214 protein-coding genes, 4 tRNA genes, 1 other RNA gene and 2 pseudogenes (1 of these 221 only partly in view) are annotated in these 227,817 nt (G+C 68.7%); 72 read left to right on the top strand and 149 right to left on the bottom strand.

Going from position 1 to position 227,817, the window contains the following annotated elements; translation table 11 throughout:
- On the bottom strand, positions 1-389 hold the 5' end (the start) of the coding sequence (locus AC6CH0_RS13020; RefSeq protein WP_498101527.1) for an alkaline phosphatase family protein. The gene continues 763 nt to the left of window position 1, outside the view; only the first 389 of its 1,152 coding nucleotides appear in the window; its start codon is at positions 387-389; its stop codon lies off the left edge, out of view.
- A 73-nt stretch (positions 390-462) separates the two neighbouring features.
- Here AC6CH0_RS13020 and AC6CH0_RS13015 point away from each other — a divergent pair, with 73 nt between their 5' ends.
- Positions 463-2,937 carry a DNA gyrase/topoisomerase IV subunit A gene (locus AC6CH0_RS13015; protein ID WP_498101525.1) on the top strand — a complete coding sequence of 825 codons (2,475 nt, stop codon included), beginning with the start codon at positions 463-465 and terminating at the stop codon, positions 2,935-2,937.
- A gap of 24 nt (positions 2,938-2,961) precedes the next feature.
- Here AC6CH0_RS13015 and AC6CH0_RS13010 read toward each other — a convergent pair whose 3' ends face one another.
- Positions 2,962-5,073, bottom strand: a complete 2,112-nt coding sequence (locus AC6CH0_RS13010; protein ID WP_498101523.1) for a DNA gyrase/topoisomerase IV subunit B — start codon at positions 5,071-5,073, stop codon at positions 2,962-2,964.
- A 113-nt stretch (positions 5,074-5,186) separates the two neighbouring features.
- Here AC6CH0_RS13010 and AC6CH0_RS13005 point away from each other — a divergent pair, with 113 nt between their 5' ends.
- Entirely contained in the window at positions 5,187-5,423 is a 237-nt protein-coding gene (locus AC6CH0_RS13005; protein ID WP_498101521.1) for a DUF7455 domain-containing protein, read from the top strand.
- Positions 5,424-5,498: 75 nt separating this feature from the next.
- On the opposite strand, the gene AC6CH0_RS13000 is transcribed toward AC6CH0_RS13005, so the two are convergent.
- The 4 genes from AC6CH0_RS13000 to AC6CH0_RS12985 form a co-directional block, all read right to left on the bottom strand.
- Complete coding sequence (locus tag AC6CH0_RS13000; protein ID WP_498101519.1) at positions 5,499-6,236, bottom strand: type 1 glutamine amidotransferase; 738 nt, start codon at positions 6,234-6,236, stop codon at positions 5,499-5,501.
- Positions 6,233-7,489: a Mur ligase family protein gene (locus AC6CH0_RS12995; RefSeq protein WP_498101517.1), complete on the bottom strand. Its 1,257-nt coding sequence runs from the start codon at positions 7,487-7,489 to the stop codon at positions 6,233-6,235. The genes AC6CH0_RS13000 and AC6CH0_RS12995 overlap by 4 nt, the downstream gene beginning before the upstream one ends.
- A gap of 7 nt (positions 7,490-7,496) precedes the next feature.
- Complete coding sequence (locus tag AC6CH0_RS12990) at positions 7,497-8,807, bottom strand: RNA polymerase sigma factor (RefSeq protein WP_498101515.1); 1,311 nt, start codon at positions 8,805-8,807, stop codon at positions 7,497-7,499.
- A 255-nt stretch (positions 8,808-9,062) separates the two neighbouring features.
- Positions 9,063-9,989, bottom strand: a complete 927-nt coding sequence (locus AC6CH0_RS12985) for a proteasome assembly chaperone family protein (protein ID WP_498101513.1) — start codon at positions 9,987-9,989, stop codon at positions 9,063-9,065.
- Between the two features lie 86 nt (positions 9,990-10,075).
- Here AC6CH0_RS12985 and AC6CH0_RS12980 point away from each other — a divergent pair, with 86 nt between their 5' ends.
- The 3 genes from AC6CH0_RS12980 (at position 10,076) to AC6CH0_RS12970 (ending at position 14,611) form a co-directional block, all read left to right on the top strand.
- Positions 10,076-11,548, top strand: a complete 1,473-nt coding sequence (locus AC6CH0_RS12980) for a leucyl aminopeptidase (protein WP_498101511.1) — start codon at positions 10,076-10,078, stop codon at positions 11,546-11,548.
- A gap of 98 nt (positions 11,549-11,646) precedes the next feature.
- The gene (lpdA, locus tag AC6CH0_RS12975; RefSeq protein WP_498101509.1) at positions 11,647-13,020 is read left to right on the top strand and encodes a dihydrolipoyl dehydrogenase; all 1,374 of its coding nucleotides are present in this window, start codon (positions 11,647-11,649) and stop codon (positions 13,018-13,020) included.
- 67 nt (positions 13,021-13,087) lie between these two features.
- The gene (locus tag AC6CH0_RS12970; RefSeq protein ID WP_498101507.1) at positions 13,088-14,611 is read left to right on the top strand and encodes a 2-oxo acid dehydrogenase subunit E2; all 1,524 of its coding nucleotides are present in this window, start codon (positions 13,088-13,090) and stop codon (positions 14,609-14,611) included.
- Here AC6CH0_RS12970 and AC6CH0_RS12965 read toward each other — a convergent pair.
- Positions 14,608-16,176, bottom strand: a complete 1,569-nt coding sequence (locus tag AC6CH0_RS12965; protein ID WP_498101505.1) for a serine/threonine-protein kinase — start codon at positions 16,174-16,176, stop codon at positions 14,608-14,610. The genes AC6CH0_RS12970 and AC6CH0_RS12965 overlap by 4 nt on opposite strands.
- A 109-nt stretch (positions 16,177-16,285) precedes the next feature.
- Between AC6CH0_RS12965 and lipB the strand changes: the two genes are divergently transcribed.
- The 3 genes from lipB to AC6CH0_RS12950 all read left to right on the top strand — a co-directional run bounded on the left by lipB (position 16,286) and on the right by AC6CH0_RS12950 (position 18,694).
- Entirely contained in the window at positions 16,286-16,921 is a 636-nt protein-coding gene (gene lipB / locus AC6CH0_RS12960; RefSeq protein WP_498101503.1) for a lipoyl(octanoyl) transferase LipB, read from the top strand.
- The gene (lipA, locus tag AC6CH0_RS12955; protein ID WP_498101501.1) at positions 16,918-17,907 is read left to right on the top strand and encodes a lipoyl synthase; all 990 of its coding nucleotides are present in this window, start codon (positions 16,918-16,920) and stop codon (positions 17,905-17,907) included. The genes lipB and lipA overlap by 4 nt, the downstream gene beginning before the upstream one ends.
- A gap of 73 nt (positions 17,908-17,980) precedes the next feature.
- On the top strand, positions 17,981-18,694 hold the full coding sequence (locus tag AC6CH0_RS12950; protein ID WP_498101499.1) for a DUF4191 domain-containing protein: 714 nt from the start codon (positions 17,981-17,983) through the stop codon (positions 18,692-18,694).
- A 72-nt stretch (positions 18,695-18,766) separates the two neighbouring features.
- Here the strand turns inward: AC6CH0_RS12950 and AC6CH0_RS12945 are convergent, their stop codons facing one another.
- Positions 18,767-19,201, bottom strand: coding sequence for an RDD family protein (locus tag AC6CH0_RS12945; protein ID WP_498101497.1), 435 nt, complete (start codon positions 19,199-19,201; stop codon positions 18,767-18,769).
- 138 nt (positions 19,202-19,339) lie between these two features.
- On the opposite strand from AC6CH0_RS12945, the gene glnA reads away from it, so the two are divergent.
- A complete protein-coding gene (gene glnA, locus AC6CH0_RS12940) occupies positions 19,340-20,764 on the top strand; it encodes a type I glutamate--ammonia ligase (protein WP_022894450.1) in 1,425 nt (474 codons plus the stop codon).
- 186 nt (positions 20,765-20,950) lie between these two features.
- Here glnA and AC6CH0_RS12935 read toward each other — a convergent pair whose 3' ends face one another.
- Together AC6CH0_RS12935 and AC6CH0_RS12930 are read right to left on the bottom strand one after the other, a co-directional pair.
- On the bottom strand, positions 20,951-23,968 hold the full coding sequence (locus tag AC6CH0_RS12935; RefSeq protein WP_498101495.1) for a bifunctional [glutamine synthetase] adenylyltransferase/[glutamine synthetase]-adenylyl-L-tyrosine phosphorylase: 3,018 nt from the start codon (positions 23,966-23,968) through the stop codon (positions 20,951-20,953).
- Positions 23,969-23,979: 11 nt separating this feature from the next.
- A complete protein-coding gene (locus tag AC6CH0_RS12930; protein WP_498101493.1) occupies positions 23,980-25,317 on the bottom strand; it encodes a glutamine synthetase family protein in 1,338 nt (445 codons plus the stop codon).
- An 88-nt stretch (positions 25,318-25,405) separates the two neighbouring features.
- Between AC6CH0_RS12930 and panB the strand changes: the two genes are divergently transcribed.
- Positions 25,406-26,290, top strand: a complete 885-nt coding sequence (gene panB, locus AC6CH0_RS12925; RefSeq protein WP_498101491.1) for a 3-methyl-2-oxobutanoate hydroxymethyltransferase — start codon at positions 25,406-25,408, stop codon at positions 26,288-26,290.
- A gap of 13 nt (positions 26,291-26,303) precedes the next feature.
- Here panB and AC6CH0_RS12920 read toward each other — a convergent pair whose 3' ends face one another.
- Positions 26,304-26,489, bottom strand: coding sequence for an SPOR domain-containing protein (locus tag AC6CH0_RS12920; RefSeq protein ID WP_022894454.1), 186 nt, complete (start codon positions 26,487-26,489; stop codon positions 26,304-26,306).
- Positions 26,490-26,500: 11 nt separating this feature from the next.
- On the opposite strand from AC6CH0_RS12920, the gene map reads away from it, so the two are divergent.
- Together map and ppgK are read left to right on the top strand one after the other, a co-directional pair.
- Complete coding sequence (gene map / locus AC6CH0_RS12915; RefSeq protein ID WP_498101489.1) at positions 26,501-27,364, top strand: type I methionyl aminopeptidase; 864 nt, start codon at positions 26,501-26,503, stop codon at positions 27,362-27,364.
- 35 nt (positions 27,365-27,399) lie between these two features.
- Positions 27,400-28,152: a polyphosphate--glucose phosphotransferase gene (gene ppgK, locus AC6CH0_RS12910; RefSeq protein ID WP_498101487.1), complete on the top strand. Its 753-nt coding sequence runs from the start codon at positions 27,400-27,402 to the stop codon at positions 28,150-28,152.
- Positions 28,153-28,177: 25 nt separating this feature from the next.
- Here ppgK and rnpB read toward each other — a convergent pair.
- The 6 genes and pseudogenes from rnpB to AC6CH0_RS12880 form a co-directional block, all read right to left on the bottom strand.
- Positions 28,178-28,555: RNase P RNA component class A (rnpB, locus tag AC6CH0_RS12905), an RNA gene on the bottom strand.
- A gap of 29 nt (positions 28,556-28,584) precedes the next feature.
- Entirely contained in the window at positions 28,585-29,322 is a 738-nt protein-coding gene (locus AC6CH0_RS12900) for a zinc ribbon domain-containing protein (RefSeq protein ID WP_498101485.1), read from the bottom strand.
- A gap of 55 nt (positions 29,323-29,377) precedes the next feature.
- Positions 29,378-30,196, bottom strand: a complete 819-nt coding sequence (locus tag AC6CH0_RS12895; RefSeq protein ID WP_498101483.1) for a Nif3-like dinuclear metal center hexameric protein — start codon at positions 30,194-30,196, stop codon at positions 29,378-29,380.
- Between the two features lie 66 nt (positions 30,197-30,262).
- Positions 30,263-30,856: pseudogene (ribA, locus tag AC6CH0_RS12890) on the bottom strand (GTP cyclohydrolase II); the annotation flags it as partial.
- A 51-nt stretch (positions 30,857-30,907) separates the two neighbouring features.
- On the bottom strand, positions 30,908-32,080 hold the full coding sequence (tal, locus tag AC6CH0_RS12885) for a transaldolase (protein ID WP_498101481.1): 1,173 nt from the start codon (positions 32,078-32,080) through the stop codon (positions 30,908-30,910).
- Positions 32,077-33,306: an NAD(P)/FAD-dependent oxidoreductase gene (locus AC6CH0_RS12880; protein WP_498101479.1), complete on the bottom strand. Its 1,230-nt coding sequence runs from the start codon at positions 33,304-33,306 to the stop codon at positions 32,077-32,079. The genes tal and AC6CH0_RS12880 overlap by 4 nt, the downstream gene beginning before the upstream one ends.
- Positions 33,307-33,442: 136 nt before the next feature.
- Between AC6CH0_RS12880 and AC6CH0_RS12875 the strand changes: the two genes are divergently transcribed.
- Entirely contained in the window at positions 33,443-34,111 is a 669-nt protein-coding gene (locus AC6CH0_RS12875; protein WP_498101477.1) for a helix-turn-helix transcriptional regulator, read from the top strand.
- 29 nt (positions 34,112-34,140) lie between these two features.
- Here the strand turns inward: AC6CH0_RS12875 and AC6CH0_RS12870 are convergent, their stop codons facing one another.
- Both AC6CH0_RS12870 and AC6CH0_RS12865 read right to left on the bottom strand, forming a co-directional pair.
- Entirely contained in the window at positions 34,141-34,338 is a 198-nt protein-coding gene (locus AC6CH0_RS12870; protein WP_498101475.1) for a hypothetical protein, read from the bottom strand.
- A 45-nt stretch (positions 34,339-34,383) separates the two neighbouring features.
- Positions 34,384-34,456, bottom strand: a tRNA-Val gene (locus AC6CH0_RS12865).
- Between the two features lie 55 nt (positions 34,457-34,511).
- On the opposite strand from AC6CH0_RS12865, the gene AC6CH0_RS12860 reads away from it, so the two are divergent.
- A complete protein-coding gene (locus AC6CH0_RS12860; RefSeq protein ID WP_498101473.1) occupies positions 34,512-35,213 on the top strand; it encodes a hypothetical protein in 702 nt (233 codons plus the stop codon).
- A 39-nt stretch (positions 35,214-35,252) separates the two neighbouring features.
- On the opposite strand, the gene AC6CH0_RS12855 is transcribed toward AC6CH0_RS12860, so the two are convergent.
- A complete protein-coding gene (locus tag AC6CH0_RS12855; RefSeq protein WP_498102272.1) occupies positions 35,253-35,705 on the bottom strand; it encodes a peroxiredoxin in 453 nt (150 codons plus the stop codon).
- A 177-nt stretch (positions 35,706-35,882) separates the two neighbouring features.
- On the opposite strand from AC6CH0_RS12855, the gene aceE reads away from it, so the two are divergent.
- The 6 genes from aceE to AC6CH0_RS12825 all read left to right on the top strand — a co-directional run bounded on the left by aceE (position 35,883) and on the right by AC6CH0_RS12825 (position 43,508).
- Positions 35,883-38,609, top strand: a complete 2,727-nt coding sequence (gene aceE, locus AC6CH0_RS12850) for a pyruvate dehydrogenase (acetyl-transferring), homodimeric type (protein WP_498101471.1) — start codon at positions 35,883-35,885, stop codon at positions 38,607-38,609.
- A gap of 11 nt (positions 38,610-38,620) precedes the next feature.
- Positions 38,621-39,835, top strand: a complete 1,215-nt coding sequence (locus tag AC6CH0_RS12845; RefSeq protein WP_498101469.1) for a PucR family transcriptional regulator — start codon at positions 38,621-38,623, stop codon at positions 39,833-39,835.
- A gap of 90 nt (positions 39,836-39,925) precedes the next feature.
- A complete protein-coding gene (locus tag AC6CH0_RS12840) occupies positions 39,926-40,846 on the top strand; it encodes an ACP S-malonyltransferase (protein WP_498101467.1) in 921 nt (306 codons plus the stop codon).
- A 28-nt stretch (positions 40,847-40,874) separates the two neighbouring features.
- Positions 40,875-41,879 (top strand): beta-ketoacyl-ACP synthase III, encoded by a 1,005-nt coding sequence (locus AC6CH0_RS12835; protein WP_498101465.1) that lies wholly within the window; start codon positions 40,875-40,877, stop codon positions 41,877-41,879.
- Between the two features lie 66 nt (positions 41,880-41,945).
- Positions 41,946-42,194: an acyl carrier protein gene (locus AC6CH0_RS12830; RefSeq protein ID WP_022894469.1), complete on the top strand. Its 249-nt coding sequence runs from the start codon at positions 41,946-41,948 to the stop codon at positions 42,192-42,194.
- A 78-nt stretch (positions 42,195-42,272) separates the two neighbouring features.
- Positions 42,273-43,508, top strand: coding sequence for a beta-ketoacyl-[acyl-carrier-protein] synthase family protein (locus AC6CH0_RS12825; protein ID WP_498101463.1), 1,236 nt, complete (start codon positions 42,273-42,275; stop codon positions 43,506-43,508).
- Positions 43,509-43,654: 146 nt separating this feature from the next.
- Here the strand turns inward: AC6CH0_RS12825 and AC6CH0_RS12820 are convergent, their stop codons facing one another.
- The gene (locus AC6CH0_RS12820) at positions 43,655-44,176 is read right to left on the bottom strand and encodes a DUF3145 domain-containing protein (RefSeq protein WP_022894471.1); all 522 of its coding nucleotides are present in this window, start codon (positions 44,174-44,176) and stop codon (positions 43,655-43,657) included.
- A gap of 170 nt (positions 44,177-44,346) precedes the next feature.
- Here AC6CH0_RS12820 and AC6CH0_RS12815 point away from each other — a divergent pair, with 170 nt between their 5' ends.
- Positions 44,347-44,985: a PadR family transcriptional regulator gene (locus AC6CH0_RS12815; RefSeq protein WP_498101461.1), complete on the top strand. Its 639-nt coding sequence runs from the start codon at positions 44,347-44,349 to the stop codon at positions 44,983-44,985.
- On the opposite strand, the gene AC6CH0_RS12810 is transcribed toward AC6CH0_RS12815, so the two are convergent.
- The gene (locus AC6CH0_RS12810; RefSeq protein WP_498101459.1) at positions 44,964-46,763 is read right to left on the bottom strand and encodes a bifunctional 3'-5' exonuclease/DNA polymerase; all 1,800 of its coding nucleotides are present in this window, start codon (positions 46,761-46,763) and stop codon (positions 44,964-44,966) included. The two genes, AC6CH0_RS12815 and AC6CH0_RS12810, sit on opposite strands and share 22 nt — an antisense overlap.
- A gap of 128 nt (positions 46,764-46,891) precedes the next feature.
- Between AC6CH0_RS12810 and AC6CH0_RS12805 the strand changes: the two genes are divergently transcribed.
- The 3 genes from AC6CH0_RS12805 (at position 46,892) to AC6CH0_RS12795 (ending at position 49,787) form a co-directional block, all read left to right on the top strand.
- Positions 46,892-47,653 carry a putative endonuclease domain-containing protein gene (locus AC6CH0_RS12805; RefSeq protein ID WP_498101457.1) on the top strand — a complete coding sequence of 254 codons (762 nt, stop codon included), beginning with the start codon at positions 46,892-46,894 and terminating at the stop codon, positions 47,651-47,653.
- Positions 47,654-47,787: 134 nt separating this feature from the next.
- Positions 47,788-48,258, top strand: a complete 471-nt coding sequence (locus AC6CH0_RS12800) for an NfeD family protein (protein ID WP_498101455.1) — start codon at positions 47,788-47,790, stop codon at positions 48,256-48,258.
- 74 nt (positions 48,259-48,332) lie between these two features.
- Positions 48,333-49,787, top strand: a complete 1,455-nt coding sequence (locus tag AC6CH0_RS12795; protein WP_498101453.1) for a flotillin family protein — start codon at positions 48,333-48,335, stop codon at positions 49,785-49,787.
- A 118-nt stretch (positions 49,788-49,905) separates the two neighbouring features.
- Here the strand turns inward: AC6CH0_RS12795 and AC6CH0_RS12790 are convergent, their stop codons facing one another.
- The 4 genes from AC6CH0_RS12790 to AC6CH0_RS12775 all read right to left on the bottom strand — a co-directional run bounded on the left by AC6CH0_RS12790 (position 49,906) and on the right by AC6CH0_RS12775 (position 52,804).
- Positions 49,906-50,301, bottom strand: a complete 396-nt coding sequence (locus AC6CH0_RS12790; RefSeq protein WP_498101451.1) for a VOC family protein — start codon at positions 50,299-50,301, stop codon at positions 49,906-49,908.
- A gap of 79 nt (positions 50,302-50,380) precedes the next feature.
- A complete protein-coding gene (locus AC6CH0_RS12785) occupies positions 50,381-50,758 on the bottom strand; it encodes a hypothetical protein (RefSeq protein WP_498101449.1) in 378 nt (125 codons plus the stop codon).
- Between the two features lie 156 nt (positions 50,759-50,914).
- Positions 50,915-51,595, bottom strand: a complete 681-nt coding sequence (locus AC6CH0_RS12780; RefSeq protein ID WP_498101447.1) for a hypothetical protein — start codon at positions 51,593-51,595, stop codon at positions 50,915-50,917.
- 276 nt (positions 51,596-51,871) lie between these two features.
- Positions 51,872-52,804 (bottom strand): AraC-like ligand-binding domain-containing protein, encoded by a 933-nt coding sequence (locus tag AC6CH0_RS12775; protein WP_498101445.1) that lies wholly within the window; start codon positions 52,802-52,804, stop codon positions 51,872-51,874.
- A gap of 160 nt (positions 52,805-52,964) precedes the next feature.
- Here AC6CH0_RS12775 and AC6CH0_RS12770 point away from each other — a divergent pair, with 160 nt between their 5' ends.
- On the top strand, positions 52,965-53,996 hold the full coding sequence (locus tag AC6CH0_RS12770; RefSeq protein WP_498101443.1) for a carbon-nitrogen hydrolase family protein: 1,032 nt from the start codon (positions 52,965-52,967) through the stop codon (positions 53,994-53,996).
- 20 nt (positions 53,997-54,016) lie between these two features.
- On the opposite strand, the gene AC6CH0_RS12765 is transcribed toward AC6CH0_RS12770, so the two are convergent.
- From AC6CH0_RS12765 to AC6CH0_RS12755, 3 genes are all read right to left on the bottom strand, one after another.
- Positions 54,017-54,093 (bottom strand) — tRNA-Ile (locus AC6CH0_RS12765).
- 10 nt (positions 54,094-54,103) lie between these two features.
- Entirely contained in the window at positions 54,104-55,360 is a 1,257-nt protein-coding gene (locus AC6CH0_RS12760) for a glycosyltransferase (protein ID WP_498101441.1), read from the bottom strand.
- A 159-nt stretch (positions 55,361-55,519) separates the two neighbouring features.
- Positions 55,520-56,437 carry a DMT family transporter gene (locus tag AC6CH0_RS12755; RefSeq protein ID WP_498101439.1) on the bottom strand — a complete coding sequence of 306 codons (918 nt, stop codon included), beginning with the start codon at positions 56,435-56,437 and terminating at the stop codon, positions 55,520-55,522.
- Positions 56,438-56,477: 40 nt separating this feature from the next.
- On the opposite strand from AC6CH0_RS12755, the gene def (AC6CH0_RS12750) reads away from it, so the two are divergent.
- Positions 56,478-57,044 carry a peptide deformylase gene (gene def, locus AC6CH0_RS12750; RefSeq protein ID WP_498101437.1) on the top strand — a complete coding sequence of 189 codons (567 nt, stop codon included), beginning with the start codon at positions 56,478-56,480 and terminating at the stop codon, positions 57,042-57,044.
- 38 nt (positions 57,045-57,082) lie between these two features.
- On the opposite strand, the gene AC6CH0_RS12745 is transcribed toward def (AC6CH0_RS12750), so the two are convergent.
- Positions 57,083-57,388 (bottom strand): AzlD domain-containing protein, encoded by a 306-nt coding sequence (locus tag AC6CH0_RS12745; RefSeq protein ID WP_498101435.1) that lies wholly within the window; start codon positions 57,386-57,388, stop codon positions 57,083-57,085.
- Positions 57,385-58,146 carry an AzlC family ABC transporter permease gene (locus AC6CH0_RS12740; RefSeq protein ID WP_498101433.1) on the bottom strand — a complete coding sequence of 254 codons (762 nt, stop codon included), beginning with the start codon at positions 58,144-58,146 and terminating at the stop codon, positions 57,385-57,387. Before AC6CH0_RS12740 ends, AC6CH0_RS12745 begins: the two co-directional genes overlap by 4 nt.
- 184 nt (positions 58,147-58,330) lie before the next feature.
- On the opposite strand from AC6CH0_RS12740, the gene AC6CH0_RS12735 reads away from it, so the two are divergent.
- Positions 58,331-60,040, top strand: a complete 1,710-nt coding sequence (locus tag AC6CH0_RS12735) for a SulP family inorganic anion transporter (RefSeq protein ID WP_498101431.1) — start codon at positions 58,331-58,333, stop codon at positions 60,038-60,040.
- Positions 60,041-60,124: 84 nt separating this feature from the next.
- Here AC6CH0_RS12735 and AC6CH0_RS12730 read toward each other — a convergent pair.
- The 10 genes from AC6CH0_RS12730 to dusB all read right to left on the bottom strand — a co-directional run bounded on the left by AC6CH0_RS12730 (position 60,125) and on the right by dusB (position 72,283).
- Positions 60,125-60,197 (bottom strand) — tRNA-Asn (locus AC6CH0_RS12730).
- A gap of 89 nt (positions 60,198-60,286) precedes the next feature.
- The gene (locus tag AC6CH0_RS12725; protein ID WP_498101429.1) at positions 60,287-61,306 is read right to left on the bottom strand and encodes a D-isomer specific 2-hydroxyacid dehydrogenase family protein; all 1,020 of its coding nucleotides are present in this window, start codon (positions 61,304-61,306) and stop codon (positions 60,287-60,289) included.
- A complete protein-coding gene (locus AC6CH0_RS12720; RefSeq protein WP_498101427.1) occupies positions 61,303-62,160 on the bottom strand; it encodes an ATP-binding cassette domain-containing protein in 858 nt (285 codons plus the stop codon). Before AC6CH0_RS12720 ends, AC6CH0_RS12725 begins: the two co-directional genes overlap by 4 nt.
- Positions 62,160-63,851, bottom strand: a complete 1,692-nt coding sequence (locus AC6CH0_RS12715; protein WP_498101425.1) for an ABC transporter ATP-binding protein — start codon at positions 63,849-63,851, stop codon at positions 62,160-62,162. The genes AC6CH0_RS12720 and AC6CH0_RS12715 overlap by 1 nt, the downstream gene beginning before the upstream one ends.
- Positions 63,848-64,921, bottom strand: coding sequence for an ABC transporter permease (locus tag AC6CH0_RS12710; protein ID WP_498101423.1), 1,074 nt, complete (start codon positions 64,919-64,921; stop codon positions 63,848-63,850). Before AC6CH0_RS12710 ends, AC6CH0_RS12715 begins: the two co-directional genes overlap by 4 nt.
- Before the next feature lies 1 nt (position 64,922).
- Positions 64,923-66,014, bottom strand: coding sequence for an ABC transporter permease (locus AC6CH0_RS12705; RefSeq protein WP_498101421.1), 1,092 nt, complete (start codon positions 66,012-66,014; stop codon positions 64,923-64,925).
- A 97-nt stretch (positions 66,015-66,111) separates the two neighbouring features.
- Positions 66,112-67,743: an ABC transporter substrate-binding protein gene (locus AC6CH0_RS12700; protein ID WP_498101419.1), complete on the bottom strand. Its 1,632-nt coding sequence runs from the start codon at positions 67,741-67,743 to the stop codon at positions 66,112-66,114.
- A 191-nt stretch (positions 67,744-67,934) separates the two neighbouring features.
- Positions 67,935-69,800, bottom strand: a complete 1,866-nt coding sequence (gene dnaG, locus AC6CH0_RS12695; RefSeq protein ID WP_498101417.1) for a DNA primase — start codon at positions 69,798-69,800, stop codon at positions 67,935-67,937.
- A 67-nt stretch (positions 69,801-69,867) separates the two neighbouring features.
- Complete coding sequence (locus tag AC6CH0_RS12690; protein WP_498101415.1) at positions 69,868-71,154, bottom strand: deoxyguanosinetriphosphate triphosphohydrolase; 1,287 nt, start codon at positions 71,152-71,154, stop codon at positions 69,868-69,870.
- Complete coding sequence (gene dusB, locus AC6CH0_RS12685; RefSeq protein ID WP_498101413.1) at positions 71,126-72,283, bottom strand: tRNA dihydrouridine synthase DusB; 1,158 nt, start codon at positions 72,281-72,283, stop codon at positions 71,126-71,128. The genes AC6CH0_RS12690 and dusB overlap by 29 nt, the downstream gene beginning before the upstream one ends.
- A gap of 93 nt (positions 72,284-72,376) precedes the next feature.
- Between dusB and AC6CH0_RS12680 the strand changes: the two genes are divergently transcribed.
- Positions 72,377-72,853 (top strand): aminoacyl-tRNA deacylase, encoded by a 477-nt coding sequence (locus tag AC6CH0_RS12680; RefSeq protein ID WP_498101411.1) that lies wholly within the window; start codon positions 72,377-72,379, stop codon positions 72,851-72,853.
- Between the two features lie 28 nt (positions 72,854-72,881).
- On the opposite strand, the gene AC6CH0_RS12675 is transcribed toward AC6CH0_RS12680, so the two are convergent.
- The gene (locus AC6CH0_RS12675) at positions 72,882-73,013 is read right to left on the bottom strand and encodes a hypothetical protein (protein ID WP_498101409.1); all 132 of its coding nucleotides are present in this window, start codon (positions 73,011-73,013) and stop codon (positions 72,882-72,884) included.
- Positions 73,010-73,675: a DsbA family oxidoreductase gene (locus AC6CH0_RS12670; protein ID WP_498101407.1), complete on the bottom strand. Its 666-nt coding sequence runs from the start codon at positions 73,673-73,675 to the stop codon at positions 73,010-73,012. The genes AC6CH0_RS12675 and AC6CH0_RS12670 overlap by 4 nt, the downstream gene beginning before the upstream one ends.
- A gap of 104 nt (positions 73,676-73,779) precedes the next feature.
- On the opposite strand from AC6CH0_RS12670, the gene AC6CH0_RS12665 reads away from it, so the two are divergent.
- The 5 genes from AC6CH0_RS12665 (at position 73,780) to AC6CH0_RS12645 (ending at position 81,495) form a co-directional block, all read left to right on the top strand.
- On the top strand, positions 73,780-74,349 hold the full coding sequence (locus AC6CH0_RS12665; RefSeq protein WP_498101405.1) for a P-loop NTPase family protein: 570 nt from the start codon (positions 73,780-73,782) through the stop codon (positions 74,347-74,349).
- 44 nt (positions 74,350-74,393) lie between these two features.
- Positions 74,394-74,978 carry a PadR family transcriptional regulator gene (locus tag AC6CH0_RS12660; protein WP_498101403.1) on the top strand — a complete coding sequence of 195 codons (585 nt, stop codon included), beginning with the start codon at positions 74,394-74,396 and terminating at the stop codon, positions 74,976-74,978.
- A 50-nt stretch (positions 74,979-75,028) separates the two neighbouring features.
- Positions 75,029-76,744 carry an ABC1 kinase family protein gene (locus AC6CH0_RS12655; protein WP_498101401.1) on the top strand — a complete coding sequence of 572 codons (1,716 nt, stop codon included), beginning with the start codon at positions 75,029-75,031 and terminating at the stop codon, positions 76,742-76,744.
- A 114-nt stretch (positions 76,745-76,858) separates the two neighbouring features.
- Complete coding sequence (locus AC6CH0_RS12650) at positions 76,859-78,163, top strand: SWIM zinc finger family protein (RefSeq protein WP_498101399.1); 1,305 nt, start codon at positions 76,859-76,861, stop codon at positions 78,161-78,163.
- Positions 78,160-81,495, top strand: a complete 3,336-nt coding sequence (locus AC6CH0_RS12645) for a DUF7824 domain-containing protein (RefSeq protein WP_498101397.1) — start codon at positions 78,160-78,162, stop codon at positions 81,493-81,495. Before AC6CH0_RS12650 ends, AC6CH0_RS12645 begins: the two co-directional genes overlap by 4 nt.
- Here the strand turns inward: AC6CH0_RS12645 and AC6CH0_RS12640 are convergent.
- Positions 81,485-82,294, bottom strand: coding sequence for an isoprenyl transferase (locus AC6CH0_RS12640; protein WP_498101395.1), 810 nt, complete (start codon positions 82,292-82,294; stop codon positions 81,485-81,487). The two genes, AC6CH0_RS12645 and AC6CH0_RS12640, sit on opposite strands and share 11 nt — an antisense overlap.
- The gene (gene recO / locus AC6CH0_RS12635; protein ID WP_498101393.1) at positions 82,291-83,028 is read right to left on the bottom strand and encodes a DNA repair protein RecO; all 738 of its coding nucleotides are present in this window, start codon (positions 83,026-83,028) and stop codon (positions 82,291-82,293) included. The genes AC6CH0_RS12640 and recO overlap by 4 nt, the downstream gene beginning before the upstream one ends.
- A 126-nt stretch (positions 83,029-83,154) precedes the next feature.
- Here recO and AC6CH0_RS12630 point away from each other — a divergent pair, with 126 nt between their 5' ends.
- Together AC6CH0_RS12630 and AC6CH0_RS12625 are read left to right on the top strand one after the other, a co-directional pair.
- Entirely contained in the window at positions 83,155-83,904 is a 750-nt protein-coding gene (locus AC6CH0_RS12630) for an SDR family oxidoreductase (RefSeq protein WP_498101391.1), read from the top strand.
- Positions 83,905-83,983: 79 nt separating this feature from the next.
- Entirely contained in the window at positions 83,984-84,643 is a 660-nt protein-coding gene (locus AC6CH0_RS12625) for a trimeric intracellular cation channel family protein (RefSeq protein ID WP_498101389.1), read from the top strand.
- 111 nt (positions 84,644-84,754) lie between these two features.
- Here the strand turns inward: AC6CH0_RS12625 and leuA are convergent, their stop codons facing one another.
- The 13 genes from leuA to hrcA all read right to left on the bottom strand — a co-directional run bounded on the left by leuA (position 84,755) and on the right by hrcA (position 98,087).
- Positions 84,755-86,530, bottom strand: coding sequence for a 2-isopropylmalate synthase (gene leuA, locus AC6CH0_RS12620; protein WP_498101387.1), 1,776 nt, complete (start codon positions 86,528-86,530; stop codon positions 84,755-84,757).
- 224 nt (positions 86,531-86,754) lie between these two features.
- Entirely contained in the window at positions 86,755-88,152 is a 1,398-nt protein-coding gene (locus AC6CH0_RS12615) for an ABC transporter permease (RefSeq protein ID WP_498101385.1), read from the bottom strand.
- The gene (locus AC6CH0_RS12610; RefSeq protein WP_498101383.1) at positions 88,152-88,913 is read right to left on the bottom strand and encodes an ABC transporter ATP-binding protein; all 762 of its coding nucleotides are present in this window, start codon (positions 88,911-88,913) and stop codon (positions 88,152-88,154) included. The genes AC6CH0_RS12615 and AC6CH0_RS12610 overlap by 1 nt, the downstream gene beginning before the upstream one ends.
- Positions 88,914-89,019: 106 nt before the next feature.
- Positions 89,020-89,682, bottom strand: coding sequence for a response regulator (locus tag AC6CH0_RS12605; protein WP_498101381.1), 663 nt, complete (start codon positions 89,680-89,682; stop codon positions 89,020-89,022).
- Positions 89,679-90,872, bottom strand: a complete 1,194-nt coding sequence (locus tag AC6CH0_RS12600) for a sensor histidine kinase (protein ID WP_498101379.1) — start codon at positions 90,870-90,872, stop codon at positions 89,679-89,681. The genes AC6CH0_RS12605 and AC6CH0_RS12600 overlap by 4 nt, the downstream gene beginning before the upstream one ends.
- 122 nt (positions 90,873-90,994) lie before the next feature.
- A complete protein-coding gene (gene era / locus AC6CH0_RS12595; RefSeq protein WP_498101377.1) occupies positions 90,995-91,903 on the bottom strand; it encodes a GTPase Era in 909 nt (302 codons plus the stop codon).
- The gene (locus AC6CH0_RS12590) at positions 91,881-93,197 is read right to left on the bottom strand and encodes a hemolysin family protein (RefSeq protein ID WP_498101375.1); all 1,317 of its coding nucleotides are present in this window, start codon (positions 93,195-93,197) and stop codon (positions 91,881-91,883) included. Before AC6CH0_RS12590 ends, era begins: the two co-directional genes overlap by 23 nt.
- A gap of 1 nt (position 93,198) precedes the next feature.
- Positions 93,199-93,660: an rRNA maturation RNase YbeY gene (gene ybeY / locus AC6CH0_RS12585; RefSeq protein WP_498101373.1), complete on the bottom strand. Its 462-nt coding sequence runs from the start codon at positions 93,658-93,660 to the stop codon at positions 93,199-93,201.
- A gap of 22 nt (positions 93,661-93,682) precedes the next feature.
- The gene (locus AC6CH0_RS12580) at positions 93,683-94,783 is read right to left on the bottom strand and encodes a PhoH family protein (RefSeq protein WP_498101371.1); all 1,101 of its coding nucleotides are present in this window, start codon (positions 94,781-94,783) and stop codon (positions 93,683-93,685) included.
- On the bottom strand, positions 94,770-95,132 hold the full coding sequence (locus AC6CH0_RS12575; RefSeq protein ID WP_498101369.1) for an HIT domain-containing protein: 363 nt from the start codon (positions 95,130-95,132) through the stop codon (positions 94,770-94,772). Before AC6CH0_RS12575 ends, AC6CH0_RS12580 begins: the two co-directional genes overlap by 14 nt.
- Positions 95,133-95,156: 24 nt before the next feature.
- The gene (locus tag AC6CH0_RS12570) at positions 95,157-95,891 is read right to left on the bottom strand and encodes a 16S rRNA (uracil(1498)-N(3))-methyltransferase (protein WP_498101367.1); all 735 of its coding nucleotides are present in this window, start codon (positions 95,889-95,891) and stop codon (positions 95,157-95,159) included.
- A 12-nt stretch (positions 95,892-95,903) separates the two neighbouring features.
- Entirely contained in the window at positions 95,904-97,007 is a 1,104-nt protein-coding gene (gene dnaJ, locus AC6CH0_RS12565) for a molecular chaperone DnaJ (RefSeq protein ID WP_498101365.1), read from the bottom strand.
- 57 nt (positions 97,008-97,064) lie between these two features.
- Positions 97,065-98,087 carry a heat-inducible transcriptional repressor HrcA gene (gene hrcA / locus AC6CH0_RS12560; protein ID WP_498101363.1) on the bottom strand — a complete coding sequence of 341 codons (1,023 nt, stop codon included), beginning with the start codon at positions 98,085-98,087 and terminating at the stop codon, positions 97,065-97,067.
- A gap of 193 nt (positions 98,088-98,280) precedes the next feature.
- On the opposite strand from hrcA, the gene AC6CH0_RS12555 reads away from it, so the two are divergent.
- Both AC6CH0_RS12555 and AC6CH0_RS12550 read left to right on the top strand, forming a co-directional pair.
- Positions 98,281-98,682, top strand: coding sequence for a DUF4870 domain-containing protein (locus tag AC6CH0_RS12555; protein WP_498101361.1), 402 nt, complete (start codon positions 98,281-98,283; stop codon positions 98,680-98,682).
- A 108-nt stretch (positions 98,683-98,790) separates the two neighbouring features.
- Complete coding sequence (locus AC6CH0_RS12550; RefSeq protein WP_498101359.1) at positions 98,791-99,174, top strand: DUF4870 domain-containing protein; 384 nt, start codon at positions 98,791-98,793, stop codon at positions 99,172-99,174.
- Here the strand turns inward: AC6CH0_RS12550 and hemW are convergent.
- The 4 genes from hemW to lepA all read right to left on the bottom strand — a co-directional run bounded on the left by hemW (position 99,158) and on the right by lepA (position 103,944).
- Positions 99,158-100,408, bottom strand: a complete 1,251-nt coding sequence (gene hemW, locus AC6CH0_RS12545) for a radical SAM family heme chaperone HemW (RefSeq protein WP_498101357.1) — start codon at positions 100,406-100,408, stop codon at positions 99,158-99,160. The two genes, AC6CH0_RS12550 and hemW, sit on opposite strands and share 17 nt — an antisense overlap.
- A 3-nt stretch (positions 100,409-100,411) precedes the next feature.
- The gene (locus AC6CH0_RS12540; protein ID WP_498101355.1) at positions 100,412-101,062 is read right to left on the bottom strand and encodes a DUF1990 domain-containing protein; all 651 of its coding nucleotides are present in this window, start codon (positions 101,060-101,062) and stop codon (positions 100,412-100,414) included.
- 149 nt (positions 101,063-101,211) lie between these two features.
- On the bottom strand, positions 101,212-102,000 hold the full coding sequence (locus tag AC6CH0_RS12535; RefSeq protein WP_498101353.1) for a S66 peptidase family protein: 789 nt from the start codon (positions 101,998-102,000) through the stop codon (positions 101,212-101,214).
- A gap of 90 nt (positions 102,001-102,090) precedes the next feature.
- Entirely contained in the window at positions 102,091-103,944 is a 1,854-nt protein-coding gene (lepA, locus tag AC6CH0_RS12530) for a translation elongation factor 4 (RefSeq protein ID WP_498101351.1), read from the bottom strand.
- Between the two features lie 86 nt (positions 103,945-104,030).
- On the opposite strand from lepA, the gene AC6CH0_RS12525 reads away from it, so the two are divergent.
- The 4 genes from AC6CH0_RS12525 (at position 104,031) to rpsT (ending at position 107,095) form a co-directional block, all read left to right on the top strand.
- A complete protein-coding gene (locus AC6CH0_RS12525) occupies positions 104,031-105,278 on the top strand; it encodes a sensor histidine kinase (protein ID WP_498101349.1) in 1,248 nt (415 codons plus the stop codon).
- Positions 105,275-105,898, top strand: a complete 624-nt coding sequence (locus tag AC6CH0_RS12520; protein ID WP_498101347.1) for a response regulator — start codon at positions 105,275-105,277, stop codon at positions 105,896-105,898. The genes AC6CH0_RS12525 and AC6CH0_RS12520 overlap by 4 nt, the downstream gene beginning before the upstream one ends.
- Positions 105,899-105,901: 3 nt before the next feature.
- A complete protein-coding gene (locus AC6CH0_RS12515) occupies positions 105,902-106,717 on the top strand; it encodes an alpha/beta fold hydrolase (protein ID WP_498101345.1) in 816 nt (271 codons plus the stop codon).
- Positions 106,718-106,834: 117 nt separating this feature from the next.
- Positions 106,835-107,095 carry a 30S ribosomal protein S20 gene (gene rpsT, locus AC6CH0_RS12510; RefSeq protein WP_022893312.1) on the top strand — a complete coding sequence of 87 codons (261 nt, stop codon included), beginning with the start codon at positions 106,835-106,837 and terminating at the stop codon, positions 107,093-107,095.
- 118 nt (positions 107,096-107,213) lie between these two features.
- Here the strand turns inward: rpsT and holA are convergent, their stop codons facing one another.
- From holA to AC6CH0_RS12465, 9 genes are all read right to left on the bottom strand, one after another.
- The gene (holA, locus tag AC6CH0_RS12505; protein WP_498101343.1) at positions 107,214-108,257 is read right to left on the bottom strand and encodes a DNA polymerase III subunit delta; all 1,044 of its coding nucleotides are present in this window, start codon (positions 108,255-108,257) and stop codon (positions 107,214-107,216) included.
- A 27-nt stretch (positions 108,258-108,284) separates the two neighbouring features.
- Entirely contained in the window at positions 108,285-110,738 is a 2,454-nt protein-coding gene (locus AC6CH0_RS12500; protein ID WP_498101341.1) for a ComEC/Rec2 family competence protein, read from the bottom strand.
- Between the two features lies 1 nt (position 110,739).
- Positions 110,740-111,399, bottom strand: a complete 660-nt coding sequence (locus AC6CH0_RS12495; protein WP_498101339.1) for a ComEA family DNA-binding protein — start codon at positions 111,397-111,399, stop codon at positions 110,740-110,742.
- Positions 111,400-111,505: 106 nt separating this feature from the next.
- A complete protein-coding gene (gene leuS / locus AC6CH0_RS12490) occupies positions 111,506-114,079 on the bottom strand; it encodes a leucine--tRNA ligase (RefSeq protein ID WP_498101337.1) in 2,574 nt (857 codons plus the stop codon).
- 73 nt (positions 114,080-114,152) lie between these two features.
- Positions 114,153-115,631, bottom strand: a complete 1,479-nt coding sequence (gene pabB, locus AC6CH0_RS12485) for an aminodeoxychorismate synthase component I (RefSeq protein WP_498101335.1) — start codon at positions 115,629-115,631, stop codon at positions 114,153-114,155.
- A gap of 35 nt (positions 115,632-115,666) precedes the next feature.
- The gene (cydC, locus tag AC6CH0_RS12480; protein WP_498101333.1) at positions 115,667-117,367 is read right to left on the bottom strand and encodes a thiol reductant ABC exporter subunit CydC; all 1,701 of its coding nucleotides are present in this window, start codon (positions 117,365-117,367) and stop codon (positions 115,667-115,669) included.
- Positions 117,360-118,985 (bottom strand): thiol reductant ABC exporter subunit CydD, encoded by a 1,626-nt coding sequence (gene cydD / locus AC6CH0_RS12475; protein ID WP_498101331.1) that lies wholly within the window; start codon positions 118,983-118,985, stop codon positions 117,360-117,362. Before cydD ends, cydC begins: the two co-directional genes overlap by 8 nt.
- A gap of 1 nt (position 118,986) precedes the next feature.
- Positions 118,987-119,991, bottom strand: coding sequence for a cytochrome d ubiquinol oxidase subunit II (cydB, locus tag AC6CH0_RS12470; protein WP_498101329.1), 1,005 nt, complete (start codon positions 119,989-119,991; stop codon positions 118,987-118,989).
- Between the two features lie 12 nt (positions 119,992-120,003).
- Complete coding sequence (locus AC6CH0_RS12465) at positions 120,004-121,416, bottom strand: cytochrome ubiquinol oxidase subunit I (RefSeq protein WP_498101327.1); 1,413 nt, start codon at positions 121,414-121,416, stop codon at positions 120,004-120,006.
- 110 nt (positions 121,417-121,526) lie between these two features.
- Here AC6CH0_RS12465 and AC6CH0_RS12460 point away from each other — a divergent pair, with 110 nt between their 5' ends.
- The 3 genes from AC6CH0_RS12460 to AC6CH0_RS12450 all read left to right on the top strand — a co-directional run bounded on the left by AC6CH0_RS12460 (position 121,527) and on the right by AC6CH0_RS12450 (position 123,672).
- Positions 121,527-121,901, top strand: a complete 375-nt coding sequence (locus tag AC6CH0_RS12460) for a BlaI/MecI/CopY family transcriptional regulator (RefSeq protein WP_498101325.1) — start codon at positions 121,527-121,529, stop codon at positions 121,899-121,901.
- A 2-nt stretch (positions 121,902-121,903) separates the two neighbouring features.
- Entirely contained in the window at positions 121,904-122,839 is a 936-nt protein-coding gene (locus tag AC6CH0_RS12455) for a M56 family metallopeptidase (protein WP_498101323.1), read from the top strand.
- A 116-nt stretch (positions 122,840-122,955) separates the two neighbouring features.
- Positions 122,956-123,672 (top strand): DedA family protein, encoded by a 717-nt coding sequence (locus AC6CH0_RS12450; RefSeq protein WP_498101321.1) that lies wholly within the window; start codon positions 122,956-122,958, stop codon positions 123,670-123,672.
- On the opposite strand, the gene AC6CH0_RS12445 is transcribed toward AC6CH0_RS12450, so the two are convergent.
- The 5 genes from AC6CH0_RS12445 to AC6CH0_RS12425 form a co-directional block, all read right to left on the bottom strand.
- Positions 123,669-124,595 (bottom strand): ABC transporter substrate-binding protein, encoded by a 927-nt coding sequence (locus tag AC6CH0_RS12445; protein ID WP_498101319.1) that lies wholly within the window; start codon positions 124,593-124,595, stop codon positions 123,669-123,671. The two genes, AC6CH0_RS12450 and AC6CH0_RS12445, sit on opposite strands and share 4 nt — an antisense overlap.
- Positions 124,592-125,335 (bottom strand): ABC transporter permease, encoded by a 744-nt coding sequence (locus AC6CH0_RS12440; RefSeq protein WP_498101317.1) that lies wholly within the window; start codon positions 125,333-125,335, stop codon positions 124,592-124,594. Before AC6CH0_RS12440 ends, AC6CH0_RS12445 begins: the two co-directional genes overlap by 4 nt.
- On the bottom strand, positions 125,332-126,021 hold the full coding sequence (locus AC6CH0_RS12435) for an ABC transporter permease (RefSeq protein ID WP_498101315.1): 690 nt from the start codon (positions 126,019-126,021) through the stop codon (positions 125,332-125,334). The genes AC6CH0_RS12440 and AC6CH0_RS12435 overlap by 4 nt, the downstream gene beginning before the upstream one ends.
- Positions 126,018-126,830: an ABC transporter ATP-binding protein gene (locus AC6CH0_RS12430; protein ID WP_498101313.1), complete on the bottom strand. Its 813-nt coding sequence runs from the start codon at positions 126,828-126,830 to the stop codon at positions 126,018-126,020. Before AC6CH0_RS12430 ends, AC6CH0_RS12435 begins: the two co-directional genes overlap by 4 nt.
- Before the next feature lie 108 nt (positions 126,831-126,938).
- The gene (locus AC6CH0_RS12425; protein ID WP_498101311.1) at positions 126,939-127,601 is read right to left on the bottom strand and encodes a TetR/AcrR family transcriptional regulator; all 663 of its coding nucleotides are present in this window, start codon (positions 127,599-127,601) and stop codon (positions 126,939-126,941) included.
- 109 nt (positions 127,602-127,710) lie between these two features.
- Between AC6CH0_RS12425 and AC6CH0_RS12420 the strand changes: the two genes are divergently transcribed.
- Positions 127,711-128,769 carry an App1 family protein phosphatidate phosphatase gene (locus AC6CH0_RS12420; RefSeq protein ID WP_498101309.1) on the top strand — a complete coding sequence of 353 codons (1,059 nt, stop codon included), beginning with the start codon at positions 127,711-127,713 and terminating at the stop codon, positions 128,767-128,769.
- Positions 128,770-128,776: 7 nt separating this feature from the next.
- Here the strand turns inward: AC6CH0_RS12420 and AC6CH0_RS12415 are convergent, their stop codons facing one another.
- The 24 genes from AC6CH0_RS12415 to AC6CH0_RS12300 all read right to left on the bottom strand — a co-directional run bounded on the left by AC6CH0_RS12415 (position 128,777) and on the right by AC6CH0_RS12300 (position 155,862).
- On the bottom strand, positions 128,777-129,829 hold the full coding sequence (locus tag AC6CH0_RS12415; protein ID WP_498101307.1) for a quinone-dependent dihydroorotate dehydrogenase: 1,053 nt from the start codon (positions 129,827-129,829) through the stop codon (positions 128,777-128,779).
- 40 nt (positions 129,830-129,869) lie between these two features.
- Entirely contained in the window at positions 129,870-130,343 is a 474-nt protein-coding gene (gene nrdR / locus AC6CH0_RS12410; RefSeq protein WP_498101305.1) for a transcriptional regulator NrdR, read from the bottom strand.
- Positions 130,344-130,428: 85 nt separating this feature from the next.
- The gene (gene hisD / locus AC6CH0_RS12405; protein WP_498101303.1) at positions 130,429-131,736 is read right to left on the bottom strand and encodes a histidinol dehydrogenase; all 1,308 of its coding nucleotides are present in this window, start codon (positions 131,734-131,736) and stop codon (positions 130,429-130,431) included.
- A gap of 45 nt (positions 131,737-131,781) precedes the next feature.
- Complete coding sequence (gene dnaE / locus AC6CH0_RS12400) at positions 131,782-135,315, bottom strand: DNA polymerase III subunit alpha (protein WP_498101301.1); 3,534 nt, start codon at positions 135,313-135,315, stop codon at positions 131,782-131,784.
- A gap of 78 nt (positions 135,316-135,393) precedes the next feature.
- Positions 135,394-136,314, bottom strand: coding sequence for an RluA family pseudouridine synthase (locus AC6CH0_RS12395; protein WP_498101299.1), 921 nt, complete (start codon positions 136,312-136,314; stop codon positions 135,394-135,396).
- Complete coding sequence (gene lspA / locus AC6CH0_RS12390; RefSeq protein WP_498101297.1) at positions 136,314-136,946, bottom strand: signal peptidase II; 633 nt, start codon at positions 136,944-136,946, stop codon at positions 136,314-136,316. The genes AC6CH0_RS12395 and lspA overlap by 1 nt, the downstream gene beginning before the upstream one ends.
- Complete coding sequence (locus AC6CH0_RS12385) at positions 136,936-137,634, bottom strand: DivIVA domain-containing protein (protein WP_498101295.1); 699 nt, start codon at positions 137,632-137,634, stop codon at positions 136,936-136,938. The genes lspA and AC6CH0_RS12385 overlap by 11 nt, the downstream gene beginning before the upstream one ends.
- A 114-nt stretch (positions 137,635-137,748) precedes the next feature.
- On the bottom strand, positions 137,749-138,066 hold the full coding sequence (locus tag AC6CH0_RS12380) for a YggT family protein (protein ID WP_498101293.1): 318 nt from the start codon (positions 138,064-138,066) through the stop codon (positions 137,749-137,751).
- A gap of 6 nt (positions 138,067-138,072) precedes the next feature.
- Positions 138,073-138,549 (bottom strand): cell division protein SepF, encoded by a 477-nt coding sequence (locus AC6CH0_RS12375; RefSeq protein ID WP_498101291.1) that lies wholly within the window; start codon positions 138,547-138,549, stop codon positions 138,073-138,075.
- Between the two features lie 33 nt (positions 138,550-138,582).
- Positions 138,583-139,290: a YggS family pyridoxal phosphate-dependent enzyme gene (locus AC6CH0_RS12370; RefSeq protein ID WP_498101289.1), complete on the bottom strand. Its 708-nt coding sequence runs from the start codon at positions 139,288-139,290 to the stop codon at positions 138,583-138,585.
- Positions 139,287-140,477: a cell division protein FtsZ gene (gene ftsZ / locus AC6CH0_RS12365; protein WP_498101287.1), complete on the bottom strand. Its 1,191-nt coding sequence runs from the start codon at positions 140,475-140,477 to the stop codon at positions 139,287-139,289. Before ftsZ ends, AC6CH0_RS12370 begins: the two co-directional genes overlap by 4 nt.
- Positions 140,478-140,648: 171 nt before the next feature.
- Positions 140,649-141,767: a cell division protein FtsQ/DivIB gene (locus AC6CH0_RS12360; RefSeq protein ID WP_498101285.1), complete on the bottom strand. Its 1,119-nt coding sequence runs from the start codon at positions 141,765-141,767 to the stop codon at positions 140,649-140,651.
- A 13-nt stretch (positions 141,768-141,780) separates the two neighbouring features.
- Positions 141,781-143,184 (bottom strand): UDP-N-acetylmuramate--L-alanine ligase, encoded by a 1,404-nt coding sequence (gene murC / locus AC6CH0_RS12355; protein ID WP_498101283.1) that lies wholly within the window; start codon positions 143,182-143,184, stop codon positions 141,781-141,783.
- A 111-nt stretch (positions 143,185-143,295) separates the two neighbouring features.
- Positions 143,296-144,396: an undecaprenyldiphospho-muramoylpentapeptide beta-N-acetylglucosaminyltransferase gene (murG, locus tag AC6CH0_RS12350; protein ID WP_498101281.1), complete on the bottom strand. Its 1,101-nt coding sequence runs from the start codon at positions 144,394-144,396 to the stop codon at positions 143,296-143,298.
- Entirely contained in the window at positions 144,393-145,673 is a 1,281-nt protein-coding gene (ftsW, locus tag AC6CH0_RS12345) for a putative lipid II flippase FtsW (protein WP_498101279.1), read from the bottom strand. Before ftsW ends, murG begins: the two co-directional genes overlap by 4 nt.
- The gene (gene murD, locus AC6CH0_RS12340; protein WP_498102270.1) at positions 145,633-147,174 is read right to left on the bottom strand and encodes a UDP-N-acetylmuramoyl-L-alanine--D-glutamate ligase; all 1,542 of its coding nucleotides are present in this window, start codon (positions 147,172-147,174) and stop codon (positions 145,633-145,635) included. Before murD ends, ftsW begins: the two co-directional genes overlap by 41 nt.
- Positions 147,174-148,271, bottom strand: coding sequence for a phospho-N-acetylmuramoyl-pentapeptide-transferase (mraY, locus tag AC6CH0_RS12335; protein WP_498102268.1), 1,098 nt, complete (start codon positions 148,269-148,271; stop codon positions 147,174-147,176). Before mraY ends, murD begins: the two co-directional genes overlap by 1 nt.
- The gene (locus tag AC6CH0_RS12330) at positions 148,268-149,680 is read right to left on the bottom strand and encodes a UDP-N-acetylmuramoyl-tripeptide--D-alanyl-D-alanine ligase (protein WP_498101277.1); all 1,413 of its coding nucleotides are present in this window, start codon (positions 149,678-149,680) and stop codon (positions 148,268-148,270) included. The genes mraY and AC6CH0_RS12330 overlap by 4 nt, the downstream gene beginning before the upstream one ends.
- A complete protein-coding gene (locus tag AC6CH0_RS12325; protein ID WP_498101275.1) occupies positions 149,677-151,224 on the bottom strand; it encodes a Mur ligase family protein in 1,548 nt (515 codons plus the stop codon). Before AC6CH0_RS12325 ends, AC6CH0_RS12330 begins: the two co-directional genes overlap by 4 nt.
- Positions 151,225-151,237: 13 nt before the next feature.
- Positions 151,238-153,046: a peptidoglycan D,D-transpeptidase FtsI family protein gene (locus AC6CH0_RS12320; RefSeq protein WP_498101273.1), complete on the bottom strand. Its 1,809-nt coding sequence runs from the start codon at positions 153,044-153,046 to the stop codon at positions 151,238-151,240.
- Positions 153,047-153,074: 28 nt separating this feature from the next.
- Positions 153,075-153,665 carry a cell division protein FtsL gene (gene ftsL / locus AC6CH0_RS12315; protein WP_498101271.1) on the bottom strand — a complete coding sequence of 197 codons (591 nt, stop codon included), beginning with the start codon at positions 153,663-153,665 and terminating at the stop codon, positions 153,075-153,077.
- The gene (rsmH, locus tag AC6CH0_RS12310; RefSeq protein ID WP_498101269.1) at positions 153,662-154,615 is read right to left on the bottom strand and encodes a 16S rRNA (cytosine(1402)-N(4))-methyltransferase RsmH; all 954 of its coding nucleotides are present in this window, start codon (positions 154,613-154,615) and stop codon (positions 153,662-153,664) included. The genes ftsL and rsmH overlap by 4 nt, the downstream gene beginning before the upstream one ends.
- Positions 154,616-154,718: 103 nt before the next feature.
- Complete coding sequence (gene mraZ, locus AC6CH0_RS12305; RefSeq protein ID WP_026482238.1) at positions 154,719-155,150, bottom strand: division/cell wall cluster transcriptional repressor MraZ; 432 nt, start codon at positions 155,148-155,150, stop codon at positions 154,719-154,721.
- 322 nt (positions 155,151-155,472) lie between these two features.
- A complete protein-coding gene (locus AC6CH0_RS12300; protein ID WP_498101267.1) occupies positions 155,473-155,862 on the bottom strand; it encodes an SCO2097 family morphological protein in 390 nt (129 codons plus the stop codon).
- Between the two features lie 74 nt (positions 155,863-155,936).
- Here AC6CH0_RS12300 and AC6CH0_RS12295 point away from each other — a divergent pair, with 74 nt between their 5' ends.
- Entirely contained in the window at positions 155,937-157,049 is a 1,113-nt protein-coding gene (locus AC6CH0_RS12295) for a polyprenyl synthetase family protein (protein WP_498101265.1), read from the top strand.
- A 52-nt stretch (positions 157,050-157,101) separates the two neighbouring features.
- Here the strand turns inward: AC6CH0_RS12295 and AC6CH0_RS12290 are convergent, their stop codons facing one another.
- Complete coding sequence (locus AC6CH0_RS12290; RefSeq protein ID WP_498101263.1) at positions 157,102-157,440, bottom strand: Rv2175c family DNA-binding protein; 339 nt, start codon at positions 157,438-157,440, stop codon at positions 157,102-157,104.
- A gap of 159 nt (positions 157,441-157,599) precedes the next feature.
- Here AC6CH0_RS12290 and AC6CH0_RS12285 point away from each other — a divergent pair, with 159 nt between their 5' ends.
- Both AC6CH0_RS12285 and pknB read left to right on the top strand, forming a co-directional pair.
- Positions 157,600-158,865: a LysM peptidoglycan-binding domain-containing protein gene (locus AC6CH0_RS12285; RefSeq protein ID WP_498101261.1), complete on the top strand. Its 1,266-nt coding sequence runs from the start codon at positions 157,600-157,602 to the stop codon at positions 158,863-158,865.
- 94 nt (positions 158,866-158,959) lie between these two features.
- On the top strand, positions 158,960-160,888 hold the full coding sequence (pknB, locus tag AC6CH0_RS12280; RefSeq protein WP_498101259.1) for a Stk1 family PASTA domain-containing Ser/Thr kinase: 1,929 nt from the start codon (positions 158,960-158,962) through the stop codon (positions 160,886-160,888).
- 85 nt (positions 160,889-160,973) lie between these two features.
- On the opposite strand, the gene AC6CH0_RS12275 is transcribed toward pknB, so the two are convergent.
- The 3 genes from AC6CH0_RS12275 to AC6CH0_RS12265 all read right to left on the bottom strand — a co-directional run bounded on the left by AC6CH0_RS12275 (position 160,974) and on the right by AC6CH0_RS12265 (position 164,122).
- Entirely contained in the window at positions 160,974-162,344 is a 1,371-nt protein-coding gene (locus AC6CH0_RS12275; RefSeq protein ID WP_498101257.1) for a class II 3-deoxy-7-phosphoheptulonate synthase, read from the bottom strand.
- A gap of 82 nt (positions 162,345-162,426) precedes the next feature.
- Positions 162,427-163,116 carry a lysophospholipid acyltransferase family protein gene (locus AC6CH0_RS12270; RefSeq protein WP_498101255.1) on the bottom strand — a complete coding sequence of 230 codons (690 nt, stop codon included), beginning with the start codon at positions 163,114-163,116 and terminating at the stop codon, positions 162,427-162,429.
- A gap of 49 nt (positions 163,117-163,165) precedes the next feature.
- Positions 163,166-164,122 carry an ROK family glucokinase gene (locus tag AC6CH0_RS12265; protein ID WP_498101253.1) on the bottom strand — a complete coding sequence of 319 codons (957 nt, stop codon included), beginning with the start codon at positions 164,120-164,122 and terminating at the stop codon, positions 163,166-163,168.
- A gap of 152 nt (positions 164,123-164,274) precedes the next feature.
- On the opposite strand from AC6CH0_RS12265, the gene AC6CH0_RS12260 reads away from it, so the two are divergent.
- Positions 164,275-166,107 (top strand): AMP-dependent synthetase/ligase, encoded by a 1,833-nt coding sequence (locus AC6CH0_RS12260; protein ID WP_498101251.1) that lies wholly within the window; start codon positions 164,275-164,277, stop codon positions 166,105-166,107.
- Between the two features lie 70 nt (positions 166,108-166,177).
- Here the strand turns inward: AC6CH0_RS12260 and def (AC6CH0_RS12255) are convergent, their stop codons facing one another.
- Genes def (AC6CH0_RS12255) through AC6CH0_RS12245 form a run of 3 tightly spaced genes read right to left on the bottom strand, consistent with a single transcriptional unit; the run spans position 166,178 to position 171,514 of the window.
- Positions 166,178-166,669 carry a peptide deformylase gene (def, locus tag AC6CH0_RS12255; RefSeq protein WP_498101249.1) on the bottom strand — a complete coding sequence of 164 codons (492 nt, stop codon included), beginning with the start codon at positions 166,667-166,669 and terminating at the stop codon, positions 166,178-166,180.
- Positions 166,670-166,680: 11 nt separating this feature from the next.
- Positions 166,681-168,072 (bottom strand): MinD/ParA family ATP-binding protein, encoded by a 1,392-nt coding sequence (locus AC6CH0_RS12250; protein ID WP_498101247.1) that lies wholly within the window; start codon positions 168,070-168,072, stop codon positions 166,681-166,683.
- A 37-nt stretch (positions 168,073-168,109) separates the two neighbouring features.
- Entirely contained in the window at positions 168,110-171,514 is a 3,405-nt protein-coding gene (locus tag AC6CH0_RS12245) for a pyruvate carboxylase (protein WP_498101245.1), read from the bottom strand.
- Between the two features lie 74 nt (positions 171,515-171,588).
- Here AC6CH0_RS12245 and AC6CH0_RS12240 point away from each other — a divergent pair, with 74 nt between their 5' ends.
- Positions 171,589-172,422 (top strand): ParA family protein, encoded by an 834-nt coding sequence (locus tag AC6CH0_RS12240; RefSeq protein WP_498101243.1) that lies wholly within the window; start codon positions 171,589-171,591, stop codon positions 172,420-172,422.
- A 118-nt stretch (positions 172,423-172,540) separates the two neighbouring features.
- Here AC6CH0_RS12240 and AC6CH0_RS12235 read toward each other — a convergent pair whose 3' ends face one another.
- The 4 genes from AC6CH0_RS12235 to AC6CH0_RS12220 all read right to left on the bottom strand — a co-directional run bounded on the left by AC6CH0_RS12235 (position 172,541) and on the right by AC6CH0_RS12220 (position 175,046).
- Complete coding sequence (locus tag AC6CH0_RS12235; RefSeq protein ID WP_022893366.1) at positions 172,541-173,095, bottom strand: MerR family transcriptional regulator; 555 nt, start codon at positions 173,093-173,095, stop codon at positions 172,541-172,543.
- Positions 173,096-173,207: 112 nt separating this feature from the next.
- Positions 173,208-173,903 (bottom strand): transcriptional regulator FtsR, encoded by a 696-nt coding sequence (gene ftsR / locus AC6CH0_RS12230; protein WP_498102266.1) that lies wholly within the window; start codon positions 173,901-173,903, stop codon positions 173,208-173,210.
- Positions 173,900-174,313, bottom strand: a complete 414-nt coding sequence (locus tag AC6CH0_RS12225; protein ID WP_498102264.1) for an FHA domain-containing protein — start codon at positions 174,311-174,313, stop codon at positions 173,900-173,902. The genes ftsR and AC6CH0_RS12225 overlap by 4 nt, the downstream gene beginning before the upstream one ends.
- A 109-nt stretch (positions 174,314-174,422) precedes the next feature.
- On the bottom strand, positions 174,423-175,046 hold the full coding sequence (locus AC6CH0_RS12220; protein WP_498101241.1) for a CDP-alcohol phosphatidyltransferase family protein: 624 nt from the start codon (positions 175,044-175,046) through the stop codon (positions 174,423-174,425).
- Positions 175,047-175,078: 32 nt separating this feature from the next.
- On the opposite strand from AC6CH0_RS12220, the gene AC6CH0_RS12215 reads away from it, so the two are divergent.
- On the top strand, positions 175,079-175,909 hold the full coding sequence (locus tag AC6CH0_RS12215; protein WP_498101239.1) for a DUF1295 domain-containing protein: 831 nt from the start codon (positions 175,079-175,081) through the stop codon (positions 175,907-175,909).
- A 9-nt stretch (positions 175,910-175,918) separates the two neighbouring features.
- Here AC6CH0_RS12215 and AC6CH0_RS12210 read toward each other — a convergent pair whose 3' ends face one another.
- Complete coding sequence (locus AC6CH0_RS12210) at positions 175,919-176,368, bottom strand: NUDIX domain-containing protein (RefSeq protein ID WP_498101237.1); 450 nt, start codon at positions 176,366-176,368, stop codon at positions 175,919-175,921.
- 55 nt (positions 176,369-176,423) lie between these two features.
- Between AC6CH0_RS12210 and AC6CH0_RS12205 the strand changes: the two genes are divergently transcribed.
- Positions 176,424-176,795, top strand: a complete 372-nt coding sequence (locus AC6CH0_RS12205; RefSeq protein ID WP_498101235.1) for an RNA-binding S4 domain-containing protein — start codon at positions 176,424-176,426, stop codon at positions 176,793-176,795.
- Positions 176,796-176,818: 23 nt separating this feature from the next.
- A complete protein-coding gene (locus AC6CH0_RS12200) occupies positions 176,819-177,112 on the top strand; it encodes a GNAT family N-acetyltransferase (RefSeq protein WP_498101233.1) in 294 nt (97 codons plus the stop codon).
- 114 nt (positions 177,113-177,226) lie between these two features.
- Here the strand turns inward: AC6CH0_RS12200 and AC6CH0_RS12195 are convergent, their stop codons facing one another.
- The gene (locus AC6CH0_RS12195) at positions 177,227-177,370 is read right to left on the bottom strand and encodes a hypothetical protein (RefSeq protein WP_498101231.1); all 144 of its coding nucleotides are present in this window, start codon (positions 177,368-177,370) and stop codon (positions 177,227-177,229) included.
- Between the two features lie 67 nt (positions 177,371-177,437).
- The gene (locus tag AC6CH0_RS12190) at positions 177,438-178,247 is read right to left on the bottom strand and encodes an aggregation-promoting factor C-terminal-like domain-containing protein (protein WP_498101229.1); all 810 of its coding nucleotides are present in this window, start codon (positions 178,245-178,247) and stop codon (positions 177,438-177,440) included.
- Between the two features lie 202 nt (positions 178,248-178,449).
- On the opposite strand from AC6CH0_RS12190, the gene AC6CH0_RS12185 reads away from it, so the two are divergent.
- Positions 178,450-178,860 (top strand): YchJ family protein, encoded by a 411-nt coding sequence (locus AC6CH0_RS12185; RefSeq protein WP_498101227.1) that lies wholly within the window; start codon positions 178,450-178,452, stop codon positions 178,858-178,860.
- Positions 178,861-178,890: 30 nt separating this feature from the next.
- On the opposite strand, the gene AC6CH0_RS12180 is transcribed toward AC6CH0_RS12185, so the two are convergent.
- On the bottom strand, positions 178,891-179,355 hold the full coding sequence (locus AC6CH0_RS12180) for a VOC family protein (RefSeq protein ID WP_498101225.1): 465 nt from the start codon (positions 179,353-179,355) through the stop codon (positions 178,891-178,893).
- A 42-nt stretch (positions 179,356-179,397) separates the two neighbouring features.
- A complete protein-coding gene (locus AC6CH0_RS12175) occupies positions 179,398-179,889 on the bottom strand; it encodes a carboxymuconolactone decarboxylase family protein (protein ID WP_498101223.1) in 492 nt (163 codons plus the stop codon).
- A gap of 47 nt (positions 179,890-179,936) precedes the next feature.
- Between AC6CH0_RS12175 and pdxR the strand changes: the two genes are divergently transcribed.
- Positions 179,937-181,367: a MocR-like pyridoxine biosynthesis transcription factor PdxR gene (gene pdxR / locus AC6CH0_RS12170; RefSeq protein ID WP_498101221.1), complete on the top strand. Its 1,431-nt coding sequence runs from the start codon at positions 179,937-179,939 to the stop codon at positions 181,365-181,367.
- Between the two features lie 5 nt (positions 181,368-181,372).
- Here the strand turns inward: pdxR and AC6CH0_RS12165 are convergent, their stop codons facing one another.
- Positions 181,373-182,221, bottom strand: a complete 849-nt coding sequence (locus AC6CH0_RS12165) for an MBL fold metallo-hydrolase (RefSeq protein WP_498101219.1) — start codon at positions 182,219-182,221, stop codon at positions 181,373-181,375.
- A 131-nt stretch (positions 182,222-182,352) separates the two neighbouring features.
- Between AC6CH0_RS12165 and AC6CH0_RS12160 the strand changes: the two genes are divergently transcribed.
- On the top strand, positions 182,353-183,129 hold the full coding sequence (locus AC6CH0_RS12160; RefSeq protein ID WP_498102262.1) for a GTP pyrophosphokinase: 777 nt from the start codon (positions 182,353-182,355) through the stop codon (positions 183,127-183,129).
- Here AC6CH0_RS12160 and AC6CH0_RS12155 read toward each other — a convergent pair.
- Entirely contained in the window at positions 183,108-183,812 is a 705-nt protein-coding gene (locus AC6CH0_RS12155; protein ID WP_498101217.1) for an ArsR/SmtB family transcription factor, read from the bottom strand. The genes AC6CH0_RS12160 and AC6CH0_RS12155 overlap by 22 nt on opposite strands.
- A 64-nt stretch (positions 183,813-183,876) precedes the next feature.
- Here AC6CH0_RS12155 and AC6CH0_RS12150 point away from each other — a divergent pair, with 64 nt between their 5' ends.
- Together AC6CH0_RS12150 and AC6CH0_RS12145 are read left to right on the top strand one after the other, a co-directional pair.
- A complete protein-coding gene (locus AC6CH0_RS12150) occupies positions 183,877-184,764 on the top strand; it encodes a cytochrome P450 family protein (RefSeq protein WP_498101215.1) in 888 nt (295 codons plus the stop codon).
- Complete coding sequence (locus AC6CH0_RS12145) at positions 184,748-185,548, top strand: isocitrate lyase/PEP mutase family protein (protein ID WP_498101213.1); 801 nt, start codon at positions 184,748-184,750, stop codon at positions 185,546-185,548. Before AC6CH0_RS12150 ends, AC6CH0_RS12145 begins: the two co-directional genes overlap by 17 nt.
- Before the next feature lies 1 nt (position 185,549).
- On the opposite strand, the gene ligD is transcribed toward AC6CH0_RS12145, so the two are convergent.
- From ligD to AC6CH0_RS12125, 4 genes are all read right to left on the bottom strand, one after another.
- A complete protein-coding gene (gene ligD / locus AC6CH0_RS12140) occupies positions 185,550-186,569 on the bottom strand; it encodes a non-homologous end-joining DNA ligase (protein WP_498101211.1) in 1,020 nt (339 codons plus the stop codon).
- A 62-nt stretch (positions 186,570-186,631) separates the two neighbouring features.
- A complete protein-coding gene (locus tag AC6CH0_RS12135) occupies positions 186,632-186,922 on the bottom strand; it encodes a DUF2277 domain-containing protein (protein ID WP_498101209.1) in 291 nt (96 codons plus the stop codon).
- Positions 186,923-186,988: 66 nt separating this feature from the next.
- Positions 186,989-187,771 carry a lysophospholipid acyltransferase family protein gene (locus tag AC6CH0_RS12130; RefSeq protein WP_498101207.1) on the bottom strand — a complete coding sequence of 261 codons (783 nt, stop codon included), beginning with the start codon at positions 187,769-187,771 and terminating at the stop codon, positions 186,989-186,991.
- A 70-nt stretch (positions 187,772-187,841) separates the two neighbouring features.
- Positions 187,842-188,348 (bottom strand): nitroreductase family deazaflavin-dependent oxidoreductase, encoded by a 507-nt coding sequence (locus tag AC6CH0_RS12125; protein ID WP_498101205.1) that lies wholly within the window; start codon positions 188,346-188,348, stop codon positions 187,842-187,844.
- Between the two features lie 146 nt (positions 188,349-188,494).
- On the opposite strand from AC6CH0_RS12125, the gene AC6CH0_RS12120 reads away from it, so the two are divergent.
- Positions 188,495-188,731, top strand: coding sequence for a hypothetical protein (locus tag AC6CH0_RS12120; RefSeq protein WP_498101203.1), 237 nt, complete (start codon positions 188,495-188,497; stop codon positions 188,729-188,731).
- A 53-nt stretch (positions 188,732-188,784) separates the two neighbouring features.
- Here AC6CH0_RS12120 and AC6CH0_RS12115 read toward each other — a convergent pair whose 3' ends face one another.
- Positions 188,785-189,855 carry a YihY/virulence factor BrkB family protein gene (locus AC6CH0_RS12115; protein WP_498101201.1) on the bottom strand — a complete coding sequence of 357 codons (1,071 nt, stop codon included), beginning with the start codon at positions 189,853-189,855 and terminating at the stop codon, positions 188,785-188,787.
- Between the two features lie 107 nt (positions 189,856-189,962).
- Positions 189,963-190,709, bottom strand: coding sequence for an aggregation-promoting factor C-terminal-like domain-containing protein (locus AC6CH0_RS12110; protein WP_498101199.1), 747 nt, complete (start codon positions 190,707-190,709; stop codon positions 189,963-189,965).
- 476 nt (positions 190,710-191,185) lie between these two features.
- On the opposite strand from AC6CH0_RS12110, the gene msrB reads away from it, so the two are divergent.
- Both msrB and msrA read left to right on the top strand, forming a co-directional pair.
- A complete protein-coding gene (gene msrB, locus AC6CH0_RS12105; RefSeq protein WP_498101197.1) occupies positions 191,186-191,647 on the top strand; it encodes a peptide-methionine (R)-S-oxide reductase MsrB in 462 nt (153 codons plus the stop codon).
- Positions 191,644-192,165, top strand: a complete 522-nt coding sequence (gene msrA, locus AC6CH0_RS12100) for a peptide-methionine (S)-S-oxide reductase MsrA (protein ID WP_498101195.1) — start codon at positions 191,644-191,646, stop codon at positions 192,163-192,165. Before msrB ends, msrA begins: the two co-directional genes overlap by 4 nt.
- Positions 192,166-192,224: 59 nt before the next feature.
- On the opposite strand, the gene AC6CH0_RS12095 is transcribed toward msrA, so the two are convergent.
- Together AC6CH0_RS12095 and AC6CH0_RS12090 are read right to left on the bottom strand one after the other, a co-directional pair.
- A complete protein-coding gene (locus AC6CH0_RS12095; protein WP_498101193.1) occupies positions 192,225-192,710 on the bottom strand; it encodes an SRPBCC family protein in 486 nt (161 codons plus the stop codon).
- A 29-nt stretch (positions 192,711-192,739) separates the two neighbouring features.
- Complete coding sequence (locus tag AC6CH0_RS12090; protein ID WP_498101191.1) at positions 192,740-193,924, bottom strand: PucR family transcriptional regulator; 1,185 nt, start codon at positions 193,922-193,924, stop codon at positions 192,740-192,742.
- 90 nt (positions 193,925-194,014) lie between these two features.
- Between AC6CH0_RS12090 and AC6CH0_RS12085 the strand changes: the two are divergent.
- The 3 genes and pseudogenes from AC6CH0_RS12085 (at position 194,015) to AC6CH0_RS12075 (ending at position 199,428) form a co-directional block, all read left to right on the top strand.
- Positions 194,015-195,470 (top strand): annotated as a pseudogene (locus AC6CH0_RS12085) (MFS transporter).
- On the top strand, positions 195,467-197,974 hold the full coding sequence (locus AC6CH0_RS12080; RefSeq protein WP_498101189.1) for an alpha-L-rhamnosidase-related protein: 2,508 nt from the start codon (positions 195,467-195,469) through the stop codon (positions 197,972-197,974). Before AC6CH0_RS12085 ends, AC6CH0_RS12080 begins: the two are co-directional and overlap by 4 nt.
- Complete coding sequence (locus AC6CH0_RS12075; RefSeq protein ID WP_498101187.1) at positions 197,971-199,428, top strand: carboxylesterase/lipase family protein; 1,458 nt, start codon at positions 197,971-197,973, stop codon at positions 199,426-199,428. Before AC6CH0_RS12080 ends, AC6CH0_RS12075 begins: the two co-directional genes overlap by 4 nt.
- Positions 199,429-199,527: 99 nt before the next feature.
- Here the strand turns inward: AC6CH0_RS12075 and soxR are convergent, their stop codons facing one another.
- Positions 199,528-200,031, bottom strand: coding sequence for a redox-sensitive transcriptional activator SoxR (soxR, locus tag AC6CH0_RS12070; RefSeq protein ID WP_498101185.1), 504 nt, complete (start codon positions 200,029-200,031; stop codon positions 199,528-199,530).
- An 81-nt stretch (positions 200,032-200,112) separates the two neighbouring features.
- Here soxR and fdxA point away from each other — a divergent pair, with 81 nt between their 5' ends.
- The 4 genes from fdxA to AC6CH0_RS12050 all read left to right on the top strand — a co-directional run bounded on the left by fdxA (position 200,113) and on the right by AC6CH0_RS12050 (position 202,517).
- Positions 200,113-200,460, top strand: coding sequence for a ferredoxin (gene fdxA, locus AC6CH0_RS12065; protein WP_498101183.1), 348 nt, complete (start codon positions 200,113-200,115; stop codon positions 200,458-200,460).
- Positions 200,457-200,978: a flavin reductase family protein gene (locus AC6CH0_RS12060; RefSeq protein ID WP_498101181.1), complete on the top strand. Its 522-nt coding sequence runs from the start codon at positions 200,457-200,459 to the stop codon at positions 200,976-200,978. Before fdxA ends, AC6CH0_RS12060 begins: the two co-directional genes overlap by 4 nt.
- A 67-nt stretch (positions 200,979-201,045) precedes the next feature.
- Positions 201,046-201,678 carry a superoxide dismutase gene (locus tag AC6CH0_RS12055; protein ID WP_498101179.1) on the top strand — a complete coding sequence of 211 codons (633 nt, stop codon included), beginning with the start codon at positions 201,046-201,048 and terminating at the stop codon, positions 201,676-201,678.
- 239 nt (positions 201,679-201,917) lie between these two features.
- On the top strand, positions 201,918-202,517 hold the full coding sequence (locus AC6CH0_RS12050; protein ID WP_498101177.1) for a dihydrofolate reductase family protein: 600 nt from the start codon (positions 201,918-201,920) through the stop codon (positions 202,515-202,517).
- Between the two features lie 7 nt (positions 202,518-202,524).
- Here AC6CH0_RS12050 and AC6CH0_RS12045 read toward each other — a convergent pair whose 3' ends face one another.
- Genes AC6CH0_RS12045 through AC6CH0_RS12035 form a run of 3 tightly spaced genes read right to left on the bottom strand, consistent with a single transcriptional unit; the run spans position 202,525 to position 204,693 of the window.
- A complete protein-coding gene (locus tag AC6CH0_RS12045; protein WP_498101175.1) occupies positions 202,525-203,175 on the bottom strand; it encodes a uracil-DNA glycosylase family protein in 651 nt (216 codons plus the stop codon).
- Positions 203,168-204,118, bottom strand: coding sequence for a GlxA family transcriptional regulator (locus AC6CH0_RS12040; protein ID WP_498101173.1), 951 nt, complete (start codon positions 204,116-204,118; stop codon positions 203,168-203,170). The genes AC6CH0_RS12045 and AC6CH0_RS12040 overlap by 8 nt, the downstream gene beginning before the upstream one ends.
- Positions 204,115-204,693, bottom strand: coding sequence for a cysteine hydrolase family protein (locus tag AC6CH0_RS12035; protein ID WP_498101171.1), 579 nt, complete (start codon positions 204,691-204,693; stop codon positions 204,115-204,117). Before AC6CH0_RS12035 ends, AC6CH0_RS12040 begins: the two co-directional genes overlap by 4 nt.
- A 147-nt stretch (positions 204,694-204,840) precedes the next feature.
- Here AC6CH0_RS12035 and AC6CH0_RS12030 point away from each other — a divergent pair, with 147 nt between their 5' ends.
- Together AC6CH0_RS12030 and AC6CH0_RS12025 are read left to right on the top strand one after the other, a co-directional pair.
- On the top strand, positions 204,841-206,097 hold the full coding sequence (locus tag AC6CH0_RS12030) for an MFS transporter (RefSeq protein ID WP_498101169.1): 1,257 nt from the start codon (positions 204,841-204,843) through the stop codon (positions 206,095-206,097).
- Positions 206,098-206,162: 65 nt separating this feature from the next.
- Positions 206,163-206,948, top strand: coding sequence for a maleylpyruvate isomerase N-terminal domain-containing protein (locus tag AC6CH0_RS12025; RefSeq protein ID WP_498101167.1), 786 nt, complete (start codon positions 206,163-206,165; stop codon positions 206,946-206,948).
- 59 nt (positions 206,949-207,007) lie between these two features.
- Here AC6CH0_RS12025 and AC6CH0_RS12020 read toward each other — a convergent pair.
- Positions 207,008-207,084, bottom strand: a tRNA-Pro gene (locus tag AC6CH0_RS12020).
- 241 nt (positions 207,085-207,325) lie between these two features.
- On the opposite strand from AC6CH0_RS12020, the gene AC6CH0_RS12015 reads away from it, so the two are divergent.
- Positions 207,326-209,080 (top strand): pyruvate dehydrogenase, encoded by a 1,755-nt coding sequence (locus AC6CH0_RS12015; RefSeq protein WP_498101165.1) that lies wholly within the window; start codon positions 207,326-207,328, stop codon positions 209,078-209,080.
- 45 nt (positions 209,081-209,125) lie between these two features.
- On the opposite strand, the gene AC6CH0_RS12010 is transcribed toward AC6CH0_RS12015, so the two are convergent.
- Both AC6CH0_RS12010 and AC6CH0_RS12005 read right to left on the bottom strand, forming a co-directional pair.
- On the bottom strand, positions 209,126-209,782 hold the full coding sequence (locus AC6CH0_RS12010; RefSeq protein WP_498101163.1) for a hypothetical protein: 657 nt from the start codon (positions 209,780-209,782) through the stop codon (positions 209,126-209,128).
- Complete coding sequence (locus tag AC6CH0_RS12005) at positions 209,779-210,258, bottom strand: MarR family winged helix-turn-helix transcriptional regulator (RefSeq protein WP_498101161.1); 480 nt, start codon at positions 210,256-210,258, stop codon at positions 209,779-209,781. The genes AC6CH0_RS12010 and AC6CH0_RS12005 overlap by 4 nt, the downstream gene beginning before the upstream one ends.
- A 106-nt stretch (positions 210,259-210,364) precedes the next feature.
- On the opposite strand from AC6CH0_RS12005, the gene AC6CH0_RS12000 reads away from it, so the two are divergent.
- The gene (locus tag AC6CH0_RS12000) at positions 210,365-210,994 is read left to right on the top strand and encodes a GNAT family N-acetyltransferase (protein WP_498102260.1); all 630 of its coding nucleotides are present in this window, start codon (positions 210,365-210,367) and stop codon (positions 210,992-210,994) included.
- 84 nt (positions 210,995-211,078) lie between these two features.
- Here AC6CH0_RS12000 and der read toward each other — a convergent pair whose 3' ends face one another.
- Genes der through AC6CH0_RS11920 form a run of 16 tightly spaced genes read right to left on the bottom strand, consistent with a single transcriptional unit; the run spans position 211,079 to position 227,699 of the window.
- On the bottom strand, positions 211,079-212,593 hold the full coding sequence (gene der, locus AC6CH0_RS11995) for a ribosome biogenesis GTPase Der (RefSeq protein WP_498101159.1): 1,515 nt from the start codon (positions 212,591-212,593) through the stop codon (positions 211,079-211,081).
- A gap of 34 nt (positions 212,594-212,627) precedes the next feature.
- Positions 212,628-213,326: a (d)CMP kinase gene (gene cmk / locus AC6CH0_RS11990; protein WP_498101157.1), complete on the bottom strand. Its 699-nt coding sequence runs from the start codon at positions 213,324-213,326 to the stop codon at positions 212,628-212,630.
- Positions 213,323-214,405 carry a prephenate dehydrogenase gene (locus tag AC6CH0_RS11985; RefSeq protein ID WP_498101155.1) on the bottom strand — a complete coding sequence of 361 codons (1,083 nt, stop codon included), beginning with the start codon at positions 214,403-214,405 and terminating at the stop codon, positions 213,323-213,325. The genes cmk and AC6CH0_RS11985 overlap by 4 nt, the downstream gene beginning before the upstream one ends.
- Complete coding sequence (locus AC6CH0_RS11980) at positions 214,402-215,217, bottom strand: pseudouridine synthase (protein WP_498101153.1); 816 nt, start codon at positions 215,215-215,217, stop codon at positions 214,402-214,404. The genes AC6CH0_RS11985 and AC6CH0_RS11980 overlap by 4 nt, the downstream gene beginning before the upstream one ends.
- Entirely contained in the window at positions 215,210-215,932 is a 723-nt protein-coding gene (scpB, locus tag AC6CH0_RS11975; protein ID WP_498101151.1) for an SMC-Scp complex subunit ScpB, read from the bottom strand. The genes AC6CH0_RS11980 and scpB overlap by 8 nt, the downstream gene beginning before the upstream one ends.
- A 40-nt stretch (positions 215,933-215,972) precedes the next feature.
- Positions 215,973-216,851, bottom strand: coding sequence for a segregation and condensation protein A (locus AC6CH0_RS11970; protein ID WP_498101149.1), 879 nt, complete (start codon positions 216,849-216,851; stop codon positions 215,973-215,975).
- Positions 216,835-217,719 (bottom strand): ParA family protein, encoded by an 885-nt coding sequence (locus AC6CH0_RS11965; RefSeq protein ID WP_498101147.1) that lies wholly within the window; start codon positions 217,717-217,719, stop codon positions 216,835-216,837. Before AC6CH0_RS11965 ends, AC6CH0_RS11970 begins: the two co-directional genes overlap by 17 nt.
- Before the next feature lie 41 nt (positions 217,720-217,760).
- A complete protein-coding gene (gene xerD / locus AC6CH0_RS11960) occupies positions 217,761-218,663 on the bottom strand; it encodes a site-specific tyrosine recombinase XerD (protein ID WP_498101145.1) in 903 nt (300 codons plus the stop codon).
- On the bottom strand, positions 218,660-219,334 hold the full coding sequence (locus tag AC6CH0_RS11955) for an NUDIX domain-containing protein (protein ID WP_498101143.1): 675 nt from the start codon (positions 219,332-219,334) through the stop codon (positions 218,660-218,662). Before AC6CH0_RS11955 ends, xerD begins: the two co-directional genes overlap by 4 nt.
- Positions 219,327-221,108 carry a CTP synthase gene (pyrG, locus tag AC6CH0_RS11950; protein WP_498101141.1) on the bottom strand — a complete coding sequence of 594 codons (1,782 nt, stop codon included), beginning with the start codon at positions 221,106-221,108 and terminating at the stop codon, positions 219,327-219,329. The genes AC6CH0_RS11955 and pyrG overlap by 8 nt, the downstream gene beginning before the upstream one ends.
- Positions 221,109-221,157: 49 nt before the next feature.
- On the bottom strand, positions 221,158-222,858 hold the full coding sequence (gene recN, locus AC6CH0_RS11945; protein ID WP_498101139.1) for a DNA repair protein RecN: 1,701 nt from the start codon (positions 222,856-222,858) through the stop codon (positions 221,158-221,160).
- A gap of 8 nt (positions 222,859-222,866) precedes the next feature.
- Positions 222,867-223,823, bottom strand: a complete 957-nt coding sequence (locus tag AC6CH0_RS11940; protein ID WP_498101137.1) for an NAD kinase — start codon at positions 223,821-223,823, stop codon at positions 222,867-222,869.
- A complete protein-coding gene (locus tag AC6CH0_RS11935; RefSeq protein ID WP_498101135.1) occupies positions 223,778-224,587 on the bottom strand; it encodes a TlyA family RNA methyltransferase in 810 nt (269 codons plus the stop codon). The genes AC6CH0_RS11940 and AC6CH0_RS11935 overlap by 46 nt, the downstream gene beginning before the upstream one ends.
- Before the next feature lie 3 nt (positions 224,588-224,590).
- A complete protein-coding gene (locus AC6CH0_RS11930; protein WP_498101133.1) occupies positions 224,591-224,779 on the bottom strand; it encodes a hypothetical protein in 189 nt (62 codons plus the stop codon).
- A gap of 33 nt (positions 224,780-224,812) precedes the next feature.
- Entirely contained in the window at positions 224,813-225,847 is a 1,035-nt protein-coding gene (locus tag AC6CH0_RS11925; RefSeq protein WP_498101131.1) for an HAD-IIA family hydrolase, read from the bottom strand.
- Positions 225,822-227,699, bottom strand: a complete 1,878-nt coding sequence (locus AC6CH0_RS11920) for a primosomal protein (RefSeq protein WP_498101129.1) — start codon at positions 227,697-227,699, stop codon at positions 225,822-225,824. Before AC6CH0_RS11920 ends, AC6CH0_RS11925 begins: the two co-directional genes overlap by 26 nt.
- Positions 227,700-227,817: the final 118 nt, after the last annotated feature.

Raw genomic sequence — 227,817 nt, 5'->3', positions numbered from 1 at the left:
TGCCACGTCTCGGGGCGCATGCCCGTGTCCCAGCCGTTCAGCTGGTTCACGAGCCGGTCGTGCTCGGCGTCGAGCACCCGATAGCCGACGAGTCCGTGTTCGCCCGGCGGCCGGCCGGTGGCGAACGTCGCGATCGCTGCGGCCGTGGTCGACGGGAAGACGGTGCGGATCACGTCGCGTTTGGCCATACGTGCGGCGAGGAACCTGGCGTGGCCCGCACGGGCCTGGATGTTCGCGGCTCCGAGCCCATCGACGAGCACGACGACGACGGTCGACGCCGGCGGGAGGCCGAACTCGTTCGGTCGCCCCTGCAGGCTCGCGAAAGAACTGCCGAGCACCCCGGCAAGCCGCGGGGCGGTGTCGGCGGGCACCGGTAACATGGCAGACATCGCGCCCAGTCTCCCATAGGCAGGGCGCGCCCCTGTTCCCTGCGTGCCCGCACGCCCGCCCCAGAGACGACGGATGACCCGAGCCAAGAATCAGCCCGCTGAAGACCCGATCGTCGAGCGCATCGAAGACGTCGACGTCGCCACGGAGATGCAGGGCTCGTTCCTCGAGTACGCGTATTCGGTCATCTACTCGCGAGCGCTCCCCGACGCACGCGACGGGCTGAAGCCCGTGCAGCGCCGCATCCTCTACCAGATGACCGAGATGGGCCTGCGGCCCGACCGCGGGCACGTGAAGTCGGCACGTGTCGTCGGCGAGGTCATGGGCAAGCTGCACCCGCACGGCGACACGGCGATCTACGACGCGCTCGTGCGCATGGCGCAGGCCTTCACGCTGCGGGTGCCGCTCATCGACGGCCACGGCAACTTCGGCTCGCTCGACGACGGACCGGCCGCCCCCCGCTACACCGAGGCTCGCCTCGCCTCGCCTGCGCTGGCGATGACCGAAGGGCTCGACGAGAACGTCGTCGACTTCGTGCCGAACTACGACAACCAGCTCACGCAGCCCGAGGTGCTTCCCGCGGCATACCCCAACCTGCTCGTCAATGGCGCGAGCGGCATCGCCGTGGGCATGGCGACCAACATGGCGCCGCACAACCTGATCGAGGTCATCGGTGCCGCGCGTCACCTCATCGCGCACCCCAATGCAACGCTCGACGACCTCATGGAGTACGTTCCCGGGCCAGACCTGCCCACGGGCGGAACGATCGTCGGCCTCTCAGGCATCAAAGACGCCTACGCCACCGGTCGCGGCAGCTTCAAGACGCGAGCGAAGGTCAGCGTCGAATCGATCACGGCCCGCAAGACCGGCCTCGTCGTCACCGAACTCCCCTACCTCGTCGGCCCGGAGAAGGTCATCGAGAAGATCAAAGACGGCGTCAATGCGAAGAAGATCAGCGGCATCTCGGATGTCACCGACCTCACCGACCGCACGCACGGACTGCGTCTCGTCATCGGCATCAAGACGGGCTTCAGCCCCGACGCCGTGCTGGAGCAGCTCTACCGCCTGACCCCGCTCGAAGACTCGTTCAACATCAACAACGTCGCGCTCGTCGACGGTGGTCCGCAGACGCTCGGCCTGCGCGAACTGCTGCAGGTCTACGTCGCGCATCGCATCTCGGTCGTCACGCGCCGGTCGGAATACCGACTCGCGCGCAAGCGGGAGCGCCTGCACCTCGTCGACGGCCTGCTCGTCGCGATCCTCGACATCGACGAGGTCATCCAGCTGATCCGGTCGAGCGACGACACCGCCGCCGCCCGAGCACGCCTGATCGAGGTGTTCGATCTCAGCCAGGTGCAGGCCGACTACATCCTCGAACTCCAGTTGCGACGTCTCACGAAGTTCTCGCGCATCGAACTCGAGGCCGAGCGCGACAAGCTCCGGGCCGAGATCGCCGAACTCGAAGCACTCCTCTCGAGCCGGCACCGCATCGAGGCCCTCGTCTCCGACGAACTCGCCGAGATCTCCGATCGCTTCGGCACCCCGCGCCGCACCCTGCTCACCGACGCACGACCGAGCATCGCCGGCGCGGCCGCCAAGCGCGCCGCGGCCGTGCTCGAGGTTGCGGATGTCCCGTGCAGGGTCTTCCTCTCCGCTACCGGCCGCATCGCGCGGGTCGATCTCCCTGTCGGCGACGAGGCCGCACCGACCATCACGACGCCGGCGCGACGCAGCAAACACGACGCGATCCGCTCGGTGCTCGACACCACGAGCCGTGCCGAGATCGGCGCCGTCACGAGCCTCGGCCGACTCATCCGCTTCACCCCGGTCGACCTCCCGATGCTCCCGCCGACCTCGGTGCAACTCGGCGCCGGCGTCAAGATCGGCGACTATCTGGCCCTGCCCAACCGCGACGAGAAGGTGCTCGCGATCGTCTCCCTCGACGCCGATCGATCGATCGCGCTCGGCACCAAGCAGGGCATCGTCAAACGCGTCGCAACGGGGGCCTACCCCGGCAAGCCCGAGTTCGAGGTCATCGGACTCAAAGCGGGCGACGAAGTCATCGGTGCGGTGCAAGGCGACGAGAGCGACGAACTCGTGTTCGTCGCCTCCGACTCCCAGCTGCTGCGATTCGCCGCGGCTGCAGTGCGCCCGCAGGGTTGCCCGGCTGGCGGCATGGCCGGCATCAACCTCGGCTCCGGGGCGCACGTGATCCACTTCACGAGCCTCCCGGCAGACGCCGCAGCCGAGGCAGTGGTCGTGACGATCGCCGCCAGCACCGACACGCTGCTCGGCACCGATCCCGGGAGCGCGAAGGTGAGCGAGTTCGCGGAGTTCCCCGCGAAGGGTCGCGCAACAGGCGGTGTCCGGGCGCAGCGCTTCCTCAAGGGCGAAGATGCGTTGCACCTCGCCTGGGTCGGCCGTTCCCCCGCTCTTGCCGTCGGACCCGACGGGTCGGCGCGAACCCTGCCCGACCCCGGCGCGAAACGCGACGCGTCGGGCCAGCCGCTCGACGCCGTGGTCGGCGCGATCGGCACCCGCATCGGGTGATCGGGCAACGCGCCGATCAGGAGGTCACGCGTCGATGCGGTCGCGTTCCAGCGCATCGGCGCTCTCGATGATGAATTCCTTGCGCGGCGCCACGTCGGTGCCCATGAGGAGTTCGAACACGCGACCTGCGTTCTCGACGTCGCCGATACCGACCTTGCGCAGGGTGCGGTGACGACGATCCATCGTCGTCGTCGCGAGCTGATCTGCATCCATCTCGCCGAGGCCCTTGTATCGCTGGATGGGGTCTTGATACCGCTTCTTCTGTCGGTCGAGCGTCGCGAGCACACCCTGCAACTCGGACTCGGAATAGGTGTAGATGGTCTCGTTGGGCTTCGAGCCCGGGTTCATGACCACCACACGGTGCAACGGTGGCACGGCGGCGAACACGCGCCCGTTCTCGATCATCGGGCGCATGTAGCGGAAGAAGAGCGTGAGCAGCAGCGTACGGATGTGCGCACCGTCGACGTCGGCATCCGCCATGAGGATGACCTTGCCGTATCGTGCGGTCTCGAGGTCGAAGCTGCGGCCCGAGCCTGCACCGATCACCTGGATGATCGACGCGCACTCGGCGTTGCCCAGCATGTCGGCGACGCTCGCCTTCTGCACGTTGAGGATCTTGCCGCGAATCGGCAGGAGCGCCTGGTGCTCACTGTCGCGGGCGAGCTTCGCGGTGCCGAGCGCCGAGTCGCCCTCGACGATGAACAGCTCGCTCTGCGCGACGTCATTCGAGCGGCAGTCGACGAGCTTCGCCGGCAGCGATGAGCTCTCGAGTGCGTTCTTGCGTCGCTGCGTCTCTTTGTGCGCCCGCGCCGAGATGCGTGACTTCATCTCGGCCACCACCTTGTCGAGCAGCAGCGACGACTGCGCCTTGTCGTCGCGCTTCGTGGAGGAGAAGCGAGCACCGAGCTCTTTCGTCAGCACGTTGGCGACGATCGCGCGCACGGCCGGCGTTCCGAGCACCTCTTTCGTCTGGCCTTCGAACTGCGGCTCCGGCAGTCGAACCGTGACGACGGCGGTGAGTCCTGCGAGCACATCGTCTTTCTCGAGCTTGTCGTTTCCGGCCTTCAATCGCCGGGCGTTCTGCTCGACCTGCTGCCGAAGGAACTTCAGCAGCCCCTGATCGAACCCCGCCTGGTGCGTGCCGCCCTTCGGCGTCGCGATGATGTTCACGAACGACCGCATGACGGTCTCATAGCCGGTGCCCCAGCGGAGCGCGATGTCGACGGTGCATTCCCGCCGCAACTCGGTGGGGACCATCGCCCCGCCATCGGTGAGCACGGGAACCGTTTCGGTGAACTCCCCAGTGCCGGTCAGGCGCCACACGTCGGTGATGGGGGCATCCGTCGCCAGGTGCTCGACGAACTCGGAAATGCCCCCCTCGAACTGGAACGACGTCGTGTGCGGAACCTCGCCGCGCTCGTCGGTGACGTCGAGGGCGAGCCCGGGAACCAGGAACGCCGTCTGGCGCGCCCGACCGAGGAGTTCCTCGGTTTGGAACTCCGCACCCTTGGTGAAGATCTGACGGTCGGCCCAGTATCTGATGCGCGTGCCAGTGACGCCCTTGGCGACCTTGCCGACCACGCGCAGTTCACTGCGCTGTTCGAACGGCGTGAACGGCGCATCGGGCGACGGTGCGCCGGAATCGGCGAAGTTGCCGGGCTCACCCCGGTGGAACGACATCGCCCAGGTCTTGCCGTCGCGATCGACCTCGACGTCGAGGCGCTCGGAGAGGGCGTTGACGACGGATGCCCCGACACCGTGCAACCCGCCGGAGGCGGCGTAGGAGCCTGAACCGAACTTGCCGCCGGCGTGCAACTTCGTGAATACGACCTCGACGCCAGAGAGACCCGTCTTCGGCTCGATGTCGACGGGGATGCCGCGAGCCCGGTCGCGCACCTCGACGCTGCCGTCGGGATGCAGCGTGACGGCGATCTCGTTGCCATGGCCGGCGAGTGCCTCGTCGACCGAGTTGTCGATGATCTCCCAGAGGCAGTGCATGAGGCCGCGGGAGTCGGTCGAACCGATGTACATGCCGGGGCGCTTGCGCACGGCCTCGAGGCCCTCGAGCACGGAGAGATGGCGGGCGGAATAGTCGGAGCTCACGTCGATCAAGCCTACTGAGCCGCACCGACACATCCGGTCAGGCACTACGCGCTGAGCGAAATGCCCGGCCCAACGGAAGGAACCGGCCCTCCTCCGTGTTTTCATTGATGAACGGAACACCGAGCATGAGCCACGAAGGAGGAGCCATGACCCAATTCACCGAAACCACCGGTGCGGTCGATGAACTCGAGACCCCTTACGAGCTCACCGCGCTCGATCGATGCGATGCATGCGGCGCTCAGGCGTACATCCGCGTCGTCGTCGCGAGCGGCGAACTGCTGTTCTGCGCCCACCACGGCCGCAAGCACCAGGAGAAGCTCTCGCAGATCGCGCACAGCTGGCACGACGAGTCGAGCAAGCTTCTCGCCGACGACCGTCACTGATCCACTCACTCGCGAACGCCCCGGTTTCCACCGGGGCGTTCGTCGTTTCTGTGGCCGTTCGCCGCCTGCGCGAGTCTAGGAGACCGGCAGGTTCACACCGACGGCGGCGAGCTGCGCGGCACGCGCTGCCGACGCATAGGCGTCGACCGTGCCCGCGTGTTCTCCCGGCGAGTACTCGAGCCCTGAGCGGCTCGCCATGATCGAGAGCAGGTGGTCGGCGAACGCCGGGTTCTTCGCGAGCACCGGCCCGTGCAGGTGCGTGCCGTAGACGCTGCCCATGACAGCACCCTCTTGGCCGGAGTCCCTCCCGTTGCCCTGACCCGCACGGATCCGGCCGAGCGGTGAGCCTTCCGCACCGACGTAGTCGCGCGCGTGGTTCTCGAACCCGACGAGGGCGCCGAGGCGCGGCGCGGTGATGACGAGATCGCCCGTGATCCGGCCGGCGCGCGGTACCGCACGGCCGGGAAGGATACCGAGTCCTTCGATCGACCGTCCGGCGGCGAGTTCGATGCCCCAGCTGAGCAGCTCCCAGCCGGTGCCGACCGAGAGGATCGGCACACCATCTGTGCCCCAGCGCCGAAATTCGTCGTGCATCGTGAGCAGTGTCTCGCGACTCGCATCGAGCGCCGAGTCGCTTCCGGAGCCGAGCACGATCGCGTCGACCCGCGTGGGAAGCTCGTCTGCCGACTCGACGTCGACCACGATCGCGTCGAGACCGGCCCATCTTGCGCGTGCTGCGAGCACCTGGGCGTTCTCGGCATCGCCGTTGGTGTTCTGGCGACGCGGGAGCAGCGAGACGATCGAGAGGGTCATTCTGCTCCAGCGAGTCCGAGGTGGGCGCGAGTGCGCCGCATGGAGTCCGCGGTGAAGACGATCGTCTTCACTCCGTGTTGCGGCGCGGGCAGGGCGAGGAAGTCGTCGAGGGCGCGGGCCAGATCCGGTTCGACCCGGTCGATCGTGACGCCGTCGTACGCGAGCATGAGCGCTGCCTCAGCTGCCTTGGAGCCGCTGACGACGGTGACACGGCCGAGCGACGAGGCATCCGTCGGCCAGAAGTACGAGGGATCGCGCACGTCGGAACCGACTGCGAAGAGGATCTGATCCGTTCCCGGAGCGATGCTGTCGACGTTGAGCTGGTAGCTCGCAGGATTCTGCACCAGCACGAAGTCGACCTCGTGTCCGCGCACCGTCGCGCGCTCCCCGCGGCCGAAGACGGCCGGGATCGTGCTGAGCGCCGCAGCGGCGGTGGAGGGCGAGAATCGTTCGCCGAGGACCGCCTGGGCTGTGGCGTACGCGGCCGCGGCATCGACGGCGTAGTGCACACCGCGAGCCGGGAGTTCGACGGTGACGAATGATCCACCGCCGTTGATGACGGCTCCGCGGTCTTGCACTGACTCGACGACCACGCCCTCGCCGGCCGAGAGCCGGACAGGTGAGGTCTCGGTATAGCCGAGTCCTCGCGGCGCCGCGTCGACGACGGTCTGGGAGACCCCGAAGCGGTGGACTGCGACGTCGGGCCGCACCTTTGCAGCCAACCGCTCGAGATGCGCGTCGTCGGCGTTCACGACGACCGCCTCGTGGGCGCGCGCCGCGATGCGCCCGAGCATGCCGGCGACCATGTCGGAGTCGTGGAACCGGTCGATCTGGTCGACCATGACGTTCATGAGCGTGACGACGCGCGCGTCGACGCCCTGCATCACGAGCGCGCCGTGGCCTTCGTCCATCTCGAGCACGGCGACGTCGCCGGGCACGCGGCCACGCCAGTCGGCGCGTTCGAGCAGCGCGGAGGTGAGGCCCTGGCTGATGTTCGCGGTCGAGGGGTTGGTGAACACGTCGACGCCGTGGGCGCGCAGGATCGCGACGAGCATCTTCGTCGTCGTCGATTTGCCGCTCGAGCCCGTCACGACGACGAGTCCCTGCGGGAACCCCGACAGCGTGCGTTTCAAGTAGTTCGGGGCGATGCGGTTGACGACGAGGCCCGGAACGGCCGATCCGCCGCCGGGCTTGCGCAACCGGGCGGCGAATCGGGTGAACCTGCCGACGAGGATCGCCGGCGCGTAGCGCACCAGCGGCCTACTCGAGGTAGTCGCGCAGCGACTGCGAACGCGAGGGGTGGCGGAGCTTCGCCATCGTCTTCGACTCGATCTGGCGGATGCGCTCGCGCGTCACGCCGAAGGTGTCGCCGATCTGGTCGAGCGTCTTCGGCATGCCGTCGCCGAGACCGAAGCGCATGCGGATGACGCCGGCCTCACGCTCGGAGAGCGAGTCGAGCAGCGACTCGAGCTGCTTCTGCAACATCGTGAAGCCCACTGCGTCGGCCGGGACGACCGCCTCGGTGTCTTCGATGAGGTCGCCGAACTCGCTGTCGCCGTCTTCACCGAGGGGCGTGTGCAGCGAGATCGGCTCGCGGCCGTACTTCTGCACCTCGATGACCTTCTCGGGGGTCATGTCGAGCTCGCGGCTCAGCTCTTCGGGCGTGGGCTCGCGACCGAGGTCCTGCAGCATCTGGCGCTGCACCCGAGCGAGCTTGTTGATGACCTCGACCATGTGCACCGGGATGCGGATGGTGCGGGCCTGGTCGGCCATCGCGCGGGTGATCGCCTGTCGGATCCACCACGTCGCGTACGTCGAGAACTTGAAGCCCTTGGTGTAGTCGAACTTCTCGACCGCACGGATGAGACCGAGGTTGCCCTCTTGGATCAGGTCGAGGAACTGCATGCCGCGACCCGTGTAGCGCTTCGCGAGCGACACGACGAGACGCAGGTTCGCGCCGAGCAGGTGGCTCTTTGCACGCTGGCCGTCTTTCGCGACCCACTGCAGTTCGCGCCCGAGTTGCGAGCGCTTCTCAGCGTCGGTCATGTGCGAGAGCTTCTCTTCGGCGAAGAGGCCCGCCTCGATGCGCATGGCCAGCTCGACCTCTTCGGCCGCGTTCAGGAGCGCGACCTTGCCGATCTGCTTCAGGTAGTCCTTGACGGGGTCGGCCGTGGCACCGGTGATGGCGCTCGAGTAGACCGGCACATCGTCTTCGTCATCGACCGCTCGCAACACGAGCGCACCGGTGGGGTGCGGCTCGACGGCGACGGGCTTCGCGTCGTCGTCGTCGGAGTCGGATGCCGTTTCGTCTCCGGCGTCGGCCGACTCGACCTGGACCTCGGCGACCTCGACCTCTTCGGTCTCGTCGTCACTGTCGTCGCTCGCAGACTTCGCCTTGCCTCGCGGCTTCGCGGCAGTCTTCGCGGTGCTCGCGCGCGGCGTCTTCGCCGCGGGAGTTGCCGCGGCCTTCGCCGTCGTCTTCGCGGCGGTCGACTTCGCGGCGGGTGCACGCTTCGCAGCGGGCTTCTCCGCCTCGCTCGCAGCCTTCGTCGCGGCTTTCGTCGTTGCCATTCTTGAACCTCTCCTACCGTTGTGCGGCGTGTACCTCTGGGAAGGCGCGGCTCATGCACTCGGTCCGGTCGTTTTCGGACACTATGAGGACCCATGTCAAGTCCGCGTGATCGGCGTGATCGTGATCACACCCAGCGGACCAGAACGGGTCCTGTCTCCCATTATACAGCTCCGCGTCGGCGCGCCGCGCCCCATCGCGGCGAACTGCACCTTCACCGACTTCAACACCGACGCCGGAAGTGGAATTCCCGCGAGTCAGATGCTGTGCGGCGTCTCGTCGTCGCTGCCCCGACGGAATGCGAGGAACTTCTCGAGCTCGGCGGCGATCTCATCGGCCGTGGGCAGCTCGCCGTCTTCGTCGGTGAGCGGGGAACGAAGCGTCGTCCCCTCCATGTACGCGTCGTGGCGCTGTTCGAGTGTTCCGACGAGCTTCGCGAGTTCACCGTTCTCGGACACCTGCTCGTCGATGCGGGCAACGAACTCCCTGCCCTGCTCGCGAAGTGCGTCGGTCGGGAAGATCCGGCCGGTCGACGCACTGATCGCCTCGAGTGCGGCGATCGCGGCCGACGGGTACTCGGCGTCTGACAGGTAGTGCGGAATGAGGAGCACGAACCCGGTCGTCGGGTGTTCGAGTTCTTGGAGGCGGTACTCGACGAGATGCAGCGCGTTCGCGGGCACTTGCGTGGTCGGGCGCCAGATTGACATCGCCTCGATCAGTTCAGCACGATTGCCGCTGACCGTGACTCCGATCGGTCGCGTGTGCGGCACCGGCATCGGGATGGAGTTGATCCAGGTCGTCGACGACACCCCGAACCGCTCGATCAGGCCCAGCACGGCGGAGCTGAAACGCTGCCATTGGAAATCGGGTTCGTATCCCGTGAGCAGCAGGAACTGCTGCCCCAGCTCGTCGACGGCGAGGTCGAGGCTCAACCGAGGCGGCGTGTAGTCGGTCAGGTGATCGCCCTCGAAGAGGATGATCGGACGTCGGGCCCGGTAGTCGAGCAGCTCATCGGCATCGAACGAAGCCACCACCGTGCTGTCGAGTTTCTCGAGGAGGTACTCCGTGGTCTGAGCAACCGCGCCGCCGGCGTCGGCGAAGCCGGTGAGTCCCGCGACGAGCGGCAAACCGACGGGAACCGACACGTCGGGGTTCAGCTCGTACAGGGAGCGGGGATCGCGCATGCTTCCAGCCTACTGACGTCGACGGAGACCTCCTCCGGATCGCGCCCTCCAGCGTGATGCCCACAGCGAACACGTACGATCGCTGCATGGCCGTCCCCACCCTCTCCGTGTCCGACTCCCCCGCATCAAGCGCCGACGTCGACGTCGTCGTGCTCGCCGCCCGAACGGGCGAAGCGGGGCCCGAACTCCTCGCGGAGCCCGGGTTCGAGTGGGTGACGCCGGTCCTCGCACTCCTCGACGTCACCGGTGCCGCCGAGGAATTCGTGCGGATCCCCGCTCCCGAGGGCGGGCCGCGCGTCGTGGCCGTCGTCGGCGTCGGCGAGCGAGCGGATGCCGCGAACCTCCGCATGGCCGCGGGCAGTGCGCTCCGCCAGCTGAAGGGCGCGATCACCGTGGCACTCGCCGTGCCGACCGAAGATGCCTCCCTCGCCGCTGCGCTGCTCGAGGGCGCCGCACTCGGCGCGTACGGCTACGACGAGTACCGCTCCGAGCCGAAGCCGCGTCCTGCCCGGATCATCCTCCACACCGCCTTCGATGCCGTGGCCGTCGGTCTCGATCGTGTCGTCTCGGTCGCGGCCGCCGTCGCCCGCACGAAGGACCTCGTGAACATGCCGCCCGCCGATCTCTTTCCGGCTCGGCTCGCCGAACTCGCCGTCGAGGCCGCCGACGCCGTGGGCATCACCTCTCGAGTGTGGAACGAGGCGGAACTCGCCGCCGACGGCTTCGGCGGCATCCTCGCGGTGGGCCAGGGTTCCAGCCGCGGCCCTCGACTCGTCCGTCTCGAATACGCGCCGGCCGGCGCATCCGTGCACCTCGCCCTCGTCGGCAAGGGCATCACCTATGACTCGGGCGGTCTTTCGCTGAAGCCGATGAACTCGCTCGTCGGCATGAAGACCGACATGGCCGGCGCTGCCACCATCCTCTCCGCGATGGTGGCACTCGCCGAACTCGACGTTCCGATCCGCATCACCGGTTGGCTCTGCCTCGCCGAGAACCTGCCCTCCTCGACCGCCGTACGCCCGAACGACGTCCTCCGGATACGAGGCGGCAAGACCGTCGAGGTGCTGAACACCGACGCCGAAGGCCGTCTGGTGCTGGCCGACGGTCTGGTCGCCGCGAGCGAGGAGCAGCCCGACGCCATCGTCGACGTCGCGACCCTCACGGGCGCCCAGGTGGTCGCCCTCGGTCACCGCATCGCCGGCCTCATGGGCGACGAGGCCCTCGTCGCTCGCGTGCGCGACGCTGCTGAGGCAGTCGATGAACGCACCTGGCCGATGCCGCTGCCCCGCGACCTCCTGCAGCACCTGAGATCCAATGTCGCCGACCTCACCAACACGAAGCTCGGCATGACGGTGCCCGGCATGCTCCTCGCCGGTGTCTTCCTGCAGGAATTCGTGGGACGGCGCGACGGCACCGAGGAGCGGATTCCGTGGGCGCACCTCGACATCGCCGGGCCATCCGACAACACCGGCGGCGGCTTCGGATTCACCGGCACCGGTGCCACCGGCATCGCCGTGCGCACCCTCGTTCGGCTGGGCGAGCAGCTCGCCGCCAAGTAGTAAGGTCGTAGAGGCGAGAACGTCGCCCATACAGCCTGTCCCGGCAACGAACCGGAGACAGTCCATGTCGCAGATCTGATGCGCGAGGGAGAGTGCGGTTGTCCGAGCAGAACTTTGACATTGTCGTCCTGGGCGGAGGCAGCGCCGGTTACGCCGCTGCGATCCGTGCCGTCGAACTCGGCCTCACGGCCGTGGTGATCGAGAAGGACAAGCTCGGCGGCACATGTCTCCACCGCGGTTGCATCCCGACCAAGGCCCTGCTGCACTCGGCGGAGGTCGCCGAGGTCGCACGCGAGTCGGCGAAGTACGGCGTCAAGACGTCGTTCGAGGGCATCGACATCGCCGGCGTCTCCGCCTATCGCGAGGGCATCGTGGCGAGCAAGTTCAAGGGCCTGCAGGGCCTGCTGAAGGCCCGCGGCATCCCGGTGGTCGCCGGTGAGGGCCGCCTCGTCGGGGCGAACACCGTCGCCGTCGGCGACGATCGCTACACCGGCAAGAACGTGGTGCTCGCGACCGGCTCCTACTCGCGTTCGCTGCCCGGTCTCGACGTCGGCGGCCGTGTCATCACGAGCGAGCAGGCACTCGAGCTCGACTTCATCCCCAAGAAGGTCGCCGTGCTCGGCGGCGGCGTCATCGGCGTCGAGTTCGCGAGCGTCTGGAACTCGTTCGGGGCCGACGTGACGATCATCGAAGCGCTGCCGCACCTCGTGCCGAACGAAGAAGAGACGATCTCCAAGCAACTCGAGCGTGCGTTCCGCAAGCGCGGCATCGAGTACTCGCTCGGCGTGCGGTTCCAGAGCGTGACCCAGAACGACGACGGCGTCGTGGTGACGCTCGAGAATGGCACGACGTACGAGGCCGAGCTGCTGCTCGTCGCCGTCGGTCGCGGGCCGGTCACCCAGAACCTCGGCTATGAAGAGGCCGGCATCACGATCGATCGCGGCTTCGTGATCACGAACGACCGCCTCGAGACGAGCGTGCCCGGCATCTACGCCGCCGGTGACATCGTTCCCGGCCTGCAGCTCGCGCACCGCAGCTACCAGCAGGGCATCTTCATCGCCGAAGAGATCGCGGGCCTCGCTCCGATCGTCGTCGAAGACGTCAACATCCCGAAGATCACCTACTGCGAGCCCGAGGTCGCCTCGGTGGGCTACACCGAGGCCAAGGCCGCCGAGAAGTTCGGCGCCGACCAGGTGTCGTCGTTCGAGTACAACCTCGCAGGCAACGGCAAGAGCAGCATCCTCGGCACCTCCGGATCGATCAAGGTCGTCCGTGTGAACGAGGGCCCCATCATCGGTGTGCACATGATCGGCGGCCGTGTCGGCGAACTCATCGCCGAGGCCCAGCTCGCCGTGAACTGGGAGGCATACCCCGAAGACATCGCCCCGTTCATCCACGCCCACCCGACCCAGGGTGAGGCGTTCGGCGAGGCTGTGCTGAAGCTGGCCGGCAAGCCGCTTCACGCCATCTGATCCAGCCGTTCGTACCAACGACTGCAATAAGCTAGAAAGCGTCCCACGCTGTGAAGGAGACAAGCGCATGAGCGAATCCGTCAGCCTCCCGGCACTCGGAGAGAGTGTCACTGAGGGCACGGTCACCCGCTGGCTGAAGAATGTCGGCGACCGTGTCGAGGTCGACGAGCCGCTGCTCGAGGTCTCGACCGACAAGGTCGACACCGAGATCCCGTCACCGGTTGCCGGTGTGATCGAGGCGATCCTCGTCCAAGAAGACGAGACCGTCGAGGTCGGCACGGCACTCGTGACCATCGGCGATGGTTCCGGTGCCGGCGAGGCACCCGCCGCTCCTGAGGCGGCTGCTCCCGAAGCGGCCCCAGCCGCTCCCGAGGCCCCGCCGGCCGAGCCTGCAGCACCCGCTGCTGCTGCGGAAGCACCGGCAGCACCGGCCGAGGCACCCGCCGCTCAAGCGGCACCGGCTGAGGCACCGGCAGCTCCAGCTGCTCCCGCTCCGGCAGCCGAAGCACCCGCCGCACCGGCACCGGCAGCCGAGGCACCCGCTGCTCCGGCACCGGCAGCTCCGGCAGCGGTAGCTCCCGCACCGGCAGCAGAGGCGCCTGCCGCCCCGGCACCGGCAGCTGAGGCACCCGCAGCTCCCGCTGCACCGGCAGCCCAGGCGCCCGCCGCGTCGACCGGAGGTTCGCACGCCGGTCCCGCCGGATACGTGACGCCGATCGTGCGCAAGCTCGCGAATGAGCAGGGCGTCGATCTCGCCAGCGTCACGGGAACCGGCGTCGGCGGTCGCATCCGCAAGCAGGATGTCATCTCAGCCAACACCGCGCCCGCGGCAACCGCTTCTGCAGCACCGCAGCGCCAGCCGCTCGAGGTCTCACCCTTGCGCGGAACCACCGTGCCGATGACGCGACTGCGCAAGGTCGTCGCCGAGCGTGCCGTCGTGTCGATGACGTCGACCGCGCAGCTCACGACCGTTGTCGAAGTCGACGTGACCCGCGTGGCACGCCTGCGCGACTCGGTGAAGGCCGACTTCGTCGCGAAGACCGGCAACAAGCTGTCGTTCCTGCCGTTCTTCGCAATGGCCGCGGCCGAGGCGCTGCGTGCGTACCCGATCATCAACTCCACCGTCGACGGCGACAGCATCGTCTACCCGGCGCAAGAGAACATGAGCATCGCGGTCGACACTGAGCGGGGCCTGCTCACTCCGGTGATCCGTGACTCGGCCGAACTCGACCTCGCCGGTCTCGCCGCGCAGATCGCCGACCTCGCCGAGCGCACCCGGAACAACCAGCTGAAGCCCGATGAGCTGTCGGGTGGCACGTTCACGCTGACGAACACCGGATCGCGCGGAGCGCTCTTCGACACGCCGGTCGTGTTCCTCCCGCAGTCGGCCATCCTCGGTACCGGCACCGTCGTCAAGCGCCCCGTGGTCGTCTCGACCGATGGCGCCGACGCGATCGCGGTGCGGTCGATGGTCTACCTGGCCCTCTCCTACGATCACCGCATCATCGATGGCGCAGACGCTGCCCGCTTCCTGACCGCGGTCAAGGAACGGCTCGAAGAAGGCGCCTTCGAGAACGACCTCGGCATCTAGCCGAAGATCTCTCGCAGTCGCCAACCGGCCTCGCCCCTCATCACGAGGAGCGAGGCCGGTTCATGTTCTGCACCCGCGTAGGGCACGGTCAGCAGGACCGCAGAACCCATTTCGGCGGCCACCGTCATCGCATTCGTATCGAAGTGTCGGGGAACCTCCGCGCCCTCGCGTGCGGCGATCATGGCGGCGACATCGTCGGATTCGCTCGTCGAACCCGGCTGCACCACTTCCGAGAGGCACTCCAGATCGAGTGCTTCGAAGCACTCCGCGCGCCGCTGCAGGAGGGCGGCAGCGGCGGGCACGACCTCCATGTCGCTCGACGCAACGTCGGGCCCCTCAGGGCGATCGGACTCTTCCGACCGAGCAGCCTGCTCGTCAGCCTCGAGTTCGCGGGCTTCGTCGGCATCACCGCGGTCGAATGCCGATGCGCTCTCGCGATCGGAGCGAGCCGACGCCTCGTCGTTGCCGGCCGTCGCCGGAGGCACGAGCGTCAACAGCAGTGCAAGCGCTCCACCGCCGACCAGGGCTCCGACGACGAGCGTCGGCCGGCGTCGCTGCAAGGCCGCGCGCACTCGTCGCCCGGTGCCCGCTGCGCCGGGAACGGGCCCGCCAGAAGCCGGCGCAGCGCGCCCGGCGAGAGCGGCAGGCCATTGCGCGAGTTCGAGCAGCGTCTGCACGAAGGCACGGGGTCGGAGCTCGTGCGTATCGGCCTGCACGGGGTCGGAATGGCCCGCGTCCGAGGCCCTCTCGATCGGGGCCGTGATGCGCGTCGGGAGCGGCGTCCGGCGAGTTCTCACAGCGACTCCGCTCACGGCGACCGGCGCAGCGGCAGCGAACAACCGACGTTCGATCTCGTCTTCGCACGATGTGAACGGTCGTGCGGCCAGACGATCACGCAGGAGCTCGGCAACCGGGAGCAGCGGCTCTGCCGGCCGCGTCGCGGCAACGACGGCGTCGATGAGGTCGGCGAGGAGCACGTGTCCGGTGCGGAGCAGTTGGGTGCGGTCGTGCGCCCTGGCGGGCAGCCTTTGGAGGCCGCCCAGGCCGATAAGCCGCGGACGCCCGCGATCGTCGAGCAGCACGTCACCCGGCGAGAGGCGGGTGTGCACGAAGCCGCGGCGGGCCAACTCGGCGACGGCGACCACGATCGGAGCGAGAATCGTCACTGCTTCGCCGGGAGCGAGGGTGCGTTCAGCGAGCAGTCGCGCGACCGAGAGCCCGGAGAGCCGCTCCACAGCAAGCGCGCACCGCCCGTCATCGAGGGTCGCCACGTCGAAGAGCTCGGGCAGCGAACCCGAGGCATCCGTCGACATCGCCTCGATCTCGGCGGCGATCGATGCGCCCGCGATTGCCGCCTCGTACACTCGCACCGTCACGAGTTGCGCCGGGCCCTCTGCACCGGCCGCCGCATCACTCGGTCGGTCGACGGCCGCGAGGAAGACGTCGGCGCGTTCGCCTGAAGCGATGCGTCGCAGCAAGCGGTACCCTGCGAGCGTCGATTCCCCCGCTGCCGGCGGATCAGCCGCCGCCTCGTCGCCGGAATCACTTCTGCCATGTCGGACCATGGCACTCAGCGTGCTCCGCCGAACGAGGAGTGCGATGCGAATCACGTCGCCTGTGGAATCGCATGCGCGGCCGTCCGTTGTCGAGGAGGAGTGACCTAAGCTGAATCCCATGCTCGACTTCGTCGTCGCGGGGCTAAGCGCCAACTCCGTGCCGTACATCGAAGGTCTCGACCTTCAGCGCGCCGTCCATCGCGCGGTCGTCAGGGGCGAACGCCCCGACACCGTCCTCCTCTTGGAGCACCCTTCCGTCTACACCGCCGGGAAACGCACCGCGGCCGACGAACGACCCACCGACGGGACCCCCGTCATCGACGTCGATCGAGGCGGCAAGATCACCTGGCACGGTCCCGGCCAGCTCGTCGGCTACCCGATCCTGCGGCTGCCGGAGCCGATCGATGTCGTCGGGTACGTGCGTCGGCTCGAGGGCATCCTGATCGACGTCCTCACCGGTGTCGGGCTGGACTCGCGCCGGGTCGAGGGCAGATCGGGAGTCTGGGTCGGCCCGCCTGGAGCCGAGAACAAGATCGCCGCCATCGGCATCAGGGTCGAGAGCGGTGTCACCATGCACGGCTTCGCCCTGAACGCCAGCAACGCGCTCGATGCGTACGACCGGATCGTCGCCTGCGGCATCCGGGATGCCGGCGTCACGACCATCAGCCGCGAACTAGGTCGCACCGTGACCCCGGCCGATCTCATCCAGTCCGTCCGCGATCGGTTCCTCGCCGAGGCGGCGGTCGCGGCATGAGCACCGCACCCGACGGGCGCCGCATGCTGCGCCTCGAAGTCCGCAACGCCGAGACGCCCATCGAACGCAAGCCCGAATGGATCAAGACGCGCGCGAAGATGGGCCCCGAGTACCGGGCCCTCCAGTCGCTCGTCAAGAGCGAGGACCTGCACACCGTGTGTCAGGAAGCCGGCTGCCCCAACATCTACGAGTGCTGGGAAGACCGCGAGGCGACCTTCCTGATCGGCGGCTCCCAGTGCACGCGCCGCTGCGACTTCTGCCAGATCGACACCGGCAAGCCCGCAGACTATGACACCGACGAGCCGCGTCGCGTCGCCGAGTCGGTCGAGCGGATGCAGCTTCGGTACGCCACCGTGACAGGCGTTGCGCGCGACGACCTGCCCGACGAGGGCGCGTGGCTCTACGCCGAGACGATCCGTCGGATCCACGCCCAGGCTCCCGGCACCGGGGTCGAGATTCTGGTGCCCGACTTCTCGGGCAACCCGATGCACCTCGCCGAGGTGTTCTCGGCTCGTCCTGAGGTGTTCGCGCACAATGTCGAGACCGTGCCCCGAATCTTCAAGCGCATCAGGCCCGCGTTCCGCTACGATCGCTCACTCGGAGTGCTCACCGCGGGGCGCGACGCCGGACTGATCACGAAATCCAACCTCATCCTCGGCATGGGCGAAGAGCGGGAGGAGATCTCCCAGGCGCTCCGAGACCTGCACGACGCCGGGACCGACATCATCACGGTGACGCAGTACCTTCGGCCGAGTCCTCGGCACCTACCGGTCGCCCGCTGGGTGCGGCCCGAGGAGTTCGTCGAGATCAAGGAGGAGGCCGAGGCGATCGGATTCCTCGGAGTGCTCGCCGGTCCGCTCGTGCGCTCGTCGTACCGGGCCGGGCGCCTCTGGGCGCAATCGATGCGCGCCAAGGGCCTGCCGCTGCCCAGTCAACTCGCGCATCTCGCTGACGCATCGCTCGGCTTCGCCCAGGCGGTCGGCTAGCCGCAAACGGTCGTCTCGGACCGCTCCCGGATCGCGGTCCGAGACGACCCTCCGCGCCGGTATCCTTGAGATCATGGCACGCACCAAGGACGCATCGAAGGCTCAGAAGGAGCCCGGCCGCATGAAGCAGATGTGGCAGGTCTTCCAGATGACCCGCCGCTACGACTCCACAGCTCAGTGGCTCATGCTCCTCGGCTTCCTCGCCCCCGTGCTCGTCGGCCTCGGCCTCGCGCTCTGGCTCGGCGAGGGCAACGGCTTCACCGTTGCGCTCTGGATCGTGGCCGGTGTGCTCGCGGGCCTCTTGATCGCCCTCGTCATCCTCGGTCGCCGTGCCGAGCGTGCCGCCTACTCGCAGATCGAGGGCCAGCCCGGCGCGGTCGGTGCCGTGCTCCGCAGCGGCTTGCGCGGCGGTTGGGTCGGCAACGAGATGCCGGTCGCCGTGAACGGCAAGACGCAAGACGCGGTGTACCGCGCCGTCGGCCGTGGCGGCGTCGCGCTCATCAGCGAAGGCCCGACGTCGCGTACGCAGCGCATGCTCGACGACGAGCAGCGCAAGGTCGCGCGCATCCTCCCGAACGTGCCCGTCACGCTCATCTCCGTCGGACTCGACGACGACTCGATCCGACTTCACAGGCTCCCGGCGACGTTGCGCAAGTCGAAGCGCGCGCTCACCAAGCCCGAAGTGCTGGCAGTGTCGAACCGGCTGAACTCACTCCAGAGCTCGCTGCCGATCCCGAAGGGCATCGACCCGATGAAGGCTCGGCCCCAGCGCGGCAAGATGCGCTGATCGTTCCGTCGGGAGTGCCGCATCCGTCATCGACGGATGCGGCATTCGTGTACTCGGACGCGGAGCCCCGGTTCAGTACCGGATGAGCACCGTGCCAGCGACCTTGTCGTGGAAGCCGCGCTGGTCGGAATCCCAGACCAGCGCGGGCACCACGATCACGAGCAGGGCGGTGCGCAGCACCGGACGCCATACGCCGACCCAGCCGCCCGCCAGTGGGACGACTCGCATGCCCAGCAGCCGATGTCCGAGACTGCCACCGAGCGTCGGGACGAAGACGATCTGCAGCACCGCGAACACCAGCGGTGTCACCCAGGTGTACGCGACCGACTCGTAGGGCGTGAACAGCAGCGCAATGAGCATGGCACTGGCCCAGTCGACGACGAGTGCCACGAGGCGACGCCCGACCCGGGCCACCGACCCGCGGCCCTCGCTCGGAAGTCCGAGTCGCTCCCCCGGCCACCGGCTCGGCTCGAGGTCTCCGAAGGTCTGGGGTTTCGCGTCAGGCACCCGACGAGTCTACCGACGGCAGGTGCGCGTAACATGGCCGAAACATTCCGGTCACGGCAGGGAAACCGCGCCGGGCTATCGTCACTACCGGCTGTGCACGTCCGTCCGGCCCACCCGCCCCCTTGGAGATTTCGTCACATGTTCAGTGATTCGTCTGAAGTGCTCAAGTTCATCAAAGAGACGGATGTCAAGTTCCTCGACATCCGCTTCACCGATCTCCCGGGCGTGCAGCAGCACTTCAACATCCCGGCGTCGACCGTCGACGAGGAGTTCTTCACCGTCGGCCAGCTCTTCGACGGCTCGTCGATCCGCGGCTTCGCGAACATCCACGAGTCCGACATGCAGCTCATCCCCGACGTGACGACGGCGTACATCGACGCCTTCCGCGCCGAGCGCACGCTGATCATGGTGTTCGACATCTACAACCCGCGCAACGGCGAGATCTACGCGAAGGACCCGCGCCAGGTCGCTAAGAAGGCCGAGAAGTACCTCGCCTCGACCGGCATCGCCGACACCGCCTTCTTCGCCCCCGAGGCCGAGTTCTACATCTTCGACGATGTCCGGTACGAGGTGAACCAGCACTCGAGCTTCTACTCGGTCGACTCCGAAGAGGGCGCCTGGAACTCGGGCCGCGTCGAAGAGGGCGGCAACCTCGCCAACAAGACCCCGTACAAGGGCGGCTACTTCCCCGTCTCCCCCGTCGACAAGCAGGCCGACCTGCGTGACGACATCTGCCTCAAGCTGATCGACGCCGGGCTCATCCTCGAGCGCAGCCACCACGAGGTCGGCACGGGCGGTCAGGCCGAGATCAACTACCGCTTCGACACGATGGTGCACGCGGCCGACGACATCCTGAAGTTCAAGTACATCGTCAAGAACACCGCCGAGCAGTGGGGCAAGACGGCGACGTTCATGCCGAAGCCGCTCTTCGGCGACAACGGCTCGGGCATGCACACCCACCAGTCGCTCTGGAACGACGGCACGCCCCTCTTCTACGATGAGGCCGGCTACGGTGGCCTCTCCGACCTCGCCCGCTGGTACATCGGCGGCCTGCTGAAGCACGCTCCGGCGGTGCTCGCCTTCACGAACCCGACGGTGAACTCGTACCACCGCCTCGTTCCGGGCTTCGAGGCTCCGGTCAACCTGGTCTACTCGGCCGGCAACCGCTCGGCTTCGATCCGCATCCCGATCACGGGCACGAACCCCAAGGCCAAGCGCATCGAGTTCCGTGCGCCGGATGCCTCGGGCAACCCGTACCTCGCCTTCGCTGCACAGCTCATGGCGGGCCTCGACGGCATCAAGAACCGCATCGAGCCCCACGAGCCCGTCGACAAGGACCTCTACGAGCTCCCGCCCGAGGAGGCCAAGTCGATTCCGCAGGTTCCCGGTTCGCTCGGTGAGGCGCTGCTGGCGCTCGAGGCAGACCACGACTTCCTCCTCGAGGGCGGCGTGTTCACCAAGGAGCTCATCGAGACCTGGATCGACTACAAGCGCGAGAAGGAACTGAAGCCGCTCGCACAGCGCCCGCACCCGTTCGAATTCGAGCTCTACTACGGCGTCTGATCACTGCAGCCCCCTCTGCAGTCCGGGTCCGAACCCCGCATCCCCCTGCACTCGGATCCGCCCGGATGGGCCCGCACCGCTTCGGCGGTCGGGCCCATTCGTGTTTTCCCACAAGCCAGCCAGGAACCCGCGCGCCGAGAACTCGCAGGTCGTGTCACGCCGAATGCTCGGTCGTCGCCCGACCGATCAGCCGGAGGTGGGCTCGCGGCGCGGCTCCACGCCGTAGAAGCCGCGATCGAACACCGCACGCGCACGGCGGGTGATGTGCAGGTAGTCCTGCTCGAGCTGCGTCGCCGACCCCGGCGGGTATCCCATGATGCGCGCGATGCCTTCGAGCTGAGAGCGCTCGACGGGCAGTACGTCGGTGGTGCGTTCGAGCCAGAGAGTGAGCGACGAGCGCGCGCGTGACGCGAACACCCAGGCGGCACGCAGCACTTCGGCGTCGGATGCCTCGATGAGATCGTGTTCGACGGCCGCTGCCAGTGCATCGAGCGTCGAGGTCGTGCGCAACGCGGTCACTTCGGCCGCATGCTGCAACTGCGCGAGTTGCACGAACCACTCGACGTCGGAGAGCGACCCGCGCCCGAGCTTGAGATGCCGCGTGGGATCGGCGCCCTGCGGGAGCCGCTCGTTCTCGACGCGGGCCTTGATGCGCTTCACCTCACGGACATCGCGTTCGCTGATCTCCACCGGGTAGCGCACCGAGTCGGCGAGCTCGGTGAACTCGCCGATCAGCGCGCCATCGCCGGCGACGCCCCTGGCCCGAAGCAGCGCCTGAGCCTCCCAGGTGAGCGACCATCTCGCGTAGTACGCGCGATACGCGTCGAGCGACCGTGCGACGACGCCATTGCGCCCCTCGGGGCGGAGATCGGCGTCGAGGTCGAACGGCAGGCGCGCGTCTTCGCTGAGGCGCACGAGCTCGGCGACGATGCGCAGCGCCCGTGAGTGGGCAGCGTCCGCTGCCGCATCCGTCGCCCGATAGACGTAGATGATGTCGGCGTCGGAACCGAGGCCGAGTTCGCGGCCGCCGAATCGCCCCATGCCGATGACGGCGAATTCGATGCCGTCGGGCTCGCCGCCGCGAATCGCGGCGACGAGTGCTGCGATGTGGTTCTCGGTGACATCGCTGAGCGCATGCCCCAGCTCTTCGACCGTGCAGACGTCGAGCATCGCCGAGAGGGCGAGCCGAAGCACCTCGCGCCGGCGGATGGCGCGGAAGATCTTCGCCGCGGCATCGGGCTGTTCATGACGTGCGAGCACTGCGCGCGTTTCGTCTTCGAGTGCCGCGAGTGTTCGGGGCCGCAGCTCGTCGAGGTCTTCGAGCCAGGCGACCGCCTCGGGGCTCCGTTCGAGCAGCGATGCGGCGAACCGCGATCCCGACAGCACCCTCGTCAGGCGCAGCGCAGCGTCGGAGGAGTCGCGCAGCAGTCGCAGGTACCAGTGGGTGGTGCCGAGCGTGTCGCTCAGGCGCCGGAACGAGAGCAGTCCGAAGTCGGGGTCGGTGCCGTCGGCGAACCATGAGATCAGCACCGGCATGAGGTGTCGTTGGATCTGCGCGCGCCGGGAGACCCCCGCGGTGAGGGCGGCGATGTGCGCGAGCGCTCCGCGCGGGTTGCCGAAGCCGATCGCCGCGAGGCGCGCCTCAGCCTGCTCGCTCGTCAGTTCGAGGCCCGACGCCGGCAGCGCTGCCACGGCCGACAGCAGGGGCCGGTAGAACAGTCGCTCGTGCAGTCCTCGCACGCGCTGACGAGTGCCCTGCCAGACGGTCGTCAACTCACTCGCCGTGCGCCCGAGTCCTGAAGCGCGGGCGAGCACTCGCAGCCGGTGCTCATCGCGGGGCATCAGGTGGGTGCGACGCAGGCGTTCGAGTTGCATGCGATGCTCGAGCACTCGCAGCACACGGTAGTCACGGGCGAACTCCGCCGCCTCCTCACGACCGACGTAGCCGCGCTCGGCAAGGGCCGCCAGGGCCGGAAGCGTGCCCCCCTGACGAATGCCATCGTCGGTCGAGCCATGCACCAGCTGCAGCAACTGCACCGTGAATTCGATATCGCGGATGCCGCCGGGACCGAGCTTGATCTGCACGTCGACCTCGTCGGCCGGAATGTGCTGGGTGACCCGTTCGCGCATCGCCTGCACGGATTCGACGAAGCCCTCGCGGCTCGAACTCGTCCAGACCTTGGGCGACACGCCGGCGAAGTATCGGCCGCCGAGCTCGAGATCACCGGCGAGCGGCCGGGCCTTGAGCAGCGCCTGGAACTCCCAGCTCTTCGCCCAGCGTTCGTAGTACTGCAGGTGCGAGTCGAGCGTGCGCACGAGGGCGCCGTCTTTGCCCTCGGGCCGGAGATTGGGGTCGACCTCCCAGAGCGGAGGCTCGATGCCGGGCTCGCCGATGATGCGCATCGTCAGCATCGCGAGGCGTGTCGCGATGTCGAGCGCTCGCGCGGTCGAGACGACCGTCTCATCGGCCGACTCGGCGACGAAGATCACATCGACGTCGCTGACGTAGTTGAGCTCGCGTGCACCTGCCTTGCCCATTCCGATGACGGACAGCCGGGTGGCCGCGACCTCCGCAGCCGGGTACCTTCCGGGTGCGGCCGGTTCCCCGGGATCGCGCGCGACGACGCGCCGTGCCGCCTCGAGCGCAGCGTCGAGCGTGGCACCGGCGAGATCGGCGAGCCCGGCGGCCACGACATCGACGACATCGACGGCGTCGCCGCGAGTGAGGTCGAAGACGGCGATGTCGGCGAGCAGTCGGCGATACCTGATGCGGATGGCGCGGGCCGCGTGCTCTGGAAGATCGGACGGGGCTGCCGCCACCTCGTCGAGTGCAGCCAGCAGCGACGCTCGCGCCTCGCCGACGGTCGGCGGCGCGGTCGGAACCTGCCCGAAGATCGCCAGCTCCTGAGGGTGACGCAGCAGGAACTCCGCGAAACCGCGGGAGGCGCCGACGAGCCGCATCATGCGTTCAGCGGCGCTCCTGTGCGCGAGCACCGAGGCGAGTTCGGCGGGCGCGTGCTCGTGGAGCCGGTGCACGACCGCGAGCGCCTCGTCGGGATCGGCCGCCTGGGCGAAGACATCGAGCAGCGACTCGACCTCGACGCCTGCCTCCGTCGACAGACGTGCGAGCGATGCCGATGCGCCGTCGAGGTCGGCGAAGCCCGCGCGCGCGACCCTTCCGAGTGTTGGAGCCTGCCGAGACATCCGTTGCGCGGTCAGAGGATCTCGAGGTTGCGCTGCAGCTCGAACGGCGTCACCTGCGAACGGTAGTCGCGCCACTCGGCACGCTTGTTCGCGAGCACGTAGTTGAACACCTGCTCGCCCAGGGTCTCGGCGACGAGTTCGGAGTCCTCCATCTGCTGGATCGCGTGATCGAGGCTGGCAGGCAGCGGGTCGTACCCGAGCGCGCGTCGCTCTCGATCCGTGAGCGCCCACACGTCGTCTTCGGCCTCGGGGGGCAGGTCGTACCCCTCTTCGATGCCCTTCATGCCCGCCGCGAGCAGCAGTGAGAAGGCGAGGTACGGGTTCGCGGCCGAATCGATCGCGCGGTACTCGACTCGCGCACTCTGGCCCTTGTTGGGCTTGTAGAGCGGCACTCGCACGAGCGCGGAGCGGTTGTTGTGCCCCCAGCAGACGAAGCTCGGCGCCTCGTCGCCGCCCCAGAGCCGCTTGTACGAGTTCACGAACTGGTTCGTCACGGCCGAGATCTCTGCCGAGTGGCGAAGCAGACCGGCGATGAACTGCCGGCCGATCTTCGACAACTGGTATTGAGAACCGGCCTCGTAGAAGGCGTTCGCGTCGCCTTCGAAGAGCGAGAGGTGGGTGTGCATGCCCGAGCCGGGGAACTGCGAGAACGGTTTCGGCATGAATGTCGCGTAGACGCCCTGCTCGATCGCGACCTCTTTGATCACCGTGCGGAACGTCATGATGTTGTCGGCAGTCGTGAGCGCGTCGGCATACCGAAGGTCGATCTCGTTCTGCCCCGGGCCGGCCTCGTGGTGGCTGAACTCGACTGAGATGCCGAGGTCTTCGAGCATGCGCACCGACCGTCGCCGGAAATCGTGCGCGGTGCCGCCCGGCACGTTGTCGAAGTAGCCCGCCGAGTCGACCGGCTCGGGCCCGGTCTCGCCGAACTTCGACGACTTGAGCAGGTAGAACTCGATCTCGGGGTGCGTATAGAAGGTGAAGCCCCGGTCGGCCGCGCGCGCGAGGGTGCGCTTCAACACGTTGCGCGGGTCGGAGACCGCGGGCTCGCCGTCAGGCGTCGTGATGTCGCAGAACATGCGAGCGGTCGGGTCGATGTCGCCCCGCCACGGCAATGTCTGGAATGTCGTCGGGTCGGGATAGGCGAGGAGGTCCGACTCGAAGGTGCGACTCAAGCCTTCGATGGCCGAACCGTCGAAGCCGATGCCCTCGGTGAAGGCTCCCTCGACCTCGGCGGGCGCAATGGCCACCGATTTCAAGGTGCCGACGACGTCGGTGAACCAGAGTCTGACGAACTTGACCCCTCGCTCCTCGATCGTGCGAAGAACGAAGTCGCGCTGCTTATCCATCCACACCCTCTCTCGCACCTCTCAGCGTACTTGCTCGGGCGCGGTCGCGAGGCCGGTCCTGGATGCCGCGTGTGCCAGACTTGGCCGCATGTCAGGCGAGCACCCTTCCGTATCATCCGACACCTCGGCCGGCGCCGAGCAGAACCCCTACGGCGGCGCCGCCGCAACCGGAGGGCCGAAGCGCGTTCGCACCCGCCATTTCCAGAACGCGAAGCGCGACGGCATCAAGATCACGGGCCTGACGAGCTACGACCAGCTCACCGCTCGCATCTTCGACGAAGCGGGCATCGACTTCCTGCTCGTCGGCGACTCGGCCGGCAACAACGTGTTCGGCTACGAGACGACGCTTCCGGTCACGGTCGACGAACTCATCCCGCTCACCCGGGCGGTCGCGGGCGCGGTCAAGCGGGCGTTCGTCGTTGCGGACATGCCGTTCGGTTCCTACGAGAACGGCCCCGAAGACGCCCTCCACACCGCGGTTCGGTTCATGAAGGAGACGGGCGCGCACGCCGTCAAGCTCGAGGGCGGTGAGCGCAGCCACAAGCAGATCCGTCGCATCGTGGGTGCCGGAATCCCGGTCATGGGACATATCGGCTACACGCCGCAGAGCGAGCACGGACTCGGCGGCCACGTCATCCAGGGGCGCGGCGACGGCGTCAAGCAGCTCCTCGCCGATGCGAAGGCCGTGCAGGACGCCGGCGCGTTTGCGGTCGTGCTCGAGATGGTGCCCGCGGATGCCGCACGGCAGGTGACCGAGCTGCTCGAGATCCCGACCATCAGCGTGGGCGGCGGGCCGCACACCGACGGGCAGTTGCTCGTCTGGACCGACTGGGCCGGACTCACGATCGGGCGCGTGCCGAAGTTCGTCAAGCAGTACGCCGATCTCTCGGGCATCCTCAGCTCGGCCGCGAAGGAATGGCGCGCCGACGTGGAGTCGGGCGTCTATCCGAACGCCGAGCACTCGTACGAGTAGCCCGGGGGCGTCGTCAGTCTTCTGCAGCCTCTTCTTCGGCCCACTTCGCGCTGTTCGCGCGCAGGATGTCGAGTGCCCGCTCGGCCTCGGCGCGGGTCTCGAACGGACCCACCCGATCGGTCGATGGCGACTCGAATCCCTGCTCCACCTCACCGGTGCGCAGGTTGTACCAGAACATGTGCTCGACGTCCTCGGCCATAGGCTGATCCTATGCCCAAAGACGCCTCCGGCCACCTGATCCCTGGCCGCCTGTCGCCGACCCGATCGGTCGATTCCGCCATCCGCCGCCCCGAGTACGTGGGCAAGCGAGCCCCGGCCGCGTACACCGACGGCGACCGCTACGCCCCCGACGAGGTCGAACGCATCCGGGCAGCGGGCCGAGTCGCCGCCGGTGCCATCGAGGCCGCTGCGACCGCGATCCGGCCCGGCGTGACCACCGACGAGCTCGACCGGATCGTGCACGAATACGTGGTCGCGCACGGCGCGTACCCCTCGACGCTCGGCTATCGCGGGTATCCGAAATCGTCGTGCACCTCGGTCAACGAGGTCATCTGCCATGGCATCCCCGACGACACCGCGCTCGTCGACGGAGACCTCGTCAACATCGATGTCACGGCGTACCTCGACGGGTACCACGGCGACCTCAACCACACGTTCCTCGTCGGCGAGGCGAGCGAAGCGGCGACGCAGCTCGTCGAGCGCACGCGGGAAGCGCTCCGCCGAGGCATCCGTGCCGTTGCACCGGGCCGCCAGGTCAACGTGATCGGCCGTGCCATCGAGGCGTACGCCAAACGGTTCGGCTACGGCGTCGTTCGCGAGTACACGGGCCACGGCGTCGGCCGCGCCTTCCATTCCGGGCTCATCATCCCCCACTACGACGCTCCCGAGTACGACACGGTGATCGAGCCCGGCATGGTCTTCACCATCGAACCGATGCTGACCCTCGGCGGGCGCGAGTGGGAGGTGTGGGCCGACGACTGGACGGTCGTGACCCGCGACCGCTCGTTGACCGCGCAGTTCGAGCACACGCTCGTCGTCACCGAACGCGGTGCCGAGATCCTGACACTTCCCTGAACGCCGCCCGAACGAGCCGCGATAGTGTGGCGCACATGGCGACTGAGCACGCGATCGGCATCGACATCGGCGGCACGGGCATCAAGGGTGCGGTGGTGGACCTCCGCACCGGAGAGCTCGTGTCGGAACGGCGCAAGGTGTCGACCCCCGAGGGCGGCCGACCCGACGACATCCTGCATGCGACCGGCGAACTGCTCGACGGGCTTTCGAACGAATTCGGCGACGCCCTCCCGCTCGGCTTGTGCTTCCCGGCGGTCGTGAAGCACGGTCACACACTCTCTGCCGCGAACATCTCGCGCGAGTGGATCGGCCTACCGGCCGAGCAGCTGTTCGAAGACGCCTTCGGCCGCGAGATCCACTTCATCAACGATGCGGATGCAGCAGGGTACGCGGAGTCCCGGTACGGCGCCGCAGTCGATGCCAAAGACCTCGTCATCCTGACGACGCTCGGCACCGGCATCGGCTCGGCCTTCCTCTACGACGGCGTGCTCGTGCCGAACACCGAGCTCGGTCACATGGAGGTCGACGGCGTGCAGGCCGAGAAGCGTGCGGCCTACTCGGCCATGGAGCGGGAATCCCTCTCCTGGACAGACTGGGCGGCGCGGCTGCAGCGGTTCTACGCCACCGTCGAGTTCCTGTTCTCCCCTGACCTCTTCGTCGTGGGCGGCGGCGTGTCGAAGCATCACGCGCACTTCTTGCCGCTGCTCGACCTGAAGACGCCCATCGTGCCGGCGGTGCACCGGAACAACGCGGGAATACTCGGGGCGGCGTCGCTCGCGGCCCACTGAGACTCATGCCGTACGCCTCAGGGTGCGAATGGGCCGGCTGATACGCCGGGTTCTGTTCACCGGGCGCTTGCGCGACACCGGCTGGACGGCCATCTCTCTCGGGACTACGTTGCCGCAGCCCTCCAGCGGTCTACCCGGGAACGGGACGGGCAGCCCCATCGTTCCCTGTCTGACCTTGCTCCGGACGAGGTTTACCGAGCCGGCCGCGTCACCGCGGCCGCTGGTGGGCTCTTACCCCACCGTTTCACCCTTACCGGGCGTTCGCACGCCCGGCGGTCTGCTTTCTGTGGCACTGTCTCGCGGGTTGCCCCGGGTGGGAGTTACCCACCGTCCTGCCCTGCGGAGCCCGGACGTTCCTCGGCGCACGATCGAAACCGTGCGACGCGACCGTCTTGCCGACCCACTCGCCCTTAGAGTCTACCGTGCCGACTCTCAGAGACCCGACTCGTCGGTCCGCACCAGGATGCGGTCGCACTCGGGGCACTGCACGACCTCATCGGGCGCCGCCTTGCGCACCGACTCGAGGTCGGATCCGGTCAGCGTGATGCCGCAACCGCCGCAGGTTCGCGCCTGGAGCAACGCGGCCCCGACTCCCCCGCCGCGCACGCGGCGCTGTTCGTAGTAGGCGAGCAGCGGTACGGCGACCCCGCCCGCGACCACGGCGCGATCGCGTTCGGTCTGCTCGCGCTCGATACCGAGACCTCCCGCGGCCTGATCGCGTTCGCCCTCGAGTTTCGCAACCTCGTCGACGATCGCCGCTCGCTGCATGTCGATGCTCGAAACGGCGACCTCGGCCTCCTCGACGCGCTCCATGACGACGAGTTCCTGCTCCTCGAGGTCGTTCATGCGTCGGCGAAGCGAGACGAGCTCCGCTTCGAGTGCCGACACGTCCTTGACCGAGGAGGTGTGCTGCAGCCGCTCGCTGTCGCGCGCGATCCGCGCCTCGACGACGGCGACGTCGGACTCGAGCCGCTGCAACTCCAGCCGCGCGTCTTCGAGCGTGCCGAACGCCTCGGCGCGAGTGCCGCGCACGGCCTGGTCGCGGCCGGCGAGCTCAGCGAGCGGCCCGGCCTGCGGAAGCGAACCGAGCCGGTGTGCGAGCTGCGCCAGACGGGTGTCGAGCGATTGGAGTCGCAGCAGTTGTTCCTGTTCGGCGGGGCTGGCCTTCACGTGGTACTCCTCGAGGGATCGGGTTGTCGGTGACGACGGGGTCGATGGTGCGTGCTCACTGCACGATCTGGAAGTCCCAGGGGTCGGTGCGGAGTTCGGAGACGATGACGGTCAGCTCGGGATGCGCTGCGCGCAGTTCGGCCGCAGCGACGTCGAGCCAGAGCCATTCGCTCGCCCAGTGGGAGACATCGAGCAGCGCGGGTCCGCCCGAGAGCTTCGCCTGCTCTCGGGACTCGGAGGCCGGGTGGTGGCGAAGATCGGCCGTGATGTAGGCGTCTGCGGCGCGCACGGCAGGTTCGGAAAGCAGGGAATCACCGGCGCCGCCGCACAGCGCGACCGTATTCACGACATCGTCGAAGCCACCGGCGACTCGTACGCCGGTCGCGGTCGGAGGGAGAAGCTCAGCGAGTCGCCGGGCGAGCCGCCCGACGGTGGTCGGCTCGGGAAGCCGCCCGACTCGTCCGAGCCCGAGTGCGTCGTCGTTCGACGACACGATGGGGCGGGTGTCGACGAGTCCGAGCCGTTCGGCGAGCACGGCCGACGTACCCGCAGCGACGATATCGGCGTTGGTGTGCGCGGTCACGAGGGCGCACTCGGCACGGATCAGCCGGGTGAGGAGCGCCCCCTTGTACCGGTCTTCGGCGACCGACGTCACTCCGCGGAGGAGCAGCGGGTGGTGCGCGATCACGAGGTCGGCGCGCTCGGCGATCGCCTCGTCGACCGTCTCGACGACAGCGTCGACGGTGAAGAGGACTCGGTGCACCGGGGCATCCGGATCTCCGCTCACGAGCCCGGGAGCGTCCCAGGACTCAGCGCCCGCGATCGGCCACAGACGATCGATCGTCGTCAGGAGATCGGCGAGGCTCAGGGTCACTCGCTCAGCCTACCTTCGCGGTCGGCGCCGGCACGGCGCGACCGTCGCCGCGCAGCGCCGACAGCCTCAGGTGTCGGCCGGAATCAGGTGCCCCATGCGATCGCGCTTCGCGCGCAGGTAGGCCAGGTTCGCCGGCGCCGCCCCCGTGACGAGCGGCATCCGCTCGATCACCTCGATGCCGTGTTCGCTCAACTGGGCGATCTTGTCGGGATTGTTCGTGAGCAGTCGCACGGAGCGGAGACCGAGGTCGTCGAGGATCGCCGCCGCCGCGGCGTACTCGCGTGCATCGCCGGGAAACCCGAGCGCGGTGTTCGCATCGAGCGTGTCGAGGCCCGACTGTTGGAGACGGTACGCCTTGAGCTTGGCGATCAGACCGATACCGCGCCCCTCGTGACCGCGTAGGTAGATGACGACCCCGCCTGCAGCGATCCGCTCGAGGGCCAGGTCGAGCTGCGGTCCGCACTCGCATTTCTCGGAGGCGAACGCCTCACCGGTCAGACATTCGGAGTGCACGCGTACGAGGGCCCCCTCTGACACCGCTGTCGTCGAGATGATCGCGAGGTGCTCGCTCCCGGTGACGAGGTCACGATAGGCGCGGAATCGGAACAGCCCGAATCGGGTAGGGATGTCGGTCTCCACCTCGAACGCCACTCGCCGGGTGGTGCCCGCGTTCGCCGGCTCGCATTCGGTCGCCGGCTGCTGTGACATCCGCTATCGCCTCTCGCCGCGATCTGCGTCGAGTGCCGCCTCGACCGTGGCGATCAGTTGCACTCCGGAGTCGCGGAACTTGGCCACGCCCTCGCGCTCGAGTGTCGCCGTGACGTCGTCGTAGGAGATCCCGACCTCGGCAAGGTCGGCGAGCACCGTTCGAGCCGCACCGGCGGTGCCGGTGATCGTGTTCCCGTGCACGCGGCCATGGTCGAACACGGCCTCGAGCGTCTTCTCGGGCATGGTGTTGACGACTTCGGGTGCGACGAGCTCCACGACGTATCTCGTGTCGGGCAGTGCGGGGTCCTTGACGCCGGTCGACGCCCACAACGGACGCTGCACATGGGCACCGAGTGCGAGCAGGCGCCGGGCCCGGTCATCGGCGAACGCCTCCTCGAAGACCTCGTACGCGAGGCGCGCGTTCGCGATGCCAGCGAGGCTTTTGAGCGATCGGGCGGCGTTCGATCCGATCGCCTCGAGTCGACGGTCGACCTCGGTGTCGACTCGCGACACGAAGAACGAGGCGACCGAGCGGATGCCCCGGAGGTCGATGCCCGAGGCAGCGGCGCGCTCGAGGCCGGTGAGGTACGCGTCGATCACGCCCCGGTATCGCTCCAGACTGAAGATCAGGGTGACGTTGACACTGATGCCGAGTGCGATCGAGGCCGCGATGGCCGCGAGCCCCTCGACCGTCGCCGGAATCTTCACGAACACGTTGGGACGATCGATGTGTTCGGCCAGCCGTCGCGCCTCGGCGATCGTCACAGCTGCGTCGTGCGCCGCATCTGCACCGACCTCGATCGAGACCCACCCGTCGACACCGCCGGTCGCGTCGGCGACGGGTCGGAGCACGTCAGCGGCATGCGCGACATCCTGTGTCGTGATCTCGAAGACCGCATCGGCCGCCGAACGACCATCTGCGGCGAGGGAGGCGATCTGCTCGTCATAGGCGGCACTTCCGCTCACCGCAGCGGCGAAGATCGTCGGATTCGTCGTGACCCCGACGACGTTCCGCTCGGTGATGAGGCGCTGCAGGCCGCCGCTGAGGATCCGCTCGCGGGAGAGGTCGTCGAGCCAGATGCTGACTCCCTCGGCGGCCAGCGCCGCGGTCGGCGAGAGGTGCGCTCGCACCGCGCTCGCCTCGGAGCCGATGTCGGGGTCGTCTCGTGTGCTCACAGCTCCTCCAGCGGCACACGCTCGTCGGCAAGACGCTGCGGATCGACCCGATCGCCACGTCGGATGATTCCCTGCACGGACTCGTTGACATCCCACACGTTGACGTTCATGCCTGCGACGACACGGCCTTCCGCGAGCCAGAACGCAATGAACTCACGGCGAGCCCGGTCACCGCGGTAGACGATGTCGGCACCGCGCGTCAGCGGCCCGAATCCCGAGTACTCCATGCCGAGGTCGTACTGGTCGGTGTAGAAGTACGGGATGTCGTCGTAGGAGACCCGCTGGCCGAGCATCGACCGTGCCGCGACAGCTCCTCCGTGCAGTGCATTGGCCCAGTGTTCGCTGCGCAGTCGCATGCCCGCGATGGGGTGATACGCATCCGCGATGTCACCGGCCGCGTACACGTTCGGCAGATCGGTGCGCAGTGCCGCGTCGGTGAGCACCCCGGACCCCAAGGCAGCACCTGCGTTCCGCGCGAGGTCGAGGTTCGGAATCGCACCGACCCCGCAGAGCACGAGGTCGGCGACGATCACCTCTCCGCCGTTGAGGCGCACCCCGGTGACCCGGCCGCGCTCGCCGATGATCGAGTCGACGACGACTGACGGCCTGAGGTCGACGCCGTGCGAGAGGTGCAGTTCGGCGAACATGCGGCCGAGCTCATCGCCGAGTGCATTCGCGAGGGGAATCGGGTCGCGTTCGAGCACGGTCACGTCGTTGCCGAGGGTTCGCGCGGTCGCTGCGACCTCCATGCCGATCCACCCTGAGCCGATCAAGACGAGTCTCCTGCCGCCGGCGGCAAGCTCGACGTGGAGGGTTTCCGAGTCGTCGAGTGTGCGGAGGGTGTGCACCCCGCGGAGATCAGCGCCGGCGATCTCCAGTCGCCGTGCCGCGGAACCGGTCGCGAGGAGCGCCGCGTCGTAAGCGATCGATGCACCGGATTCGAGGTCGATCCGCTGGGCCGACGGGTCGAGTGCGGTGGCCGCGGTGCCGAGCTGCAGCTCGATGTCGTGATCGCGGTACCACTCAGACGGTTCGACGAACACCGAGTCGCGTTCGGCGGCGCCGGCGAGGAAATCCTTCGACAGCGGTGGCCGGATGTACGGATGATGCGTCTCAGCGCCGATCAGGTGCACGCGCCCGTCGAAGCCCTCGTCTCGCAAGGTCTTGGCCGCCGTGGCGCCGGCAAGGCCTGCGCCGACGATCACGAAGTTCGCCGTTTTACTCATGATCACCCGTTTTCCGTGCGACTCGATCGCAGCTCTGCTCCCGACTGTAGGAGCGGGCATTTCTTAAGTCAATGCCTCTTGTTTTAGATTCCGCTCTTCGGTCGAGAAGTGCTGTTTTAGAGATACCATGTCGCGTATGGATGACCCCACGCGGCACGACGATCTCGTCGCCATCGCTTCGATCGCAGACCCGCAGCGGCAGGCCCTGCTCGAGTTCGTGGCGCGGCAACCAGAGCCCGTCGGGCGCGACGAGGCGGCCACAGCCCTCGGTATGGCACGCGGAACAGCGGCGTTCCACCTCGACCGACTCGTCGAGGCCGGTCTGCTCGTCACTGAGTTCCACCGACGCAACGGCAGATCCGGCCCAGGTGCCGGTCGCCCCGCGAAGCTCTATCGCCCGGTCCCCCGTGAACTCGTGGTCTCGGTGCCCGAGCGTCACTACGATGTCGCCGCCGAGCTTCTGATCCGCGCTGTCGAGGAATCCGACCGCACGGGAGAACCCATCCGGCCGACGCTCGGCCGAGTCTCGACCGAACTCGGTCGAGCGCTCGGAGCGGCCTCCGACTCGATGACCGACGTGCTGCAGCGACTCGGCTATGAACCTGTCGACGACGGAGCTGACGGCGTGCTGCTCACGAACTGCCCGTTCCACCGCGTCGCTCAGCACCACACGGCGACGATCTGCAGCGCGAATGCGGCACTGCTGCAGGGCGCCGCCGAGAGCACCGGTGAAGTGCGCCAGGTGGTACTCGAACCTCGCGACGGCTTCTGCTGCGTACGAGTCGCCGCCGACCTTCCACGCTGAAGCCGGCGACCTTCTTCGAAGGTCTCGACCTACTGGTTGCGCAGCCAGTTCATGTCGTCGCCCTTTCGAACCGGGATGCTCCGGGAGAGGTTGCGCTTGAGGTAGGCACGTTTGCGGCGACGCTCGCGACGTCGTCGGCGGCGCTCGGGCGTGAGCAGGAGAACGGCACCGCCGACGATGCTCGCACCGACCACGGTCGCGGCCAGCATCAGCCAGATGGGATCCACGCTCGCTCGCTTTCCAGGTGGTACCACCGACAACTCGCGGGAGAGTGGGCCCTGCCGGGCTCGAACCGACGACATCCACGGTGTAAACGTGGCGCTCTACCAACTGAGCTAAAGGCCCCCGCGTCGCGCGCGGCGCACGCCAATGCTATCGCGCGCTGCCTAGACTCACGGCCATGGAGCCGATGCAACAGCATCCGAGTCGAAGCACGCCGTCGGAGCACCGCTGGCCCTCCGTCGTGGCCCTCGTCGTCGCACTGGCGCTCTACGCGGCGCTGCCCAACGGCTTCCTCGGCCCGCAGCGATTCATCGTGGTGTTCGTCGGTCTCGCGCTGCTCGTGCCGCTCGTCATCGCCAACCCGCACCGGCTGACGAAACGGTCGACGTTCACCAAGTGGGTGTCGATCGTGCTGGCAGCAGGTCTGGTCGTCGCGAACCAGCTCACCCTCGTGCTCCTGCTCGCGTCGCTCGTGAGCGAGCGCCCCGCCGATGCGTCCGGCCTCCTCCTCGCTGCGGCGCAGGTGTGGGTGGCGAACGTCATCGGATTCACGGTGCTCTACTGGGAGCTCGACCGCGGCGGACCGGTCCTGCGGACCATGGCCGCCCGCGCCGACCTTCCCCCGGCCGACCTCCGGTTTCCGCAGGACGAGGATCACGACGCCGTCACCGAGGTGGCCGCACGCTCATCCGTCGTGCACGACTGGATGCCCCGGTTCGTCGACTACTTCTACACGACCGTCTCGAACTCGATGGCGTTCAGCGCGACCGATGCGATGCCCTTGTCGGCCCGATTCAAGCTCCTGATGGCGCTGCAGGCGTTCGGCGGCTTCCTGATCCTGGCGCTCGTGATCGCGCGGTCCGTCAACATCCTCGCGTGAGGCGCATTCGAGAGCACGAGCGGATGCCGCCGAGCCGTGTCAGAGCGAGGCGAGCGCCCGACGGTACTGCTCGAGCGACCGCGCCTCGCCCCGCAGGGCCGCGAAGCTCGCGGCGACGCGACCGTCGGCATCGATGACGAACGTCGCCCGTTCGGCCAGCCCGCTGGATTCGTCGAAGGCGCCGAACGAACGCGCGACCGCGCCGTGCGGCCAGAAGTCAGAGAGCAACGGGAACGCGGAGCCCTCCTGCTCGGACCAGGCGCGCAGCGTGTGCTTCGAATCCACCGACACGGCGATGAGTGCGACGTCGGACTCATCGAACATGGTGATGTTGTCGCGCAGCTCACTGAGCTCGCCCTGGCAGATGCTCGAGAACGCGAGCGGGAAGAACACGACCGTGACGGCTCGGCTGCGGAAACCGGCGAGGCTCACGGGCTGGCCGAACTGGTTCGCGAGGGTGAAGTCGGGCGCGCTGGCGCCGGCGGCGAGGATCACGAAACGGCGTTCCCTTCACAGGATGTTCGGTCGAACCGAGGCCTCAGCCTAGCCCCAACCTTGCGGGCATAGAATCACTAGGATGGCGTGGTGCCACCCGGCCGCGAACCGGCCCATTCGGCGTGCGCACGCCCCACACCCGCAGGCATGATCTGCTGAAGAGAGAGGTCGAGTGTGACTGTCAACGACCAGGATCCCTACTCGGTCGAGGCGATGGACGCCGATCCGGAAGAAACATCCGAATGGGCCGAATCCCTCGATGCGCTCGTCGCAGAGAAGGGACACCAGCGTGCGCGAGAGATCATGCTGAGCCTGCTGAAGCGTTCGAAGGAATTGCACCTGGGTGTGCCCATGGTTCCGACGACCGACTACCTGAACACGATCGCTCCCGAGAACGAGCCCGACTTCCCGGGCGACGAAGAGATCGAGCGCCGCTATCGCGCCTGGATCCGCTGGAACGCCGCCGTGCTCGTGCACCGCGCTCAGCGCCCCGGCATCGCCGTCGGCGGCCACATCTCGACGTACGCGTCGTCGGCCGCCCTCTACGAGGTCGGCTTCAACCACTTCTTCCGCGGCCAGGATCACCCCGGTGGCGGAGACCAGGTCTTCGTGCAGGGCCACGCATCCCCAGGCACCTACGCCCGCGCATTCCTCGAGGGACGACTCTCGACCGATCAGCTCGACGGATTCCGCCAAGAGAAGTCGCACGCTCCGAACGGCATCTCCTCCTACCCGCACCCGCGGCTGATGCCCGAGTTCTGGCAGTTCCCGACGGTCTCGATGGGCCTCGGTCCGATCAACGCGATCTACCAGGCGCAGCTCAACAAGTACGTCACCAACCGCGGCATCAAAGACGCGAGCGACCAGCAGGTCTGGGCGTTCCTCGGCGACGGCGAGATGGACGAGGTCGAGAGCCGCGGTCAGCTGCAGGTCGCGGCGAACGACGGGCTCGACAACCTGAACTTCGTGATCAACTGCAACCTGCAGCGTCTCGACGGCCCGGTGCGCGGCAACGGCAAGATCATCCAGGAGCTCGAGAGCTTCTTCCGCGGTGCCGGCTGGAACGTCATCAAGGTCGTCTGGGGCCGCGAGTGGGACGACCTCCTCGCCCGCGACCACGACGGTGCACTTCGCAACCTGATGAACGTCACGCCCGACGGCGACTACCAGACGTACAAGGCCGAGTCCGGCGCCTATGTTCGCGAGAACTTCTTCGGTCGCGACCCGCGTGCGCTCGAACTCGTCTCGCATCTCTCCGACGACGAGGTGTGGGGCCTGAAGCGCGGCGGCCACGACTACCGCAAGGTCTACGCCGCCTTCAAGGCCGCGAGCGAGCACAAGGGCCAGCCGACGGTCATCCTGGCGAAGACGATCAAGGGCTACGGCCTCGGTCCTGCCTTCGAGGGTCGCAACGCGACGCACCAGATGAAGAAGATGACCCTCGAGAACCTGAAGACGTTCCGCGACCAGATGCGCATCCCCATCACCGATGCGCAGCTCGAGGAGAACCCCTACCTGCCGCCGTACTACACGCCCGGCGATCAGGATGAGGCGATCCAGTACCTGCACGAGCGTCGCCGCGAACTCGGCGGCTACCTGCCAGAGCGTCGGTCGAACCACACGGCCATCTCGCTGCCCGACGATTCGACGTACGCGATCGCGAAGAAGGGCTCCGGCACGCAGGAGATCGCCACCACGATGGCGTTCGTGCGGCTGCTGAAAGATCTCATCCGCTCCAAGGACTTCGGTCACCGCATCGTGCCGATCATCCCCGACGAGGCGCGCACCTTCGGCATCGACGCGTTCTTCCCGACCGCGAAGATCTACAACCCGAACGGCCAGCACTACACCTCGGTCGACCGCGAGCTGCTGCTCGCCTACAAAGAGAGCCCCCAGGGCCAGATCCTGCACGTCGGCATCAACGAGGCCGGGGCCATGGCGGCGTTCACGAACGTCGGCACCTCGTACTCGACGCAGGGCGAACCGCTGATCCCGGTCTACGTCTTCTACTCGATGTTCGGATTCCAGCGCACCGGCGACGCCATGTGGGCAGCCGGCGACCAGATGGCTCGCGGCTTCATCATCGGCGCCACCGCTGGTCGCACCACGCTCACCGGCGAGGGCCTGCAGCACGCCGACGGACACTCGCCGCTTCTCGCGTCGACGAACCCGGCGGTCGTGTCGTACGACCCCGCGTACGGCTACGAGATCGGGCACATCATGCGCTCGGGACTCGAGCGCATGTACGGCGGCCACCACCCCGACCCGAACGTGATGTACTACCTCACGGTCTACAACGAGCCGATCGTGCACCCGGCAGAGCCCGAAGGCGTCGATGTCGACGGCATCGTCCGGGGCATCCACCGCATCAGCGAATCGAACGCCGCAGGACCGAAGGCGCAGCTGCTCGCGTCGGGCGTGTCCGTGCCGTGGATCATCGAGGCTCAGAAGCTCCTCGCTGAAGACTGGGGCGTGTCGGCCGACGTGTGGTCGGTCACCAGCTGGACGGAACTGCGCCGAGACGGGCTCGCCGCCGACGAGCACAACTTCCTGAACCCCGATGCCGAGCGCAGGGTGTCCTACCTCACGCAGAAGCTCGACGGCGCGCGTGGTCCGTTCGTCGCGGTGTCGGACTTCATGCATGCCGTGCCCGACCAGGTGCGCGCCTACGTGCCCGGCGACTTCGCGACGCTCGGAGCCGACGACTTCGGATTCTCCGACACCCGACCCGCTGCTCGGCGGTTCTTCAAGATCGATGGCCCCTCGGTCGTCGTGCGCACGCTCGAGCTCCTCGCCGACCGCGGCGAGATCGACCGTTCGCTCCCCGCACAGGCCATCGAGAAGTACCGGTTGTCCGACGTGAACGCCGGCACCACCGGATCGGCCGGCGGCGAGAGCTAGCAGGCGACGAGGTGGCGACGAGGCCCAAAACGAAGGCGGAGACGCTCGCATGGTTGCGCACCATCGCGGGCGAGCTCGCAACCGCGACGCTCAAGCGTCTCGAAGACACGTTGCCCTGGTACGGCGACATGCCGCCGAGTCGCCGCTCAGCGGTGGGTCTCGTCGCCCAAGCCGGCATCTCCTCGTTCATCGCCTGGTTCGAGGACCCGCGTTCCACGCCATGGATCGCGGCCGATGTGTTCGGCGCCGCGCCGCGGGAGCTCTTGCGGTCAGTGAGCCTGCAGCAGACCTTGCAGCTCATCAGGGTGACGGTCGAGGTCGTCGAAGATCGCATCAAAGACGGCGGTGAGCCGCTCCGCGAGGCGATCCTGCTCTATTCGCGCGAGATCGCGTTCGCCGCAGCCGACGTGTACGCACGGGCGGCCGAGGCGCGCGGACTCTGGGATGCACGGCTCGAAGCCCTCGTCGTCGACTCGATCCTCTCGGGCGAGGCCGACGATGAGCTGCCGAGCCGCATCGCGGCCCTCGGCTGGCACGGGCACGGAGAGGTCTCGGTGCTCGTCGGCACCGCGCCGAAGCAACTCGATGTCGACCATGTGCGCCGCGCGGCGCGGCACATGCACGCCGACGTCCTGATCGGCGTTCAGGGCAACCGCCTCGTGCTCGTGATCGGTCGCGCCGATCCACTCGCCCGCGAGGCCGACGACGCGATCGGCACGGCTCCGGCGCTCACCTTCATGGAGATCGCCGATCAACTCGAACCGCATTTCGGAACCGGGCATCTGGTGCTCGGTCACGCGGTGCCGAACCTGGTGGATGCGTCGAAGAGCGCCAAGGCCGCACTCGCGGGTTTCGCGGTGGCGCGATCCTGGCGCCACGCACCGCGGCCGGTGCACGCCGACGACCTGCTGCCCGAGCGCGCTCTCGCGGGCGACCCGCTTGCTCGCGCCACGCTCGTTCATCGCATCTACCGGCCGCTGCAGGCGCACTCGACCGAGCTGCTGACGACGCTCTGGAGCTACCTCGACAACGGTCGTTCCCTCGAAGCCACGGCGCGCGAGCTGTTCGTGCACCCGAACACCGTGCGCTACCGCCTGAAGCGCGTCTCCGACGTCATCGGTTGGGACGCGACCGGCGCACGCGAGGCCCTGATCCTCCAGTCCGCACTCATCATCGGCTCGATGAGCGACCATGAACTCCCCCCGAAGCGTCGACCGTCGAACTGACGACGAGCTGTCCCGTTCGTACAAGGGTTTCCCGAAGAGCTTGTGGCGTGTGCACACCCGAGCCCGCCGCTCGGTTGGCAGACTGGTGTGGTGATCGTCGTCGTCTGCCCTGGACAGGGCTCGCAGACCCCCGGATTCCTCTCCCCCTGGCTCGCCGAGCCGGCCTATGCCGAACGGCTGTCGGTGCTGTCGGAGGCCGCGGGGCTCGATCTCGCGCACTACGGTACCGAAGCCGACGCGGACACCATCCGCGACACCGCGATCGCGCAACCGCTGATCGTCGCGGCCGGCATCCTGACGCTCGGCACGCTCCTGGCTGATGGGCGCGCCGCACGCATCGGCGGCATCGCCGGTCACTCCGTCGGCGAGATCACGGCCGCCGCGGCATCCGGTGTGCTGAGCGAGACCGACGCGGTCCGCTTCGTCGCCGAGCGAGGCCGGGCCATGGCGGATGCCGCCGCACTCGTGCCGACCGCCATGAGCGCGGTGATCGGAGGAGACGAAGGGGCCCTGCTCACGCGGCTCGACGAACTCGACCTCGAGCCGGCGAATTTCAACGGCGGTGGGCAGATCGTGGTCGCCGGAGCACTCGATTCGCTCGAAGCGCTCAAGACCGAACCGCCCGCGGGTGCGAGGGTCATTCCGCTGCAGGTCGCCGGGGCCTTCCACACGCGCTACATGCGCCCCGCCGTGGACCGGCTCAGCGCCGTCGCGGCCGGTCTCTCCCCCGCCGACCCCGTGCTGCCGCTCTGGACGAACCGCGACGGCAGCGCCGTGACCTCCGGTGCCGCCTTCCTCGACCTCCTCGTCGGACAGGTCTCCTCCCCCGTACGCTGGGACCGCTGCATGGAGTCGTTCCAGGCGGCCGGCGTGACCGGCATCATCGAGGTCGCCCCGGCCGGTGCGCTCGTCGGCCTCGCGAAGCGCGCGCTCAAGGGCGTGCCGAGCGTCGCCGTGAAGACTCCCGACGACATTGCAGCGGCGATCGAGCTCATCGAGCAGCACGCCTGAGCCGAAGAACGACACGAGAAAGCCGAACATGACGCGACCGACCCTGCAGCAATCTCATGGGCCCGCCTACACCCGCATCTACTCGATCGGGGCGGCTCGCGGCGCCAACGCGGTGCCCAACGACGACCTCGTCGGCCCGATCAACTCCTCGGACGAGTGGATCCAGCAGCGCACCGGCATCGTCACCCGTGCACGTGCGGGCGCCGAAGTGCTCGCCGTCGACCTGGCAACGGATGCCGCGCGCGAAGCGATCGAGCGATCGGGAATCTCGCCCGAACTGATCGACCTCGTGATCATCGCCACCATCTCGAACGTGCAACAGACGCCGTCGATGGCCGCTGTCGTCGCCGACCGTGTCGGCGCGAACCCGGCTGCCGCCTACGACACGAACGCCGCGTGCGCCGGCTATGCCTACGCGGTCGCCCAGGCCGACGCGCTCATCCGGACCGGTGCGGCGCAGTACGCCCTCGTGATCGGCGCCGAAAAGCTCTCCGACGTCGTCGATCCCACCGATCGCAGCATCTCGTTCCTGCTCGGCGACGGCGCCGGCGCGATCGTCATCGGTCCGAGCGACACGCCCGGCATCGCACGCACGGTCTGGGGCTCAGACGGCTCCAAGGCGGGCGCCGTCGGCATGAACAACACGCTCACCGAGTTCCGTGACGGAGTCGGCGAGTGGCCGACCCTGCGCCAAGAGGGCCAGACCGTCTTCCGCTGGGCGGTGTGGGACATGGCGAAGGTCGCGAAGCAGGCACTGGATGCCGCGGGCGTCACCGCTGCCGACCTCGCCGCCTTCATCCCGCACCAGGCGAACATGCGCATCATCGACGAGTTCGCCAAGCAGCTGAAACTGCCGGAGACGGTCGTCATCGCGCGGGATATCGAGACCACAGGCAACACCTCCGCCGCGTCCATCCCGCTCGCGACGCACCGACTGCTCGACGAGCACCCAGAACTCTCCGGAGGGCTCGCCCTCCAGATCGGCTTCGGCGCCGGACTCGTGTTCGGCGCCCAAGTGGTGGTTCTGCCCTGAACCACCTGCCCCTGTCCATCTAGACTGTCTCTCGGTCAAACGAGACACCCCCAAGGAGAAGAACCAATGGCATTGTCCACCGAAGAAGTGCTTGCAGGCCTGGCCGAGCTCATCAACGACGAGACCGGCATCGCGACCGACACGGTTGAGCTGGACAAGTCGTTCACCGACGACCTCGACATCGACTCGATCTCCATGATGACGATCGTCGTCAACGCCGAAGAGAAGTTCGACGTGAAGATCCCCGACGAAGAGGTCAAGAACCTGAAGACCGTCGGCAACGCCGTCGACTTCATCGTCAAGGCCCAGGCCTAGCAGCTGCGTGGAGCGGGCCGGCGCCTGAGCCCGGCCCGCTCGATCAGTGTGACCGTTCTCCATCGGAGTGTTTCTCGAATGACCAAGAAGATCGTCATCACCGGCATCGGTGCGTCCTCACCGCTCGGCGGCACCGCACCCGAGAGCTGGAACGCCCTGCTCGCCGGCGAGTCCGGCGCACATACGCTCGAACACGAGTGGGTCGCCGAACTCGAACTGCCCGTCACCTTCGCCGCGGAGGCCAAGGTCCGCCCTGAAGAAGTACTCGAGCGGCCGGTCGCCAAGCGACTCGATCCCTCGAGCCAGTTCGCACTGATCTCGGCGAAGGAGGCGTGGGCCGACGCCGGCGCGCCCGAGGTCGCCCCTGAGCGACTCGGCGTCGACTATGCGACCGGCATCGGCGGCATCTGGACCCTGCTCGACGCCTGGGACACCCTGCGCGAACGCGGGCCGCGGCGCGTGCTTCCCATGACCGTGCCCATGCTCATGCCGAACGCGGCCGCAGCAGCCATCTCGATGCACTTCGAGGCACGCGCGTTCGCGCGCACCGTCGCCTCTGCCTGCGCGTCGAGCACCGAGTCGCTCGCGAACGCCTACGAGCACCTGCAGCTCGGGCTCGCCGACGTCGTCATCGCCGGCGGATCCGAGTCGGCGATCCACCCGATCACGCTCGCGTCGTTCTCGTCGATGCAGGCGCTGTCGCGCCGCAACGACGACCCCGAGCACGCTTCGCGTCCGTACAGCGTCGACCGTGACGGATTCGTCATGGGCGAAGGTGCCGCGAGCCTCGTGCTCGAGACCGAGGAGCACGCGCTCGCCCGTGGCGCTCGCATCTACGCCGAGCTCGCCGGCGGCGCGGTGAGCGCCGATTCGTTCCACATCACTGCGAACGATCCAGAGGGCCGCGGCGCGAGCCGCGCGGTGCACGACGCCCTCACGCAGGCCGGCGCCGCCCCCGAGCAGGTGACGCACATCAACGCGCACGCCACGAGCACGCCGGTGGGCGACATCGCCGAGTACACCGCGCTCGCGGGCGTTTTCGGCGACCGGGTGCACGAGATCCCAGTGTCGGCCACCAAGGCGTCGACGGGTCACCTGCTGGGTGGCACGGGCGCGCTCGAAGCGGTGTTCACGGTACTCGCGCTCGCCAACCGCGTCGCGCCGCCGACCATCAACATCAGCACGCAGGATCCCGCGATCCCCTTGCTGGTCTCCGGCGCACCGCAACCGCTGGGCGACGGGCCGCAGCTCGCCATCAGCAACTCGTTCGGTTTCGGCGGGCACAACGCGGTCGTCGCGATCCGCACGCCGTAGTCCGCTCGCTCGCACCGACATCAGAAGACCCCGGTCGCAGTGACTGCGCCGGGGTCTTCTGGTGCACGGTCCGAGGGTTTCGCTCGTGCGCTGCCGGGAATGCGTCATCCGACCTCGCGTCACGCCGCCGGCGGACCGAGGCTCGCTCAGCCCACCTGGTGCAACCAGACGACCGGCGCGAAGTCGCTCGCATGACGGAAGGGCTCGAGTTCGTCGTCCCACGCCTGCCCGAGCGCGAGCCGCAACTCGCGGTGCAGTTCGATGGGGTCGGTTCCGCCGACCTCCATCGCATACCGGATCCGGTCTTCGGGCACCACGGTATTGCCGGCCGTGTCGGTCTGTGCGAAGAACACACCGAGCTCGGGCGTGTGCATCCACCTCGCCCCGTCGGAGCCCGGCGTCGGATCCTCGCTCACCTCGAAGCGGAGCTGCTCCCAGCCGCGGAGCGCCGACGCGAGCTTCGCTCCGCTGCCGGCCTCGCCCTCCCAGTAGAACTCCGCGCGCATGGCACCGCGAAGCACTGGCTGCTCGCTCCAGTCGAAATTCACCGCCGAGCCGAGCGCGCCGCCGGCCGCCCACTCGACATGGGGGCACAGCGCCCTCGGCGAGGAATGCACGAACAGCACGCCTCGCGCGGTGCGCACTGCCCGCGTGGCATTCTTCGTCATCTCGATCTCCGTTCTTGAGGTGCGTCTTCCCCAACGACCTCTGACGGACGGATGACCGGTATTCGATTGTCGACGAGCGAGCCGTCACGCCGATTATGCCCCGCATCAGGCTCATTGACAAGACTCGAAACCATATACTCGGTGAGACGTTCACTTCGATCGGAGATCGCATGGCTGTGCGCGACGCACTGCTCGCCCTACTCACGGCGGGCCCGGGATACGGCTTCCAGCTCCACGGCGATCTCGCCGTGCGCACCGGCGGTCGGCGAAACGTGAACGTCGGCCAGAGTTACGCGACCCTCGAGCGGCTCGGCAAGCAGGGCTTCGTCGAGTCGGCGGGCGCCACCGACGATGGACTCCCCCTCTACCGTGCGACTCCGGCAGGCGCCACTGCCACTCGAGCATGGTTCGGCGGTGCGGATGCCTCGGGCAGCGATCCGTGGGACGAAACGGTCGACCGGGTCCTGCTCGCGGCATCGTTGCCGGGCATCGACGCCGGCCCCGTCGTCGCCGCGGAACGCTCCCGCTGGCACGAGCGCCTCGACGCGGCATCCGCTCGCTCGTTGCCCGGCGACGGCGCGTCGGGGGTTCCGGCCGAAATCGATCCGGCGGCGCCACTCGCCGCGCTCGCCGCTGCCGCGAACGCCGCACGGGCGCGAGCAGCACTCGAGTGGCTCGACGAGGTCGAGGCGTTGCTCGACGCTCGAGACCTCGCGTTCCCCCCGCGCATGGAACGGCCGCGCCGAGGACGCCGCCCGTCGACCACCTCGACGTCAGACGACGAACGTCAGGAACCTGCCCCCGCGTAACTGTCGACGACCGCGAGATCGAGAGGAAACTCGACCGGGAAGTCGCCGAACAGCAGCCGGCCCGCCTCGCTCGCCGCAGCGGTCACGGCGGTGGCGACCTCGTCGGCCCGCTCGAGCGGCGTATGCACGATGATCTCGTCGTGGAGGTAGTACACGAGGTGGGGTGCATGCGCGAACGCTGCTCCGGAACGATGGGCGAGCTGCTCGGGAGCGGGTGCAGCAGCGGCGATCGCGGCGAGCTTGGGGCGCAGCACGGCCATCCAGCACAGCGCCCACTCGGCGGCGCTCCCCTGCACCACGAAGTTCCGGGTGAATCGACCCCAATCGCGTGCCCGCGAACGCGCTCGCCGTTCGTCGGCGGGTGTCGCCTCGGGTTGACTGGCCTGCGACTGCACCGAACGCCACTCCTCACCGGGTGGCGGCGAAGAACGACCGAGCAGCGTGGTGACGCTGGCGCCCCGCTCGCCATCGGCGGCGGCCCGGTCGACGAGCGCCATCGCCCTCGGATACGCGTGGGCGAGTCGCGGTACGAGGCGGCCGCTCTCACCGGTCGTGGCACCGTACATGGCGCCGAGGATCGCGACTTTCGCCTGGTCACGGGTCTCGACCACGCCGGCGCCCACGATGCCGCTGTAGAAGTCGCGGCCGCGGCCGGCTTCGGCCATCGCCTCGTCATGAGCCAGACCGGCGAGCACGCGCGGCTCGAGCTGGGCGGCGTCGGCGACGACGAGCGCCCAGCCCGGGTCGGCGACGACGGCGCTGCGCACGTTCTTCGGCAACTGCAGCGCGCCGCCGCCCGAGGTCGCCCATCGTCCGGTCGCCGTGCCCCCGGGAACGTAGTCGGGGCGGAAGCGCCCGTCGACGACCCACTCGTCGAGCCACGACCACGCGTTCGCCGAGTACAGCCGAGCGAGCTTCTTGTACGCGACGAGCGGTTCGATCGCCGGATGCTCGTGCTCGCGCAACTGCCACCTGCTCGTGGACTCGACCTGGATGCCCGCCCGACGCAGTGCCCTCAGCAGGTCGACCTGCGAGTCGAGGTTCACGGCAGGGGCGCCGAGCAGGTCGCGCACCTCGGCGGCGAGTTGCTCCATGTGCACGGGCTTGCGGCCCGGGCCCGGCTTCGGACCGAGCTCGCCCTCGAGCACGCGCTCGTGCACTCCGCGATGCCAGGGCAGACCGGCGGCGTGCAACTCGACGCCGATGAGCGCTCCGGCGGACTCCGCCGCGAGCAGCAGGCGGAGTGCTCCCGGGCGTTCAGACGATGCAACCAGTGCGAGCTGCCTGGCATGCTCGGCGAGCACGGCCTCGACCGGGACGCCGAGCAGGTCGGAGGGGTCGGCCGCACGACCCGGCGCCGCGACATCCGACCCGATGCCGACCTCGCCGAACGCGTCGAGCTCGAAGAGCGAGGTATGAGCCGCGGACGCCGCGGGCAGCGGGCCACTCGCCTGCCCCGCCTCGACCGGCCCGAGCGGCAACCACTCGGGCCGTTGATGAGCACCGCCGGCGCGGAGCGATGCCGTGGTCGTCGAGTGGTCGAGGATCGCCGCGGAGAGGAGCAGGTCGTGGCCGCGTTCGACTCGAACGCCGTCGGCCAGCAGCCTCGGGTACCAACGCCGAGAATCGGTCCAGACCCATCGCGGACGACGGGCCTCGAGCCGGCGGACGACGCCCGGAAATTCTGCGAAGGTGGCGGTCTCGATCGGCTCGGGCGAGGCCGACGGATCGACGAAGCCGACCAGGCCCGCCCCGGCGGCACCGACCACGATCCGCATGGCTCCATTCTCGCTGGTGGCGCCGACATCCGCCGTCGATCCGCACGTCACCGCGACGGATTGCTTCTCCGACGCATGTCGGTGGTGACCCGGAAGATCATCGACATGGAAGAGATCGACGGGCCCTCATGGTCGCCGTGAGCTTTCGCTGCGGCCACGGCATCGATGCAGGCGCACCGGGCTCGGTGGCGCTCTCGCGGTCGTGCCCGCTCTGCATGCTGCTGCACGAGACGCAGCGCTCCCGCAGCGAGTTGCTCGCCCGTGTGGCGCCACCGCAGCGTGATGCACTCGCCGTCGAGACGCGCGTCGGCGCGGTCTACGACTGGAGGTGCCGCCGCGGGCACGATCGCTATTCGGCGGCGATCGCCGAGGTGCTCACCGGTCCGAGCTGCGCCAAGTGCCGAACGAATGCCGTTGCACCGGCAGCGCTTCGCGAGGCCGGCCTCGCCTTCATGAAGCCAGGGCTCAAGGTCGGCACCTCCCGAATCGAGCAGCGGCTGCGCCTGATGCTGGGCGAGCGCATCCGGCTCCACCATCGCGTCAACGCCGTGCGCATCGCCCGCATGTTCTACGGCAAGCAGGAGGTCTGGCCAGACATCCTCGTGCCGCAACTGCGCATCGCCGTGGAGTACGACGATCCCGGCCGATCCCGTCGGGCGCATCTCGGGCTGAAAGAAGCCTCTGATCTCGAGAAAGATGCCGCGCTTCGAGAGGTCGGGTGGGAGGTCATCCGCATCCGGGCCGGCGGACTCGGTGCGCTCGGTCCGCACAACGTGGTCTGCCCGCGTCTCACCGCCGGGGTGGTCGACGAGGTCGTCGCGCTCATGCGACGCATCCGCGGCGACGCGGCGGTCGACGCCCTCGCGATCCAGCGACAGCACTCGGCATGACCGCTCGATTCCACCGGCGGCATACGCCGACCTCGGCGTGCGACGACGCTGCTGCGCCCGCGTGCCACGGCCGATAGGGTGAGTGCACCGAGCAAGCCCTTGCCCGGGCTTTCGCGCGTGCAGAGAGGCAGTCGATGCTCCTTCCGTTCCTCATCGTCGGAGGCATCGGCCTCGTGCTCCTGCTCATCTCACTGGTGCTCGGCGACATCTTCGATCACTTCGAGATCGGCGACGGCGCTCTCTCGGGCACCGCACTCTCCGTCGGACTCGTGGTGTTCGGGGCATCCGGCGCCCTCGTCGCCAGCATGGGACTCGACCTCGTCTGGGTCTACGTGCTCTCGGTCGTGCTCGCAGGAATCGCCTACGGGCTGTGCGTGCTCGCGATCCGCAACCTGAGCCGAAGCTCCGACGGAGTGCCGACCTCGGCGGTGGGCCTCACGGGCGTCGCAACCTCGGATGTCTCGGCAGCCGGCGGCGAGGTGAGTCTCGACGGTCCCGGCGAACTCGAACGCCGTCTCGCGTACTCCGACGTCGCAATCGCCGCTGGCACCCGCGTCCGCGTCACCGAGCAGGCCGGCAGCCGGGTGAAGATCGTGGCCGACTGACGCTCGTCGTACTCCCCTCGCTCGTTCCCGCCGCATGCGGCGGGAACCCTCGTCCCGCCCCCGAAAGGAACCCGATGCTGTCCCCCGTACTGGTCCAGATCATCTCCGTGGTCGCGATCGTCATCGCACTGCTCGCACTGCTCACGTTCATCGCACGACGCATCCGACGGGTGCCTCCGAACGAAGCCCTCGTGATCGTCGGCCGCGGCGCAGGTCGAACGTCGCCCGAGCAGGCGTCGGGCCAGCGCGTCGTGATCGGCGGCCGCACCTTCATCTGGCCGATCCTGCAACAGGGCTTCGCGATCTCGCTCGAGCAGCGACAGATCGGCATCACTGTCGAAGGCGTCGACAAGAACCGCATCAAGATCGCGATCAAGGCCTCGATCAACTTCAAGGTCAACGGCACCGAAGACGGTGTGCGCCGCGCAGCGCAGCGCTTCCTCTCGCAGCAGCAACTGCTGACCGAGATCATCAAGGAGTCGCTCGAGGGCTCGCTTCGCTCCATCGTGGGCGACATGACGATCGAGCAGATCATCTCCGACCGCAAGAGCCTCTCCGACCGTGTCGTCTCCGAGACGAAGACCGACCTCGTCGAGCAGGGCTTGCAGGTCGACCTGCTGAACATCTCCGACATCTCGACGCCCGGGAGCGAGTACCTCGCGAACCTCGGACGCGCAGAGGCGGCCCGGGCTCGCCAGGTCGCCGAAGTGAGCGAGGCCGAGGCGGCCCGCGTGAGCGAGTTCGCACGCATCGAAGCAGCCGAGCAGGTCGCCGAACGACAGAAGGCGCTGAGCCTGAAGCAGGCCACGATCAAGGCGGAGACCGACCGTGCGAACGCCGAGGCCGAAGCATCCGGCCAGCTCGCCAAGGCGGAGCAGGACAAGCTCGTCGCCGTGCAGGAACGCGACGCGCTCTCGGAGCAGGCGCTCGTGACGCAGGAGCGACTCGACATCGAGATTCGCAAGCCGGCCGAGGCCGAGGCCTACGCCGAAGTGCAGCGCGCAACCGCGCAGCGCGATGCGGCGAACGCAGCGACCGAGGCCGACGCGTACAAGCGCACCAAGATCGCCGAGGCGAACAAGGTCGCGGCCGTGCAAGACGCCGAGGCGTCCGCGACCGCGGTGCGCTTCTCGGGTGAGGCCGAGCGCGACCGCCAGGTGGCGCTCGCCGCTGGTATCCGGGCCGACGGTGAGGCTCGCGCCGCAGCCGTGCAGGCCGAGGGTCTCGCCTCGGCAGCAGCGACCGACGCGAAGGCCATCGCGCTGAAGAAGTACGGCGAGGCGGCACTCGCGCAAGAGATCATCTCGCGCCTGCCCGAGATCGTTCGCGCGGCCGCCGAGCCGATCTCCAACATCAAGACGCTCACGGTCGTCTCGACCGACGGCGCGAGCGCCATCACGAAGACCGTCGGACAGGTGCTCGGCGAGGGCACCGAGGTCGTGAAGTCGCTCACCGGCCTCGACGTCAGCTCGATCCTCGCGGGTCTCGCCGGTGCTCAGTTCTCGAAGGCCGACGCCCCGGCGGAGTGATGCGCGCCTGAGGCGTGGGCGGTACGCAGGTCGATCGTCGGCCGCGTGCCGCCCGTGCCGTCTCAGGCGACGTCGAAGCCCGCTGCGTCGAAGACCTCGACGTCGAGCGTCGGTGCCGTCAGTCCTCGTACCCGACGAGCCAGGTCAGACCGAAGCGATCGGTCAGCTGGCCGTCGTGAGCGCCCCACGGGCGCTCCTGAAGAGCATCGATCACGACGCCGCCCTCGGCCAGCGCGCTGAACCACTCCTCGAGCGTCGCCGGATCGGCGGTACCGAGCAGCGAGAACAGCATGCCCTCCGCGGCGAACGATGCGTCGCCGCCCGCTGCGTCGGCGCCGAACAGCTCGACCGGCCCGTGCAGGATGCCGTGGGCGATCGCATCGGGAGCACCATCGGAGCGGCCGAACTCAGCGAACGTGTGCAGGGTGAGCTCACCGCCGAACACGCCGTGGTAGTAGGTGAGCGCTTCACGAGCGGTGCCTGCGAAGCTGAGATACGGAACGAGACCGGTCATTCACCGAGCCTACGACGATCGAGATCGTGATCGCGCAAGCCCGGTGCGGTCTCGGCGAGACACTCGGTCCGCGGCCAATTCAGCACCCCTGGCCGAGATCCGCGATCAGAACGCGCCGGAGGACGTCGCGACCGTCTCGCACCGCCCTGGGAAGCCAAGAGGCGAAGATCACGCCGAACGCGAGCGGTACGAGCGCGACGACGACGATCCACGCAGTCTGGTACGCGACACCCAACGCGATGAGGCCTGCTGCCGCTGCGAACCAGATCGTGATGAGCACGAGGTCCAGTCCACTCGCGGCGACCGTGCCTCGCACGAGGACGCCGTCGGGTACTTCCTCCAGATGCGCACGCAGCACACTGTGCCCCGTGGCGAAGTGCCCGTTGATCCAACGGCGGGCGACCAACGCCTCGCCGCGGACGTGGAGCCGGACTTCACGGTTCCCATCTCGTGGCATGGACTCCACGCAACGCCGGATGCCGGCGATCGTGTTCCGCGGCACGACGAATTCAACGGGCAGGCGAGGCATGCGGGCGAGCCTAGCGCAGCGCAGCGCAGCGCAGCGCAGATACGAGATGAGCTCGTCGACTGAACGGCGGCCGACGCGGGCGCGTCAGAATTTCACCGGGAACGTCAGCATCACGATCAGTCCGAGCGCTGCGAACACGCCCGCGGCGACGAGCAGCACCCGCCGTACCCAGGGCTGCATGTCGCGCTGCGACATCGCGGTGAGGAACAAGACGAGCGCGAACAGCACGGTCAGCAACGAGTAGTCGTCTCCGCGCTGGTTGTTGGCCAGCGCCTGCTCGAATCGTTCGTCAGCGCGCTCGTTGAACTCGGCCGCCTCGATCGTCCCTGGTGGAACGTACTCGGAGCGCACGAAGGGTCCTCGATCCGTTCGCCCATCAGCGGTCCACGCCTCGAAGGCGATCGCGAACTCCGGCGAGAAGCGCTCCTCGATGTAGCCCGCGAGCTGCGTATCGCCTCCGTCGGTGGCGAGCACCCACTGCGCCCAGATCGTGAGGTCGTTCGTTCGGGCATCCCGGGCCTGGCTCGCCCAGTCGGTCGCCGTCACCCGCGCACTCGACGCCTGGCTGAAAGCGATCGACATCTCGCCGCCCCACTTCGACGACTGGAACCCGCACCAGGCGGTGAGCACGGCGATCGAGGCGAGCAGGAAGACGGCGAATGCGTCGAGCGCCCGCCGTTGTCGGGTGGGTCCACTCGGGGCGCGAGTCGACGCGTCATCCGTCGTGCGGGTCTCCGAGTTCGGCTCGCCGACCGCCTTGCTCATTCCGAGCTCCCAGCGCACCGGTGTCGTCCTGGCCACTCGCTTTCGATCTCGTCTCCGATCGCGATCGGTCGGCGCGTCTGCAGCACCACGCCCGTCGCGAACTTGTCGGCGACGAGCACACCCCGACAATCGACCTCGAGTGAATTCAGCCACTCCCCCATACAGGCAGCGTATCGCCAGGCCACGTCACGACGTGGAGATACCGAAGCGTGTGGCAGTCGGTGCACCTCACAGGGCCGAGTCGCCTGGTCGATCGACCTCCGAGCGAGCCGCCCATCACGCGGTCGCGACGAGCCGTCGACCGGCCCGCACGTCGGATGGAAGCCGACCGTAGGTCCGCTTGAACGCCCGCGTGAACGTGCCGACGTCGTCGAATCCGGACGCCGCGGCCGCGAGCCCGACGGAGGCACCCTCTTCCAGGAGCCGCAGTCCGTGCGCGAGACGGAGCCTTCGCAGGAGATCAGCCGGCGACTCCCCCACCTCGGCGAGAATCAGCTGAAGTTGACGCAGCGACATCCGATGCCGAGAGGCGATCGCCGCGGGCGTGACCGACGGATCCATGTGGTTGGCCTCGATGAAGTGCATCACGGCGGCCCGGAGGGCATCCCGACCGAGGAGACCCGACGAGTCCGTGCCGAGCCCGGCGCGCACCGTCGTGCGAAGCAGCTCGACGACCGTGGATGCGAGTCGCTCACCCGACGCCTCCACGCTCGTACGCCCGATATCCGAGAAGACACCGCAGAGCAGTGAGGTGAGCACGGCCATCGAGCCCGTGCCGGGATCGACGCGCCGCGCCGTGATCTCTGGAATGGTGCGGTCGGGAAGGGCGAGCGCCGACCGAGGCAACTGCAGCACGATCTCCGACATCGCTGACGGGAACTCGAGCAGGTACGGCGTGCTCGCGTCGTAGAACGCAGCGCTGCCGCTCGCGATCGTCGCCCGCCGGCCGGCCTGATGCACGACGCCGCGTCCGCGACCCTGAATGGACAGCAGCACGTCGTCGCGCGGGTTGCTGCGGATCATCGTGCGATCGCGGAAGACGTCCGAGGCTGTCGAGCGCACCCGCGTCACGTGAATCACGTCGGTGAGTCGCACCTCGCTGAGACTCGCTGCGAAACGATCGTCGCCGCTGCTCACACGCAGCGGCACGAAGCTGCGGCTGCACACCGCAGCCCAGTCATCGACACCCACGACGCTCACGGCCGACATGCAGGGGATCTTACGCCGAGGACACTGAGGCAGGAATCGGCACGGCACGAATCGTGCGCGAATCGCCGGTTCCGGTGCGCGTCCCGCCGCGCCTGCGACACCGGCTCGCTCGTACGGTTGCCTCACCATTCCGCAATCCGAACATCCCGAGGAGCGAACCATGCCCGAGTACGAGGAACGATTCATCGCCGCCGCCGTCCAAGCCGAGCCCGCGTGGCTCGATCTCGATTCCGGCATCGACAAGACGATTGAGTTGGCGACCGACGCCGCCGAGGCCGGCGCTTCGATCATCGCCTTCCCGGAGACCTGGCTGCCGGGCTACCCGTGGCAGCTCTGGCTCGACAGCGTGGCGTGGCAATCGCAGTTCGTGGTGCGTTACGCGAAGAACTCCCTCGAGGTGGGGAGCGAGCGATTCGAGCGAATCCGCGGTGCGGCGCGCGACCTCGGCATCGCGATCTCGCTCGGTTTCAGCGAACGGTCGGGCGGCTCGCTCTACATGGCACAGGCGCTCATCGACACCGACGGCGAGGTTCGGAGCGTGCGGCGGAAGCTGAAGCCGACCCACGTCGAGCGGACGCTGTTCGGCGAGGGTGACGGAAGCGACCTCACGGTCGTCGACTCGTCACTCGGTCGGATCGGGGGCCTCTGCTGCTGGGAGCACCTGCAGCCGCTCACGAAGTACGCGATGTACAGCCAGCACGAGCAGTTGCATGTCGCGGCCTGGCCGAGCTTCTCGATCTTCCCGGGAGCGGTCTACGCACTCGGACCCGAAGTGAACACAGCCGCCTCCCAGCAGTATGCGGTCGAGGGCCAGGTGTTCGTGCTCGCACCGACGGGGATCGTGGGCGAAGCCGGGCAGGCGCTCTTCGCCGACACCCCCGAGAAGCGCCAGCTCTTGGCATTGGGCGGCGGGCATGCCCGGATCTTCGGACCCGACGGCCGGTCGCTGGTCGCGCCGATCCCGCCTGACGAAGAGGGAATCCTGTACGCCGAGATCGACTATTCGGCCATCCTCGCGGCCAAGAACGCTGCTGACCCGGTCGGCCACTACTCGCGTCCCGACGCGCTGAGCCTCCGCTTCAACGCAGCGCCGAACCGCGTGGTGATCGGCGGGTCGGCCGGTGAGCGGCGAACGCCCGCCGAGCCGGTCGCGGTCGACTCCGAGGCAGAGATCGGTGCGCTCGTCGAGTGAGCGGCAGGGCGTACGGGAGGTGGTAGGGCGGACGGGACTTGAACCCGTGACCGATGGATTATGAGTCCACTGCTCTGACCAGCTGAGCTACCGCCCCGCGCACCGGTTCACTCGGGAGTTGCGGCCGGCGCGGTATCGGTGACCGGATCGGTCACCGGCCTCCCACGATACAGGCTCTCGAATGTCGAGATCGTGCGCTGGATGTCGTGCGCGGCGATGAGCCTGAGCGATTCGTTCTTGAGTGCTCGATACTCGTCGGGTGAGGCCTCGAGCACGATGCGGAGCTTCGCCGCGAGGTCTTCCGCGCTGCTCGGCTCGAACAGGTACCCGTTCTCGCCATCGTGCACGAGGTGCGGCAGCGCCATCGCATTGGCGGCCACGACCGGCAGTGCAGAGGCCATGGCCTCCATCGTCACGATGCTCTGCAGCTCGGCGATCGAGGGCATCGCGAGCACCGAGGCCCGGTGATACGCCTCTCGCAGCTCATCATCGGTGACGTAGCCCGTGAAGGTGACGCGGTCGGCGATGCCGAGCTCGACAGCCAGATGCTCGAGATTCTTCTTCTGATCGCCGCCGCCGACGATCTCGATCTTCGCGTCGAGATCGTCGGGCAGGAGCTTGAGCGCGCGCAGCAGCACGTCGATCTGCTTCTCGCCGGTGACCCGTCCGACGAAGAGAATGCGGTTCTCGGTGCGCGGCTCCCAGCTGGGCGAGTACTTGTGAGCGTCGATGCCGCACGAGATCGCGTGCACACCCGAGAGTCCGGTGTGCTTCTCGAGGAACTGGGCCGCCCTGCGCGTCGGGGTGGTCACGGCCTCCGCGCGACCGAAGGTGCGGCCGGCTGCCTTCCACGCGAGACCAACGGCCCATTCCTGCCATGCCGGGGGCAACAGTGTGAACTCGAGCATGTTCTCGGGCATGAAGTGGTTGGTTCCGACGATGCGGATGCCGCGCTTCTGCGCTTCGACGGAGAGCCCGCGGCCGGTGATGATGTGCGACTGGAAGTGCACGACGTCGGGCTTGACCTGGTCGATGATGCGCGCACTGTTCTGCTTGATGCGCCACGGCAGCGCGAACCGCAGCCAGTCGTGCGGATACCAGCGCCAGCTCCGCAGTCGGTGTGCGGTGATCTCCTGACCCTCGTGCACCTCGTTCCAGGTGCCGTGCTTGCGGTTCGCCGCAGGGGCCATCACGTGCACGTCGTGGCCGCGCTCGGCGAGACCGGCTGCGAGGCGCTCCGCGAAACGCGCAGCGCCGTTCACGTCGGGGGCGAAGGTATCGGCGCCGATCAGAACCGTGAGCGGCCGTTCGGACTCCGCACCGGGGGTGCCGGCGTAGGGACTCGCACCGGGGGTGTCAGACACGTGGGGTTGTTCCTCACCATTTCATCGGATCGAGGGCGATGGCCCTCGTCGGGGCGCCGCGACAGGCGGATCGGCGCGCGGACTGCATCCGAGGATAGTCTACGCAACGCGCTCCGGGGCGCCCTGCACGGGCATGTCGGTGCGCGCGATCCGCTCAACTCAAAGGCGCGTCTGCGGGTGATTGCGAGCGAGCTGGAAGACGCCCCATACCGCGACCACCCCAGCCAGGATGAAGACGCCGATCGCCCAGATCGGAGCCTGCGACGCCTCGCCGAGCACGAGAATGCCGATGGCGACCGCGACCATCGGGTCGACGACGGTCAGCCCGGCGATCACGAGGTCGGGTGGCCCTGACGCGTAGGCGTTCTGCACGAAGTAGGCGCCGAGCGCGGTGGCACCGAGCAGGCCGATCACGCAGAGCCAGGTGAGCCAATCGAACTCGCCCTGCTGCAGGCGGCCGAGCACCACCTTCGCGAGCGTCGCGACGAAACCGTAGAGCACGCCCGCCATGATCACGTAGAAGATGGCGCGGATGCGCTCGCGGAAGACACCGAATGCGACCGCCGCCAGTGCGAGCACCACGGCGAGGATGATCAGGATCGTCACGAGCTGTCGGTCGGTGACGGGCTTGTCGACGGCGGTGAATGCGGCGACGCCCACGAAGAGGAAGACACCGCCGACGCACATCACGATGGCCGTGATCGACTTGCTGTTGAGCTGCACGTGGTTGATGCGCGAATTCAGAATCGACGTGATGACGAGCGCGATGGCACCGAGCGGCTGTACGACGATGATCGGCGCGAAGTAGAGGCTTCCGAGCTGGAACACGATGGCCAGGGCGAGCATGACCGTTCCGATCACCCACGACGGTCGCGCCAGCAGCAGCGCCAACTGCTTGCCGTTCAGCCCCTTGCCCAGGCTGTCGACGGTATGGGCCTCGACCTTGACCACACCCCGGTGCTGGAATTGCGCGCCCAAGGAGAGGAACACCGCGCCGATCAGGGCGAGCGGGATCCCGATGAACTGGGTGGGGTCGAGGGCGATCTGTTCAGAGAGCTCGCTCAGGTCCGGTTCCACGCATCGACCCTACCCGTTCGGTGCCCGATATCCTTGGCGAATGGCCGTCCTCCCCATCCGAATCACCGGCGACCCGGTACTCCACTCCCCTGCAATGCCCGTCGAATCGTTCGACGACGACCTCCGCACTCTGGTGCACGACATGTTCGAGACGATGGATGCCGCACCCGGTGTGGGGCTTGCCGGTCCGCAGGTCGGCGTTGGGCTGCGTCTCTTCACCTACGGCTGGGTCGACGAGGCCGATCGACGCTGGCGCGGAGTCGCGATCAATCCCGAGCTCTGGATCTCGCCGCCTCCCGCCGGCGAGCCCGATCTCGACGAAGAATCCGAGGGCTGCCTCTCGTTTCCCGGCGAGCGTTTCGGGCTGCGCCGCGCCGATCGGGCCATCCTGCGAGCGACAGACCTCGACGGCCAGCGCTTCGAGATCGAGGCAGAAGGATGGCTCGCCCGCATCTTCCAGCATGAGTACGACCATCTCGAGGGCACGCTCTACACCGATCGGCTCGGAGAGCGCGACCAGCGCATCGTTGCGAAGATTACGAAGAAGCTCGGCTGGGGCAAGCCCGGCGAGCAGTGGACACCGGGCGTCGACGACCTCGAGGCCTGAGTCGGGTCAGCGAGACGGATGCCGCGAACGAGCGCTGCTCACACGAACGCACGGATGCCGGCGGCGACCGCCGCAGCGACCGCGACGACCACGATGAACGGCACCTTCAACGCGTAGAGGGCGGCGGCGACGATCACAGCCGGAACGCGTGCGTCGACGACGATCTGCTGCCCAGCTCCGAGCGTCTGCACGGCGATGAGTGCGGCGAGGAGCGCGACCGTGAGCAGGTCGGCGATACGGGCGGGTCGCTCACGCTCGAGGTATCCCGCCGGCACGAGGTGGCCGGCGGGCTTCAGCGCAAGCGTCGCCGCCGTCGCAATGAGAATGATGTGCCACGTGGTCACGCTGCCCTCCTCCGAGTGAAGAGATCGAACCAACCCACGATCACCGCGACCACTGCCGCGACGAGCACCGGCAGTCCGGGCATGAGCACCGGCGTCGCGAGCGTCGCGACGATCGCGGCGGCCACGGCGACCGCGCCTGCCTGGAATCGCTTGAGGCGGGGCCACAGCAGGCCGAGGAAGGCCGCAGCCGCCGCGGCATCCAAACCCCACGCCCTCGTGTCGCCGAGGGCGTCGCCGATGAGCGCGCCGGCGAGCGTCGTGACGTTCCAGCCGACGAAGATCGTGATGCCCGTCACCCAGAAGCCGACGCGGGCTGCCCGGTCGGTCGATTGCGCGAGCGCGACCGCCGTCGACTCGTCGATCGTGATCCACGCTGCGGCGACCCGCCGCCAGACGCCGCGGGCGCTGCCGCCGTCGTCGCCGTCGACGATCGGCTTCATGCGCATGCCATAGACGACGTTTCGGATGCCGAGCATCGCAGCGGTGGCGATCGCCGAGCCGCCCGCAGCGACGCCGCCACTCGCAAGCACTCCGACGAGGGCGAACTGCGAGCCGCCGGTGAACATCACGAGGCTGAGGAAGCAGGATTGCCACACGTCCAGACCCGCCGCGACGGCGAGTGCACCGAAGGAGATGCCGTACGCCGCGGTGGCGAGGCCGACAGCGAGACTGTCGCGGATGGCCGCCGATCGCTCGGCCGACCGCGCGTTGCGAGCGTGTTCGGGGGCCGGGGGCTCGGCATCGGCGCGCTCGGCCACTGGTCCTCCTCCTGCACTGGGTGCGCTCCGTCTCTACGGCGTCGACATCACCGGAAGATCCTACGGGCAGCCGACGACAGAGGTCGAGGTCGCCGAGACCATGGCGCGCGAGCCGAACGAGGAATGCGGGAGATTTCCGGCGAGAACCGTTGCGCTCAGCGGCTCGATGAGCCAGCTTCGAGAGGTGGCCAACCGAAATGCGACGTTCCTCAGATCGATACGCGCGAACGCACGCGGCCTCTTCCGCCGCAAGACCCTCGGCAAGGACGCGCTCGCCGGACTCGTGCTGGGCATCGAAAGCGTGCCTGACGGGCTCGCCAGCGGAGTACTCGCCGGAGTCAATCCGATCGCCGGCCTCTACGCATACCTCTTCGGCATGGCCGGCGCCGCGTTCTTCACGAGCAGCTCATTCATGGCCGTGCAGGCGACCGGCGCCATGTCTCTCGTGGTGGCCGACACTGACCTCGGCTCGCGCCCCGACCCGGAGGGCGCGCTCTTCACCCTCGCAATGCTCACCGGTGTCGTCATGATCGGAGTCGGCCTGCTGCGTGGGGGCCGCCTGCTCCGGTTCGTGCCGACGGCGGTGATGACCGGATTCGTGACGGCTGTCGGTGTGAACATCGTGCTGGGTCAGCTCTCGAACCTGACGGGCGCCGCCGGTGAGGGCGACAATCGCATCGCGCAGGCTCTCGACCTGTTGTTCCACTTCCGGCAGTTCGACGTACCGACGACGATCGTCGGAGGGACGACCCTCGTCCTCATCGTGTGGTTGACGCGAACGAGACTCAAGTCCATGGGGCTCGTCATCGCCGTCGCCGCAGGATCGGTGCTCGCGGCACTGCTCACGCTCTGGCTCGGGACGCCCGTTGCTGTCGTCGCCGACATCGCCGATGTGCCGAGCGGCTTGCCGTCACCGGTGCTCCCCACGCTCGATGACCTCGTCTTCCTCGCTCTGCCGGCGCTCTCGCTCGCGTTCGTCGGCCTCGTGCAGGGAGCGGCCGTCTCCTCGGGGATACCGAACCCCGACGGGCGGGTCTCCGACGCGTCACGCGACTTCGTCGGACAGGGCGTCGGCAACGTCGTCGCAGGAGTATTCCAGGGCATGCCCGTCGGCGGGTCGATGTCGGCCTCCGCGCTGATCGCCACGGCCGGAGCGCGCACCCGTCTCGCCCTGTTCTTCGCCAGCGCGGTGATGGCGGCGACGATCCTGTTCGCATCGGGGGTCGTGGCCTGGGTGGCGATGCCGGCGCTCGGCGCATTGCTGATCGTCGTGGGAGCCGGCGCCGTGAAGCCCCGCGTCATCGAGTCGGTGATGCGTACCGGGCCGCTGCAGACGAGCGTCATGGCGATCACCTTCGCCCTGACGCTCATCATTCCGTTGCAGTTCTCCGTACTCATCGGAGTCGCTCTCGGAATCGTGCTCTTCGTCGCGAAGCAGTCGAACCGGCTGCGAGTACGCCAGCTCATCGTGGAGGACGGTGGCGTACGCGAGGCCGATCCGGTGCCGGTGATTCCGCCGGCCTCCGTCATCGCCCTGCAGCCCTACGGCAGCCTTTTCTTCGCCAGTGCGCCCACGTTCGAGCGGCAACTTCCCGCGGTCGTGCCGACATCGCAACGATCGGTCGTCATCATCCGCCTCCGCGGAGTCGACGATCTCGGCCTCTCCCTGGTCGACGTGCTGCGACGCTACGCGCTCGAACTCGCCCGGCAGGGTTCGCAGCTCCGAATCATCGTCAGCGGCCAGCGCATGGTCGACCTGCTCGAGCACGGTGGGCTCACCGCCATCATCGGCCCCGATGCGATCACCCGCTCCAATGATTGGATCGGGGCGGCGTTCCGCGCAGCATACGCCGACTCGAGCGAATGGGTGCTCTCGTCAGCCGACCACGATTGACGCGAGGCGTTCGCCGTCGGAATCCGGTTCGCTGTCGTCTGACGACAGAAAAGCCCTGCATTCATATGAATGCAGGGCTTCTTGCTCCCCCACTTGGACTCGAACCAAGAACCTACCGGTTAACAGCCGATTGCTCTGCCAATTGAGCTATGGAGGATCGCTTGTTCAGCATCGATACTCTAGCAAAAGGTTGGCGCGACTCCCAATCCGAGACAGCCTCGACAACCACAGCGGAAGCCGTCCCGTTCAATAGCCGGCAGCAGGGTCGACCCGTCCCTCGAAGTCCCCGGCACCGAGGAACGCACGCACGTTCGACGAGATGCGATCCGCGAAGAGCGGCACCGTCATCTCGTCGGTATCGGCCACGTGCGGGGTCACGATGCAGTTCGCTGCGCTCCAGAGCGGATGCTCCGACGGCAACGGTTCCGGATCGGTCACATCGAGGCCCGCGCCGCCGAGGTGCCCCGACACTAGGGCGTCGACGAGCGCTCCCGTATCGATCAACCCGCCGCGCGCGACGTTCACGAGCACGGCGCCCCGTGGCATCCGCCGCAGCTCGGCAGCGCCGAGCAGACCGTGGGAATCGGCGGTCAACGCCGCCGCGAGCACCACGACGTCGGCATCGGCAAGCGCATCGCCGAGCCGCGCGACCTGCAGGGTTCGCATCGCGCCCGGCACCGGTGCCGCGCTGCGGCGAACCACGGTCGTGCGGGCGCCGAACGGCTCGAGCAGCCGCAGCAGCTCCATCGCGATGCCGCCTGCGCCCACGATGACCACATTCGCCCCGTAGAGAGATCGGCCCGTTTCGTCGGCCTGCCAGGCGCGCGCCGAGACCCGCCTCGGCAACTCGCGAAGCAGCGCCAGCACGAGCATCAACGCGTGTTCGGCAACCGGCTGCGCATACGCGCCCTTGGCGCTGGTCCAGACGCGCCCGTCGCCGTCGGCGCTCGCGATGAGTGTTGCGAACGCGTCGACGCCCGCCCACGGCAGTTGCACCCATGAGATGGACGGATGTGCGTCGAGGAGCGCCTCGAGTTCATCGGTGCCGGATGCCGCGGTCCACACGAGTCCGCGCGTCGCCGCCGACAGCGGTGCAACCGTGCCGCCGGCTCGCTCCACGGCGACGGTGAACGCAGGCTGAGCCTCGGGCACGAGCGCGATCGCCCCGGCCGTCACGGGTGTCGGCGCAGCTGCATCGGCAGCAGGAGCCCCTGGGACGACCCGGTGCCGTGCTCGCCGCTCGGGCGCCGCGGCATCCGACGTCATGCCGTGGGGCCGAGGTCGAGGTCGTCGATCACCGCGTGACCGGCATCGAGTGCACCGGCGAGTGCTTTCACGTACGGGTGCCGCGGGTCGTCGAGCACTTCGTCGATCGTGCCGGTCGCGGCGAGCTCGCCGCGGTCGAGCACTGCGACCCGATCAGCGGTGCCGCGCAGCACCGGCAGGTCATGGCTGATGATCACGGCAGAGAAGGTGTGCTCCTCTCGGAGCTCGCCGATCAGCTGCGCCACCACGTCGCGCACCGTGAGGTCGATGCCGGCGGTGGGTTCGTCGGCGACCAGCAACGACGGCCCGAGCACGAGTGCGCGGGCGAACGCCACGCGCTGCCGCTGCCCGCCCGATAGCTCATAGGGGTACTTCTCGAGCATGCCGAGCGAGAGCCGCACGCCGTCGAGCATCGTTGCGACGCGGGTCGCCAACGCCCGCGCGTTGTAGCGTCGATCGCGCTCGAGAATGGGTTCGGCGATGATCTCCGCGACGGTTCGGTCCGCCGGCAGCGTCGAGGCGGCATCCTGTGGGAGGTACCCGACGTGGAAGCGGAACTCGGGCAGCTTCCGCTTCGGGATGCCTCGCAGCGAGTGCCCGAGCACGGTCGCGTCGCCCCCGGTGATGACCGGGCGCCCCTCGGTCGATCGCACGTCGAATGCGACTCCCGAGAGCACCTTCGCGAGCGTGCTCTTGCCGCTGCCGGCGCTGCCGAGCACGCCCAGCACCTGCCCGGGCGCCACGGTCAGCGTGAGCCCGTGCAATGCGACGTACGCCGGGCTCGCTCCGTGCGCCGGATACTCGACCGAGAGGTCGTTCAGCACGATCGGGAAGCCATGGGCGGCACTTCGCATCACACCGCCTCCCGAAGGCGGCGAAGCTCTTCACGCCGTGCAGCCTGCGCGATCGGATCGGGAACGGGCAACGACGCGAGCAAGCGCTGGGTGTACGGATCGCTCGGCGCGCCGAGGACCTCGGCGCCCGTGCCCTCCTCGACCAGGGAGCCGCGGTACAGCACCGCGATGCGATCGGCCAGAATGTCGACGACCGCGAGATCGTGGCTGATGAAGAGCGAGGCGAATCCGAACTCGCGCTGCAGTTCCGCGAAGAGCTCGAGCACACGCGCCTGCACCGAGACGTCGAGTGCCGAGGTCGGCTCATCGGCGATGAGCAGCTCGGGTTCGAGCGCGAGTGCCCTCGCAAGACTCGCACGCTGACGCTGCCCACCCGAGAGCTCGTGCGGATACCGGTCACCATAGGCTCGCGGCAGTTGCACCGCCTCGAGGAGTTCGTCGACACGTGCACGGGCCGCCCCCGGGTTGGCGGCGCGTCCGTGGATCACGAGCGGCTCCGCGACGCATTCGGCGATCGTGAGCAGCGGGTTGAAGCTCGATGCCGGGTCTTGGAACACGAAACCGATGCGGCTGCGTAGCGGACGGAATTCGCGTTCCCGCAACCCGTTCATCTCGTGACCGAGCACGCGCAGCGAGCCGCCGGTCACCTTGGTCAGGCCCGCGATCGCCCGGCCGATCGTGGTCTTGCCGGAACCGGACTCCCCCACGAGCCCGAGCACTTCGCCCGGACGGATGATGAAGTCGACACCGTCGACGGCTCGGAATCCCGGACGACCGAATCGACCCGGGTAGACGATCTCGAGCCCGGACGCCTCGACGACCGGCGCCTGTTCGACCCAATCCTCCGGACGCTGCTCGGCTCGGTCGATCGCGCTCGCCGTGCCGGTACCCACGTACGGCACCGCAGCGAGCAGCGCCTTCGTGTATTCGGCCTGCGGCGATGCGAAGAGCGTCTTGGCATCGGCTTCTTCGACGACCCGACCCTGGTACATCACGGCGACCCGATCGGCGAGATCGGCGACCACACCCATGTTGTGCGTGATCAGCACGATGCCCATGCCGAATTCGTCGCGGCATCGGCGCAGGAGATCGAGGATCTCGGCCTGCACCGTGACGTCGAGCGCCGTGGTCGGCTCGTCGGCGACGATCAGACCCGGATCGAGCACGAGCGCCATCGCGATCACGATGCGCTGCTTCTGGCCGCCCGAGAACTGGTGCGGATAGTGGTCGATGCGGTGCTCGGGGTCGGGAATGCCGACCCGACCGAGGATCTCGATGGCCTTCGCCCTGGCCTCCTTCTTGGAGACCTTGGTGTTGTGGGCCCGGATGCCCTCGATGATCTGCCACCCGACGGTGTAGACGGGGTTCAGGGCCGACGACGGCTCCTGGAACACCATCGCGACATCCGTGCCCCTCACCGCACGAAGCTGCTTCTTCGAGAGGGTGACCACGTCGTGCTCGGCCGTGCCGGCCTTGTTCGAGAGCACGACCGCACCACTCGCCGTCGCCGTCTCTGGCAGGAGCCCGAGGATCGTCTTCGCGGTCACGGTCTTGCCACTCCCCGACTCGCCGACGATCGCGAGGACCTCGCCCCGCTGGACGGTGAGCGAGACGTCGTCGACGGCCTTCACCGCGCCGGCGTCGGTCGCGAACGAGACGCCGAGCCCTTCGATGCTGACGACCGTGCTCATGAGCGGACCTCGATTCCGTGCTCGTCGAATGATTCGCCGTCTTCGAGCCCTGAGAGCCCGCCAGGACCGGCCGTGAGCGTGCCGCCGGGAACGACGGAGGTCTCGGCGACCTCGCCCGACGCCTGTGCAACGCGTCGACGGCCACGCAGGCGCGGATCGGCCAGGTCGTTCAGGCTCTCGCCGACGAGCGTGATGCCGAGCACCACGAGCACGATCGCGATGCCCGGATAGAGCGCCGTCCACCAGATGCCGCTCGAGACGTCCGAGAGGGCCTTGTTGAGGTCGTAGCCCCACTCGGCCGCCGCCGTCGGCTCGATGCCGAAGCCGAGGAAGCCGAGGCCTGCGAGGGTCAAGATCGCCTCGGAGGAGTTCAGCGTGAAGATGAGCGGCAGAGTGCGGGTCGCGTTGCGCAGCACGTGGCGGAACATGACGCGGCCGTTCGAGGCGCCGAGCACCTTGGCCGACTCGACGTACGCCTCGGCCTTGATTCGCACCGTCTCGGCACGGATCACGCGGAAGTACTGCGGGATGAACACGACCGTGATCGAGATCGCCGCGGCGAGGACGCCGCCCCACAGATTCGACTGGCCGCCCGAGATGACGATCGCCATGACGATCGCGAGCAGCAGCGAGGGGAACGCGTAGATCGCGTCGCACACCACGACGAGCACGCGGTCGAGCCAGCCGCCGAAGTAGCCCGAGACGAGGCCGAGCAGCACGCCCGCGAAGATCGAGAGGATCACCGCGATGACGATGACGTACAGCGCGGTCTGTGCACCCCAGATCACGCGGGAGAGCACGTCGTAGCCGCCCACGGTCGTGCCGAAGAGGTGTTCGGCCGACGGCGCCTGCTGGCTGCCGAATGGACCCGCTGCGTCGCGCAACTGCGCGAAGCCGAATGGGGCGATGAGCGGCGCGAAGATCGCGACCAGCACGAAAATGCCCGTGAGCACGAGGCCCGCGATGAGCATGCCGCGCTGGAGGCCGACGCTCTGGCGCAGTTGGTGCACGACGGGAAGGCGGTCGCGCAGGCGCCGCTTCGGTGGCGTGACGACGTTGTCGGTCGACATGTCAGTACCTCACCCTCGGGTCGATGAGCGCCGCGATGATGTCGACGATGAAGTTGGTGAGCGCCACGATCACGGCGAGCAGGGCCACGATGCCCTGCACGGCGACGAAGTCGCGCGCCTGGAGGTACTCGGAGAGCATGAACCCGAGGCCCTTCCACTCGAAGGTCGTCTCGGTGAGCACCGCGCCGCCGAGGAGCAGCGCGATCTGTAGGCCGATGACCGTGATGATCGGGATGAGCGCGGGGCGGTACGCGTGCTTGCGCACGAGCCGGTACTCGCTCACACCGCGTGATCGCGCGGCGTCGACGTAGTCGGTCGAGAGCGTGCCGATGACGTTGGTGCGCACGAGCCGGAGGAACACTCCGGCGGTGAGCAGTCCGAGCGCGATGGCGGGCAGCACCGCGTGTGCGAGCACGTCGCCGAGCACCGCCGGATTCCCCGTCATGATCGCGTCGATCGTGTAGATGCCCGTCTTGTTCGGGAGCAGCTCCATCTGGAGCTGCGCACTGACCGATGCCCGTCCGGCGACGGGCAGCCAGCCGAGCCAGACCGAGAAGACGAGCTTCAGCAGCAGGCCGGCGAAGAAGACCGGGGTGGCGTAGCAGAGGATGGCGAACACCCGCAGCGAGGCATCCTGCCCCTTGTCGCGGAAGTACGCGGCGATGAGGCCGAACGGGATGCCGACGACGAAGGCGACGAGGAGCGCGTAGAACGCGAGTTCGAGGGTCGCGGCGCCGTAGGTGATGAGGATCTCGGTGACCGGGCGGTTGTCGGTCAGCGTCGTGCCGAAGTTGCCCGTGGCGATCTGGCCGAGGTACTCGAGGTACTGCACGATGATCGGCCGGTCGTAGCCGGCGGCGTGGATGCGCTCGGCGAGCTGGTCGGCGGGGAGCTGCCCGCCGAGCTTCGCGGTGATCGGGTCGCCGGTCGAGCGCATGAGCACGAAGACCAGGGTCACCAGGATGAACACCGTGGGAATGATGAGGAGGGCCCGCACGATGATGTAGCGGCCGATGCCGCCACCGGAGGACTTGGGTGGTCTCCGTCGTGTGGGGGACGCGCTACTGGCGGGCGCCGTCGTCGTTGAGGTCAATGTTCGCCAATCGGGTGAGGCTCGAATGCGGATGGCCCGCTCCGGAGAGCGGGCCATCCGTTCCTTGCGTAGAAGTGACTCTAGCCGTTCAGCCGGCTCAGCCCTTCGACAGCGCCGCGTAGCGGAACTTGAACGAGGCGTCGAGTGTCTCGTCGGCACCCTCCACGTCGGTGCCCGTCACTGCGACCTGAGCGCCCTGGAGGTACGGCACGGTCGACAGGTCGGCCGCCACCTTCTCCTGGATCGCCTCGATGTCGGCGGTGCGGGTTGCGGGGTCGGGCTCGGAGGCCTGCTTGATGATCAGGTCGTTGACTTCCTGGTTCACGTAGTGGTTCCCGAGGAAGTTCTCGATCAGGAAGAACGGCGTGACGTAGTTGTCGGCATCCGAGTAGTCGGGGAACCAACCGAGCTGGTAGGCCGGGTACACGTCGGAGGTACGGTCCTCGGAGTACTGCACCCACTCGGTGGTCTGCAGGTTCACCGTGAAGAGGCCCGTCGACTCGAGCTGGTCCTTGATGAGCGCGTACTCGTCGGCCGAAGACGGACCGTAGTGGTCGTTCGAGTACTGCAGGTTGAGCTCGACCGGCGTGGTCACGCCAGCAGCCGTGAGACGCCCGGCCGCCTTGTCTGCATCGGGCGCGCCCTGGCCGTCGCCGTACATCTCGACGAGCGGCTCGACCGCACCTGCGATGCCGGCAGGTACGTAGGAGTACAGCGGCGTGTAGGTGCCCTTGTAGACCTGGTCGGCGAGCTCATCGCGGTCGATGAGGTCGGCCACGGCCTGACGCACGGCGAGCGCCTTGGCCGGGTCGGCCTCGGGCGTCTTCGCGCCGTACGGCTGCGTGTCGAAGTTGAAGACGATGTAGCGGATCTCGCCGCCGGGGCCCTCGACCACGTTGACCTTGTCGTTGCCCTTGAGGTCGTCGATGTCGGTCGCGGAGAGGCTGCGGTAGGCGACGTCGATGCCGCCCTCCTGTACGTCGAGCTTGAGGTTCGACGACTCGGCGTAGTACTTCAGGTTGACCGTGTCGGTCTTCGCCTCGGCGAGAAGGCCCTTGTACTCCGGGTTCTTCTTGAACGAGATGAGGGTGTTGAAGTCGTAGCTCGTGATCGTGTACGGGCCCGCGAAGGCGTTGGCAGCGACGATCTCGTCGTCGGGCGTCAGCGCGTCGGCGGCGAAGACCTCGTCGTCGACGATGGCTCCCGGGAAGCTCGTGAGGATGAGCGGGAAGACCTGGTCGTTCTCGGCCTTGAGGTGGAAGACGACCGTCGTGTCGTCGACGACCTCGGTGCTGTCGAGGTTGTACAGCAGGCTCGAGGCGCCGTTGGGGTCGGCGATCGCGATCTGGCGGTCGAACGAGAACTTGACGTCGTCGGCCGTGAGGTCATTGCCGTTCGCCCACTTGAGGCCCTCGGGAAGCGTGACCGTGTACTCGGTCGGCGCCGTGAACTCCGCCGACTCGGCGAGGTCGGGCACGACCTCGGTGCTCTGGTAGTCGGTGTTCAGCAGGTACGGGAAGACCTGCGTCTGCACGGCGAGCGAGCCGTTGTCGTACGAGCCGGCCGGGTCGAGCGTCGTCACCTTGTCGGTCGTGCCGACGGTGATCGAGCTGCCGGAAGCCTCGTCGGCCCCGCCACCGGCCGAGCAGCCGGCCAAAGCGAGGGCCGCGGCCGAAAGGCCGGCCACTGCGACGAGGCTGCGCCGCCCGTTCTTGGATGCGGATGTCATATCCGTCTACCTCTTCCTGTCAGGACTGAATCGCGTCGGCGCAGGCGCAGACGCGTTTTCCGTATCCCCAAGACCTAGCACACAGCGTCTGAATGCTGCTCGGAGCGACGGCCCGACGGCCGAATATTTACCGATCTGCAACCTTTGACGCAACCGATTCGCGTAGAACGCGATCTTCGAGCGGATGCCGCTCAGTCGACCTTGAGGGCTTCGCGCTCCCGATCGATCTCCACGATCGCTCGACGAACGCTGTCGTACACCGCCGGGTCGCCCGGCCCCAGCCGCGTGAGGCGACCGGTCAGTTCGGCCTTCTGGCGTAACAGCTCACGGTCGATCAGCGACGCGAGCACTCCCCGCACGTAGCCCGCGATGCGGGCCTGAGTGCTCTGCGGCACGGGCAGCACCGCGAGCTGCTGCACGAGCCCCGCGAACGGTGCGGGCACCTCGGCCATGACCCGATCGACGCGCACTGCGGGATCGGGCGAGGCGAGGACCGAGGCGATGCCGTCGCGGATCACCGCGAGCGATGGGTTCCCGAACCGGCTGTCGATGGCTTGGCGCAGCAAGTCGAGACCAACGGCGTCGGGGTACTGCAGCATCGCCTGTAGGGCGTCGCGTTCGAGCCGGGTCGCCGGGTCGCCGGGAAGCTGCGTGATCGAGAACGGGCGCTCAACCGGCTCGGCCGAAGACGGCGCGCTCGTGGTGCCCGACGGAACCGCTCGTTCGGAGTCTGGCTTCGTACGCCCGGCCGCCGAGCGCACCGCTCGGGTGACCTCGGCCAGTTCCATGCCGAGCATTCGCGCGAGCTGATGCGTGTAGCCGGGCCGGGCCGCCGGGTCGCGGATCTCCGCCACCACCGGTGCTGCAACCCGCAGCGCCGCGACGCGCCCCTCGACGGTCTCGAGGTCGTAACGGGCGAGCGTGTGCTTGATGACGAACTCGAACATCGGAACGCGGGAGTCGATGAGCGTGCGCACCGCTGCGTCGCCGCGGGCGAGGCGCAGGTCGCACGGGTCGAGTCCGTCGGGGGCGGCCGCCACGAACGTCTGCGCGGCGAACCGCTGCTCTTCGCCGAAGGCGCGCATCGCCGCCTGCTGGCCGGCGGCGTCGCCGTCGAAGGTGAACACGACCTCGCCGACGCCGGAGGCGTCGCCGAGCACACGCCGCAGCACCTTGATGTGATCGACGCCGAAAGACGTACCGCAGGTGGCGATCGCGGTCGTGACGCCGGCGAGGTGGCAGGCCATGACGTCGGTGTACCCCTCGACGACGACGACCCGGTGCGTCTTCGAGATGTCGCGCCGGGCGAGATCGAGCCCGTAGAGCACCTGCGACTTGTGGTAGATCGCGGTCTCGGGGGTGTTGAGGTACTTGGGACCCTTGTCGTCGTCGAGCAATCGACGGGCGCCGAAGCCGACCGTCTGCCCGGTGACGTCGCGGATGGGCCAGACCAGCCGGCCACGGAAGCGATCGTAGATGCCTCGGTCGCCCTGCGAGACGAGACCGGATGCCGCGAGCTCTTCGGTCGTGAACCCACGACCCTTGAGGTGGTCGGTGAGCGCGTCCCAGCTCTTGGGTGCGAACCCGACTCCGAAGCGGCGAGCTGCCTCGGCATCGAAGCCTCGCTCGCCGAGGAATCGCCGGCCGATGTCGGCGTCGGGGGCGCTCAGCCGCTCGAGGAAGAACTCGGAGGCGGCCTGGTTGGCGGCGAGGAGTCGTGCACGGTTGCCGTGGTCGGAGGCCTGGCCGCCATCTTCGTAGTGCAGCTCGAGACCGATGCGACCGGCGAGTCGTTCGACGGCCTCGGTGAACGAGACGTGATCCATGCGCTGCAGGAACGTGTAGACGTCGCCGGACTCGCCGCAGCCGAAGCAGTGGTAGTAGCCGAGTCCCGGCCGCACATGGAAGCTCGGGCTGCGCTCGTCGTGGAAGGGGCAGAGGCCCTTCATCGAGCCGACACCGGCCGACTTGAGGCTGACATGCTCTCCGACGATGTCGGCGATGTTGGTGCGGGCCTTCACCTCGTCGACATCGCTCTGTCGAATGCGGCCCGCCATGGCTCTCATCCTAGTTCGCCGCGACGCACTCGCGGCCGGTGCCGGTGCCGGTGCCGCGCGCGCTTCGTCACCGCTGCACGAGACGCCCGTACCACGCGAGCGCCGACTGGTCGGTGAGGCTCGCGACCTGGTCGACCACGACGCGCTTGCGTGCGGCGTCGTCGTCGGCCGCATGCCAGTCTTCGGCGAATCCGGCATCGAGGTGCAGCTCGCCCGTCTCGTGCAGGACGTCGGCGAGCGAGGTGAGGATCTCGCGCTGCTGGTGGTAGATCGGCTGCCGGGTGTTCTTGGACATCACGTACGCCGCCACGATGCCCTTCAGCACTGCGATCTCGGCCTGGATCTCGCGCGGCACGACGACATCTGCGTCGAACCGGATGAGGCTCGCGAGCGGGTACGCCGCCCGCGTCGCGGCGGTCGCGGCGCGAGCGAAACGACCGATGAGCTGGCTCGTGAGGTTCTTCAGACGGCCTTGGTCGTAGCGGCTGCCGTTCCAGGTCTCGAGCCACCCGTCGAGCGAATCGAGCCGATCGAATGCCGCGATGAGTTCGTCGTGCGAGACCGAGCCGCCGATCCACTCGTACATCGATGCGACGAGGCTCTCGTGGTCGACGCGTGCCCCCAGGGCGGCGACGTCGATGTAGCCGTTCACGACCGCGTCTTCGAAGTCGTGCACCGAATAGGCGATGTCGTCGGAGAGGTCCATGACCTGCGCCTCGATGCAGAGTCGACGCTCGGGAGCTCCGGCACGCAGCCACCGGAACACCTCGACGTCGCTCTCGTAGAAGCCGAACTTCGCGCGCCCGGACGGATCGGCGACGCTCGTGGTGTCGGGCCAGGGGTACTTGCAGCTCGCGTCGAGGCTCGCCCTGGTGAGGTTCAGACCGTAGCTGCGGCCGTCGTCGCCGAAGACCTTCGGCTCGAGTCGGGTGAGCAGGCGCAGCGTCTGGGCATTGCCCTCGAACCCGCCGACATCGGCGGCCCAGGTGTTGAGCGCCTTCTCACCGTTGTGGCCGAACGGCGGATGACCGAGGTCGTGCGCGAGACACGCCGTGTCGACGACGTCGGGGTCGAGTCCGAGGCTCGCCGCGAGCTCGCGGCCGACCTGGGCCACCTCGAGCGAGTGCGTGAGCCGATTGCGCGCGAAGTCGAGCCCCGCCGTCGGGCTCAGGACCTGGGTCTTCGCCGCGAGCCGGCGCAGTGCACTCGAGTGCACGAGCCTCGCCCGGTCGCGCGCGAAGTCGCTGCGCCGCGAAGAATGCTCTTCGGGGAGCCATCGCTCGGTGTCGGCGGCCTCGTAGCCGCCGAAGAGACGCTCGCGCACGTCAGCCGCCGCTCGTGTCGAGTTCGGCATCGACCAAGGTGACGCGGTCATGGCCGACGAGCTCTTGCGAGTCGAGCCAGCCCTCAGGCAGCGCGGGCTTCTTCGGCGTGCCGGCGCGGCCGCGCGGGCCTTCGGCACCCTCACCGGGGTACGGCATCGACCAGTCGAGCGTGCCGAGCAGCTCGTCGAGCTGGGCGAGCGACTCCACCGTCGCGAGGCGTGCCCGCAGGTCGCCGCCGACCGGGTAGCCCTTGAAGTACCAGGCCACGTGCTTGCGGATGTCGCGGCACCCGCGCTCTTCGCTGTCGAAGAACTCGGTCAGCAGCTCTGCATGCCGGCGGAACGTCTGTGCGACCTCCCCGAGGCCGGGCTGGGCCGTGTGCTGTTCACCGCGGAAGGCGGCGGCGAGATCGCCGAAGAGCCAGGGCCGGCCGAGGCATCCGCGGCCGACGACCACTCCGTCGCAGCCCGTCTCCGTGACCATTCGCAGTGCGTCGGCTGCCGACCAGATGTCGCCGTTGCCGAGCACCGGCACGCTCGTGACCGTCTCTTTGAGCTTCGCGATGGCCGACCAGTCGGCCTCCCCGGAGTAGAACTCCGCGGCCGTGCGTGCGTGCAGCGCCACCGCAGCGACGCCGGCTCCCTCGGCGATGCGGCCGGCCTCGAGATAGGTCAGGTGATCGGAATCGATGCCCTTTCGCATCTTCACGGTCAGCGGAACATCGCCTGCGGCCTGCACAGCACCCTCGACGATGCCGCGGAAGAGCCCGCTCTTCCACGGTAGCGCCGCTCCCCCGCCCTTGCGGGTGACCTTCGGCACGGGACATCCGAAGTTCAGATCGATGTGGTCGGCCCGATCTTCGGCGACGAGCATGGTGACCGCCTCGGCCACCGTCTTCGGGTCGACGCCGTAGAGCTGGATGGAACGCGGCGTCTCGGACTCGTGATGCGTGATGAGGCGCATCGACTCGGGGGTGCGCTCGACGAGCGCCCGCGAGGTGATCATCTCACTGACGTAGAGGCCGGCGCCGAACTCGCGGCAGAGGCGTCGGAACGCGGTGTTCGTGATGCCCGCCATGGGGGCGAGCACGACGGGCACATCGAGGGCGAGCCCGCCGATGGTGAGCGGGCCCGCTGGAAGCGTGGTGGTTGAGGACATCACCGTCGATTCTCCCAGAGTTCGAGGCGTGCTCGCCCGCTCCGGACTCGCGCGCCTAGGATTCTCGGGGAAGACGAGGCTGGGGAGGACGAGATGCCAGAGCCCACGGGCGCAGATCGTGTGCGAGCGGATGCCGCAGCGCGCGGCCTCGACGTCGAGATCATCGAGCGACCTGCCGCGCGCAGCCTCGAAGAGGCCGCGGAGCTGCTCGGCATCACGCCAGCCGACATCGTCAAGTCGCTCGTGGTCAAGCGCAGCGACGACACCTACGTGTTCGCACTCGTGCCCGGTGGCCGCAAGATCTCGTGGCCGAAGCTGCGGGCGCTGCTCGGCGTCAACAAGCTGCAGTTGCCCGACGCGTCACTCGCGCTCGCCGCGACCGGGTACGAACGGGGCACGATCACCCCACTCGGCTCGACCACGGCCTGGCCGGTCATCGCCGATGCGTCGATCACGGGCCGACGGGTCTCGATGGGCGCGGGCGAGCACGGCCGCAGCCTCTTCGTCGATGCCGATCGACTGATCGCCGCGTTCGACGCGGTCGTCGCCGACATCACGGACCCCGAGTAGTCGAGGTCTCGATACGGCGCCGGCGCGCCTACTCGACCGGCGAGTCCGGGATGTAGCAGACGTCACCCTCGCAGACCATGGCCGACGGGTCGCCCGTGATCATCGCGAACGGGGCCGACGCCGCGGCATCCGTCGTCGGTGCCGTCTCGAGCCCGTTCACGCGGCCGCTCCGTCGCGCTCGTCTGCGACTTGGGTGAGCGCCTGCGCGAAGACCTCGGCCGGCTGGGCGCCCGAGATGCCGTACTTGCCGTCGATCACGAAGAACGGCACACCGTTGATTCCGTAGGCCTGCGCTTGCGCGATGTCGGCTTGCACCGCGTCTGCGTAGCGCCCGGACTCGAGGGCTTCACGGGCGGCGTCCGCGTCGAGGCCGACCTCGGCACCGAGTTCCACGAGCTCGTGGACGCGGCCGACGTGGCGGCCCTCGGTGAAGTACGCGCGAAGCAGGCGCTCGGTGAGCTCGAGCTGGAGACCCTGCTCCTTGGCGAAGTGCAGCAGCTCGTGCGCCTTCAGCGTCTTGGTGTGCTGCAGCGCGTCGAAGTCGTAGTCGAGCCCCGCCGTCGCGGCGACACCCGTGACGTGCTGCAGCATCTGCTCGACGCGCTCGGCGGGCATGCCCTTGTGCTTGGCGAGGAAGTCGATCTCGCTGCCCTCGAAGTCCACCGGGGTGTCGGGTGCCAGCTCGAAGGAGTGATAGGTGATGTCGACCGCCGGCGCATCGTCACCGAGCGAGGCGATGCCGCTCTCGAGGTGGCGCTTGCCGATGTAGCACCACGGGCACGCGATGTCGGACCAGATGTCGATCTTGATGGGTTCGCTCACGAAGTATGCGAACGGATGCTTCGACTCGCGTATTCCCGGACCGGCCCGAGTTGTGCGCCAGCAGCGACCACGGCGGCGCGAACGCCGGCGGTTAGTGTGTTCGGATGCCTCACGCCCCTGATCTGCCGCACCGCGTCCCGCCGAGCCGCATCCTCGTCGCCGGCGCGAGCGGCGCAGGCAAGTCCACCCTTGCGCGACGCATCGCCGAGGCATCCGGGCAGCCGTACCAGGAGATCGATGCGCTGTTCCATGGACCGGACTGGACCCCGCGCCCGAGCTTCATCGCCGAGGTCGACGCCCTGACCAGCCGGCCCGGGTGGGTCACCGAATGGCAGTACGAATCGGTGCGCGAGCTGCTCGCCGACCGCGCAGAGTTGCTCGTCTTCCTCGACTATCCCCGCTCGCTCGTCATGCGGCGGGTCATCGCGCGCACGATGCGGCGACGACTCGTTCGCGAGGAGCTGTGGAACGGCAACCGCGAGGGGCCGCTGCGCGGCGTCTTCACCGATCCCGAGCACATCATCCGATGGGCGTGGAGCACGCACGGCAGTCGCGGCGCGCTCGTCGATGAGGCCGCGCGGCGCCGCCCGCACCTCGAGGTCGTGCGGCTGCAGCATCCGCGCGTGACCGAAGCCTGGCTGGCCGCGACGTACCCCTTCCATGCGGATCAGTAACGATATATCGTTGAGTATCGTTCAGTCGAACCCGGGAGGTCATCATGAGCGGTCAGCGCCCGACAGGCGGATTCGGTGGAGCAGGTTTCGGGAGTGAGCGCGGCTTCGGTGCCGGCAGCCCCGGCGCTGCCATCTGGGAGGCGATGGAGCAATTGCGCTCCACGTTCGACCCGCGGCCGGGAGTGAAGCGGATGGCGCGGGGCGATGTGCGTGCTGCCGTGCTCGCCCTGCTCGCCGAGCAGCCGATGCACGGCTACCAGATCATCCAGGAGATCGAGGAGCGCAGCGGCGGCGCGTGGAAGCCGAGCGCCGGATCGGTCTACCCCACACTGCAGCTGCTCGCCGATGAGGAACTGATCGTCGCCGAGGAGCTCCGCGGGCGCAAGACGTACTCGCTCACCGATCTCGGCCGCGCCGGGGTGGAGGGCGCCGCCGACCGTGCCGCCCCGTGGGAATCGTCGTCGCCCCACGGCACCGAACAGCATCGCGCGCTCTCGAAGGCAGCTGTCGAACTCGCGGCCGCCGCCGCGCAGCTCGGTCGCAGCGGAACGCCCGACCAGGTCAAGCAGGCTGTCAGCGTGCTCGACGATGCCCGTCGCGCGCTGTACTCGATCCTCGCCGAGAGCTGACACGTGCCGCTGCTGCCTCCCCGTCGAGGAACCGACGAGAGCGCGGTTCGATGAGCGACGGTGCACGCCGGGCGCGCTCGCGCCGCATCCTGACGTTCGCCGCCCGACGGCTCCTCCAGCTCTGGTGGTTCGAGCTCGCGCTGCCGAAATTGGGCCTCGCCGGCGTCGCCGAACGCACGCGCGAGCGACGGATCCGGCGGCTCGCCGAGGACTTCCGCACGCTCGCGGTCGAGCTCGGCGGTCTCATGATCAAGGTCGGGCAGTTCCTCTCCTCCCGTCTCGACGTGCTCCCACCCGAGATCACCTCGGAGCTCGAGGGCCTGCAGGACGAGGTGCCGCCGGTGCCGTTCCCTGCGATCCGCGAACTCGCTGAAGCCGAGCTCGGCGCACCCCTCGGGCAGGTCTTCGATCGGTTCGACGAGGTGCCCGTGGCGGCGGCGTCACTCGGGCAGGTGCACCGGGCCCGGCTCTCCGACGGAGACGCCGCTGAGACCGGACTGCGCGACGTCGTCGTCAAGGTGCAGCGCCCCGGCATCGACGAGATCGTCGCCGTCGATCTCGCCGCGCTCCGCCGGGTCGCTGGTTGGCTGCGGCGGGTGCACGTCGTGTCCGACCGAGTGGATGCACCGGCCCTCGTCGAGGAGTTCGCGCAGACGAGCCTCGAGGAGATCGACTACCTGCACGAGGCCGCGAGTGCCGAGCGCTTCGCGGATTCGTTCGCCGACGACGCCCGCGTCTACGCACCTGCCGTTGTGTGGGAGCGGACGACACGTCGAGTGCTGACCCTCGAAGACGTCACGGCGATCAAGATCAACGACACCGACGCCCTGAAGGCCGCCGGCATCGCGCCCGCCGACGTCGCAGAGGTCTTCGCCGAGATCATGTTCGACCAGGTCTTCACACACGCTTTCGTGCACGCCGACCCGCACCCCGGCAACATCTTCATCACGCCGCTGCCGCCCGCGGCCGGTCGCGGTGAAGGGCCGGGCGACTCGGCTGCCCCGCTCTGGCGGCTCACCTTCGTCGACTTCGGCATGATGGCCGAGGTGCCGAGCGAGCTGCGCACCGGGCTTCGGGCACTCGTCATCGCCGTGGCCGCCCGTGACGGTCGGGCGATGATCGAAGCCGCCCGCGAGATCGGAGTGCTCATGCCGTCGGCTGCGACCGGCGAGCTCGAGCGTGCACTCGCGCAGCTCTTCGAGCGTTTCGGCGGCATGGGCTTCGCCCAGCTGAAAGATGTCGATCCGCAGGAGTTCCGCGAGTTCGGCACGGAGTTCGGCGATGTCATGCGCTCGCTCCCACTCCAGCTGCCCGAGCGGCTGCTCCTCCTGATCCGATCGATGGCCCTCACCTCGGGCATGTGCAGCGGGCTCGACCCCGAGTTCAACGTGTGGGATGCCGTCGAGCCCTACGCCGCCCGACTTCTCGACGAGGAGCGGGGCGACATCGCGCGAGATCTCGCTGCTGAGGCGATGAAGAGCGCGGGACTCCTCTGGCGGATGCCGCAACGCGTCGATGCCCTCATCACGAAGGCCGATCAGGGTCGGCTCTCGTTCGACACATCACGTCTCGAACGGCGACTCGACCGGCTCGAGGGCGTCGCCCGCCGCGTCGTGTCGGCGGTGCTGTTCGCCGCACTGCTCATCGGCGGCGCGGTGCTCGTCGCACCCAACCCCGCGCTCGGAACGACGCTGATGATCGCCTCGGCCCTGCCGCTCCTGCACGCGCTGTTCGCCGGGGTGATCGGCCGCCGCGGGCGCCGCTGAATCCAGTGACTGCAGGCCCGTCGGCCGGGCGACGCAGGCGCTACCGCTGCAGGGTGGGCCGCCTCCGCTAACCTCGTCCGCATGGGTGTTCGCGGGTTCACGGAAACGTCAACGGTGACGGCGAATCGGCTTTCGCTCGCGCTCGCGCCCGCCCTGACGCCTGCCGGCCCGGTCACCGGTGCCAGCTTCTTCCACGGCTTCGCGACCGAGCCTCAGACACTGGCACGCGGATTGCTGTCGCTCGCCGACATCACCGCCACCCGCTACTTCAAGTACACCCCGACCACCCAGCGCGACCCGGTGCTCACCGCCCACGGCGACCGGCTGCGCGCTGAAGTGTTCTCGGCCTGCAACAGTGTGTACGCACGACTCGATGTGCTCGACTCCGGACTGGACGGCGGTGAGGTGGCCCATGGAACCACCAACGTCGACATCGGCATGACCACACGGCGCGCACTCGCCTCGGTCGGCAGGAGCGAGTTGCTCCATCTCGATGTCGGACATGGCGGGATGACCCTGGCCACACCTTCCGTTGCGGCGACCGAACGACCGGTCGAGATGCCGAACCGGTGGATCCCCGCGTTCGGCAACGTCGCGGAGATGCATCGTCGACTCACGCGGGCGTTCACGCTCGACCGGGCGGCGGCGCGAGCGATGCTCACCTCGATCCCCGCGACGACCGCGGCGGGATCTGTCGGGTGGCTCACGCCGACTTCTGCAGGGTTCCGTCTCGCGCCGCGTCGTACGACGGGCGCCGTTCACGTGAACGGGCTGCACCGCCTGAGCGGGCTGAAGCGGCTGCTCCCGAATGTGATCGGACTCACCGTGTACGGCCCTGCCGACGGCGAGGCGGGCGCCACGGCGTTCGAGGTCGAGCTCCCGCACGCCCGCCTGCTGCTCGGGCTCACCACGGAGGCATGGCGCGGGTTCTCGGGCGAGGGCTCGCTGCTGAGCGCGCTGGCCGGTCCAGAGGTCACCGAGCACGCGGGGCTCGTCTCAGCGCTGCTGGCGTTCGAACCGGTGATCGACGTCGAGCGGCTTCGCCTCGAGTCGGGGCTCACGACGGCGGAAGTGGAGTCGGGTCTCGCCGTGCTCGCCGCCTCTGGACGCGTCGGCTGGGATGTGCGCGCACGCGCCCATTTCCACCGCGAGCTGCCCGACGACACCGAGCGAGCCACGCGCGACAATCCGCGCGTGACGGGTGCGCGCCGACTTGTCGCGCAACACCGCGTCGAACGGGGCACCGAACCCGGCGAGTGGCTCGTGCACGCAGGGACCCGCGCCGAGCCCGTCGCCTACACCGTGCGCAGCGCCGACGGCGATTGCCGCTGCACCTGCACATGGCACCTCACCGGCGGCACCGATCGAGGACCGTGCAAGCACGTGCTCGCGGTGCAGATCATGATGGAGATCCGATGACCGACGCCCTCGCTCGTTCGCTCGAGCTGTTCAACGACCTCGGTTGGGCCGGCGCCGCACAGACCGACGCGCTCGCACTCCCGGTTGGCACCGATTCGCAGCAGCGCGAAGCCCGCGCCGGCCTGCAACGCGGCGACTGGAACGTGTGGGTCACTGAGGGGAACACCCTCACCCGCGAGTCGGTGGTCGGCGAGACCGACCACGGGATGCTCGCGCTGTTCGCGATCCGGGTGGGTGCAGACGCACGACGTGCCGAGGCGGTGCTCGGCGGGCCGGGTTCCGTGGCCGATCAGCTGGCCGCCGATGTGCTCGCGACGCGCGGCCCCAACTTCGCCATCGCCTTCACGTCGCGCGCCTGCCGCTCCAACCGGCGCCCCTGGGAGCATGCGACGTCGGTGCACGCCGGTCGCGCTGTGCGCCTGGTGCACCATCATGAGCTGCCCGTGCCCGAGAGCGTGGAGTACCTGAAGGATTGGGCCGTGTACGCAGCTGTCGCGCTCGGGGTGGAGGCGGAGCTGTACCCCGCCGGCCGCGGCCCGATCGACGCCGACGTCATCCGATCGCGATTCATCGACCATCTGCGCACCGGCGTTGCCGTGGGGGCACCGGCGACCGGGCCGTTCGGCGCAGTGGTCGCCGCAGGCGCCGAACAGGGCTGGGTCGAGCGCGACGAAGCGGTGACCCTCGTGCTCACCGCCCTCGACGCCGCGCAGCGACCCGGCGATCGCAAGGTCTGGGCCGGCGTCCTCACCGACTCGCTCGCACTCGCCGACGTAGAGCTCGCCGCGCATGCCGACGCGCTCCTCGGTGCCCTCAGCCACGCGGAAGCTCCGGTGATCACCGCCTTCGCACCCGCGATCATCGAGTACGGCGACGCGTATCAGGCTGCCGACGCGCTCTCGCTGTCGCTCGCCACGAAGCCCAAGGCTGCCCGAAGGGCGGTGCTCGACGCGGCGCTGCGCCGCGCGCAACCCCTCACCGGTGACGCGGCCGAGACCGCGGCTTTCGCCCTGTCGCCGGTCGCGGCCGGCCGAGACGCTCCGCTGGCGACCGCGGCCCGGGCGCTCCAGGACCGATGGGGCGTCGGCGACCAACCCGTCGAGGAGCCCGAGGCCGCAGCGATCGCGTGGCAGCCCACGCCCGAGGTGTGGACCGTGCAGCGGTTCCATCTGCCCGCCGTCTCACCTGCCGCGCTCGCCGAGGCTGCAGGCGTGCTTGCATCGCGCCCCGAAGGCGCGGAAGACCTCGAGATCGATCGCTTCCTGGAGCTTGCGAACGCCGTCGCGCGGACGGACGTCGAGTCGGCGCGTGGTGCGCTCCGCGGGCTGAGGCAGAACTGGCGCGCCGGGGTGAGCGCTGCCGCAGATTGGGTCAGCAGTACTCGCATCCGAATGCTCGACCGGCTCGTACGATCCGGCCACGACGATTGGCGGAGCGATGTGGTGTTCGGTCCGATGCCGGCGCGCGAGGCCGCGGTCGTCCAGCGGCTCGGCGAGGTTCCCGCGCTCCTGTCCACGCCGTCATGGGACGACCTTCGAATCGCGCCGGACGACCTCGTCGAGCGTCTGGAGGCATATCGCGATGCGGGCGCCACTGCGAGTGAGGCGGATCTGTTCCTCGCGCTGCTCCGTCTCGATCTGGCGTGCGTCGAGCAACGACACCTCGATGCGCTCGCCGGGCTGAAGGTGCCCGTCGTGCTGCAGTCCGGCGAACTGATGACGGTGACGGCCGGACCGGCGGTGCGCGGGTATGCGCTCGATCCGTTGCGCGAGCCGTCGCTCGTGCAGGACGAGGACGGCGACTGGCGCCGCGCCCGCACCACGCTTCCGGCATCGCTCGCCACGTTCCCGGCGCGCATCGACACGACGAGGTTCGGTTGGGGCGAGCCCGTCGAGCTGCCGACGTGGGGCGACGGAGCGTACTCGGGCGACGGACTCGAAGCCGGTAGCGGCTACGAGTGGCGGCAGCTCGCGCGCCGCAAGGAACCGCTCACACCGCGCCTCGCCGCACGGATGCTCTGGGGACTCAGCTCACCGCACTCGAATGCCGCCACCGACATGTTCGAGGGGGTACTCGAAGCATGGGATCGAGGGCTGCTGCGGCCGGGAGCGGCCGATTTCGGACTACTTGACCGGGGTGACTCGAATGGCGCGCAACTCGCCCGCGTCGCACTGGAGCTGAGTGAAGCCGGACTCGGCTCGGTCATGTGGCCACTGCTCGACGATTTCGTGGGCCGGTCGCTGGGAGCGGTTCGGATGGCGGCGGGCACCGCGGAGATCGTCGAGGCGATCGGCGCTCTGCTGCCCGCTGCCTCGGATGCCGTCGCCGCCGGGCTCGCCGCCCCATCGACGCTCGACCTCCCGCACACCCGCGCCCTCGCTGCCCGCCCGGGCTCCTCGCGCGCCGTCGCCGCCGCGAAAGCCATCGTCGACGAGCTCCCCGAACCGAGCGCACCCGCCGACACAGGCACCGACGCTCCTTCACCGAAACCCGACCTCGATCTCGATCTCGATCTCGATGCGATCTGGCCTGCCGGAGACGGGGAGGGACCCGCCATCGACGACGGCGTGCACCTCGCCTCCTCATCGCACACGCGTGGATCGAAGCGGTTCGTGCCGCTCGAATTCGCTCTGGCCGAGGCGCCCGATGTGCACTACCGGGCGCTCATGTCCTGGTCATATGCCCTCGACCACGAGGGTCAGCTCGACGCCGACACGATCGTGGGTGAGGAACGCCGCTGGCTGCAGTGGGAGGAAGCAGCTGGTCGGATCGTCCCCTCGGAGTTCCGGGACCGCAGTGCGGGCAAGAACGGCCCGTCGAACAGCGGCCGGGTTCCGCCGCTGACAGCGCTCATGGTGGCGGTCGTGCTCGCCTCGCTCTGCTCCGACGTCGAGTCGCGCTACAGCGTCGATGCGATGGTCGCCAACCGCCGATTCGGCGCCGAGTCGGTGCACCTTGCGGCGTCGCGCCTGTTGCCGCTGCCCGACATCTCCCCCGCACGCATGATGGGCGCGATCGAGCGCGAGCTGCGCGCGCTACCGGTGCTGTGGCCGTTGCTCACCGAATCCGTCCGTTTCGCGGCCTCGCAACCGAAGCCGCCGTCATGGCTGAATCGCGTGCTCGACGTCGCGCTGCTTCGAGCGTCGGTGCTGCGCACCGCCGCGGCCGCCGGCCGAATCCCGGCCGAGCACGCCGCGTGGCCGGGCCTGACCGAACTCGCGTCGCGGTCGGGATCGAGTGCCGCGCTCACCAAGGCGCGGAAGCTCGTGGTCGAGCTCGGCCTCGGCGGACGACGGCGACCTCCGACGGCGCCTGCTCGAGTCAGCCGCTGACGGTCGGCGCGTCGACCGCGCCACCGAATCGGCGGTTGCGGCTCGCGTAGAGTTCGATCGCCTGCCACAGATCGGTGCGCGAGAAGTCGGGCCAGAGGGTGTCGAGGAACACCATCTCGGCATACGCCGACTGCCACAGCATGAAGTTCGAGGTGCGCTGCTCCCCCGAGCTGCGCACGAACAGGTCGACGTCGGGCAGCTCGGGCACGTAAAGCCGCTTCGCGATGAGCTTCTCCGACACCGCCGACGGGCGCAGGCGGCCGGATGCGACGTCGTCGGCGATCGATCGAACGGCATCGGCGATCTCGTTGCGCCCGCCGTAGTTGACGCACATCGTGAGCGTCAGCGTGTCGTTGCCGGCGGTCAGCTTCTCGGCGAACTGCAACTCGTTGATGACCGAAGCCCAGAGGCGCGGGCGACGGCCCGCCCATCGGATGCGCACGCCCCACTCGTTGAGCTGGTCGCGGCGGCGGTGCAGCACATCGCGGTTGTAGCCCATGAGAAAGCGCACCTCTTCGGGCGATCGCTTCCAGTTCTCGGTCGAGAACGCGTAGACGGAGAGATGCTTCACCCCCGCCTGGATGGCGCCCGCGACGACGTCGAGCAGGGCGACCTCACCCGCCTTGTGCCCCTCGATGCGGGTCAGTCCGCGGCGATTGGCCCACCGGCCGTTGCCGTCCATGACGATCGCGACGTGGGCCGGCACCGCGCCCCTGGGCAGCTCGGGCGGGTGGAGGCCCGTCCAGTCGACCGGCCGGTAGGCGACCGCGTCGCGGTGGGTGTAGGGCTTCGGGCTCACTGGGCGGTCGTCTCCCTGGATACGTGCGGCAACGAGCGGAGGCCGCGCTCGAGGTGCCACTGAGTGTATGCCGCGATGATGCCGCTCGCCTGGCCGCGATCGCGGTCGCTCGACGCCTTCGCGAACGCCCAGTCGCCGGCGAGCAGGGCGCCGAGCAGCGCCACCGTCGAGCTCGCGATGCGCGGGGTTCCGGGGGGCGCGCAGTCGTCGCAGACGACGCCGCCGAGCTGCACGACGACGGCCGTGTGCTCACCCACCCGGCCGCATCTTGCGCAGTCCTGGAAGCTCGGCGCCCAGCCGGCGAGGGCGAGCGCACGCAGCAGGTACGAGTCGAGGGTGAGGCTCGCCCCGTGCTCGCGGCGCGAGAGCGAGCGGAGGGCACCGACCAGCAACAGGTACTGCTGCAACGACCCCTCGGCCTCGGTCAGCTTGTCGGCGGCCTCCACCATCGTGTTCGCCGCGGTGTACGCCGAGTAGTCCTGCGTGATCAGCGCACCGTAGGCGCCGATCGACTCTGCCTGCGTCACGACGTCGAGACTTCGCCCCTCGTACAGCTGCAGGTCCGCGACCATGAACGGCTCGAGCCTCGAACCGAACTTCGAGCCGGTGCGCCGAACGCCCTTGGCGACCGCTCGGACCTTGCCGTGCTGCCGAGTGAGCAGCGTGATGATGCGGTCGGCCTCGCCCAGCTTGTGGGTGCGGAGCACGACGGCTTCATCTCGGTACACGGGCACCCTTCATTCTCCCACTCCCGGCGGTCGAAGCGGCCGAAGCGGATGCCGCGGCGGAGTGATTGCGCATGCTTGACTGTTGCTCGGTCGAGCGGTCATCGACCCACGCGCGAATCGAGGGAGCAACGAATGGGCGGAGTCCTCGTCACCGGGGCGACGGGAACGGTCGGCCGGAGACTCGTCGAGCGGCTTCGCGCCGACCAGGTCGATCTCCGTGCGCTCAGCCGACGCGGCGGGCCCGGGCTCGTCGCCGGCGACCTCGCCACCGGGGCGGGCATCGAGTCGGCCCTGGCAGGCGTCGACATGGTCGTGCACCTGGCGACGACGAACCGCGACGACTCCGGGCTCGCCCGCACCCTCGTGCGAGCTGCGCAGACGACCGGACTCCCGCACGTGGTGCTGCTCTCGATCGTCGGCATCGACCGTATTCCCCTGCCGTTCTACCGCGGCAAGCTCGCGACCGAGTCGGTGCTCGTCGAGTCGGGCGTGCCCCACACGATTCTCCGATCCACGCAATTCCACACCCTCGTGGCCGGGATCCTCGGCGCACAGCGGTATTCGCCCGTGCTCCTCGCTCCCTCGTTCCGGGTGCAACCGATCGATGTCGGTCAGGTCGTCGATCGACTCGTCGAACTCGTCGCCGCACCGCCCGCAGGGCGGGTGGCCGACATCGGCGGGCCGGAGGCGCGGACATTCCGTTCACTGGCTGAGGCCTATCGAGCATCGACCCGATCTCGCCGCCCCATCGCACCGTTGCGCCTGCCAGGCCGCACGTTCAGGGCGCTCCGGTCGGGCGCCGCGCTCGTGCCCGGCGAGGCGTACGGCACGACCACGTTCGAACAGTTCCTCTCAGCGCAGGCCGACGGAACGCACCGGTGATCCGGCCCGGTCACCCGCGACCCCGCTCGACCCGGCGCGGATGCCGCGTGCCCCAGCCGACCCATGGTTCACTGGTGCCGTGAGCACCGCCCTCTTCACGATCCCCCTCTGGCTCGACCTCGCTGCCGTCGCCATCGGCGCGATCCAGGGCGCGATGTTCGCTGCGCGCCTGACCGAACGGCGCATCGACCTGCTCGGCGTCGCCCTCATCGGGGTGATCGTCGGCCTCGGCGGCGGTCTCCTGCGCGATCTGCTGCTGAATCAACTGCCCGCGGCCATGGCCAGCAACTGGTACCTGCCGATCGCGACCGCGGCGGCGCTGCTCGGCATGGCACTGCTCCGGGTGTTCACGAAGCTCAACGGCCTCATCATCGCCCTCGACGCCGTGACCATCGGCCTCTTCGGCGCGATCGGCACGTCGAAGGCCCTCGCCTACGGCGTACCGGTGGTGCCCGCCGTGTTCGTGGGCGTGCTCTCCGCCGTCGGCGGATCGATCTTGCGCGACGTCGCCCTGAACCTGCCGATCGCGCTCATGCACGTCGGATCGCTCTACGCGATCGCCGCCACGGCCGGAACCGTGCTGCTCGTCGTCCTCGTCGCGTTCGGCGTGAACATCCTCGTCGCCGCGTCGGCGTGCGTCATCGTCACCACGCTCACCCGCCTCGGTTCGGTGCGCTTCGGCTGGAGCCTTCCCGAGCAGCGCGCCCTCGGCTCATGGAAGGTCTGGCGACGCGCCTGACGCGTGCACACCGGCCCAGCGCGCCGTCGGCTCACCGGACTTCAAGCGGACGAGCCGTGCAACGAGCGGATGCCGCGAGCGCACCTCGCGCACGCGGCATCCGGATTCGAATCAGACCGAGACGACCTCGCGTTCGGCGGCTGACGGAGCCGTGCTCCGGAGCGCACGGTTGACGGCGGAGACGACCGCCTTCAGCGATGCCGTCGAGATGTCGGCGTCGATGCCGACGCCCCAGAGCACGCGGCCCTCGACCTCGAGCTCGACATACGCCGCCGCCAACGAGTTGCCGCTCGCCGCGAGCGTGTGCTCGACGTAGTCGCGCAGCTGCACGTCGACGCCCTCGGTGCCGAGTACCGCGAGGAACGCGGAGATCGGGCCGTTGCCGTTCGCATCGGCTTCGAGGCGCTCGTCGCCGTCGCGGAGACCCACTCGCACGTTGACGACACCGTCGAGGGCGCTCTCGGTGCGCAGCGACAGCAACTCGAAGCGGCCCCACTTCTCGTCGGGGTGGTCGGCCGGCGCCGGCAGGTACTCGTCGTTGAAGACGCGCCAGATCTCATCGCTCGAGACCTCGCCGCCCTCGGCGTCGGTCTTGGCCTGCACGACGCCCGAGAATTCGATCTGCAGCCGGCGCGGCAGGTCGAGTGCGTGATCGGTCTTCAGCAGGTAGGCGACGCCGCCCTTGCCCGACTGGGAGTTCACGCGGATGACGGCCTCGTAGCTGCGGCCGAGGTCACGCGGATCGACGGGCAGATAGGGCACCGCCCACTCGAGCTCACCGAGGCCGACTCCGCGGCGCTCCGCCTCGGCGTCCATCGCCTCGAAGCCCTTCTTGATCGCGTCTTGATGCGACCCGGAGAACGCCGTGTAGACGAGGTCGCCCGCCCACGGGTGACGCTCGGGTACCGGCAACTGGTTGCAGTACTCGACCGTGCGCTTGACCTCGTCGATGTCGGAGAAGTCGATCTGCGGATCGATGCCCTGCGTGAACAGGTTGATGCCGAGCGCGACGAGGTCGACGTTGCCGGTGCGCTCGCCATTGCCGAAGAGGCATCCCTCGATGCGATCGGCACCCGCGAGGTAGCCGAGCTCTGCGGCGGCCACCGCTGTGCCGCGATCGTTGTGGGGGTGCAGCGAGAGGATCACGTTCTCGCGATGTGCGAGATGTCGCGACATCCACTCGATGGAGTCGGCGTAGACGTTGGGGGTCGCCATCTCGACCGTGGCCGGCAGGTTGATGATGACCTTGCGCTCGGGCGTCGGCTCGAAGATCTCGATGACCTGGTTGCAGATGTCGACCGCGAACTCGAGTTCGGTTCCGGTGTAGCTCTCGGGCGAGTACTCGTAGTAGACGGCGGTGCCGGGGACGGTCGCCTCCATCTCGCGACACTTGCGCGCGCCGTGCAGGGCGATGTCGATGATGCCCTGCTGGTCGGTGCGGAAGACGACCTCGCGCTGCAGGATGCTCGTCGAGTTGTAGAGGTGCACGATGGCCTGCTTGGCCCCGGCGATCGCCTCGTACGTACGCTCGATGAGGTGGTCGCGCGCCTGGGTCAGCACCTGGATGGTGACGTCGTCGGGGATCGCCTGCTGGTCGATGAGGCTGCGCACGAAGTCGAAGTCGGTCTGGCTGGCGCTCGGGAACCCGACCTCGATCTCCTTGTAGCCCATCTTGACCAGGAGGTCGAACATGATGCGCTTGCGCTCGGGGCTCATCGGGTCGATGAGCGCCTGGTTGCCGTCGCGAAGGTCGACGGCGCACCAGCGCGGCGCCTGCTCGATGCGCTTGGTCGGCCACGTGCGATCGGGCAGTTCGACACGGATCTGCTCGTGGAACGGGCGATAGCGATGCACGGGCATCGACGACGGCTTCTGAGTGTTCTGCATGGGGTGCTCTTCTCGCTTACGGATGGGTTTCAGCCGACGACGAACTCCGCAGCGAGGGAGGCCTGAGAACTAGGACTCGCTGCGGCAGCTAAGGAGAAGCAGGCCGTGAAGCACGAGTCAAGGCTAACACCGCACGCCGCCGGGCGCGCAATATGACGGGACGAGCGGATGCCTTCCCCGACGCACCCGCTCGTCCCGCCCACTCGCCCCGCGGGCGCGGTCCCCTAGTCGACCGCGAGGGCGACCACCGGCGAGACGCGCATCGCGCGCCGCGCCGGGGCGATCGAAGCCACGAGGGTCAGCACCCCGGCAGCGACGAGCAGACCACCGAACAGCACCCACGGCACGCCCGGGAACACGAAGACCGGCTCGCCCTGCGCGCCACCGAGCAGCGCTTGCGCTCCGGCCCAGCCGTACCCGAACCCGAGCACGATGCCGCTCACGGTGGCGGCGAGCGTGAGCGCCGCGCTCTCGACCACGATCATGCGGCGCAATTGGCGTCGGTCGAAGCCGAGCGCACGCAGCAGACCGAGCTCGCGCGTGCGCTGCATCACGCTGAGCGAAAGCGTGTTGACCATGCCGATCGCGGCGATCAGAGCACTGAAACCGATCAGCACGGTGAAGACCGCGACGGTCACGTTCAGCATCTCGTCGATGCCGGCGTACACCTCGGGACGCGCCTCCTGCGCGGCGAGCAGCATCGCCCGGTACGACTCCATGGTCACGGAGAAGGTCGTGACGAGCGTGACGCCGATGACGAGCCCGATCGTCATGCGCGAGCTCCGTTCGGGGTGGCGCACCGCGTTCTCGGCGGCGAGGCGCGCTGCCGGCGAGCTGCCGAAGACCCGCCCGATGAGGCGTAGCACCGGCGGCATGACGAGGTGCGCACCGAGCACGATGCCCGTGAACGAGACGAGTCCGCCGACCATGCCCACCAGCACGCCGTACGGCTCGGTGAGCCCCCAGATGACGCCCGCGATGAGCAGGCCGATGCCGATCGCGAACAGGACGAGCGCCGTGATGTTGCGACCCCGGTGGCGCCCGAGCTCCTCGCGGTCCTGCTCGTGCGAGTTGCCGATGGCCTGGATCGGTCGCACCCGGAGCACTCGCCGCGATCCGACCCACGAGGCGAGCCAGGTGGTGACCACCACGGCCACCGCCGGCAGCACGATCGAGACATTCAGGTAGTCGTAGTCCGTCGCCGGCATGAGGTCGTTGGCGACGGCGAAGACCGCGAGGCCGAAGGCGATGACGGTGCCGAGCAGCACGCCGATGGCGGCTCCGGCGACACCGATGAGGAGCCCCTCTCGCGCGATCTGGACGCGCTGCGAGCGCGCGCTCGAGCCGATGAGCCGCAGCAGGGCGATGAGTCGGGTGCGGCCGGCCACAACGGTCGAGACGGTGTTGGCCGTCACGATCGCACTGACGTAGATCGAGATCACGATGAACACGAGCGCGACGATGCCGAGCATCAGGGCCACCGTGTCGCTCCGGCCGGTCACGTCGTCAGCGGCGATCGCAGCGCCGAGCAACCCTGTGATGTGCAGCAGGGCCACGCCGAACGTGCCCGCGAGCGCGGCGACGAGCAGGGTCGGCCACTGGTCCTTCAGCCTGGTGTGCATCAGGCTGCCATCTCCATCGAGAGCATGAACGAGGAGATCTCCTCGGCAGTCGACCGACCCGAATCGCGCACGATGCGCCCGTCGGCGAGGAACAGGATGCGATCGGCGTGGCTGGCCGCGACGGGATCGTGGGTGACCATGGCGATCGACTGGCCGTAGCGCGCGCTCGCCGCGGCGAGGAGGCCGAGCACCTCACGGCCGGTCCGCGAATCGAGATTGCCCGTGGGCTCATCGGCGAACACGAGGTCGGGCCGGGTGGCGAGGGCACGTGCGATCGCGACGCGCTGCTGCTGACCGCCGGAGAGTTCGTGCGGGCGGTGCCCGATGCGGGAACGAAGGCCGAGCGTGTCGAGGAGTTCGTCGATCCAGCCCTGCTCCTCGCGGGTCGGGCGCCGCCCGTCGAGATCGAACGGCAGCATGACGTTGCCGCGCACGTCGAGCGTCGGCACCAGGTTGAACGACTGGAAGATGAACCCGATCCGGCGTCGCCGGAGCACCGTCAGGGCTGAATCGGGAAGCTCGGTGATGTCGGTGTCCCCCAGCCAGACCCGCCCGGTGCTCGGTGAGTCGAGACCCGCCATGATGTGCATCAGCGTGGACTTGCCCGACCCCGAAGGGCCCATGATCGCTGTGAACTCGCCTCGGCGGAGGCCGAGCGAGATCTCGTCGAGGGCGGTGACGGCACCTGAGCCGTCTCCGTAGCGTTTGCCGAGTTCGGCGACGCGGGCGATCAAGCCGAGGTCAGAAGGTTGGATCTGCATGAACTCGACGCTACGGATGGTGTGCGCGGCGGTCATCCTGCGCACGGATGGTTCACCGTCATCCCTGCGGATGACGTTGCTCGGCGATTCGGGTGCGGGTCCGGGGTCAGGAGACGTCGTGCTCGTACGCGAAGACCACGAGCTGCACCCGGTCGCGCAGGCCGAGCTTGGCGAGGATCCGACTGACGTGGGTCTTCACCGTCGCCTCGGACAGGAACTCGGACGCCGCGATCTCGCCGTTGCTGAGCCCTCGGGCCGCGAGGGCGAAGATCTCCCGCTCACGCGGGGTGAGCTCCGACCACGCCGAGGGCGCAGGTCGGCGGCCGCTCCCCCGGCCGACGTGGGCGAACAGCGCCCGAGTCGCAGCCGCAGCGATCACCTGGTTGCCCTGGTGCACGGTGCGCACCGCTGCGAGGAGGAACTCGGGATCGGCGTCCTTCAGCACGAACCCGCTCGCGCCCGCGCGAATCGCCCGAGCTGCGTTCTCATCGAGGTCGAAGGTCGTGAGCACGAGCACCCGGGGCGGTGCGATCCCGTCGCGGTCGGCCGCGGCGAGGATCTGCTCGGTCGCCGCGATACCGTCTTGGGCCGGCATCCGAACGTCCATGAGCACGACGTCGGGGCGTTCGCGGCGGGCGAGCTCGACGGCGGCCACGCCGTCGCCCGCCTCGCCGACGACCTCGAGATCGGGCTGGGATTCGATCAGCATGCGCACCCCGGCACGGAACAGCGCCTGGTCGTCGACCAATGCCACCCGGATGACGCTCATGCGAGCCGACCCGTCTGCGCCGGGATACGGGCGAAGAGCCGGAAGGTGCCGTCGTCGCCTGCCTCCGCACGCAGCGTGCCGCCGGCGAGCTGAGCGCGTTCGCGCATGCCCGGGATGCCGTGCCGGAAGGCGTGCGACTCGGGCGGCGTGGCATCCGCCCGCCGGGCGTTCACGAGCGTCACCACGACACCGTCGGCATCCCAGGCGAAGGTGAGCTGCACCGGCGCGGCAGTGTCTCCGTGACGAAGGGCATTGGTGAGGCCTTCCTGGGCGATTCGATAGACGGCGATCTGGTGGCCGGTACCGAGCGGCAGGCGCACCCCGGTCTCAGCGAAGTGTACGTCGAGCCCTGCTGCGCGTACCTGCTCGAGCAGGCCGCCGAGATCGTCGAGCACGGGTTGCGGCGCGCCGGCCTCGTCGTGACGCAGCTCGGCGAGCAGCAGGCGGACATCGCCGAGCGCGCCGCGCGCGACGCCGGCGATCGTGCCGAGCGCGTCGACGGCGGCCTCGGGTTTCGCCGCCGCGGCGAACCGGGCGCCGTCGGCCTGTGCGATCACCACTGCGAGCGAGTGCGCGACGACGTCGTGCATGTCGCGCGCGATGCGGTTCCGTTCCTGCTCGACCACGTACCGGTACTCGACGAGCTCGCGCTCGCGATTGGCGGTGTCTTCGCGTCGACGCACCTCGCGGGTGTCGCGCACGGAGCGCACGAGGAGCCCGGCGGTCCACGACAGCACGAGCACCGCGATCGAGGCGACGAAGAGCACCAGCGTCAGCACGAGGGTGCTGACGGTGTCTTGGGGGCCCGCGAACCCGGCGTTGTCGATGAGCGGTTTGACGACCGCGAGGTACGCGGTCGCGAACAGGGCGCCGACGCCGGCGGAGGCGAGCCCCAGCCACTTGAGGATCCTCCCGCCGTGAGCCGCGGTGGAGTAGAGCACCCCGATCACCGCGACGTCGTAGAGCTGAAGATCCCGCAGCATCGCCATCTGGGCGAGCGCGGAGGCCCAGGCGATGCCGAGCGACCATGCGGGTGAGTGCCGCCGGACGGCGAGGGCGCCGGTGAACCCCGCGAGCACGACGAGGTCGGGCCACCCGCCGAGTGCCGCGAACGGCGCGCACATCAATGCGAACACGCCGGCGAGCACGATGTCGGTCGTGAGCTTCGCGCGGCTGATCCTGATGGGCACCGATCCACCGTACGCGCTCACGAACGCACGAGCCTCAGTCGGCGCCCGGAATCATCCTCGAGACGTACGACGCCCACGGCGCGCGCATCGTTCGGCAACCGATGCGAAGGTTGCGCCGGGCGTCAGAAACCGAGGCGTCCGAGCTGCTTGGGGTCGCGCTGCCACTCCTTGGCGACCTTCACGTGCAGCGCGAGGTGCACCTTGCGGCCGAGCAGGCCCTCGATCTGCGCCCGCGCCGTCGTGCCGACCTCGCGCAGGCGCGAGCCGCCCTTGCCGATGATGATGCCCTTCTGGCTGTCGCGCTCCACGTAGAGGTTCGCGTAGATCTCGAGCAGATCCTTATCGTCACGTTCGATCATGTCGTCGACGGTCACGGCGATGGAGTGCGGCAGTTCGTCGGAGACGCCTTCGAGGGCGGCTTCACGGATGAACTCGGCGATGCGCTCGGCGGGGTCTTCGTCGGTGAGCGTCTCGGCCGGATACAGCGGCTGCTCGGACACGGGGAGCAGGGCGAGCAGTTCGGCCACGAGCACATCGAGCTGCTCACCGCGCGGGGCGGACACGGGAATGATCGCGGCCCACTCGCGAAGCTCGGACACGGCGAGCAGGTGCTCGGCGATCTGCTTCTTCGACGCGGCATCCGTCTTCGTGACGATCGCGACCTTCCTGGCCCGCGGGTAGTGCTCGAGCTGCTCGTTGATGTAGCGGTCGCCCGGGCCGATCGGCTCATTGGCGGGCACGCAGAACGCGATCACGTCGACGTCGCCGAGCGTCGACTGCACGAGGGAGTTGAGACGCTCGCCGAGCAGGGTGCGGGGCCGGTGGAGGCCGGGCGTGTCGACGAGGATCAGCTGGCCGTTCTCGCGGTGCACGATGCCGCGGATGGCTCGACGGGTCGTCTGCGGCTTCGAGCTCGTGATCGCCACCTTCTCGCCCACGAGGGCGTTGGTGAGGGTCGACTTGCCGACGTTCGGCCGCCCCACGAACGACACGAATCCGGCACGGTACTCAGCCACGGCTGTTCCTTCCATCGAGGTCGCTCGACTCGAACGAGGTCTGCACGTCGATGAGCGCCTGGTCGCGTTCGACGAGGATCGTCGAGATGCGCTTGCGTCGGCCTTCGGTGCGCTCCGCCTCGAGCATGAGGCCCGAGACGGTGACGCGTTCACCGGGGAGTGCCAACCGGCCGAGTTCCTTGGCGAACAGGCCGCCCACCGAGTCGACGTCGTCGTCTTCGATGTCGAGTCCGAAGAGCTCGCCGAGCTCGTCGATCGCCAGTCTCGCATTCACCCGGAACTGCCCGTCGCCGAGGTCTTCGATCTGCGCGGCCTCACGGTCGTACTCATCGGAGATGTCGCCGACCAGCTCTTCGATGACGTCTTCGAGGGTGACGAGCCCCGCGATGCCGCCGTATTCGTCGACGACCATGGCGAGGTGGTTGGACTCGAGCTGCATCTGGCGCAGCAGCGCGTCGGCCTTCATCGATTCGGGCACGAACAACGCCGGGCGCACCAGTTCACCCACCGTCAGCCCCTCGGCGTCGAGGGGTCGCTCGAAGCCGAGCCTGGCGAGGTCGCGGAGGTAGAGCACGCCGGTGACGTCGTCGGCATCGCGCTCGATCACCGGGATGCGCGAGTACCCGGCGTTCAGGAACACGGCCATGGCGTGCTGCAGATGTGCCGACGCCTCGATCGTGACCATGTCGGTGCGCGGCACCATCACCTCGCGCACGACCGTGTCGTTGAACTCGAAGATCGAGTGGATCAGCTCCCGGTCGCCCTCTTCGAGCACGTCGAGCTCGGTGGCTTCGTCGACCATGCTGAGCAGCTGTTCTTCGCTGGAGACGCCGGCGAACCGGATGCGACCCGGCGTCACCCGGTTGCCGAGCGAGACGAGCGCGCCCGCCAAGGGGCCGAGCAGCACGCGAAGGAAGTGCACGAGCGGCGCCGTGAGTTGCAGCACCCTCGTCGCGTGCACCCGACCGACGCTGCGCGGGCTCGCTCCGACGAGTACGAACGACACCGCGGTCATGATGAGCGCCGCGAAGAGCAGCACGAGCCACACGTTGTCGAGGAACGAGGTGAACGCGAGCGTCACGAGCACCGCCGCGGTGGTCTCGGCGATGATGCGGACGAAGTTGACGGCATTGACGTGCGCACCGGTGTCGTCGGCGATCGCGAGGAGCGAGCGTCGAGCGCGCGACTCGAGCGCGAGCTCGGTCACGTCGGCGCGGGAGCTCGATGCGATCGCCGAGTCGACCGCAGCCATGAGCCCGCCGAAGGCGACGAGCATGAGGGCTGCGCCGAGGAAGAGCCAGGGCTGCATGTCAGCGGCGCCGCTCCTGCATCGAGAATCCGACGAGGATGTCGCGCTGGATGCCGAACATCTCTTTCTCCTCGTCGGGCTCGGCGTGGTCGAACCCGAGCAGGTGCAGGATGCCGTGGGTCGTCAGCAGCATCAGTTCGTCGACGAGCGGATGCCCCGCCGCACGCGCCTGCGCCTCGGCGACCTGCGGACACAGCACGACGTCACCGAGCAGCCCGGGTGGGGTCGGCGCCTCTTCGGTGCCTGGCCGCAACTCGTCCATGGGAAAGCTCAGCACGTCGGTGGGGCCGGGCTCGTCCATCCATTGCACGTGCAACTGCTCCATGGCGCCCTCGTCGACGAGCACGATCGCGAGCTCAGCGTCGGGGTGCACGTGCATCGCGTCGAGCGCGTACACCGCCAGCCGCTGAATGGCGGCCTCATCGACCTCGATGGCCGATTCGTTGTTGATCTCGATGCTCACGCCGTGAACCTCTCCGTCTCGTTCAGTTCGATTTGCGCGGCAGATGGTCGCGCGGGCCCTGGTGCCCGCGTCGCTCGGCACGGTTCGCGAACTCCCGCGCCTGGTCGCGTTCGAATCGTTGGGCCTGCTGGCGCTGGTCGTATTCGGTGTACGCGTCGACGATGCGGCCGACGAGCGTGTGCCGTACGACGTCGTCACTCGTCAGGCGCACGAACTCGATGTCATCGACGTGGTCGAGGATGCGGGTCACGAGACGCAGGCCGCTCGCACCGCCCGGCAGGTCGATCTGGGTGATGTCGCCCGTGACCACCATCCGAGAGCCGAAGCCGAGCCGGGTGAGGAACATCTTCATCTGCTCGGGCGTGGTGTTCTGCGCCTCGTCGAGCACGACGAACGAGTCGTTGAGCGTTCGGCCTCGCATGTACGCGAGCGGCGCGACCTCGATCGTGCCGGCCGCGAGGAGCTTCGGCACGATCTCGGGGTCCATCATCTCGTTGAGCGCGTCGTAGAGCGGTCGCAGGTACGGGTCGATCTTGTCGGTGAGCGTGCCGGGCAGGAACCCGAGTCGCTCGCCGGCCTCGACCGCCGGTCGGGTCAGAATGATGCGGCTGACCTCTTTGCGCTGCAACGCCTGCACGGCCTTCGCCATCGCGAGGTAGGTCTTGCCGGTGCCGGCCGGACCGATGCCGAACACGATCGTGTGCTCGTCGATCGCATCGACGTACTGGCGCTGGCCCTCGGTCATCGGCCGGATTGTCTTGCCCCGGCTCGAGACGATGACCTGTCCGAGCAGCTCGGACGGCTTGGCATTGGGATCGGCGTCGAGCATGCGGGCCGAGCTCCTCACTTCTGTCGGTGTGGGATCTTGCCCGCTGCGCACGAGCTCGAGCAGTTCCTCGATCAGGCGCCGCACATGGAGGCGGCCCTCGGTATCGCCGCGGATGGCGATCTCGTTGCCGCGCACGTGCACCTGCACGTCGGGGTATTCGCGCTGCACTTGCGTGAGCAGGCGGTCTTGCGGGCCGAGCAGGCGCACCATGGCGATGCCGTCGATGCTGAGCCGTTCCTCGTCGGCCGGCGCGGACTGCTCGGCGTCGCCGCCGATCGGGTCACTCACCGGCAAGCGTGGCCTCCTCGAGACCGCCCGCCAGCACGTGCGCGTGCACGTGGAAGACGGTCTGACCGGCAGCGGCTCCGGTGTTGAAGACGAGCCGGAACTCGCCGCCGGCGAGCTCGTCGGCCACCGAGCGGGCCACGTCGACGAGCTCGGCGAGCAGACCGGGATCACCGGCGGCGAGCTCGACGACGTCGCGGTACGTGCCCGATTTCGGCGTGACGACGACGTGCACGGGCGCTTTCGGCGCGATGTCGTGGAAGGCGATGACCCGCTCGGTCTCTGCGACGAGGCTCGCGGGGATCTCACGAGCGGCGATGCGCTCGAAGAGGGTCGGCTCTGCGCGGGACTCGGTCATCCCCCCATCGTAGCGACGGATGCCTCACCACCGCCCGAGTGCAGCATTGAGCACGGCGATCGCGGCGGGCCCGGCCGTCGACGTGCGCAGCACGGATGCGCCGAGGCGCACCGGCTCGGCGCCCGCCGCGGTGAGGCGTTCCAATTCGGCCGGGGAGATGCCGCCCTCGGGGCCGACGACCAGTGCGAGGTCGCGGCCGTCGGGGCGGAGCTCGGTGAGGCGCGTCGACGCGGTCGGCTCGAGCAGGAGCACTCGCTGCCCGTCGAGCCGCGCGGCGAGCTCGGCCGTCGAGGTCAGCGGTGACACCGCGGGCAGCCAAGCTCGGATCGACTGCTTCACCGCCTCACGCACGATGTTCGCCCAGCGCAGGCGCCCCTTCTCCGCCTTCGGTCCGTCCCACCGCGAAACGGAGCGGGCAGCCGCCCACGGCACGATCGCGTCGACGCCGAGCTCGGTCGCGGCCTGCACGGCGAGTTCGTCGCGATCGCCCTTCGCGAGCGCCTGCACGAGGGTGATGCGCGGTGCCGCCGCTTCGACGGCGACGACCTCATCGACGGCGAGTTCGAGCTCCCGCGACCCTGCCGAGACGACGGTGCCGGACACGAGGATTCCGCGTCCGTCGCCGATCGCGATGCGCTCGCCCGGCCGCACCCGCGAGACGGTCACGGCGTGCCGCGCCTCGTCTCCCGCGAGCGTGACGGTGCCGCCCGGTCCGATGGCCGAGAGTTCGAGTGTCTCGTCGAGGTAGAGGTGGCTCACCGGAGCATCCGCCTAGCCGAGGAACCGGTCGCGCAGCCGGGCGAAGATCCCCTGCTGGAAGTGACTGAGCTCGGGCTCGGGGGCCTTCTTGGATGCCGCGAACTGCTGCATCAGGTCGCGTTCCTTCGAGGAGAGCTTCGTGGGGGTGACGACCTGCACCCCGACCTTGAGGTCGCCACGACCGGTGCCACGGAGCCGGGAGACGCCGCGTTCCTTCACGGTGAGGATCTCGCCGCTCTGCAGGCCGGCCTTGAGTTCGAGTGCGACATCGCCGTCGAGGGCGGGGATCGTCGCGTCGGTGCCGAGGATCGCGTCGGTCATCGACACCTCGAGCGTGCACAGCAGGTCGTCGCCGTGACGGCTGAAGACGTCGTGGCTCTTCACCTTGATCTCGAGGTAGAGGTCGCCGTTCGGGCCTCCGGCGGGGCCTGCCTCACCGGAGCCCGGCATCTGCAGGCGCACGCCCGTGTCGACGCCCGCCGGGATGTCGACCGGAACGGTGCGGCGGGCGCGTACGCGGCCCTGGCCCTGGCAGGTGACGCACGGCGTCGCGATGACGGTGCCGTAGCCGCGGCAGGTGCCGCACGGGCTCGAGGTCATGACGTTGCCGAGCAGCGATCGCACCGAGCGCTGGATCGAGCCGGTGCCGTGGCAGATGTCGCACGTGACGGGCGAGGTGCCCGGCTGGCAGCACGAACCGTGACAGGTCTCGCAGGTGACCGCGGTGTCGACCTCGATGTCGCGATGCGTGCCGAAGATCACCTCGTCGAGGCCCACCTCGACCCTGATCAGCGCATCTTGGCCGCGCTCCCGCCGTGACCGGGGCCCCCGGCTCTGCTGTCCGGCCCCGAAGAACGTCTCGAAGATGTCGCCGAAGCCGCCGAAGTTCTGACCGCCGCCGCCGAAGCCGCCCTGACCACCGAGGTCGTACTGCTCGCGCTGCCGCGCGTCGGAGAGCACGTCGTACGCGTGCGTGACCTCTTTGAAGCGTTCGGATGCCTCGGCGCCCGGGTTGACGTCGGGGTGGAGCTCACGCGCGAGACGGCGGTAGGCCTTCTTGATCTCGTCGGGGGTGGCGTCGTGCGCGACGCCGAGGACCTCGTAATGGTCGGCCACGGAGGGCTTGTCCTTTCGATTGCCGGAAGTGCCGGTCGGATGCGACGGGCGGCGGGTTCAGCTCTCGCCGAGGGTGCGGGAGAGGTAACGGGCGACGGCGCGAACGGCCGCCATGCTGTTGGAGTAGTCCATGCGGGTGGGGCCGACGATGCCGAGCCTCGAGATGTCGCGGCCCGGGATCGCGAAGGAACTCGAGACGACGGAGGTCTCGCCGAGGCCGAAGGAGGCGTTCTCGCGGCCGATGCGCACCGTGACGGCATGGTCGTCGGTCGCCATCTCGCCGAACAGCCGCAGCAGCACCACTTGCTCTTCGATGGCCTCGATGACGCCGAGGATCGATCCGGCGAAGTCCTGCTCGGTGCGCACGAGGTTCGCCGCGCCGGCCACGACCAGACGGTCTTGACGTTGCGCCCGCGCCTGATCGGCGAGCGTGGCGGCCAGCGTGTGGAGGACGGCCGCGTGATGCGGATCGACGCTGTCGATCTCGCCGGACAGCGCCTCGGCGGCGTCGGCCATCGCGCGACCGCCTGCGACCTCGTTCAAGCGCGCCCTGAGTCCGTCGAGGATCTGCTCGTCGACCGGCTCCTCGAGTTCGGCGAGGCGCTGCTCGACCTGACCCGAATCGGTGATGAGGATGCAGAGCACGCGGTCGGACGCGAGCGCGATGAGCTCGACGTGCCGCACGCGTGCGCTGCCGAAGCTCGGGTACTGCACGACCGCGAGCTGATTGGTCAGTTGCGCGATGAGTCGCACCGTGCGCGCGAGCAACTCGTCGAGATCGCTCGATTCGCCGAGGAAGGTCTCGATCGCCTGCCGTTGCGCGCTGCTCATCGGGCGCACCTCGGTGAGCTGGTCGACGAAGACCCGATAGCCCTTGTCGGTCGGAATGCGACCCGACGAGGTGTGCGGCGCCGCGATCAACTCCTCTTCTTCGAGGAGCGCCATGTCGTTGCGGATCGTCGCAGCGGAGACGCCGAAGGCATGCCTCTCGACGATCGACTTCGACCCGACGGGTTCGCGCGACGCGACGTAGTCCTGCACGATCGCGCGCAACACGGCGAGGCTGCGTTCGGAGACCATGACCCTCGCTTCCGTCGAAGAGTTGGCACTCGAATCGAGTGACTGCCAATCATATCGCGACATCCTGCGACGATGCCGTTGCCAGCCGCGGGGCGGCGGCGCTACCGTATGGGTATTCCGCGAGTCATCCTCGACGACGACCTCCTGTCGCACGAGACGCGGGTCATCTGAGAACCCCCGAAAGGCACGCATCATGACTGATCCGAACTCACCGTCGCCCGACGCGAACATTCCGCCGCAGCAGCCCGCGGCACCGCAACCGGTCGCCGCACCGCTGTCGCCCGAGCAAGACGTGCAGTGGGGCTCGTTCGCCCACCTCGGCGGCATCCTCGGCCCGCTGCCGTCGCTCATCATCTGGCTCATCTTCAAAGACCGCGGCGCCTTCACGAACACCGAAGGCAAAGAGGCGCTGAACTTCCAGATCACGATCTTCTTCGCCTATGTCGTCGGCTGGATCCTCACGTTCATCCTGATCGGCGTCTTCGTCGTGTGGGCCGCATGGATCGTGGGCGTCATCTTCTCGATCATCGCGTTCCTCAAGGCGAAGGACGGGCAGCACTACCGCTACCCCTTCGCGATCCGCCTCATCAAGTAGCAGCGGTACGCGAGCGCGCCGGGCAGGTACTCGCCCGGCGCGCTCCCCTGTGCCAGCATGAACATGTTCGAACCCTCGCCCACCGGGCGACGCGACCAAGGAGACATCATGTCCGACACGACCCCGCCTCCCCCGCCGCCGGGGACTCCCTACCAGCAGAGCGCGCCGCTCAGCCCTTCCGATGAGAAACTCTGGGCGACGCTGATCCACGTCGGCGGCATCTTCTTCTACTTCATCCCGCCGCTGATCGGCTACCTGGTGCTGAAAGACAAGGGACCGTTCGTCCGCGCACACACCGCGACGGCGCTGAACTTCCAGATCACGATCGCGATCGCGCTCGTGATCAGCTACATCCTCATCGTCGTCTTCATCGGCATCTTCCTGGTCTTCGCGATCGAGATCGTGAAGATCATCTTCAGCATCATCGCCGCGGTGAAGGCCAACCAGGGCCAGCCCTACACCTACCCGCTCGCGATCAAGTTCGTGAGCTGAGTTCCGACGATCCGTCGAGCAGTCGCCGTACCACGGCGTCTGCGAGCAGCCGTCCTCTCCTGGTGAGCGTGAGCACACCGGAGAGGGCGGCTTTCGCGTCGACGAGGCCGTCGGCGATGAGACCCGCCACCGCGTGGCGTCCTCCCGCCTGCAGTGACGCGAGATCGATACCCTCGCGGATGCGCGTGAGCAGCAGCACCCGCTCGGTCTCGCGGGTCGGGGCGTCGAGCACCTCGCGGCCCACCGCCGGCGAGACGCCGGCGGTGACGCGGTCGGCGTAGGCCGACGGATGCTTCGCGTTCCACCAGCGCACCCCGCCGACATGACTGTGCGCACCCGGTCCGACACCCCACCAGTCGTCACCACGCCAGTAGCCGAGGTTGTGACGTGAGCGGTGGGAGGCATCCGTCGCCCAATTGCTGACCTCGTACCATTCGTAGCCGGCGTCGGCGAGCAGCTCGTCGGCGAGCTCGTACATGTCGGCCTCGAGGTCGTCGGATGGCGTCGCAAGCTCGCCCCGGCGAATCTGGCGGGCGAGCTTCGTCCCCTCCTCGACGATGAGCGCGTACGCGCTCACGTGGTCCGGGCGTTCGGCGATGACGGCGGCCAGGCTGCGTCGCCAGTCGTCGATCGACTCCCCCGGCGTTCCGTAGATCAGGTCGAGGCTCACGCCGAGCCCCGCATCACGCGCCCATCCGACGACGAGCGGCACTCGGGCCGGGTCGTGCGTGCGGTCGAGGGCGGCGAGCACGTGCGGGACCGCCGACTGCATGCCGAACGACACCCGGGTGAATCCACCTTGGGCGAGTCGGGCGAGGTCGTCGGGGCCGACGGAGTCGGGATTCGCCTCGGTCGTGATCTCGGCGCCCGGCTCGAGCCCGAACTCGTCGCGCACCGCGCCCAGCATGCGCACGAGGTCGTCGGCCGGCAGCAGTGTCGGGGTTCCGCCGCCGAAGAAGACGGTCGACGCTGCTCGAGCGGGCTGCGCGGATGCCTCGAGCACTGTGCGCGACATCCGGATCTCAGCGATCGCGTGGTCGGCGTAGTCGACCTGCCGCGCACCCCGCAGCTCATCGGCGGTGTAGGTGTTGAAGTCGCAGTACCCGCACCGGACCCGGCAGAACGGCACATGCACGTAGACGCCGAACGCACGGTCGAGGGCGCCCGACGCGGCCGACGCCGGCAGCAGCCCATCGGCCGGCGCGGGATCGCCGAGCGGCAGTGCGGACCCCACGACTCAGACGCCGCCCGCGGGATGCAGCGCCCGCAGTTCGAGCTTGGTGAGTTCACGGCGCAGCCTGCGCTGCCTCGGCGCAACGATCGCGCGAATGCCACCGGCGGTGGCGAGGATCGAGCGGATCGTCAGCCAGACCGTGTCGTCGTCACGACGTTCGAGGATGAACGACTCCTCGCCACTCTCGGGGCCATCGGCCGTGGTGCCGTAGGCGAAGCCGATGCGATCGGGTTCGTCGATGACGTAGACGACGAGCACCGGCGTCTTGGCGACACCGAATCGGCGCTTGCGCTCCAGCGTCGCGGTCATGCCGGCGGCGATGTAAGGGGTGCCGTCGGCACCGAACCGCTCTTCGCTGCGCGGCGGGGGCTGGTCGCTCAACGGAGCGCCATCGGCGCCGTAGACGATGCCCGGGTATTGCGCGCCGGTGCCGCTGGCGGCCTCGGTGACGTCGAAGCCGGCGCCGCGCTGGATGCCCCAGGTCATGAGCGCATCGGCCGCGCGCTGGAAGCGCTCCGTGCCCGAACCGAGCCGCACGGCGTCTTCAGCGGGGCGGTACCCCGCCGGCGGATAGCGCAACAGGTCGGGCGCGAGCGTCGCCCCGATCGCGCCGTAAGTGACCGACTGGTCGGTGAACGTGCTTCGGCGGGTCATCCGTCGGTCCTTCGTGATGTCGGGAGGCGTCCGGGTACTCGGTTCGAGTGAGACGATCGAGCGGCGGGCATCCGTCGATTCTACGGAGGTCACCTGAGAAGCCGGTGCTCTCGATGACCGCCTCGGCTGCGCGCGAACCCGGAGCGTCCTCAGGGCTCCGCGACCGCGGGTTCGAGCAGGGTGATCATGGATGCATCCGTATCGAGCTCGGCGCGGACGCCCAGTGGGAGCGGGAGGTTCGGCGGGGTGTGCCCGATCTCGACGTTCGCGAGCACGGGGATGTCGCGGTCGCCGAGCACGTCGAGCGTGACCTCTCGAAGCCCCGGCCCGTCGTCGGTGACCTCGACGTCGGCGACCGGACCGATGATCATGCCTGCCGCGCGATCGAGGATTCCCGCGTGGCGCAGCGCCTGGAGGTCGTTCCAGATCATGGACGTCGACGTGTTGACGTCTTCCCAGAACAGGATCGCGCCGTCGAAACGCTCGAGAGGCACTCCATACGGCGTGCCATGGAGGCGCACGAGGCGGTTCAGGAGGCCACCGAGCAATGGACCCGCCGCCCGGCCCGGCCGCCATGACTCCCACGCCTCGCTCTGCGGCAGCGCACCGGCGGCCTCGGTCTGCGTCAGGACCCGGCGGGAGATGTCGGCCAGCTGCGCACGGCGCTCGGCAGTCGTGTCGGGCCACTCGCCGAATCCGTGGGTGACGAGGTCGCCGTGCACGCTGACCAGCCCGGTGCGCGCGTGCAACGCCAGGTGCAGCCCGTCGATGTCGCTGAACCCGATCAGTGGCATGCGCACGGTGAAGCCCAGCGACTCGATCTGGCTCACGCCGGCCCGGAAGAGCGACGCTTCGTCGGCGTCGAGGCCGCCCGAAAGCGCCGCCACCGCCACGACGTCACCGTGTCGCAGTGCCCGTGGCCGAAGTGTGTCCACCATGCCGTGCCCCGTCTCCGGGCGGGCCGCTCGGGGCGCTTCGCCGCCCGCGTGCTCGACTCCCGCCGACGACGACCACGTTAGCGCGAGGCGCTACTTCTTGTCTTTCTTCTCGGTGTCGCCCGAGAGCGCGGCGATGAACGCCTCTTGGGGCACTTCGACGCGACCCACCATCTTCATGCGCTTCTTGCCCTCCTTCTGCTTCTCGAGGAGCTTGCGCTTGCGGGTGATGTCACCGCCGTAGCACTTGGCCAGCACGTCTTTGCGCATCGCGCGGATCGACTCGCGCGCGATGATGCGAGCGCCGATCGCCGCCTGGATCGGCACCTCGAACTGCTGGCGCGGGATGAGCTCCCGGAGGCGGCCGGTCATCAGCACGCCATAGGCGTAGGCCTTGTCGCGGTGCACGATCGCGCTGAACGCATCGACCTGCTCGCCCTGCAGCAGGATGTCGACCTTCACGAGGTCGGCGGCCTGATCGCCTGTCGGCTCGTAGTCGAGCGAGGCGTACCCCGCGGTCTTCGACTTCAGCTGGTCGAAGAAGTCGAAGACGATCTCGCCGAGCGGGATGTTGTAGCGGATCTCGACCCGGTCTTCGCCGAGGTACTCCATGCCGATGAGGGCACCACGGCGCGACTGGCAGAGCTCCATGATCGTGCCGACGTAGTCTTTCGGCGCAAGGATCGCGGCGCGCACCATCGGCTCGCGAACCTCGACGATCTTCGCGCCCGTCGGGAACTCGCTCGGGTTGGTGACGGTCACCGTCTTCTTGTCTTCGGTGGTCACCTCGTAGATCACCGACGGCGCGGTCGCGATGAGATCGAGGCCCCACTCGCGTCGCAGTCGCTCGGTGACGATCTCGAGGTGCAGGAGGCCGAGGAAGCCGCAGCGGAAGCCGAAGCCGAGGGCGACCGACGTCTCGGGCTCGTAGACGAGCGCAGCGTCCGACAGCTTGAGCTTGTCGAGCGCCTCGCGAAGTTCGGGATAGTCGCCGCCGTCGATCGGGTAGATGCCCGAGAACACCATCGGCAGCGGCTCGGTGTAGCCGGGCAGCGCATCGGTGGCCGGCTTCGCCGCGGTCGTGACGGTGTCGCCGACCTTCGACTGGCGCACGTCTTTCACACCCGTGATGAGGTAACCGACCTCGCCGATGCCGAGCCCCTTGCCTGGTGTCGGCTCGGGCGCGCTCACGCCGATCTCGAGGATCTCGTGCGTGGCGCGCGTCGACATCATCTGGATGCGCTCACGCGGGGCGAGATGACCGTCGATCATGCGGACGTAGGTGACGACGCCGCGGTAGCTGTCGTAGACGGAGTCGAAGATCATCGCGCGCGCCGGGGCATCCGCATTGCCGACCGGTGCGGGGATGCGCTCGACCACCCGGTCGAGGAGCTCTTCGACGCCGACACCGGTCTTGCCGGAGACCTTCAACACGTCGTCGGGTGAGCCGCCGATGAGGTCGGCGAGCTCTTTCGCGTACTTCTCGGGCTCAGCGGCCGGCAGGTCGATCTTGTTCAGCACCGGGATGATCTCGAGGTCGTTCTCGAGCGCAAGATAGAGGTTCGCGAGCGTCTGCGCCTCGATGCCCTGCGCGGCGTCGACGAGCAGGATCGCACCCTCGCACGCAGCCAGCGAGCGGGAGACCTCGTAGCTGAAGTCGACGTGACCCGGCGTGTCGATCATGTTCAGCGCGTACGACGTGTCGCCCACCTGCCATGGCATGCGCACCGCCTGGCTCTTGATCGTGATGCCGCGCTCGCGCTCGATATCCATGCGATCGAGGTACTGCGCGCGCATGTCTCGGTCGCTCACCACACCCGTGATGCCGAGCATGCGGTCGGCGAGCGTCGACTTGCCGTGGTCGATGTGCGCGATGATGCAGAAGTTTCGGATCAGCGCGGGGTCGGTGGCAGCAGGCACCGGCGGGTTCGTGGCTCTCGGGGACATCCCGACGATTCTCCCATGACTTCGGTTCCGACTTTCGACGGATGCCCCGCGACAGGCCCCCGGGCTACGCTCGGAGCATCATGGCGGTGATCGAAGTCCCCAGCTCGCGCGTGGCTCCATCGGCCCTGCGGCCCGTGTTCACGGCGCTCCGGCTGGGGCTGCACGTGCTCGTCGTCGGGCTCACGCTCTTCGTCGTCGTTCGCGCGCTCCTCGCCGACGCACCGACCGAGGTCGCGGTGACCGTACTCGCGGTCGCGTTCCTCGCCTGCTACGGCGCCGGCGTGGCGGCAGCCCACAGGAACCTGCCCACCTGGGCGCGCGTGGTCTGGCTCGTGAGCCTCCTCGTGCTCTGGGTCGGCATGTCGGCGCTGACGCCCGATGCGGCGTTCCTCGCCTTCCCGCTCTTCTTCCTCGAACTGCACGTGCTCGCCGCTCCGATCGCCGTGCCGCTCGTCGTCGTCACCTTCGGCCTCTCGGTCTGGGGCACCGCCACGCACCTCGGGTTCGAGGTCGGTTCGATCCTCGGTCCGCTGATCAGCGCCGGCGTCGCGATCGTCATCGGTCTCGGCTATCGCGCGATGGAGCAGGAGACGCACGAGCGCCAGACGCTCATCCTCGATCTCATGGCCACCCGTGAAGAGCTGGCGGCCGCGAGCCGGGAGGCCGGCGCGCTCGCCGAGCGCGAGCGCCTGGCGAGGGAGATCCACGACACCGTCGCGCAGGGCCTGTCGAGCATCCAGATGCTGCTGCACGCCGCAGAACGCGACGTCTCCGACGCGACGACCCAGCAGAAGCTGCAACTCGCCAGGGAGACCGCCGCGCAGAACCTCGGCGAGACGCGGCGATTCATCCGCGAACTGGCACCGCCCTCGCTCGACGTGCAGACCCTGCCGGCGGCACTCCGCCGACTGGCCGAGGCGACGACCGAGCAGTCGGCGCAGGCCGGCGGCGGCCTGAACGTCGAGTTCGTCACGAGCGGCGACCCGGTGCTCCTGCCCATGTCGACCGATGCGGCGCTCCTGCGCATCGCACAGGGCTCGCTGGCCAATGTGCTCCAGCACGCGCACGCCGGGCATGCCTCGGTGACGCTCAGCTACCTGGGCGACGAGGTCGCCCTCGATGTGGTCGACGACGGCACCGGATTCCACGTCGCGGAGCCGCTCGTTGCGGAGGCGTCCGCCGCAGGTTCCGAGGCCCGGCCCCCTGCGGCGGGCGGGTTCGGGCTTCGAGCCATACGACTGCGCGCCGAGGCGCTCGGCGGCAGCGTGCACATCGAGTCGGCGCCCGGCGACGGCACGGCCGTCTCGGTGCGCATCCCGGCGGTGACCCCATGATCCGGCTCCTCCTGAGCGACGACCATCCCGTCGTCCGGGCCGGGATCCGGGCGATGCTCGAGAGCGAACCCGACCTCGAAGTGGTGGGCGAGGCGTCGACGGCCGAAGACGCGGTGCAGTCGGCCGCGATCCTCGACGTCGACCTCGTGCTGATGGACCTGCAGTACCCGGGCACCATGCAGGGCGCGGAGGCCACCCGTCGCATCCGGTCACGAGCCGCCGCACCCCGCGTGCTCGTGCTGACGAACTACGACACCGACGCCGACATCCTCGGCGCGATCGAGGCGGGGGCGAGCGGCTACCTGCTGAAAGACGCGCCGCCCGCCGAACTCATCGCCGCGGTGCACGCCGCGGCGGTCGGCGACGCCGCGCTCGCGCCGGGCGTCTCGTCGCGGCTCGACGCATCCCGCGCCAGCGACGAACGTCTCACGGTGCGCGAGGCGGAGGTGCTCTCGCTCGTCGCCGAGGGGCGCACGAACCGCGAGGTCGGCCGCGCGCTGTTCCTCAGCGAGGCGACCGTGAAGTCGCACCTCGTGCACATCTTCACGAAACTCGACGTGGGCTCGCGCACCGCCGCCGTGGCGAGGGCGCGCGAGCTCGGCGCGATCAGGGCGGGCTGACGGATGCCCCGCACCCGCGTCGTGCTCGTGCACGGACTGCGCACCTCGTCGTCGATGTGGCGCGCGCAGCTCGAGCTGCTCGGCCGCCACGATCTGGATGCCGTGGCGATCGATCTGCCCGGACACGGTCGTCACATCGGCGGGCCCTTCACGGTCGATGCCGCACTGCGCACCATCGACGAGGCGCTGAACCCCGGTGGCGTCGACGACGGCGCGCCGCGCCTCCTCGTCGGGCTCAGCCTCGGCGGCTACCTCTCGATCGAATACGCGGCGCGCTTTCCCGGCCGGCTCGACGGACTCGTCGCCGCGTCCTGCAGCACCCGCCCTCGAGGCGCATCGCTCAGTGGCTACCGCCGCCTCGCCGCCGCCATCGCTCGCATGCCCGACCGAGGACGCTCCCTCAACGACGCGATGGCGCGCCTGTTCCTCGACCCCGTCGCCGCCGACGACGTGCTCGCGGGCGGCGTCGCGCTCGAGGTGATGGCGCCGGTGCTCGAAGCGGTCGGCGGGCTCGACCCCGTGGCCGCGCTCGGCAGCCTCGAGGTGCCCGTGTGGCTGGTGAACGGCCGTTTCGACCACTTCCGCTTCGAAGAGCGACGGATGCTTCGTGCAGCTCGAGATGCCCGACTCGTGATCGTGCCGAAGGCGACCCACCTCGTGAGCCTGATCCGGCCCGACGACTTCGCGGCGATCGTGCTCGGCGCCGTCGCCGAGCTCGAGCATCGCGCGGCGATGCGGCGCGGCCGCGCACGTCGATCGGGGAGCCCGGCACTCGCCGCCCGACACGCTCGCGAGCGCATTGGTGACGCGAGCGCTTAGCTGGTATCGTTGTCTGTTGGCTTCCGTGTGGGTCCCACCCCGCACGATTCGCCGGTGAGGCCCCTCTACCTTCCCGGCACGTCCGGTACCCGCATCAGAACGAAAGACGAACTCCACGTGGCAAACATCAAGTCGCAGATCAAGCGCATTCGCACGAACCTCAAGGCGCAGGAGCGCAACAAGGCCGTCAAGAGCGAGCTGAAGACCGTCATCCGCCTCGCGAAAGACGCGATCACGGCAGGCGACAAGGAGCAGGCGACGACCGCCCTCCGCGCCGCGACCCGCAAGCTCGACAAGGCGGCCAGCAAGGGCGTCATCCACAAGAACCAGGCCGCGAACCGCAAGTCGGCTCTCGCGAAGCAGGTCGCCGCGCTCTGACGCGACACGTATTCGAGAAGGCCCCGGCACTGACGTGTCGGGGCCTTCCTCGTTTCGTGAGCAGCTGCGCCTTCGCGGGCGGCTCCGCCGCCGTGAAGTGACCCCCGCGCGCCTGGAGCTAGGAACGTTCGCGACCGCGTGAGGCGATGATGCCGACGAGCCGTTCGAGGGCGAACACGGGGTCACGTTCAGCGCCCTTCACCGCAGCATCGGTCGTGGCCAGCGCTTCGATCGCACGGCCGAGCCCTTCGTCGGTCCAACCGGCGAGGTCGCGCCGCGCACGATCGATCTGCCACGGTGCCAGGCTCAGCGCGCCGGCGAGCTGCGCTCCACCGCCGCGCGTACCGGAGACCTTCGCCATGGTGCGCACCTTCATGGCGAATGCTGCGACCATCGGGACCGGGTCGGCGCCACTGTCGAGCGCATGCCGCAAGGCGATGAGCGCTTCGCCGTGACGGCCGGCGATCGCAGCATCGGCCACGGCGAAGGCGTTGGTCTCGACACGCCCGCCGTAGTATCGCGCGACGACCGCCTCGGTGATGTCGGCCGGGGCATCGGCCAGAAGTTGACGGCATGCGGCTGAGAGCTCTCGCAGGTCGTCGCTGAACGCGCCGACCAGTGCGCGCAGCGCGCCTGGGCTGATCTTGCGCCCTGCCGCACGAAATTCAGCGGCCGCGAAGTCTTGCTTCTCGGCGTCTTTCTTGAGCTCGGCGCAGACGATCTCGATGCCGGCGCCGGTGCCACCACGCACCGCATCGAGAAGCTTCTTGCCTCGCACGCCGCTGCGGTGCCGAAGCACCAGCGTCGTCGATTCGGCCGTCTGGCCGAGGTAGTCGACCGCGTCGAGCAGGAAGTCGTCGCTCGCGCGCTCGACGCCGCTCACCCGGATGAGTCGGGGCTCGCCGAACAGCGAGGGGCTCGCGAGCGTCATGAGCTCGCCGCGGCGGTAGCCGTCGGCCTCGAGGTCGCTGACCTCGAGTGCGGGATCTTCGGCGCGGAGGAAGTCGCGCAGCATCGTGATCGAGCGCTCGGCGAGCACGTCTTCTGCGCCGGAGACGAGCACCACGGGTGCGGGCCTGATCGCGTGCCACGCGAGCTGCGGGATCGCCGCTTTCGACTTGGGCGATGCCCCTGTGCGCGAAGCGCCCGTGCGCGATGCCACCGCACCTCCCGTTTCTTCACGTCGAGTCTACGGGCCGGGACCGACATCATCGGCCGTCCGTTCGCTCCACAGTCCGAAGCCGCCGTCGTCGGCAGTGAGCAGCAGGGTGCCCGCTCGGTCGGTGCGCACGACGGCGGTGCCGTCGGCCCGCAAGACGTCGAGGATCCGCTCCGTCGGGTGCCCGTAGCCGTTCTCGGCACCGACGCCGATCACGCCCACGGTCGCGCCCAGCTCCTCGTACAGGCGCGCGCTCTGGTCGGCAGAGCCATGATGTGCAACCTTCACGAGGTCGACGCGGCCGATCTGAGCCGAACGCAAAAGCCGATCCTGCGCCCCTTCACCGAGGTCGCCGAGGAACACGCCGCGATACTCAGGGGTGGTGACGTCGAGCACGATGCTGGCGTCGTTGCCCGGTGTCGCGTTCGGTCTCGGCCACAGCACTCGCCATCGTGCCTCGCCGAGGGTGCCGGCGAATCCCGCGACGACCTCGACGGACTCGGCGCCACCTCCGACGAGCAGATCGAGTGCCCGATCCGAACGGGCACCGTCGAGCGGTCCGTGCAACACGGTGTCGACGAGCCCCGCGACAGCGGCGGCTCCCCCGACGTGATCGGTGTCCCAGTGGGTCAGCACCAGCAGATCGATGCGAGCGATGCCGAGCGACGCCAGGCATCGCCGGAGCTCGGCGGGATCGGGACCCGTGTCGATGAGTGCCGTCACGCCGGCCGAGCGCAGGAGGATCGCGTCGCCCTGTCCGATGTCGCAGGCGGCGACATCCCATTCGGCCGGCCTCGAGACCGCGCCGATCAGCCGCGGTCCCGCAAGCATGCCGACCGGGAGGGCGAGCCCGACGAGCAGCACCACGGCCGCGACACGACGAAGCCGCAGTCGTCGACGATCACCGAGCACGAGCCAGACGGCGATCGCCGTGCACCCGGCGAGCAGAAGCGCGCCCGGAGCATCGGGCAGCCACTCGAACCTCGCGGCCGGCATCGCCGAGGAAGCGCGCGCGAGCATGGCGATCCACGACGCAGGCAGCCAGGCGAGCTGGAGGAAGGCGAAGCCGACGGATGGCAGCAGCGGGAGCAGGAGGCAGCCGATGAGTCCGACGACCGTTCCGGCGGGCGCTGCGGGGGCGGCGAGCAGGTTCGCCGGTACTCCGTACACGGCGAGCACCGGATCCAGCAGAACCAGTACCGGCTGACAGGCCAGCTGCGCCGCCAGCGGCACGCCGATCACCACGGCGATGGGCGTCGGCATCCACCGCGACAGCGCACGGCTGAGCGGTGCCGCGAGCAGCAGGAGCCCGCCGGTGGCGAACACCGAGAGCGCGAAGCCGTAGTCACGGGCATACCACGGGTCGCTGGTCAGCAGCACGACGACCGCGAGTGAGAGCGCCGCGACCCCGCCTCCCGGGCGGCCGACGGCGACGGCGATGAGCACGACGACCGCCATCGTCGCCGCCCGCACGACACTCGCTTCAGGAGTCACGAGCGCGACGAACCCCAAGAGAGCGGCGAGGGCGACCACGACCCGAGCTCGTCGAGGCAGCCGGAGCGCCGCGGCGAGAGCGAACGCAGCAGCGGTCACGATCGCGCAGTTCGCGCCGGAGACCGCCGTGAGGTGGCTCAGCGAACTCGCCTTCATCGCAGCGTCCAGGCTCTCATCGACGGCACTCGTGTCGCCGATCGCCAGCCCGGGCACGAGTGCCCCGCCATCGCCCTCGAGTGCACCCGCCGCGTCGGCGAAGCCGGTACGCAGCCCCCCGGTCCACGACAGCCACGGCGGTGGCGTCGCGACGACCCGCACTTCGCCGATCGGACTCAGCCGGAATGCGGACTGCTCTTCGCCGGGAAGCGCGGCCACTCGGGCCTCGAACGCGATGCGCGCGCCCAGCTGCAACTGCTCGGCCGGCAACGGCACTGCGGCCGTCACCGGCACCCCAGGCATGTCCGCGCCGCCGATCATCACCGCGCTCCCCCGTACGCTCAGTTGCGTCTCGTGCCCGGCCGCGAACCAACTCGCTCGCATCGTGCGAGGTGCCGCAGTGAGCTCGACGACCACTTCGGCTGTATGGTGCGCGCTCGCGGCGTCAGCGAGCGGCGAGCTCCCACGTGCCCCGAGCCCGAGCGCAGCGGCGACTGCGACGAGGCCGCACGCCGCCAGCACGACGAGCGTGGTCGACAACGCTTGCATCGGTTGCGGTTGCGGTTGCGGTGACAGTGCCGATGACGCGACAGCCACAGTGCCGCGCTCGCGCTCATCTCCCCGAAACGACCGATCGCGCGGATGCGCTGCCTCGAGACGCCGTCGGCGACCACGCATCGCGCGTGCCGCGATGACGACGGCCACGACCACTGCCGCGGCCCACACGGCCCCCGCGAGCGCCGCCGCGCCGCCCGCCGTGCCCGGCACGCCGATGGCGCACCACGCGACCGCCCATGCCGCCGCCGCGGGCAGGAGCAATCGGATGTCGCGCACGTCAGAGTGCCACGAGGTTCGCGAGGCCGGCGAAGACCGCGTCACCGATGCCCGCGACATCGAGGAGCTGGTCGACTGCGGTGAACGGCCCGTTCGACTCGCGCCAATCGAGGATGCGCTGCGCGAGGGCCGGACCGATGCGCGGAAGCGTGTCGAGTTCGGCGAGGTCGGCCGTGTTGAGGTGCACGAGGCCGTCGGTCTCTCCCGTCGAGGTGGACCCGTCGGTCGGCGCAGCCGGCGCCTGACCGACCACCGGCACCGACAGCTGTTCGCCGTCGACGAGCACGCGGGCGAGGTTCACCCCCGCAGGGTCGGCATCAGCGGCCAGTCCGCCGGCGGCTGCGACGGCATCGACGACTCGGGCCCCGGCCGCGAGCTCGACGAGACCGGGTCGGGCGACCGCGCCGAGCACATGCACGAGCACCGGAGGCGCGCCGACCGTCGCCGCATCGCCTGAGCCGACCGATGCCGTCTCGGCGGGCGCCTCGATGCGCGACTGCTCGCCGCCACCGCCCGCGCTGAACGACATGAGCGCCGCCACAGCGACCGACGCGACGAAGAGCACCACTGCGGCACCGACAGCCACTCGCACGCGAGGCGCCGCACGGCGCGCTGAGGGATCGAGGACCGCCAGCGGATCGGGAACGTCACGGGCGGGCATACCGGGGATGGTAGGCCCGTCATTCACGACCGGCGCGGGCGACGCCCGCGCTCAGTGCGACGACCGCGACATCCTCAGCCTGTCGAGGACGAGTCGAGCAGCGAGCTCAGCCCTTCGTCGCGATGTTCACGATCCGCGGCGCGCGGACGATGACGTTGACGATCTCGCGGTCGCCGATCGAGCGAACCACCGCGGCCGAGGCGCGGGCGAGACCTTCGAGCTCGTCACCCGAGATCTTCGGCGACACCTCGAGACGGTCGCGAACCTTGCCGTCGACCTGCACGATCGCCGTCACCGACTCCTCGACGAGGAGCGCAGGGTCGGCCTTGCGCCACGGCACGAGCGCGATCGTCGGCTCGTAGCCGAGGCGCTGCCACATGTCTTCCGCGGTGAACGGCGCGAAGAGGTCGAGGATCATCGCCGTGACCTCCGCTGCCTCGCGCACTGCTGCGTCGCCGGCGCCCGCGCCGGAATCGATCGCCTTGCGGGTCGCGTTCACGAGTTCCATGAGCCGGGCCACGACGACGTTGAACTTGAACGCCTCCACGAGACCCGGTGCATCGGCGAGCAGCCGGTGGGTGACGCGGCGCAGAGCCGGATCGCCCGTCTTCCACTCCACCGAGGGATCTGAGGTGACCTCACCCGAGATGCGCCATGCCCGCGCGAGGAACTTCGAGGCGCCGACCGGCGAGACGTCCGCCCAGTCGATGTCGTCTTCGGGCGGACCCGCGAAGGCGAGCGTGACTCGCAACGCGTCTGCACCGTGAGCCCGCAGCTCGCTCGCGAATTCGACGAGGTTTCCCTTGGACTTCGACATCTTGGTGCCGTCCATGATGACCATGCCCTGGTTCAACAGCGACGTGAACGGCTCAGTGAAGCTCAGGTACCCGAGGTCGAAGAGCACCTTGGTGATGAAACGGGAGTAGAGCAGATGCAGGATCGCGTGCTCGACACCACCGACGTACTGGTCGACGGGTGCCCACTTCTCGGCCTCGGCGGGGTCGAACGCGCGCGCGTCATCATTGGGGTTCAAGTACCGGAGGTAGTACCACGAGCTGTCGACGAAGGTGTCCATCGTGTCGGAGTCGCGTCGCGCGTCGCCGCCGCACTTCGGGCAGGCGACGTTCACCCATTCCTCGGCGGCGCCGAGCGGGCTCGCACCCTTGGGCTTCAGGTCGAGCCCCGCGGCATCCGGCAGCTGCACCGGCAGTTCCGCCTCGGGAACCGGGACTTCACCGCACGACGGGCAGTGGATGATCGGAATCGGCGTGCCCCAGTAGCGCTGACGCGAGATGAGCCAGTCGCGCAGGCGATAGTTCTTCGACGAGCGCCCGAGCCCGCGTTCGGCGAGGAGCTCGATCACGCGACGGATCGCGTTCGACTTCGACAGCCCGTTGAGCGGGCCGGAGTTCACGAGTCGTCCCTCGCCCGCGAGCGCGATGCCGGTCGACACCGGATCGTCGGCGGGCAGGTCGTCGGGCAGGTACGGGTCGCCGTTCTCGTCGAGCGGGATGACGGGGATGACACCGGTGACCGGCGCGTTGGTGTCGACCACGACGCGCACGGGCAGATTGAACGCACGCGCGAAGTCGAGGTCGCGCTGGTCGTGGGCGGGCACCGCCATGATCGCGCCGTGGCCGTAGTCGGCCAGCACGTAGTCGGCGGCCCAGATCGGCAGGCGTTCGCCGTTGACCGGGTTCACGGCGTACCGCTCGAGGAAGACACCGGTCTTCGGCCGGTCGGTCGAGAGCCGGTCGATGTCGCTCTCGGAGCGCACCGATTCGAGGTAGTCCTTGAATCGGGTCTGCACCTCGGCGGATGCCCCGCCGGCGAGTTCGGCCGCGATCTCCGAGTCGGGCGCCACCACCATGAACGTCGCGCCGTACAGCGTGTCGGGGCGCGTCGTGAAGACCGAAACGCGCTCCGCGTGCCCCTCGATCTCGAACTCGACGTCGGCACCCGATGAGCGGCCGATCCAGTTGCGCTGCATCGACAGCACCTTCGACGGCCAGGCGCCCTCGAGCTGGTTCAGGTCGTCGATCAGGCGATCGGCGTAGTCGGTGACCCGGAAGTACCACTGCGTGAGCGCCTTCTTGGTGACGACCGCACCGCAGCGCTCGCAATGACCGTCGATGACCTGCTCGTTCGCGAGCACCGTCTGGTCGTTGGGGCACCAGTTGACCTGTCCCGCCTTGCGGTAGGCGATGCCCTGCTCGTACAGCTTCAGGAACAGCCACTGGTTCCACTTGTAGTACTCGGGGTCGCTCGTGTGGAGTTCGCGCGACCAGTCGAACGACGGGGCGTACTGGCGGAACGAGCGCTTCTGCTGCTCGATGTTCTCGTAGGTCCACCCGCGCGGGTCGATGCCGCGCTTGATCGCCGCGTTCTCAGCCGGCAGGCCGAAGGAGTCCCAGCCGACGGGATGCAGCACGTCGAACCCCTGGTGGCGCCAGTATCGGGCGACCGTGTCGCCGTAGCCGAACGCCTCGGCGTGGCCCATGTGCAGGTCGCCGGAGGGATACGGGAACATGTCGAGGATGTACTTGCGCGGCCTCGTGTCGCCAGGAAGCCCGGCGCGGAACGGCTCGGACTCATCCCACACGGGAAGCCACTTCGCCTGGATGGAGGCGAAGTCGTACGCGCCCGCGTCGGCGTGCGCTGGGTCCTGGTCGTGTGCCACGTGACTCTCAATCGTGTATCGCTCGGGGATTCCGGGCGCGCCGGAACACGGCGCACTCGAAGATCAAGCCTACTCACTCCAGGGCGTGCGGATCCGCTCCGAGCACGGCGAGCAGTGCCCTCGCCTTCACGCGGGTCTCCTCGACCTCCTCGGCAGCGACCGAGAGTGCGGTGATGCCGCCTCCCGTGCCGATGCTCGCGCCATGAGCGGTCAGCACGATCGAGCGGATCACCATCGCGAGGTCGGCGCTGCCGTCGACGCCGAGATACCCGAAAGCGCCCGAGTAGATCCCGCGCGGACCGCCCTCGAGCGTGTGCAGGATGGTCATGGCGCTGCGCTTGGGCGCGCCGGTCATCGAGCCGGCAGGGAACGCCGACTGCACGACATCGAGCGCGGTGAGCGGATGCCGCAGCTGCGCCGTGATCGTCGACACGAGCTGATGCACGTGCGCGTACTGCTCGACGTCGAGCAGCACGGGTACTTCGACGGTGCCGAGCTCGGCGACGCGTCCGAGGTCGTTGCGCATGAGGTCGACGATCATGAGGTTCTCGGCGCGCTCCTTCTCACTCTCGAGGAGTTCGCGGCGCAAGGCCGCGTCGTGCACAGGATCGACGCTCCGCGGCCGGGTTCCCTTCATCGGCTTCGTGGAGACCCGGCCGTGTCGGTCCACGCTCAAGAACTGCTCGGGCGACGCGCTGAGCAGCGCCGTGTCACCGAATCGGAGCAACCCGCCGTGATGGCTCGGGCTCGACGCGCGCAACTCCAGGTAGGTCGCGGCGGGATCGGGTCGAACATCGACGTCGACCCGGTTCGTGAGGCAGAGCTGGTACGCGTCGCCGCGCACGATCGCGGCCTGGCATTCGGCGATGAGCCGGGTGTACCGCGCGACGTCGTGTCGCCAGCGGCTCGCGTGCGTCGCGCCCGCGGCGGGCGAATGGGCGGTGTCGAGTTCCGCGGCGTCATCGGGAGGGCTCGCCGACGGCGCCGGCACGGATGCCGCGTCGACCAGCTCGATCGCCGCGGCGAGGTCGGTGGCCCACGCATCGAAAGCGGGCTCCCCCGCCGTCTCGTCGTGCAGCCAGACGAGACGCACCTCGCGGGAAGAGTGGTCGAAGACGATGGCGCGGTCGACGAAGAGGAACGCGGCATCGGCCGTCTCGGCCCGGGCGACCGGAGCGCCCTGCAGCTGCGCCCCGAGTTCGTAGCCGAACCAGCCGAACCAACCGAGCGGGCCGGGTCCGTCGTCCGCTGCCGCAGTCGCCTCCACCCGCCGCTCGCGCAGCACCTGGCCGAGCAGCTCGAAGACGGAGGTCATGCTCGAGATCCCGGCGTTCTCGGTCATCGGGCTGCTGAGACTGATCGTGCCGCGGTGCACGTCGGCGGTCACGAACTCGCTCCCCGCGTGTGCCGTCGCCAGCACGCTCACGCCCGTGACGGCATCCGTGCCGCCATCGAGCCACACGAGATACTCGGCGTCCGTGTACAGGGCCCGGAAGACCGCCTCGGGGTCGCGCCATCCCGACAGGATGCGATGACGGACGCGGTGCGGCACTCCCTCAGCCTAGAACGCCGGCTCGAGCCGCCCGATCATCGCCCCATCAGGCGACCGTCCTCGATCGACACCACGCGGTCGACCAGGCCGAGATCGACCGGCCCGTGGGAGATCAGCACGACGCTGCTGCCCGAGCGGGTGGCGGCCGACGTCAGGTCGCGCAGCAGTGCATTCGCCCGTTCGGGGTCGACGCTCGCCGTCGGCTCGTCGAGCACCAGCACCGGGAACCGCGCGAGCATCGCACGGGCCAGGGCGATACGCTGCGCCTGGCCGCCGGAGACGAGGGCACCGCGCTCGCCGACCTTCGCGTCGAGGCCGCCCCGTTCCTCGAGCCAGGCTCGAAGACCGACCCGATCGAGCACCTCGAGCAGCTCGCCGTCACTCGCGGTGTCTCGCGCGAACAGGAGGTTCTGGCGCACGTCCTCGTCGAAGAGCCACGGGCGCTGCTCCACGAGGCCGACGATGCGTCGCACGGCGGCGGGCTCCAGCGACGATGCTTCGACGCCGCCGAGACGATACGACCCGGAGTAGTCGAGGAAGCGCACGAGGACGTGGGCGAGGGTCGTCTTGCCGGCACCTGAACTCCCCCGCACGAGGATCCGCTCGCCCGGCTCGATCACGAGGTCGACGTGGTGCAGGGCGACGCCCCGGTCGGCGGACTCCGCCGTCGGCGTCTCGGTGGTGGGCCACACGACCCGGACGCCGCGCAACTCGATCCTCGGCGGCCGATCGGTCGGCGGTTGCGCCGGCGAGACGGGGCCGACCGGAATGCCCATCGGTGCCGCATCCGGCACCGCCGCGGCGATCCGCGCCGCGCTCGTTCGTGCGAGCCGGAGGGCGGAAACAGCCAACGGCACCGCCGCGGCGACCTCCGCGATCGCGAGCGGTACGAGGCAGAGCACCGCGAAGGTCGGCGCGTCGATGCGACCGCCCTGCAAGAGCGGTGCCGCCGTGCCGAGACTCGCCGCGACGGCGAACCCGCCGATCGCGCTCACCGCTGCAGCCGCGGCACCTGTCGCCGCTGCGCGCGACCGCGTCACGCGTGCGTACCTCGCCCCCAGCTCATCGATGCGACGCCGTCCGGCCTCTGCGGCGTCGAAGGCGACGAGGACCTCCAGCGCCTGCACGTGCTCGACGATCGCCGCCTGCAGCTCGCCACGAAGCGGGGCGGCGGACCGCTCAGCAGCGCCGACGGCCCGGTGCTGCACGATGAGCGCCGTCGAGATGCCCAGGACGAGGCAGACGAGCACGGCGATGGCCGACTGCGGGGCGAGGAAGCCGATGCCGATGACCGCGCCGACGAGCACGAGCCCCGCGCTCACGAGCGGCTGCACGACCCGCAGCGGTACGTTCTGGAGCTCGTCGACGTCGCTCACGAAGCGATCGAGCAGTTCACCGCGACGGCTCGTCGCGATGCCGTCGGGGGCGACGGGCAGCATCCGCTCGAACACGCTCGCGCGGATCGTGGCCAGTTGGCGGAACGAGGCGTCGTGGCCGCTCAGCCGTTCGAGGTAGCGGAAGACGGAGCGACCGAGTGCGAACGCCCGCACCCCCACGATGGCGATCGAGAGGTAGAGCACGGGCGGCTGCTCGGCCGCTCGGGCGATGAGCCACGCCGAGCACGCGAGCAGCGCGATGCTCGATCCTGCCGAGGCGATGCCGAACAGTACCGACGGCGCGAGCCGGCGAAGGCTCGGCACGGCGCGACGCAGCAGCTCCGCGGTGCGATCAGACATGCACGGCCTCCAGTTCGATCACGCGGTCGGCCCGCTCGGCGAGCGCGCTGCGGTGGGTCGCCACGACGACGATGCGACCCTCCGCCGCGAGCTCGCGGAGTGCGTCGGCGAGTCGTGCCTCACGACGGCCGTCTTGGGCGGAACTCGGCTCGTCGAGCAGCAACAGGCGCGCGTCGCGGGCGAGCAGCCGATGGATCGCCCGCGCCGTCGCCACGCGCTGGGCTTGTCCGCCCGACACGCCCGATCCGCCCGGGCCGAGCAGCAGCCCCGGATCGAGGTCGACGCCGGCGAGCCGGCACGCACGGATCGTCAGCGCGGGGTCGGCGTCTTCGGCGCCCAGTCGGACGTTCGAGGCGATCGAACCCGCGAGCAGGGTCGGCACCTGTCCCGACCATGCGATTCGACCGCGGCTGGCCGCCCCGAGCGGCGCCCCGTCGAGGAGCGCTTCGCCGTCGACGTCAGCGAGTCCGAGCATGGCAGCGAAGAGACTCGACTTGCCCGATCCGCTCGTCCCCGTCACGGCGATGACCTCACCGGGCATTCCGACGAGCTCCGGCGCCTCGAGCACGACCCGGCCACCGCGCAGCACCCGTACGCCGCGCAGGGACAGCGATGCGCTGCCACCTGCGCTCACCCCATCGCCCGTCGGAGTCGATCGGCGGGCGCCGTCCGCGGCATCCAGCAGGTCGAAGGCATCGACCGAGGCGGCGACGCCCGCCGTCGACGCATGGAAGGCCGCCCCCACGTTCCGGAGCGGGAGGAAGACCTCGGGCGCCAGCACGAGGACGAAGAGGCCGGGGAGCAGTGTCAGGTCGCCCGAGACCAGCCTCAGGCCGATCGACACCGCCACGAGTGCCACCGAGAGGCTCGCCGCGAATTCGAGCGTGAAGCCCGAGAGGAACGTGATGCGCAGCACCTTCATGGTGCGCGCGCGGTAGTCGTCGGTGACCGCTCCGATCCGAGCGGCCTGACGTTCGGCGCGCCCGAAGAGCAACAGTGTCGACAATCCCCCGACGACCTCGAGGAAGCCGCGCGACAGCGCCGTCAGGCTCTGCCATTGCCGTCGTTGCACCACCTCGGTCGCCATGCCGATGAGCGCCATGAACACGGGTATCAGCGGCAGCACGATCACGAGCACGAGACCCGACAACGGATCGGCCAGCCACGCCAGCGCGATCAGCACCGGCGTGACCACGATCGTCGACACGAGTTGGGGCAGGTACCGGCCGAAGTACTCGTCGAGCGCATCGAGGCCCGGTCCGAGCACGGTCGCGATCCGCGCCGTGGTGAAGCCGGGCAACCCGCCGGGATCGGCCTCGAGCGCCGTCAGCAGTTCGCTGCGCAGTTCGGCTTTCACCCGCGCGGAACCGGCCGAGCCGACCACGTCCCAGAGCCACGCGGCTACGGCACGAGCGGATGCCGCGGCGACGAGCAGTGCGATGAGCGGCGCCGCCTGCGACATCCGCAACCCGTCGATGAAGCCGGCGACCAGTGACGCGAGCGCCCAGGCGAACGCGACGATCGCCGCGCTCTGCACGAGGGCGAGACCGGCCCCCGCCGCGAGAAACCCGCGTGCGGCGCGCGAGCGGCGGAGCAACCGCGGATCGAGCGGCTTCACCTCAGTGCGCTGCCGCTTCGACGGATGCTCGCGAGACGCGCTTGCGGAATACCCAGTACGTCCAGCCCTGGTACGCGAGCACGAGTGGCAGGAAGATCACTGCGACCCAACTCATCACCGTGAGCGTGTAGGTGCTGCTCGATGCGTTCTCGATCGTCAGGCTGTTGGCGGCGTCGTTCGACGCTGGCATCACATCCGGGAAGAGCGAGGCGAACAGTGCCAGCACGGCAGCCGCGATGGTGATCGCGAACAGGGTGAAGGCGACGCGCTCCGCGCCCCGCGTGTTCGCGAGCCAACCGCCGATGAGGGCGACTGCGGCGAGGGCCGCGAGCACCCAGAACCCGAGACTCCCGAACGCGAAGCCGGTCCAGAGCAGGAACGCCGCCGCGACGACGATCGTGACGAGGCCGGAGCGTGTCGCGAGCCGTCGCGCGCGCTCACGCAGTTCGCCCTCGGTCTTCAGTGATGCGAAGACCACGCCGTGCGTGAAGAACAGCAGCAGGGTGGTGAGGCCACCGAGCAGGGCGTACGGATTCAACAGGTCGAAGAGGGTACCCGTGTAGTTGTGGCCGGCATCGAGTGGCACGCCCTGCACGATGTTCGCGAAGGCGACGCCCCACAGAAACGACGGCACCGTAGAGCCGACGACGATCATCCCGTCGAACCAGTTCTTCCAGCTCGATTCGGGGCGCTGATGGCGGTACTCGAACGAGACTCCGCGTGCGATGAGCGCGAGCAGGATGAGGAGCAGGGCGAGATAGAAGCCGGAGAACAGCGTGGCGTACCACTCGGGGAACGCGGCGAAGAGCGCGGCTCCGGCGACGATCACCCAGGTCTCGTTCAGGTCCCACACGGGCCCGATGGAGTTGATGAGTACGCGCCGATCGGTGTCGTCCCTTCCGAGGAACGGGAGCGACATGCCGACGCCGAAATCGAACCCGTCGAGCACGAAGTAGCCCACGAAGAGGAAGGCGACGATCCAGAACCAGAGCACCGTGAGATCCATGTCCGTCTCCTCCTAGTAGACCGTCGTGGCGGGTTCGTGGCGACCGGTCTCGGGGTCCGGTTCGCCGACCTCGGGCGGCCCGTTCCTGATCGCCCGAATGACGAGCCTGACCTCGACGAGCGCGAGCGCACCGTAGATGAGCGTGAACGCGACGAGCGAGATGAGAACTTCGAGGCCGGTCACGTTCGGCGAGACGGCCGATTCCGTCGGCAGCAGGCTGAAGACGATCCAGGGCTGCCGGCCCATCTCGGTGAAGACCCAGCCCACGATCATGGCTGCGAGCGAGAGGGGGAAGCTCCAGATCGCGACCTTCCAGATCCATGCCTGCTTCGGCATGCGACCCTTCCTGGTCAGCCACAGCCCGACGACGGCGACGAAGACGTGCGCGAGGCCGAGGCCGATCATCCAGCGGAACGCCCAATAGGTCACCCAGATGATCGGGGCGTAGTCACCCGGCCCGTAGAGCTCCTGGTACTGCGCCTGGAGGTCGTTGATGCCCTCGACGCAGCCGTCGAAGGTGTGCGTCGAGAGGAATGAGAGCAGGTACGGCACCCGGATCGAGAACAGTTCACTCGAGCCGTCGGGTGTGCCGAGGGTGAAGATCGAGAACGAGGCGTCCGCCCCGCACACGGTGTTGTACGTCGCCTCGGCCGCCGCCATCTTCATCGGCTGGGTTGCGACCATGGCGAGGCTCAACTGGTCGCCGAACAGTGTCGTCAGGATGCCGGAGCCGACCATCACCCACAGGCCGAACTTCAGTGCGGGCCGCATGGTGTCGAGGTGCTGGTTTCGCGCGAGGTGCCACGCCGCGGCGCTGATGATGAGGCCGGCAGCGACCATGAAGCTCGCGGCGATGGTGTGCGGGAACGCCGCGACGGCGACCGGATTGGTGAGGAGCGCGCCGATGTCGACGAGCTCGGCGCGGCCGCGTTCGACGTTCATCTGGTAGCCGACCGGGTTCTGCATGAACGCATTCGCGGCGATGATGAAGTACGCCGACGCGATCGACCCGATCGCCGTCGCCCAGATGGTGGCCAGGTGCACGCGGCGCGGCAGTTTGTCCCAGCCGAAGATCCAGAGGCCGATGAACGTCGCTTCGAAGAAGAATGCGAGCAACCCCTCGAGCGCGAGCGGCGCGCCGAACACGTCGCCGACGAAGCGCGAGTACTCCGACCAGTTCATGCCGAACTGGAACTCCTGCACGATGCCGGTGACGACGCCCATGGCGAAGTTGATGAGGAAGATCGAGCCGAAGAACCTCGTGATCCGCAGGTACTCCGCCTTGCCCGTGCGGAACCACGCCGTCTGGAAGACGGCCGTCGTCGTCGCGAGGCCGATCGTGAGCGGCACGAACAGGAAGTGATAGACGGTCGTGAGTCCGAACTGCCATCGGGCCAGGAGCAGCGGGTCGAGCAGCTCGTTCACGGATGCCCCTTTCACACGCGTTCGCGTCGTGATCTCGCGAGTTCTACATCTCGTAGAACCTTCTTCTACCGAGCGTAGAACATTTGGTCGTTCGACGGTAGTCTGGGGTCATGGCAAGTCTCGGCGAACTGGAGCGCTCCGTGATGGAGGTGCTGTGGTCGCGTGATGCCGGCCTCACCGCGAACGATCTTCGCGATGCGCTCGCCGTGCACGACGGCGAACCCGGGCGGGCCGTGGCCACGACGACGATGCTCACCGTGCTGTCCCGCCTCGAGCGCAAGGGGTTCGTGACTCGGGCGCGAGAAACGCGACCGCATCGGTACCGGGCCCTCCTGACTCGCGAAGAGCACACTGCCGAGCTCATGCACGAGGTGCTCGACCGGTCGAGCGACCGCGACGCCGCACTCGCGCGCTTCGTCGGCACGGTGAGCGCAGGCGAAGCCGCCACACTGCGCCGACTCCTCGACGATCTCTCCTCCTCCTGACCATGCTCCTCGTCGCCGCACTGCTCGGCGGGTTCGCGCTCCTCCTCGCGTGGCCGGTGCCGGTCGCGCTCTCGCGCGCATCGTGGCCGTCGCGTTCGCCGGCGGCTGCACTCGCACTCTGGCAGTCCATCGCGCTCGGCGGCGGGCTCGCGATGATCGGCTGTCTGCTCGTCTACGGCTCCTCGCCCGCCGGTTCACTGCTCGGTGCGGCAGCAGCCCTGCTCCCGCACCTCTTCACGGGGCCGATCCCTCCGGACTTCGGCGTCGTGCACCTCGCAGCGCTCACCCTCGCCGCCGGCCTTGCCGTGCACCTCGCCCTGAACCTCGCCCTCACCGCAGTGACGGCCGAACGCGAGCGGCGGCGTCAGCACCAGCTGATCGCGCTGCTCGGCGACCCGCTGCCGGGCCAGCCACGGACCCGGGTCCTCGCCCACCCGCTCCCCCTCGCCTACTGCGTGCCCGGCATCCGCACGGCGACCGTGCTCACCGACGGACTCATCGACGCACTCGGGGAATCGGAACTTCGAGCCGTCATCGCCCATGAACGAGCCCACCTCGACCAGCTCCATCACCTCGTGCTCCTCGCGTTCCGCGCCTGGCACAGTGCGCTGCCGTGGTTCCCGATCGCAAACCGCGCCGAGCGCTCGGTCGCCCTCCTCGCCGAGATGCTGGCCGACGACCAGGCACGGCATGCCGCCGGTGACGACGCACTCCGGAGCGCGATGCTGCAGGTCGGCAGCGGCGGCGAACCCGGCGCGTACGCCGACTCCGGCGGGGTGATCCCCGACGCGGAGATGCTCGAGGCACGCCTCTCCCGGCTCGGCGAGACCGGTCGTCCTCCGCACACCTCGAGTCGGCTGGTCGCGGTCTTCGCCGCCGCCCTCATCGTCGCGCTGCCGATCGCGTCGCTGCTCGTCACCCTGGTCGGCACCACGTGATGCGCGGCGGGCGCTTCGGACCCTGACCCGCCATCCGTCCGCGGTACGGTCGGGCCTCGCACGGAATCACCCCGCAGTCTGATGTCGACGCCGGCGCGCCTCGGTACGCTCGGATGATGAACGAGATCCTCGACTGGATTCTCGACACCGTGCAGGCTGTCGACCCCGTCGCCCGTACCCTGCTCGCCGGGCTCGGCATGCTGCTCGAGACCTCGGTGCTGGTCGGGCTCGTGGTGCCCGGTGACACCGTTGTGATCGTCGCGTCGACGGCCGTCGACGGGCTCGGCGAGTACTTCGCACTCGCGATCGCCGTCATCGTCGGCGCGCTCATCGGCGAGAGCATCGGGTTCGCGCTCGGTCGCTGGTTCGGACCGCACATCCACGCATCCTGGGTCGGCCGGAAGATCGGCGATGAGAACTGGGATCGCGCGCAGCGCTATCTCGAGCGTCGGGGCGGCCCGGCCGTCTTCATCTCCCGCTTCCTGCCGGTGCTGCACTCCCTCATCCCGCTCACCGTCGGCATGAGCACGATGCGCTACCGACGCTTCATCGCGTGGACGGTGCCGGCGTGCGTCATCTGGGCGTTCGCCTACGTCACCGTCGGCTGGCTCGCTGCGGGCAGCTACCGCGAGCTCAGCCGCGAGCTGCACTGGGCCGGCTATGTCTTCGTCGGCATCATCGCCCTCTTCCTCCTCGCCGCATGGGGCGTGAAGAAGCTGCTCGTTCGCTCAGAGGCGAAGCACATGGAGGCCGCTGCGGTGACCTCGGCCATACACGACGACGGGCCGGACGCCGCAGCATCCGACCCGTCGAACCTCGACGTGAAGCCTTAGAAGAGCGACTTCTCGGCGAGCCAGTCCTTCGCGATCTCATCGGCCGACTGCTGTTCGTTCACGCTCAGCGAGTTGAGGGCGACCAGATCTTCGGCGGTGAGCGCAGCGCTCACCGTGTTGATGACCTCGGCGATCTCGTCGGTGACCTTCTCACTCACGACCGGCACGACGTTCGAGGCGAGGAAGAGCCCATCGGGGTCTTCGAGCGTCACGAGGTCGTTGGCCTTGATGTTCGGGTCGGCGCTGTAGATGTTCACGAGTTGCACCTGGTTGTCGACGAGAGCCTTGAGCGTCAGCGGGCCGCCACTGTCTTCGATCGGAGTGAAGGCGACATCGACGCCGTACACCTCTTTCAGCCCGTCGGGGCCGTACGGACGCGTCGCGAGCTCGGAGTTGCCGCCGAGAGTGAGCGGCGTGGTGACCTTCGCGAGGTCGGCGAGGCTCGTCACGTCGTTGGCCTCGGAGAACTCCTTGGTCACGTTGTACGAGTCCTGGTCGGTGGCCGACGACTGGTCGAGCACCCGGAGCCCCTCGGGCAGCGCCGTCTCGAGCTCGGCGTAGACGTCGTCGCTCGTCGTCGCCTCGGTGTCGGGCACGTAGTACTGCAGCAGATTGCCGGTGTACTCGGGGAAGACGTCGATCTCACCGTTCTCGATCTCGGGAATGTAGACCTCGCGCTGACCGATGCGAGGCTCGAGCTCGACCGTGTAGCCGTTCTCTTCGAGCGCTTGAGCGTAGATCTCGGCGATGATCTCGTTGGAGTAGTAGTCCTGCGAACCGACGACGATCGTCTCCGAGGAGCCGCCGCCGTCTCCGGATCCGCTGTCCAGCGGATCGCCCGCTGCGCACCCTGCCAGGGCCACTGTCGCCCCGACCGCGACCGCTGCCAGGGCAGCGAGCCGGCCTTTTCCTGCTGTGTTCATTCTCGATTCCCTTCGGTGATGGGTTGCCCCACGACCGCTCGCGGCCGGGCCGGCCGCGAGCGGAGCTCTCTGGTGCGCGTCGCGCGCACCCCGGTGGGCACGACGAGACGCTGGGTGATCGCGAAGATGCCGTCGACGATGAGGGCGAGGAGGATGACGAGGATCGAGCCGCCGAGCATCTCGTCGTAGTTGCGCGTCTTCAAGCCCGCGAAGATGAAGCGTCCGAGGCCGTCGTCGGCGATGTACGCGGCGAGCGTCGCGGTCGCGATGATCTGCAGCGTCGCCGATCGGATGCCGCCGACGATGATCGGGAGGCCGAGGGGCACTTCGACCTTGCCGACGACCTGCACCTCGCGCATGCCCATCGCGCGCGCCGCATCGATCGTGCGACGGTCGACCGACTCGAAGCCGGCGTAGGCGCCTGCGAGGAGTGGCGGGATGGCGAGGATGACCAGTGCGATGATCGGAGCGCCCAGGCCGATGCCGATCCAGAGACCGAAGAGGGTCAGCACGCCGAGCGTCGGCAACGCACGGAGACCGCCGGAGACCATCACGGCGAGCTCTCTACCCTTGCCGGTGTGCCCGATGAGGGCACCGGCAGGCAGCGCGATCGCGGAAGCGATCACGAGCACGAGCGCCGAGATCCAGATGTGCTCCCAGAGTCGCTGCGGAATGCTGCCGACGCCGCTCCAGTTGGCCGGGTCGAGAACCCACGCGAAGCCGTCGATGAGCAGGTTCATGCGACGTCCACCTGCTTCACGAGGCGAGGCGGCGCAGCCTTCCGTGTCGCCGGGCGCGGGCGCGACCATGGCATGAGCAGGCGTCCGGCGAGCACGACGACTCCATCGAGCACGAGGGCGACAGCGATCGTCGCCACGATGCCGGTGAAGATCTCGAGCTGGATGCCGCGCTGGAACCCGTCGGTGAAGAGGGTGCCGAGGCTGCGCACGCCGATCACGGCGCCCACCGTCGCGAGGCTCACCGTGCTGACGACGACGACCCGCAGCCCGGAGAGCAGCACCGGACCGGCGAGCGGCAGCTCGACGGCCCAGAACCGACCGGCGGCGGAGTAGCCCACCGCGGTCGCCGACTGGCGGATATCTCGTTCGACCGAGTCGAACGCATCCGCTGAGGTGCGCACGATGACGGCGATGCCGTAGAGCGTCAGGGCGATCACGAGGTTGACCGGCGACCGGAGCCCGAGACCGGTGAGTGCCGGCAGCGCGATGAAGAGTGCGAGTGACGGGATCGCGTAGAGCAGCGCACACAGCGCGAGCAGCACGCCGCGCGACCACCGGTACCGGTGTGCGAGCCAACCGATCGGTACGGAGATCACGAAACTCAGTATGATCGCGGGCACCGACAATGCGAGGTGCGTGAGCGTCAGCTCGCCGACCAGGTCGAGGTTCGACCAGAGCCAGTTCACGAGGCGAGCACTCCAGCCGGACGGCCGTCGGCATCGACGACGAGCTGCCGCCCGCCGATCTCGGTGAGGTGCAGGGCGCGCTTTCCGCGATTGGCGCCCACGAAGTCCGCGACGAAGTCATCGGCCGGGTTCGCGAGGATTTCGGCCGGCGATGCCGCCTGTGAGATCTGGCCGCCGTACTGCATGATGACGACCTGATCACCCAGCAGGAATGCCTCGTCGATGTCGTGTGTGACGAAGACCACCGTCTTGCCGAGGTCTCCTTGCAGGCGGAGCAGCTCCTGCTGGAGCTCGGCGCGCACGATCGGGTCGACCGCTCCGAAGGGCTCATCCATCAACAGGATGTTGGGATCGACCGCGAGTCCCCGCGCGACGCCCACGCGCTGCTGCTGCCCGCCCGACAGCTGGCTCGGGTATTTGTCCGCGAGCGATCGGTCGAGACCGACCGTGTCGAGCAGTTCGAGCGCGTGCGCATGCGCGTCGCGTCGCGTCTCACCGCGCAGGAGCGGAACGGTCGCGACGTTGTCGATCACCTTGCGATGCGGCAGCAACCCCGAGTTCTGCATGACGTAGCCGATGCTGCGGCGGAGCGCCACCGGTTCGCGGGTCGCGACGTCGGTGCCGTCGATGAGCACCTGGCCGGACGTGGGATCGACCATTCGGTTGATCATGCGCAGCAGGGTCGTCTTGCCGGAGCCCGACGATCCGACGAGCACCGTCGTCTTCCGCGGGGGAATGACGATGTCGACGTTCGCGACGGCGACGGTGCCGTCGGGGAACTGCTTCGTGACGTTGCGGAACTCGATCATGCTGCCTCATTCCAGGCCCGGCGGTCGCCGAACCCGACGTCCAGCCAAACATCAATCGCGTGCCGAGGCAACGAGCACGACGCGGCGCGTCGCCGCGCGGCTCCCCGATCAGGCGGCGTTGCTGGAGGCGAGCGCTTCGCCCAGGTGCTCCGTGAGATAGTCGCGCACGAGTCGCTTGGCTTCGGCGAGGTACCGGTCGTCGCCGGCAGCGTCGCGTTCGAAGGCGCGGCTGATCAGCGCATCGCCGAGTTCGATCGAGATGCCGAGGCGGAACCGCAGCTCGGCGTCGTCGGCCGTGCCGCCGAACTCCGCCTCGATGAGCCTCGCCATGCGGTGCGCGAACTCGGGTTCGATGTCGCCCTCCGCCGTCTCGCGACGAGCGGCGTGCACGACGCTGAAGCCCGGCTCGTTGCGGTACATCGCTGCACAGGCATCGAGCGCGACATCGACGACGTGCCACCAGGTGTCGAGCTCGGCACGCTCCATGTCGTCGGCGACGCGTTCGCGGAATCGGCGCACCGAACGCTCGCGGAGCGCGTGCAGCACCGCCACGCGATCGGGGAAGTACCGGTAGACGGTGCCGATGGAGGCGCCCGCCCGCTCGGCCACCATCTGCGTGGTCAGACGTTCGAATCCGGACTCGTCGACGATCTCCGCCGCCGCGTCGAGCAGCGCGTCGAGCCGCTGCGAACTGCGTCGCTGCGTCGGCTCGGTGCGGATCGAGCGTCTCCGGCTCGGATCGGCCCCCAGGATCAGGTCGACATTCGGCACGGAACCTCCTCAGTTGCGCGTCTACTCTACCCGGCGCGACCCCCTGCAGAAGACCACCTGTGCACCCTCCGTTTCGCGGCTCGACGCCGGCGCATGACAGACTGAGTGGATGCCGGCGAGCTCCCCCCCTCCGGCCGGACAACGAGAGCGCCAGGTCCGGCATCGTGCTGCGCGCCTCGAAGACTGGATCCACGACATCCGCGAGCGTTGGGCCCGTCGACGCGGCCACGTGCCGACGGTGGTGCCGTACACCGGGTACGGCTCGACCGCTTGGGTTCGCGTGCTCTGCCGGGTGCTGCTCAGTCGCCCCGTCGATCCCGACGATCGTTCCAAGCGGCGTCGTCGACGAGGAGAACAGGGCATCCGCGGCTGGCGGAGCTTCACCAGCGTGCCCGTCGGTGATGTGCCCGTCGTCATCGAGGTGGGCGGCCAGCGCATCGAAGTGCTCGCCGATCGCGGCGGCGTCGTCGACACGAAGGTCCCGGTCTCGCTCGAACCCGGCTGGCACCGCGTCACCCTCACCGCCGAGGGGTCCGAGCCGGTCGAGGCACCCATCTGGATCGTCGGCCCCGACGTCGACTTCGGCATCATCTCCGATGTCGACGACACGGTCATGGTCACGGCACTCCCCCGCCCGTTCGTCGCATTCTGGAACACCTTCGTGCTCGATGAGCATGCGCGCATCCCCACGCCCGGCATGGCGGTGCTGTTCGAGCGGCTCGTGAGGTCGCACCCCGGCTCACCCGTCATCTACCTGTCGACGGGCGCATGGAACGTCGCCCCCACGCTCACCAGGTTCCTCTCTCGCAATCTCTACCCCGCCGGCCCCCTCCTGCTCACCGATTGGGGGCCGACGCACGACCGCTGGTTCAGGAGCGGCCGCGAGCACAAGGCCGACAATCTCCGGCGCCTCGCCGAAGAGTTCCCCGACATGCGCTGGCTCCTGATCGGCGACGACGGGCAACACGACGAAGAGCTCTACGAACGCTTCGCGACCGATCACCCGGGTCGGGTGACCGCGGTGGCGATCCGTCGTCTCTCCACCGGCGAAGCCGTGCTGGCAGGTGGGCGCACGAAGGGCGAACAGCACGCAACCGGCGTGCCCTGGGTGTCCGCGAGCGATGGCTCGACCATCGCCGACCACCTCGCCGACCTCGGCGTGCTCTGAGTTCGCGCTACGCGGCGAGTGCTGCGTTTCGACCGCGCGCGAATCGCGCGAGCCCTCGATTGACCTGTCGAGCCCAGAACGGCCCACGGTAGATGAACGCGGAGTACCCCTGCACGAGCGTGGCACCGGCGTCCAGTCGATCTTGCACGTCGGCCGCGGTCTCGACTCCGCCGACCGAGACGACGCACAGGTCGGCCGGCACCTGAGCACAGATCAGTCGGAGCACCTCGAGGGAGCGCGCGGCGAGCGGGGCTCCGGAGAGACCGCCGGGGCCGATCTTCTCGACGACGGATGCCGCAGCACGAAGCCCCTCGCGAGAGATCGTCGTGTTCGTGGCGATGATGCCATCGAGCTCGAGGCGCTGGACGAGCTCGCAGATGCGCACGATCTCGGCATCGTCGAGGTCGGGAGCGATCTTCACGAGCAGCGGCGTGGCACCGGACGCGGCGCGCACCGATTCGAGCAGCGGCGCGAGCGAGTCGATCTCCTGCAGGCCTCTGAGACCCGGCGTGTTCGGCGAGCTGACGTTGACGACGAGGTAATCGGCGAACGGGGCAAGCACTCTCGCGCTCCGGACGTAGTCGGCGACCGCGTCGTCGACGGCGGTGACGCGGCTCTTGCCGATGTTCACGCCGAGCACGGGGCGATCGCGACGTCGCGACAGCCGCGAGAGGCGGCCGGCCGCTGCATCCGCACCGCCGTTGTTGAAACCCATGCGGTTCACGAGCGCGCGGTCGCCCACGAGGCGGAAGAGTCTCGGCCGCGGGTTTCCGGGCTGGGCGATCGCGGTGATGGTGCCGACCTCGACGTGGCCGAAGCCCAGCTGGCCGAGACCGCGCACGGCGAGCCCGTCTTTGTCGAAACCGGCCGCGACGCCGAAGGGCGACGGGAACCGGAGTCCGAGCGCCTCCACGGCGAGCGAGGCGTCGGGCGCGGTGAACCGCTCGACGAGCCTGCCCAGCCCCAGGGTCGGCAGCGCTCGGATCACGCGGAACGCGAGATGATGCGCGTCCTCGGGGTCCAGGTGAGAGAGGACGGCGGAGAAGAGAAGTCGATACATCGCGCCTCAGGCTACCGGAGTCGCCGAGAGCGGGCCGACGTCACTCGACCGGGCGAGCGGGCAGGCGACCGTGCTCCTCACGGAGCTGAGCGATCGCCGACTCGAAGTCGTCGAGGGAATCGAACGCCTGGTAGACGCTTGCGAAGCGCAGGTAGGCCACCTCGTCGAGCTCGCGGAGCGGCGGCAGGATGGCGAGGCCGATGTCGTTGGCCTCGATCTGCGACGCACCGGTCGAGCGAATGGTCTCCTCGACCTTCTGGGCGAGCACGGCGAGATCGGAGTCCGTCACCGGTCGCCCTTGACATGCCTTCTTCACACCGAGCACGACCTTCTCGCGACTGAACGGCTCGATCACGCCCGAACGCTTGATGACGACGAGGCTGGCCGTCTCGGTCGTGGAGAATCGACGTCCGCACTCGGGGCACTGGCGGCGCCGCCGGATCGAGAGCCCGTCGTCGCTCGTGCGGGAGTCGATGACTCGGGAATCGGGGTGACGGCAGAACGGACAGTACATGGTGCTCCCAGCCTAGCGGCGGTGGTCATGGGCCTCGGGCGCTCTCCACAGCGCGGACTCTCGCGAACCGACGCGCCCGGCGGACTCACTCCCCGAATCGGGCCGTGACCGCCTCACCGTGGGCGGGGAGGTCCTCTTCGGCGGAGAGTGCGGCGATGACGGGGGCGACCTCGCGGAGTGCGTGCTCGTCGTACCGCACGATCTGCTGCGGCCTCAGGAAGGTCGCTGCCGAGAGCCCCGAGGCGTACCGAGCCTGCCCGCCGGTCGGCAGCACGTGATTGGAGCCGGCGGCGTAGTCGCCGAGGCTCACCGGCGAGTACGAGCCCATGAAGATGGCACCGGCATTCTCGATGCGGGCGAGCGTGGCGTCGGCATCGCGCACCTGGATCTCGAGGTGCTCGGGGCCGAAGGCGTTCGCGAAGTCGGCCGCCTGTGCGAGGTCGTCGACGAGTACGAGCGCGGACTGGGCGCCTTCGATCGCCTGGCGCACACGCTCGCTGTGCTTCGTCGTCGACACCCTGACCTCGAGTCGTTCGATCACACGAGCCGCGAGGGCCGGCGAGTCGGTGACGAGCACGGCCGCCGCGAGCTCGTCGTGCTCCGCCTGGCTCACGAGATCGGCGGCCACGAAGTCGGGGTCGGCACTGTCGTCGGCGATGACCAGGATGTCGGTCGGACCGGCCTCGGCATCGATGCCGGTGACGCCCTGCACGAGCCGCTTGGCTGCGGCGACGAAGACGTTGCCCGGCCCGGTGACGCGTTGCACCGGCTCGAGTCCGATGCCCTCGACGCCGTACGCGAACGCGCCGATGGCGCCCGCGCCGCCCATGGCGTAGACCTCGTCGATGTCGAGCAGCGCGGCGATCGCGGCGATCGTCGGGTGGATGCGCCCGCCGTGCTCGGATTGCGCCGGCGACGCGAGCGCGATCGAACGTACTCCGGCCACCTGCGCCGGCACGACGTTCATGATGACGCTCGACGGGTAGACCGCCTTGCCGCCCGGCACGTACAGTCCGACGCGCGTGACGGGTTGCCAGCGCTGCTCGACGACCGCCCCGCTGCCGAGCCGGGTGACCCGGGGCTCGGGCACCTGCGCCCTGCTCGCGGCACGCACGCGCTCGATCGTCTGCAACGCCGCGGAACGGATCTCGGCGTCGAGCCGCTCGAGCGCCGCCGCGAGCTCGTCGGGCGGCACGCGCACGGCCGTCGGCCGTACGCCGTCGAACCGCTCGGCCTGGTCGAGCAGCGCCGCCTCGCCATGCTCGCGGACCTCGTCGATGATCGCCCGAACCGTGTCGAGCACCGCCGAGACGTCGCTCGCCGAGCGAGGCACGAGGGCGAGCAGGCCGGCCGGCGTCGGGCGGGTTCCACGTAGATCGATGGTGCGCAGCATGATGCATCCCAGCCTATCGACGCGGCGCTCCGTGCGACGTCGCGGTCAGACGAGGCAGTTCGGGCCCAGCAGGCTCTTCAGCTCGCCGTAGAGGTCGGCGGTCACCTTCACCGGGTACTGCCCGACCTCGAAGACTCGACCGACGCGACCCTTCGTCAGCGTGATCCGAACCTCGGTGTCCCCGTGATGGCGTACGAGCACATCTCGGAGCGCCTCGGTCGTCTCCTGCGTCGCCCGTTGGTCGGGCAGCGTGATCTTCACGATGCCCGACTCTTCGTCTTGACCGATTTCGGGCGTGAACACGCTGTAGGCATGCAGGTTCATGCCGTCGTCACGCATGCTGACCCGCCCACGTACGACCACGATCGAATCGGCCTGCAGCCCGGGCGCGAACTCCTGGTACGCCTTGCCCATGAACATCACCGTGATCTCGCCCGAGAAGTCCTCGACCGTGATCATGCCGTACTGGTTGCCCGATGCCTTCGCGATGCGATGCTGAACGCTCGTGACGAGACCCGCGACGGTGACGGTATCGGCATCTTGCGTCGAATCCGAGGTCATCAGCTCGGTGATCGTCGTCGATGCGTGCTTCGCGAGTGGAGCCTCGAGTCCGGCGAGCGGGTGATCGGACACGTAGAGCCCCAGCATGTCGCGCTCGAACGCCAGCTTCTGCTTCTTCGGCCATTCCGGACGCGCTGGCACGAGCGACGGCGCGGCATCCCGCTCGTCGTCGTCGAAGAGGCTGTCGAAGTCGAAGCCGAAATCGCCGACCTCCTCGGCCCGCTTCTCCTTTACGACCGACTCGACCGCGCCCTCGTGGATCTCGACGAGCGAGCGACGCGTGTGGCCGAGCGAGTCGAATGCACCCGCCTTCGCGAGCGACTCGACCGTGCGCTTGTTCGCCACCGGCAGCGGCGACTTCTTCAGGAAATCGTGGAAGGACTCGAACCGGCCCTTCGCCTCGCGTGCGCCGCGGATCGCGTCGACCACGTTGGACCCGACGTTGCGGACCGCGCCGAGTCCGAATCGGATGTCCTCGCCGACGGCGGCGAAGTAGCCGATCGACTCGTTCACGTCAGGCGGAAGCACCTTGATGCCCATGCGACGGCATTCGTTGAGGTAGAGCGCGAGCTTGTCGCGCGCGTCACCGACGCTCGTGAGCAGCGCCGCCATGTACTCGGCCGGATAGTGCGCCTTGAGGTACGCGGTCCAGTAGCTGAGCACGCCGTAGGCAGCCGAGTGCGCCTTATTGAAGGCATAGTCGGAGAAGGGCAGCAGGATGTCCCAGAGCATCTTGATCGCGGCATCCGAGAAGCCATTGGCCTTCATGCCGCCCGAGAATCCCTCGTACTGCTTGTCGAGCTCGGACTTCTTCTTCTTGCCCATCGCGCGCCGCAGGATGTCGGCCTGGCCGAGCGAGAACCCGGCCACCCGCTGGGCGATCGCCATCACCTGCTCCTGGTAGATGATGAGGCCGTAGCTCGTATCGAGGATGTCTTTCAGCGGCTCTTCGAGCTCGGGGTGGATCGGCGTGATCGGCTGCAGGTTGTTCTTGCGCAGCGCGTAGTTGATGTGCGAGTTCGCGCCCATCGGGCCAGGCCGGTACAGCGCGATGACGGCGGAGATGTCTTCGAAGTTGTCGGGCTTCATCTGGCGCAGCAGCGAGCGCATCGGCCCGCCGTCGAGCTGGAACACCCCGAGGGTGTCGCCTCTCGCAAGCAGGTCGTAGGCGCCCTGGTCGTCGAGCGCGAGATCTTCGAGCACCGGGCGATGGCCGCGGTTGGCTTCGATGTTGTCGAGCGCGTCGTCGATGATGGTGAGGTTGCGCAACCCCAGGAAGTCCATCTTGATGAGGCCGAGCGACTCGCACGCCGGGTAGTCGAACTGCGTGACGATCTGACCGTCTTGTTCGCGCTTCATGATCGGGATGATGTCGACGAGCGGATCGCTCGACATGATCACGCCGGCCGCGTGCACACCCCATTGGCGCTTCAGGTTTTCGAGGCCGAGCGCCGTCTCGAAGACGGTCTTCGCCTCTGGGTCGGTCTCGACGATGGCTCGGATGTCAGAGGCCTCTTTGTACCGCGGGTGCTTCGTATCGAAGATGCCGGTCAGCGGAATGTCTTTGCCCATGACTGCGGGCGGCATCGCCTTCGTGAGCTTCTCGCCCATCGAGAACGGGAAACCGAGCACGCGGCCCGCGTCCTTGAGTGCCTGCTTCGCCTTGATCGTGCCGTACGTCACGATCTGTGCGACGCGCTCGTCGCCGTACTTCTCGGTGACGTACTTGATGACCTCACCGCGACGACGCTCGTCGAAGTCGACGTCGAAGTCGGGCATCGAAACGCGGTCGGGGTTCAGGAACCGCTCGAAGATGAGGCCGTGCTGCAGCGGGTCGAGGTCGGTGATGCGCATGGCGTAGGCGGCCATCGATCCGGCGCCGGAGCCGCGACCCGGTCCGACCCGGATGCCGTTGTTCTTCGACCAGTTGATGAAGTCGGCGACGACGAGGAAGTAGCCGGGGAACCCCATCTGGAGGATGACGCCGACCTCGTAGTCGGCCTGCCTGCGCACCTCGGCCGGAATGCCGTTCGGGTAGCGCACCGCGAGCCCGCGGTCGACCTCTTTGACGAACCAGGTCTCTTCGCTCTCGCCCTCGGGCACCGGGAAGCGCGGCATGTAGTTGGCGTTCGTGTTGAACTGCACGTCGCAGCGTTCGGCGATCAGCAGGGTGTTGTCGCAGGCGTCGGGGTGGTCGCGGAACACATGCCGCATCTCGGCCGCAGTCTTCAGGTAGAACTCGTCGGCATCGAACTTGAATCGATTGGGATCGTCGAGCGTCGAGCCCGACTGAACGCAGAGCAGGGCGGCATGGCTCTTCGCATCGTGCGCATGCGTGTAGTGCAGGTCGTTCGTCGCGACGAGCGGCAGGCCGAGGTCTTTCGCGAGCCGGTGCAGGTCTTCCATGATGCGCCGCTCGATGCCGAGCCCGTGGTCCATGATCTCGGCGAAGTAGTTCTCTTTGCCGAAGATGTCGCGGAAGTCGGATGCCGCCTTCACCGCCTCGTCGTACTGGCCGAGGCGGAGGCGCGTCTGCACCTCGCCCGACGGGCAGCCGGTCGTGGCGATGAGGCCCTTCGAGTACATCGACAGCAGCTCGCGGTCCATGCGCGGCTTGAAGTAGTAGCCCTCGATCGAGGCGCGGCTCGAGAGCCGGAAGAGGTTGTGCATGCCCTCGGTCGTCTCGGAGAGGAGCGTCATGTGGGTGTAGGCGCCGGAACCGGAGACATCGTCTCCGCCGCCGCCGCCCCAGCGGATCCTCGTCTTGTCACCGCGCGCGGTACCCGGGGTGACGTACGCCTCGGTGCCGATGATCGGCTTGATGCCGGCGTCGGTCGCCTGCTTCCAGAAGTCGTAGGCGCCGAACACGTTGCCGTGGTCGGTGACCGCGACCGCGGGCATGCCCTCGCCCTTCGCCGCCTGGATGAGTTCCCCGACCCGGGCCGCACCGTCGAGCATCGAGTACTCGCTGTGCACATGCAGATGGACGAAGGAATCGGTGGCCACTGGGCTCCTCATCGGGGTACGGCGAGTGTGGATCTGGGTCTTCGAAGTCTACGGCCGACCACCACCGGTCGGTCCGCCCAGGCGCGCGTTTCAGTCGCCGCGCAAGAGTTCGAGTGCGTGTGCGAGGTCGGCGGGATACTGCGACACGAAGGTCGTCCACGCGCCGCCGCCGGGGTGGGCGAACGCGAGTTGCTTGGCGTGCAGCCATTGCCGTTCGAGTCCGAGTCGCGCCGAGAGCGTCGGGTCGGCCCCGTACATCGAGTCACCGGCGCACGGATGCCGCTGCGCCGCCATGTGCACGCGGATCTGGTGCGTGCGGCCGGTCTCGAGGTGCACCTCGAGCAGTGAGGCGTACGGGAACGCCTCGATCGTCTCATAGTGGGTGACGGCGTGCTTCCCGTCGGCCGTGACGGCGAATTTCCACTCCGAGCGGGGATGACGGCCGACCGGCGCATCGATCGTGCCCGCGAGCGGATCGGGATGCCCCTGCACGACCGTGTGATAGATCTTCTCCACCTCGCGGTCGTGGAACTGGCGCTTCAGGTCGGTGTACGCGCGCTCGGACTTGGCGACGACCATGAGTCCGCTGGTGCCGGCGTCGAGCCGGTGCACGACTCCCTGGCGCTCGGGAGCTCCCGAGGTGGAGATGCGGAAGCCCGCCGCGGCGAGGGCTCCGACGACGGTCGGTCCGTTCCAGCCGACCGAGGGATGCGCCGCGACCCCGGCGGGCTTGTCGACGACGACGAGGTCGTCATCGTCGTGGACGATGCCCAGGTCGGGCACCTCGATCGGTTCGATCGTGAGCCCGCGCGGCTCCTCCCAGCTCACCTCGAGCCAGGCACCGGCGCGCAGACGATCGGACTTGTCGACGGTCGCACCGTCGAGTGCGACCCCGCCCGCCGAGGCGATGTCGGCGGCGAGCGTTCGGGAGAATCCGAGGAGCTTGGCGAGTCCGGCGTCGACACGCGAACCGTCGAGCCCGTCGGGAACGGGGAATGAGCGGCGTTCCATCAGGCGCCGCGCGCCGCGTCGAGCGGCAGGCCGCCGTCGCCCGCCGTCGTGCCGGGGGCATCGCGAGTCGCGTGACCGTGAGCGCCTGATGCCGTCTCGTCGACGGCGCTCTCCCGCGGCTGCCGGACACCATCGAGGCCGATGCCGCGGATGGTGAGGATCATGAACAGGACCATGCTCGACACGATGGCCATGTCGGCGACGTTGTAGATGGCCGGAATCAGCCATGGGGTGGAGATGAAGTCGATGACGTGACCGAGCCCGAAGGACGGCTCCCGGAAGAGCCGGTCGGTCAGGTTGCCGAGCACCCCGCCGAGCAGCAACCCGAAGACGATCGCCCAGGCGGTCGAACGGATGCGCCGGGCGAACCAGACGATGAAGGTGATGACGCCCGCAGCGAGGATCGTGAAGATCCAGGTCATGCCGCTCGCCAACGAGAAGGCGGCACCGGGGTTGCGAACGAACTGCCACTGCAGCACGGAGCCGAGCACCGGCACGATCTCGCCCTCGGCGAGATTCGCGACGACGAGGAACTTGCTCAGCTGATCGAGGCCGTACGCCGCAAACGCGGCGCCGGCCACGACCAGGAGAGCAGTGGTGGAGCCGAGCTTGGCGGCTGGCTCAGCCGCCAAAGCCCTGGAAGGTCGGCGCAGGCTGCTCAGCAGGCAGGCCCGAAGCGCCGACCGGCGCCGAGAAGCCCTGGTTGCCCGAGACCTGCACCGGCGCCGCGGTGTCGAGATCGCGCAGCTGGCCCTCGATGTAGTTCTTCAGCTTCGCACGGTAGTCGCGCTCGAAGACGCGCAGTTCGTCGACCCGCTTCTCGAGCGCGACGCGCTCCTGGTCGAGCACGCCGATCTGTGCACGCTGCTTCGCCTCGGCCTCGGCGACGACCCGCGCCGCTGTGGCGTGGCCCTCGGCGATGAGCGCATCGCGCTTCTCGACGCCCTCACGAACGTGCTCTTCGTGCAGGCGGCGCGCCAGCTGCAGAAGGTTCGTGGTGCTGGTCTGCTCGTCGAGCTCGGACTGCGCCGACGCAGGCTGCTGCATCGGCACGGCGACCGTCGGCGGCGGAGCGGCCGGTTCGGTGTACACCGCGGCCGGTGTCGGCGCGGCAGCAGCGGCGGGAGCCGAACCAGCCTCCGCAGCACGGGCCTCGGCCGCGGACAGCCGCTGACGCAGCTCGTCGTTCTCGCCGGTCAGTCGACGAAGCTCGACCACGACCTCGTCGAGGAAGTCGTCGACCTCGTCTTGGTCGTACCCTTCCCGGAACTTCGTCGCCTGGAAGCGCTTGTTGACCACATCTTCCGGAGTTAGCGCCATGGCTTTCCACCCTCAAATCTGTCGAACTGTTCGATCACGTTCAGCTAACGGTAGCAAAGACATCCTCAGAGTCGTGAGTGCCGTTCGTCTCGACCTCACCCTCGCAGGAGATCATCAGCCGGAAACGGCTGCTGCTTGTCCCAGCAGGGACACCACGGTCATCGCAACGATCACGACGAGCATGGCCAAACTCCAGCCGAGGTCCAATGCGACCTGGCCGATACGAATCGGCGGCACGAGCCGCCGAAAGAAGCGCACGAGCGGATCGGTGAGGCTGTAGACCACCTCCACGATCACCAGCCAGGCGCCACGAGGGCGCCACGACCGATTGAACGTACGCACGAGGTCGAGCACGAAGCGCCCCCACATCACGAAGAAGTAGATGAGGAGGAGCGCGTAGAGCAGGTTCCAGACGACGAGGAGCGCGCCCACGGCCGGCTACGCGTGCGTGAAGAACGACGCGTCGACGTCGCCTTCACTCTCGCCGGTCTCCCCAGAGACGACGACGTGCGCGGGCGAGAGCAGGAACACCTTGCTCGTCACGCGCTCGATCTTGCCGTACAGCCCCTGCGAAAGCCCGCTCGCGAAGTCGATGAGACGCCGCGCGTCGGCATCCGACATCTGCGAGAGGTTGATGATCACCGGCACTCCCTCGCGGAAGGACTCGGCGATCACCTGCGCGTCACGGTATTGACGCGGGTGCACGGTCAGGATCTCGTTCATCTCCACCTGCGGGGTGCTCGGTTGGACGTGGTTCTTGCGCAGCGGAGTGACCGCCGCACCGGTCCGTGGTGCGGGCGCCGCGTGCACGACCGGCGCCACCGGTGCGGGCGCGTGTGCCTGCGGGGTCTCATCTTCGAGCTCTTCATCTGCGAGTCCGAGATAGACCATGGTCTTCTTGAGCGGGTTCGACATCGCTGCCTCCGTCTGTGTTCCGTCTCTTCGAGGTTAACCGGCGACCGGCCGATTCCCGGTGATTGCGGTTCCGATTCTCAGGTGTGTCGCACCTTCCATGATCGCGTCGCGAAAATCGTGCGACATCCCCATGGACAGATCACGCGCTGCGGGGTCGAGCGAACGCACGAGTTCGGAGAGCTCTCGGACGCGGGCGAATGCGGGTCGCGCAGGCGCTCCGAGCGGCGCGACCGCCATGAGCCCACGGAGGCGGAGCCCGGGCGTGTCGAGGACATGCTCCACGAGAGATTCCAGTTCAGTGGTGGCGACGCCCCCGCGGCCGGGGTCATCCGTCAGGTTGACCTGCACGAAGCAGTCGACGGACGACTCGTCGGATCGCAGCGCGTCGACGAGCGCAGTGCGGTCGACCGAGTGGATCGCCGAGGCGTATCCGCGAACCTGCCGGGCCTTCTTGCTCTGCAGCTGACCGACGAAATGCCACCGTAGATCGACGTCCGCGAGCTCGGCGACCTTGGCCTGCGCCTCCTGGTGCCGGTTCTCGCCGACGTCGTGCACCCCGAGCGCGGCGAGTTCGGCGACGAGCGCCGCCGGGTGGAACTTGGTGACGACGATGGTCGTGATCTCGCCCGCATCGCGATTCGCGTCGGCCGCGGCATCCGCGATTCGCCCGGTCACCTCGGCCAGGCGTCCGCCGAGCGTGTCGGCACCCGCCGGAGCGCTCTGACCGGCGAACTCGCTCACTTCAGGAAGTCTGGGATGTCGAGGTCGTCGTCATCGGTGTCGAACGCCGGGTCGGAGACGATCTGATCCGCGGTGCTCGAATCGACCTCACCCCAGTTGGCGGTCTCGACCAGTTCATCGATGTCGATCTCGGAGATCGCGTCGGCGACATCGCCCGAGATCGCGCCACCGCCGGCCGCCACGCCGACCGCAGCAGGCACGAAGTTCGTGCGGCGCGCTTCGGCCGGCTTCGTGCTCGGCTCGCCGCCGTCGAATCCTGCGGCGATGACCGTGACGCGCACCTCGTCGCCCAGCGTGTCGTCGATGACTGCACCGAAGATGATGTTCGCCTCGGGGTGCACCGCCTCCTGCACGAGTCGCGCGGCGTCGTTGATCTCGAAGATGCCGAGGTTCGAGCCACCCTGGATGGAGAGCAGCACGCCGTGCGCGCCATCGATCGAGGCTTCGAGCAACGGGCTGGCGACGGCGAGTTCCGCAGCCTTGATCGAGCGGTCGGCTCCCCTCGATGAGCCGATGCCCATGAGTGCGGAACCTGCGCCCTGCATGACCGACTTGACGTCGGCGAAGTCGAGGTTGATGAGCCCGGGAGTCGTGATCAGGTCGGTGATGCCCTGGACACCGGCGAGGAGCACCTGGTCGGCGGTCGCGAATGCCTCGAGCATCGAGATGCCGCGATCGCTGATCTCGAGCAGGCGGTCGTTCGGCACCACGATCAGGGTGTCGACTTCCTCCTTCAGGCGAGCGACGCCCTGTTCGGCCTGTGTCTGACGGCGTTTGCCCTCGAAGCCGAACGGCTTGGTGACGACGCCGATCGTGAGTGCGCCGATTGACTTGGCGATGCGTGCGACGACCGGAGCGCCGCCGGTGCCCGTGCCACCGCCTTCACCCGCGGTGACGAAGACCATGTCGGCCCCCGCGAGCGCTTCTTCGATCTCTTCCGCGTGGTCTTCTGCGGCCCGGCGCCCGACTTCCGGGTCTGCGCCGGCACCGAGGCCGCGAGTGAGATCACGTCCGACATCGAGCTTGACGTCGGCGTCCGACATCAGCAGCGCCTGTGCGTCGGTGTTGATCGCGATGAACTCGACTCCGCGGAGGCCGAGTTCGATCATGCGGTTGACGGCGTTGACACCGCCGCCGCCGATGCCGACGACCTTGATGACGGCGAGGTAGTTCTGGTTTGTCGACATGACCGGCCTTCCGTGCGAACTCTGAACCTCTAGTCGAAGGTTAAAGTTTTGCTGAGTATGCAATTCCTGAGTTGACGGTAGGTGCCAGACCATCCCCCCACCGAAAGGCGCGCCCGCGTGTCGCGAACCGCCTCGCGGATCGGCCCGGATTCACCCGGATCTGCTCGCGGATCACCGCGTGACAGCACTCTGGGGTGACGAGACGTCGTACTCGTCGACGGCGTCGGGTGGTGCCGCGATCATGAGTTGCGCCAGTACCGCCGCCTTCTGCGCCGATTCCTCGGAGCTCCCCCAGACGACCGTTGCGCCCGATGAGAGTTCCAGACGCACGTCGTCGGCCGTTGCTGCCGACGCTCCGACGAGCTGGGAGCGCACCTCGGCCGGCAGGCTTCTGATCACGGCGCCCGCCGCGCGGAAACCCTCGCCCGCGACGCCTCCCTCTGCGGTGATGAGCGGCTGACCCTCCGGCCGTTCGGCCGGCCGATCGATCACGACACCAGCGGCATCGACGAGCTCGAGCCCATCGCCCGTGTCGATGACCCCTACCGGCACTCGCTCGACGATGCGCACGACGAGGGTGCCCGGCGGAATGGTCTCGGTCGAATAGGTCTCGATGAGCGGGAAGTTCGAGAGCGCCGCAAGCACGTCGGCGCTCTCGATGAGGGGCAACGGCGTGCCGAGCGTCCCGGCGAACGCGGCTTGTACATCAGCAGCTGGAATTCGCACGGCGCCCTCGACCCGAACCTCCCGCAACGCCATGAGCGGTGAGTATGCGCCGACGGCGATCACCACGACGAGTGCGACGATCGAACCGAGCACGACCGACCAGACGACCCGGCGACGACGAGACCGCTTCGTGAAGCGCCGAACCTCGAGCCGTTCGTACCGACGCCGCGCACGTGCTGCAGCGGCCAGCTCACGCTTGGCCGCACGCGCGTCGCGGGGCCGGCCTCCGGACGGAGCGTCGCCGGAAGCGGCGCGCGAGCCCGGCTCCCGATCGGCGCTCGCGTCGGAGACGCCCGCCACGGCAGGCGCGATCGGTTCGGTCGGTTCGACTGGGCGCCCGGCGGTCTCGACGACGGCGATCGGCTCCGTCGTGGTGCGGTCGGGGTCGAACGGCGCCGCACCAGGATCGGCACGAGCCTCGCCGACTGGTGCAGGTCGATCACGCCCCTTCGGGACCCGACCCGGTTGCGAATCCCGAACCCGGTCGGGAGCGACGACGGGCTCGACTCGCCTGCTGCGCGGAGTGCGCGCCGCCGGCCCGTCGAAACCCTGCGGCCGCTTCACGCGGGCACCACCGTCATCCGCGCTCCCGCTCGAGCGAACCGAGCAACTGCGGCACGATGCGGTAGACATCGCCGCAACCGAGCGTGATCACGAAATCGCCGTCGCGCGCAATGCTCGCGGTGTAGTCGGCGGCCTGCTGCCAATCGGGCACGAACGCCACGTGCGACGCGTCGTCGAACCGCTCGCTGACGAGCGCGCCGGTGACGCCCGGCTCCGGGTCCTCCCGCGCACCGTAGACGTCGAGCACGACGGTCTCGTCGGCATACTCTTCGAGCACCTCGGCGAACTCCTTGGCGAACAGACGAGTGCGGCTGTAGAGGTGCGGCTGGTGCACCGCGATGATGCGCCCCTCCCCCACGACCGTGCGCGCGGCCGACAGCGCAGCGGCCACCTCGGTCGGGTGATGGGCGTAGTCATCGTAGACGCTCACGCCGCCGACCGTGCCGTGCAGTTCGAAGCGCCGACCGGTACCCGCGAACCGGGTGATGCCGGCGAGCGACGCTGCAGGATCGAGACCGAGGCCGACGAGCACCGCGAACGCACCCGCCGCGTTGATGGCGTTGTGCCGTCCGGGGATGCGGAGCTGGGCGTGATGGTCGACGCCCTCGTACGCAACGGTGAACGACACGGGGCCGTCGGTTGCGATCGAGTGCACCCGCACCGTTGCATCGGCCGCCTCGCCGAAGGTGATGACGCGCTCGTGGGCGAGGCGTGCTGCGACGCGAGCGGCGCCGGCGTCGTCGGAGGAGATCACGACGAACTCGCGTGCGTGGTCGGCGAAGTCCACGAACGCCTGCTCGAATGCTTCGAGCGAGCCGTAGTGGTCGAGATGGTCGGGATCGACGTTCGTGACGAGCGCCACCGAGGTGTCGTAGAGCAGGAAGGATCCGTCGGACTCGTCGGCTTCGACCACGAACAGTTCGCCGTCGCCCGCGGCCGACGAGACGCCGAGCTCCTCGATCACGCCGCCGTTGACGAAGCTCGGATCTTCGCCGAGCGCGAGCAGTCCGGTGACGATCATGCCCGTCGAGGTGGTCTTCCCGTGGGCGCCGGCCACCGAGACGAGCCGTTGGCCCGCGATGAGCGCCGCGAGCGCCTGCGAACGGTGCAGCACCGGCAGGCCCCGTTCCAGCGCGAGCTGGTACTCGGGGTTGTCGAGCCAGAGCGCGCCGGTGACGACGACGGTGTCGACGTCGTCGCCGAGGTTCTCTGCTGCGTGGCCGATGGCGACCTCGGCTCCGAGCGCACGCAGCGCCTCGATGTTGTCGGAATCGCGCACATCCGAACCGGTCACCCGGTGCCCGGCCTTCAGCATGAGCCTCGCGATTCCGCTCATCCCCGAGCCGCCGATGCCGACGAAGTGCACGGCGCCGAGCTCGGCGGGGATCTGGGCTGAGAGGTCGGGCTTGATCGTCACGGTTCGGCTGTTCTTCCTCGGTGCGGTCGGAATGGATGCGGGTCGGTCGCGTGTGCGCCCGTCTCCACTGGGTTCGTGCGAACGGATGCCGCGGCATCCGCCCAGTCAACGTTACGCGCCTTGCGAGCCGTCTCCGGCTGCCTCGCCGAGCGCCTCGTCGACGAGGGCGACCATGCGATCGGTACCGTCGCGGAAGCCCACGGATGCCGCGGCAACGGCCATGTCGCGCAGACGCGCCGCGTCGGCGAGGAGGGGCAGCAAGTGCTCGGCCACCCAATCGGGGACGAACTCGGCATCGTCGACGAGCACCGCGCCCCCTGCTTCGACGACTCCGGCCGCGTTGAAGCGCTGTTCGCCGTTGCCGACCGGATAGGGCACGAACACGGCGGGGATGCCGAGGGCGGCGAGTTCGCTGACGGTGGCGGCACCCGCACGGGACACGGCGACGTCGGCCAGCGCGAGGGCGAGGTCCATGCGGTCGGCGTACTCGACGACGTGGTAGTCGGCGATGCCGGGATCGGTGACCTCGGAGCTCGCGCCGGTCACGTGGACGACCTGCCAGCCGGCACCGGTGATGGCCGTCGCCGAGTCGGCCATGGTGCGATTGATGCGCCGGGCACCGAGCGATCCGCCGGTGGCGAGGAGCACCGGTCGCGACGGGTCGAGCCCGAAGTGGGCGGCGGACTCGAGACGGCGTGCGGGCGGATCGAGGGTCTCGATCTCGCGCCGGAGCGGCATGCCGACGAGGCGCGCACCGGGAAGCGGGGTGCCCTCGAAGGCGACGCCCACCGTCGCCGCGAACCGAGCGCCCAGGCGGTTCGCGAGTCCGGGCCGCGCGTTCGCCTCGTGGATCGCGACCGGAATGCGAGCACCGCGTGCGGCCAGGTATGCGGGTGTCGACACGTAGCCGCCGAATCCGACGACGACATCGACCCCGCGTTCCTCGATGATGCCGCGGACGGCCGCAACCGAAGCACGGAAGCGACCCGGGAACGCGAGTGCCGCTCGATTCGGCCGTCGCGGAAAGGGCACCTTCGCGATCGTCAGCAGCTCGTAGCCACGGGCGGGCACCAGCCGAGCCTCGAGACCCTCTGCCGTGCCGAGCACGAGCACGGATGCTGCTGGGTCACGCTCGCGCAGCCGGTCGGCCACGGCGAGCAGCGGGTTCACGTGGCCGGCCGTGCCTCCGCCGGCGAGGAGGTAGGTGGTCATCGCGCCGCCCGTGTCGCCGCCGTGCGCCCGGCCTTGCGCGCGGCTGCCCGGTCCGCTGCCTTCGCGGCGGCCCTGGCGGCCGCCTCGGGGTCGCGCGCGACCGACAGCACGATGCCGATGGCGAAGAGCGTGGTGAGCAGCGCCGTACCACCCGCCGAGACGAGCGGCAGCGGAACGCCGAGAACAGGGAAGACACCGAGCACGACACCGATGTTGACACATGCCTGGCCGATCACCCAGACGAGCACCGACGCGGACGCGGCTCGAGCGAACGGGGTACGGGCTCCCCGAAGCACGCGGGTGAGCGCCACTGCGAGCACCACGAACATGGCGATCACGACGATCGCGCCGATCAGACCGAGTTCTTCGCCGATGATCGCGAAGATGAAGTCATTGTCGGCTGCGGGAACCCACGACCATTTCGCGACCGAGTTGCCGAGACCCACCCCGAAGATGCCGCCGTTCGCGAGGGCGAAGGAGCCGTGCTGGATCTGCCAGCAGTCGTTGATGGCATCACCGCTTCCCCCGCTCTCGCAGTTCGCGTCGAGGAAGGACGTGATGCGGCGCATGCGGTTCTCGCTCGAGACGGCGACGAGCACGAAGATGATCACTGCTGCGAAGATCGGCGGCAGCAGGAGCCGGAGCCGCACGCCGATGAGGAAGAGTGCGCCGAGCAGCATCGCGCCCATGATCATGACCGTGCCGAGGTCGCCGCCGACCAGCACGAGGCCGATCGCCCCGCCGCCCACCAGGATGATCGGCAGGATGCCGTGCACGAAATCGCCGAGCAGCGCCTCCTTCTTCGTCACGATGAGGCCGAGCCACATCACCAGGGCGACCTTGATCAGCTCCGAGGGCTGGAACTGCATCGGGCCGAGCTGGATCCAGTTCGTGTTGCCGCCGACCTCGATGCCGAGCGGCGTCGCCACGACCAGGAGCTGCATGAGACACGAGACGATGAGCGTCGGCCAGGCCAGACGCATCCAGAATCGCTCCGGCATCCGGCTCGCGATGAGCATGATCGGGATGCCGAAGACGGCGAAGAGCCCCTGGCGCATCGCCTGTGCGAAGAAGCTCTCGTCTTCGAGGTGCGATTGCACGACTGATGCGGAGAGCACCATCACCAGGCCGAAGACGACCAGGAAGAGCGTCGTGCCGAGCAACAGGAAGTAGTCGGCCGACTCGACCCGGAACACCCGGCCGAGCCGGATGCGGGCGGCGGAGACGCCCGGACGGTCAGTCTCCGGTGAGCGGTTCGTGCGGGGCGGAGTCGCCACCCGCCTCACCTCCCAGCATCGATCCGACGGCCTCGTGGAACCGCCGGCCCCGGTCGCCGTAGTCGGCGAACTGATCCATCGACGCCGCGGCGGGAGCGAGGAGCACGGTGTCGCCGTCTTCGGCGACCGCCGCAGCCAGCGCCACCGCGTCGGGCATCACCGTTTCAGTGTCATCCGTGACCACTTCGAACAGTGGCAGCTCAGGGGCGTGTCGGCGGAACGCCGCGACGAGCGCGGCGCGATCGGCGCCGATCACGACCGCGGCGCGCAACCGCCCGACGTGCGCGGCCACGAGGGCATCCGCATCGACGCCTTTCAGCAGGCCGCCGACGATCCAGACCACCGTGCCGAACGCGCGCAACGACGCCTCTGCAGCGTGGGGGTTCGTCGCCTTCGAGTCGTCGACCCAACGGATGCCACCGGAGACCGCCACCGTCTCGATTCGGTGCGCGTCGAGACGGAACTCGCCGAGCGCATCGTGGATCGTCGTGACCGGCACTCCGAACGAGCGCGCCAGTGCCGACGATGCGAGGATGTTCGCCACGACGTGCGGCGCCGCCAGCCCGCGCGGTTCGAGCTCGTCGATCGTCGTGATCTCGAGCGCTGCCGAGCGTCGGTCGTCGAGGAACGCGCGGTCGCAGAGGATGCCGTCGACGACGCCGAAGTCGCTCGGGCCCGGCACGTCGAGGCCGAATCCGATCGCTCGCGCGCCCTCCTCGACCTCAGCGTCCTCGACCATCTGCCGTGTCGCCTCGTCAGCCCGGTTGTAGACGCACGCGACCTTCGTGTTCTCGTAGACCTTCGCCTTCGCGGCGCGATAGGCCTCGGGCGAGCCGTGCCAATCGAGGTGGTCGTCGGCGAGGTTCAGCACGACGCTCGCCCACGGATGCACCGCGCCCTCGCCGGTGCTCGGCAGGTGATGCAGCTGGTAGCTCGAGAGCTCGACGACGAGCACGTCGAATCCTCCGGGGTCGCGCACGGCGTCGAGCACCGGCACGCCGATGTTGCCGCACGGCGCCACTCGAACGCCGCCCGCTGCGAGGAAGGTGGCCGCCATCTGCACGGTCGTCGTCTTGCCGTTCGTGCCGGTCACGAGAATCCACTCGGCGGCGTTGACCTTGTCGCGAACGCGCCAGGCGAGCTCGATGTCGCCCCACACGGCGATCGCCTCGGCACCGGCCCATTCGAGCACGGGGTGATCGGGATGGAAGCCCGGTGAGGCGATGATCAACTCGGGTGCGAATTCGTTGAGCTCAGCGGGAACCGTATCGAGCGGATGCCGCAGCAACCGGGCCCCGATGACCTCGAGGATCCGCGCACGGTCATCGTCGACCTCGGGCGCCACGACGAGCACGTTCGCTCCGAGCTCGGTGAGCGTGTCGGCGACGGCGAAGCCGGTGACCCCGAGGCCGAGCACGACGACCCGGAGGCCCGACCAATCGGCGTTCCAGCTCGTCAGCGAATCCAGACGTCCGGGATCGGGCGCAGCGACATCCGTCATCAGCTCTGCAGCCACTCGAAGTAGAAGGCGCCGACGCCCGCGGCGACGAGCAGGCCGCCGATGATCCAGAAGCGCACGACGATCGTGACCTCGGCCCAGCCCTTCAACTCGAAGTGATGGTGGATCGGGCTCATCAGGAAGATGCGTTTGCCGTGCGTGAGCTTGAAGTACGCGCGCTGCACGATGACCGACCCGGTCTCGATGACGAAGAGGCCGCCGATGATGAGCAGGAGCAGTTCGGTGTGGCTGACGATCGCGAGGGCGGCGAGGGCGCCGCCGAGCGCCAGGGAACCGGTGTCGCCCATGTAGATCTTCGCCGGGTTCGTGTTCCACCACAGGAAGCCGATGAGACCGCCGACGATGGCCGTGGCCACGATCGCGATGTCGAGCGGGTCGCGCACGTCGTAGCAGCGGTACCGGTCGGAGGGGTTCAGCCCGATCGCCGCGCACGACTGGTTGAACTGCCAGAAGCCGATGATGACGAACGAGCCGATCGCGAGGATCGATGCGCCGCCGGCGAGCCCGTCGAGACCGTCGGTGACGTTGACGCCGTTCGACGTGCCGACGGCGAGCAGGCAGATCCAGAGCACGTAGAGAATGACGCCGACGATCGTGCCGAACACCATGAAGTCGAGCGGCAGGTCACGGATGAATGAGATCTTCGTGTCGGCCGGCGTGATGCCGCGGTTGTCGGGGAACTGCAGGGCCAGCAACGCGAAGACACCCGCGATGAGCACCTGGCCGACGACCTTGGCCCAGCCGCCGAGACCGAGGCTCTGCTTCTTGCGCGTCTTCAGGAAATCGTCGACGAACCCCACGATGCCGAGGCCGACCATCATGAACAGCACGAGCAGACCGGAGGCCGTCGGCTCCTCATCGCTCACGATCAGCGTCGCGACGAAATAGCCGAAGAGGGTGCCGAGAATGAAGATGATGCCGCCCATGGTGGGCGTGCCGCGCTTGACGTGGTGGCTCTTGGGCCCGTCGTCGCGGATGAACTGGCCCCAGCCGAGCCGAACGAACAGCCGGATGAACAGGGGGGTCAGGAACAGCGTGAAGGCGAGCGACAACGCCCCAGCGGTCAGCAGTGCTCTCACGAGAACCATTCTCCCAGTCGGTCGCCCAGCAGGCGGAGACCCGCCGAGTTCGACGATTTCACCAATATCGTGTCGCCGGGGCGCACGGAGGACGTCACGAGGTCGAATGCCTCGTCGGCGGACTCGACGAATGCCGATTCGCCGTCCCACGAGCCCTCGTTGATCGCCGTGATGTGCAGGCGACGTGCGCCGGTGCCCACCACGACGAGCTGGGAGATGCCGAGCCGCACGGCCAGCAGGCCGATGCGATCGTGCTCCTCGCCCGAGAACTCGCCGAGTTCGCTCATCTCGCCCAGCACGGCGATCGTGCGAGCGCCGGGGCTCTTCACCTGCGCAAGCGTCTTGATCGCGGCCGACATCGAGTCGGGGCTCGCGTTGTAGGCGTCGTTGATGACCGTGACACCGTCACGGCCGCCCATGACCTGCATGCGCCAGCGTTCGGCGAGGGTCACCTGCTCGAGCGCGTCGACGACGGCCGGCAACGGCACGCCGAGTTCGAGGGATGCCGCGATCGCCGCGAGCGCGTTCATGACGTGATGCTCGCCGAGCACAGAGAAGTGCACTTCAGCGGATTCCCCGCCCGGTACCGTCACGGTGAAGTCGGTTCCTCGGGCGTGCGTGCGGATGTCGGCGGCGCGCACGTCGGCCCCCTCGCCGAACCCGAACCAGACGATGCGTGCGGCGGTCAGGCCGGCCATGGGGACCACCCGCGGGTCGTCGGAGTTCAGCACCGCGACATCCGTGTCGAGCAGTTCGGTGACCATCTCGGACTTCGCCAGGACCGTCTGCTCGATGCCGCCGAACTCGCCCGCGTGCGCGAGGCCGACCTTCAGCACGATGCCGATGTCGGGGCGGGCCATGCGCACCAGCCGGGCGATCTCGCCGACGGCGGACGCGCCCATCTCGGCGACGAGGAACTCGGTGTCGGCCGTGAGCTCGAGCATCGTGATCGGCGCACCGACCTCGTTGTTGAACGAGGCTCGCGCGGCGATCGTCGGACCGACCTGCTCGAGCACCGTGCGCAACAGGTTCTTCGTCGTCGTCTTGCCGTTGGAGCCGGTGACGCCGACGATGCGCAGCTTGCCGAGGCTTCGAACGCGCAGCACGACTTCGGTCGCGAGCGCTCCCAGCGCGTCGACCGAGTCGTCGACGATGATCTGCGGCACGGCGAGATCGAGCGGGTGCTCGACGATCAGGAGGGCCGCGCCCTGTTCGGCCGCGGCCGGCGCGAACCGGTGGCCGTCGTCGAACTCTCCGCGCTTGGCGACGAACACTCCCCCGGCGCCGATCTCGCGGGAGTCGGTCGTCACGGTGCCGTCGACGATCGTGTCGGGTGTGTGCGACGTGCCGTCGAGTCGGAGCGTGCCGCCGACGGCCGAGGCGATCTCGGCCAGGGTCAGGGCGATCATGCGAGCCACCCCGCATCGCGCAGTGCCTGCTTGGCGTCGTCTCTGGCCGAATACGGAATCTTCACGCCCTTCACCTCGTGGTAGTCCTCGTGGCCGGGTCCGGCGTAGAGGATCGCATCACCCTCGCCCGCGAGGGCGAGGGCAGCGCGGAATGCAGCGCGCGGATCGGCGATCTCCTGGATCTCGCGATCGGGCACTGCCGCGCGTGCGCCGGCGATGAGCGCGGCTCGGATCGCCGCCGGGTCCTCGAATCGCGGGTGGAAATCGGTGACGACGACGACGTCGGCACCGCGGGCGGCGATGGCGCCCATCTCGGCGCGCTTCGTCGAGTCGCGATCGCCATCGGCCCCGAAGACCATGACGACACGGCCGTCGGTACTGCGACGGATGGCGCCGAGCGTCTGCAGGAAGGCGTCGGGGCTGTGCCCGTAGTCGATGTAGACGACCGGTCCGCGGTCACTCGAGATGCGTTCGGCCCGCCCGGGGATGTACGCGTCGACGCCGCCGTCGCGCTCGAGTGCGGCGGCGATGAGGTCGAGGTCGTACCCGGCCTCGGTGAGCATCACGATCGCGAGGGCGGCGTTGGCAGCCATGTACCAGCCGAGCAGCGGCACCTGCGTCTCGACTCGACGCCCGCCCGGGCCCTCGAGCAGGAACGAGGTGTGATCGGCACCCTCTTCGAGCACGGTGATGCGCCAATCGGCTTCGACGCCGGCGGTCGTCGTGAGCGTGGTGACGGGGATGCGCGACTCGGCGACGAGTCGGCGGCCCCACTCCGAATCGACCGTGACGACCCCGCGACGCGATCGCTCGGGCTGGAAGAGCTCGCGTTTCGCCTCGAAGTACTCGTCCATCGAGGCGTAATCGTCGAGATGGTCGTGCGTCAGGTTCGTGAAGCCGACCACGTCGAAGACGAGGCCGTCGACGCGATGTCGTGAAAGCGCCTGCGCGGAGACCTCGATGCCGACGGCGCGCACGTCGACCTCGCGCATACGGGCGAGCAGGGCGTGCAGTTCGCTCGCCTCGGGCGTCGTGAGCGAGCTCGTGACCGCTTCGTCGCCGATCCGGCGCTCTGCGGTCGAGGTGAGCCCGGCCATGACGCCGAGCTGGCGGAGCATGCCGTAGAGCAGGTAGACCACGCTGGTCTTGCCGTTCGTCCCGGTCACCGCGAAGAGCGTGGCCGGGTTCTCGGAGGTGCGGTGGATCCACGCGGCGACGTCGCCGAGCGCGGCGCGTGCGTCGGCCGTGACGAGCACGGGCAGGCCGGCGCCGGATGCGCGTTCGGCGCCCGCGGCGTCGGTGAGCAGGGCGACGGCACCGGCATCGCGAGCAGCTGCGGCGAACTCGGCGCCGTGCGCGTTGCGACCGGGTACGCCGACGTAGAGATCGCCGGGTTGCACCGCCTTCGAGGAGAGGCCGACGCCTGTGACCTCGACGCCGTCGATCTCGCCGAGCACGGTGAACCCGAACGCTTCGGCGAGGCCGGACAGCGATCGAGGACTCGGGTGCTTCGGCCGGAGGGCCGTGAGAGGCGATCCGGTCACGAACCCAACTTTCTCACCAGGTAGCTGGCAGCTCGGGCGCCGCGGCGCCGGATGGAACGGTCCGGTATTTCTTCAGCACCTGGCTCATCACCTCTTGGAAGACGGGAGCGGATGCGGCGGACGAATTCATCTTAACGGGATTCATGATGCTCACCGAAACGACGAACTCCGGGTCGTCGGCCGGGGCGAAGCCGGAGACGGAGACGAGATAGCCCTTCAGGTAGCCGCCCTCGCCATCCGGCACCTGCGCGGTGCCGGTCTTCGCGGCGACCCGGTATCCCGGAATGTTCCATTCGTCCGACAGCCACGCGTCCTGGTAGACGCGCTCGAGCATCTGGCTCGTCTGGTCGGCCGCTTGCGCCGAGACCACCTGGGTGCCCTGCGCCGGCGCCGCCGTCGACGTGCCGTCTTCGTCGACGCAGCCGTCGACGAGGGTGACGGGCATGCGCACCCCGTGGTTCGCGATGGTCTGGTAGGCGCTGGCGATCTGCACCGCGGTCGTGGTCAGTCCCTGGCCGAACATCGTGGCGTACTTCGTCTGGTTGTCCCAGTCCTCGTCGGGGTCGCCGTGCAGGTCGCCGGGTTCCTCGCCCGAGAAGCCGACCTCGGTCTCGGCTCCGAGACCGAACTTCACCATGTCGTCGTATCGCGCTCGATCGGTCATCCGTTCACCGAACTGCGACATGCCCGTGTTGGAGGACTCGATGAGCACGCCGGTCAGCGTCAGGTTCTGATCGTCATGCACCGAACTGTCGTTGATGTTCGCCCCGTTGGGGAAGATGATGCGGTACGGCGCGACGACCTGACTGAACGGGTCGCCTTGGCCTGCGTTGATGACGGATGCCGCGGTGAGCGCCTTGAAGGTCGAACCCGGCTCGAACGGCGCCGTGAACGAACGGGATCCGCGATCCTCAGCGTCGGTGGCGGATGGGTCGTTCGGGTCGACCGTGGGAACATCCGCGACCGCGAGCAGGCGCCCGGTCTTCGCCTCCATGACGGTCACCGTCGCCCAGGCGGCACCCGTGGCCTGGCGCTGCGCCTCGGCGATGCGCTGCACCTCCCACTGCAGGTCGGTGTCGATCGTCAGCTTCAGCGTTCCGCCGTCGTGCGCCTGCTTCTGCACGATCTCGGTGCCGGGGATCTTCACCCAGTCCTGCAGGCTGTGCAGGTAGCTCACCTCGCCGTTCTCGCCGGCGAGGCACTGGTCCTCCGAGAGCTCGAGGCCCGCGACCGGCTCGCCGTCGGGATCGACCCAGCCGACGAGGTTTCCGGCGACCGCGCCGTTCGGGTAACGCCGACTCGGGTGCTCATCGGCGTAGACCCACGGAATGTCCAACGCCTTCACCCGTTCGTATGTCTCGGTGTCGACGAGTTTCGCGACGTAGGCATAGTCGGAATTGGCGTCCGCAGCGAGCTCCGAGGCGATGATGCCCTGTACCTGATCGCCCGTGAGGCCGACCTCGGCACCAAGCTCGGCGGCGAGCTGCGCCATCGGAACCTCGACGACCATGGTCTCCCCTGGCTTCTCGGGGTCAGGCATGTCGCGCTCGACGAGAGCCTTCGAAGCCTGCTTCGGCGAGAGCACGATGTCGTATCGCATGACGCTGTCGGCGAGCACCTTGCCGTTGGCATCGACGATGTCACCTCGAGCGCCGTAGACGGTGACCGGTTGGGAACGAGCCTCCTGGGCCTGCTCGTTGAGCTCGGCCGCACGCACGATCTGGATGTCGACGAGTCGTACGACGAAGACGCCGACGAGTGCGATCAGCACCGCAGCCGAGAGCAGAATTCTCCGCATCGGGTGCCGGCTCGTGCGGTTCATCAATTCGATCCTCGCAAACGATCGTGCGTCAGTGCGTGGCGGGCGTCGGCAGGGCTCCGTCGAGCGGTGCCGCCGGCGCCCCATCGGGCACCTGCGTCGTCGCGTCGGCGGCCTGACCGGGGGTTCCCTCGCTCGGAGTCTGCACCGGGGGCTGCTCGCCGCCCGACGGCACGCCGTCGATCAGCGCATTCGGGACGAGCGGCGCAGAGGGCGCGACGCCGCCGGCGGCCGCCGTCGGCTGGCCGAGCACGGCGCCGTCGGAGAGCCTCAGGTAGACGGGGTTCGCGTTGGGCACCATGCCGAGACCTTCGGCCTTCGTGGCGAGGAACTGGGGTGACTCGACGCGATCGAGTTCCTCGGCGAGCTTCTGCTCCTCACGGGTGAGCACGCTCTGCTGCGTCTGGAGTCCGTCGATCTCGTATGCTCCCTGCGTGACCGCGATCGAGAGCAGAAGCTGCGCAACGATGATGACCGCCACCCCGCCGAGGGCGATGACGGCGTAGGCGAGACGCGGCTTCGGGCGTGCCACCCGCTCCGGGGCGGGACGCAGACGGCGGGGGGCGCGATCCGGGCCGACTCGGCGCGGAGCAGGAAGGGAGTTGGCCGGCAGTGCACTCATGACGGCCTCCTCACTCGTTCAGCGGCGCGGAGCCGTACCGGCTTCGCACGCGGGTTCTCCGCCTGCTCGGACTCGCTCGCGAGCTCAGCGCCTCGAACGAGGAGCTTGAAGACCGGGCGGTGTTCGGGGAGTTCCATCGGCAGCCCCGCGGGTGCGGTCGAGCTCGACGCGGCGCTGAGCGCTCGCTTGACGATGCGGTCCTCGAGAGACTGGTAGGCCAGCACGACGATGCGACCGCCGACGGCGATCGTTTCGAGTGCCGCGGGCATGGCACGGTCGAGCACCGAGAGCTCCTCGTTCACCTCGATCCGCAACGCCTGGAAGACCCGCTTCGCCGGATGCCCCTGCCGCTGAATGGCGACCGGCGTCGCAGCCTGGAGGATCGCGACGAGCTCGGCCGAGCGGGTGATCGGGGCATCCGCTCGCGCTCTGACGATCGCCCGTGCGTAGCGAGCCGCGAGCTTCTCCTCGCCGTAGTCGAGGAAGATGCGCCGCAGTTCCTCTTCGCTCTCTTCGGCGATGACGTCTGCGGCGGTGCGTCCGCTCGTGCCGTCCATGCGCATGTCGAGCGGAGCGTCTTTGGAGTAGGCGAAGCCACGCTCTGCGCGGTCGAGCTGGAGGGAGGAGACGCCGAGGTCGAAGAGCACGCCCTGCACCTCGCGGAACCCCTCGGAACGCACGGCGCCCTCGATGCCGTCGTACACCGTGTGCACGAATCGCGCGCGGTCGCCGAACTTCGCGAGTCGTTCGCGTGCGATGCCGAGTGCGTCGGTGTCGCGATCGAGCCCGATCACCGTGAGGTTCGGAAAGCGCTCGAGGAAGGCGGCCGCGTGGCCGCCCATGCCGAGTGTCGCGTCGACGAGCACGGCGTTGTCGCCCTCGAGGGCAGGAGCCAGAAGCTCCAGCGTGCGCTCGAGCATGACCGGGGTGTGAATGCGTTCGATGTCCATGATTCCTCCTTGCCTTCCGGGCCTCGGGTTCCGATCCCCATCCGTTCGTCCTGATGCGGGGAAGTGCACCAGGCGCGGCCGGCTGGGAGTCGGAGCCCGAGGATCAGAAGAGTCCGGGGATCACCTCCTCCGCCGTATCCGCGAAGGCCGCCTCCTGCTCGGCGAGATAGCTCTGCCACGCCGTCGCATCCCAGATCTCCACCCGACTGCCCGTACCGATGACCGTCAGGTCCCGGTCGAGGCCGGCGTACGCGCGAAGCGTGGCGGGGATGGTGACGCGGTGCTGCTTGTCGGGGGTCTCCGCGGAAGCCCCCGAGAGGAAGACGCGCATGTAGTCGCGCGCCTGCTTGCTCGTTACCGGGGCTTGGCGGATCTTGTCGCTCATGCTCTCGAACTCCCGCGCACTGAACACGTAGATGCAGTGCTCCTGCCCGCGCGTGAGCACGAGGCCGCTCGAGAGCTCCTCCCGGAACTTCGCCGGAAGAATGACGCGGCCTTTCTCATCGAGCTTCGGTTCATAGCTGCCGAGGAACACCACACCACCCCCTTTCCTCCGGCCAGAATCCAGGTAACCCCACTTTACTCCACTCTCATCCACCTATCAACGACATTCGCTCGCTTTCGGCGTGTTCGAGCTGTGAGTTCCCCGTCAACACTGGGAATCACGCCGTGGAGTGGAGTGGAGGGAATGGTGGTTCCCGGCGCGAGGCCGCGTCTGATTTCGGGCACGCAGCAGCTCGAACCGGCAGCGGATGCACCGAGGTATGCCCCGCTACTCAGGCGATTCGCACCCCGGGCGCACGAAAAAACGGGCCGATCCGAAGATCGACCCGTTCAGGTGGTGCGAAGTGGAGGGATCAGTCCTGGCCGTCTTGACGACGATCCCAGCGATCGTTCATGCGATCCATGAAGCCACTGCCGGTGGTGCGACGGCCGGGCTGCGCAGCGGCGGTCGGCTCGGCGGGAGCGGCCGAGGCGGCGCCGCGCTTGGTCGGGGTGGTCGCGACGAGCACTCCGGCGAACATCACGGCGAAGCCGATGACGCCGACGACGAGAAGCTGCGATGCCACGCCCGCAATGAGTGCCCCCGCACCGGCGACGGCGAGGAGCACGCCGAGCACGATGGCTCGGTAGTTCGGCCGGCGACCTCGAACGCCGCCGACAGCTTGTACGAAATCGGCGTCATTGCGATAGAGGTTGCGCTCCATCTCCTCGAGAAGACGTTGCTCCTGCTCTGAAAGCGGCATCTCATTCCCCTCAGGCTCGGGATCGACGCATCCGAGTCCATTCTAGCCCCGTGCTGCCTCGCTAGGCTAGGCGCGTGGCTCACGGTTCCCGACTCGTCGATTTGGTGCACGAACGCATCGAGGATTTCCTCGCCGAACGCACCTCCATTCTCCGCGAGATCAGCCCCGACCTCGAGCCATTGGACGCGTTCTCAAGGCGATTTCTCAGCGGCGGCAAGCGCTTCCGCGCACGCTTCTGCTACTGGGGCTGGGAGGCCGTCGGCGGTCGCGGATTCGACCCCTTCGCCACCGAAGGCGGGCGCGACCGGTTCCCCGTGGTGTCTGCGGCGTCCGCGTTGGAGCTCTTCCACGCCGCGGCGCTCTTGCACGACGACATCATCGACAATTCCGACACCCGCCGCGGCGCGCCATCGGCGCACCGTCTCTTCGAGGGGCTGCATCGGGAATCAGGATGGGCCGGATCCGGCGCAGAGTTCGGACGGGCCGCCGCGATCCTGTTGGGCGACCTCCTCCTCGGCTGGAGCGACGAATTGCTCGACGAAGGACTCGCCGCCCTCCCCGACCGCGACGCCGCTCGCGCTGCACGATCCGAGTTCATGCGCATGCGCACGGAAGTGACCGCCGGCCAGTACCTCGACATCCTCGAAGAGCGCGCCTGGCTCACCCAGCCCGAGTCGGAGCAGCGCCTGCGCGCCCAACGAGTGATCGTCTACAAGGCAGCCAAGTACAGCGTCGAGGCCCCACTGGTGATCGGCGGCGCCATCGCGGGCGCCTCGAGCGCGCAGTTCGCGGCCCTGCACGCGTTCGGCCTCCCGCTCGGCATCGCCTACCAGCTGCGCGACGATCTCCTCGGCGTCTTCGGCGACCCCGAGGTGACGGGCAAGCCGAGCGGTGACGACCTTCGCGAGGGAAAGCGCACGATGCTGATCGCGATCGCCCGCGAACGGCTGGCGCCGGGGCAGCGCCGCCTCCTCGACGAGTTGCTCGGCGACCCTGAACTCGAGCCTGAGCAGGTACGGATGCTGCAGCGCACCATTCGCGAGTGCGGCGCGGTCGACGAGATCGAAACGCTCATCGCATCGAACGTCGCGACCGCGATGGCAGCACTCGAAGACGCACCACTGAGCCGCGATGCCAGAGCCGAGCTCGGCTCGCTCGCGCGAGCGGTCAGCCGACGCACGAGCTGAGCGACGGTGTCGGAGTTCCGACCCGACGGTTCGCTCCATTGCGGAGATCTGATCAGGCGAGCGCCTGCGCGATGCGACGGACCTCGGCCTTACGTCCGGCGCGGAGCGCGGCGATTGGCGAGGTGCCGAGGCTGTCCTCCTCGGCGAGCATCCACTCGAGTGCCTCGGTGTCGGTGAACCCGGCATCTGCGAGCACATTGGCCGTGCCGTGGAGTTCGTGCAGGGGCTCGTTGTCGCGGAGGAACACCGCCGGCACCTTCAGCACGCCGTCGACGCGCGCAGCGAGCAAGTGCTTGTCGTCGATGAGTCGGCGGATGCGACTCGGGCTCTGCCCGAGCAACTCGACGAGGTCGGGAACAGTCAGCCAGTCGGTTTCGGCAGCTTCGGTCACGCATCAAGACTGCCATGCGCGGGGGCTGTTCGGGAACAGGGCCGCAGCACATACAGGAGAGCGGCTTCGCCGGACTCGCGTCGAGGTGTTTGACTCGCTCGATGCCCTATGCGACGGTAACCGCAGAGCCGGGAATGAAGTCCGGCGAAGGGGGAACCGATGTCGTTCGACGCCGAGATCGAGGGCGAGCCGGTCGCCGACTCGCCTCGGGGCACCAAAGCGGCACCGGGTCGCCGACGAGGCATCCGTCGACTGATCACCCTGCCGCTCGCCGTCGTGTCGACGATCGCCGTCACGCTCGGCATCTCCCAGCCGGCGGAAGCCGCTCCGCAGCCGTCGAAGCGTCTGCCCAAGGCGAAGGCCACCGATGGAGCTGCAGGCCGGCTCGCGTCGGTCGGCGCGACCGCCGCGTCGGCGTCGGTACCCGCCGAGATCACCGTCGGCGACGGCGACACGGTCAGCAGCATCGCCGAGAGGTTCGGGGTGGCGACGGCCGACGTCCTCGCACTGAACGGCTTGGGATGGTCGAGCCTCATCTTCCCCGGACAGCGCCTCGCTCTGCCCGGCGGCGGCACTGCCGCCCCTGCCCCCGCGCCCGTTGCCGCTGAACTCTCACGCCACACCGTCGTCGACGGCGACACCATCAGCGCCATCGCATCCTCGTACGGCTTGTCGCTCGACCAGGTGCTCAGCGCCAACGGACTCAGCCGACAGAGCCTGATCTTCCCCGGGCAGACGATCGTGCTGCCGCCGAGCCCGGGCGCCTCCTCCGCTCCCGTCACCTCCACGCCGGCACCTCCGGCCGATGCGACCCAGGGCTCTCCCGCCGATTCGACGGGCGACACCTACACCGTCGTCGACGGCGACACGCTCTGGGACATCGCCGCTCGGCACGACCTCGGTGTGGCCGACCTCGTCGCGGTCAACGGACTCGACCCCGCTGCAGTCATCCGAAGCGGGCAGGTCCTGCGCATCGCGCGCCCGGTCGCTGCCGTGAGCGTCGCGTCGGTGAGCGTCGTGCTGACCGAGGAGATGCGTGCGAACGCCCGCGTGATCGTCGACGTCGGCCGCGCACTCGGCGTGTCGGACCAGGGCATCGTCGTGGCGCTCGCCGCCGCCGCCCAGGAGTCGGGCCTCGTGAACGTCGACCACGGCGACCTCGACTCGCTCGGCCTGTTCCAGCAACGACCGAGCCAGGGCTGGGGCACGGTCGATGAGGTGCTCGACCCGGTTCGTTCGGCGATGGCGTTCTACGGCGGGGCGACGAACCCGAACGCCGGGCGCACGCGGGGACTGCTCGACATCGGTGGCTGGGAGTCGCTGAGCGTCGCCCAGGCTGCGCAGGCGGTGCAGCTCAGCGCCTACCCCGATCACTACGCGAAATGGGAGGTCTCGGCGCGAGCCTGGCTCTCCGAGTTCGGCTGATCGGGATTCGACGACGCATCACGATGGGATTCCGATCGGCGCGCCATCGGCGTTTGCGCCATTTGCGGCATATGCCTCTTCGTAGAATCGGAGAGTGACCACCGCGCCCGTCGACCCCATGATCGGCCGTCTCATCGACGGCCGCTATCAGGTGCGCTCGCGGATCGCCCGTGGTGGCATGGCGACGGTCTACCTCGCCACCGACCTTCGCCTCGAACGGCGCGTCGCTCTCAAGATCATGCACGGCCACCTCGCCGACGACAACACCTTCAAGACCCGGTTCGTGCAGGAGGCCCGCTCGGCGGCCCGCCTCGCGCACCCGAACGTCGTGAACGTGTTCGACCAGGGCCAAGACGCCGACATGGCATACCTCGTGATGGAGTACCTGCCCGGCATCACGCTTCGTGAATTGCTGAAGGACTACCAGAAGCTCACCTCCGAACAGACCGTCGACATCATGGACGCCGTGCTCGCCGGCCTTGCCGCCGCGCACAAGGCCGGCATCGTGCACCGCGACCTGAAGCCCGAGAACGTGTTGCTGGCCGATGACGGGCGCATCAAGCTCGGCGACTTCGGCCTCGCCCGCGCTGCCAGTGCCAACACCGCGACCGGCCAGGCACTGCTCGGCACGATCGCCTACCTCTCCCCCGAGCTCGTCACCCGCGGCGTCGCCGACGCCCGAAGTGACATCTACGCGGTCGGCATCATGATGTACGAGATGCTGACCGGCGAGCAGCCCTACGTCGGCGAAGCGCCGATGGCGATCGCCTACCAGCACGCGAACGACCAAGTGCCGACGCCGAGCTCGAAGAACCCGGCGGTGCCCGTCGAACTCGACGAGCTCGTGCTCTGGGCGACCACCCGAGACCCCGAAGAGCGCCCGAACGATGCTCGCGAGATGCTCGAGCGGCTGCGGGAGGTCGAGCCGTCGATCCGCTCATCGCACCGACCGCTCACGACGCAGGCGACGATGGTGCTGTCGGATGCCGCGCTCCCGGTCGGCGCCGCGACGGCCGAGACTCGCGTACTCGGCGCGGGCGGAGTCGCTGTCGCCCCCGCGACGATCCCCGGCGCATCCGACGGCGACGACACCGAAGCCCTCGCCAAGAGCGCCGACCGGCACAAACGGCGCGGCTACTGGCTCATCGCCCTCGTCTTGCTCCTCACCGGCCTGGCCGCCGGCACCGGCTGGTACTTCGGCGCCGGACCCGGAGCGCTCACCCAGGTGCCCGAGACGGCGACCCTCGCCCCCGACGCCGCAACGCGCATTCTCGAGGAGGCCGGCTTCACGGTCGAGCCTGGCGAACGAAACGACCCCGTGGTGCCGAAGGGCCAGGTATCCGACACGGATCCCGAAGGCGGGTCCGAGGCGCAACGCGGCTCGGTCGTCACGATGTTCGTTTCGTTGGGCCCGCGAATCCTCGAAGTTCCAGAGGTCCGGGGCTCGCCGTCGGCTGAGGCTCGCGCCGCGCTCGGCGAGTTCACCGTGGCCAAGGAGAACGCGCTGCAGTTCTCATCAGACGTCCCCGCAGACCTCGTCATCGACGTGCTCGACGCCGATGGCAACCCGGTCGGCACCGAATACCCCGAACTCGGTGCGCTCACGCTCGTCGTCTCAGCCGGGCCGGTGCCCGACATCGTCGGCATGCCGAGGGCAGAGGCCGAAGCGGCGCTCGGTGCCGCGAACCTGAGCCTGAACGAGGTCGGCTCCGAGTTCGACAATTCCGGCGCCGTTCCAGCCGATGCCGTACTCAGCGCGACCGCGACCACCGATCCCGTGCGGCCCGGCGATTCGATCGACGTGGTCTTCTCCAAGGGCCAAGACCTCGTGGCCGTTCCGAACGTCGTCGGCATGAAGCTCTCCGATGCGATTCAGGCGCTCGAGGCGGCGGAGTTCACCGTCGCACACAGCTTTCCGGCACCGTTCCTGCAGTTCGTGACCGTGACCTCGCAGGATCCGGCCGCCGATGCGCAGGCCGTTCGCGGGAGCGAAGTGAAGCTGGTCGGCACACTCACGCTCTGAGTGGATCGTCTGTGCGTCCTGACCCCATCCCTCATGGGCGGGCAGACGCACGGGACATCCGTCTCCGGATGCCCCGTGCTCCAGCTCAGCGAGCGGCGAGTTCCTCGGCTACGAGGAACGCGAGCTCGAGAGACTGCATGTGGTTCAGGCGCGGGTCGCAGAGCGACTCGTAGCGCGTGGCCAGCGTCTCTTCGTCGATGTGCTCGGAGCCGCCGAGGCACTCCGTGACATCGTCGCCCGTGAGTTCGACGTGAATGCCGCCCGGGTGGGTACCCGCGTCACGGTGCGCCTCGAAGAACCCCTTGACCTCGTCGACCACGTCATCGAAACGGCGCGTCTTGTAGCCGTTGGGCGTAGTGATGCCGTTGCCGTGCATGGGATCGGTGACCCACAACGGAGTGGCATCGCTCGCCTTGATCGCCTCGAGCAGGGGCGGCAGTGCCTCGCGGATCTTGCCGGCGCCCATGCGCGTGATGAACGTCAGACGACCTGGCTCCCGCTCGGGGTCGAGCTTCTCGACGAGCTCGAGCATCGTCTCGGGCGTGGTCGACGGCCCGAGTTTCACACCGATCGGGTTGCGCACGCGCGAGAGGAAGTCGACGTGCGCGCCATCGAGCTCACGGGTGCGCTCGCCGATCCAGATGAAGTGGCTCGATGTGTCGTACGGTGTGCCCGTACGAGAGTCGATGCGGGTCATCGGTCGCTCGTAATCCATGAGCAGGCCCTCATGACCCGTGTAGAACTCGGTGTGCTTGATCGCCTCGAAGTCGGCGCCGCACGCCTCCATGAACTTGATCGCACGGTCGATCTCGCGCGCCATGTTCTCGTACCGGGCGTTCGCCGGGTTCGAGGCGAAGCCCTGGTTCCACGAGTGCACTTGACGCAGGTCGGCGAAACCGCCCTGCGTGAACGCACGGATGAGGTTCAGCGTCGAGGCCGCCGTGTGGTACCCCTTGATCAGCCTGGCGGGGTCGGCAGCGCGCGACTCGGGAGTGAAGTCGTAGCCGTTCACGATGTCGCCGCGGTAGGCGGGCAGCGTGACGTCTCCACGCGTCTCGGAATCGCTCGAGCGGGGCTTGGCGAACTGCCCGGCCATGCGGCCCATCTTCACGACGGGCATGGACGCACCGTAGGTGAGCACGACGGCCATCTGCAGCACGGTCTTCACCCGGTTGCGGATCTGGTCGGCCGTGGCGCCCGCGAAGGTCTCGGCGCAGTCGCCGCCCTGCAGCAGAAAGGCCTCGCCACGCGACGCAGCGGCAAGCCGGTCGCGCAGAATGTCGACCTCGCCGGCGAACACCAGCGGCGGCAGTGTGGCGAGCTCGGCGGATGCCGCGTGAGCGGCCTCGGCATCGGGCCACGACGGCTGCTGCTTGATGGGGAGCGTGCGCCAATAGTCGAGGCCGGCAATCACGGAGGGATCTGCATTCACGACCGGCTCGACGAGCTGTACCACGGGATGTCCTGAGGGGTTCGGGGCGCACGATCGCGCCGGGAAAACGGAACAGCGACGCACGTTGCGCCGCCGCAGAACGAGCCTACCGCGATTGCGTGGCGCGCTTCTCCTTGACCGAACTGGCGTAGACGTCGACGTATTCCTGACCGCTCAATCCGCGCAGGTCGTAGACCAGCTCGTCGGTAACCGAACGCAACACGAACCGGTCGCCTTCGAGACCTTCGAAGCGGCTGAAGTCGAGCGGCTCACCGAGGATGATGCCGATACGGCGCACTTTCGGCAGTCGCGCACCGATGGGCATGACGTGCTCGGTGCCGATCATGGCAACGGGGATGACGGGGACCCCCGCCTCGAGCACCATGCGCGCGACCCCCGTGCGGCCACGATAGAGCTTGCCATCGGGGCTGCGCGTGCCCTCGGGGTAGATGCCGAGGATCTTGCCGTCTCCGAGCACGCGAAGACCAGTCTCGAGCGACGCCTCGGACGCCTTGCCGCCGGAGCGGTCGATCGGCAGCTGGCCGGCAGCTTGGAAGAACACCCGCGTCGCCCAGCCCTTCAGCCCCTTGCCGGTGAAGTACTCGCTCTTCGCGAGGAAGACCACCGGGCGGTCGACGATGAGCGGAAGGAAGATCGAGTCGATGAAGGAGAGGTGATTCGAGGCGAGCACGACCGGCCCATCCTTCGGCACGTTCTCGAGCCCGACGACCCACGGACGGAAGATCGAGAGCAGGATCGGCCCGATCACGAGGTTCTTCATGATCCAGTAGAACACCGTGAAGCCCCTTCTCTCTGTGGCACCGACTCAGCCTAGCGTCGGCGGTTCAGGCGTGCTCGGCGACCCAGACCCGCGCGAGGTCCGCGGCACCGACGACACCGGCGTCATTGACGAGTTCGGCGATCACGAAATCCGGTTCGGGATGATAGCCACGCGCCGGAAGGTGGTCGAGGTACGCAGCGCGAATCGGCTCGAGCAGCAGTTCGCCGGCCACCGAGACACCGCCGCCGAAGACGAACCGCTGCGGGTCGAGCACCGCGGAGAGGCTCGCGGCGGCCTGGCCGAGCCAGCCGCCGAGCTGGCGCAGTGCCGCGATCGCCCCCGGGTCGCCACTCTCGATGAGGCCGCCGACGAGCCCACCGTCGAGTGTGCCGTGCTCGGAACGCACCCGGGCGAGTCCCTGGCCGATGCCGCCTGCGTCGGCGATCTCGTTCGCCATGCGCAGCAGTGCGCGACCCGAACCGTACTGCTCGATGCATCCGCGCTGCCCGCACCCGCAGGCCAGGCCGTCTGGCACGACGCGAAGGTGCCCGAGCTCGGCGCCGGCGCCGAAGCCACCACGGAACAGGCGGTCGCCCGCGACGATCGCGCCTCCGACGCCCGTGCCGATCGTGAGCATCACCATGTCGCTGACGAGCCTGCCGGCACCGAAGCGGAACTCCGCCCAGCCTGCGGCATTGGCGTCGTTGTCGACGACGACCGTCGTGCCGACCCGGGCCTCGAGCTTCTCCCGGAACGGCTCGTTGCGCCAATCGATGTTCGGTGCGTAGTAGACCGTCGACTGCGCGGCATCGACGAAGCCCGCGGCCGCGACGCCGATTGCGACGATCTCTGAGACCGCCCCGGCACGAAGCGACTCGATCATCTGCACGACGGCGTCTTCGAGGAGCGTGGCATCACCGGCAGGAGTCGGCACCCGCTCACTCGCGACGATGGTGCCGAGCTGATCGACGACGGCTCCGGCGATCTTCGTTCCACCGATGTCGATACCGATCGCGTGCACCAGGAGGCTGCCTTTCAGAGTGGATGAAGCGGAACGAGCCTGCGCCTCTGAGGCGGGCCCTGAGCAACGACTAGAGTGTAGTAGACCCAAATGCCGAGGTTCGCGCTGGTGCCCGAGCCACGTGCAACCCTCCCGGTGCCGAAGGAGCTACCGTGATCGAATTCGCTACCCCACCCGTGGTCGCAGCAGACCCTGAAGCGAACACCACCGACCTGCTCGTCGACCGCGTCGCGGCGACGCCCGACTCCGTGCTGTTCTCGCTGCCCACCGCCGACGGCGGCTGGTCGCCTGTGACCACGAAGGAGTTCTACGACCAGGTCATCGCCCTCGCGAAGGGGCTCGTCGCCGCAGGCATCCAGCCCGGCGACAAGATCGGGCTGATGTGCAAGACCCGGTACGAATGGACCCTCATCGATTTCGCCACCTGGTTCGCCGGTGCCGTGCTCGTACCCGTCTACGAGACGAGTTCCCCCGCACAGGTGCGCTGGAACCTCAGCGACTCCGGTGCCATCGCCATCATCCTCGAGACGCCCGATCACTTCGCCCGCTTCGACGAGGTGCACCCCGAGCTCCCCCTGATCCGCAATTCCTGGCAGATCGACCTCGGCGACCTCGACAAGCTCGTCGCGGGCGGCGTCGACGTGCCCGACGACGAGATCGAGCGCCGGCGAAACCTCGCCGTGGGCTCCGACATCGCCACGCTGATCTACACCTCGGGATCGACGGGCAAGCCCAAGGGCTGTGTGCTGACCCACTCCAACTTCGTCGAGACCTCGCGCAATTCCGCGGTCGCGCTCAACGAGGTCGTGCTCGACCCGAACGGCGCATCGACGCTGCTGTTCATCACCACGGCGCACGTGTTCGCGCGGTTCATCGCGGTGCTCTCGGTGCACGCAGGCGTTCGAGTCGGTCACCAACCCGACACGAAGCTGCTCCTGCCGTCGCTCGGCAGCTTCAAGCCGACGTTCCTCCTGGCGGTGCCGCGGGTCTTCGAGAAGGTGTACAACGTCTCGGAGCAGAAGGCGGAAGCCGGCGGCAAGGGCAAGATCTTCCGCGCCGCCGCCGACACCGCGGTCGCCTACTCGACTGCGAAGGAGACCGGCAAGGTTCCGCTCGGACTGAAGCTGAAGTTCAAACTCTTCGACGCGCTCGTCTTCTCCAAGCTCCGTGCGGCGATGGGTGGCAACGTCAAGTACGCCGTGTCCGGCTCCGCGCCGCTCGGCCCGCGCCTCGGCCACTTCTACCATTCACTCGGCATCACGATCCTCGAGGGCTACGGCCTCACCGAGACCACCGCGCCCGCAACCGTGAATCTCGCGAACAAGTCGAAGATCGGTACCGTCGGGCCGACGCTGCCGGGCGTTGCCGTTCGCCTCGCCGATGACGGCGAGATCCAGGTCAAGGGCGTCGACGTCTTCAAGGAGTACTGGAAGAACCCCGAAGCAACGGCGGAGGCCTTCGACGGCGAGTGGTTCAAGACCGGTGACATCGGTTCGTTCGATGCCGACGGCTTCCTGACCATCACCGGCCGCAAGAAGGAGATCATCGTCACGGCCGGTGGCAAGAATGTCGCCCCGGCCGCTCTCGAAGACCCGATTCGCGCCAATCCGCTCGTCGGACAGGTCGTCGTGGTCGGCGACAAGAAGCCGTTCATCGCAGCGCTGATCACTCTCGATTCCGAGATGCTGCCGGTGTGGCTGAACAACAACGGTGAAGACGCAGGCATGTCGCTCGATGAGGCGATCGTCAACCCCGCAGTGCTCGCCGAAGTGCAACGCGCCATCGATGCCGCGAATGAGACGGTGTCGCGAGCCGAGTCCATCCGCAAGTTCACGCTGCTCCCGCTCGAGCTCACCGAAGCGAGCGGACATCTCACCCCCAAGATGAGCATCAAGCGCAACATCATCCTCGATGACTTCGCGCCGCAGATCGAGGCGATGTACTCGGGCGCGCCGGCGACCGAGGGTCATTCGATCGTGCACTGAGCCGGTTCGGCGACGACGAAGACCCCGCGGGAATCCGCGGGGTCTTCGTCATCTGCGATCAGCGCAGAGGTCAGAACCAGTCGGACTCGCGCACTTCTCGCATCGCGACCCGTCGTTCGGGCTTCTCGAGGCGATCGAGGTAGAGCAGTCCGTCGAGGTGATCGGTCTCGTGCTGCAGCGCCTGTGCCATGAGGCCGGTGCCTGACAACTCGATCTCGTTGCCGTCGAGGTCGATGCCGCGAACTCGGGCGAATGGATGTCGCGGAGTCTTGTGCCAGAGTCCGGGCACCGAGAGGCAGCCCTCGTCGATGAGCTCCTTCTCGCCGGAGACTTCGACGATCTCGGGGTTCAGGATGTATCCGACGTCTCCGTCGACGTTATAACTGAACGCCCGCAGATTGACGCCGATCTGCGACGCGGCCACTCCGGCGCGGCCCGGAATGCGGACGCTGTCGAGGAGGTCATCGACGAGCGCGCGCACACGATCGTCGACCTGTTCGACGGGGGCGGAGACGGTCTTCAAGACAGGGTCGCCGAACAGGCGAATTGGTCGTTCCGGCAATGGTTCTCCGTTCAGTGCTCGCGCTCGGCGGGCATGCCTTCCACCACGAGCGCCGCGAGCTCACGAGCCGCGTGCTGGGTGACCGGGCGCAGCTCGTGCCAATTCACGATGGAACCGGCTGCGAGTTGGGGGTCGTAGGGAATGCGAACGATCTCTCGCACCCTGGATTGGAAGTGCGCCTCGATCTCATCGACTTTCACGAGGTGGGTTCCCTGCGTGGCCAGGTTGATGGCGACGATCGCGTTGCGCACCAGAGCGCCGTATCCGTTGGCCTCGAGCCAGGTGAGCGTCTCGGATGCCAGACGCGCTTCGTCGACACTGCCGCCTGAAACGATGACGACGGAGTCGGCGCGCTGCAGCGTCGCCCGCATGACGGAGTGCACGATGCCGGTGCCGCAGTCGGTGAGCACGATCGAGTAGTACCGTGCCGCGAGACCGGCGACGACGTTGTAGTCGTTGTCGTCGAACGCCTCTGACAGCGTCGGGTCGGTGTCGGAGGCGAGGATGTCGAGGCGCGTCTCGTCTCGCGAGACGAAACGTGAGAAATCGGTGTAGCCGCTGATCGAGGACGCCTTCGCCACGACGTCCCGGACCGTCTCGCGGGTCTGCCGATCGACTCGCTCGGCGAGAGTGCCGCGGTCGGGGTTGGCATCGATCGCGATGACACGATCGTCACGTGCGTCGGCGAGGGCCATGCCGAGCAACGCCGTGATGGTGGTCTTGCCCACCCCGCCCTTCCGGGTCAGCACCGGCACGAAGCGAGCGCCGCCTTCGAAACGCTTCTGAATGCGCTGGCTCATCGCCTTGTGCGCTTGCACCTTCGCCGAGTCGCCGAGATTGACGAGATGGAGGGACGCCTCGTAGACGAAGCGGTTGAGACCGCCCTGCGGCGCCGGGCGGGTCGTGCGGTTCAGGTCGATGAGACGGTCGGCGGTGAGCGAGTCCGCCGACTCGGGCACCTCAGCCGGCATTCCGGGTTCACCGGGCGCCTCGACGATCGCGACGTGGCTGCCCGTGTCGGTGCTCACGCGTTCGCGACGGAGCTTCGTCGCGTCGGATGCGAGCAGAGCGCTGTACGGCGAGGGCTCGCGCCGGGAGCCGCCCCGGTAGCCGGTGCCGGCCAGCGCCGGCGTGACGACCTCGACCGAGGTGGTCGTGCCGGTGCCTCCGACGAGGCTGCCGGGGTTCACTGCGACGTCGTCGATCGCCACGGCGACCTCGTCGTCGGGCATCTCGTGCACCGGTGCGGGCGGCAGATCGACCCGTACGTTGGGGTTCTCGGCGGGTTCCGCCCCCGTGTGCGCGCCGGACGCAGACGCCTTCCGGGCGCGGTCGAGCGCCGACGTGCGCGTGCTCGAGCCGCGACGTGTCGCGGCCGCATCATCGAACGTGTCTTCAGCCACCGATACCCCTCCTCATCAGTGTCGATTCGAGCTCAGCCTAGCGCGGGCGCACCACCACGAGCAGATCGCCCGCCTCGACCTGTTGCGTCTTCGGGATCGCGACCCGTTCGACGACGCCCGCGATGGGCGAGGTGATGGCGGCCTCCATCTTCATCGCTTCGATCGAGGCGACGCTCTGGCCGGCCGCGATCTCGGTGCCCGGCTCGACCTGAAGGGTCACCACTCCGGAGAACGGCGCCGCGATCTGCCCGGGCTGCGAGGCATCCGCCTTCTCGGCCGTGCGCGTCTCGACCACGATCGAACGATCGCGTACGAAGACGGGCCGAAGCTGCCCGTTCAGGATCGTCATCACCGTGCGCATGCCCTTGTCGTCGGCCTCGCCGATCGCTTCGAGCCCGGCGTACAGGCGCACGCCGGTGTCGATCTCGACGACGTGCTCCGCGCCCTGGCGGAGGCCGTACAGGTAGTCGGCGGTGTCGACGACCGAGAGATCGCCGAACAGCTCGCGAATCTGCTCGAACTGGCGTGTGGGAGCCGGGAAGAGCAGCGCGTTCAGGGTTGCCCGTCGCGTGACGCTGTCGGCCTCGAGGCCCTCGCGCTGCTCGCCAGTGAGCTCGGTGACGCTGATGCGCACGTCTTTGCCGGCGAGCACCTTGGTGCGGAAGGGCTCGGGCCAGCCGCCGGGGAGGTCGCCCAGTTCACCGGCCATGAAGCCGATCACGGAATCGGGCACGTCGTACTTCTCGGGGTTGGCCGCGAAGTCCGCGGGGTCGGCCTTGACCGCTGCGAGGTGCAGGGCGAGGTCACCGACGACCTTCGACGACGGCGTGACCTTCGGCACCCGGCCGAGGATGCGGTCGGCCGCCGCGTACATGTCTTCGATGAGCTCGAAGTCGTCGGCCAGTCCGAGCGCGATTGCCTGCTGGCGCAGGTTCGAGAGCTGACCGCCGGGGATCTCGTGATGGTAGACGCGGCCGGTGGGACCGGGCAGTCCCGACTCGAACGGGCGGTAGATGCGCCGCACGGCCTCCCAGTAGGGCTCGAGATCGGAGACTGCATCGAGCGAGATACCGGTATCGCGTTCGGTGTGCGCCAGCGCGGCGACGAGCGACGACGCCGAGGGCTGGCTCGTGGTGCCCGCCATGGGCGCGCTCGCCACGTCGACCGCGTCGACTCCGGCACGGCTCGCCGCGAGCAGGGTCGCCAGCTGGCCGCCAGCCGTGTCGTGCGTGTGCAGGTGCACCGGGAGGTCGAAACGGTCGCGGAGGGCCGTCACGAGCTTCTCAGCGGCGGTGGGACGCAAGAGGCCCGCCATGTCCTTGATCGCGAGCACGTGCGCGCCGGCGTCGACGATCTGCTCGGCGAGTCCGAGGTAGTAGTCGAGCGTGTAGAGGTCTTCAGCCGGGTCGAGCAGGTCTCCGGTGTAGCAGAGCGCGACCTCGGCCACTGCATGCCCGGTCGAAAGCACCGAGTCGATCGCGGGCCGCATCTGCGAGACGTCGTTGAGCGCGTCGAAGATGCGGAAGATGTCGACGCCCGTCGATGCCGCCTCGCGCACGAACGCGTCGGTGACCTCGGTGGGGTACGGCGTGTAGCCGACCGTGTTCCGCCCCCGCAGGAGCATCTGGATGTTGATGTTGGGAAGGGCAGTGCGAAGCGCTGCGAGTCGCTCCCACGGGTCTTCGCCGAGGAAGCGGAGGGCGACGTCGTAGGTCGCGCCGCCCCAGGCCTCGACCGAGAGGAGTTCGGGCGTCATGCGCGCCACGTACGGCGCGACGGCCACCAGGTCGCGGGTGCGCACGCGTGTTGCGAGCAGCGATTGGTGCGCGTCGCGGAAGGTCGTCTCGGTGACCGCGAGCGGGGTCTGCGCACGCAGAGCCTGGGCGAAGCCGACCGGGCCGAGTTCGAGCAGCTGCTGCCGCGAACCCGCCGGAGCATCGAGCGTGAGGTCGATCGGCGGCAGCTTCTCGACCGGGCTCACGGTCGTCGGAGCCGGCCCGTTCGGCTGGTTCACCGTGACATCCGCGAGCCAGTTGAGGATCTTCGTGCCGCGGTCCTTCGAGACGCGGCCGCGAAGCAATTGCGGGCGCTCGTCGATGAAGGAGGTGCTCAGGTCGCCGGCGACGAATGCCGGGTCTTCGAGCACCGCTTGGAGGAAGGGGATGTTCGTCGAGACGCCGCGGATGCGGAACTCGGCGAGGGCTCGCTTCGCCCGGGAGACGGCCGCAGGGTAGTCGCGGCCTCGGCAGGTGAGCTTGGCGAGCATCGAGTCGAAGTGCGGGCTGATCTGCGCGCCGGGATTGATCGTGCCGCCGTCGAGACGGATGCCGGCACCGCCCGGTGAACGGTAGGTGGTGATCTTGCCCGTGTCGGGCCGGAACCCGGCCGTGGGGTCTTCGGTGGTGATGCGGCACTGCAGGGCAGCGCCGCGCAGTCGGATCGACTCCTGCTGGAGGCCGAGCTCGGCGAGCGACTCCCCCGCCGCGATGCGCATCTGCGAAACGACGAGGTCGACGTCGGTGACCTCTTCGGTGACCGTGTGCTCGACCTGGATGCGCGGGTTCATCTCGATGAAGACGTGCTGCCCGGCTCGCTCGCCTGCGGTATCGAGGAGGAACTCGACGGTGCCGGCGTTGACATAGCCGATCGACTTCGCGAAGGCGATCGCGTCGCGGTAGAGCGAGGCGCGCACGTCGTCGGAGAGGTTCGGCGCGGGCGCGATCTCGATCACCTTCTGGTGGCGGCGCTGCACCGAGCAGTCGCGCTCGAAGAGGTGCACCGTCTCGCCCGAGGCATCCGCGAGCACCTGGACCTCGATGTGGCGCGGTCGCAGCACCGCCTGCTCGAGGAACATCGTTGAATCGCCGAAGGCGCTGTCGGCCTCGCGCATCGCCTCTTCGAGGGCAGCGCGAAGCTCGCTCTTCTCGTTCACGCGACGCATGCCGCGCCCGCCGCCGCCGGCGACGGCCTTGGCGAAGATCGGGAAGCCGACCTCATCGGCCTGGCTGATGAGGGTCTCGATGTCGCGCGAGGGCGGCGTCGACTTCAGCACCGGCACGCCGGCCGCCATCGCATGCTCCTTCGCGGTGACCTTGTTGCCCGCCATCTCGAGCACGCGCTTGGGCGGACCGATGAAGGTGATGCCCGCGGCTTCGGCGGCCTGGGCGAGTTCGGGGTTCTCCGAGAGGAATCCGTAGCCCGGGTAGATCGCGTCGGCGCCCGACAGCTTCGCGACGCGGATGATCTCGGTCACGTCGAGGTAGGCGCGCACCGGATGCCCCGGCTCGCCGATCTGGTACGCCTCGTCGGCCTTCAGGCGATGCAGCGAGTTGCGGTCTTCGAACGGGTACACCGCGACCGTCTTCGCACCGAGCTCGACAGCGGCACGGAACGCACGGATTGCGATCTCACCGCGATTGGCAACCAGGATCTTCGTGAACATGCAGGCCTTTCAGACGGGTTTCCGCACAGCGAACGTTTAGGTATCGCCCGAGTAGTAAAGGTAACGTATCTGCCGTGCACGTACTCAGCGTCAGCTCTCTGAAGGGCGGTGTCGGCAAGACGACCGTCACCCTCGGACTGGCGTCGGCGGCGTTCGCGCGCGGCGTCCGTACCCTCGTCGTCGACCTCGACCCGCAGTCCGACGTCTCGACCGGCATGGACATCCAAGTCGCCGGGCACCTCAACGTCGCCGATGTGCTCGCCTCCCCCAAGGAGAAGATCGTGCGTTCGGCGATCGCGCCGAGCGGGTGGGCGCGTTCGAACCCGCAATCGACGATCGACGTGATGATCGGCAGTCCGTCGGCGATCAACTTCGACGGACCGCACCCGTCGATCCGTGACATCTGGAAGCTCGAAGAAGCGCTCGCCAATGTCGAAGCCGACTACGAACTCGTGCTCATCGACTGCGCACCATCGCTGAACGCTTTGACCCGCACGGCATGGGCGGCGAGCGACCGGGTCGCCGTCGTGACCGAACCCGGGCTCTTCTCCGTTGCCGCCGCCGACCGGGCACTGCGCGCGATCGAGGAGATCCGGCGCGGCCTCTCCCCTCGGCTCCAACCCCTCGGCATCATCGTGAACCGGGCGCGCGTGCAATCGCTCGAGCACCAGTTCCGCATCAAGGAGCTCCGCGACATGTTCGGGCCCCTGGTGCTCTCTCCGCAACTGCCCGAGCGCACCTCGCTGCAGCAGGCACAGGGAGCCGCGAAGCCCCTCCACATGTGGCCCGGCGAGAGCGCCGAAGAGATGTCGTCACATTTCGACCAATTGCTCGAACGAGTGCTGCGCACGGCTCGCATCGGCGAGTTCGCGGGCGTACCGCTCGATTCGCCGACGTCGGCAGTCTGACCGGAACGCACCGCGAGCGCAGCGCGAAGATCCCGCGCGCTGGAACGCTCACGCACCGGTCCGGTGCTCGCGACGCGACGATCCGTTGCCAGTGCCGGACGTCGTCAGAACAGACGAGTCAGGAGATCTTGCGTGAGCGTTCGCCGCGACGCACGGCGAGTTCATCGAGCGGATCGGCCGGCTGCGTGTCGATCTCGACGAGCGTCGATTCGACCTCGCGCAACACCTTGCCGACCGCGATGCCGAACACGCCCTGGCCCCGGTTGACGAGGTCGATGACCTCATCGTCGGAGGTGCAGAGGTAGACGCTGGCACCGTCGCTCATGAGCGTGGTCTGCGCGAGATCATCGATGCCCGACTCGCGAAGCTGCGTCACCGCCGTGCGGATCTGCTGCAGCGAGATGCCGGTGTCGAGGAGGCGCTTCACCAGCTTCAAGACGAGGATGTCGCGGAAGCCGTAGAGTCGCTGCGAACCGGAACCGGCTGCACCGCGCACCGTCGGCTCGACGAGTTGGGTTCGCGCCCAGTAGTCGAGCTGCCGGTAGCTGATGCCCGCCGCCCTGGCGGCGACAGCACCCCGATACCCAGCTGCATCGTCACGATCGGGCATGCCGTCGGTGAACAGCAGGCCGAGGTCGTAGCGCGAGCGTGGAGTCCGGTCGAGCTCACTCATCCGATACGCCCCTCACTCTCGCGCCGGCACCTCGTCGACGCGAGTTCCACGCTACCGAGGGTGCGAGGCTCTGTCGAACACATCGGGCCGAACGTCACGGCGTGTCGCGAGATCATCGCGAGAGTCTGCCGAGCGTCGCCCGGACGACGCTGGCATGCACGGCCTCGAGATGCCCCGCGAGCTCGAGGCCGCGTTCGGCGGCACGGGCCTTGTCGGCGGCATCCGCTCGCCGTGACGGCGCGATCGCACGTTCGATGAGCCCCGCCTCGCGCTCGGCCGCGGCCCGCACTCCGCGGAGGTGACGCGGCTCGATGCCGACGGCCCGGAGAGCGACGAGGGAGCGCAGTACGCCGATCGCGTCGTCTCCGTAGTGTTCCGCCGCGGGCAGGAGCGATGCCGAGACGGCGTCGTCGAGCAGCGATGCCGTCGCCCCGGTCTGGGCGAGCAGTTCATCTCGCCGGAATCGCCGCGCGCCGGCGAGGAACGCCGCGGCGCTCGTGGCTCCGGGCAACGCTGGAGTCTCTCCGGCGTCGATCGCCTCGAGATGAGTGCGAATGACCTTGAGCGGAAGGTAGTGATCGCGCTGCATCGACAGCACGACGGTGATGCGCTCGACGTCGCTCGTCGAGAACTTGCGATACCCGGCGGCCGTGCGGGCCGGCGAGACGAGGCGTTGCTCCTCGAGGAAACGCAGCTTCGACGGCGTCAACTCGGGGAACTCGGGTTGTAGCCGTGCGAGCACCTGACCGATGCCCAGAAGTGGCGCCTGGCCGCTCGCGCGCGTAGACGCAGCGGGAGCCGCCACTATTCGCTCGCCACCGGAGCCAGGTCGCGGCGCGAGGCGTAGAAGGTGAGACGGAACTTGCCGATCTGCACTTCTGCGCCGTCGCTGAGGAGGGCCGTCTCGATGCGCACGCCGTCGTAGTACGTGCCGTTCAGGGACGTGAGGTCTCGCACTTCGAACGCCGAACGGTGCCGTACGAACTCCGCGTGCTTTCGCGAGACGGTGACGTCGTCGAGGAAGATGTCGGCGTCGGGATGACGACCCACGACGGTGACATCGGTGTCGAGGAGGAAGCGGGCACCGCTGTTCGGCCCGCGGCGCACGATGAGCAGGGCCGAGCCCGATGGCAGTGCGGCGATCGCCTCCTGCTCCTCTGCCGTGATGTCAGCATCGAGGGCGCTCAACTGAGCCGCCGCCTCGCGGCTGAAGCCGATGGTCGTATCGGTCGCACCGTCACCGAAAGCGTGCGTCGACGTGGTCGTCGACGGTTCGCCCCCGGTCTCGTTCGTACCGCCGGCCTGAGTGATGTCGGAATCCGCCACACTAACCTCCCTGTTCCAGCGTATCCGATCGAGACTCGTCTGCCACCCGCGGAATGCGGATGACGCGAGCGGTCTCGATCGCGTAGATGATGCCCGCCCACCAGTAGAGGAATGCCCCCCACAGGGTGATCGCCCAGCCGACCGGCTGACTGAGGTCGGCGACGACCGGGAACGCGAGGCCGAGCATGATCACCGGCAGGCCGAAAAACAGCGCGAACGTCGCGACCTTGCCGAGCTGATGCACCGGGAGCGGCCCGTAGCCGTGGTTCGCCAGCACGACTCCGAGAGCGAGCAGGAAGACGTCGCGGGCGACGATGACGACGACGATCCACCAGGGCACCAGCCCTTGGGCGGCGAGGCCGACGAGGGCGGCGAAGATGTACAGCCGGTCGGCGGCGGGGTCGAGCAACTGCCCGAGGCGCGTCACCTGCCCGAGGCGCCGCGCGAGGTAGCCGTCGAGCAGGTCGCTGAAACTCGCGACGACGAGCACGATGAGCGACACGACGTAGTCGCCGCGCACGATGAAGACCAGGAAGACCGGCACGAGGGCGAGCCGGAGCATGCTGAGGATGTTCGGGATCGTCCAGATCTCCGAACCGACCTCCCCCGAGCGCTCCCCAGCCACATCTCGATCCTATCGATCCCTAGAATGCCGCCATGGCTCCCCTCCTCGTGTGTCTCGTCATCTGCGCCGCGATCACGCTCGCGACGTGGCTCGCCTCGATCGCCACCCGCGAGTACTCGTGGGTCGATCGCATCTGGTCGATCGCGCCGATCGCCTACGTCTGGGTCTTCGCCGTCATGGGTGGCTTCGACGCCCGACTCGTGCTGATGGCCGCGCTCGTGACCGCTTGGGGCATCCGTCTCACGCTGAACTTCGCGCGGAAGGGCGGCTACCGCCCGGGCGGCGAGGACTACCGGTGGTCGGTGCTGCGCGGCCGCATGTCGCGCACGCAGTTCGCCGTCTTCAATCTGCTCTTCATCTCGATCTACCAGAACGCGGTGATCCTGCTCTTCTGCCTCCCCGCGTACACCGTGTTCGTGGCGGGCGAGTCATCGCTCGGACTCGCGGACGGCGCGCTCGCGATCGTGTTCCTCGCCCTGCTCGCCGGCGAAACCGTCGCCGATCAGCAGCAGTGGGTCTTCCACCGGTGGAAGGCCGCAGAGCGTGCAGCCGGGCGCACACCGCAGCCGGGGTTCCTGCAGACGGGCCTGTTCCGTTTCTCACGACACCCCAACTTCTTCTTCGAGCAGGCGCAGTGGTGGATCTTCTACGGGTTCGCCGTGACGGCGACCGGCGTTCCGCTGCACTGGACCATCGCCGGCGCGGTGCTGCTCACGACGCTCTTCATCGGGTCGACCATCTTCACCGAGTCGATCTCGCGGTCGAGATATCCCGACTACGACGAGTACCGCGACCGCACCTCGCCGATCGTGCCGTGGTTTCCGCGAGCGCAGGCGGCGAAAGTCGACGGACGCGTCGCCTGAGCGAACGGGTCAGAGACGCCCGGCGAGCATGGGCCAGGCTTCGGCGAACCGCGGATGCAGCGAGAGCGCGTCGACCCGGTCGACTGCGATCCAGCGCAGTTCGATGCTCTCGGGGTCGCTGACGACGGGCTCGAAACGTTCCCTCGCATCGGCCACGACCGTGGTGTACGACCAGTACCCGAGATCGAGCACGGTGCTGAACCGCACGTCGAGCACCGCCGACGGCACTCCGGCCTCTTCCCCGGCCTCGCGCACGGCCGCCTCGACGGCGGTCTCGTGCTCGTGCCGTGCACCGCCGGGGAGTCCCCAGGTCCCGCCGAAATGGCTCCAGAGCGCGCGGTGCTGCAGCAGCACCTCCGAATCGGGACTGATGACCAGCAGGCCTGCGGCGCCATAGCGCCCCCAGTACCGAGCGCCATCGGGGCCCTCCACCCATTCGTCGCCGCTCGCTCCGCTCATGCCTCCAGCATGCCGCACGCCTCGCCGGCGGACGGCCCGCCCGTAGGCTGTTGACATGAACGGCGAATCCCCTGTGCGCGTCGACGCCTGGTTGTGGGCGGTGCGTCAGTTCAAGACGAGATCGGCCGCGACCGCGGCGTGTCGCGCCGGGCATGTTCGCGTCAACGGCGAGCGGGCGAAGGCCGCGCACGCCGTGCGCCCCGGCGACGAGGTTCGCGTGCGCATCGATGGGTTCGACCGCACTCTCGTCGTGCGGCAGACCCTGGTCAAGCGCGTGTCGGCGACGATCGCCGCGACAGCCGTCGACGATCGCACACCGCCCCCGCCGCCGCGGGAGACCGTTGCGACGGTCGCGACCCGCGACCGCGGCGCGGGCCGGCCGACGAAACGCGAGCGACGCGATCTCGAACGCTTGCGCGGTCGTTGAGCTGCAGAGCGTAGCCTGTCGGCGTGCGCAAAGATCTGAGTCACGAACCCGACGCCCGTCGCTATGTGCTCCGCGTCGACGGCAAGATCGCCAGCGTGCTCGACTACCGCGTGCTCGGCGATTCGGTCGCGTTCACCCACACGTTCACGAATCCGCCGTATCGCGGCAGCGGCCTGGCAGGCGAACTCGTCGAGTTCGCGGCAGATGATGTCGAGGGCAACTCGAGGCGCAGGATCGTGCCGAGTTGCTGGTACGTCGGCGAATGGTTCGACCGGCATCCCGATCGAGCCGGCCTGCTCGATCCGCGTGCAGTCTGAGCATCGCCCACCGAGCACGGGCGAATGACGACGGCGCCGTCGTGGCGCCCGATCGTCATCCGCCCGGCAGGGCGGCCGTCAGGAACAGCGCCCTTGCGGGCGACGAACGACGGCTCAGCGCTTGCGGTGCGTTGCCTCGGTCACGGCGTCGGAATTGGTACGGCCGTCGACTTTCGCCTTCTTGTCGGCGCGCTTCTCTTTGAGGGTCTTGCTCGCAGCCGTCTTCGAGGACGACTTCTTGGGCGACTTGTCTGACATGGATTTGCCCTTTGGTCGGAGGCCTGGACGGCCTCGTGGGCGCAACCCTACGCGAGAACGCCCGGGGTCAGTACCAGTTCACCGACTGGGAGTGCGACCAGGCGCTGCAGGGGGTGCCGTAGCCGCGAGCGATGTAGTCGAGTCCCCAGGCGATCTGGGTCGCGGCGTTGGTCTGCCAGTCGGCTCCGGCCGTGGCCATCTTGCTGCCGGGCAGCGACTGCGGGATGCCGGTGGCGCCACTCGACGCGTTGTACGCCGTGTACGACCAACCGGACTCCTTCTGCCAGAGCTGGTTCAGGCATTGGAACTGGGATTCGTTCCAGCCGTGCTTCGACGCGGCGAGGGCACGGGCAGTGGCTCGAGCGCCATCGGGAGTGTTCGCCTGCGCAAGCGCAGCGGCAGCTGCGGCCTCCTGCTCGGCCTGAACCCGATCGAACTCGGCCGCGGCCGCGGCCGCCTTCGCCGTCTCGGTGCGGGTCTGCTTCGTCAGGTCGACGATCGAGTCGAGCGGCAAGCGTTCGTAGTCGCCGAGCGAGGCGACGGATGCCGCGAGTCCGCTGGCGTCGACCTTGCCGTCGACCGCGGCGAGCGTGGCGCTGGCCGCGGTGAGGGTGTCTTCGGCACTGTCACGGGTGCGTGCCTCGGCGATCGCACTGTATGCGCCCAATTGTTCGGAGCGCACGCCGGTCGATTCGGTGAGCGAAGTCGTGGCGTCGATGCTCGCCTGCGTCGTGAGTGCCGCTTGCACGGTGAATCCCGTACCGACGATGAGGCCGGCGGCGACGACGGCACCGGCGGCGACGAGTCGCTTGCGGCCGGTTCGGCGGAGACGAATGCTGCGGCGCGAGCGTGGCGCATCGGTTTCGGGGGCGGACACGGGCGTGGGTGAGGAGTCGTTGCGCATAGGTTCTGAAGGTGCTCGGATCGGGTTTCAGTTGGGGGCAGCCCCCGAGCGAGGGCACAAGTCAGCCACTCTGCACGGCGTTTCTGAAGAATTCCTCAGTTGTTCCTGTGGAAACCATGATCATCGCCGCCGTTCCGCCGCGATATCGATGTCGTCCGGCGGTGATACTGGGGAGATGCCGACCCCCGATCGCTCCCCCATTCCCGACCCCGGCGAGCGGTGCCCGTGCCTGAGCGGCGCCGTGTTCTCCGAGTGCTGCGATCGCTTCCTCAGCGGCGCGGCGGATGCCCCGACCGCGGTGCAGCTCATGCGCTCGCGCTACACGGCCTTCGCGGTCGGCGACAGCCGCTATCTCCTCTCGACCTGGCATCCGACCACGCGTCCCGACACGCTCGAGCTCCAGGCAGAGACCGAGTGGTACCGGCTGGAGATCGTCGACTCCGAGCGCGGCGGCCCATTCGATCGAGACGGCGTGGTCGAATTCCGCGCGTCCCATCGCTCCGACGACGAACACGGCGTCCTGCACGAGCGGAGCCGCTTCAGCCGCGAGGGCCGTCGCTGGTTCTACGTCGACGGCGTCGTCTGAGCGCCTCCGGCCCACCGCCGGGCGTCGCGCTCAGTCGCGGTCGGCGTCGGTGGCGAAGCCGTCGCGCAGCGCTCGCTCCTCGGAGTCCTCCAGTTCCTCGAAGACGGTGATCTGCAGCCCCGCCGGTGCGTCGAGCCGTGCGTTGAGCGAGCGCCACGGTGTCTCGACCGGCTCGGCGACGATCGCCGCGCCGGCCTCGGCGAGCCTGCGGGTGGTGCCGGTCGCGTCGGTGACCTCGAAGGCGAGGCGGATGCGCTGACTCGGCGTTCCCCCGGCCTCGAGTTCATCGATCACGCGCTTGTGGGCGGGGTTGGCGATCTCGATCGTCGCCCGCCCCGCGTCGAGGATGGACACTCGATCGTCTCCGCCCTCCGCGTAGGCGATGAGTTCGGGCATGCCGAGCTCGTCGCGGTAGAACGCGACCGCGCGATCGAAGTCCTCGGCCTCGATCACGACGCGAAGTTGCAGGACCGGTGGGTGCGCGGCATCCGTCATTCCTGCATCCTCCCAGATCAGCCTCGTGAGCGAACCGATGCCTTACGCGGCATCGCGTGCGACCGGCCAGCAGCGGGTGGTCACGCCGATCGCGTCCCACACGTTGATCGTGATGATGAGGGAGATGAGTGCCGCGGTTCGTTCCTCTCCGAAGATCGCGACGGCGTCGGCGAGATCTGCCTCCGGCACGTGCGTCTCCGAGAGTCGGGTCACCGATTCGGTGAGGTGCAGCGCGGCGCGCTCGGCGGCCGTGAACAGCCCGGAGTCGCGCCAGACCGCCACGGCGTGCAGCTGCTGCTCGGCGACCCCGGCCGTGCGCGCGTCCTTCGAATGGAGATCCACGCAGTACACGCAGCCGTTGATCTGGGAGGCTCGGAGGCGCACCATCTCACGCAGACGGACATCGAATCCGACCCGGTCCAGTTCGGCGGTCGCAGCATGGTCGAGTGAGGCGACCGCGCGCGAGAACCGCGGAACGATCGCGTCGAAGTCGAGACGGACGGGAATGTCGACGAGTGCATCGGTGATGGTCATGACGTCAACGCTACGGTCTGATCGGCCCACTGCTACAGTCCAATTCCATGGCGAGTTCTTGGGCCATTCACGGCCTCGACCTGCACCTCGAGCTCGACCGGCACCGGAAGTCGGCGTCCCTCGAGGACGCGGTGCGCGCGGCGGTGCGCGACGGGCGCCTCGAGGCGGGCACCCGGTTGCCGGCGAGCCGCACACTCGCGGCCGACCTCGGCATCGCGCGCAACGTCGTCTCGGAGGTCTACACGCGACTGGTGGCAGAAGGGTGGCTCGAGTCACGAGTCGGCGCCGGAACCTGGGTCGGTGAGCGCTCCATGGCCGCAGCCGCGGCAACGGACCATCCGAGAGACGTCGGGCCGCTCGGTCTCGACCTTCGCGGCGGCATTCCGGATGTCTCGGGCTTCCCTCGACGCGAATGGGCGACGGCCGCCCGGCGCGCGGTCCTCGACGCGCGCGCATCGGAGCTCGGGTATGGTCCGCGCCGCGGTTCGCCGACCGCACGGGCCACGCTCGCCGAATATCTCGCCCGCACCCGGGGCGTGTGGGCGACCGGAGACCGGGTCGCGGTGACACGCGGCTTCGGCGCGGCACTCGGCACGGTCGCGCGAGCACTCGCCGTGAGCGGCGCGCGACGCATCGCGGTCGAGGAGTACGGCCACGCGGCCCACCGGCGCATCCTCGGCGCTGCCGGGCTGGAGGTGGTCGCGGTGCCCGTCGACGCTTCGGGTCCGATCATCAGCGGACTCGAGTCGCTCGCGGTCGATGCCGTGCTGCTGACCCCGGCGCACCAGTTCCCGACCGGCGTGGCGCTCGCCGCCGCGCGCCGGCTCGACGTCGTGGCATGGGCCGACCGCGTCGGCGGTGTCGTCATCGAAGACGACTACGACGGAGAGTTCCGTTACGACCGTCGAGCGATCGGCGCGCTGCAGGCACTCGCACCCGAACGCGTCGTCTACCTCGGCACGGCCTCGAAGAGCCTCGCACCGGCGGTCGGTCTGGGTTGGGCGGTGGTTCCCGACAGCCTCGGGGCCGCGTTCGACGACCAGCTCGCCGCGACGGCCGGCATCGCCGACGGCCTGAACCAGGCGACACTCGATGCGTTCATGCGAGCGCACGAGTACGACCGCGCGGTTCGGCGTCGGCGCGCCGAGTACCGTTCACGTCGCGAACGACTCGAGTCGAGGGTCGCCGCAGAGCTCGACGGATGTCGCGTCAGCGGTATGCGAGCCGGGCTGCACTGCCTCGTCGAGCTGCCGGCGAGCGCAGACGAGCGCCGCATCACGGCGGAGGGCGAACGACTCGGGGTGCGTCTCGACGGACTCGCGTCCTATCGTCTCGGATCGGCTGCGCCGACGCGCGCACCCGCGATGGTGATCGGATACGGGGCCCCGGCGCCGCACCGCTTCGAGACCGCGCTCGACCGCGCGATCGCCGCGATCCGCTCGGGACTCGCCCCGGACTCCGGCGCTCGGCCGGGCTGACGATGTCAGCGCACCGCGCCCGGGCTGTCGAAGGCGCGATACGCACGTTCGACGGCTCCGGCCAGGCCCTCGACCGGGATCGGCCAGGCCTCGTGGGCGGCCAGCGCATCTGCCGCGGTGAGCCCGGCCTCGTGCGCCGCGCGGAAGCGCTCGGCGATCAGCCGAAGCTCGCCCGCCTGGCGCTCGACGAACGTACGGTCCACGACGCTGCCGTGGCCGGGGATCACGCGATCGCTCGGCTGCATCTCGTCGGCGAGCGCGTCGAGCACGTCCGGCCAGCCGAGCGGAAAACTGCCGGAACCGTACATCACCGGCCCGGACTCCTCGATCAGGTCGCCGAGCAACCACACCCGCTCATCGGGCACGAACACCACGAGATCGGTGTCGGTATGGGCGGGCGGCTGCGGCCGGAGCTCGACCACCCGTGCGCCGAGGTCGAGTTCGATGCGCCGGTCGATCTGGTGCGTCGGGGCGGTGAGCTCGACGTCGTCCCATCTCCGCTCGGGCTCGCGGGCGGGGTCGGCGCGCCACGCTGCGAGCCGGGGCGCCTCGAACTCGGCGAAGTGGGCGGCGATGTTGGCATGACCGTAGATCGCGGCATCCGTCGCCGATCCGGGGCCGAAGACCTGGTTGCCGAAGGTGTGGTCGAAATGCGCGTGCGTGTTCACGACCCACCGCACCGGCCGCGCGAAACGGGCCTCGATATCGGCGGCGAGCTGTTCGGCCTCGCTCGGTTGCACCCTGGTGTCGACGAGGAGCAGTCCGTCTCCTCCCTCGATCACCACGATCGAGATGTCGAATGGGTCGTACCGCCGTTGATGGATGCCGGGCGCCACGGTGAGCCAATCTGCCATCCCACGAGACTAGCGATGCGCCGACGGCGAACGGGAGCGGTGATCAAAGGGAATGCAGAGCTTGGCGTCGTAGCGTGGCATCCGTGACTCCGCTCGACGGTACCCCGCCCACCCGGCACGGAACCCCGCCCATGCTCACGGCGCGTGCGCAGCGCACGCTCGAGACCATCGACGGCCAGACGCTCGACGAGATGCGCGCCCTTCGCGACGAGACAGAACGCTTCATGCTGCGCTACAAGTTCGGAATGGACGAGGTGATCACGAAGCTCTCCATCCTGCGCGAAGAGTTCAGCCAGACGCACGACTACAACCCGATCGAACACATCTCGAGCCGCTTGAAGAGCCTCGACAGCGTCATCGAGAAGATGCAGCGCAAGGGTATCGATCCGAGTTTCGACACGATCCGCGAGACGATCACCGACATCGCCGGCGTGCGTGTGACCTGCAGCTTCGTCTCGGACGCGTACCGCATCTTCGAGCTGCTCACGGCGCAGCGCGACATCCGCGTGCTCCGGGTCAAGGACTACATCACCCAGCCGAAGGCGAACGGATACCAGAGCCTGCACGTCATCGTCGAGGTGCCCGTGTTCCTCTCCACCGGTGCGCACCCGGTCGCCGTCGAAGTGCAGATCCGCACGATCGCGATGGACTTCTGGGCGAGCCTCGAGCACAAGATCTACTACAAGTACGACCGTCAGGTGCCGCAGGAGCTGCTCGACGGCCTCACCGACGCAGCGCACACCGCCGCAGAGCTCGACGCGCGCATGGAGCGGCTGCACCGCGAAGTGCACGGCGCACCGTCGGCGTCGGCGTCGGCGTCGGGCCATGCCACGGCGCAGCCCACGGTGCATGCCGCGCCAACCGGCGCGGTGCATCCGGTCGAGGGTCAGCCGGGCGTCGAGATCTGAGCCGCCGGGGCGAGCGAGGCGAACGCCTGGCGACCCTCGCCGGTGACCCGAAGCGAACGGTCATCGGCTCGGCGTACGAGCCATTCCTCGTCGAGGAGCCACTCGAGCAGGTGCGCGCCGACACGACCCGCGATGTGCGGACGGCGCTCGGTCCAATCGAGGCATCCGCGCACCGCGGGCCGACGACTCGAGCCGTCGACGTCAGCGAGTCGCAACCGCTCCGCGAGCGGAGTGGCGACGTCGAGCACGCGGCCGGGCTCCCCCGCGACGAGCGGTGCGATCGTGCCATCGGCGACGAGGGCGTCGGCGAGGTCGAGCGCGAGCCGGCCGGCGAAGTGGTCGTAGCACGAGCGCGCGAGTGCGAGCCGCTCGGCGGTTGCCGACTGCCCGTACGACCTCACCTCGCGGCGGGGCGCGATCAACTGCAACGCCTCGACGGCGTTCGCCACCTCGGGACCGGCGAGGGTGAAGTACCGATGCCGACCGAGCTTGCGGTCGGTCACGAGCCCGCCGGCGAGGAGTTGCGAGAGATGCGCACTCGCCGTCGGCGGCGCGACCCCCGCGACCGCTGCGAGCTCACTCGCCGGAAGCGATCGTCCGTCGAGGAGCGCCACGAGCATCGCGGCGCGCGCCGGCTCACCCATGAGCCGCGCTGGTTCGGCGAGATCTGCGTCTCCGTGCATGCACTCACGATACGTCCGCCACACTTCGTCCGCCGCCGAAGCATGCCGGACGTAGCGTCGAGTCATGACCGAAATCGTCGACCGCGCGGACGTCGTGCGCATCCTGACCGACCCGACCGCACTGGTGCCCGAGCCCGAGCCCGAGCCGGAGGCCGGAGGCGACTCCCCCGTCGGCAGATTCCGGGCCGCGGTATCGCGGTTCGCGAACGGGCCTGAGCACCACGCACGCCGGGCGACGCTGCAGGCGATGGTCGATGATCTCGACCCCGCACAGCTGGCCCGATCCGCGGCCGAGCGAACCGCCGCCGAGCTGACCGGGGCCCGCGCAACCAGCGTGGAGGCGGTCGGTGCACGAGCGGCCGTCGTCGTCACCTGCGCCCGGCACGTTCCCGTTGCCACGCTCGCCGAGGCACTCGGGTTCCCCGACCCCGACGCGCTGCCACCGCTCGTCGCAGCGTTGGCCGCCGTGTATCAGACCGGGGCGGAGAGCACCGATGCGGATGCCGCAGTGAGCGTGCTGCTCGAAGCGGCCGTTGGTCATGACGAGACGGCGCGAGCGCTGCGTGTGCAACTGCTCGTGCAGGCGTTCGCGGCGACATTCGAGCTCATCGTCAGGGCACTCGCGCTCGCGGACCGGGTCGGGCACGCGCACTCGACGCACCAGCTGCTCGACACCGTGCTGCGCGATGAGCCACCAGTGCCGGTGACCCGCCGAGTCCTCACGCGGGCAGCACGGATCGACGATGCACTCGAGGCCCGCGAACTCGTCGCGTTGCGGCTCGACGGGCCGGACCGCGATGCCCGGGCCGGCCTCCCATCCCGGATCCTCGCGTTCGGTGCAGGTCCTCGGTCCTGCCCGGCACCCCATCACGCTCTCGCGCTGGCCGCCGCGATCGTCGACACCGTCCGCGCCGACACCGAGGAGGCCACGAGCGATGCTCACGCCGAATGAGTTCCGTGCCATGCACCGGCCGGGCCGCCCCTTCCTGCTGCCGAACGCGTGGGATCTCGCGTCGGCCCGCTGGCTGCAGGCCGCGGGCAGTCCGGCCATCGGCACCACGAGTCTCGGCATCGCCGTCGTCGCCGGCAAGCGCGACGGTGCCGGCGACATCGCGGTCGAGTCGCTCACCCTCGCGAGGGCTGCCGCCCGCCACGGCATCGCGCTCTCCGTCGACCTGGAGGCGGGCTGCTCCGACGATCCCGGCGAGGTGGGGCGCCTCGCAGCCGAGCTCGCGGCGCTCGGCTGCGTCGGCGTGAACATCGAGGACTCCGACGGCAACGGCGATCTCATCGACCCCGACGTCGCGGCGGCGAAGGTCGCGGCGATCGCCGCTGCAGCGCCGCACCTCTTCGTGAACGCGCGCGCCGACTCCTTCTGGGTCGAGGCCGGGGGCGACCCCGACGAGCGACGCGTGGATGCGGTGCGTCGAGCTCGCAGCTACCTGGCGGCAGGGGCATCCGGAATCTTCGTGCCCGGCGTCATGAGTGCCGCGAACATCAACCGGCTCGCGACCGAGATCGCGGCGCCGCTCAACGTGCTCGCACAACCCGATCTCGATCTCCAGCGGCTCGCCGAACTCGGCGTGGCCCGGGTGAGCACCGGGTCCCTGCTCTTCCGGGCCGCGCTCGGTGCGGCGACCGCGACGCTCGCCTCGCTCACCGGCTCGACGCCCGAGAGTGCCGCGCGCGTGCCGTCGTACGGTCAGCTGGCCGAACTGCCGCTCGCCCCGAACTGAGTCAGGGCTGCTGCCGCGCCCGGCTCGGCTGTACGCGCGGCGGCTCACCCGGCATCTTCGGAAAGTCGGGCGGGAACGGCAGTTCGCCGAGGCCGTCGTCGAGATCGCGCTGCCACCACTCGAGCAACGTGTCGATGCGACCGGGAGAGTCCTGCATGCCCCGCCACGGATCGCCCAGGCGCTGCAGTCGATCGGGAATCGTGCGCACCGTGTGCTGCGACGGATCCGTGGATTCGAGCTCGTCCCACTCGAGCGGGCACGACACCGAAGCCTGCGGGAGCGGGCGCGGACAATAGGCACCGGCCATCGTGCGATCGCGATTCGCCTGGTTGAAGTCGATGAAGATGCGGTCGCCGCGTTCTTCCTTCCACCAGTTCATCGTCACCTGCTCGGGCATCCGGCGCTCGAGCTCGCGACCGAGGGCGATGACCGCATGCCGCACGTCGAGGAACTCGTGCTCCGCTTCGATCGGCGCGAAGACATGGATGCCTCGGCTCCCGGAGCTCTTCACGTACGCGGTGAGCCCGAGCTCTCCGAGCAGGTCCCTGAGCGCGAGTGCCGCAGGCACCGCTTCGGAGAACCCGGTGCCCGGCTGGGGATCGAGGTCGATGCGCAACTGGTCGGGGTAGTCCGGACGCTCCGCGCGAGACGCCCAGGGATGGAAGACGATCGTGTTCATCTGGGCCGCCCACACCGCTGCGGCCGGCTCGTCGATCACGAGTTGCGGATGGCTGCGGCCGCTCGGATACGTCACCGGCACCGAACGCACCCACTCGGGCGCGCCCTTCGGCGGGTTCTTCGAGAAGAACTGCTCGCCATCGGCGCCGCCGGGAAATCGCTGCAGGGACACGGGACGATCGCCGTTCGCCTCGACGAACGGCGCACCCACCGCGACGAAGTACTCGGCGAGCTCGAGCTTGGTGATGCCGGCTTCTGGCCAGAGCACGCGGCTTGGACTCGAGATGCGCACATCGCGATCGCCGTGCGGACCGGGAACGGTGAGGATGACAGCGTCGGCCATGCTGCCGACGCTACTCCCCCTCGAGACGCCCTGCTCGACCGCCTCGCGGATTCAGTGCGGGTTCACGCGGTCTGCGCGGTCGCCTGGGTGGCGTACCGGCGTGCCGCCCGCTCCCTGGCCTTGGCGGCCTCGATCTCGCGGTTCTTCGGCGGTGCGCTGCTGACGAGATCATCGAGCAGATGCCGCGTGATGTGCGCGATCTCGGCCACTGCGCGATCGAATGCCTCGGCGTTCGCCTTGGATGGTTTCGTCGACCCGCTCACCTTGCGCACGAATTGCAGCGCGGCCGCGTGCACCTCGTCGTCGGTCGTCGCGGGCTCGAAATTGTGGAGGGTATGGATGTTCCTGCACATGCCTCGAGCCTAACCCGCGGAGTCGAGGATGTCTCGGGGCGGTGGGAAACGGACGGTTCACACGCCTCAGCGCGTGTCGCTCGCCTCGCGACGCGCAGCACGAGCCGCGTCACGGGCTGCATCCGCGGCGGCCGCCTCCGCCGGGGTCGGCGCAGTGCCGCCGAGCGCACGTGGCTGCCACCATGCGCCGGTGCCGTCGACGGGGTATTCGGCCTGCAGCCGGTCGACCAGGCCCTGCATCGTCGACCGCAGTCGTTCCGTCACCGTATGCGGATCCTCATCGGGCGCAACCGCGATCGGCGCCCCGAACGCGAAGCACACGGGGACGCCGAATCGCTCGAAGAACTTCACCTTGTGCCCCTTGGTGAACAGCCGGTGGCCGCCCCACACCGCAACAGGAATGATCGGCACCCCGGCTTCGGCGGCGAGGCGCGCCGCCCCCGTCTTGAGTTCACGCACCGTGAAGGAGGCGCTGACGCCCGCCTCGGGGAACACACCGAGCAGTTCGCCGTGACGCAGTGCGGTGACGGCGTTCGCATAGGCAGCCGCACCGGCCTTCATGTCGACCGAGATGTGCTTCATGCCACGGAGCAGCCAGCCGACGACCGGGGTGTCGAAGGCGCCCTGCTTCGCCATGAACCGGATGCGTCGGCGGTTCGCGAGCCAGGTCGCCCACTCCACGAGCGCGAACTCGAAATAGCCGAAATGCGTCATCGCGAGCACCGCGCCGCCCGTCGCCGGAACGTGCTCGACGCCCGAGACGTGGCGCTTCAGTCGCCAGAACCCGAAGAGACCGCGCCCGGCTGCGATCGCCGTGCTGTAGATCGGTTCACTGGGGCGTCGCGTCATCCGACCAGCGTAGGCCGCGGGGCTGGGTGAGGCCTGTGGCGCCGCACGGATCGCTTCGTGTCGGGGTTCGTCACATCGACGCACGGTGCGAGTCGCCGACCGGACGCAGACGGAAGAGCCGGACGATGCGGCCGGATTCGCGTTCGTAGGCGCGGTAGCCGGGCCACTGCGCTTCGATGCGCGCCCACGCGGCCTCGCGCTCGTCACCGGAGATCAGGCTCGCACGCACCGGCATCCGTCTGCCGCGCACCGTGATGACGGCGTCGGGGTGCGCGAGGAGGTTGTACGTCCATCCCGGATGCCGATCGCGCGCGAAGCTCGTGCCGGCGACGATCGCTCGCCCCTGACCGTCAGGGGTGTACATGAGGGCGCTGTCACGCGGCTCGCCGGACTTCGCACCGGTGGTGTGCAGCACGAGGGACGGCACGAGCAGCGCGCTGAGCTGCACGCGGCCACCCGAGAGTCGTGCGACCACACGCTCGACCGGCGGCAGTACTCTCGGCCCAGCCCACCGGAACAGGCGAGTGCGTGTCAGGGGCGAGACGACGGAACGAACGAACTGCAGCACGGTCGACATCTGCCCATTGTGGCGTGCCGGCGATTCTCGTGCCGATATCTCGCTCCACGGGGCACGTCAATCCCCTTCTCCGCGAGTCGGCTCGCGCCTAACGTGGGCGGTACCCGCCGCGACCTGCCGGCGAGCATCTGTTGATCGGAGGGAACATGTCCGACCCGATTGTTCCGGGCAACCCCGTCGGTGGCGAGTACACCGACTCTGAGCTTCCGTTGAGCGCCGAACTGCCGAAAGATGAACTCGACGAGGTCGAGGAGGATCTCGATGCCGAGACCGACCCGATCGACCGCAGCCACCACGTCGACATCGACACGGTCGAGATGGACGTCGACGACATCGAACTCGGCCCCGACAGCGTGATCCGGCCGAACCGGGAAGCACCGTGACGGCGAGCTGAGCAGGCTCCCCCGGCTGTAACCGGACGACGCCGTCGTCAGCGTCACCCGCCCGAGCGCTCGAGCCGCACCGCCTCGCGTGCATCGGCGAGTTCCGCCGAGGCATCCGCCGCCCGGCGCTCGGCATGCTGCATTCGCCGGATCGCGACCGTCGGCGCACCGTGGCGGGCGTGCACGCGGTCCTGCTCCTCATCGATACCGGTGACGATGTAGGACGCGGCGATGAGGATGACCTGACTCGACAGGTTCAGCCAGATGAGCAGGGCGATCAGCGAGCCGAACGAGGCCAGCAGCGGGTTGGTCGAGGCTCCGCCCACGAAAAGACTCGAGAGCACCTGCAGCACCGTCAGGCCCGCGCCGCCGATCACCGCCCCACTCCACAGCGAGCGGGCGCTCGGGCGCATGCCAGAGAGCAGTCGGAACATCACGGCGATCACGAGCGTGTCGATCGCGAAGATGACCACGATCGAGACGGATCTCGTGCTGGCGTCGACCAGCCAGTCGTGCGACGAGATGCCGAACCAGTCGAACACGGTACCGAGCGCGGTGGTGCTGAAGAGCGTCACGGCGGCCGCGGCGACGAGCATCGCACCGAAGCCGATGGCCAGCAGCAGGTCGCGCAGGAGCAACCAGAGGAAGAACGATCGGTCGTCGGGCTGGTCGCCGATCGAGCGAAATGCCACGCGCAGCGATCCGATCGCTCCGATCGCCGCCCCGACCAGCGCGACGAGGGCGATGACCCCGGCGATGGTGAGGCTCACCGGCTGCACGATGTCCTCGGGCGCGATGAGCCCGTCATCACCGACGAGCCCGGGAATCGCTGCACCCACTGTTTCGATGAGCGCGTCGAGCGCGTTGGGATTGCCGGAAAGCCAGACGCCGGCGACGGCGAAGCCGAGGAACACGCCCGCGAAGACCGAGAACAGCACGCGGTAGGTGACACTGTCGGCGAGCATCGCGCCGTGGTGCTCCTGGTACAGCAGGAACGCCCGCACGGGCTTGCGAACCAGGAGCCAGGCCGTCGCCCGTTTGACGAAGCCGGTGAAGCCGCCATTGGCCGGCTTGTCGGCGGGCTCCTTCGTGCTTGCGCGATCCGCCGCGTGCTCGGTGTTCATCACGACAGGCTATCGACGAGCGAACGCCTCACGCAGGCGGTTGACAGACGAACGGCGGCGTCTCGGGCTTCTGCCCGACGACACCGCCGCTCGTCATTCGGCTGGGATCAGTACCAGCCGACGGACTCCGAGTGGTCCCACGCACCGCACGGCGAGCCGTAGCGTCCCGCGATGTAGCCGAGCCCCCAGGTGATCTGGGTCGCGGCGTTGGTCTGCCAGTCGGCGCCTGCGCTGCCCATCTTGCTCCCGGGCAGGGCCTGCGGAATGCCGTACGCACCGCTCGAGGAGTTCGAGGCGTAGACGTTCCAACCCGATTCGCGGTCCCAGAGGGACACGAGGCAACCGAACTGGTCGTCGCCCCAGCCATAGGAGGCCATGAGATCGCGGGCGATGGCTTGGGCGCCGCTGGGGTTCGCCGGCCCGGTCGGGCGCGACCCCGTCGACGGCGCGGCGGACGCCTCGGCAGCCTCCGCAGCAGCGGCAGCAGCTGCGGCAGCGGCAGCGGCTGCCGCTGCCTGCTCGGCTGCGACGCGGTCGACTTCGGCGACGGCCGCCTGCACGGGGGCGACGTGCGCCTCGGTGCGGTCGGCGAGTTCGAAGACCCGTTCCGGCGCGAGCAGTCGATAGTTGCCGAGTGCGGCGACCGAGCTCGCCAGCTCGGTGGCATCGGCCTTCCCCTGCGCGGCGACGAGTGTGTCCTGCGCAGCGGAGATCGTGTCGTTCGCCTCTTTGACTGCTCGGGCCTCGAGGATGCCGGCGTGCGAACCGAGCTGCTCGATGTCGGGGTTCACAGCGGCCGTCAGGGCCTCCGTCGCCGCGATGCTCTCGTTCTGCGCGGCAACGGCGGACTGCACTGCGAATCCGGTGCCGACCATGGCGCCGACGACGGCGACCGCTCCGGCGGCGAGGATGGGAGCGCTCCTCCAGAGGGGGCGGTTTCGACGTGGCCGTCGGCGAAGGGCTTCGGCTTCGCGACGTTCGGGCGTAGGGGTTTCAAGTGATGAAGGCTGGTTCTGCATGACTTTCACGAGGCGGATCACCACGGCGCTCGGCGCTGGGCATTCCTTGATCGACGATCCACGAGCGGGGGCGCCCGGGCGAAGGGGCCAGTCTGCCGAGAGGTTCTGGACAGAACCTCAGGTTTTCCTGTGAAAGTCATCCAAATGCGCCTCGTCGCCGGTCCCGCTCGCGGCGGGTTCGATGCGCGAATGCCGCGACATCCGTTCACAGTGAACCCACAGCTGGGCGGCCGCAATGCCGGAACAGAGTCGGCACCTTCGTCGTTTTCCTTGATGACGCCGCAGCCAGTGGCGCCGATGAAGGAGGAACCGTGTCATCCGAGTACCGCAAGACTCCAGAGGCCCTCGCGAGCCTCACCCCGCAGCAGTACAAGGTCACGCAGGAGGACGGCACCGAGCCCGCCTTCCGCAACGAGTACTGGAACAACCACGATCCCGGCATCTACGTCGACGTCGTCTCGGGGCAACCGCTCTTCTCCTCGACCGAGAAGTACGACAGCCGATCGGGCTGGCCGAGTTTCACGAAGCCGATCGAGCCCGATGCCGTGACCGAGAAGACCGACCGCTCGCTCTTCATGAAGCGCGTGGAGGTGCGCTCGGCCGGCGCCGACAGCCACCTCGGGCACGTCTTCGACGACGGGCCATCGGATGCCGGTGGCCTTCGATACTGCATGAACTCCGCTGCCCTGCGTTTCGTCCCGCTCGCCGAGCTGGACGAGGCGGGCTACGGTCGATACCGCGCACTGTTCGAGAACCAGGAGAACGCACGATGAGCACACGAACCGAGACCGCGATCCTCGCCGGCGGCTGTTTCTGGGGCATGGAAGACCTCATCCGCAAGCGCCCCGGCGTGCTGAGCACTCGAGTCGGGTACACCGGCGGCGACGTGCCGAACGCGACCTACCGCAACCACGGCACCCATGCCGAGGCCATCGAGATCGTGTTCGACCCAGAGACGGAGTCGTTCCGCGACCTGCTCGAGTTCTTCTTCCAGATCCACGACCCGTCGACCAAGAACCGTCAGGGCAACGACATCGGCACGAGCTATCGCTCGGCGATCTTCCCGACGAGCGACGAGCAGGAGGTCACCGCATACGAGACCATCGCCGACGTCGACGCATCCGGTCTCTGGCCGGGCCCGGCGACGACCGAGGTCTCCCCCGCCGGTCCGTTCTGGGAGGCCGAGCCCGAGCACCAGGACTACCTGGAGAAGTACCCGAACGGCTACACCTGCCACTTCGTGCGGCCGGGCTGGAAGCTGCCGAAGCGAGACACCGCGACGACGGCGTGATCCACCGGTGATCGAGGAGCGGCCGTCCCGGCAGTACGCCGGGGCGGCCGCTTCGTCGTTCAGACGGTGTCGAGGAGACGCCGCGCCTCCGCCACCACGACGGGGTCGAGGCAGCCTCGAGCGAAACCGGCGATGCGACGATCGATGTCGCGTCGGATCATGCGAACGCCGATCCATTCGGCGACGGCACGAATGATCGCCGGCCGGCACACGAAGTTGTACTTCCAACTGGCAAGCGTGCCGCTCTCGTGCGGTGAGAAGTGCCATCCGCCGCCGAGTCGCTCGAAGAACCACGGCGCGTCGAGCACCCGCATGCCGACGCTGGTGGGTGGGCGGTACGAGACGTACTCGCTCAGCAGGCGCGCCCCGCGCTTCGACACGGTGACGGTGCGCACGCCCTTGGCCGCCCGCTCGGCGCCATCGAGGAAATACTGCTCGCGGATGAAGGTGTCCCAGCGCAACCGCACCGCCCCGGTGGTCTGCGAGACCGCGAACGCGAGAGCGGGGTCGATGGGCACGATCACGGTGGCCTGGACGACGGGCATGCGCTCAGCCTACGCAGGCCGCCGGCCCATCAACCGGTTCGGGCGGCGATCATCGTCAGCGCTGCCACGAGCAGTTCCCGATCCCGGACGTCGGCGACGCTTCTTCCCGTGAACGCCTGAATCCGGCCCAGCCGGTAGTCGACGGTGTTCGGGTGGATGTGCAGCGCCGCGGCCGTCGCCCTCCGGTCGAATCCCGAGTCCACGTATCGGGCGAGCGTCTCGAGCAGTTGCGGCGGCAACGACTCGGCGAGCGCGATGATCCGCTCGCTCGCAGCGCTCGATCGCGTGACGTGGAACTCGAACAGCACGTCGTCGAGACCGTAGGCACCCGGCGCTCGGCCGAGTCGCCGCACGAGCTCGCACACCTCTTCGGCGATCGACATCCGAGTGCCGGCCTCCCGCGGCGACGCCGTCGCCCACCCGCACCAGACGGGCCCTTCGGCCGCTTCCGCGAGTCGCAGCACGAGCCGCTCGACGTCGGCGGCGGTCACGTTCTCGCGGAGCGGAATGAGCGCTGCCCCGCCACGCGACCCGCCGACGCCGAGCGCCGGGCCGGAGCCGAACCCGTCCAACGCTCGGCGCATCCGGAATGTGCGCCGTCGCTCGGTCACCGCGCTCGGTTCGTCCGTCGCGTCGGCGACGACCGCGGTCTCGTAACTCAGGACGAGGAATCGCTCGGGCAACTCGATGCCGGCGCGTCGAGCCGCGGCATCGATGCCGTCGCCCACGAGCAGCGCCGAGTACAGCGCGAAGCGGGCGTCGCGTTCGTGCTCGCTCGTGCGGGCCGTCTCCTCGTGGAACCCGCGGGCGACGAGCACGCTGACATGGCCGAGATAGGCGAACATGACGCCGGCCACCTCGGCGAGGGCATCGAGATCGTCGCTCCCCCCGTGCGATGCCAATTGCTTCCACGCCTCGGCGAGCCCGAGATGGTAGGCGTCGATGAGTGCGTCGAGCGAAGAGCCTTCCGCCGTGCGGCGAGCCGCCGATGCGACGATCACGTCGTCGGCCGGGGTCGGCGCAACCCGGCCCGCACGAAGCGCGGCTGCGCAGGTACGCATGTTCTGCACGACGATCCAGTCGATGTCAGGGGCGATGGAATGACCGGCGTGCCCGTGATGTTCGGGATTCGTCGCAGCGAACGCCGCGATGACCGCTGCGACGACCGGCCCGTCGTCGGTGAGCCACTCGTCGGCCCGACGATCACCGACCATTGGGGCTTCATTGTGATGCATCACAAGATCGTTGCTCAGATTCCTGCGACTGTCCAGTATCGGAGCGAATGGCGATGGAACAACATGTGAATGGTGCCAATTCTCCCCACCCGAACGCCCACGAAAGGGTCAACGATGACCATCGACCAGGCTCCCCCGGTGGCGACCGCCCCTGCGCTCGCCGTCCCCCGCTTCGCCGAGAAGGTCGCCTACGCCGGCGGCAACTTCGGCAACATCATGCTGAGCACGATCATCGGCTCGTTCCTGCTGATCTACCTCACCGACATCGTGGGACTCGCCGCGGCCGCGGTGGGCGTGCTCTTCCTCGTCGCCCGTATCATCGACGGCCTCACCGATCCCGTGATGGGCTACGTGGTCGATCACCTTCCCGTGCTTCGCACCGGACGCTTCCGCGGCTACCTGCTTGTCGGCGGTGCGCTCGCGGTGCTGAGCTTCGTCGCACTCTTCCTCGCCCCGGTCTGGCTCCCGAGCGCGCTGCTCGTCACCTGGGTCGCGTACCTCATCTGGGGTCTCGCCTTCGACGCGATGGACATTCCGCTGAACTCGCTTCTCCCGGCCATGACCGCGAACGCTCGCGCGCGCGGCCAGCTGGCCGGCATCAAGGGGGTCACCTACCTCGTGGGCACGGCGGTCGTCACCGCCATCACCCTGCCGCTCGTGGGCCTGTTCGGCGGCGGCGCACCGGGCTGGCAGGCCACGATCCTCGTGATCGCCGTTGCTTCGCTCACCCTCACGGCGATCGCCTCGCGCGGCGTGCGGGAACGTGTGCGACCCGTCGCGGCCGAGCAGTACGCGCCCCGTGATATCCGTCGCATGTTCTTCAGCACTCGCGCAGTGCCGGTGCTGCTCGTGGCGAAGATCGCGACGTCGGCGGCGAGCGCGGCCATGATGGCGTGCCTGCCGTTCTTCTTCACCTACTACGCGGGTGACGCCGGCCTCGTGAGCCTTGCGGCGATCGCGATGGCCGCGCCGATGGCAGTCGGCAGCATGCTCGCCCCTGCGCTCTCGCGCACACGCGGCTTCAAGCCGATCTACCTCGCGAGCCTCGTCATCGCGATCATCGGACTCTCGGGCATCGCACTCCTGCCGGAGCTGCCGGGTGCCGCCTACCTCGTCTGCCTGGCGATCACCGGACTCGGGTTCGGTGGAGCGGTGACGCTGAACTACGCGATTCTCGCCGAGCTCACCGACTACACCGAGTGGCGCAGCGGCCACCGCGCCGAAGCCTCACTCGCCTCGCTCGCGTCATTCGCCTCGAAGGCCGGTCGGCATCGGCGGCGCACTCATCGCATTCGTGCTCGCCGCGAGCGGGTACGTCGCCGGCGGTGAGCAGACGGTAGACGCGCTGACCGGAATTCGCCTCGCGCAATCCCTCGTGCCGATCGCGCTCGTGGCGCTCGGCGGCCTCGTCTTCATCGCCTATCCCGTGACGAGACAGGTCGCCGCGACCGCGGTGGCCGAGCTGGCGGCGCGCCGGATCGCACCCGATTCCTCCCCCACCGACGACCCGAAGGATGATGCATGACCGCCGCGTTCTGGACGAGCACGATCGACGACCGCCCCCGTGACTGGTCGGCCGAATGGGTGTGGAGCGACCGGCCGGCGCTCGTCGCGCCCGACCCCGGTGCCCCCTTCGGCGGGCTCGACCCGAGCCGCTTCGACCAACGCGTGCTGTTCCGCGCGACCTTCTCGCTCGAAACGATGCCGACGACTGCCGAGCTCGTGCTCACGGCCGACTCCCGGTACATCGCCTGGGTGAATGGCCACGAGGTCGGCCGGGGGCCCGTGCGTCACGGTCGCCGGCAGCTCCACTACGACACGATCCCCGTGACGGCGCTGCTCGTACCCGGTGAGAACACCGTCGCGGTGCTCGCCCGGTTCTACGGGTACGCCGTGCCGTGGTGGGAGCCCTCGCCCGCGTCGTTCACCATGGGCGGCGGGTCTCTCGTCGCCGAACTCGTCGGCGACGGCGAGGTGCTCACCGCGACTGGGCCGGAATGGCGGGCTCGTGAGGCGCTCGGATGGACCCCGTGCACGCCCGTCGGCACACTCGTCTCGCAGATTCCCGAACAGTTCGATGCACGCACCGCCGACCACGGCTGGCAACTGCCCGGCTACGTCGACGCCGATTGGCCGGCCGCCGTGGTGCAGCGCGAGCATGCGGTGATCGGCCCGACCGGCCGAACCCGTCCGAACACCGACCCGTACGGCGCGGTCCTCGGGCGCCCGATCCCGCTTCTCAGCAGCGCTTCTCGAGAACCGGCCGGCATCGCCTGGCATCCGCTGCCCGCCGACGGCGGTGAGGCGACGGATGACACGGCGCTCGCCGACGCGCTCGCCGTCGTGTTGCACGGCGACGATCGCTCGGTGACGTCGACCCGCACCTCACCATCGGGCCGAGCGGTCGCCGTCATCGACTTCGGTGCGATCGTCAGCGGCGTCGTCGAGCTCTCGATCGAGGCCGTCGCGGGTGACGTCGTGCACGGCGCCCTGCTCGAGGCGCTCGCGCCGGCCGCCCTCGAGAGCTGTGCGCCCATCGCCCTGACGCTGCGTGACGGCCTGACCGAGTGGGCATCGTCGGACACCGCCGGCGGACGGTACCTCGTGCTCGCGGTCGACGCCGCGGAATCCGTGACCCTCCGCTCCGTCGCCGCGCGTGAACTCCGACGTCCGCGCACGGAGCTCGCCCCGTTCCGTTCCAGCGATCCCGAGCTCGACCGCATCGTCGCCGTCGGGTTGCGTACGGTCGACCTCACCTCGCATGACGCGTACGTCGACTGCCCCACGCGCGAGCAGCGCGCGTGGACCGGGGATGCCGTCGTGCACCAATCGGTCGACCTCGTCACCACCGCCGACTGGGGCCTCGCCGCGTGGAGCCCGCGACTCCTCGCCCGCGCACGGCCCGATGGGATTCTGCCGATGGCCGCCGCCGGCGACTTCGCGTCGAGCGAGGTGCCCACGATTCCCGACTGGTCGTTGCACTGGCTGCACTCGGTGCACACGCTCGCCCAGTACACCGGCGATCGCGAACTCGTGCGCTCCCTGCTCGGCACCGCTGAGGGCGTGCTGCGCTGGTTCACTCCGTTCCAGGCCGCAGACGGGCTCCTGCACAACGTGACCGGCTGGGTGCTCATCGATTGGTCGCCCGTGCAGGTCGCCGGATCGAGCGCCGCGCTCACGGCGCTCTGGGCGCGTGGCCTGCTCGAGTTCGCCGAACTCGGCCGCTGGCTCGGCGACACCGGCAGGGCCGACTGGGCGGAGGCCCTGCACGCGCGCGTCGCGGCAGGCTTCGACGGCTACTGGGACGAGGCACGGGGCGCGTACCGCGACAACGTCGTCGACGGTCGGCTCGGCACCTCGGTGAGCGAACACACGGCGGCCGCCGCGGTGCTTGCCGGCCTCGTTCCCGAGCAACGGATGTCGCGCGTGCGCGAATTGCTGCTCGACCGCGCCGTCATGTTCACGGCGAGCCCACTGAGCGATCACGGGAGCGATCAGCTCGGCCCGACCGCGGGGTCGCCGGTCTCCGAGCGCGCCGAGCCCGATTGGGACACCGAGACCCGCGTGGTCGGAGCCCAGCCGTTCTTCCGTTCGGTGGTGCACGACGCGATCGCCCGTCTGGGCGGGCAGGATGAGCTCGTGCGCCTCTATGCCGATTGGACTCCGCTGCTCGAGATCGGCCCGACCGCGCTCCGCGAATGCTGGGAGGGAGGCTCGTTCGCCCACGGCTGGTCTGCGACACCCACCCGTGACGTGCTGGTGCACACGCTCGGCATCGCTCCCGCCGAGCCGGGCTACGGCCGGGTGCGCGTCGCACCGAGGCTCGGTGAGCTGGCGTGGGCGTCGGGCGAGGTGCCCACCCCGCACGGCACCGTCGCCGTCGAGGTGCGCGGAGACGAGGCATCCATCGCCTCGCCGGTGCCGATCGAGTTCGTGCCGCGCGCCGGCCGACGCGTGACGTTGCCCGCCGGCAGTCATCGCCGCTCGGTGACCGACGGCGCCGCACTTCGAGCGGAGGTTCCGGCGTGAGCGCCATCGCCGCAGCACCCATCGTCGGGACGACGAGCGGACTGGTTCGTGGCGAGACGGTCGGCGACGTCACGCGCTTCCTCGGCGTGTCGTACGCGGCCGCACCCTTCGGCGAGCGCCGATTCCGGCTGCCGGAGCCCGTCGAGCCGTGGGCGGGCGTGCGCGAGGCGACCGCCTTCGGTGCGACGGCGCCGCAATCGGCGTACCCCGGAGCGCTCGGAGAGCTGCTGCCGACGGTGGTGATCCCCGGCGACGAGATCCTCAACGTGAACATCTGGGCACCGGCGAGCAGCGACGGTGCCCCGTATCCCGTCATGGTCTGGGTGCACGGCGGCTCGCTCCATCACGGGTCGAATGCGCTGCCCGCGTACGACGGGAGCGCTTTCGCCCGCGACGGCATCGTCTTCGTCGCGGTCAACTACCGTCTCGGCACTGAGGGGTTCTCGGTGCTCGACGGCGCACCCTTGAACCTCGGCCTCCACGATCAGCTCGCAGCACTCCGCTGGGTGCAACGTGAGATCGCAGCGTTCGGGGGCGACCCGGCGCAGGTGACCGTGTTCGGCCAATCCGCCGGCGGAGCGGCCGTCGCAGCCCTCGCGGTGTCGCCGGCAGCGCGCGAGGTGATGCGACGGGCGATCGTCATGAGCGGGCCGCTCGACGCACAGACTCCCGCTGATGCCGGCCGCATCACCGAGCGCATCGCTCGAACGATCGGCATCGCCGCGACCAGGGCTGAGTTCGCCGCGGTGCCGCCGGATCAGCTCGTGGCGGCTCAGGCGCGCGTCGTCGCGGGCGGGTCTCCGCTCGGCGGCGGTCCGTCATTCGCGATCGCGATCGACGGTGAACTCGTGCCCTCGTCTCCCCTGGAAGCCATCTCCGCAGGCGCGGCAGCGGCGATCCCGCTGATGGTCGGCACCACGACCGAGGAATACCGCCTCTGGCTCGTGCCGAGCGGGGCGATCGACAGGATCGGTCGCCTCCAGCTCGCGATCGGCCGGCGGGTGGCGAAGATCCCTGCGGCTGCGCTCCGCCGGTATCGGGCCAACCGCCCGGGTGCCTCGCACGGCGAGATCTTCGGCGCCATCCTCACCGACGTCAAGCTGCGCGCCCCCGAGAATCGGGCTGCCGACGCACGCGCCGCCGCCGGCGCCTCCACGCACGTCTACGAGTTCGGCTGGCGCAGCCCGGTCGCGAGGCTCGGCGCGGCACACGCGATCGAACTCGGCTTCGTGTTCGACGGGCTCGCGACGCCCGACTCGATCGCGCTCGCCGGGACATCCGCGCCGCAGCCGCTCGCGACCAGGATGCATGACGCGTGGGTGGCGTTCGCAAAGACGGGTGATCCCGGCTGGGCGCCGTGGAACGCGGCACGCCCGGTGCAGATGTTCGACGGGGTCGACGACCCCGTCGTGTTCGCGCCGCGTGACGACGAACTCCGAGCGCTCGGGCGGTGAAGGGACGGATGCCGCGCGGCCGACGCGACGCGGACAGCCGGGCTGTTGCGGAACACCCACCGCCCGAACGCGTGAGGTCGACCCGCGCCGGCGGGATCCTCAGGCTTCTGCCGGGTCGGTCTCGAGCCGGCGCGGGCCGGCACCGTCGTCGCCGAGCGCGTCGTCGGGGTTCAGCAGGCCGCAGGCCTTCATCGAGAGGCATCCGCAGCCGATGCATCCGGTGAGCTCGCGCTCGAGCCGCTCGATGCCGAGGCGCCGCTCTTCGAGACGACGCTTCCAGCGCCGCGAGGCGCGTTGCCAGTCTTCGTGGCTCGGGGTGGTGTCGAGCGGCACGTTCTCGAACGCCGACTGCACGTCTGAGAGCGGGATGCCGAGGCGCTTGGCGACGACGACGAGCGACACCCGGCGCAGCATGTGCCGTGGATAGCGCCGCTGATTTCCGCCGGTGCGGTGCGAGGCGATGAGGCCGAGGTCTTCGTAGAAGCGGAGCGCCGATGGTGCGACGCCGGTGCGCCGGCTCATCTCCCCGACGGTCAGCAACTCGTCGGGTGCGTGCCGTGTGCTCGCCAGTTGCTCCGAGTCCTGCGCGTCATGCTCCGACATCCGTACCCTCTCGTTTTGACTTCAAGGCTACTTGAGGTTTTACGGTAGAGCTATGCGAGTGATGAATCGGGTGACCGACCGGTGACGTACGTGATCGCCCTGCCGTGCGTCGACGTCAAAGACAAGGCGTGCATCGACGAGTGTCCGGTCGACTGCATCTACGAGGGTGAGCGTTCGCTCTACATCCACCCCGACGAGTGCGTCGACTGCGGCGCCTGCGAACCGGTCTGCCCGGTCGAGGCGATCTACTACGAAGACGACCTGCCCGACGTGTGGGCCGACTACTACAAGGCCAACGTCGAATTCTTCGAACTCTCCCACGCCGGAGGCCCGGCACTCGGCTCACCCGGCGGCGCCGCGAAATCGGGCGTGCTCGACTACGACCACCCCGTCATCGCGGTACTGCCACCGCAAGAGGTGCATTCGTGACGGATGCCGCAACGGCGCGCCACTCGGTGGCCACCGCCGACGGATTCAAAGCCGCCTTCCGCGAACACCCCGCCGGCATCGCGCTGATCACCGGCCGCACACCCGATGGCCCGGTCGGACTCACGGCATCGAGCGTCGCCTCGGTGGCCCTCGATCCACCGACCCTGTCGTTCTCGGTGACACGGGCGACCGGGTCGGCCGGTGCGCTGCTCGCCGCGGACACGATCCTCGTGCACTTCCTCGCCGCGCACCACGTCGACGTCGCACGCGCATTCGCGCACTCGGGAGCGCCGCGGTTCACGCCGGAACAGGGCTGGTCGATGCTCGAGAGCGGCGAGCCGGTGCTCGATGACGCTCGAGCCGCGTTGCGCTGCCGAATCCTGCAGACCGTCCCCGTCGGCAGCTCGTCACTCGTCGTCGCCGAGGTGATCGAGGTGTTCCTCGGTCCGTCGGCGCCATCCCTCGTCTACCGCGACCGGCGGTTCCATCGCTTCGACCACGACACCCCGGAGATCTGAAGCCGACTCGGCACCGACGCCGGTCGCTCGCAGCCGCGAGCGACCACATCGAAAGGAAGCACACCGCATGCCCGCCTACACCTTGCCAGAACTGCCGTACGACTACTCCGCGCTCGCGCCGCACATCTCGGCGACGATCATGGAACTGCACCACTCCAAGCATCACCAGGCCTACGTGACGGGTGCGAACACCGCGCTCGAGCAGCTCGCCGAGGCTCGCGCGAGCGGCGACCTCGCGAACGTCAACAAGCTGGAGAAGGACCTCGCCTTCAACCTGGGCGGCCACATCAACCACAGCGTCTTCTGGAAGAACCTCTCGCCAGACGGCGGCGGCTCCCCCGAGGGCGAGCTGGCTGCGGCGATCGTCGACGGCTTCGGCTCGCTCGACGCGTTCCGCGCCCACTTCACCGCGACCGCGCTCGGCGTGCAGGGCTCGGGGTGGGCGGTGCTCGCCTGGGACAGCGTGGGCGCCCGACCGGTGATCTTCCAGCTCTTCGACCAGCAGGGCAACGCGCCGCTCGGGGTGACGCCGCTGCTGCAGCTCGACGTATGGGAGCACGCCTACTACCTCGACTACCGGAACGTGCGCGCCGACTACGTGAAGGCGTTCTGGGAGATCGTGAACTGGGCTGATGTCGAGGCCCGCTTCACGGCCGCGCGCACCGCGACGAGCGGGCTCATCGTGCCGAGCGCCGACTGAGCGCGTATCCCCCACCCACTCCTCGCACGCTGAGGCGCCGGCGACGACCTCGCCGGCGCCTCTCGCACGCGCTGCTCGCGGTGCAAGTGCGACGTTTCGGGCTCATCGCCCTCGTCGCCCTCTCGGCGATCGGCACGCTCATCACGGCGGTGAACCAGTAGCGCGACCAGCGCGCCCGGGAACGTTCGCGATAGCGTGCCAACCGAGTGCAACGTGCAACTGCGTGAAGGAGGCAGATCATGGGCAAGGTATTCAGCGACCTCGCGGTCTCGGCCGACGGCTTCGCGGCGGGCCTGAACCAGCGCGAGGAGGCACCGTTCGGCGACATCGACGAGAACGCCCTCCACGGCTGGATGTTCGAAACGGCCGATGAGAATCGCGCCGAGGTCGACGCCATCCTCGATTCGGGGGCGACCATCATGGGTCGCAACATGTTCGGCCCGGTCCGCGGCGAGTGGGATCGCGATTGGCGCGGCTGGTGGGGCCCGAATCCGCCGTACCACGGGCCTGTCTTCGTGCTCACCCACTTCGCGCACGATCCCATCGAGATGGAGGGCGGCACGACGTTCCACTTCGTCACCGACGGCATCCACTCGGCCTTCGATCAAGCCCGCGCCGCGGCCGGCGATCGCAACATCTCGATCGCCGGCGGCGCCACGACCGTCAACCAGTACCTCGACGCGGGCCTCATCGACGAACTGCGCCTGCACGTGACTCCGTGCATCCTCGGCGCCGGTGAGCGCGTGTTCGACGGCGTGCCTGCACAGGCCCTCGAGCGAGTCTCAGTGCGTGCCGCGTCACGCGTGACGCACATCACCTACCGGCCGGTACGGTCGTAGCCCCGCTTCACTCGCTGCGAATGTCGCCGTGGCGATGTGGCGTGGGCGGCAGCGGCTCGGCCGGTGTAGCGGTCGGCGCGACGGCGGCGGCGGCGAGCCCGCGCAGCTCCGGCACGACCTCGGCCTCGAACCAGGGGTTCGCGGCCAGCCATCTCGCGTTGAGTCCTGAGGGATGCACGATCGGGAAGATCTCCGGCAGGTAGTCGCGGTACGCCCGCACGGTCTCGGTGAGGGTCGAGCGTCGACGGTCGCCCAGGTAGTACCGCTGCGCGAAGGCGCCCACGAGGATCGTCAGTCGCACGTCGGCGAGCACCTCGAAGACGAGCGGATGCCACCGCGGCGCGAACGCCGGTCTCGGAGGTGCGTCTCCCGATGCTCCTTTGCCGGGAAAGTAGAAGTCCATGGGAATGATGGCGAACGTTGCCGGATCATGGAACTCATCACGGGTCACGCCGAGCCATCGCACCAATCGGTCGCCACTCGCGTCGTCGAACGGCGTGCCGGACTCCTGCGCACGACGACCCGGCGCCTGACCGATGATCGCAATGCGCGACGTCGAGGACCCGGAGAAGATCGGGCTCCAGCCCAGCTCGGTCATCGCGGCGTTCTCGGGGTCGGCCATGATCTGTGCACGAAGCGCACCGAACTCGTCAGTCACCGACGCTGCCGATCCGTCGCCGGTGATCCGTCGCGTGTCGCGGCGCCTGACGGATTCGGCGCAGCATTCGCGCGTCGTCGAACCCGACCTCGCGTGCCGCGGTTTCCACAGTGGCGCCGTGAGCGATGAGGTGCTCGGCGTGTTCCCGGCGCAGGGCCTGCTGGTACCGCAACGGGGTCAGCCCAGTCGCCGCGGTGAAAGCGCGAGTGAGCGTTCGCGGGCTCGCACATGCAACCTCGGCAAGCCCCGCAAGCGGAAGCGACTGGTCGAATCGCTCGTCGATGACGTCTTGCACGCGATGCACGAGCTCGTCGACGTGGGAGCGGTGCCGAAGCAGGGCACTGAGCTGCGCAGCGTCACCGTTCCGTCGCGCGAAGACGACCATGTCCCGAGCCACCCGCGCTGCGACGCTCGGGCCGTCGCGTACCGCCACGATGTGCAACGCGAGGTCGATGCCGCTGGCGATTCCCGCTGACGTCATGACGCGATCGTCTTCGGTGAACAGCACATCGGGCACGACGCGAGCACTCGGGTACCGCTGCGCCAGCTCAGCCTGGATGTGATGGTGCGTCGTGCATCGACGACCGTCGAGGAGTCCCGCTCGCCCGAGTGCGAGCGCCCCCGAGCAGACGCTGACGACCGTGCCTCCTGCTGCATGGTGGGCACGAAGTCGCTGCAAGCTGGTCTCGTGGACGGGACCGGATCCCTCCTGCAGCGGGGAGCTCCACCCCGGCACCACGATGAGGTCGTTCGTGCCCAGCACCGGCCATTCGAGTGATGCTTCCAACGGCAGCCCTTGCGCCGACGGAATCGTGCGGTGCTCCGCGACGTACCGCAGCTCGTAGCCGGTGCCGGGCCCGGCCGCCGTCGAGAACACCTGCGCCGGACCGGCGAGGTCGAGCAGGATCGCGCCCGGCGAGAGCAGGAAGACGACCTGTGTCACGCGGCCGCCGGTTCGCCCGCTCGTTGCGCCGTCGTCACGATCGTCGCGAAGCCCCGCGCCGCGAGCACGCTCTCGGTGCGGCGCATGAGCTGCTCGCCCGAGACCGCGGCGTAGCTCGCCCCCGCTTCGATGCCGGAGGTCGTGGTCGCGTCCGTGACGAACTCGACCTCGAATCCGAGGTCGCTCGCCACGCGGGCGGTCGTCTCGCAGCACTGGTCGGTGCGGATGCCGCAGATGACCACCCGGCGGATGCCCCGCTGCATCAGCTGCTGCTGCAGGTTGGTCGTGGTGAACGCGTTGATCGACGTTTTCGTCACCTGGGGCTCGCCGTCGGCGGGCTCGAGTTCCGACACGACTCGCACGAGCCCGAGCGCCGGGTCGAACGCGCTGCCCGTGCCCGGGTCGGCGTGTGTCACCCACACGATCAGGTCACCGGCGGCGCGCGAGTGATCGACGAGTTGCGCGATGTTGGCGAGCACTCGTGGATTGGCCGTCGCGTTCCAGTCATCCGTTCGCTGGCGGAACGACTCCTGTGCATCGATGACGAGGAGGGCGGTGTCGGATGGGAGTGTCATTCAGCCATCTTCGCTGCACGTTCCGCCGGTCGGCAAGGCATCATGCCGCCAACAACCGGAACGATCCGGTCACGCGCGCCACCGCGGGTCGACCTCATCGACAGGCTCGCGCACGCGGTGACGGCGACGCGGCCGTAGGCTGAGCGGATGCCCTCCATCGGCGAGTTCATCGCCCCCCGCCGCATGGGTGGAAACTTCCGCTGGCTGCTCGCCTCGTCGTGGACGAGCAACCTCGGCGACGGAATCGCCCTCGCCGCCGCCCCCCTGCTCATCGCCTCGATGACGAGTTCGCCGCTCCTGGTCGCGGCCGGCGCCATCCTGCAGTTCCTTCCCTGGCTGGTGTTCGGCCTGCACGCCGGCGCAATCGCCGACCGTTTCGACCGCCGTCGCCTCGTGATGTTCGCGAACGGCAGCCGGGCGATCGTCATCGCGACGCTCTGCGTGTTCCTCATCACCGGGCAGGCGAGCATCGCGATCGTCCTGATGGCGGCGTTCCTCTACGGCACTGCCGAGGTCTTCGTCGATACGGCGAGCAGCACGATCCTGCCGATGATCGTGAAGCCGGCTGACCTGGGCACAGGCAACGCCCGACTTCAGGCCGGCTTCCTCGTCGCGAACCAGTTCGCGGGGCCGCCCCTCGGTGCGTTCCTCTTCGCAGCGGGCATGGCGTGGCCGTTCCTGCTGCAGGTCGTCTGCGTCTCCCTCGCGGTGCTCTTGATCTCCCGAGTGGCACTCACCCCACTCCCCGCACGGGATGCGAAGGCGCATGCCCCGGTGCATCGCGACATCGCCGAGGGCCTCCGCTGGCTCTGGCGGAACCCGCCGGTGCGCACCCTGGTGCTGATCATCCTTGTCTTCAACATCACCTGGGCCGCACCCTGGGGCGTGCTCGTGCTCTATGCCACCGAGCACCTCGGCATGGGTCCCGTCGGCTATGGAGCGCTGACGACGGCGTCGGCCATCGGCGGGCTGCTCGCCACCATGAGCTTCGGCTGGCTGGAGCGGCGCTTCTCCTTCGCCACGCTCATGCGGGTGTGTCTCTCACTCGAGGTGGTCATGCACCTCGCGTTCGCGCTCACGACGATCGACTGGGTCGCACTGGTCATCATGTTCGGCTTCGGCGCCTACGCGTTCGTGTGGGGAACGATCTCGACGACCGTGCGTCAACGGTTGGTGCCTGCGGAGCTGCAGGGTCGCGTGGCCTCGGTCAATATGGTCGGCGTCTTCGGCGGAATGGTGATCGGTCAAGCGCTGGGCGGGCTCATCGCCCAGCTCTGGGGCTTGACCGCGCCGTGGTGGTTCGCCTTCGTCGGCGCCGCGGTCACGCTGCTGCTCGTCTGGCGACCCATCTCCCACATCGCACATGCGCCGCAGATCGACGGCACAGCGGATGCTCCGGGCTGAGGTCCGGCAGGGACGACGAAGTCCCGGAAGCTCCGGTCAAGGGAGCACAGTGGTAGAACTGCGGGATGCACAAGTTGCTCACGTTCCCTGATCAGCTGCGGCTGATCGACGAACGGTCTGCCGCCTTCAGCGCCGCGGTCGCCGCGGCACCCAGCGTCGACGTTCAGATGCCGACCCATCCCGAGCGGACGCTGTTCGATCACGTGCAACACGTGGGCATGGGTCGCCGCAAGGCAGCCGCCATCGTCACCGCCGGGCCCGCAGACGGTCCGCCGGAGGAGTCCGCATGGGGAGGCGGCATGGGTGCGCCTCGGGAGCGCGAGGCTCTCCTGGCCTGGTGGGTCGAGTCCGTCGAGCACCTGGCGAGTGTGCTGCGCGAGGCGGGCCCGGATCGCGGTTGCTGGACGTGGTGGAGTGACTCGCCGTCACCGCAGACTTCCGGCGCCTGGGCGCGGCGCCAGCTCCACGAGATCGCGGTGCACACCTACGACGTCCAGCTCACTGTGGGTGCCCCGCAGCCGATACCGGAGGAGATCGCCCTCGACGGTTTCGACGACTGCCAGTTCACCCTCTGCGCGACGACGGTAGCCTGGCCGCACGACCCCGCCATCGTCGATTACCACGCTACCGAGGGCCACTCCTGGCGCCTACGGCTGTCCCACGACGGCGCACAGGTCTCCCGCCTCAAGCCCGCTGCCGGCGAGGACCCCGACACGACCGACGCCTTCGCCCGGGGCACGGCCAGTGACCTGGTCCTGTTCTTCTACGGCCGCATACCGCTGGATTCGCTGAAGTTCGAAGGCGACCGTCGTATCTTCGATCAACTCGCAGCGTGGGACCCGTCCGTGTGACAAGGATCAAGTCTCTGAACCGCAAAAGTCCCGGAAACCCTTGGGTTTCCGGGACTTTCTGGTCGGGCTGACAGGATTTGAACCTGCGACCCCTTGACCCCCAGTCAAGTGCGCTACCAAGCTGCGCCACAGCCCGATGCCACCGGATTTCTCCGAAGACAACTTGACCATCATAGCGGCATCCGAGGGCATGCTCATGCACACGAGGGCGTGCGCGGGGACGTGCACGAGGCAAGCACGGCGGCAACCCCGCGGCATCCGCTCGCGGGCGACTCGGCGGCAGCCGTGCACATCCTCCTCAACCGCTGGGAACGCTCGACCCAGCACCGCATCCCGGCAAGACTGAAGCGAACGTACGCCGTTCTGAGGGGGAACTCATGGCACGCACCATCGCCGACCAGCTCGTCGCCCAGCTCATCGATGCAGGGGTCGATCACATCTACGGCATCGTCGGGGATTCACTGAACCCCATCGTCGACGCCGTGCGGCGCTCGGGCGGCTCGGCGAAGGGCGGCATCGACTGGATCCACGTGCGCCACGAAGAATCCGCCGCGTTCATGGCCGCCGCCGAGGCGCAGCTCACGGGCAAGCTCGCCGTGTGCGCGGGCAGTTGCGGGCCCGGAAACCTGCACCTCATCAACGGGCTCTACGATGCGCATCGCACGGGTGCGCCGGTACTCGCGATCGCCAGCCACATCCCGAGCGCGCAGATCGGGTCGGGGTACTTCCAGGAGACGCATCCCGAGCGCCTCTTCGTCGAGTGCTCGAACTACTGCGAGCAGATCATGACGGCCGCGCAGTCGCCGCGGGTCGTGAACTCGGCGCTGCGCCACGCGATCGCCGGACCGGGCGTCTCCGTGATCGTGATGCCCGGCGATGTCGCCGAGTTCGAGGCATCCGATGGCTTCCCGCAGTTGGTGCTCACGGCGCCGGCCACGCTCGTGCCCGATGACGCCGATGTGCGCCGCCTTGCCCAGGCGATCGACGACGCCGAAACGGTGGCGATCTTCGCGGGTGCAGGCACTGAGGGTGCGCACGACGAGGTCATCGCCTTCGCCGAGCGGCTCAAGGCGCCCATCGGCCACACCCTGCGCGGCAAGCAATGGGTGCAGTACGACAACCCGTACGACGTCGGCATGACCGGCCTGCTCGGCTACGGCGCGGCTCACGCGGGCATCCACGACGCCGACCTGCTCCTGCTCATCGGCACGGACTTTCCGTACGAGCAGTTCCTACCCGACCCGGCAAAGATCGTCGTCGCCCAGATCGACACGGATGCCGCGCACCTCGGCCGGCGCGTCAGTGTCGCGCACCCCGTGCACGGCGACGTGCGCGCGACGCTCGCCCGGCTCACCGAACTCGTCGCACCGAAGACCGACCGCGACTTTCTCGACCGCATGCTGAAGAAGCACCACAAGCTGCTCGACACGGTCGTCGGCACGTACACGGATGTCACCGCGGCCGCGCCGATCCATCCCGAATATGCGATCTCGCTCATCGACGAAGCCGCCGACAACGATGCGGTCTTCACTGCAGACACCGGCATGGGCAATGTCTGGCAGGCGCGCTACGTCACCCCGGGTCCCGATCGCCGCATCATCGGATCGTTCATCCACGGTTCGATGGCGAACGCGCTGCCGCATGCGATCGGAGCGCAGTTCGCGTATCCCGACCGACAGGTCGTCGCGATCGCCGGCGACGGCGGGCTCTCGATGCTGCTCGGCGAGCTCATCACCGCCGTCGCCTACGAGCTGCCGCTCAAGGTCTTCGTGTTCAACAACTCCACGCTCGGCCTGGTGAAGCTCGAGATGCTCGTCGACGGCTTCCCCTCATTCGGCGTCGACGTGCCCGCGGTCGACTTCGCGGGCATCGCCGAAGCCATCGGCTTCCATGCCGAACGCGTCGACGACCCGCACGCGCTGAAGGACGCCGTAGCCACCGCGTTCGCCCACCAGGGACCGGCGCTGCTCGACATCGTGACCGATCCGCGCGCGCTCTCGTTGCCGCCGGCCATCACGGGTGAGCAGGTGAAGGGCTTCGCCCTCGCGATGTCGAAGACGGTGCTCCACGGCGGCGCGGCCGAGGCCGTGGCGATGGCCCGCTCGAACATCAGGCACCTGCCTGGGCTCTAAGGGGCCGCGGGCGAGACGCATCCTCGGCATGCGCCATGCCCGCGCTCAGATGTACTTCCGCACCTCGTCCATGAACGCCTTGGGGTCGTCGACCCAGGTGCGCACGACGGTCACCGACTGCTCGCCGCCGAACTTGCCGTGCCCGGGCAGCCGCACGAGCGTGGGCCCTTCGAGCTCGATCTCGAGGTTCGTCTCGTCGGCCATGCGCAAAAGCAACATTCGCGAGGCATCCGTTTCGACGATCTTCGGCGACTTGGGCTCGTCGACGCGCAGGTTGCGCGCGACCGAGGCGATGTCGTCCCAGCTGAGCGCGATGTCGATCTCGAGACCACCGCGCACCCGGATGCCGTCGGGTCCGACCGTGTGCGGCCGCATCAGGTAGGCGCAGAGCAACCCGAACATCCAGGTGAGTCCCCAGATGCCGAGCACGAGCAGCGTGATGCGCACGGCCGGCCAACGATGCACGATGAGGTCGAAGATCGGAATCTCGACCGCCGAGAGCACGATGAAGATCATGAGGATCGTCATCACGGGCTTGTGGAAGCTGAACCCGGCGGCGCCGCGCGGAACCGCGGGCCGTCGTGCGATGAAGCGGCCGATGCTGGCGTAGATGCTGAGTTCGAGCATCAGCGCACGCTTCGCGAAGCGCCCGATGCGAAGCCAGACGGATGCCTCGGGGCGGGCGGAGGTCTCGACGCTCACTCCCCCACCGCCTTCGCCTCGTCGAGTGAGCGGCGCTGCTCGTCGGCGGCGATGAGCTCGTGCAGCCGCACGGCGATCGCGTCGATACCGCGCAGGAGGGCATCGCGGTCGGCCGGCGCGACGGCGCCGAGCAGCTCGGCAGAGAGCTGGGCATGGTCGTGCTGCATCTCGCGCATCATCTCGTGGGCAGATGCCGTCAGCGACACGATGATCGCGCGGCGATCGCTCGGGTGGGGTGAGCGCGTCACGTAGCCGCCGGTCTCGAGCGCATCGACGAGCCCGGTGATGTTGCGGGGGCTCACCTCGAGGCGGGTGGCGAGGGCGTGCTGGGTCGATGAGCCGGTCGCCGCGAGCTCCCACAGCAGCCGCGTGCGCGACGGCGTGAGGGGGGTGCCGTCGAAGGCGCGGGCCATGTCCTTCTGGAACAACTCGCTCACCTCGAGCAGACGGTCGAGCACGGTGATCTCGGGAGTCATATCATGATGATAGTACATTGTTACCTTGCATCACGATTAAGGCATAGTGCCGGGCAGTCGGGTTCGCCGCTGCGATGTCGGTGGTCGGCGGTACATTCGTCTCGTGATGACCGACGTGCTCGACGACATCGAACCGCCACCACTGCGAGTGGTCTCGGCGAGAGACGTGCCGTTCGTCGACGTCGAAGCGGTGTTCGGCACCCGGGGCGACCCTGCGCACTGCTGGTGCCAGTGGTACAAGATTCCGGGCAGCGATTGGCAGAGCATCGGTGATGATGCCCTGCACGATCGTCTCCGATCGCAACTGCAGGCACCCGGCTCGGGGCCAGGCCTCCTCGCCTACGAGGGCGACACTCCAGTCGGCTGGTGTGCCGTCGAGCCGCGCAAGAACCTCGTGCGTCTGCGGGCCAGCCGCATCGTGGCGGGCGGCACTCCCGACCCTGACTTCGACGACCCGGGCATCTGGTCGGTCTCGTGCTTCGTCGTGCCCCGACCCAATCGTCGACGCGGTGTCGGGCGGGCCCTCGCCGAGGCCGCCGTCGATCACGCTAGGGCGAGCGGAGCGCACATCGTCGAGGCCTACGCCATCGACCCCGCTGTGCGCACGAAGGCGGCGGCCGCCGACCTCTTCCACGGAACCGTGTCGATGTTCGTGGGCGCCGGCTTCGCCGAGGTCGCCCGCCCCAAGCCCGACCGCGCGATCATGCAGCGCAAGCTCGTGAGTAACGGGGCGTGAACCCGCGACCCCCTCGCCGGTGAACGACGAACGCCCGGCACCGTTCCCTGACGGGAACGGACCGGGCGCCGTAGCATCCGTTGCCTACTTCGAGCGGTCGCGCCGCTCGCGCACGCGCATGTTGATGACGATCGGCGATCCTTCGAAGCCGTAGATCTCGCGCAAGCGTCGCTGGATGAAGCGACGGTAGCCCGGGTCGAGGAAGCCGGTCGTGAAGAGCACGAATGTCGGCGGACGGCTCGCGGCCTGCGTACCGAACAGGATGCGGGGCTGCTTGCCGCCGCGTACCGGGTGCGGGTGCTCCTGCGTGAGCTCGGTGAGGAAGGCGTTGAACTTGCCGGTCGGGATACGCATGTCCCACGACTCGAGCGCGGTTTCGAGCGCCGGCACCAGCTTTTCGAGGTGACGACCGGTCTTCGCCGAGATGTTCACCCGGGGCGCCCACGCGACGTGATGCAGGTCTTGCTCGATCTCGCGCTCGAGGTAGCGGCGACGTTCGTCGTCGAGCAGGTCCCACTTGTTGAAGGCGAGCACGAGCGCGCGACCCGATTCGAGCACGAGGTCGATGATGCGCACGTCTTGCTCGGAAAGCGGCTGCGAGACGTCGAGCAGCACGACGGCCACCTCGGCCTTCTCGAGCGCGGCCTGAGTGCGCAGCGAGGCGTAGAAGTCGGCGCCCTGCTGCAGGTGCACACGACGACGGATGCCGGCGGTGTCGACGAATCGCCAGATCTTGCCGCCGAGCTCGATCTGCTCGTCGACGGGATCGCGCGTGGTACCGGCCAGCTCGTTGACGACGACGCGCTCTTCACCGGCGGTCTTGTTGAGCAGGCTCGACTTGCCGACGTTCGGGCGGCCGAGGATCGCGACGCGACGGGGTCCGCCGAACTCGTCTTTGGCGACGGCCGACACCTGCGGCAGCACCTTGAACACGGATTCGAGCATGTCAGCGACACCACGACCGTGCAGTGCCGAGACGGGGTGCGGCTCGCCGAGGCCGAGGTTCCAGAGAGCTGCCGCTTCGGGCTCCTGACGCACGTCGTCGACCTTGTTCGCGAGCAGGAAGACGGGCTTGTTGGCCTTGCGGAGCAGCCGCACGACGTGCTCATCGGTCGACGTCGCGCCGACCGTGGCGTCGACGACGAAGAGCACCACGTCGGAGAGGTCGATGGCGACCTCGGCCTGTGCGGCCACCGACGCGTCGATGCCCTTCGCGTCGGGCTCCCAGCCGCCGGTATCGACGAGGGTGAACCGACGGTCGAGGTACTCGCCCTTGTACGACACCCGGTCACGGGTCACGCCCGGGGTGTCTTCGACGACGGCCTCACGGCGGCCGAGGATGCGGTTGACGAGCGCGGACTTGCCGACGTTCGGACGACCGACGATCGCGATCACCGGCAGCGCGGGCAGGTAGCGGATCGCCTCTTCGCCCGCTTCGGAGAGCTCGAGCACCTCGAGGTCGTCGTCGTCGAGCGCGTAGTCGGAGAGCCCCGACCGGAGCGCGGTCGCCCGCTGCTCGGCGAGTTCGTCATCGACGCCGGCGAGCCGCTCCGCGAGGTCGTCGTCGGGAGCGTCGAAGTCTTCGCCCTGGTCGGTCATGGTCTCTCCTCTAAGTCTGTGTGCGCCGGCCGCGTCACCGTTCTGGTGCGTGCGCCGGTTGCGCCACGCGGATCACGCCGAGCACCGCATCGACCGTCTGGTCGAAGTCGAGTTCGGTCGAATCGACGGTGGTGACGCCGTCGGCCGCAGTCATGAAATCCACGACTTTGGAGTCGGCCGCGTCGCGCTTGCGCAACTGCTCCCCCACTGCCTCGGCCGAGGATCCGGCGAGTTCGGCGGAGCGCCTGCCCATTCTAACCGTTTCGGATGCTGTGAGGAGTATGCGAACGGGCGCATCGGGTGCCACGACGGTCGTGATGTCGCGCCCCTCGGCGACGATTCCGGGGGCATCGACCGCCGCCATGATCGCGCGGAACAGTTCGATCAGGTGCTGCCGCACCTCGGGCACGCGTGCCACGGCGCTCACGACCGACGAGATCTGGGGGTCGCGGATCGCGGCCGTCACGTCGATGTCGCCGACGTGCACCGCGTACCCGGCGGGGTCGGTGCCGATGCGGTAGTCGAACGAGTCGAGGCAGGCGACGACGGATGCCGCGTCATCGGTGTCGACTCCGGAGGCCTCGGCATGCCAGGCCAACGCCCGGTACGCGGCGCCGGTGTCGAGGAATCCGAAGCCCAAACGGCGTGCGACCTCTTTCGAGACGCTCGACTTGCCGCTGCCGGCCGGGCCGTCGACGGCCACGACGAACGGGAGCACGGGTGACACGTTCAACCTGCAATCCGCCAGCCGCGTGCGGCCAGCTCATCAGTGAGATGCTGCTGCATCTCTGGGAGCACCGAGATCTCGGCGAGGCCGACCTGCGCGCCGGGCGAGTGCTCGAGCCGTAGATCTTCGATGTTCGCGCCGGCCTCGCCGACGTCGTTGAAGAGGCGCGCGAGCTGGCCCGGCCGGTCGTCGACCATGACGATGAGACTCGAATAGCGCCGATCGACGCCGTGCTTTCCGGGCAACCGCTCGACACCGGTGTTGCCGCCGAACAGCTCTTCGGCGACCCGGCGACGGGCGCCCGGGGCATCCATGTTCTCGAGCGCGTCGATGAACCGGTCGAGGTCGTCGCGGTAGCCGCGCAGGATCTCGGAGACCGGCGCAGCATTCTGGCCGAGGATCTGCACCCAGAGTTCGGGATCGCTCGCGGCGACGCGGGTGACGTCACGGAGGCCCTGGCCGGCGAGATTCACCGAAGCATGCGGCGCATCGATCAATCGGCGCGCCATGAGGCTCGACACGACCTGCGGCACGTGCGAGACGAGTGCGACGGCCGCGTCGTGCTGCTGGGGCGTGAGTTCGACGAGGGTGGCGCCGAGGTCGAGGATGAGGTCGTCGATGGCCGATCCGTCTTGGTACGACATTCCACCGTGCGCAGCCACCACCCACGGCCGCCCGACGAAGAGGTCGGCACGGCCCGACATCGGGCCGCCGCGCTCGCGCCCGGCCATCGGATGGGTGCCGATGTAGCGCGAGAGATCGGCTCCACGCGCCTGCAGATCGTTGTAGACCGCGAGCTTCACGCTCGCCACGTCGGTGACGATCGCGTCGGGGTACGCATCGAGTTCGGCGGCGACCACGTCAGCGGTGACATCAGGCGGCACGCACACGACGACGAGCTGCGGGCGGTCGTCCGGCTCGGCCGGCCGGCCGGCACCGTAGTCGACCGCGATCGCGAGATGGGTGGGCGATGCGTCGGCGAGAATGACGTCGATACCCTTGGCACGCAGCCCGAGGCCGATGCTCGCACCGAGCAGGCCCACGCCGACCACACGGACCGGGCCGGTCAGGCGTGATTCGGTCACGAGTCCCCTTCGTTCGAGCCCTCGCCGTCCTCCGGACCAGCGTCCGCGGCGCGGGAGATCGTGAGCAGCTGGCCGAGCTCCACTTTAGTCAACTCGCGCATCTGGCCCGAGCGGAGCGTGCCGAGGTTGAGCGGCCCGAAGCTGCGTCGCACCAGATCGACGACGGGATGCCCGACAGCGTCGAGCATGCGGCGCACGATGCGGTTGCGGCCCGAGTGCAGCGTCAGCTCAACCATCGAGTGCTGGTCATCGCCCTGCTGCTGCAGCACACGAGCCTTGTCTGCTGCGATGGGGCCATCGTCGAGCTCGATGCCGTTCTTCAGCCGCTGAACGACCTGCGATGTCACTCGACCGGTCACTTTGGCGATGTACGTCTTCGAGACGCCGAACGAGGGGTGCGCGAGCACGTGGGCGAGATCACCGTCGTTCGTGAGCAGCAGCAATCCACTCGTCTCGGCGTCGAGCCGACCGACGTTGAAGACGCGCTCCTCGAGATCTTCGGTGAACCGCGTGAGGTCCGGACGGCCCTGCTCGTCGCGCATCGAGGAGACGACCCCGCGCGGCTTGTTCAGCATGTAGTAGCGCTTCGCGGGGTCGAGCTGCACGGCCACGCCGTCGACCGCGACCAGGTCGGTCTCGGGGTCGATGCGCCGGCCGAGTTCGGTGACGATCTCGCCGTTCACCTCCACCCGGCCCTCGACGATGTACTGCTCCGAGACCCGCCGGCTCGCGACGCCCGCAGCAGCGAGCACCTTCTGCAGGCGAACGCCCTCTGGGGCGGGCTCGCCGCCCCATCCCGTTGCGTCAGTCAAAGTCGAATCCTTCCTGGCCGTCGTCGAGCAACGGCGAGATGTGGGGCAGCTCGTCGAGCGAGTTGATGCCGAGGTTCGTGAGCAGCAGCTCGGTCGTGCCGTAGAGGATCGCGCCCGTCTCGGGGTCGGTGTCGACCTCGGTGACGAGACCGCGACCGAGCAGCGTGCGCACGACCGAGTCGACATTGACCGCACGGATCGAAGCGACCTGCGATCGTGAGATCGGTTGCTTGTATGCGATCACGGAGAGCGTTTCGAGCGCCGCCTGCGAGAGCCGGGTCGAGGATTGCGTCAGCACGAAGTCGGCGACGAGCGCGTCGTACTCGGAACGTACGTAGAAGCGCCAGCCACCACCCACTTCGCGAAGCTCGAATCCGCGTCGGACACCCCGTGCCTCGACCTCATCTGCGACATCCGTTCGCGGCTCACCCGAGGTGCCGGTACCGTCGTAGTCCGCCCGAAGGCGGGCGATCGCCGCGCGCACCTCGGCGACGGGTCGCGCGACCCCCGCCGCCAGCGAGACGACGCTCTGCGGCTCGTCGGCGATGAAGAGGATGGCCTCGAGCGCACGGTCGAGGTCGAGGTGCGGCTGACCGGGCACGTCGAGCGGCGTCGAGATCGACAGTTCAGGTCCGTCGCCCTCCTCTGCGTGCCCGGTCGGGCGCTCCGCGCCTGTCTCGAGACCCTCGACCGTGTCTTCGTCGTGGTCCGGCATGTGACTCCCGTCGTCGCTTGCGACTCGAACGCTGAACTGCTCACTCGTCATAGTCGGCCCCAAGGCTCTCGAGATTCTCATCCGACCACGTCTCGGCCGACCATCGAAGCGTCAGTTCGCCGAGCGGTTCGAGCTGCTCGAAGCCGATGGCCGCGTGGCGGTAGAGCTCGAGCACCGCGATGAAGCGCGCAACGACGACTCCCTGCTGACCGACGCCGGCGATGAGCTGGCGGAAGGTCACCGGGTCGCCTCGTCGGAGCACTGCGACGACGTGGGCGGCCTGTTCACGGATCGAGACGAGCGGCGCGTGCAGGTGGTCGAGGCCGACGACCGGGATCTCCCTTGGCGTGAGCGCCAGCGTGGCGAGTGCGGCGAAGTCTTCGGCCGACAGCGTCCACAGCAGCTCGGGGGCGCGCTGGCGGAACTTCTCCTCGAGGCGCACGCTGCGGGGGTGCCGCAGCGATTCCCGCTCGAGATGCCCCGCAAACCATCGAGCGGCCTCTTTGAACGCGCGGTATTGCAGCAGCCTCGCGAAGAGCAGGTCGCGCGCCTCGAGCAGGGCGACGTCTTCGGCGTCGACGAGTTCGCCCTGCGGCAGCAGGCCGGCGACCTTCAGGTCGAGCAGGGTCGCCGCGACGACGAGGAACTCAGACGCCCGGTCGAGCTCCTCTTCGGAGTCGAGGCCGCGCAGGTAGGAGATGAACTCGTCGGTGACGGCCGACAGCGAGACCTCGGTGATGTCGAGCTCGTGCTTCGTGATCAGCGAGAGCAACAGGTCGAACGGCCCCTCGAAGTTCGTGAGGGCGACGCGGAACCCGCGCTCGGGTTCGGCCCGAGCCGCCTCGCTCGGCGACGTCTCCGCCGACGACGCCGGCGCGTGCTGCTCGGAGGCCGAAGCCGCCTCAGGCGACCGCGCCACGGAACACCAGCTCCCGTGCGAGCTGCCGGTACGCCTTCGACGCCTGGTGCTCGGGGGCGAACTCGGTGATGGGGGTCGCCGCAACCGTCGCGTCGGGGAACTTCACGGTGCGCGTGATGACCGTCTCGAGCACCTTCTCGCCGAACGCGTCGACGACGCGCTCGAGCACCTCACGCGAGTGCAGCGTGCGGGCGTCGTACATGGTCGCGAGAATGCCGTCGAGCTGGATTGCGGGGTTCAGACGATCGCGCACCTTGTCGATCGTCTCGATGAGCAGGGCCACGCCGCGCAGCGCGAAGTACTCGCACTCGAGCGGGATGACCACGCCGTGGCTCGCGGTGAGCGCGTTGACGGTCAGGAGGCCCAGCGACGGCTGGCAGTCGATCAGGATGACGTCGTAGTCGGCCGACACCCGGCGCAGCACGCTCGCCAGGATCTGCTCACGGGCGACCTCGGTGACGAGGTGCACCTCTGCGGCCGAGAGGTCGATGTTCGCGGGGATGACGTCGAGATTGTCGACACCGGTCTTCTGGATGACCTCGGCCGGGTCGAGCGTGCGCGAGAGCAGCAGGTCGTAGATGGTCGGCACGTCGTGCGTCGGAACACCGAGACCCGCCGACAGGGCGCCCTGCGGGTCGAAGTCGATCGCGAGCACCCGGCGACCGTATTCAGCGAGCGTCGCGCCGAGGTTGATCGTGGTGGTCGTCTTGCCGACGCCGCCCTTCTGGTTGCAGAGCGCGATGATGCGTGCAGGGCCGTGCGTCGTGAGCCGCTTGGGCTCTGCGAACTCGCGGTGCGGACGACCAGTGGGACCGAGCTCCGGCGGAAGCGATGCGATTCCCTCCGCTGAGGGCTTCTGGTGCGTCACGTGTCGTCTTCTCTCTGGGCCGGGCGGGTGCTTGGTCGATTCTAGCGAGCACGCGGGTGGGCCGCCGTGTACATCTCCCGGAGTGTATCGGCTGTGACGAGGGTGTAGATCTGCGTCGTCGCGACCGAGGAGTGCCCCAGGAGCTCCTGCACGACGCGCACGTCGGCGCCGCCCTCGAGCAGATGGGTCGCGAACGAGTGACGCAGGGTGTGCGGCGACACGGATGTCGCGAGCCCCGCCGTCTCGGCGGCATCACGGATCGCCTCCCATGCCGCCTGCCGCGACATCCGCTTGCCTCGAACTCCGAGGAAGAGGGCAGGGGTCGCCGAACCCCGGACGGAGAGGAGCGGCCGGGCACGCACGAGGTACGCGTCGACCGCACGCCGCGCATAGCTGCCGAGCGGCACGATGCGCTGCTTGCCGCCCTTGCCGAAGAGCCGCACCACCTCACGGTCGACGAGGTCGTCGACGTTCAGCGACACGGCCTCCGAGACTCGTGCGCCGGTGGCGTAGAGCAGCTCGAGCAGGGCGGTGTCACGCAGGTCGGTGAGCTCTTCACCGCCGGCCGCTGCGATGAGCGCTTCGATGTCGTCGACGGGGATCGCCTTGGGCAGCCGCATCGGCAGCTTCGGCGGGCGCAACTCACGCGACACATCGGTCGGCACGAGCCCCTCTTCGGCGAGGAACCGGTGGAAGCCGCGAACCGCCGACAGCACGCGAGCGATCGACGAGGTTGCGAGCGTCGGTACCCGTTCGGCGCCGAGGAAGCGAACGAAGTCGCCGAGCTCCTGTTCGGTCACCACGGCCGGCCCGGCGATGCCCCGGGCGGCGAGCCAGTCGGCGTAGATCGTCAGATCACGCCGATACGAGGAGATGCTGTTCGGCGCGAGGCCCCGCTCCACGGTGAGATGCCGCAGATAGTCATCGACCGGGGCACGGCTCATCTGCGTGCAGACTCCGCCGGGTCGAGTGACTGGCCGGGCCACGGGGCATCCGCAGCGCCGAGGCTCGCCCACCCTCGCGCACGCGCCGCTGCCGCGGCCAGTACTGCGATCGAGAGCGGCGCATTGTGGATGCGCCGTTCGAGCACGGCATCGATGCACTCGTCGAGCGACACCCAACGGGTCTCCATGTCGGCTTCCTCCGCCTCGCGCACGAACGCGTCGGCGGTGGCGCTGAGTCTACGAGCGAGGTAGACCCGGATCATCTCGTCGCTCCCGCCCGGCGACGTCGCGAAATCGGCGAGCACTGCCCACTCGGATGCTTCGAGGTCCGCCTCTTCGGCGAGCTCGCGCTTCGCTGCCGCCAGCGGATGCTCGCCATCGATGTCGAGCAGGCCCGCGGGGATCTCCCAGTCGCGCATGCGCACGGGGTGACGGTACTGCTTGATCAGGAATGCCCGATCGTCGTCGTCGAGCGCGAGCACCCCGACGGCGCCGGTGTGGTCGGTGTACTCCCGCACGATGGTGTCGCCGCCGAACTCGACCGTGTCGCGGCGGATGTCCCAGACGCGACCGTCGAACACGACCTCACTCGACACGACTGCGAGAGCAACCCGTTCGTCGGCGAGCGGCTCGTGCCGCCCGCCGACGTCGGTCGCGCCGGAATCAGCCATTGTTGACGTCGAACAGCAGGCTCGCCTGCTGGCGTTCGAGGGCGGCTCCGACGAGTCCGCGGAACAGCGGGTGCGGGTCGTTCGGGCGGCTGCGCAGCTCGGGGTGCGCCTGGGTGCCGACGTAGAACGGGTGCACCTCGCGCGGCAACTCGACGAACTCGACGAGGTGACGGTCGGGCGACATGCCCGAGAACGACAGGCCGGCCTCGGCGATGCGGTCGCGGTACGAGTTGTTGACCTCGTAGCGGTGACGGTGCCGTTCGGAGACCTCGGTCGCGCCGTAGAGCTCCGCCGCGATCGAGCCGTCGGCGAGCCTCGCCGGGTAGAGGCCGAGGCGCATCGTGCCGCCGAGGTCGCCGCCGGCGATGATCTCGACCTGTTCCTCCATCGTCGCGATGACGGGGTACTGCGTGTCGGGGTCGAATTCGCTCGACGAAGCGCCGGGGAGGCCGGCGACGTTGCGCGAGTACTCGATGACCATGCACTGCAGTCCGAGGCAGAGCCCAAGCACGGGAAGGCCGTTCTCGCGCGCGAAGCGCAGAGCGCCGAGCTTGCCCTCGATGCCGCGCACGCCGAAGCCACCCGGCACGCAGATGCCGTCGAGGTGTGCGAGGTGTTTCTGCGCACCCTCGGGGGTCTGGCACTCGTCGGACGGGATCCACTCGATGACGACCTTGCTGTCATTGGCGAACCCACCCGCTCGAAGCGCCTCGGTCACCGAGAGGTACGCGTCAGGCAGGTCGATGTACTTGCCGACGAGGCCGATCGTGACCTCGTGCTTCGGCGCATGCACGACCTCGAGCAGTTCGCTCCACCCCGACCAGTCGACCTCGGCCGCGACCAGTCCGAGCGCGTCGATGATGTACGCGTCGAGGCCCTGGTCGTGCAGCATCGTCGGAATGTCGTAGATCGACGGAACGTCGACGGCATTCACGACGGCGGCCTCGTCGACATCGCACATGAGCGCGATCTTGCGCTTGTTCGACTCGGTGACCGGCCGGTCGCTGCGCAGCACGAGGGCGTCGGGCTGGATGCCGATGGAGCGCAACGCCGCAACGGAGTGCTGCGTCGGCTTCGTCTTCTGCTCGCCCGACGCGCCCATGTACGGCACGAGCGAGACGTGCACGAAGAAGACGTTCTTGCGGCCGAGCTCGTGGCGCACCTGACGTGCGGACTCGATGAACGGCTGCGACTCGATGTCGCCGACCGTGCCGCCGATCTCGGTGATGATCACGTCGGGCTTCGGTGACTCCGCGGCCTGCAGGCGCATGCGTCGCTTGATCTCATCGGTGATGTGCGGGATGACCTGCACGGTGTCGCCGAGATACTCGCCGCGGCGTTCCTTGGCGATCACCGTCGAATAGATCTGGCCGGTGGTGACATTCGCCGCCTGGCTCAGATTGATGTCGAGGAACCGCTCGTAGTGCCCGATGTCGAGGTCGGTCTCAGCGCCATCATCGGTGACGAAGACCTCGCCGTGCTGGAAGGGGTTCATCGTGCCCGGATCCACATTGAGATAGGGATCGAGCTTCTGCATGACGACTCTGAGGCCCCTGGCTGTCAGGAGATTGCCGAGACTCGCCGCCGTGAGTCCCTTGCCCAACGAAGAAACGACGCCACCAGTCACAAAGATGTGTTTGGTCACGCCGTCGGAAAGGTCAGGGTTCGAATTGTCTGTGCTCGTAGGAGCTGTTCCGCGTTCATCCGCCACGGGCTTATAGTCTAACTCACGTTTCTGGTCGTTCGGCCCGACATGCCCCACGCGCTCCCCCATCTCTGCTCGGGATCGGATGATCCCCCATCGCGTGGCCGTCGGCCACGATTCACGCCGCGCGGTCTGCGGCGATCTCCAACAACTCCCGTGCGTGCGCGAGTCCGCTCGCCGAATCGGTGAGACCTGAGAGCAATCGAGCCATCTCCGCCTCCCGTTCGGCGCCGACGAGCTGGCGCACGCTCGACGAGGTGACCTGCCCGTCGGTGCCCTTGACGACGCTGAGGTGATTCGTCGCGAACGCCGCAACCTGGGCGAGGTGCGTGACGACGATGACCTGCGACCGCTCGGCGAGTCGCGCGAGGCGTCGACCGATCTCGATGGCTGCAGCGCCGCCGACGCCCGCGTCGACCTCGTCGAAGACGAACGTCGGCACGGGGTCGCTGCCCGCGATCACGACCTCGATCGCGAGCATCACCCGCGACAGCTCACCACCCGACGCACCGCGCGAGACCGGGCGCGGCTCGGCGCCCGGGTGCGGCCGGAGCAGGATCGACACGGCGTCGCGACCGAACGCAGTCGCATCGGCGGTCGGATCGACCGTGACGGCGAGCTGCGCATCGGGCATCGCGAGCGCCGCCAATTCGGAGGTCACCGCGGCTGCGAGACCTGCTGCAGCATCGGTGCGCAGTCGGGTCAATTCGGCGGCCAGCCGATCGACCTCGACCTCGAGCGCGGCGACGGATGTCTCGAGCCCGTCGATTCGCTCGTCGTCGCTGTCGAGCTCGACGAGTCGCAGCCCGCCGTTGCGCCGGAATTCGAGCACTTGCTCGAGATCGCCGCCGTGCCGCCGCATGAGGCCTCCGAGCACCGCCCGACGTTCCTGCACGATCTCGAGTTCGCGTGCTCCGTCGGCGTCGAGTCCGGCGAGGTAGCCCGAGAGCTCTGCCGCTGCGTCGGCGAGCAGGAAACCCGCGTTGGTCAACATCTCGCCGATGGGCGTCAGCACTGCATCGTGCTCGGCAACGCGTTCGAGGTGACGCCGGGCAGCGTCGACGAGGGCAACGGCGTCGGGGGCGTCGTCGACGACGTCTTCGGCCGAGATCAGGGCACGCGCCTGTGCCGCCGCGAGACGGAGCTCTTCGAGGTTCGAGAGTCGATCCGAGCGCTCGTGCAGTTCGACGTCTTCGCCGGGCTGCGGGTCGATCGCTTCGACCTCGTCGAGTGCGGCACGCAGTTCTTCAGCCTCACGCCCCCGAGTGTCGTGTTCGGCCCGGAGGCGGTCGAGCTCGGCGGCATCCGTACGCCAGGCGTTGAAGGCGACGCGGTACTCCTCGAGCACCGCCTGCAGTTTCGCGCCGGCGTACCGGTCGAGCGCCTCGCGCTGGGCGGCTGCGGAGCGGAGACGTTGCTGATCGGCCTGGCCGTGAACGACGACGAGTTCGTCACCGAGCTCGGAGAGCACACCGACCGGGGCGCTGCGACCGCCGACCACGGCGCGGCTGCGGCCCTCGGCGGAGACGGAGCGACCGAGCAGCAGTTCACCCGACTCGACCTCGCCGCCGGTCTCGGCGACGCGCTCTGCGATGGCGCCGTCGTCGGGCACGAGCCACCGCCCCTCGACCCAGGCCTGCTTCGCGCCGGCACGGACCGCACCCGCGTCGGCGCGCGAACCGAGGAGCAGCCCGAGCGCCGTCACCACCATGGTCTTGCCTGCGCCGGTCTCGCCTGTGACGGCCGTGAACCCCGCTCCGAGCGGTAGCGTCGCCTCAGCGATGACGCCGAGGTCACGAATGCCGAGCTCTTCAATCATCGATTCCCTCATTCACGCCCGGCCGGCCCCCTCCACCCGGTGACCGGGAGTTGGAACTTGTTGACGAGCCGGTCGGTGAACGGCGCTTCGTGCAGACGCGCGAGCCGCACCGGCACCGGCGACTTTCGCACGATCACACGGGCACCCGGAGGGAGGTCGAACGTGCGTCGACCGTCGCACCAGATGACAGCGGATGCCTCGGTGCGCTGCAGGATCTCGACGGCGAGCGAGGACTCGGGTCCGACCACGAGCGGGCGAGCGAAGAGCGCGTGCGCGCTGAGGGGCACGAGCAGGAGCGCCTCGAGGCTCGGCCACACCACGGGCCCGCCGGCGGAGAACGAATAGGCGGTGGACCCGGTCGGCGTCGACATCACCACACCGTCGCAGCCGAACGAGGAGAGCGGGCGGCGGTCGACCTCGATGACGACTTCGAGCATGCGCTCGCGTTCGGCTTTCTCGACCGTGACCTCGTTGAGCGCCCAGCTCTCGTAGACGACGTCGTCGCCGACCTTCGCTCGCACCGCGAGCGTCATGCGCTCTTCGACCGTGTAGTCGCGGGCGAGCGCCCGGCCGACCGTGTAGCCGAGGTCGTCGCGCTCGCTCTCGGCGAGGAAGCCGATGTGGCCGAGGTTCACGCCGAGGAGCGGCACCGGAGCATCGCGCATGATCTCCGCCGCGCGCAGAATCGTGCCGTCACCTCCGAGCACGATCACGAGTTCGATGCCCGCCGGGTCGGTTTCTTCGAACCGCTCCACAGCGCCGTTGAGTTCGGGAACGAAGTCGTGCACGTCGTCCCAGTGCTCGGCCGCGATCACGGGTACGGCGCCTGCTGCCAACAGTTGCGCGCACACCTCGCTCGTCGCCTCGAGGGCGGCCTGGCGACCGGTGTGCGAGACCACCAGGAAGCGTCGTGCGTCACTCACGCCTTCGCCCTTCCCGTCAGTTCGTCGACCCGACCTGACCATTCTGTCGGATTCGCCCCGCGTGTCGCGCTCAGATTCACGAGGTATTCGAGGTTTCCGTGCCCACCCGCGATTGGGGAGGACAAGATACCGGCCGTGCCGAGCCCCTCATCGAAGGCCGCCCACAGCACGTTGGAGATCGCCTCGGCACGGAGACCGGCGTCACGGACCACACCCTCACGGGCTCCCCCACGTCCGACCTCGAACTGCGGCTTCACCAGCAGCACGAACTCGGCATCACTCGTCGCGGTGGCGCGCAGTGCCGGCAGCACGACCGTCAGCGAGATGAAGGAGAGGTCGGCGACGACGAGTGTCGGCTGCTCGCGGACGCCGGTGAGTTCAGCGAGCCGTGCCGCATCGAGGTGCCGCACGTTGCATCCCTCGACGAGTACGAGCCCGGGCGCGTCGACGAGGTCGGCCGCGAGCTGGCCGTGCCCGACATCGACAGCGAGCACACGCTCGGCCCCGCGCTCGAGGAGAACCTGGCTGAACCCGCCGGTCGAGGCGCCGGCGTCGAGCGCGATGCGCCCAGAAACATCGACGCCGAATCCGTCGAGGCCGGCGATGAGCTTGTGAGCGGCACGACTGACGTAGTGATCGGATGCAACGACGTCGAGCTTCGCGTCGTCGGTGACCTTCATCGAGGCCTTGACCGTCGGTAGCCCGTCGACGGTCACCACTCCTGACGCGATGAGCGTGGCGGCGTGCGTGCGCGATCGAGCGAGTCCACGGGCTGCGAGGGCGGCGTCGAGGCGTTGCACTGCCATGCGTCAGGAACGCAGGGACGGATCGGACTGCTCGAGCTCTGCCCGCAGTCGATCGGCAAGGGACTGATAGCCCTCGGCGCGGTCGGCGAGGTCACGCGTCTCGATGTCGGCGAGCACTTCGGGAACCGTTGCTGCGGCTCCGTCTGGCGTCGCTCCCGCTACGTGATCGGTCGTCTCAGCTTCAGTACTCACCCCTCAACGGTACCGCGGGCCGCCGACGCCAGGTCAGGAATAGAGCCGCGTGGGAACATCGAGCACATGAATCGCCATGCCCGATCGCCAGATCGCGGCACACGCGGCACGAAGCAGGTCGATCTCGTGGGTGCCTTCGTCGACGATCTCGACCCGTTGACCGACCAGCCGCACCCGGGCGGTGCCGACGCGAGCGACGTCGCCGCGAAGCTGTTCCGTGGTCGGGTACGGCTCGTGAAGACCGTCGAGGTCGGCGAGGATGAAGTCGGGCCGGCTCGACGCGTCGGCGGCGAGCAGCTGTTTCGCACGGTCGATGCCGGTGAGCACGACCGCGCTCAGCATGCCCGCGCGGTTGGCCCCGAGGATGTCGGTGTCCAGACGATCACCGACGACGAGCGGCCGTTCCGCTCCGAACCGTCGTCGAGCCTCATCGAAGATCGGCGTCTCGGGCTTTCCTGCAACGAGGGGGAACCTCCCGACCGCGGTGTGCACGGCTGACACGAGCGTGCCGTTGCCGGGCGCGACGCCGCGCGCGACCGGTATCGTCCAGTCCATGTTCGTCGCGATCCACGGGATGCCGGGGGTCCCTGCGTCGGGGCCGCCGTTCGCGTTCAGCGCGAAGGTCGCCTCGGCGAGATCGCGCCAGCCGATGTCGGGCGTGAAGCCCTGCACGACGGCATCGGGAGCGTCGTCGGCAGACCTGGTGATGCGGTATCCGCGCTTCTCCAGCTCGACCGTGATGCCCTCGCCGCCCACGACGAGCACGAGTGCGCCCGGCTCGACTTGCTGGTCGAGGAGGCTCATCGCCGCCTGGGGCGACGTGACCACATCGTTCGGAGCCACCTCGAGGCCGAGCTCCGTGAGATGACGGGCGACGGATGCATCGCTGCGCGATGCGTTGTTCGTGATGTACCCGACGGCCCGGGTTCGTTTCGCGAGCGTGAGACTCTCGACGGCGCGAGGGATCGCTCCGGCCCCCGCGTAGACGACGCCATCGAGGTCCGCCAGCACCGCGTCGACGCCGTCGAGCGGGGTCGACGACTCAGTCTTCGCGCGAAACAGGCTCATCGAGCGTGCCCTCGGACTCCTCCGCGTCGAGCGCAAGGCCCTCGGCGATCACTGCGGCCACGTCGTCTTCGAGTACGGCGCCCGGATCGTCATCCACCGGGGCATCCGTCGACGTCGACTCGACGGTACCGGCGGCCTCGCCGCTCGAAGCCGCAACCACGACCTCAGCATCCGTCGAACTCTCGTGGTCGATCTCATCGACCTCGATCTCGAAGATCTCGATGGACTCGGCCTCGGCAGGACCACCGAATGCGGCGTCGGCACGATCGGCGCGAGCACGCCACGTCGCGGCTTCCGCGGAACGGCCGAGTTCCTCCAGCACCTCGGCGTAAGCCGAGAAGAGCGCCGCACTGTACGAGAACGCACGATCGGGGTCGAGTTGCGGAATCTCGAGTTCTGCGAGGGCGATCTCGGGCTGACCGAGATCGAGACGTGCACCCGACATCGCGATCGCGAGTCCCACCTGCACCGCAGGCGGAAGGCTGCCGCGATCGACGGCGCGACCGACCTCGAGCGCACGGTCGGGTCGTCCGACGCCGCGTTCGCTGTCGACCATGAGCGGCAGTTGGTCGTTGCTGCCCGAGATCCGGCGGTAGGTGCGCAGTTCGCGGAGCGCGAGCGCGAAGTCTCCCGTGGCGTAGGCGGTGATCGCGAGCGTCTCGCGCACGACCGCGACCCGACCAGCACGGCGTGCCGCTGACAACGCATGCTGATGCGCGAGCTCGGGGTCGTCGTCGAGCGATATGGATGCCGCGACGAGATGCCGCGCGACCCAGTCCGCGTTCTCCTTGCTCAGCGTCTTCAGCTCAGCACGTGCGCCCTTGTCCAGGTCGCGCGCCTCGATCGACTCGTCGATCTCGGGAGCATCGTGGCGCGGTCGATACTGCAGCTCTGAAGCGCCGTATGTCTCGCGCGGAGCCTCTCGTTGGTCATCGCGTCCAGCGGGGCGGCCGCCGCGCTGCGCACCACCAGATGGCCTGCGTCCGTCACGGTCACCGTACGGCTTCTTCGCATCGCGGTTACCGTACGGCTTCTTCGCGTCACGGTCACCATAGGGACGCTTCGCATCGCGGTCACCGTACGGCTTCTTCGCGTCACGGTCACCGTACGGCTTCTTCGCATCACGGTCACCATAGGGACGCTTCGCGTCACGGTCGCCGTACGGCTTCTTCGCATCGCGATCACCATAGGGACGCTTCGCGTCACGGTCGCCGTACGGCTTCTTCGCATCACGGTCACCGTACGGCTTCTTCGCATCACGGTCACCATAGGGACGCTTCGCGTCACGGTCACCGTACGGCTTCTTCGCATCACGGTCACCATAGGGACGCTTCGCGTCACGGTCACCGTACGGCTTCTTCGCATCGCGATCACCATAGGGACGCTTCGCATCGCGATCGCCGTACGGCTTCTTCGCATCGCGATCACCATAGGGACGCTTCGCATCGCGATCGCCGTACGGCTTCTTCGCATCGCGGTCACCGTACGGCTTCTTCGCATCACGGTCACCATACGGACGCTTCGCGTCGCGATCACCATACGGACGCTTCGCGTCGCGATCACCATAGGGACGCTTCGCATCACGATCGCCGTGCGGCTTCTTCGCGTCACGGTCACCATACGGCTTCTTCGCATCACGGTCACCAGCGGGACGCTTCGCGTCGCGATCGCCGTACGGACGCTTCGAAGTGGCGTTGTCTCGCGCGCCTGAACCCGACCGCGCTGCGGACGCAGACCGGCCCCCGCTCGGCGCACTCCCCTGCGAACCGGAACCTCGAGCTGCTCGATCATTGCTCTGGCCACGCCGATCAGGGCCTCCCTGATCTGCCGAGTCCCGCTTGGAGTCGCTCACGATAATCCCGTCGTGTGTGGAGTCCTCATGGGACTCAACCGTAATGGGGTCACTTTGTGAAGGGCCCCTTAAACGAAGAATGGCCACCCGTCTTCGGGTGGCCACTCTCCTCAATGAT

This window comes from Agromyces sp. GQ35 (assembly GCF_059758475.1).
The sequence above is the reverse complement of the archived record's forward strand: the minus strand, read 5'-3'. Positions and strand labels throughout refer to the sequence as shown.

What these genes read in the sequence shown, in the direction of transcription:
- AC6CH0_RS13015 (WP_498101525.1), top strand. Translation starts at nt 463, where the DNA reads ATGACCCGAGCCAAGAATCAGCCCGCTGAAGACCCGATCGTCGAGCGC.
- AC6CH0_RS13010 (WP_498101523.1), bottom strand. Translation starts at nt 5,073, where the DNA reads ATGTGTCGGTGCGGCTCAGTAGGCTTGATCGACGTGAGCTCCGACTAT.
- AC6CH0_RS13005 (WP_498101521.1), top strand. Translation starts at nt 5,187, where the DNA reads ATGACCCAATTCACCGAAACCACCGGTGCGGTCGATGAACTCGAGACC.
- AC6CH0_RS13000 (WP_498101519.1), bottom strand. Translation starts at nt 6,236, where the DNA reads ATGACCCTCTCGATCGTCTCGCTGCTCCCGCGTCGCCAGAACACCAAC.
- AC6CH0_RS12990 (WP_498101515.1), bottom strand. Translation starts at nt 8,807, where the DNA reads ATGGCAACGACGAAAGCCGCGACGAAGGCTGCGAGCGAGGCGGAGAAG.
- AC6CH0_RS12985 (WP_498101513.1), bottom strand. Translation starts at nt 9,989, where the DNA reads ATGCGCGATCCCCGCTCCCTGTACGAGCTGAACCCCGACGTGTCGGTT.
- AC6CH0_RS12980 (WP_498101511.1), top strand. Translation starts at nt 10,076, where the DNA reads ATGGCCGTCCCCACCCTCTCCGTGTCCGACTCCCCCGCATCAAGCGCC.
- AC6CH0_RS12970 (WP_498101507.1), top strand. Translation starts at nt 13,088, where the DNA reads ATGAGCGAATCCGTCAGCCTCCCGGCACTCGGAGAGAGTGTCACTGAG.
- AC6CH0_RS12965 (WP_498101505.1), bottom strand. Translation starts at nt 16,176, where the DNA reads ATGGTCCGACATGGCAGAAGTGATTCCGGCGACGAGGCGGCGGCTGAT.
- lipB (WP_498101503.1), top strand. Translation starts at nt 16,286, where the DNA reads ATGCTCGACTTCGTCGTCGCGGGGCTAAGCGCCAACTCCGTGCCGTAC.
- lipA (WP_498101501.1), top strand. Translation starts at nt 16,918, where the DNA reads ATGAGCACCGCACCCGACGGGCGCCGCATGCTGCGCCTCGAAGTCCGC.
- AC6CH0_RS12950 (WP_498101499.1), top strand. Translation starts at nt 17,981, where the DNA reads ATGGCACGCACCAAGGACGCATCGAAGGCTCAGAAGGAGCCCGGCCGC.
- glnA (WP_022894450.1), top strand. Translation starts at nt 19,340, where the DNA reads ATGTTCAGTGATTCGTCTGAAGTGCTCAAGTTCATCAAAGAGACGGAT.
- AC6CH0_RS12935 (WP_498101495.1), bottom strand. Translation starts at nt 23,968, where the DNA reads ATGTCTCGGCAGGCTCCAACACTCGGAAGGGTCGCGCGCGCGGGCTTC.
- AC6CH0_RS12930 (WP_498101493.1), bottom strand. Translation starts at nt 25,317, where the DNA reads ATGGATAAGCAGCGCGACTTCGTTCTTCGCACGATCGAGGAGCGAGGG.
- panB (WP_498101491.1), top strand. Translation starts at nt 25,406, where the DNA reads ATGTCAGGCGAGCACCCTTCCGTATCATCCGACACCTCGGCCGGCGCC.
- AC6CH0_RS12920 (WP_022894454.1), bottom strand. Translation starts at nt 26,489, where the DNA reads ATGGCCGAGGACGTCGAGCACATGTTCTGGTACAACCTGCGCACCGGT.
- map (WP_498101489.1), top strand. Translation starts at nt 26,501, where the DNA reads ATGCCCAAAGACGCCTCCGGCCACCTGATCCCTGGCCGCCTGTCGCCG.
- ppgK (WP_498101487.1), top strand. Translation starts at nt 27,400, where the DNA reads ATGGCGACTGAGCACGCGATCGGCATCGACATCGGCGGCACGGGCATC.
- AC6CH0_RS12880 (WP_498101479.1), bottom strand. Translation starts at nt 33,306, where the DNA reads ATGAGTAAAACGGCGAACTTCGTGATCGTCGGCGCAGGCCTTGCCGGC.
- AC6CH0_RS12875 (WP_498101477.1), top strand. Translation starts at nt 33,443, where the DNA reads ATGGATGACCCCACGCGGCACGACGATCTCGTCGCCATCGCTTCGATC.
- AC6CH0_RS12860 (WP_498101473.1), top strand. Translation starts at nt 34,512, where the DNA reads ATGGAGCCGATGCAACAGCATCCGAGTCGAAGCACGCCGTCGGAGCAC.
- AC6CH0_RS12835 (WP_498101465.1), top strand. Translation starts at nt 40,875, where the DNA reads ATGACGCGACCGACCCTGCAGCAATCTCATGGGCCCGCCTACACCCGC.
- AC6CH0_RS12830 (WP_022894469.1), top strand. Translation starts at nt 41,946, where the DNA reads ATGGCATTGTCCACCGAAGAAGTGCTTGCAGGCCTGGCCGAGCTCATC.
- AC6CH0_RS12825 (WP_498101463.1), top strand. Translation starts at nt 42,273, where the DNA reads ATGACCAAGAAGATCGTCATCACCGGCATCGGTGCGTCCTCACCGCTC.
- AC6CH0_RS12820 (WP_022894471.1), bottom strand. Translation starts at nt 44,176, where the DNA reads ATGACGAAGAATGCCACGCGGGCAGTGCGCACCGCGCGAGGCGTGCTG.
- AC6CH0_RS12815 (WP_498101461.1), top strand. Translation starts at nt 44,347, where the DNA reads ATGGCTGTGCGCGACGCACTGCTCGCCCTACTCACGGCGGGCCCGGGA.
- AC6CH0_RS12810 (WP_498101459.1), bottom strand. Translation starts at nt 46,763, where the DNA reads ATGCGGATCGTGGTCGGTGCCGCCGGGGCGGGCCTGGTCGGCTTCGTC.
- AC6CH0_RS12805 (WP_498101457.1), top strand. Translation starts at nt 46,892, where the DNA reads ATGGTCGCCGTGAGCTTTCGCTGCGGCCACGGCATCGATGCAGGCGCA.
- AC6CH0_RS12800 (WP_498101455.1), top strand. Translation starts at nt 47,788, where the DNA reads ATGCTCCTTCCGTTCCTCATCGTCGGAGGCATCGGCCTCGTGCTCCTG.
- AC6CH0_RS12795 (WP_498101453.1), top strand. Translation starts at nt 48,333, where the DNA reads ATGCTGTCCCCCGTACTGGTCCAGATCATCTCCGTGGTCGCGATCGTC.
- AC6CH0_RS12790 (WP_498101451.1), bottom strand. Translation starts at nt 50,301, where the DNA reads ATGACCGGTCTCGTTCCGTATCTCAGCTTCGCAGGCACCGCTCGTGAA.
- AC6CH0_RS12785 (WP_498101449.1), bottom strand. Translation starts at nt 50,758, where the DNA reads ATGCCACGAGATGGGAACCGTGAAGTCCGGCTCCACGTCCGCGGCGAG.
- AC6CH0_RS12780 (WP_498101447.1), bottom strand. Translation starts at nt 51,595, where the DNA reads ATGAGCAAGGCGGTCGGCGAGCCGAACTCGGAGACCCGCACGACGGAT.
- AC6CH0_RS12775 (WP_498101445.1), bottom strand. Translation starts at nt 52,804, where the DNA reads ATGTCGGCCGTGAGCGTCGTGGGTGTCGATGACTGGGCTGCGGTGTGC.
- AC6CH0_RS12770 (WP_498101443.1), top strand. Translation starts at nt 52,965, where the DNA reads ATGCCCGAGTACGAGGAACGATTCATCGCCGCCGCCGTCCAAGCCGAG.
- def (WP_498101437.1), top strand. Translation starts at nt 56,478, where the DNA reads ATGGCCGTCCTCCCCATCCGAATCACCGGCGACCCGGTACTCCACTCC.
- AC6CH0_RS12725 (WP_498101429.1), bottom strand. Translation starts at nt 61,306, where the DNA reads ATGACGTCGGATGCCGCGGCGCCCGAGCGGCGAGCACGGCACCGGGTC.
- AC6CH0_RS12720 (WP_498101427.1), bottom strand. Translation starts at nt 62,160, where the DNA reads ATGCGAAGTGCCGCCCATGGCTTCCCGATCGTGCTGAACGACCTCTCG.
- AC6CH0_RS12715 (WP_498101425.1), bottom strand. Translation starts at nt 63,851, where the DNA reads ATGAGCACGGTCGTCAGCATCGAAGGGCTCGGCGTCTCGTTCGCGACC.
- AC6CH0_RS12710 (WP_498101423.1), bottom strand. Translation starts at nt 64,921, where the DNA reads ATGTCGACCGACAACGTCGTCACGCCACCGAAGCGGCGCCTGCGCGAC.
- AC6CH0_RS12700 (WP_498101419.1), bottom strand. Translation starts at nt 67,743, where the DNA reads ATGACATCCGCATCCAAGAACGGGCGGCGCAGCCTCGTCGCAGTGGCC.
- dnaG (WP_498101417.1), bottom strand. Translation starts at nt 69,800, where the DNA reads ATGGCGGGCCGCATTCGACAGAGCGATGTCGACGAGGTGAAGGCCCGC.
- AC6CH0_RS12690 (WP_498101415.1), bottom strand. Translation starts at nt 71,154, where the DNA reads ATGCCGAACTCGACACGAGCGGCGGCTGACGTGCGCGAGCGTCTCTTC.
- dusB (WP_498101413.1), bottom strand. Translation starts at nt 72,283, where the DNA reads ATGTCCTCAACCACCACGCTTCCAGCGGGCCCGCTCACCATCGGCGGG.
- AC6CH0_RS12680 (WP_498101411.1), top strand. Translation starts at nt 72,377, where the DNA reads ATGCCAGAGCCCACGGGCGCAGATCGTGTGCGAGCGGATGCCGCAGCG.
- AC6CH0_RS12665 (WP_498101405.1), top strand. Translation starts at nt 73,780, where the DNA reads ATGCCTCACGCCCCTGATCTGCCGCACCGCGTCCCGCCGAGCCGCATC.
- AC6CH0_RS12660 (WP_498101403.1), top strand. Translation starts at nt 74,394, where the DNA reads ATGAGCGGTCAGCGCCCGACAGGCGGATTCGGTGGAGCAGGTTTCGGG.
- AC6CH0_RS12655 (WP_498101401.1), top strand. Translation starts at nt 75,029, where the DNA reads ATGAGCGACGGTGCACGCCGGGCGCGCTCGCGCCGCATCCTGACGTTC.
- AC6CH0_RS12645 (WP_498101397.1), top strand. Translation starts at nt 78,160, where the DNA reads ATGACCGACGCCCTCGCTCGTTCGCTCGAGCTGTTCAACGACCTCGGT.
- AC6CH0_RS12630 (WP_498101391.1), top strand. Translation starts at nt 83,155, where the DNA reads ATGGGCGGAGTCCTCGTCACCGGGGCGACGGGAACGGTCGGCCGGAGA.
- leuA (WP_498101387.1), bottom strand. Translation starts at nt 86,530, where the DNA reads ATGCAGAACACTCAGAAGCCGTCGTCGATGCCCGTGCATCGCTATCGC.
- AC6CH0_RS12615 (WP_498101385.1), bottom strand. Translation starts at nt 88,152, where the DNA reads ATGCACACCAGGCTGAAGGACCAGTGGCCGACCCTGCTCGTCGCCGCG.
- AC6CH0_RS12610 (WP_498101383.1), bottom strand. Translation starts at nt 88,913, where the DNA reads ATGCAGATCCAACCTTCTGACCTCGGCTTGATCGCCCGCGTCGCCGAA.
- AC6CH0_RS12605 (WP_498101381.1), bottom strand. Translation starts at nt 89,682, where the DNA reads ATGAGCGTCATCCGGGTGGCATTGGTCGACGACCAGGCGCTGTTCCGT.
- era (WP_498101377.1), bottom strand. Translation starts at nt 91,903, where the DNA reads ATGGAAGGAACAGCCGTGGCTGAGTACCGTGCCGGATTCGTGTCGTTC.
- AC6CH0_RS12590 (WP_498101375.1), bottom strand. Translation starts at nt 93,197, where the DNA reads ATGCAGCCCTGGCTCTTCCTCGGCGCAGCCCTCATGCTCGTCGCCTTC.
- AC6CH0_RS12575 (WP_498101369.1), bottom strand. Translation starts at nt 95,132, where the DNA reads ATGACCGAGTCCCGCGCAGAGCCGACCCTCTTCGAGCGCATCGCCGCT.
- hrcA (WP_498101363.1), bottom strand. Translation starts at nt 98,087, where the DNA reads ATGGTCTCCGAACGCAGCCTCGCCGTGTTGCGCGCGATCGTGCAGGAC.
- AC6CH0_RS12555 (WP_498101361.1), top strand. Translation starts at nt 98,281, where the DNA reads ATGACTGATCCGAACTCACCGTCGCCCGACGCGAACATTCCGCCGCAG.
- AC6CH0_RS12550 (WP_498101359.1), top strand. Translation starts at nt 98,791, where the DNA reads ATGTCCGACACGACCCCGCCTCCCCCGCCGCCGGGGACTCCCTACCAG.
- AC6CH0_RS12540 (WP_498101355.1), bottom strand. Translation starts at nt 101,062, where the DNA reads ATGACCCGCCGAAGCACGTTCACCGACCAGTCGGTCACTTACGGCGCG.
- AC6CH0_RS12535 (WP_498101353.1), bottom strand. Translation starts at nt 102,000, where the DNA reads ATGGTGGACACACTTCGGCCACGGGCACTGCGACACGGTGACGTCGTG.
- lepA (WP_498101351.1), bottom strand. Translation starts at nt 103,944, where the DNA reads ATGTCCCCGAGAGCCACGAACCCGCCGGTGCCTGCTGCCACCGACCCC.
- AC6CH0_RS12520 (WP_498101347.1), top strand. Translation starts at nt 105,275, where the DNA reads ATGATCCGGCTCCTCCTGAGCGACGACCATCCCGTCGTCCGGGCCGGG.
- AC6CH0_RS12515 (WP_498101345.1), top strand. Translation starts at nt 105,902, where the DNA reads ATGCCCCGCACCCGCGTCGTGCTCGTGCACGGACTGCGCACCTCGTCG.
- AC6CH0_RS12495 (WP_498101339.1), bottom strand. Translation starts at nt 111,399, where the DNA reads ATGCCCGCCCGTGACGTTCCCGATCCGCTGGCGGTCCTCGATCCCTCA.
- cydC (WP_498101333.1), bottom strand. Translation starts at nt 117,367, where the DNA reads ATGTCTGATCGCACCGCGGAGCTGCTGCGTCGCGCCGTGCCGAGCCTT.
- cydB (WP_498101329.1), bottom strand. Translation starts at nt 119,991, where the DNA reads ATGGATCTCACGGTGCTCTGGTTCTGGATCGTCGCCTTCCTCTTCGTG.
- AC6CH0_RS12460 (WP_498101325.1), top strand. Translation starts at nt 121,527, where the DNA reads ATGGCAAGTCTCGGCGAACTGGAGCGCTCCGTGATGGAGGTGCTGTGG.
- AC6CH0_RS12455 (WP_498101323.1), top strand. Translation starts at nt 121,904, where the DNA reads ATGCTCCTCGTCGCCGCACTGCTCGGCGGGTTCGCGCTCCTCCTCGCG.
- AC6CH0_RS12450 (WP_498101321.1), top strand. Translation starts at nt 122,956, where the DNA reads ATGAACGAGATCCTCGACTGGATTCTCGACACCGTGCAGGCTGTCGAC.
- AC6CH0_RS12445 (WP_498101319.1), bottom strand. Translation starts at nt 124,595, where the DNA reads ATGAACACAGCAGGAAAAGGCCGGCTCGCTGCCCTGGCAGCGGTCGCG.
- AC6CH0_RS12440 (WP_498101317.1), bottom strand. Translation starts at nt 125,335, where the DNA reads ATGAACCTGCTCATCGACGGCTTCGCGTGGGTTCTCGACCCGGCCAAC.
- AC6CH0_RS12430 (WP_498101313.1), bottom strand. Translation starts at nt 126,830, where the DNA reads ATGATCGAGTTCCGCAACGTCACGAAGCAGTTCCCCGACGGCACCGTC.
- AC6CH0_RS12420 (WP_498101309.1), top strand. Translation starts at nt 127,711, where the DNA reads ATGCCGGCGAGCTCCCCCCCTCCGGCCGGACAACGAGAGCGCCAGGTC.
- AC6CH0_RS12415 (WP_498101307.1), bottom strand. Translation starts at nt 129,829, where the DNA reads ATGTATCGACTTCTCTTCTCCGCCGTCCTCTCTCACCTGGACCCCGAG.
- nrdR (WP_498101305.1), bottom strand. Translation starts at nt 130,343, where the DNA reads ATGTACTGTCCGTTCTGCCGTCACCCCGATTCCCGAGTCATCGACTCC.
- hisD (WP_498101303.1), bottom strand. Translation starts at nt 131,736, where the DNA reads ATGCTGCGCACCATCGATCTACGTGGAACCCGCCCGACGCCGGCCGGC.
- dnaE (WP_498101301.1), bottom strand. Translation starts at nt 135,315, where the DNA reads ATGAGGAGCCCAGTGGCCACCGATTCCTTCGTCCATCTGCATGTGCAC.
- AC6CH0_RS12395 (WP_498101299.1), bottom strand. Translation starts at nt 136,314, where the DNA reads ATGGAACGCCGCTCATTCCCCGTTCCCGACGGGCTCGACGGTTCGCGT.
- AC6CH0_RS12385 (WP_498101295.1), bottom strand. Translation starts at nt 137,634, where the DNA reads ATGGCGCTAACTCCGGAAGATGTGGTCAACAAGCGCTTCCAGGCGACG.
- AC6CH0_RS12375 (WP_498101291.1), bottom strand. Translation starts at nt 138,549, where the DNA reads ATGTCGAACCCGCTCAAGAAGACCATGGTCTATCTCGGACTCGCAGAT.
- ftsZ (WP_498101287.1), bottom strand. Translation starts at nt 140,477, where the DNA reads ATGTCGACAAACCAGAACTACCTCGCCGTCATCAAGGTCGTCGGCATC.
- murG (WP_498101281.1), bottom strand. Translation starts at nt 144,396, where the DNA reads ATGACCACCTACCTCCTCGCCGGCGGAGGCACGGCCGGCCACGTGAAC.
- murD (WP_498102270.1), bottom strand. Translation starts at nt 147,174, where the DNA reads ATGACGGATGTCGCTGCGCCCGATCCCGGACGTCTGGATTCGCTGACG.
- AC6CH0_RS12330 (WP_498101277.1), bottom strand. Translation starts at nt 149,680, where the DNA reads ATGATCGCCCTGACCCTGGCCGAGATCGCCTCGGCCGTCGGCGGCACG.
- AC6CH0_RS12320 (WP_498101273.1), bottom strand. Translation starts at nt 153,046, where the DNA reads ATGAACCGCACGAGCCGGCACCCGATGCGGAGAATTCTGCTCTCGGCT.
- ftsL (WP_498101271.1), bottom strand. Translation starts at nt 153,665, where the DNA reads ATGAGTGCACTGCCGGCCAACTCCCTTCCTGCTCCGCGCCGAGTCGGC.
- rsmH (WP_498101269.1), bottom strand. Translation starts at nt 154,615, where the DNA reads ATGGACATCGAACGCATTCACACCCCGGTCATGCTCGAGCGCACGCTG.
- AC6CH0_RS12300 (WP_498101267.1), bottom strand. Translation starts at nt 155,862, where the DNA reads ATGCCGCTTTCAGAGCAGGAGCAACGTCTTCTCGAGGAGATGGAGCGC.
- AC6CH0_RS12285 (WP_498101261.1), top strand. Translation starts at nt 157,600, where the DNA reads ATGTCGTTCGACGCCGAGATCGAGGGCGAGCCGGTCGCCGACTCGCCT.
- AC6CH0_RS12245 (WP_498101245.1), bottom strand. Translation starts at nt 171,514, where the DNA reads ATGTTCACGAAGATCCTGGTTGCCAATCGCGGTGAGATCGCAATCCGT.
- AC6CH0_RS12235 (WP_022893366.1), bottom strand. Translation starts at nt 173,095, where the DNA reads ATGAGTGAGCTCGACCGGACTCCACGCTCGCGCTACGACCTCGGCCTG.
- AC6CH0_RS12215 (WP_498101239.1), top strand. Translation starts at nt 175,079, where the DNA reads ATGGCTCCCCTCCTCGTGTGTCTCGTCATCTGCGCCGCGATCACGCTC.
- AC6CH0_RS12210 (WP_498101237.1), bottom strand. Translation starts at nt 176,368, where the DNA reads ATGAGCGGAGCGAGCGGCGACGAATGGGTGGAGGGCCCCGATGGCGCT.
- AC6CH0_RS12205 (WP_498101235.1), top strand. Translation starts at nt 176,424, where the DNA reads ATGAACGGCGAATCCCCTGTGCGCGTCGACGCCTGGTTGTGGGCGGTG.
- AC6CH0_RS12195 (WP_498101231.1), bottom strand. Translation starts at nt 177,370, where the DNA reads ATGTCAGACAAGTCGCCCAAGAAGTCGTCCTCGAAGACGGCTGCGAGC.
- AC6CH0_RS12185 (WP_498101227.1), top strand. Translation starts at nt 178,450, where the DNA reads ATGCCGACCCCCGATCGCTCCCCCATTCCCGACCCCGGCGAGCGGTGC.
- AC6CH0_RS12180 (WP_498101225.1), bottom strand. Translation starts at nt 179,355, where the DNA reads ATGACGGATGCCGCGCACCCACCGGTCCTGCAACTTCGCGTCGTGATC.
- AC6CH0_RS12175 (WP_498101223.1), bottom strand. Translation starts at nt 179,889, where the DNA reads ATGACCATCACCGATGCACTCGTCGACATTCCCGTCCGTCTCGACTTC.
- pdxR (WP_498101221.1), top strand. Translation starts at nt 179,937, where the DNA reads ATGGCGAGTTCTTGGGCCATTCACGGCCTCGACCTGCACCTCGAGCTC.
- AC6CH0_RS12165 (WP_498101219.1), bottom strand. Translation starts at nt 182,221, where the DNA reads ATGGCAGATTGGCTCACCGTGGCGCCCGGCATCCATCAACGGCGGTAC.
- AC6CH0_RS12160 (WP_498102262.1), top strand. Translation starts at nt 182,353, where the DNA reads ATGCTCACGGCGCGTGCGCAGCGCACGCTCGAGACCATCGACGGCCAG.
- AC6CH0_RS12155 (WP_498101217.1), bottom strand. Translation starts at nt 183,812, where the DNA reads ATGCACGGAGACGCAGATCTCGCCGAACCAGCGCGGCTCATGGGTGAG.
- AC6CH0_RS12150 (WP_498101215.1), top strand. Translation starts at nt 183,877, where the DNA reads ATGACCGAAATCGTCGACCGCGCGGACGTCGTGCGCATCCTGACCGAC.
- AC6CH0_RS12145 (WP_498101213.1), top strand. Translation starts at nt 184,748, where the DNA reads ATGCTCACGCCGAATGAGTTCCGTGCCATGCACCGGCCGGGCCGCCCC.
- ligD (WP_498101211.1), bottom strand. Translation starts at nt 186,569, where the DNA reads ATGGCCGACGCTGTCATCCTCACCGTTCCCGGTCCGCACGGCGATCGC.
- AC6CH0_RS12135 (WP_498101209.1), bottom strand. Translation starts at nt 186,922, where the DNA reads ATGTGCAGGAACATCCATACCCTCCACAATTTCGAGCCCGCGACGACC.
- AC6CH0_RS12130 (WP_498101207.1), bottom strand. Translation starts at nt 187,771, where the DNA reads ATGACGCGACGCCCCAGTGAACCGATCTACAGCACGGCGATCGCAGCC.
- AC6CH0_RS12125 (WP_498101205.1), bottom strand. Translation starts at nt 188,348, where the DNA reads ATGTCGACCGTGCTGCAGTTCGTTCGTTCCGTCGTCTCGCCCCTGACA.
- AC6CH0_RS12120 (WP_498101203.1), top strand. Translation starts at nt 188,495, where the DNA reads ATGTCCGACCCGATTGTTCCGGGCAACCCCGTCGGTGGCGAGTACACC.
- AC6CH0_RS12115 (WP_498101201.1), bottom strand. Translation starts at nt 189,855, where the DNA reads ATGAACACCGAGCACGCGGCGGATCGCGCAAGCACGAAGGAGCCCGCC.
- msrA (WP_498101195.1), top strand. Translation starts at nt 191,644, where the DNA reads ATGAGCACACGAACCGAGACCGCGATCCTCGCCGGCGGCTGTTTCTGG.
- AC6CH0_RS12095 (WP_498101193.1), bottom strand. Translation starts at nt 192,710, where the DNA reads ATGCCCGTCGTCCAGGCCACCGTGATCGTGCCCATCGACCCCGCTCTC.
- AC6CH0_RS12090 (WP_498101191.1), bottom strand. Translation starts at nt 193,924, where the DNA reads ATGGTCGGTGATCGTCGGGCCGACGAGTGGCTCACCGACGACGGGCCG.
- AC6CH0_RS12080 (WP_498101189.1), top strand. Translation starts at nt 195,467, where the DNA reads ATGACCGCCGCGTTCTGGACGAGCACGATCGACGACCGCCCCCGTGAC.
- soxR (WP_498101185.1), bottom strand. Translation starts at nt 200,031, where the DNA reads ATGTCGGAGCATGACGCGCAGGACTCGGAGCAACTGGCGAGCACACGG.
- AC6CH0_RS12055 (WP_498101179.1), top strand. Translation starts at nt 201,046, where the DNA reads ATGCCCGCCTACACCTTGCCAGAACTGCCGTACGACTACTCCGCGCTC.
- AC6CH0_RS12050 (WP_498101177.1), top strand. Translation starts at nt 201,918, where the DNA reads ATGGGCAAGGTATTCAGCGACCTCGCGGTCTCGGCCGACGGCTTCGCG.
- AC6CH0_RS12035 (WP_498101171.1), bottom strand. Translation starts at nt 204,693, where the DNA reads ATGACACTCCCATCCGACACCGCCCTCCTCGTCATCGATGCACAGGAG.
- AC6CH0_RS12030 (WP_498101169.1), top strand. Translation starts at nt 204,841, where the DNA reads ATGCCCTCCATCGGCGAGTTCATCGCCCCCCGCCGCATGGGTGGAAAC.
- AC6CH0_RS12025 (WP_498101167.1), top strand. Translation starts at nt 206,163, where the DNA reads ATGCACAAGTTGCTCACGTTCCCTGATCAGCTGCGGCTGATCGACGAA.
- AC6CH0_RS12015 (WP_498101165.1), top strand. Translation starts at nt 207,326, where the DNA reads ATGGCACGCACCATCGCCGACCAGCTCGTCGCCCAGCTCATCGATGCA.
- AC6CH0_RS12005 (WP_498101161.1), bottom strand. Translation starts at nt 210,258, where the DNA reads ATGACTCCCGAGATCACCGTGCTCGACCGTCTGCTCGAGGTGAGCGAG.
- AC6CH0_RS12000 (WP_498102260.1), top strand. Translation starts at nt 210,365, where the DNA reads ATGACCGACGTGCTCGACGACATCGAACCGCCACCACTGCGAGTGGTC.
- der (WP_498101159.1), bottom strand. Translation starts at nt 212,593, where the DNA reads ATGACCGACCAGGGCGAAGACTTCGACGCTCCCGACGACGACCTCGCG.
- scpB (WP_498101151.1), bottom strand. Translation starts at nt 215,932, where the DNA reads ATGCCGGACCACGACGAAGACACGGTCGAGGGTCTCGAGACAGGCGCG.
- xerD (WP_498101145.1), bottom strand. Translation starts at nt 218,663, where the DNA reads ATGAGCCGTGCCCCGGTCGATGACTATCTGCGGCATCTCACCGTGGAG.
- AC6CH0_RS11955 (WP_498101143.1), bottom strand. Translation starts at nt 219,334, where the DNA reads ATGGCTGATTCCGGCGCGACCGACGTCGGCGGGCGGCACGAGCCGCTC.
- pyrG (WP_498101141.1), bottom strand. Translation starts at nt 221,108, where the DNA reads ATGGGGGAGCGCGTGGGGCATGTCGGGCCGAACGACCAGAAACGTGAG.
- recN (WP_498101139.1), bottom strand. Translation starts at nt 222,858, where the DNA reads ATGATTGAAGAGCTCGGCATTCGTGACCTCGGCGTCATCGCTGAGGCG.
- AC6CH0_RS11940 (WP_498101137.1), bottom strand. Translation starts at nt 223,823, where the DNA reads ATGGTCAGGTCGGGTCGACGAACTGACGGGAAGGGCGAAGGCGTGAGT.
- AC6CH0_RS11935 (WP_498101135.1), bottom strand. Translation starts at nt 224,587, where the DNA reads ATGGCAGTGCAACGCCTCGACGCCGCCCTCGCAGCCCGTGGACTCGCT.
- AC6CH0_RS11925 (WP_498101131.1), bottom strand. Translation starts at nt 225,847, where the DNA reads ATGAGCCTGTTTCGCGCGAAGACTGAGTCGTCGACCCCGCTCGACGGC.